Origin of the sequence: Gilliamella sp. ESL0254 (assembly GCF_013344985.1) — a bacterium.
Classification (GTDB): Bacteria; Pseudomonadota; Gammaproteobacteria; order Enterobacterales; family Orbaceae; genus Gilliamella; species Gilliamella bombicola.
Map to the genome: position 1 here is coordinate 1 of NZ_JAAEDU010000001.1, position 230,686 is coordinate 230,686.

The 230,686-nt window shown below is 35.2% G+C and carries 201 protein-coding genes, 6 tRNA genes, 1 other RNA gene and 1 riboswitch (1 of these 209 cut by a window edge); of the genes, 133 read left to right on the plus strand and 75 right to left on the minus strand.

Annotation, left to right across the window (positions count from 1 at the left end):
• From GYX25_RS11105 to GYX25_RS00015, 3 genes are all read left to right on the plus strand, one after another.
• A partial coding sequence (locus tag GYX25_RS11105) for a hypothetical protein (protein ID WP_238785918.1) occupies positions 1 to 323 on the plus strand: 323 nt, incomplete at its 5' end.
• A gap of 951 nt (positions 324 to 1,274) precedes the next feature.
• Complete coding sequence (locus GYX25_RS11330; protein WP_425337792.1) at positions 1,275 to 1,451, plus strand: IS3 family transposase; 177 nt, start codon at positions 1,275 to 1,277, stop codon at positions 1,449 to 1,451.
• Positions 1,452 to 1,526: 75 nt separating this feature from the next.
• Positions 1,527 to 2,210: a GntR family transcriptional regulator gene (locus tag GYX25_RS00015; RefSeq protein ID WP_091349104.1), complete on the plus strand. Its 684-nt coding sequence runs from the start codon at positions 1,527 to 1,529 to the stop codon at positions 2,208 to 2,210.
• 83 nt (positions 2,211 to 2,293) lie between these two features.
• On the opposite strand, the gene GYX25_RS00020 is transcribed toward GYX25_RS00015, so the two are convergent.
• Positions 2,294 to 2,890: a CHAP domain-containing protein gene (locus GYX25_RS00020; RefSeq protein ID WP_091349107.1), complete on the minus strand. Its 597-nt coding sequence runs from the start codon at positions 2,888 to 2,890 to the stop codon at positions 2,294 to 2,296.
• Between the two features lie 282 nt (positions 2,891 to 3,172).
• On the opposite strand from GYX25_RS00020, the gene yccX reads away from it, so the two are divergent.
• From yccX to GYX25_RS00045, 5 genes are all read left to right on the plus strand, one after another.
• Positions 3,173 to 3,451, plus strand: a complete 279-nt coding sequence (gene yccX / locus GYX25_RS00025; RefSeq protein ID WP_174786400.1) for an acylphosphatase — start codon at positions 3,173 to 3,175, stop codon at positions 3,449 to 3,451.
• 81 nt (positions 3,452 to 3,532) lie between these two features.
• Positions 3,533 to 4,096, plus strand: a complete 564-nt coding sequence (gene lptC / locus GYX25_RS00030) for an LPS export ABC transporter periplasmic protein LptC (protein WP_091349112.1) — start codon at positions 3,533 to 3,535, stop codon at positions 4,094 to 4,096.
• A gap of 3 nt (positions 4,097 to 4,099) precedes the next feature.
• Positions 4,100 to 4,642 carry a lipopolysaccharide transport periplasmic protein LptA gene (gene lptA, locus GYX25_RS00035; RefSeq protein WP_091349115.1) on the plus strand — a complete coding sequence of 181 codons (543 nt, stop codon included), beginning with the start codon at positions 4,100 to 4,102 and terminating at the stop codon, positions 4,640 to 4,642.
• 1 nt (position 4,643) lies between these two features.
• Complete coding sequence (gene lptB / locus GYX25_RS00040; protein ID WP_091349119.1) at positions 4,644 to 5,369, plus strand: LPS export ABC transporter ATP-binding protein; 726 nt, start codon at positions 4,644 to 4,646, stop codon at positions 5,367 to 5,369.
• Complete coding sequence (locus tag GYX25_RS00045; protein ID WP_091349175.1) at positions 5,369 to 6,784, plus strand: RNA polymerase factor sigma-54; 1,416 nt, start codon at positions 5,369 to 5,371, stop codon at positions 6,782 to 6,784. Before lptB ends, GYX25_RS00045 begins: the two co-directional genes overlap by 1 nt.
• A 30-nt stretch (positions 6,785 to 6,814) precedes the next feature.
• On the opposite strand, the gene GYX25_RS00050 is transcribed toward GYX25_RS00045, so the two are convergent.
• The 5 genes from GYX25_RS00050 to leuA form a co-directional block, all read right to left on the minus strand.
• Entirely contained in the window at positions 6,815 to 7,579 is a 765-nt protein-coding gene (locus GYX25_RS00050; protein ID WP_174786401.1) for a class I SAM-dependent methyltransferase, read from the minus strand.
• A gap of 46 nt (positions 7,580 to 7,625) precedes the next feature.
• Positions 7,626 to 8,228 carry a 3-isopropylmalate dehydratase small subunit gene (gene leuD, locus GYX25_RS00055; protein ID WP_085247307.1) on the minus strand — a complete coding sequence of 201 codons (603 nt, stop codon included), beginning with the start codon at positions 8,226 to 8,228 and terminating at the stop codon, positions 7,626 to 7,628.
• An 11-nt stretch (positions 8,229 to 8,239) separates the two neighbouring features.
• On the minus strand, positions 8,240 to 9,640 hold the full coding sequence (gene leuC, locus GYX25_RS00060; protein ID WP_174786402.1) for a 3-isopropylmalate dehydratase large subunit: 1,401 nt from the start codon (positions 9,638 to 9,640) through the stop codon (positions 8,240 to 8,242).
• Between the two features lie 86 nt (positions 9,641 to 9,726).
• Entirely contained in the window at positions 9,727 to 10,806 is a 1,080-nt protein-coding gene (leuB, locus tag GYX25_RS00065) for a 3-isopropylmalate dehydrogenase (RefSeq protein WP_091349129.1), read from the minus strand.
• Between the two features lie 68 nt (positions 10,807 to 10,874).
• A complete protein-coding gene (leuA, locus tag GYX25_RS00070; protein WP_091349132.1) occupies positions 10,875 to 12,422 on the minus strand; it encodes a 2-isopropylmalate synthase in 1,548 nt (515 codons plus the stop codon).
• Positions 12,423 to 12,860: 438 nt separating this feature from the next.
• Here leuA and nfsB point away from each other — a divergent pair, with 438 nt between their 5' ends.
• Complete coding sequence (gene nfsB / locus GYX25_RS00075; protein WP_091349136.1) at positions 12,861 to 13,505, plus strand: oxygen-insensitive NAD(P)H nitroreductase; 645 nt, start codon at positions 12,861 to 12,863, stop codon at positions 13,503 to 13,505.
• Positions 13,506 to 13,570: 65 nt separating this feature from the next.
• Here the strand turns inward: nfsB and GYX25_RS00080 are convergent, their stop codons facing one another.
• Positions 13,571 to 14,425 carry a YcxB family protein gene (locus tag GYX25_RS00080; protein ID WP_174786403.1) on the minus strand — a complete coding sequence of 285 codons (855 nt, stop codon included), beginning with the start codon at positions 14,423 to 14,425 and terminating at the stop codon, positions 13,571 to 13,573.
• Between the two features lie 218 nt (positions 14,426 to 14,643).
• Between GYX25_RS00080 and ettA the strand changes: the two genes are divergently transcribed.
• Positions 14,644 to 16,311 (plus strand): energy-dependent translational throttle protein EttA, encoded by a 1,668-nt coding sequence (gene ettA, locus GYX25_RS00085; RefSeq protein ID WP_091349143.1) that lies wholly within the window; start codon positions 14,644 to 14,646, stop codon positions 16,309 to 16,311.
• A gap of 93 nt (positions 16,312 to 16,404) precedes the next feature.
• Here ettA and GYX25_RS00090 read toward each other — a convergent pair whose 3' ends face one another.
• Genes GYX25_RS00090 through GYX25_RS00100 form a run of 3 tightly spaced genes read right to left on the minus strand, consistent with a single transcriptional unit; the run spans position 16,405 to position 19,970 of the window.
• Entirely contained in the window at positions 16,405 to 18,033 is a 1,629-nt protein-coding gene (locus GYX25_RS00090) for a DUF2813 domain-containing protein (RefSeq protein WP_174786404.1), read from the minus strand.
• Between the two features lie 16 nt (positions 18,034 to 18,049).
• Positions 18,050 to 18,853: a lipopolysaccharide core heptose(I) kinase RfaP gene (gene rfaP, locus GYX25_RS00095; protein ID WP_174786405.1), complete on the minus strand. Its 804-nt coding sequence runs from the start codon at positions 18,851 to 18,853 to the stop codon at positions 18,050 to 18,052.
• A complete protein-coding gene (locus GYX25_RS00100; protein ID WP_174786406.1) occupies positions 18,846 to 19,970 on the minus strand; it encodes a glycosyltransferase family 4 protein in 1,125 nt (374 codons plus the stop codon). Before GYX25_RS00100 ends, rfaP begins: the two co-directional genes overlap by 8 nt.
• A 216-nt stretch (positions 19,971 to 20,186) precedes the next feature.
• Between GYX25_RS00100 and GYX25_RS00105 the strand changes: the two genes are divergently transcribed.
• Positions 20,187 to 21,113 (plus strand): TIGR01212 family radical SAM protein, encoded by a 927-nt coding sequence (locus GYX25_RS00105; RefSeq protein WP_174786407.1) that lies wholly within the window; start codon positions 20,187 to 20,189, stop codon positions 21,111 to 21,113.
• Positions 21,114 to 21,440: 327 nt separating this feature from the next.
• The gene (locus GYX25_RS00110; RefSeq protein WP_174786408.1) at positions 21,441 to 23,078 is read left to right on the plus strand and encodes a hypothetical protein; all 1,638 of its coding nucleotides are present in this window, start codon (positions 21,441 to 21,443) and stop codon (positions 23,076 to 23,078) included.
• 933 nt (positions 23,079 to 24,011) lie between these two features.
• On the opposite strand, the gene GYX25_RS00115 is transcribed toward GYX25_RS00110, so the two are convergent.
• Together GYX25_RS00115 and GYX25_RS00120 are read right to left on the minus strand one after the other, a co-directional pair.
• A complete protein-coding gene (locus GYX25_RS00115; RefSeq protein WP_174786409.1) occupies positions 24,012 to 24,182 on the minus strand; it encodes a hypothetical protein in 171 nt (56 codons plus the stop codon).
• 122 nt (positions 24,183 to 24,304) lie between these two features.
• Positions 24,305 to 24,748, minus strand: coding sequence for a hypothetical protein (locus tag GYX25_RS00120; protein ID WP_174786410.1), 444 nt, complete (start codon positions 24,746 to 24,748; stop codon positions 24,305 to 24,307).
• A 725-nt stretch (positions 24,749 to 25,473) separates the two neighbouring features.
• Between GYX25_RS00120 and glyA the strand changes: the two genes are divergently transcribed.
• The gene (glyA, locus tag GYX25_RS00125; protein ID WP_091347731.1) at positions 25,474 to 26,730 is read left to right on the plus strand and encodes a serine hydroxymethyltransferase; all 1,257 of its coding nucleotides are present in this window, start codon (positions 25,474 to 25,476) and stop codon (positions 26,728 to 26,730) included.
• A 48-nt stretch (positions 26,731 to 26,778) separates the two neighbouring features.
• Here the strand turns inward: glyA and GYX25_RS00130 are convergent, their stop codons facing one another.
• Complete coding sequence (locus GYX25_RS00130; protein ID WP_091347729.1) at positions 26,779 to 28,956, minus strand: phage holin family protein; 2,178 nt, start codon at positions 28,954 to 28,956, stop codon at positions 26,779 to 26,781.
• A gap of 198 nt (positions 28,957 to 29,154) precedes the next feature.
• Between GYX25_RS00130 and GYX25_RS00135 the strand changes: the two genes are divergently transcribed.
• Positions 29,155 to 31,080, plus strand: a complete 1,926-nt coding sequence (locus tag GYX25_RS00135) for an ABC transporter ATP-binding protein (RefSeq protein WP_091347727.1) — start codon at positions 29,155 to 29,157, stop codon at positions 31,078 to 31,080.
• A 73-nt stretch (positions 31,081 to 31,153) separates the two neighbouring features.
• Here the strand turns inward: GYX25_RS00135 and GYX25_RS00140 are convergent, their stop codons facing one another.
• Both GYX25_RS00140 and tpx read right to left on the minus strand, forming a co-directional pair.
• A complete protein-coding gene (locus GYX25_RS00140; RefSeq protein WP_091347724.1) occupies positions 31,154 to 32,335 on the minus strand; it encodes a sugar transporter in 1,182 nt (393 codons plus the stop codon).
• 141 nt (positions 32,336 to 32,476) lie between these two features.
• Positions 32,477 to 32,989 (minus strand): thiol peroxidase, encoded by a 513-nt coding sequence (gene tpx / locus GYX25_RS00145; RefSeq protein ID WP_160401914.1) that lies wholly within the window; start codon positions 32,987 to 32,989, stop codon positions 32,477 to 32,479.
• A gap of 285 nt (positions 32,990 to 33,274) precedes the next feature.
• Between tpx and GYX25_RS00150 the strand changes: the two genes are divergently transcribed.
• Both GYX25_RS00150 and GYX25_RS00155 read left to right on the plus strand, forming a co-directional pair.
• Positions 33,275 to 33,628 (plus strand): DMT family protein, encoded by a 354-nt coding sequence (locus tag GYX25_RS00150; RefSeq protein WP_091347719.1) that lies wholly within the window; start codon positions 33,275 to 33,277, stop codon positions 33,626 to 33,628.
• 285 nt (positions 33,629 to 33,913) lie between these two features.
• Positions 33,914 to 34,654, plus strand: a complete 741-nt coding sequence (locus tag GYX25_RS00155) for an acid phosphatase (RefSeq protein ID WP_174786411.1) — start codon at positions 33,914 to 33,916, stop codon at positions 34,652 to 34,654.
• Positions 34,655 to 34,766: 112 nt separating this feature from the next.
• On the opposite strand, the gene apbC is transcribed toward GYX25_RS00155, so the two are convergent.
• Complete coding sequence (gene apbC / locus GYX25_RS00160) at positions 34,767 to 35,861, minus strand: iron-sulfur cluster carrier protein ApbC (RefSeq protein WP_174786412.1); 1,095 nt, start codon at positions 35,859 to 35,861, stop codon at positions 34,767 to 34,769.
• A gap of 207 nt (positions 35,862 to 36,068) precedes the next feature.
• Here apbC and metG point away from each other — a divergent pair, with 207 nt between their 5' ends.
• Positions 36,069 to 38,096, plus strand: coding sequence for a methionine--tRNA ligase (metG, locus tag GYX25_RS00165; protein ID WP_174786413.1), 2,028 nt, complete (start codon positions 36,069 to 36,071; stop codon positions 38,094 to 38,096).
• A 569-nt stretch (positions 38,097 to 38,665) separates the two neighbouring features.
• Complete coding sequence (locus GYX25_RS00170; RefSeq protein WP_091347708.1) at positions 38,666 to 39,157, plus strand: hypothetical protein; 492 nt, start codon at positions 38,666 to 38,668, stop codon at positions 39,155 to 39,157.
• 128 nt (positions 39,158 to 39,285) lie between these two features.
• On the opposite strand, the gene GYX25_RS00175 is transcribed toward GYX25_RS00170, so the two are convergent.
• Together GYX25_RS00175 and GYX25_RS00180 are read right to left on the minus strand one after the other, a co-directional pair.
• Positions 39,286 to 40,071, minus strand: coding sequence for an SDR family NAD(P)-dependent oxidoreductase (locus tag GYX25_RS00175; protein WP_174786414.1), 786 nt, complete (start codon positions 40,069 to 40,071; stop codon positions 39,286 to 39,288).
• 122 nt (positions 40,072 to 40,193) lie between these two features.
• Entirely contained in the window at positions 40,194 to 40,865 is a 672-nt protein-coding gene (locus GYX25_RS00180; RefSeq protein WP_091347704.1) for an NADPH-dependent F420 reductase, read from the minus strand.
• A gap of 109 nt (positions 40,866 to 40,974) precedes the next feature.
• Here GYX25_RS00180 and GYX25_RS00185 point away from each other — a divergent pair, with 109 nt between their 5' ends.
• Positions 40,975 to 41,865 (plus strand): LysR family transcriptional regulator, encoded by an 891-nt coding sequence (locus GYX25_RS00185; protein ID WP_091347702.1) that lies wholly within the window; start codon positions 40,975 to 40,977, stop codon positions 41,863 to 41,865.
• Between the two features lie 76 nt (positions 41,866 to 41,941).
• On the opposite strand, the gene tolC is transcribed toward GYX25_RS00185, so the two are convergent.
• On the minus strand, positions 41,942 to 43,288 hold the full coding sequence (gene tolC / locus GYX25_RS00190) for an outer membrane channel protein TolC (RefSeq protein WP_091347699.1): 1,347 nt from the start codon (positions 43,286 to 43,288) through the stop codon (positions 41,942 to 41,944).
• Between the two features lie 139 nt (positions 43,289 to 43,427).
• Between tolC and nudF the strand changes: the two genes are divergently transcribed.
• Both nudF and cpdA read left to right on the plus strand, forming a co-directional pair.
• Positions 43,428 to 44,057 (plus strand): ADP-ribose diphosphatase, encoded by a 630-nt coding sequence (gene nudF / locus GYX25_RS00195; protein WP_091347696.1) that lies wholly within the window; start codon positions 43,428 to 43,430, stop codon positions 44,055 to 44,057.
• Between the two features lie 178 nt (positions 44,058 to 44,235).
• Complete coding sequence (cpdA, locus tag GYX25_RS00200; RefSeq protein ID WP_238785920.1) at positions 44,236 to 45,057, plus strand: 3',5'-cyclic-AMP phosphodiesterase; 822 nt, start codon at positions 44,236 to 44,238, stop codon at positions 45,055 to 45,057.
• A 54-nt stretch (positions 45,058 to 45,111) separates the two neighbouring features.
• Here the strand turns inward: cpdA and cls are convergent, their stop codons facing one another.
• The 5 genes from cls to fldA all read right to left on the minus strand — a co-directional run bounded on the left by cls (position 45,112) and on the right by fldA (position 48,727).
• On the minus strand, positions 45,112 to 46,575 hold the full coding sequence (gene cls / locus GYX25_RS00205) for a cardiolipin synthase (RefSeq protein WP_091347690.1): 1,464 nt from the start codon (positions 46,573 to 46,575) through the stop codon (positions 45,112 to 45,114).
• Positions 46,576 to 46,581: 6 nt separating this feature from the next.
• Positions 46,582 to 47,037, minus strand: a complete 456-nt coding sequence (gene yciA / locus GYX25_RS00210) for an acyl-CoA thioester hydrolase YciA (RefSeq protein ID WP_091347748.1) — start codon at positions 47,035 to 47,037, stop codon at positions 46,582 to 46,584.
• Between the two features lie 25 nt (positions 47,038 to 47,062).
• Entirely contained in the window at positions 47,063 to 47,608 is a 546-nt protein-coding gene (locus GYX25_RS00215) for an inner membrane-spanning protein YciB (protein WP_091347687.1), read from the minus strand.
• A gap of 69 nt (positions 47,609 to 47,677) precedes the next feature.
• On the minus strand, positions 47,678 to 48,136 hold the full coding sequence (gene fur, locus GYX25_RS00220; protein ID WP_091347684.1) for a ferric iron uptake transcriptional regulator: 459 nt from the start codon (positions 48,134 to 48,136) through the stop codon (positions 47,678 to 47,680).
• A 78-nt stretch (positions 48,137 to 48,214) separates the two neighbouring features.
• The gene (gene fldA, locus GYX25_RS00225; protein WP_091347682.1) at positions 48,215 to 48,727 is read right to left on the minus strand and encodes a flavodoxin FldA; all 513 of its coding nucleotides are present in this window, start codon (positions 48,725 to 48,727) and stop codon (positions 48,215 to 48,217) included.
• Between the two features lie 176 nt (positions 48,728 to 48,903).
• Here fldA and sucC point away from each other — a divergent pair, with 176 nt between their 5' ends.
• From sucC to hslU, 11 genes are all read left to right on the plus strand, one after another.
• Entirely contained in the window at positions 48,904 to 50,073 is a 1,170-nt protein-coding gene (gene sucC / locus GYX25_RS00230) for an ADP-forming succinate--CoA ligase subunit beta (RefSeq protein WP_174786415.1), read from the plus strand.
• 27 nt (positions 50,074 to 50,100) lie between these two features.
• Positions 50,101 to 50,973 (plus strand): succinate--CoA ligase subunit alpha, encoded by an 873-nt coding sequence (sucD, locus tag GYX25_RS00235; RefSeq protein WP_091347677.1) that lies wholly within the window; start codon positions 50,101 to 50,103, stop codon positions 50,971 to 50,973.
• A 98-nt stretch (positions 50,974 to 51,071) separates the two neighbouring features.
• Complete coding sequence (locus GYX25_RS00240; protein ID WP_091347676.1) at positions 51,072 to 52,643, plus strand: cytochrome ubiquinol oxidase subunit I; 1,572 nt, start codon at positions 51,072 to 51,074, stop codon at positions 52,641 to 52,643.
• A gap of 19 nt (positions 52,644 to 52,662) precedes the next feature.
• A complete protein-coding gene (cydB, locus tag GYX25_RS00245; RefSeq protein WP_091347673.1) occupies positions 52,663 to 53,799 on the plus strand; it encodes a cytochrome d ubiquinol oxidase subunit II in 1,137 nt (378 codons plus the stop codon).
• A 9-nt stretch (positions 53,800 to 53,808) separates the two neighbouring features.
• Positions 53,809 to 53,919 (plus strand): cytochrome bd oxidase small subunit, CydX/CbdX family, encoded by a 111-nt coding sequence (locus GYX25_RS00250; protein ID WP_141683340.1) that lies wholly within the window; start codon positions 53,809 to 53,811, stop codon positions 53,917 to 53,919.
• Positions 53,920 to 54,094: 175 nt separating this feature from the next.
• Complete coding sequence (ybgC, locus tag GYX25_RS00255) at positions 54,095 to 54,490, plus strand: tol-pal system-associated acyl-CoA thioesterase (protein ID WP_091347670.1); 396 nt, start codon at positions 54,095 to 54,097, stop codon at positions 54,488 to 54,490.
• Positions 54,491 to 55,171, plus strand: coding sequence for a protein TolQ (tolQ, locus tag GYX25_RS00260; RefSeq protein WP_091347666.1), 681 nt, complete (start codon positions 54,491 to 54,493; stop codon positions 55,169 to 55,171).
• A 2-nt stretch (positions 55,172 to 55,173) separates the two neighbouring features.
• On the plus strand, positions 55,174 to 55,599 hold the full coding sequence (gene tolR / locus GYX25_RS00265; protein WP_160401934.1) for a colicin uptake protein TolR: 426 nt from the start codon (positions 55,174 to 55,176) through the stop codon (positions 55,597 to 55,599).
• Positions 55,600 to 55,626: 27 nt separating this feature from the next.
• Complete coding sequence (gene tolA / locus GYX25_RS00270) at positions 55,627 to 56,787, plus strand: cell envelope integrity protein TolA (protein ID WP_091347659.1); 1,161 nt, start codon at positions 55,627 to 55,629, stop codon at positions 56,785 to 56,787.
• A gap of 148 nt (positions 56,788 to 56,935) precedes the next feature.
• Positions 56,936 to 57,463 (plus strand): ATP-dependent protease subunit HslV, encoded by a 528-nt coding sequence (gene hslV, locus GYX25_RS00275; RefSeq protein WP_025316169.1) that lies wholly within the window; start codon positions 56,936 to 56,938, stop codon positions 57,461 to 57,463.
• 23 nt (positions 57,464 to 57,486) lie between these two features.
• Positions 57,487 to 58,815 carry an HslU--HslV peptidase ATPase subunit gene (hslU, locus tag GYX25_RS00280; protein WP_091347655.1) on the plus strand — a complete coding sequence of 443 codons (1,329 nt, stop codon included), beginning with the start codon at positions 57,487 to 57,489 and terminating at the stop codon, positions 58,813 to 58,815.
• Positions 58,816 to 59,558: 743 nt separating this feature from the next.
• Here hslU and asmA read toward each other — a convergent pair.
• From asmA to mltA, 3 genes are all read right to left on the minus strand, one after another.
• Positions 59,559 to 61,439 carry an outer membrane assembly protein AsmA gene (asmA, locus tag GYX25_RS00285; protein WP_174786416.1) on the minus strand — a complete coding sequence of 627 codons (1,881 nt, stop codon included), beginning with the start codon at positions 61,437 to 61,439 and terminating at the stop codon, positions 59,559 to 59,561.
• Positions 61,440 to 61,471: 32 nt separating this feature from the next.
• Positions 61,472 to 62,053: a dCTP deaminase gene (dcd, locus tag GYX25_RS00290; protein WP_091347650.1), complete on the minus strand. Its 582-nt coding sequence runs from the start codon at positions 62,051 to 62,053 to the stop codon at positions 61,472 to 61,474.
• 70 nt (positions 62,054 to 62,123) lie between these two features.
• On the minus strand, positions 62,124 to 63,203 hold the full coding sequence (mltA, locus tag GYX25_RS00295) for a murein transglycosylase A (RefSeq protein ID WP_091347648.1): 1,080 nt from the start codon (positions 63,201 to 63,203) through the stop codon (positions 62,124 to 62,126).
• Between the two features lie 189 nt (positions 63,204 to 63,392).
• On the opposite strand from mltA, the gene cycA reads away from it, so the two are divergent.
• Entirely contained in the window at positions 63,393 to 64,769 is a 1,377-nt protein-coding gene (cycA, locus tag GYX25_RS00300; protein ID WP_342211582.1) for a D-serine/D-alanine/glycine transporter, read from the plus strand.
• A gap of 49 nt (positions 64,770 to 64,818) precedes the next feature.
• On the opposite strand, the gene GYX25_RS00305 is transcribed toward cycA, so the two are convergent.
• Positions 64,819 to 65,844, minus strand: a complete 1,026-nt coding sequence (locus GYX25_RS00305) for a TerC/Alx family metal homeostasis membrane protein (protein WP_091347642.1) — start codon at positions 65,842 to 65,844, stop codon at positions 64,819 to 64,821.
• A gap of 182 nt (positions 65,845 to 66,026) precedes the next feature.
• Here GYX25_RS00305 and dacB point away from each other — a divergent pair, with 182 nt between their 5' ends.
• The gene (gene dacB, locus GYX25_RS00310; RefSeq protein ID WP_091347639.1) at positions 66,027 to 67,463 is read left to right on the plus strand and encodes a serine-type D-Ala-D-Ala carboxypeptidase; all 1,437 of its coding nucleotides are present in this window, start codon (positions 66,027 to 66,029) and stop codon (positions 67,461 to 67,463) included.
• A 79-nt stretch (positions 67,464 to 67,542) separates the two neighbouring features.
• Here the strand turns inward: dacB and GYX25_RS00315 are convergent, their stop codons facing one another.
• Both GYX25_RS00315 and GYX25_RS00320 read right to left on the minus strand, forming a co-directional pair.
• Complete coding sequence (locus tag GYX25_RS00315; RefSeq protein ID WP_091347636.1) at positions 67,543 to 69,378, minus strand: ABC transporter ATP-binding protein; 1,836 nt, start codon at positions 69,376 to 69,378, stop codon at positions 67,543 to 67,545.
• 250 nt (positions 69,379 to 69,628) lie between these two features.
• Positions 69,629 to 70,318: a LexA family transcriptional regulator gene (locus tag GYX25_RS00320; RefSeq protein WP_091347633.1), complete on the minus strand. Its 690-nt coding sequence runs from the start codon at positions 70,316 to 70,318 to the stop codon at positions 69,629 to 69,631.
• A 554-nt stretch (positions 70,319 to 70,872) separates the two neighbouring features.
• On the opposite strand from GYX25_RS00320, the gene GYX25_RS00325 reads away from it, so the two are divergent.
• Both GYX25_RS00325 and GYX25_RS00330 read left to right on the plus strand, forming a co-directional pair.
• Positions 70,873 to 71,049 carry a Sec-independent protein translocase subunit TatA gene (locus tag GYX25_RS00325; RefSeq protein WP_065637331.1) on the plus strand — a complete coding sequence of 59 codons (177 nt, stop codon included), beginning with the start codon at positions 70,873 to 70,875 and terminating at the stop codon, positions 71,047 to 71,049.
• Positions 71,050 to 71,063: 14 nt separating this feature from the next.
• Positions 71,064 to 72,248 (plus strand): FAD-dependent monooxygenase, encoded by a 1,185-nt coding sequence (locus GYX25_RS00330; RefSeq protein WP_091347627.1) that lies wholly within the window; start codon positions 71,064 to 71,066, stop codon positions 72,246 to 72,248.
• Positions 72,249 to 72,261: 13 nt separating this feature from the next.
• Here the strand turns inward: GYX25_RS00330 and GYX25_RS00335 are convergent, their stop codons facing one another.
• From GYX25_RS00335 to raiA, 4 genes are all read right to left on the minus strand, one after another.
• On the minus strand, positions 72,262 to 73,473 hold the full coding sequence (locus GYX25_RS00335) for an MFS transporter (protein ID WP_091347624.1): 1,212 nt from the start codon (positions 73,471 to 73,473) through the stop codon (positions 72,262 to 72,264).
• Positions 73,474 to 73,541: 68 nt separating this feature from the next.
• Positions 73,542 to 74,585 carry an A/G-specific adenine glycosylase gene (gene mutY, locus GYX25_RS00340; RefSeq protein ID WP_091347622.1) on the minus strand — a complete coding sequence of 348 codons (1,044 nt, stop codon included), beginning with the start codon at positions 74,583 to 74,585 and terminating at the stop codon, positions 73,542 to 73,544.
• 6 nt (positions 74,586 to 74,591) lie between these two features.
• Complete coding sequence (pheA, locus tag GYX25_RS00345) at positions 74,592 to 75,743, minus strand: bifunctional chorismate mutase/prephenate dehydratase (protein WP_091347619.1); 1,152 nt, start codon at positions 75,741 to 75,743, stop codon at positions 74,592 to 74,594.
• A gap of 100 nt (positions 75,744 to 75,843) precedes the next feature.
• Positions 75,844 to 76,176, minus strand: coding sequence for a ribosome-associated translation inhibitor RaiA (gene raiA / locus GYX25_RS00350; protein ID WP_091347616.1), 333 nt, complete (start codon positions 76,174 to 76,176; stop codon positions 75,844 to 75,846).
• A 237-nt stretch (positions 76,177 to 76,413) separates the two neighbouring features.
• Between raiA and trmJ the strand changes: the two genes are divergently transcribed.
• Entirely contained in the window at positions 76,414 to 77,175 is a 762-nt protein-coding gene (gene trmJ, locus GYX25_RS00355) for a tRNA (cytosine(32)/uridine(32)-2'-O)-methyltransferase TrmJ (RefSeq protein ID WP_091347614.1), read from the plus strand.
• Positions 77,176 to 77,271: 96 nt separating this feature from the next.
• Here the strand turns inward: trmJ and cysS are convergent, their stop codons facing one another.
• The 5 genes from cysS to mog form a co-directional block, all read right to left on the minus strand.
• Positions 77,272 to 78,663, minus strand: coding sequence for a cysteine--tRNA ligase (gene cysS / locus GYX25_RS00360; RefSeq protein WP_091347611.1), 1,392 nt, complete (start codon positions 78,661 to 78,663; stop codon positions 77,272 to 77,274).
• A gap of 171 nt (positions 78,664 to 78,834) precedes the next feature.
• Positions 78,835 to 79,080 carry a GlsB/YeaQ/YmgE family stress response membrane protein gene (locus GYX25_RS00365; RefSeq protein WP_091347608.1) on the minus strand — a complete coding sequence of 82 codons (246 nt, stop codon included), beginning with the start codon at positions 79,078 to 79,080 and terminating at the stop codon, positions 78,835 to 78,837.
• Positions 79,081 to 79,425: 345 nt separating this feature from the next.
• Positions 79,426 to 80,790, minus strand: coding sequence for a lysine-sensitive aspartokinase 3 (gene lysC / locus GYX25_RS00370; RefSeq protein ID WP_091347606.1), 1,365 nt, complete (start codon positions 80,788 to 80,790; stop codon positions 79,426 to 79,428).
• Between the two features lie 75 nt (positions 80,791 to 80,865).
• A riboswitch (Lysine riboswitch) is annotated at positions 80,866 to 81,039 on the minus strand.
• A 107-nt stretch (positions 81,040 to 81,146) separates the two neighbouring features.
• Complete coding sequence (gene argR, locus GYX25_RS00375; RefSeq protein ID WP_091347603.1) at positions 81,147 to 81,605, minus strand: transcriptional regulator ArgR; 459 nt, start codon at positions 81,603 to 81,605, stop codon at positions 81,147 to 81,149.
• Between the two features lie 160 nt (positions 81,606 to 81,765).
• Positions 81,766 to 82,344: a molybdopterin adenylyltransferase gene (gene mog, locus GYX25_RS00380; protein WP_091347601.1), complete on the minus strand. Its 579-nt coding sequence runs from the start codon at positions 82,342 to 82,344 to the stop codon at positions 81,766 to 81,768.
• 222 nt (positions 82,345 to 82,566) lie between these two features.
• On the opposite strand from mog, the gene GYX25_RS00385 reads away from it, so the two are divergent.
• Positions 82,567 to 83,505 carry an ABC transporter ATP-binding protein gene (locus tag GYX25_RS00385; protein WP_174786417.1) on the plus strand — a complete coding sequence of 313 codons (939 nt, stop codon included), beginning with the start codon at positions 82,567 to 82,569 and terminating at the stop codon, positions 83,503 to 83,505.
• On the plus strand, positions 83,505 to 84,275 hold the full coding sequence (locus GYX25_RS00390) for an ABC transporter permease (RefSeq protein WP_091347596.1): 771 nt from the start codon (positions 83,505 to 83,507) through the stop codon (positions 84,273 to 84,275). Before GYX25_RS00385 ends, GYX25_RS00390 begins: the two co-directional genes overlap by 1 nt.
• Before the next feature lie 57 nt (positions 84,276 to 84,332).
• Here the strand turns inward: GYX25_RS00390 and GYX25_RS00395 are convergent, their stop codons facing one another.
• From GYX25_RS00395 to accB, 3 genes are all read right to left on the minus strand, one after another.
• Entirely contained in the window at positions 84,333 to 84,971 is a 639-nt protein-coding gene (locus GYX25_RS00395) for a bifunctional 4-hydroxy-2-oxoglutarate aldolase/2-dehydro-3-deoxy-phosphogluconate aldolase (RefSeq protein WP_091347593.1), read from the minus strand.
• A 68-nt stretch (positions 84,972 to 85,039) separates the two neighbouring features.
• Positions 85,040 to 86,386 carry an acetyl-CoA carboxylase biotin carboxylase subunit gene (gene accC, locus GYX25_RS00400; RefSeq protein ID WP_091347591.1) on the minus strand — a complete coding sequence of 449 codons (1,347 nt, stop codon included), beginning with the start codon at positions 86,384 to 86,386 and terminating at the stop codon, positions 85,040 to 85,042.
• Positions 86,387 to 86,425: 39 nt separating this feature from the next.
• Positions 86,426 to 86,881 carry an acetyl-CoA carboxylase biotin carboxyl carrier protein gene (accB, locus tag GYX25_RS00405; RefSeq protein ID WP_091347588.1) on the minus strand — a complete coding sequence of 152 codons (456 nt, stop codon included), beginning with the start codon at positions 86,879 to 86,881 and terminating at the stop codon, positions 86,426 to 86,428.
• Between the two features lie 373 nt (positions 86,882 to 87,254).
• On the opposite strand from accB, the gene GYX25_RS00410 reads away from it, so the two are divergent.
• From GYX25_RS00410 to GYX25_RS00435, 6 genes are all read left to right on the plus strand, one after another.
• The gene (locus GYX25_RS00410) at positions 87,255 to 88,301 is read left to right on the plus strand and encodes a rod shape-determining protein (RefSeq protein ID WP_091347585.1); all 1,047 of its coding nucleotides are present in this window, start codon (positions 87,255 to 87,257) and stop codon (positions 88,299 to 88,301) included.
• A 143-nt stretch (positions 88,302 to 88,444) separates the two neighbouring features.
• Positions 88,445 to 89,287, plus strand: coding sequence for a rod shape-determining protein MreC (gene mreC, locus GYX25_RS00415; RefSeq protein WP_091347584.1), 843 nt, complete (start codon positions 88,445 to 88,447; stop codon positions 89,285 to 89,287).
• The gene (gene mreD / locus GYX25_RS00420; RefSeq protein WP_091347581.1) at positions 89,274 to 89,759 is read left to right on the plus strand and encodes a rod shape-determining protein MreD; all 486 of its coding nucleotides are present in this window, start codon (positions 89,274 to 89,276) and stop codon (positions 89,757 to 89,759) included. Before mreC ends, mreD begins: the two co-directional genes overlap by 14 nt.
• 11 nt (positions 89,760 to 89,770) lie before the next feature.
• Positions 89,771 to 91,246 (plus strand): ribonuclease G, encoded by a 1,476-nt coding sequence (gene rng, locus GYX25_RS00425; RefSeq protein WP_091347579.1) that lies wholly within the window; start codon positions 89,771 to 89,773, stop codon positions 91,244 to 91,246.
• Between the two features lie 110 nt (positions 91,247 to 91,356).
• The gene (gene tldD / locus GYX25_RS00430) at positions 91,357 to 92,814 is read left to right on the plus strand and encodes a metalloprotease TldD (protein ID WP_091347577.1); all 1,458 of its coding nucleotides are present in this window, start codon (positions 91,357 to 91,359) and stop codon (positions 92,812 to 92,814) included.
• A gap of 30 nt (positions 92,815 to 92,844) precedes the next feature.
• A complete protein-coding gene (locus GYX25_RS00435) occupies positions 92,845 to 93,549 on the plus strand; it encodes a DedA family protein (protein WP_091347575.1) in 705 nt (234 codons plus the stop codon).
• A 1-nt stretch (position 93,550) separates the two neighbouring features.
• Here GYX25_RS00435 and rnpB read toward each other — a convergent pair.
• Positions 93,551 to 93,937, minus strand: an RNA gene (rnpB, locus tag GYX25_RS00440) — RNase P RNA component class A.
• A gap of 173 nt (positions 93,938 to 94,110) precedes the next feature.
• Positions 94,111 to 94,473 carry an outer membrane protein assembly factor BamE domain-containing protein gene (gene bamE, locus GYX25_RS00445; RefSeq protein WP_167349304.1) on the minus strand — a complete coding sequence of 121 codons (363 nt, stop codon included), beginning with the start codon at positions 94,471 to 94,473 and terminating at the stop codon, positions 94,111 to 94,113.
• A gap of 402 nt (positions 94,474 to 94,875) precedes the next feature.
• On the opposite strand from bamE, the gene proQ reads away from it, so the two are divergent.
• From proQ to recB, 15 genes are all read left to right on the plus strand, one after another.
• Positions 94,876 to 95,424 (plus strand): RNA chaperone ProQ, encoded by a 549-nt coding sequence (gene proQ / locus GYX25_RS00450; RefSeq protein ID WP_091347570.1) that lies wholly within the window; start codon positions 94,876 to 94,878, stop codon positions 95,422 to 95,424.
• 9 nt (positions 95,425 to 95,433) lie between these two features.
• Positions 95,434 to 97,515, plus strand: coding sequence for a carboxy terminal-processing peptidase (gene prc / locus GYX25_RS00455; RefSeq protein WP_174786418.1), 2,082 nt, complete (start codon positions 95,434 to 95,436; stop codon positions 97,513 to 97,515).
• A gap of 24 nt (positions 97,516 to 97,539) precedes the next feature.
• A complete protein-coding gene (gene cydH, locus GYX25_RS11335; protein WP_141683339.1) occupies positions 97,540 to 97,629 on the plus strand; it encodes a cytochrome bd-I oxidase subunit CydH in 90 nt (29 codons plus the stop codon).
• A 71-nt stretch (positions 97,630 to 97,700) separates the two neighbouring features.
• Positions 97,701 to 97,788 (plus strand) — tRNA-Ser (locus GYX25_RS00465).
• 147 nt (positions 97,789 to 97,935) lie between these two features.
• Positions 97,936 to 98,829: a 50S ribosomal protein L3 N(5)-glutamine methyltransferase gene (prmB, locus tag GYX25_RS00470; protein WP_091347566.1), complete on the plus strand. Its 894-nt coding sequence runs from the start codon at positions 97,936 to 97,938 to the stop codon at positions 98,827 to 98,829.
• Between the two features lie 30 nt (positions 98,830 to 98,859).
• Positions 98,860 to 99,933, plus strand: a complete 1,074-nt coding sequence (gene aroC, locus GYX25_RS00475) for a chorismate synthase (RefSeq protein ID WP_091347564.1) — start codon at positions 98,860 to 98,862, stop codon at positions 99,931 to 99,933.
• Positions 99,930 to 100,682, plus strand: a complete 753-nt coding sequence (locus GYX25_RS00480; RefSeq protein ID WP_091347561.1) for a TSUP family transporter — start codon at positions 99,930 to 99,932, stop codon at positions 100,680 to 100,682. Before aroC ends, GYX25_RS00480 begins: the two co-directional genes overlap by 4 nt.
• Before the next feature lie 193 nt (positions 100,683 to 100,875).
• Positions 100,876 to 101,799 carry a LysR family transcriptional regulator gene (locus GYX25_RS00485; protein WP_091347558.1) on the plus strand — a complete coding sequence of 308 codons (924 nt, stop codon included), beginning with the start codon at positions 100,876 to 100,878 and terminating at the stop codon, positions 101,797 to 101,799.
• 148 nt (positions 101,800 to 101,947) lie between these two features.
• Positions 101,948 to 102,217: a 30S ribosomal protein S15 gene (gene rpsO / locus GYX25_RS00490; protein ID WP_085164450.1), complete on the plus strand. Its 270-nt coding sequence runs from the start codon at positions 101,948 to 101,950 to the stop codon at positions 102,215 to 102,217.
• A 307-nt stretch (positions 102,218 to 102,524) separates the two neighbouring features.
• A complete protein-coding gene (pnp, locus tag GYX25_RS00495; RefSeq protein WP_174786419.1) occupies positions 102,525 to 104,639 on the plus strand; it encodes a polyribonucleotide nucleotidyltransferase in 2,115 nt (704 codons plus the stop codon).
• Between the two features lie 26 nt (positions 104,640 to 104,665).
• A complete protein-coding gene (gene nlpI, locus GYX25_RS00500) occupies positions 104,666 to 105,526 on the plus strand; it encodes a lipoprotein NlpI (RefSeq protein ID WP_167349303.1) in 861 nt (286 codons plus the stop codon).
• Positions 105,527 to 105,876: 350 nt separating this feature from the next.
• The gene (locus GYX25_RS00505) at positions 105,877 to 107,643 is read left to right on the plus strand and encodes a DEAD/DEAH family ATP-dependent RNA helicase (protein ID WP_091347550.1); all 1,767 of its coding nucleotides are present in this window, start codon (positions 105,877 to 105,879) and stop codon (positions 107,641 to 107,643) included.
• 248 nt (positions 107,644 to 107,891) lie between these two features.
• On the plus strand, positions 107,892 to 108,188 hold the full coding sequence (locus tag GYX25_RS00510; RefSeq protein WP_091347547.1) for a YfcZ/YiiS family protein: 297 nt from the start codon (positions 107,892 to 107,894) through the stop codon (positions 108,186 to 108,188).
• 10 nt (positions 108,189 to 108,198) lie between these two features.
• A complete protein-coding gene (sixA, locus tag GYX25_RS00515) occupies positions 108,199 to 108,657 on the plus strand; it encodes a phosphohistidine phosphatase SixA (RefSeq protein WP_174786420.1) in 459 nt (152 codons plus the stop codon).
• The gene (gene recB, locus GYX25_RS00520; protein WP_174786421.1) at positions 108,636 to 112,118 is read left to right on the plus strand and encodes an exodeoxyribonuclease V subunit beta; all 3,483 of its coding nucleotides are present in this window, start codon (positions 108,636 to 108,638) and stop codon (positions 112,116 to 112,118) included. The genes sixA and recB overlap by 22 nt, the downstream gene beginning before the upstream one ends.
• Before the next feature lie 120 nt (positions 112,119 to 112,238).
• Here the strand turns inward: recB and GYX25_RS00525 are convergent, their stop codons facing one another.
• Positions 112,239 to 113,015, minus strand: a complete 777-nt coding sequence (locus GYX25_RS00525; protein WP_174786422.1) for a hypothetical protein — start codon at positions 113,013 to 113,015, stop codon at positions 112,239 to 112,241.
• A 779-nt stretch (positions 113,016 to 113,794) separates the two neighbouring features.
• Between GYX25_RS00525 and GYX25_RS00530 the strand changes: the two genes are divergently transcribed.
• From GYX25_RS00530 to GYX25_RS00560, 7 genes are all read left to right on the plus strand, one after another.
• Positions 113,795 to 114,409 (plus strand): TIGR04211 family SH3 domain-containing protein, encoded by a 615-nt coding sequence (locus tag GYX25_RS00530; RefSeq protein ID WP_174786423.1) that lies wholly within the window; start codon positions 113,795 to 113,797, stop codon positions 114,407 to 114,409.
• Positions 114,410 to 115,507, plus strand: a complete 1,098-nt coding sequence (locus tag GYX25_RS00535) for a hypothetical protein (RefSeq protein WP_091347534.1) — start codon at positions 114,410 to 114,412, stop codon at positions 115,505 to 115,507.
• A gap of 116 nt (positions 115,508 to 115,623) precedes the next feature.
• Positions 115,624 to 115,700: transfer RNA gene (locus GYX25_RS00540), tRNA-Met, on the plus strand.
• 37 nt (positions 115,701 to 115,737) lie between these two features.
• Positions 115,738 to 115,822: transfer RNA gene (locus GYX25_RS00545), tRNA-Leu, on the plus strand.
• Between the two features lie 25 nt (positions 115,823 to 115,847).
• Positions 115,848 to 115,922, plus strand: a tRNA-Gln gene (locus GYX25_RS00550).
• A gap of 78 nt (positions 115,923 to 116,000) precedes the next feature.
• Positions 116,001 to 116,085 (plus strand) — tRNA-Leu (locus GYX25_RS00555).
• 19 nt (positions 116,086 to 116,104) lie between these two features.
• Positions 116,105 to 116,179: transfer RNA gene (locus tag GYX25_RS00560), tRNA-Gln, on the plus strand.
• Between the two features lie 268 nt (positions 116,180 to 116,447).
• Here GYX25_RS00560 and GYX25_RS00565 read toward each other — a convergent pair.
• Positions 116,448 to 117,248 carry a YdgH/BhsA/McbA-like domain containing protein gene (locus tag GYX25_RS00565; RefSeq protein ID WP_167349301.1) on the minus strand — a complete coding sequence of 267 codons (801 nt, stop codon included), beginning with the start codon at positions 117,246 to 117,248 and terminating at the stop codon, positions 116,448 to 116,450.
• Positions 117,249 to 117,592: 344 nt separating this feature from the next.
• A complete protein-coding gene (locus GYX25_RS00570; RefSeq protein WP_091347529.1) occupies positions 117,593 to 118,204 on the minus strand; it encodes an NUDIX hydrolase in 612 nt (203 codons plus the stop codon).
• A 92-nt stretch (positions 118,205 to 118,296) separates the two neighbouring features.
• On the opposite strand from GYX25_RS00570, the gene GYX25_RS00575 reads away from it, so the two are divergent.
• From GYX25_RS00575 to era, 8 genes are all read left to right on the plus strand, one after another.
• Entirely contained in the window at positions 118,297 to 120,801 is a 2,505-nt protein-coding gene (locus tag GYX25_RS00575) for a class I adenylate cyclase (RefSeq protein ID WP_174786424.1), read from the plus strand.
• A gap of 219 nt (positions 120,802 to 121,020) precedes the next feature.
• On the plus strand, positions 121,021 to 121,593 hold the full coding sequence (gene rpoE / locus GYX25_RS00580) for an RNA polymerase sigma factor RpoE (protein WP_091347525.1): 573 nt from the start codon (positions 121,021 to 121,023) through the stop codon (positions 121,591 to 121,593).
• Between the two features lie 46 nt (positions 121,594 to 121,639).
• A complete protein-coding gene (locus GYX25_RS00585; RefSeq protein WP_174786425.1) occupies positions 121,640 to 122,212 on the plus strand; it encodes an RseA family anti-sigma factor in 573 nt (190 codons plus the stop codon).
• Between the two features lie 6 nt (positions 122,213 to 122,218).
• Entirely contained in the window at positions 122,219 to 123,205 is a 987-nt protein-coding gene (locus tag GYX25_RS00590) for a MucB/RseB C-terminal domain-containing protein (RefSeq protein WP_091347521.1), read from the plus strand.
• Positions 123,206 to 123,372: 167 nt separating this feature from the next.
• Entirely contained in the window at positions 123,373 to 125,169 is a 1,797-nt protein-coding gene (lepA, locus tag GYX25_RS00595; RefSeq protein WP_085247418.1) for a translation elongation factor 4, read from the plus strand.
• Between the two features lie 47 nt (positions 125,170 to 125,216).
• Positions 125,217 to 126,215: a signal peptidase I gene (lepB, locus tag GYX25_RS00600; protein ID WP_174786426.1), complete on the plus strand. Its 999-nt coding sequence runs from the start codon at positions 125,217 to 125,219 to the stop codon at positions 126,213 to 126,215.
• Between the two features lie 8 nt (positions 126,216 to 126,223).
• Positions 126,224 to 126,901, plus strand: coding sequence for a ribonuclease III (rnc, locus tag GYX25_RS00605; protein WP_370737824.1), 678 nt, complete (start codon positions 126,224 to 126,226; stop codon positions 126,899 to 126,901).
• Positions 126,898 to 127,803 carry a GTPase Era gene (gene era / locus GYX25_RS00610; protein ID WP_174786427.1) on the plus strand — a complete coding sequence of 302 codons (906 nt, stop codon included), beginning with the start codon at positions 126,898 to 126,900 and terminating at the stop codon, positions 127,801 to 127,803. The genes rnc and era overlap by 4 nt, the downstream gene beginning before the upstream one ends.
• A gap of 89 nt (positions 127,804 to 127,892) precedes the next feature.
• Here the strand turns inward: era and GYX25_RS00615 are convergent, their stop codons facing one another.
• Positions 127,893 to 128,903: a hypothetical protein gene (locus GYX25_RS00615; protein WP_174786428.1), complete on the minus strand. Its 1,011-nt coding sequence runs from the start codon at positions 128,901 to 128,903 to the stop codon at positions 127,893 to 127,895.
• Between the two features lie 384 nt (positions 128,904 to 129,287).
• On the opposite strand from GYX25_RS00615, the gene GYX25_RS00620 reads away from it, so the two are divergent.
• A complete protein-coding gene (locus tag GYX25_RS00620) occupies positions 129,288 to 130,991 on the plus strand; it encodes a hypothetical protein (RefSeq protein WP_174786429.1) in 1,704 nt (567 codons plus the stop codon).
• A gap of 222 nt (positions 130,992 to 131,213) precedes the next feature.
• On the plus strand, positions 131,214 to 131,777 hold the full coding sequence (locus GYX25_RS00625; protein ID WP_174786430.1) for a hypothetical protein: 564 nt from the start codon (positions 131,214 to 131,216) through the stop codon (positions 131,775 to 131,777).
• A 1,822-nt stretch (positions 131,778 to 133,599) separates the two neighbouring features.
• On the opposite strand, the gene GYX25_RS00630 is transcribed toward GYX25_RS00625, so the two are convergent.
• Positions 133,600 to 134,418: an SDR family oxidoreductase gene (locus GYX25_RS00630; protein WP_091347507.1), complete on the minus strand. Its 819-nt coding sequence runs from the start codon at positions 134,416 to 134,418 to the stop codon at positions 133,600 to 133,602.
• 132 nt (positions 134,419 to 134,550) lie between these two features.
• Between GYX25_RS00630 and GYX25_RS00635 the strand changes: the two genes are divergently transcribed.
• From GYX25_RS00635 to sstT, 6 genes are all read left to right on the plus strand, one after another.
• On the plus strand, positions 134,551 to 135,432 hold the full coding sequence (locus GYX25_RS00635; protein WP_174786431.1) for a LysR substrate-binding domain-containing protein: 882 nt from the start codon (positions 134,551 to 134,553) through the stop codon (positions 135,430 to 135,432).
• 295 nt (positions 135,433 to 135,727) lie between these two features.
• Complete coding sequence (locus tag GYX25_RS00640; RefSeq protein WP_446718907.1) at positions 135,728 to 136,969, plus strand: NRAMP family divalent metal transporter; 1,242 nt, start codon at positions 135,728 to 135,730, stop codon at positions 136,967 to 136,969.
• Positions 136,970 to 136,983: 14 nt separating this feature from the next.
• Positions 136,984 to 137,760: a 5-oxoprolinase subunit PxpA gene (locus GYX25_RS00645; protein ID WP_174787017.1), complete on the plus strand. Its 777-nt coding sequence runs from the start codon at positions 136,984 to 136,986 to the stop codon at positions 137,758 to 137,760.
• A 163-nt stretch (positions 137,761 to 137,923) separates the two neighbouring features.
• Positions 137,924 to 139,522, plus strand: coding sequence for a 5-oxoprolinase subunit B/C family protein (locus GYX25_RS00650; protein ID WP_174786433.1), 1,599 nt, complete (start codon positions 137,924 to 137,926; stop codon positions 139,520 to 139,522).
• Entirely contained in the window at positions 139,506 to 141,263 is a 1,758-nt protein-coding gene (locus GYX25_RS00655) for an ATP-binding protein (RefSeq protein ID WP_174786434.1), read from the plus strand. Before GYX25_RS00650 ends, GYX25_RS00655 begins: the two co-directional genes overlap by 17 nt.
• A gap of 333 nt (positions 141,264 to 141,596) precedes the next feature.
• Positions 141,597 to 142,853 (plus strand): serine/threonine transporter SstT, encoded by a 1,257-nt coding sequence (sstT, locus tag GYX25_RS00660; protein ID WP_174786435.1) that lies wholly within the window; start codon positions 141,597 to 141,599, stop codon positions 142,851 to 142,853.
• A 180-nt stretch (positions 142,854 to 143,033) separates the two neighbouring features.
• Here sstT and GYX25_RS00665 read toward each other — a convergent pair whose 3' ends face one another.
• Positions 143,034 to 144,104: a DUF3829 domain-containing protein gene (locus tag GYX25_RS00665; RefSeq protein ID WP_174786436.1), complete on the minus strand. Its 1,071-nt coding sequence runs from the start codon at positions 144,102 to 144,104 to the stop codon at positions 143,034 to 143,036.
• A 507-nt stretch (positions 144,105 to 144,611) separates the two neighbouring features.
• On the opposite strand from GYX25_RS00665, the gene acuI reads away from it, so the two are divergent.
• The 13 genes from acuI to ggt all read left to right on the plus strand — a co-directional run bounded on the left by acuI (position 144,612) and on the right by ggt (position 160,692).
• Positions 144,612 to 145,616, plus strand: a complete 1,005-nt coding sequence (gene acuI / locus GYX25_RS00670) for an acrylyl-CoA reductase (NADPH) (RefSeq protein ID WP_174786437.1) — start codon at positions 144,612 to 144,614, stop codon at positions 145,614 to 145,616.
• 562 nt (positions 145,617 to 146,178) lie between these two features.
• Positions 146,179 to 146,949 carry a hypothetical protein gene (locus tag GYX25_RS00675; RefSeq protein WP_174786438.1) on the plus strand — a complete coding sequence of 257 codons (771 nt, stop codon included), beginning with the start codon at positions 146,179 to 146,181 and terminating at the stop codon, positions 146,947 to 146,949.
• A gap of 126 nt (positions 146,950 to 147,075) precedes the next feature.
• Positions 147,076 to 149,373 (plus strand): hypothetical protein, encoded by a 2,298-nt coding sequence (locus GYX25_RS00680; RefSeq protein WP_174786439.1) that lies wholly within the window; start codon positions 147,076 to 147,078, stop codon positions 149,371 to 149,373.
• A gap of 13 nt (positions 149,374 to 149,386) precedes the next feature.
• Positions 149,387 to 150,937 carry a hypothetical protein gene (locus tag GYX25_RS00685; protein WP_091347488.1) on the plus strand — a complete coding sequence of 517 codons (1,551 nt, stop codon included), beginning with the start codon at positions 149,387 to 149,389 and terminating at the stop codon, positions 150,935 to 150,937.
• A gap of 470 nt (positions 150,938 to 151,407) precedes the next feature.
• Positions 151,408 to 151,635: a ChaB family protein gene (locus GYX25_RS00690; RefSeq protein WP_065590864.1), complete on the plus strand. Its 228-nt coding sequence runs from the start codon at positions 151,408 to 151,410 to the stop codon at positions 151,633 to 151,635.
• 82 nt (positions 151,636 to 151,717) lie between these two features.
• Positions 151,718 to 152,002: a YciI family protein gene (locus GYX25_RS00695; protein WP_174786440.1), complete on the plus strand. Its 285-nt coding sequence runs from the start codon at positions 151,718 to 151,720 to the stop codon at positions 152,000 to 152,002.
• Between the two features lie 214 nt (positions 152,003 to 152,216).
• Positions 152,217 to 153,653: a 6-phospho-beta-glucosidase gene (locus GYX25_RS00700; protein WP_174786441.1), complete on the plus strand. Its 1,437-nt coding sequence runs from the start codon at positions 152,217 to 152,219 to the stop codon at positions 153,651 to 153,653.
• A 25-nt stretch (positions 153,654 to 153,678) separates the two neighbouring features.
• Complete coding sequence (locus tag GYX25_RS00705; RefSeq protein WP_174786442.1) at positions 153,679 to 153,996, plus strand: PTS cellobiose transporter subunit IIB; 318 nt, start codon at positions 153,679 to 153,681, stop codon at positions 153,994 to 153,996.
• A gap of 154 nt (positions 153,997 to 154,150) precedes the next feature.
• Positions 154,151 to 156,151 carry a PRD domain-containing protein gene (locus GYX25_RS00710; RefSeq protein ID WP_174786443.1) on the plus strand — a complete coding sequence of 667 codons (2,001 nt, stop codon included), beginning with the start codon at positions 154,151 to 154,153 and terminating at the stop codon, positions 156,149 to 156,151.
• Between the two features lie 14 nt (positions 156,152 to 156,165).
• A complete protein-coding gene (locus tag GYX25_RS00715; protein ID WP_160431869.1) occupies positions 156,166 to 156,504 on the plus strand; it encodes a PTS cellobiose transporter subunit IIA in 339 nt (112 codons plus the stop codon).
• Between the two features lie 15 nt (positions 156,505 to 156,519).
• A complete protein-coding gene (locus GYX25_RS00720; protein WP_174786444.1) occupies positions 156,520 to 157,005 on the plus strand; it encodes a hypothetical protein in 486 nt (161 codons plus the stop codon).
• A 14-nt stretch (positions 157,006 to 157,019) separates the two neighbouring features.
• Positions 157,020 to 158,369: a PTS cellobiose transporter subunit IIC gene (celB, locus tag GYX25_RS00725; RefSeq protein ID WP_174786445.1), complete on the plus strand. Its 1,350-nt coding sequence runs from the start codon at positions 157,020 to 157,022 to the stop codon at positions 158,367 to 158,369.
• A 619-nt stretch (positions 158,370 to 158,988) separates the two neighbouring features.
• Positions 158,989 to 160,692 carry a gamma-glutamyltransferase gene (ggt, locus tag GYX25_RS00730; RefSeq protein ID WP_174786446.1) on the plus strand — a complete coding sequence of 568 codons (1,704 nt, stop codon included), beginning with the start codon at positions 158,989 to 158,991 and terminating at the stop codon, positions 160,690 to 160,692.
• A 52-nt stretch (positions 160,693 to 160,744) separates the two neighbouring features.
• Here ggt and rplI read toward each other — a convergent pair whose 3' ends face one another.
• The 4 genes from rplI to rpsF are packed head-to-tail and all read right to left on the minus strand — an operon-like array spanning position 160,745 to position 162,124.
• Complete coding sequence (gene rplI / locus GYX25_RS00735) at positions 160,745 to 161,194, minus strand: 50S ribosomal protein L9 (RefSeq protein WP_065590871.1); 450 nt, start codon at positions 161,192 to 161,194, stop codon at positions 160,745 to 160,747.
• Between the two features lie 22 nt (positions 161,195 to 161,216).
• Positions 161,217 to 161,444 (minus strand): 30S ribosomal protein S18, encoded by a 228-nt coding sequence (gene rpsR, locus GYX25_RS00740; RefSeq protein WP_025314965.1) that lies wholly within the window; start codon positions 161,442 to 161,444, stop codon positions 161,217 to 161,219.
• Between the two features lie 4 nt (positions 161,445 to 161,448).
• Positions 161,449 to 161,757 (minus strand): primosomal replication protein N, encoded by a 309-nt coding sequence (priB, locus tag GYX25_RS00745; RefSeq protein ID WP_174786447.1) that lies wholly within the window; start codon positions 161,755 to 161,757, stop codon positions 161,449 to 161,451.
• Positions 161,741 to 162,124, minus strand: coding sequence for a 30S ribosomal protein S6 (gene rpsF / locus GYX25_RS00750; protein ID WP_091347472.1), 384 nt, complete (start codon positions 162,122 to 162,124; stop codon positions 161,741 to 161,743). The genes priB and rpsF overlap by 17 nt, the downstream gene beginning before the upstream one ends.
• A gap of 412 nt (positions 162,125 to 162,536) precedes the next feature.
• Between rpsF and GYX25_RS00755 the strand changes: the two genes are divergently transcribed.
• The 8 genes from GYX25_RS00755 (at position 162,537) to GYX25_RS00790 (ending at position 170,434) form a co-directional block, all read left to right on the plus strand.
• On the plus strand, positions 162,537 to 162,884 hold the full coding sequence (locus GYX25_RS00755; RefSeq protein ID WP_091347471.1) for an HIT domain-containing protein: 348 nt from the start codon (positions 162,537 to 162,539) through the stop codon (positions 162,882 to 162,884).
• A 7-nt stretch (positions 162,885 to 162,891) separates the two neighbouring features.
• The gene (locus GYX25_RS00760; RefSeq protein WP_174786448.1) at positions 162,892 to 163,527 is read left to right on the plus strand and encodes a penicillin-binding protein activator LpoB; all 636 of its coding nucleotides are present in this window, start codon (positions 162,892 to 162,894) and stop codon (positions 163,525 to 163,527) included.
• A complete protein-coding gene (gene nagZ / locus GYX25_RS00765) occupies positions 163,527 to 164,570 on the plus strand; it encodes a beta-N-acetylhexosaminidase (RefSeq protein ID WP_091347467.1) in 1,044 nt (347 codons plus the stop codon). The genes GYX25_RS00760 and nagZ overlap by 1 nt, the downstream gene beginning before the upstream one ends.
• Positions 164,533 to 165,792 (plus strand): sigma 54-interacting transcriptional regulator, encoded by a 1,260-nt coding sequence (locus GYX25_RS00770; RefSeq protein ID WP_174786449.1) that lies wholly within the window; start codon positions 164,533 to 164,535, stop codon positions 165,790 to 165,792. Before nagZ ends, GYX25_RS00770 begins: the two co-directional genes overlap by 38 nt.
• 2 nt (positions 165,793 to 165,794) lie before the next feature.
• Complete coding sequence (gene rfbB, locus GYX25_RS00775) at positions 165,795 to 166,826, plus strand: dTDP-glucose 4,6-dehydratase (protein WP_091347464.1); 1,032 nt, start codon at positions 165,795 to 165,797, stop codon at positions 166,824 to 166,826.
• Positions 166,827 to 166,829: 3 nt separating this feature from the next.
• Entirely contained in the window at positions 166,830 to 167,789 is a 960-nt protein-coding gene (locus GYX25_RS00780) for a glycosyltransferase (protein WP_174786450.1), read from the plus strand.
• 83 nt (positions 167,790 to 167,872) lie between these two features.
• Positions 167,873 to 168,955, plus strand: a complete 1,083-nt coding sequence (locus tag GYX25_RS00785) for an acyltransferase family protein (protein ID WP_091347461.1) — start codon at positions 167,873 to 167,875, stop codon at positions 168,953 to 168,955.
• Between the two features lie 27 nt (positions 168,956 to 168,982).
• Complete coding sequence (locus GYX25_RS00790; RefSeq protein WP_174786451.1) at positions 168,983 to 170,434, plus strand: hypothetical protein; 1,452 nt, start codon at positions 168,983 to 168,985, stop codon at positions 170,432 to 170,434.
• Positions 170,435 to 170,571: 137 nt separating this feature from the next.
• On the opposite strand, the gene GYX25_RS00795 is transcribed toward GYX25_RS00790, so the two are convergent.
• Positions 170,572 to 171,564, minus strand: coding sequence for a glycosyltransferase family 2 protein (locus GYX25_RS00795; protein ID WP_091347457.1), 993 nt, complete (start codon positions 171,562 to 171,564; stop codon positions 170,572 to 170,574).
• A 113-nt stretch (positions 171,565 to 171,677) separates the two neighbouring features.
• Here GYX25_RS00795 and glf point away from each other — a divergent pair, with 113 nt between their 5' ends.
• On the plus strand, positions 171,678 to 172,775 hold the full coding sequence (gene glf / locus GYX25_RS00800; RefSeq protein ID WP_091347455.1) for a UDP-galactopyranose mutase: 1,098 nt from the start codon (positions 171,678 to 171,680) through the stop codon (positions 172,773 to 172,775).
• A 29-nt stretch (positions 172,776 to 172,804) separates the two neighbouring features.
• On the plus strand, positions 172,805 to 174,547 hold the full coding sequence (locus tag GYX25_RS00805) for a DUF4422 domain-containing protein (RefSeq protein ID WP_091347452.1): 1,743 nt from the start codon (positions 172,805 to 172,807) through the stop codon (positions 174,545 to 174,547).
• 366 nt (positions 174,548 to 174,913) lie between these two features.
• On the opposite strand, the gene GYX25_RS00810 is transcribed toward GYX25_RS00805, so the two are convergent.
• Positions 174,914 to 175,936: a glycosyltransferase gene (locus GYX25_RS00810; RefSeq protein ID WP_091347451.1), complete on the minus strand. Its 1,023-nt coding sequence runs from the start codon at positions 175,934 to 175,936 to the stop codon at positions 174,914 to 174,916.
• A 213-nt stretch (positions 175,937 to 176,149) separates the two neighbouring features.
• Between GYX25_RS00810 and msbA (GYX25_RS00815) the strand changes: the two genes are divergently transcribed.
• The 4 genes from msbA (GYX25_RS00815) (at position 176,150) to GYX25_RS00830 (ending at position 182,094) form a co-directional block, all read left to right on the plus strand.
• A complete protein-coding gene (gene msbA / locus GYX25_RS00815; RefSeq protein WP_174786452.1) occupies positions 176,150 to 177,886 on the plus strand; it encodes a lipid A export permease/ATP-binding protein MsbA in 1,737 nt (578 codons plus the stop codon).
• Positions 177,887 to 177,899: 13 nt separating this feature from the next.
• Positions 177,900 to 179,672, plus strand: a complete 1,773-nt coding sequence (msbA, locus tag GYX25_RS00820) for a lipid A ABC transporter ATP-binding protein/permease MsbA (protein ID WP_174786453.1) — start codon at positions 177,900 to 177,902, stop codon at positions 179,670 to 179,672.
• Positions 179,673 to 179,737: 65 nt separating this feature from the next.
• Positions 179,738 to 180,856, plus strand: coding sequence for a glycosyltransferase family 9 protein (locus GYX25_RS00825; RefSeq protein WP_174786454.1), 1,119 nt, complete (start codon positions 179,738 to 179,740; stop codon positions 180,854 to 180,856).
• 215 nt (positions 180,857 to 181,071) lie between these two features.
• On the plus strand, positions 181,072 to 182,094 hold the full coding sequence (locus GYX25_RS00830) for a glycosyltransferase family 9 protein (RefSeq protein WP_174786455.1): 1,023 nt from the start codon (positions 181,072 to 181,074) through the stop codon (positions 182,092 to 182,094).
• Positions 182,095 to 182,105: 11 nt separating this feature from the next.
• On the opposite strand, the gene GYX25_RS00835 is transcribed toward GYX25_RS00830, so the two are convergent.
• Positions 182,106 to 183,056, minus strand: a complete 951-nt coding sequence (locus GYX25_RS00835; RefSeq protein WP_174786456.1) for a glycosyltransferase family 8 protein — start codon at positions 183,054 to 183,056, stop codon at positions 182,106 to 182,108.
• Positions 183,057 to 183,202: 146 nt separating this feature from the next.
• Between GYX25_RS00835 and GYX25_RS00840 the strand changes: the two genes are divergently transcribed.
• From GYX25_RS00840 to tsaB, 4 genes are all read left to right on the plus strand, one after another.
• Positions 183,203 to 184,180: a glycosyltransferase family 8 protein gene (locus tag GYX25_RS00840; protein WP_174786457.1), complete on the plus strand. Its 978-nt coding sequence runs from the start codon at positions 183,203 to 183,205 to the stop codon at positions 184,178 to 184,180.
• An 11-nt stretch (positions 184,181 to 184,191) separates the two neighbouring features.
• Positions 184,192 to 185,166, plus strand: a complete 975-nt coding sequence (locus GYX25_RS11110) for a glycosyltransferase (protein WP_174786458.1) — start codon at positions 184,192 to 184,194, stop codon at positions 185,164 to 185,166.
• A 295-nt stretch (positions 185,167 to 185,461) separates the two neighbouring features.
• Positions 185,462 to 187,366, plus strand: a complete 1,905-nt coding sequence (locus GYX25_RS00850) for a helicase C-terminal domain-containing protein (protein ID WP_174786459.1) — start codon at positions 185,462 to 185,464, stop codon at positions 187,364 to 187,366.
• A 31-nt stretch (positions 187,367 to 187,397) separates the two neighbouring features.
• Positions 187,398 to 188,078 carry a tRNA (adenosine(37)-N6)-threonylcarbamoyltransferase complex dimerization subunit type 1 TsaB gene (gene tsaB, locus GYX25_RS00855; protein ID WP_174786460.1) on the plus strand — a complete coding sequence of 227 codons (681 nt, stop codon included), beginning with the start codon at positions 187,398 to 187,400 and terminating at the stop codon, positions 188,076 to 188,078.
• 70 nt (positions 188,079 to 188,148) lie between these two features.
• On the opposite strand, the gene GYX25_RS00860 is transcribed toward tsaB, so the two are convergent.
• Positions 188,149 to 188,412 (minus strand): GrxA family glutaredoxin, encoded by a 264-nt coding sequence (locus tag GYX25_RS00860; RefSeq protein WP_091347437.1) that lies wholly within the window; start codon positions 188,410 to 188,412, stop codon positions 188,149 to 188,151.
• A gap of 388 nt (positions 188,413 to 188,800) precedes the next feature.
• Here GYX25_RS00860 and GYX25_RS00865 point away from each other — a divergent pair, with 388 nt between their 5' ends.
• The 4 genes from GYX25_RS00865 to GYX25_RS00880 all read left to right on the plus strand — a co-directional run bounded on the left by GYX25_RS00865 (position 188,801) and on the right by GYX25_RS00880 (position 191,709).
• Positions 188,801 to 189,496: a DUF2884 family protein gene (locus GYX25_RS00865; RefSeq protein WP_238785923.1), complete on the plus strand. Its 696-nt coding sequence runs from the start codon at positions 188,801 to 188,803 to the stop codon at positions 189,494 to 189,496.
• Positions 189,497 to 189,559: 63 nt separating this feature from the next.
• Complete coding sequence (gene folD / locus GYX25_RS00870) at positions 189,560 to 190,411, plus strand: bifunctional methylenetetrahydrofolate dehydrogenase/methenyltetrahydrofolate cyclohydrolase FolD (protein WP_174786462.1); 852 nt, start codon at positions 189,560 to 189,562, stop codon at positions 190,409 to 190,411.
• A gap of 64 nt (positions 190,412 to 190,475) precedes the next feature.
• A complete protein-coding gene (ppiB, locus tag GYX25_RS00875; RefSeq protein WP_174786463.1) occupies positions 190,476 to 190,967 on the plus strand; it encodes a peptidylprolyl isomerase B in 492 nt (163 codons plus the stop codon).
• On the plus strand, positions 190,936 to 191,709 hold the full coding sequence (locus GYX25_RS00880; RefSeq protein ID WP_174786464.1) for a UDP-2,3-diacylglucosamine diphosphatase: 774 nt from the start codon (positions 190,936 to 190,938) through the stop codon (positions 191,707 to 191,709). The genes ppiB and GYX25_RS00880 overlap by 32 nt, the downstream gene beginning before the upstream one ends.
• On the opposite strand, the gene modC is transcribed toward GYX25_RS00880, so the two are convergent.
• Genes modC through modA form a run of 3 tightly spaced genes read right to left on the minus strand, consistent with a single transcriptional unit; the run spans position 191,688 to position 193,844 of the window.
• Positions 191,688 to 192,368: a molybdenum ABC transporter ATP-binding protein gene (gene modC, locus GYX25_RS00885; RefSeq protein ID WP_174786465.1), complete on the minus strand. Its 681-nt coding sequence runs from the start codon at positions 192,366 to 192,368 to the stop codon at positions 191,688 to 191,690. The genes GYX25_RS00880 and modC overlap by 22 nt on opposite strands.
• Positions 192,369 to 192,373: 5 nt before the next feature.
• A complete protein-coding gene (gene modB, locus GYX25_RS00890) occupies positions 192,374 to 193,063 on the minus strand; it encodes a molybdate ABC transporter permease subunit (RefSeq protein WP_091347425.1) in 690 nt (229 codons plus the stop codon).
• Positions 193,064 to 193,091: 28 nt separating this feature from the next.
• Entirely contained in the window at positions 193,092 to 193,844 is a 753-nt protein-coding gene (modA, locus tag GYX25_RS00895) for a molybdate ABC transporter substrate-binding protein (RefSeq protein WP_091347423.1), read from the minus strand.
• Positions 193,845 to 194,114: 270 nt separating this feature from the next.
• Between modA and GYX25_RS00900 the strand changes: the two genes are divergently transcribed.
• From GYX25_RS00900 to GYX25_RS00945, 10 genes are all read left to right on the plus strand, one after another.
• Positions 194,115 to 194,903 carry a TOBE domain-containing protein gene (locus GYX25_RS00900; RefSeq protein WP_091347422.1) on the plus strand — a complete coding sequence of 263 codons (789 nt, stop codon included), beginning with the start codon at positions 194,115 to 194,117 and terminating at the stop codon, positions 194,901 to 194,903.
• Between the two features lie 15 nt (positions 194,904 to 194,918).
• Entirely contained in the window at positions 194,919 to 196,382 is a 1,464-nt protein-coding gene (gene modF / locus GYX25_RS00905) for a molybdate ABC transporter ATP-binding protein ModF (protein WP_174786466.1), read from the plus strand.
• 390 nt (positions 196,383 to 196,772) lie between these two features.
• Entirely contained in the window at positions 196,773 to 198,776 is a 2,004-nt protein-coding gene (uvrB, locus tag GYX25_RS00910) for an excinuclease ABC subunit UvrB (protein WP_091347418.1), read from the plus strand.
• Between the two features lie 25 nt (positions 198,777 to 198,801).
• The gene (locus GYX25_RS00915; RefSeq protein WP_091347416.1) at positions 198,802 to 199,152 is read left to right on the plus strand and encodes a RidA family protein; all 351 of its coding nucleotides are present in this window, start codon (positions 198,802 to 198,804) and stop codon (positions 199,150 to 199,152) included.
• Positions 199,153 to 199,329: 177 nt separating this feature from the next.
• On the plus strand, positions 199,330 to 199,830 hold the full coding sequence (purE, locus tag GYX25_RS00920; protein WP_174786467.1) for a 5-(carboxyamino)imidazole ribonucleotide mutase: 501 nt from the start codon (positions 199,330 to 199,332) through the stop codon (positions 199,828 to 199,830).
• Between the two features lies 1 nt (position 199,831).
• Positions 199,832 to 200,902: a 5-(carboxyamino)imidazole ribonucleotide synthase gene (purK, locus tag GYX25_RS00925; protein WP_091347412.1), complete on the plus strand. Its 1,071-nt coding sequence runs from the start codon at positions 199,832 to 199,834 to the stop codon at positions 200,900 to 200,902.
• A 48-nt stretch (positions 200,903 to 200,950) separates the two neighbouring features.
• The gene (gene dgt / locus GYX25_RS00930; RefSeq protein ID WP_174786468.1) at positions 200,951 to 202,438 is read left to right on the plus strand and encodes a dGTPase; all 1,488 of its coding nucleotides are present in this window, start codon (positions 200,951 to 200,953) and stop codon (positions 202,436 to 202,438) included.
• A 267-nt stretch (positions 202,439 to 202,705) separates the two neighbouring features.
• Positions 202,706 to 203,044, plus strand: coding sequence for a P-II family nitrogen regulator (gene glnK, locus GYX25_RS00935; RefSeq protein ID WP_091347406.1), 339 nt, complete (start codon positions 202,706 to 202,708; stop codon positions 203,042 to 203,044).
• Between the two features lie 21 nt (positions 203,045 to 203,065).
• The gene (gene amtB / locus GYX25_RS00940) at positions 203,066 to 204,346 is read left to right on the plus strand and encodes an ammonium transporter AmtB (RefSeq protein WP_091347404.1); all 1,281 of its coding nucleotides are present in this window, start codon (positions 203,066 to 203,068) and stop codon (positions 204,344 to 204,346) included.
• Positions 204,347 to 205,384: 1,038 nt separating this feature from the next.
• Positions 205,385 to 206,686, plus strand: a complete 1,302-nt coding sequence (locus tag GYX25_RS00945) for a hypothetical protein (RefSeq protein ID WP_238785927.1) — start codon at positions 205,385 to 205,387, stop codon at positions 206,684 to 206,686.
• A 304-nt stretch (positions 206,687 to 206,990) separates the two neighbouring features.
• Here GYX25_RS00945 and GYX25_RS00950 read toward each other — a convergent pair whose 3' ends face one another.
• From GYX25_RS00950 to fdhD, 5 genes are all read right to left on the minus strand, one after another.
• Positions 206,991 to 207,464 carry a hypothetical protein gene (locus GYX25_RS00950; RefSeq protein WP_091347400.1) on the minus strand — a complete coding sequence of 158 codons (474 nt, stop codon included), beginning with the start codon at positions 207,462 to 207,464 and terminating at the stop codon, positions 206,991 to 206,993.
• A gap of 756 nt (positions 207,465 to 208,220) precedes the next feature.
• Positions 208,221 to 209,156 (minus strand): EamA family transporter, encoded by a 936-nt coding sequence (locus GYX25_RS00955; RefSeq protein ID WP_174786470.1) that lies wholly within the window; start codon positions 209,154 to 209,156, stop codon positions 208,221 to 208,223.
• A gap of 181 nt (positions 209,157 to 209,337) precedes the next feature.
• Positions 209,338 to 210,576, minus strand: a complete 1,239-nt coding sequence (locus GYX25_RS00960; RefSeq protein ID WP_174786471.1) for a nucleoside permease — start codon at positions 210,574 to 210,576, stop codon at positions 209,338 to 209,340.
• A 57-nt stretch (positions 210,577 to 210,633) separates the two neighbouring features.
• The gene (locus tag GYX25_RS00965) at positions 210,634 to 211,452 is read right to left on the minus strand and encodes a purine-nucleoside phosphorylase (protein ID WP_091347393.1); all 819 of its coding nucleotides are present in this window, start codon (positions 211,450 to 211,452) and stop codon (positions 210,634 to 210,636) included.
• 287 nt (positions 211,453 to 211,739) lie between these two features.
• Positions 211,740 to 212,546 carry a formate dehydrogenase accessory sulfurtransferase FdhD gene (gene fdhD / locus GYX25_RS00970; protein ID WP_174786472.1) on the minus strand — a complete coding sequence of 269 codons (807 nt, stop codon included), beginning with the start codon at positions 212,544 to 212,546 and terminating at the stop codon, positions 211,740 to 211,742.
• A 181-nt stretch (positions 212,547 to 212,727) separates the two neighbouring features.
• On the opposite strand from fdhD, the gene GYX25_RS00975 reads away from it, so the two are divergent.
• Positions 212,728 to 213,258: a DedA family protein gene (locus tag GYX25_RS00975; RefSeq protein WP_091347388.1), complete on the plus strand. Its 531-nt coding sequence runs from the start codon at positions 212,728 to 212,730 to the stop codon at positions 213,256 to 213,258.
• Here the strand turns inward: GYX25_RS00975 and mscM are convergent.
• The 3 genes from mscM to GYX25_RS00990 all read right to left on the minus strand — a co-directional run bounded on the left by mscM (position 213,255) and on the right by GYX25_RS00990 (position 218,245).
• On the minus strand, positions 213,255 to 215,873 hold the full coding sequence (gene mscM, locus GYX25_RS00980) for a miniconductance mechanosensitive channel MscM (RefSeq protein ID WP_091347386.1): 2,619 nt from the start codon (positions 215,871 to 215,873) through the stop codon (positions 213,255 to 213,257). The two genes, GYX25_RS00975 and mscM, sit on opposite strands and share 4 nt — an antisense overlap.
• 4 nt (positions 215,874 to 215,877) lie before the next feature.
• On the minus strand, positions 215,878 to 216,726 hold the full coding sequence (gene asd / locus GYX25_RS00985) for an archaetidylserine decarboxylase (protein ID WP_091347383.1): 849 nt from the start codon (positions 216,724 to 216,726) through the stop codon (positions 215,878 to 215,880).
• 106 nt (positions 216,727 to 216,832) lie between these two features.
• Positions 216,833 to 218,245, minus strand: a complete 1,413-nt coding sequence (locus tag GYX25_RS00990; protein WP_174786473.1) for a sodium:proton antiporter — start codon at positions 218,243 to 218,245, stop codon at positions 216,833 to 216,835.
• 346 nt (positions 218,246 to 218,591) lie between these two features.
• On the opposite strand from GYX25_RS00990, the gene GYX25_RS00995 reads away from it, so the two are divergent.
• The 3 genes from GYX25_RS00995 (at position 218,592) to dld (ending at position 224,175) form a co-directional block, all read left to right on the plus strand.
• Positions 218,592 to 220,190, plus strand: a complete 1,599-nt coding sequence (locus GYX25_RS00995) for a hypothetical protein (protein WP_174786474.1) — start codon at positions 218,592 to 218,594, stop codon at positions 220,188 to 220,190.
• A gap of 1,130 nt (positions 220,191 to 221,320) precedes the next feature.
• Positions 221,321 to 222,295: a 23S rRNA (adenine(1618)-N(6))-methyltransferase RlmF gene (gene rlmF / locus GYX25_RS01000; protein ID WP_174786475.1), complete on the plus strand. Its 975-nt coding sequence runs from the start codon at positions 221,321 to 221,323 to the stop codon at positions 222,293 to 222,295.
• Between the two features lie 182 nt (positions 222,296 to 222,477).
• The gene (dld, locus tag GYX25_RS01005) at positions 222,478 to 224,175 is read left to right on the plus strand and encodes a D-lactate dehydrogenase (RefSeq protein WP_174786476.1); all 1,698 of its coding nucleotides are present in this window, start codon (positions 222,478 to 222,480) and stop codon (positions 224,173 to 224,175) included.
• Between the two features lie 108 nt (positions 224,176 to 224,283).
• On the opposite strand, the gene mutS is transcribed toward dld, so the two are convergent.
• Entirely contained in the window at positions 224,284 to 226,842 is a 2,559-nt protein-coding gene (gene mutS, locus GYX25_RS01010) for a DNA mismatch repair protein MutS (protein ID WP_174786477.1), read from the minus strand.
• 599 nt (positions 226,843 to 227,441) lie between these two features.
• Between mutS and GYX25_RS01015 the strand changes: the two genes are divergently transcribed.
• A complete protein-coding gene (locus tag GYX25_RS01015) occupies positions 227,442 to 227,903 on the plus strand; it encodes a hypothetical protein (protein WP_174786478.1) in 462 nt (153 codons plus the stop codon).
• A 258-nt stretch (positions 227,904 to 228,161) separates the two neighbouring features.
• On the opposite strand, the gene GYX25_RS01020 is transcribed toward GYX25_RS01015, so the two are convergent.
• From GYX25_RS01020 to GYX25_RS01040, 5 genes are all read right to left on the minus strand, one after another.
• Positions 228,162 to 228,770 carry a hypothetical protein gene (locus GYX25_RS01020; protein ID WP_091347369.1) on the minus strand — a complete coding sequence of 203 codons (609 nt, stop codon included), beginning with the start codon at positions 228,768 to 228,770 and terminating at the stop codon, positions 228,162 to 228,164.
• A gap of 98 nt (positions 228,771 to 228,868) precedes the next feature.
• Entirely contained in the window at positions 228,869 to 229,558 is a 690-nt protein-coding gene (locus GYX25_RS01025; RefSeq protein WP_174786479.1) for a hypothetical protein, read from the minus strand.
• 63 nt (positions 229,559 to 229,621) lie between these two features.
• Positions 229,622 to 229,948 carry a hypothetical protein gene (locus GYX25_RS01030; RefSeq protein ID WP_091347365.1) on the minus strand — a complete coding sequence of 109 codons (327 nt, stop codon included), beginning with the start codon at positions 229,946 to 229,948 and terminating at the stop codon, positions 229,622 to 229,624.
• 22 nt (positions 229,949 to 229,970) lie between these two features.
• Positions 229,971 to 230,279, minus strand: a complete 309-nt coding sequence (locus GYX25_RS01035) for a hypothetical protein (protein WP_091347363.1) — start codon at positions 230,277 to 230,279, stop codon at positions 229,971 to 229,973.
• Between the two features lie 211 nt (positions 230,280 to 230,490).
• On the minus strand, positions 230,491 to 230,686 hold the 3' end of the coding sequence (locus GYX25_RS01040; protein ID WP_167349297.1) for a helix-turn-helix transcriptional regulator. It continues 773 nt past the right edge of the window; 196 of the gene's 969 nt are visible here — the last part of the coding sequence; its start codon lies off the right edge, out of view; the stop codon is at positions 230,491 to 230,493.

Below are 230,686 nucleotides of genomic sequence, written 5' to 3' on the forward strand. Positions count from 1 at the left end.
TGATTATATTGATATACATTGCGTATTACTTTTTCTCTATTTTGCCTATTATTATTACCTATCGCTTTAGAAAATATACAATAAGTGATTATCAATATAATAAAAAGTTGAAATGGCAAAGGCGCATCATGTTGGTTTTTAATTATGTTGCTGCAGCTGTTCAAATTATAATTGCATGTGAACTCGAACGTATCGTTCGTTCTAATCAAGATTATGGTCCTCTTTTATTATCAGCATGTATATTTTTAATTATTTATAATTTTTTTACAATATCCTGGTTAGAAAGCCCAAAAGAGTATTTAAAAAAGAAAAAATGGAAATAATAATGAATTTAGTGAAGTTAGCTTTCCACCATTAACAACTAGAGAAATAACACAGATGATTATATTGATATACATTGCGTATTACTTTTTCTCTATTTTGCCTATTATTATTACCTATCGCTTTAGAAAATATACAATAAGTGATTATCAATATAATAAAAAGTTGAAATGGCAAAGGCGCATTATGTTGGTTTTCAATTATATTGCTCTGGGTATCCAAATTATAATTGTAAGTGAACTTAAAATTATAGTACGTTCTAATCAAGATTATGGTCCTCTTTTATTATCAGCATTTATATTTCTAATTGTTTATAGTCTTTTTCCAATATCCTGGTTAGAAAGCCCAAAAGAGTATTTAAAAAAGAAAAAATGGAAATAATAATGAATTTAGTGAAGTTAGCTTTCCACCATTAACAACTGTCGCATTACCTTCCAAACAAATTGTAGAAATTCCTCGCGTTGTTTACAGTAATTTGAGAAACGACTGTAATGAATATACATAAAAAACAAAATTAACGCCTTATCACAGACAAGAGATATGGCGCTTATATCATAAAGAAAAAATAACGGTCACCAATTTGGCTAAACGCTATAACAAAACCTATCCGGGTGAAATGCTACACGTTGATACTAAAGGGTTATCTTTACTTAAAAATGAAACAAAACAGCAAACTAGAGAATATTTACCCATTAATATCTATTTTATTTTTATTGTTTTTATACATAAACGTAGTGCAATCCTGAAACTTTTTAACAAAAATTCTACTGTCTTTGTTTGTTAGATAAATGTTTGTTTAGATAAACTGCGTGATAACCAGCGTATCAATCAAAAATCGACAAAAATCACCTGCAACGACAATTTGATGTAGGTGATAAAGAACAAATTGTTGTTGCGGATTTAACCTAATGACAAAGGGTAGCGGAAGCGACATTTAAAACAATTAAGACGAAATTTGTAAAAAAAGCCAACGTTTTAACTCAATGGCTGAGTTAAAACTCGCTTTTTCGGCTTATTCCTATTGGTATAATCATAAACGATTACATTTTTTGTTAGGATATTTGCCTCCTGTTAAATTTAAAAAACACTTATCCCTTAATTTTTTGTTTGAAAATGTGTTGCCATTCTAATCAAAAAAACTTTTCTTATACCTAAAAATATCCTACTATTCTTCCTTATTTTGTTCCTTACCATAAGAATGATATATGTTTAAATCTGCTGTCTTAAATATTTCAGAACCCGTTAATCAACAAATTTACCGTAAATTAAGAAAAGCGATTATTACTTGTCAAGTATTGCCTGGTGTTTTACTGTCAGAAAAAGAGATTTCTAGTCAATTTAGTGTTTCAAGGCAACCGGTTAGAGAAGCGTTCATTAAATTAGCCGAAGCGGGACTAGTGCAAATTCTTCCTCAACGAGGAACATTTGTCACAAAAATATCGATTAAAAAAGTGATGGATGGGCAATTTATTCGCGATGCAGTTGAATGTGCAATTATAAAACAAGCTGCGATAAAAATTAAAGATTCTGATATTTTACTATTACAAAAAAATCTTAATGAACAAAAAGAAGCGAATAAACAAAAGAATATTCATTATTTTCTTGAAAAAGATGATGAATTTCATCAAATTTTAATGAATGTGATAGACTGCCAAATGGCTTGGGAAAGTGTCGAGAACATTAAAGCAATGATGGATAGAGTCAGATTTCTTTCATTAGAACAGATTTCTCCGCCAGAGGATCTTGTTAAACAACACGAAAAAATTCTGATAGCTTTAAAAAATCATGATCCTGAGCTTGCTGCTATAGCTCAACATGAACATTTATCGGCTATTTTAGAGACAATAAAAATAGTGTCTAAGCAGAAAAATGAATGGTTTGTTGATTAGTATTTATTAAAGCTATGGATTGTTCTTTTTGTTGTAAATAAATATGTCGTTTATCTTTTTTATAACTTGATTTATTCGAACGATTATTTATTTTTACGCAAATAACCTAAAGCGCCAGCAATCTTTATTGTCCATATTCCATTTTTAAACATTAAAGGAAACGTTGCTCGACTGCTTGCATTAGGTCCTGGGTTTTGTTGCACTATTTCGATTTCGGTATCAGTTACTTTACTGATAATAGCTACATGCCCATAGCTAGACCAATTAAGGACAACAATATCATCCACCTGCGGTTTAGTAGGTGAGCCATTGTGGAATTGTAATAAATTGCGTTGTCGATTAATTTTGCCATCAGCAACTAATGGATCAAAGAAATCTTTTGCATGCCCATAGCTATTAGGCATTTTGTGATTAAAGCGTTGATAATAATAGCGTTTAATAAATTCAACACATTGATATTTCAAACCTAAGTTATAGCCGTCTTTAGCAATATTTCTTCCACTTACATTATTGATGCTACCGTTATAATAGACTTTCACACCATTAAATTCGTCAACGACTTTACCAATTTGGGGGTTATTAATTTCAACATTGGCAAAAGCACACGAATAAAGTATATAGTAGCTTAATATTGATAATAGCAAAAATAAGAACAGACTTTTTTTATAGTTTAATAGCATTTTTTATTTCCATTGTTTTTATAATCTATTATTAATTCTAATTGTTATTTTATTAAAAAAACAAAATAAAAAAAATCTAAATAATAACAACTTAATAGTAATATTATTACGTTATTTTATATTAAACGTACTAGTGTAGTAATTATGAGTACAATAACATCTATTTTTGTATAAGTTAGTGACTTATGATCATGAATGATTATTTTCTGCTGACAATTTGTATAATCCTATTCATCATTACGATAACTATGTTTGAGTTAATAATAGCGGAGGGATTGTAGGATGATTAAGAAAGTTAAAATAAATGTGAAAGGACGAGTGCAAGGTGTTGGATTTCGTTTTTTTACATATCAGCAAGCGCAACAGCTTGGTTTGGTTGGATATGTCCGGAACTTAGATAACGGCGAGGTTGAAATTATTGCTCAAGGTAATAGTTTACAAATAGCAAAATTAACACAATGGATTGAAAATGGCGGACCTGCTTCGTCACGTATTTCGCATGTAAAAATTTATGAATTATTGCCACAAAACGATTTAACTTCTTTTAATGTTCGATATTAATTTAACGAAAAATAAAGTAAAATATATAAAATTTTGAACATTCGAAATAATAATTTCTTATTAACGTGATTAACGTATGTTATGAATAAAAAAAATCTGATCTGCCTTTTACTTCTTATTGCTGTTATCGGTGTTTATTACAATTATCAAAAAGGAGATGGGGTTGCAAGCCAATCTACCCAAGATATATCAGATAAACCGATTTATCAAAGTGATGAGATGTTGACAGATATTTACGACTTATCAGGTGAACTTGTGTATAAAATTGAGTCGAGTCATGTTAGGCATTATGATGATTCAGATAATACTGAATTTGATTTGCCTAATTTCACCATTTATGATCAACAGAATGTAGCTACATGGCATATTAAAGCAAAGAAAGCGACGTTAACGAGTAATAAATTTTTGTACCTTTATCATGATGTACAGTTAGATAATTTGACTCAAGAAGCTCAATTAAAACAAGTAAAAACAGATAATGCAGTAGTAGATTTAACTTCACAGTTAGTTACATCAAAAGATCCAGTCATCATTAATGGGGTGGGGTTTTATTCAACCGGTATTGGTTTAGCAGGGGATTTGCGTGCCAAAACGGCTAACATACTTGAAAATGTAAAAACATATTATAACACTGAGGCAAAATAAAACATGAGTTCGCTAAAAAAAATTGTTTGTTCATTCATTTTATTACTACCTATCTCTTTAAGTAGTTTTGCAAATGAGCCGACTACGCAATCAGAAAGTCCAAAGATATTTGCCGATAATAAACCCATTGCAATTGATGCTGATAATCAACAAATTGATATTGAAAATAATACTATTACATTTATTGGCAATGTGGTCATTGTTCAAGAAGGATTAACCATAAAAGCGGATAAAGTGGTTATCACTGAAATGCAAGATACAGAAAAACAAAAAATTACAGCTTATGGTAATCCAGTGAATTACAAACAAATTTTACCAAAAAACAATAAGGTTGTCACAGGACACTCTTCACAAGTGATTTACAATGTCAAACAAAATAATATTGTTTTACAAGGTAATGCAGAATTATTTCAGCAAGATAATCATATTATTAGTGATCAGATTACTTACGACGTCAAAAAACAGCAAATATTTGCACAGCCGGGTAAAAATGGGCGAGTAAAAAGCACTATCATCCCAAACCAAGTTAAAGAGATGAGCAAATAAAATGTCAATTTTAAAAGCGGAAAATCTAGCTAAAGTATACAAAAAACGACGTGTTGTTGAAGATGTCAGTTTAACCGTTAATTCAGGCGAAATCGTTGGATTATTGGGGCCTAATGGTGCAGGTAAAACCACCACTTTTTATATGGTGGTTGGTATTGTGACCTTAAATGCGGGTAAAATTTATCTTGATGATCATGATATTAGCATTTTACCTTTACACGAGCGAGCACAAAAAGGCATCGGCTACTTACCGCAAGAGGCTTCTATTTTCAGAAAATTGTCTGTAATTGATAACATTATGGCAATTTTAGAAACGCGCAAAGATATTGATAAAAATGAAAAAATTGACCGTGCCGAAGAATTACTTGAAGAGTTCCATATTACGCATATTCGTGACAGTATAGGGCAATCTTTATCAGGTGGTGAAAGACGACGAGTTGAAATTGCTCGCGCATTAGCGGCTAATCCTAAATTTATTTTGCTTGATGAGCCTTTTGCTGGTGTCGATCCGATTTCGGTTATTGATATCAAAGGTATCATTAAACATCTACGTGATCGGGGCTTAGGTGTATTAATAACAGATCATAATGTGCGTGAAACGTTAGATGTTTGTGAGCGTGCTTATATTGTTAATAAAGGTCATTTAATTGCTGAAGGTTCGCCTAATGATATTTTAAGTAACGAATATGTAAAACGCGTTTACTTAGGAAACGAGTTCAGGCTATGATAAAACCTAGTTTACAACTGAAAGTATCTCAACAATTATCTATGACGCCACAATTACAATTGGCGATTCGATTACTACAGTTGTCAACTTTAGAGCTCCAACAAGAGATTCAAACTGCTTTAGAAAATAATCCATTGCTTGAAGTTGCTGATCAATATGACGAAATTAACGTTGACCAAAGCGATGAAATTGAACATATTGATACGCGTGAAGCTTTAGATAGCCGAGAGATCCCCGACGATATTCCATTAGATGCATCGTTAGATGATATCTATACCGCAGGAACCCCATCAGGAACGAATTCAGATTACCGTCATGATGAGTTACCGATTTACCAAGGTGAAACTCACGAAACACTACATGATTATTTAGAATGGCAGCTTGAACTCACTCCATTTAGTGATACTGATAGGGCAATAGCCATTTCGATTATTGAAGCTATTGATGATCGGGGCTATTTAACGGTTACCACAGAAGAAATACTCGAAGGGCTGGGTAATGATGAAATTGAACTGAACGAAGTTGAAACTGTTTTAAAGCGTATTTGGCATTTTGATCCAATAGGCGTTGGTGCCAGATCGTTACAAGAGTGTTTGTCTATCCAAATTCAATATTTAACCTATCCACTACTAGTTAAACCAATTATTGACAACTACTTAGATTTATTAGCGAATCGAGATTATAGAACATTAAAAAAAGTATTAAATGCTAGCGATGAGCAGTTAAAAGAAGCCGTCAATTTTATTCAACATCTACAGCCATACCCAGGTGATTCAATCAATACTACATCGCCAGATTATGTGATCCCTGATGTTTTAGTAAAAAAAGTGAATGGAAACTGGATGGTCGATTTGAATAATGACACTATGCCACGCTTACGCATTAATCAGCAATATGCTGCAATGGAAAAGATAGCAAATGAAAGTGATAGCCAGTATATCCGATCACATATGCAAAATGCGAATTGGTTTATTAAAAGTATTGAAAATCGTAATGAAACATTACTTAAAGTAAGTCAATTTATTGTTGAACATCAGCAAGCATTTTTTGAACACGGCACTGAATACATGAAACCAATGATTTTGTCTGATGTTGCAATGGCAATAGACATGCACGAATCAACGATTTCACGTGTGACAACACAGAAATATTTACAATGCCCTACAGGAATATTTGAGTTAAAATTCTTTTTTTCTAGCCATGTAAACACGGAATCAGGTGGTGAAGCCTCATCGACGGCTATTCGTGCTTTAATTAAAAAATATATATTAGCAGAAGATAGTAAAAAACCGTTAAGTGATAGTAAATTGGCCGCAATGCTTGAAGAGCAAGGTATAATTATTGCTCGTCGAACCGTAGCAAAGTACCGTGAAGCCTTATCAATTCCTTCATCAAGCCAACGTAAACAGCTTTAAATTTAAAGCTGTTTACGGCAACGGATTATTTTAAATGACTTTTTCAGTTTCAATAATCATCATATCCGTAGTAAAAGAACCATCAGCTTGAAGTTCAAAATAACTTTTTGTATCGTCAGCTGCCGTTTCTTGGTAAATTCGTATTGCCTCAATTAACGGTTCAGGGGTACGCATTCGTTTAACCCATGTATCAAAAGAGAGAGTTAAACGATGGCGGGCTATATTGTTAATGACGAAACCTGCTTCAGTTAAAAAGGTTAACCACTCACCGGGGGTATAGTCGCGAACGTGTGATGTATCACGCAAAGCTTCAACAGTTTGTAGCCAAATATCTAGTACAGGATGACCAGGTGAAACAACATCCATAATAATTAATTTACCACCAGCTTTGGTTATGCGATGAAGCTGTCGAATACTTTTGCCCACATCATGCCAGTGATGTGCTGAGTAACGGCTGACAACAATATCAAATTGATTATCAGCAAAAGGTGGATATTCAGCATAACCTTGCTTAACGGTTATATTTTGTAAACCGCGCTCTTTCGCTGTTTGCGCTACAACCGATAACATTTCATTTGAAAGATCATAGGCTGTAACATGTTTAACATATTTTGCTGCAATAAAACTGACATGACCTGCGCCACATCCCATATCAAGTAGACTTGCTTCGGAATGAGGTATAAGTAGGTTAGATAAATATTCAAGATCAGGCCCTTGAGCATGTACTTTACTGGTTAAATAAGCATTGGCTTGTTCGCCAAACTGCTGTTTAACATTGTCATGATGTGTTGCCATTGTTAATTCTCATTATTGGGCGCAAATAAGCGCCCAAAAGTTAAAGTTAAGCTAAAAATGAAGGGATTTTTTGTTCAAAGTCGCTAATTGCTTCTTCATGTTGTAAGGTCAAGCCAATATTATCTAACCCATTTAACAAGCAATGACGTTTAAAAGCATCGATTTTAAATGTATATTGCTTGTCGCCAGCAATAACAACTTCATTGACTAAATCAATGGTAAACTCAATGCCTTCATTGGCTTCAACAATTTTAAATAGCTCATCGACATCTTCTTCGGATAAATTAACCAATAATAACTGATTGTTAAATGAGTTATTGTAAAAGATATCGGCAAAGCTTGAACCAATAATAGTCTTAAAGCCATAATCAGCTAATGCCCAAGGGGCATGTTCACGAGAAGAACCGCATCCAAAATTTTCACGTGCTAATAAAATGCTGGCACCTTTATAGCGGGGTTTATTCAAGACAAATTCAGGATTAGGCTGCTCGCCAGCATCATCTAAAAAGCGCCATTCATGAAAGGCATGTTTACCAAATCCAGTACGTGTTACTTTCTGTAAAAACTGTTTTGGAATGATTGCATCTGTATCAACATTAGCCGCATCCAAAGGAACAACTAATCCGGTATGTTTTGTAAATTTAGCCATGACAAGTCTCCTTAAAACGGTTTGCGAATATCAGTAAAATGACCAGTAATAGCCGCTGCAGCAGCCATAGCAGGGCTGACTAAATGGGTTCTGGCATCCCGCCCTTGGCGGCCTTCAAAATTACGATTACTGGTTGATGCGCAGCGATCCCCAGGTGCTAATTTATCGTCATTCATTGCAAGGCACATTGAACAGCCCGGTAACCGCCATTCAAAACCAGCGTCGAGAAAAATTTTATCTAATCCTTCGGCTTCGGCTTGTTCTTTAACAGGACCTGAGCCAGGCACGACTAATGCTTGTACACCTTCTGCCACTTTACGACCCTTAGCAATTTGCGCTGCTGCGCGTAAATCTTCAATTCGCGAATTTGTACATGAGCCAATAAATACTTTATTGATTTTAATATCTGTCATTTTGGTGCCAGCGGTTAATCCCATATAAGTTAATGCGCGTTCAGCGGAATGCTTCTCGATAGGATCTGTAAAACCATCAGGATTGGGTACTGTTGCATCAATGGATGTGACTTGACCCGGATTTGTTCCCCAAGTGACTTGAGGTGCAATATCTTTACCTTCAAGTGTGACTACGGTATCAAACTGCGCACCGTCATCGGTTTTTAGGGTTTTCCAATAGGCAACAGCTTTTTCAAAATCTTCACCCTTTGGCGAAAATTGACGACCTTTTAAGTACTCAAAAGTCACTTCATCTGGCGCAATAATACCAGCTTTAGCCCCCATCTCGATTGCCATATTGCATAATGTCATACGTCCTTCCATTGATAATGACTTAATGGCATCACCACAAAATTCAACCACATGCCCAGTACCACCAGCACTGGTGGTTTTACCAATAATCGCTAATATAATATCTTTGGCAGTGATTCCTTCAGCTACTTGACCTTTGACCTCGATTTTCATGGTTTTAGCTCGACCTTGTTTTAAGGTTTGAGTGGCTAGCACATGCTCAACTTCAGATGTGCCAATCCCAAATGCGAGTGCGCCAAATGCGCCATGAGTTGCGGTATGTGAATCACCACACACAATAGTCATACCGGGTAAAGTCATACCTTGTTCAGGACCGACCACATGGACAATACCACGTAATGGGCTTTGTAAATCATATAACGAAACACCAAACTCCTTGGCGTTTTTTGCCAGTTCAGTTAATTGAATGCGAGCCATTTCGCTGCAAGCATTTAAATCATTACTTTTGGTTGAAGTATTATGATCCATGGTCGCAAAAGTTTTATGAGGCTGACGCACTTTACGATTCATTGCTCGCAAACCATCAAATGCTTGTGGAGAGGTGACTTCATGCACTAAATGACGATCAATATATAAAATAGGTGTTTCGTTTGGTGCTTCATAAACGACATGTGCATCATATAATTTTTGATACAGTGTTTTTGACATTGCATATTCCTTATTATTTTTACAACAAGTACTAACGAATTAGTTTATCGCATTATTTTATTTACGGTTGTAATCAAACCATGCGGTTAAATCAACTTACAAATAATATCACCCATTTCATCGGTCGATACAGGCTGTTCTTTTTGGGCTAGATCAATAGTACGATAGCCTTGCTCTAATGCTTTATTTACGGCTGTTTCAATAGCTGAGGCAATATCATCTCTTTTTAAGCTATAACGGACTAGCAATGCTAAAGATAGAATTTGTGCTGCTGGATTGGCAATGTTTTTACCAGCAATATCTGGCGCACTACCACCTGCAGGTTCGTATAATCCAAAACCTTGTTCGTTAAGGCTGGCAGAAGGTAACATACCCATAGAGCCCGTTATCATAGCGCATTCATCAGACAAGATATCACCAAATAAATTTGAACATAAAATTACGTCAAACTGTGAAGGATCTTTAACTAATTGCATAGTAGCATTATCGATATACATATGTTCAAGAGCAACATCTGGATAGTTTTTAGCAACTTCACTCACCACTTCACGCCATAAAATTGAGGTTTGTAATACATTAGCTTTATCAATTGATGTCACTTTCTTACGGCGTAAACGCGCGGCTTCAAAGCCCATTTTGGCGATGCGTTCGATTTCAAAACGGTGATACACTTCAGTATCAAAAGCCTTTTCTTGCGCACCACTTCCTTCTCGTCCTTTTGGTAGACCAAAATAGATACCGCCAGTTAATTCGCGCATACATAAAATATCAAAACCACGCTCGGCAATATCGGCGCGTAGTGGGCAAAGATCTTCTAATCCTTGATATAAGCGAGCAGGGCGCATATTAGCAAATAATTTGAAATGTTTGCGTAGTGGCAATAACGCACCGCGTTCAGGTTGTTGGTCGGGTGGTAAGTTAGTCCATTTTGGTCCGCCCACTGAACCAAATAAAATGGCATCCGCTTTTTCACAACCCTCAAGGGTTTCATTAGGTAATGGACAACCGTGAATATCAATTGCTGCACCACCGACATCATATTCGCTAGTAGTAATAGAAAGTTGATATTTTTGGCGGATAACATCCAATACTTTATAGGCTTGTTTCATCACTTCAGGGCCAATGCCATCGCCGGGCAGTACTGCAATATGGTAGTTTTGTGACATTTTTTATTCCTTTATAATCTCATTTAATCTTCTTATTTTGCTGTTAAACGAGCAAAACAAATAATTTTTTAATCTTGGTGTAATTTTTGTTTTTCTTGGGCAACTTGATTTGCTCTATACACATTATTTAATACATTAATTAAAGCTAACGCCGATGAGTGAACAATATCGGTTGCAAGCCCAACACCATGGAACTTACGCCCCTTATATTCGGCAACAATATCCACTTGCCCTAACGCGTTTTCACCTTGTCCTTTAGAAGCTAATTGGTATTTGACAATCGAAATCGGTTCGCCAGTAATCCGATTTATGGCTTGGTAAACCGCATCGACCGGACCATTACCTGTTGCTGCATCGGAATACTTTTTATCGCCAATTAATAAACTGACTGAAGCAGTTGAAACCACTGTTGAACCCGACTGAACATTAAAATAATCCAAAACATAATGCTCTTTTTCGTCTTTCAATTGGTTGATGAAGATTAATGCTTCTAAATCATAATCAAACACTTGGCCTTTTTTATCAGCTAGTTCTAAAAACGCCTCATAGACTTGATCTAAGTTATAATCTTTATCGTGATACCCTAGCTCTTCTAAACGATGTTTTACCGCGGCGCGTCCAGAGCGAGAGGTTAAATTTAATTGAATTTGATTTAAGCCGATTGATTCAGGGGTCATAATCTCGTAAGTTTCACGATTTTTTAAAACCCCATCTTGATGAATTCCTGACGAGTGAGCAAAAGCATTACTACCAATAATTGCTTTATTGCCCGGAATTGGCATGTTAGTAATTTGGCTGACAATTTGGCTGGTACGATAAATCTCTTGATGATTGATATTGGTATGAACATTTAAAATATTTTGGCGAACTTTGATTGCCATAATCACTTCTTCAAGAGCGGTATTACCTGCACGTTCGCCTAAACCATTCATCGCCCCTTCAATTTGCCGAGCGCCTTCTTGAACCGCGCTAATCGAGTTAGCCACCGACATGCCCAAGTCATCATGGCAATGCACAGAGATAACCGCTTGATCAATGTTCGGGACACGTTCAAATAAGGTATGAATAATGCCACCAAATTGATAAGGGACAGTATAACCGACAGTATCCGGAATATTGATCGTTCTTGCCCCGGCTTTAATTGCTGCTTCAACGATCCGACATAAGTTATCAATTGGGGTACGACCTGCATCTTCACAAGAAAACTCCACATCATTAGTATAATTACGTGCACGTTTGATACAGTGCACAGCCCGTTCAATGACATCATCAAATGTCATTTTTAATTTATCTTTAACATGTAAGGTTGATGTTGCCATAAAAGTATGAATTCGAAATTGATCGGCAACTTTTAATGCCTCGGCTGCAACATCAATATCTTTATCAACACAACGAGATAAGGCACAAACACGGCTATCTTTAATTGTTTTTGCAATCGTTTGTACCGATTCAAAATCACCGGGTGATGATACAGGAAAGCCAACTTCCATCACATCGACTCGCATTCGCTCAAGTGCAAGCGCTATTTGTAACTTTTCTTTAACACTTAAACTTGCTTGCAATGCCTGTTCGCCATCACGTAACGTTGTATCAAAAATAATAACTTGATCACTCATTGTTTTTCCTTTTTATATATTTTAGCGCTATCACGGTATTTCAAGTTAAGAAAACAAAAAACCCGCACTTTAGCGCGGGTTCTTGTAATTTGTTGAGTCTTTATTTAACTACTTCTTTTACTCCACACACAAGCTATCCGCGCAAGTTGATGCGAGGAGGAGGCTGAGGTCGAGTGATAAATAGTTAACAAACATAAAAATCTCTATTTTGATTGTAATTAATACAGACTAAAACTGATGATATTTTTACCAAATGATATTAGTGGTGTCAATGATTATTTGCAGCCAATCTTAATATATTCTATTTTTATTAAAACAAAGTACCTAATACTAAATTAAGTATTGCTTCACTATTTGACAAATCTATTAAAATAATAAGTTGAGACATAATGAAACCGAATTATAATAATGAAAAGAATAACTCACGAGGGTATAACAATGAACATAGTTGATATTTCTCAAAAACGCTATACAACCAAACATTATGATCCAACCAAAAAAATTCCTGCCGACAAGATTGAACAATTATTAACTGTTTTAAGAAATAGCCCATCATCAGTTAACTCACAACCATGGCATTTTTATGTTATTGATAGTGATGCGTCAAAAAATAAAATTTTACCCGCTATACTTGAATTTAATCAACCAAGAGTGACTGGTGCTTCGCACACTATTGTCTTTTGTATTAAAACGCCAATAGATGAAGCCCATTTAGTCAACTTGCTTAATCAAGAAGAGAAAGACGGTCGATACCCTTCAGCCGATCTTAAACAAGCACAAGATCAAGGTCGTCGGCACTTTGTAAAGCTTAATAGCACAACCATTGAATCGCAACAATGTTGGGAAAGTAAACAAGCTTACCTCGCATTAGGGCAACTGCTTTTTGCAGCAGCGGCAATAGGTATTGATTCAACGGCTATTGAAGGATATGACGCCCAAAAAATGGACGAGATTTTAGAGCTCAAAAGCAAAGGGCTTAAAAGTGTTATTGTAGCCACATTAGGCTATCGAGCCGAAAATGACGGCAACGCTCATCGACCAAAATCACGCTTATCGAAAGAGCAACTTTTTACGTTTTTATAAACAAAAATAACGTTTCCAAATTATCCCACCTAGTAAAAGGTGGGATACCTTAAAATGGCTTTACATCATTTTTGATAATAATTTTGATATTGCTTGAGTTTATCTTCTAGTACTTGTTGTTGTTCTGGAGTAAAGTCTTCGTTAAAACAGAGATAACAAGCATATTTTTGAATATAGAACAAATAGCCTTTGTTGAATTTTTCAATTTTATAAAATTGAGAATATTTTATATTAAACGTTAATATTATATTCTTAGGTATGAATTCAATGCGATCTTCATAAAAAATACAACTCATATTTTGAAATGAATCATCTAATGTTTTAACACTATTTTTTGCGAATTCTTTTGTACTATTTTTAGAACAAATAACTGACAAAAATGAGAGTAAAAACAGCAAGCCAGATACAAGAAAGTTTTTTGAAAAAAATAAAACACTACCAAGAAAAAAGAAACACGCTACTATCATAAAAAATAAGGATGTTTTACGAAATACATAACGAGCCAAAGTATAAATTCGGTGATAGTCCAGTACGTAATTTTTAATTACTGCTATTTGTGTTTCTTGATTTTTAGAAAAGTAAGGCTCTAAATAACGTTTAACCATAATTAGATCATCAGGTTTAAACAGATCGTAGCTTACAAATTCAAAATGTGTTTTATTGATAAAAAAAACAAAACCGTTTTGTGCTTGATGTACCTGAAATAAATCTGAGTAATAAAAAGTACTGAATTCATTTTTATCTTTATTTTGTTTTACCCATTTTTCATTATCGAAAGTGATGGCAAAATTTCGCATATTATTGGCAATTGAGTTGTTTAATTTTTGCGTAAATTCTTCATCTAAAGAACCAAGATATGCATAATAAGAATCTTGTATATATTGATGATTGATATGATACTCAACGACTATTTCTTGCATAATAAATACAATCTAATTTAAGGTATTGTTGATTATATATGCACATGGGGTGAATTTGAACGGTTTTATATAAATCTACCGTTAACACCATTTAACCAAATTACTCACATTATTACAAATAACCCTAGACCCAATCTCCAGAATCGCTACAATATACGCCATTAGTCATATAGCAAATGCCTTTTGCTATTTTTAACCCAATAAACGGATGATGTTTTATGGCGCAATATGTTTATACCATGAATCGCGTTGGGAAGATTGTTCCTCCTAAACGCTATATTTTAAAAGATATTTCTTTAAGCTTCTTTCCGGGTGCCAAAATTGGTGTGCTTGGTTTAAATGGAGCGGGTAAATCCACTTTACTGCGAATTATGGCAGGGGTTGATACCGAAATTGAAGGTGAAGCACGCCCACAGCCAGGCATTAAAATTGGTTATTTACCACAAGAGCCGAAATTAGATCCTAAACAAACCGTACGCGAAGCTGTTGAACAAGCGGTTGGTGATGCTAAACAAGCATTGGCTCGATTAGATGAAGTATATGCCGCTTATGCTGATCCTGATGCCGATTTTGACAAATTAGCCAAAGAACAAGCTGAACTAGAAGCCATTATTCAAGCACAAGATGCGCATAATTTAGATAACCAATTAGAACGAGCTGCTGATGCACTGCGTTTACCTGATTGGGATGCGAAAATTGAAAACTTATCCGGTGGTGAACGCCGTCGTGTGGCTATTTGTCAGTTATTGCTGGAAAAACCTGATATGTTATTAATTGACGAACCAACCAACCACTTAGATGCCGAATCGGTTGCATGGTTAGAACGATTTTTACATGACTACGAAGGTACCGTTGTTGCGGTAACCCACGATCGCTACTTTTTAGATAACGTAGCTGGTTGGATTTTAGAACTTGACCGTGGTGAAGGCATTCCTTGGGAAGGGAACTACTCATCTTGGCTTGAACAAAAAGATCAGCGTTTAGCGCAAGAAGCTTCGACCGAATCAGCACGTCGTAAATCGATTGAAAAAGAACTTGAGTGGGTACGGCAAAATCCAAAAGGACGCCAAGCAAAAAGCAAAGCCCGTTTAGCCCGTTTTGAAGAACTCAACAGCAACGATTACCAAAAACGTAACGAAACTAATGAACTATTTATTCCGCCTGGGCAACGTTTGGGTGATAAAGTGATTGAGGTCAATAACCTAACTAAATCGTATGGCGATCGTGTGTTGATTGATAACCTCTCTTTTAGCATTCCTAAAGGGGCAATTGTTGGCATTATTGGTCCAAATGGGGCTGGTAAATCCACGCTATTTAGAATGCTATCGGGAAAAGAGCAACCCGATTCAGGTACCATTACTTTAGGTGAAACCGTGCAGTTAGCTTCGGTTGATCAGTTCCGCGATAACATGGATGATAAAAAAACCGTTTGGGATGAGATCTCAAATGGTCAAGATATTATGCGTATTGGTAATTTTGAAATTCCAAGCCGTGCTTATGTTGGTCGTTTTAACTTTAAAGGTGTTGATCAGCAAAAACGTGTAGGTGAACTTTCAGGCGGTGAACGTGGACGCGTGCATTTAGCCAAATTATTGCAAGTAGGCGGTAATGTTCTGTTACTTGACGAACCGACCAATGACTTAGATGTCGAAACGCTACGTGCACTGGAAAATGCATTATTAGAGTTTCCGGGCTGTGCCTTAGTGATTTCACATGACCGTTGGTTTTTAGATCGCATTGCCACCCATATTTTGGATTATCAAGATGAAGGCCATGTTGAATTTTTTGAAGGTAACTTTACCGAGTACGAAGAGTGGAAAAAACGCACACTAGGTGCTGAGGCATTAGAGCCAAAACGCGCTAAATATAAACGAATCACCAAATAGATTTAACCTACATTCCATTCCGCTGAAATGATGCCAGCGGAATGGTTTATCTTCTTGATATCAATCTTAAACTATTTTTTACACGGTAGTGACTTAAACTAGCGCCTTAGATACTTTAATAATTTTGGCAAAGGTATCAGTTAACAAACGCGGTATAGCGTTTATACCACGTGATTTTGCATCATCACAAATGGCAATAGCAAGATCAGGTTTTGAACTTTTATGAATCGCTTTTTGAATAATTTGATGTACAGGCAGATCAATATGCTGTGTTGTATTATAAGCGGCGAGTTTATAAACATGACTAAAACCATGTTTAAATAAAAAGTTTTCAATATCTCGGGCTGGTAAAACGGTTAAGTAATCATCGGGATTTTTATCGTCACCACATAGCGATTTTACGGTATCGGCATATTTCTTACCAGCCATATCTCCATCGGTTATCACATACCAATGAATGCCCATTTTATTAGCATATTTAATCAACGGTTTTAAACCACATTGCGCAAACTCAATTAACTGAACGCCTTCAGAACTTAAATGGTAACCGCTCTGTTCAGCCAATTCACGCAGTAGCCAAACTTCGGTTTCTCCTTCGACTAACAGCCAACAACGGGCAAATAGTGCACTGGCACGGCGGTAAAAAATATGGAACAAAATGCGCCGGCTATCATCAATCCCAAAAGATTGGGGCGTGATATATTTGGGCACAATTTTATCGGGTAGACGAATCAATCGGTACAGACACTCTAATGGAAATAACGAAACCAAATCACTTGAATTAGACGTAATGATTTTTTGTGTTGGCAGATGCTTCAACAATCGAAAGCCGACCGACAAAATAATCGGATGTAACTGACTTTCTGGCTCTTCTAAAATCAAAATAGGCACAGCGTGTTGTGAAAGCGTATTATGGCCTTTGGCATTAATGATCGACCCCAAAATCCCTAACAGTGCGGTTCGCAAATAGTCGTTATCAAGATCATCTAACACATTATTAATTCGCTCAAGCGAATTCCAATCTTCACTACGTGGTGAGCCTTTTTGGGCAACATGCTTATAATGGTAACGGTGCTCTTGATCGGCAAAATAATACTCTAAAAGCGCTCTAGCAGCTTGCAAACCGCGGTGTAACTCATCTTGTGTCAATTGTGTCGAATACGCTTTTAATTGCTCACAAAGTTGCAAAGTATAGTATTCTGATAAGGGCTGATTGGTAATGGGTAAATTCTGCAGACTAATCGAGCTTTTTAGTGCCATAACAGGGTTAAGCATAATTAAATGGGCAATTAACGCCTTGTGATCAGCAAAAGCGAAAGTTCTTTGTTGCAAATCTACCAAAGAGTGTTGGGTTATAATCTTATCGGCTTGTTTATTGGCGGTAATGAGGTAAGTGATTCGACGCAGTTTATCTTGATCAACAGTATAAGCAACGGGCAATAGTTGTTGATAGATGGGATTGTTAAGTTCATTAAAATAAGACTCACAATAGGTTATTTTAATCACAATTTTATTGCCATAGACATCGTATTTATCGTGATAAAAATCAGAATCCACAAATTGATAAAACTGATTATCAAGTGACAGCAATTGCAAAGCGCTAATCAAACTCGACCGACCCCAACGGTTTTCACCCATTAGCACGCTAGCGCTTGGATTTAAGGTTAAAGATAGCGATTTGATACCTTTAAATCCTGAAATATCCATTTGCTCAATAAACATGGTACCTCCTTATGCTTTAAAGATGATACTTTTCTGTCCTTTTACGAATTCGTTCAACTTTTTGATGCGTACTAGCAATTAACTTAGCTTCATTACGCAAAATCGTTTTTAAAGGTTGATTAAAATAGACTTTCAAAAATCGCCAAATATCGCGATTGGTTAGCCCAATATTCATGGCTGAAAAATAAAGCCCAATTAAATCCTTATCACGCCAACGCACAGGAACCGTTTTACGAACCTGAGCACGGTGTAAATCAATCACCGATAATTTTATTTGCTGATGATTTTCAAAAAGTGGGATATCAAGCAAAAAGTGACACAAATAACAATCACGATGATTAACCCCAGCGGCGTGCATTTGGGCGACCATTTTTGCCAAATAAATAACTAAACAACGCTTTATATGATAGCTAGGTGGGTTAGTTAACCATGATTTAGTAAAATCTTCTAAACTCACAGTCGGGTTAAGATCTCTTGTCACAATAAACGAATGACGAGTCAGTGGATTTAATCCCTTACGACCAAATGCGCGCCCATCCATCGTATTAACGCCAACTTGCTCCAAACGCTCAATCGCATCCCACTCTTGCTTAGCATCTAAAACAGGTAAACGTAGCGAAATAAGATTCTTCACAATCTCTTTTATTGTTGAACCGCGGTGAATTTTAATAAAATAAGATTCGCCATCGAGCTCAAAATTCAACGTCTTACGTTGCTTAACCGCGCGATAAACTTTACCCGAGATTAACTCAACTTCCGCAAACGGATCTTTATCTTTCCACAAAGCATCAAAAGGGGATTTTAACTTCAACTCATTCATAATGATCACAACCTAAAATAATATCTGCGGCACGCTGAGCTAAATGATATAAATCAGCCGTCTGGCCATAGTGTACCGCATTGTTATGCCATGTTAGTAATTGATCGTGATTGGTTATGGCATTTTGCACCGCGTGATTGAGATCTTCTTGTATAAAAGGCTCGGCAAGGATCCCCCCAGCGTTGGCATCGTGTATATGATAAGCATACCCTGAAATGCCCGATACAATAACCGGCACACCAGCGGCCAATCCTTCAACCAAAACCATACCGGCAGCTTCTTGCCTTGCAGGGTGTAATAGCAAATTTGCTGCAAATAAAAAGTCAGGGATATCATTACGTCCTGCAAAAAAACGAACTTGATGCCCAATGCCCAGTTTTGCAGCTAGTTTTTGATAAGCATCGGGTTTGTCTTGCCCTACCACTAAAAAAGTGACTTTTTGCTTTAATTCATCAGGTAAAGCGGCAATGGCAGTTAACGAACGATCCACCCCTTTACGTTTAAAATCCGATCCAATTTGCACAACCACAAAATGATCTTCATCAATTTGATTGGCTTGCCTAAATTGCTTACCTTTAGCCAGCGACTCATGATTGTATTGGCGATCTTGCGCAATACCGGGTGGCAATAGGTAAAAGCGTGACGGATCAGTATGGTAATAGTGCTCAAAATCACTAATCTGCTGTTTAGTTAACACCATAATCTTGGTTTGGCTATGTTGATTAAATACCGCATCTTCAAAAGCCAAATAATGCTTACAGCGTTTAGACAATTTATAAAAAAAGCCCTTATGCGATACTTTTTCAGCAAAGCAGGTATCCCCTGCAAAATAGACATCAAGACCGGGCATTTTATTAAAGCCAACCACACAATCAACCGGATTCGCTTGTAAGTGTGCCTTCACCCAATGGTAATAAGATTGGTTACGGCTATGGTTAGACCAACCTTTTTGGGGAACCAAAACTACATCAAAGCCTGTAGGCTTATCGCCTTGCCACGCCATTACATAAATCCGCACATGGTGACCACGAGCTTGACAAGCCTTAGCAATTTGCAAAAAATCGCGTTGCAAACCACCAAAAGGGAAATATTTATAAATACAAAACGCCAGTTGCATGCAGATTGCCTCAAGTTAGAAAGGGCTATTATATACTTGTTGATAAGCAAGGTGCAAAAATAGCGACAACGGTTACAATATGCACAAAAAGCGGTCAGTAAAGGTATTGATTTTATTTAAGTTTTTTTAATGAGCAAAAAGTGCAATCTAACAAATCTAGCTTGAAGTCAGCCCACTAACTCCGTAAAATACCCAAAACGCTTACTCTGGTCTATTATGCAACTTCATCTTGTAGTTAACACCTTTGGCTCTGATCTCCAACGTCGATACGGCGAAAAGATCTACAAACTCACCCTACACGGAGGGTTTAGCTGTCCTAATCGTGATGGCACTATCGGAATGGGGGGGTGTACTTTTTGTAATGTGGCATCGATCATTGATGAATCAATACAAGTTAAATCAATTGCCGATCAACTTGTATCGCAAGCTCATCAAATGAAAAAATCCAAACGCTATCTTGCATACTTTCAAGCCTACACCAGTACTTATGCTGAAGTTGCAATCCTAAAAAATATGTACGAACAGGCGTTAAATAGTGCCGATATTGTCGGACTTTGTGTGGGGACTCGTCCTGATTGCGTACCGAATGAAGCACTTGATTTACTGGCAGGTTATCAATCTCAAGGTTTTGAAGTATGGTTAGAACTGGGCTTACAAACGGCTCACGATAAAACTTTGCACGACATAAATCGTGGACATACTTTTAACGATTATCATCAAACCGTACAAAAAGCTCGTAATCTTGGTATAAAAGTGTGCACGCACTTAATTATTGGCTTACCCAAAGAAACCAAACAAGATAATTTAATCACGCTTGAACGGGTATTAAATAGTGGCGTTGACGGCTTAAAATTGCACCCTTTGCATATTGTTGATGGCAGTATTATGGCAAAAGCATGGCGAGCTGGTCGTATCAATATTTTATCATTGGATGAATATGTTGATATTGCAGGCGACATCATCAGACAAACCCCTGCAAACATCGTTTATCACCGCATATCCGCCAACGCTAGAAAGCCAACCTTGCTAGCGCCAGATTGGTGCGAAAACCACTGGCAATCAATGAATGCCGTTGATCATAATTTGCGTCAATATGGTGTTCAAGGCAGTGCCATTGGGGATGAGTATTGTTTTAAGGAGTAGCAGGAATGTTTTTGTGGAAAAAAACAATGCAATTACATCCAAAAAGTGGTCAGGAAAGATATTGATTTTATTAAAGTTTTTATTTGATGTTTTTTATTCAAAAAACATCACCAAAACCATTTCCCAAAGCCCGCCAACATAAGCTGACTCATCCTTTAACAAAACTTTACAAATTTTTAACAAAAAAGGTAGCGCATTATTGTTCAAGCGGTTATAATTTAATCGCCTTCAAAGCAAGGGAGTGCTCATCATTAGAGCAGTCAGTTATAAAAAATCGAAATAAAACAAAAATTTACTTGACAGGATGATCGAAATGCGTTACCATTTATGGCATCTGGCATCTGGCATCTGGCCTGCCAAACCTACGCCCTAAAACTTTTTAATTTTCACGGTAGTCGAAATCAGACTCAATTCTTATTTTCATCAGCGAGGTCATTTCGCGTATCGAAATCGGAGACGTTATCGGCAGGGTTATCGCCGAGGTCAAGGCGTTTACCTCTTCTATTTAAATTTTCAGGTTTACCAAGTTTACCAAGTTTACCAAGCTTATCAGGTTTACTCAGTTTACTTAGATTATTTAGATTCTCTAAATCGGCGTTGTTCTTCGCGTTGTTGTTCTTGTTGTCGTATTCACAGTGTTCTGCGGCATTAACGGCTTATACATCAAAATATATCGTGGGTAGTGCGCCATATTTAACATTCGACAATGGTCGAACAAAAGCCACATCAACGGATAAATTGTTGTCAATTCGGTTGCAGGATGGTCAGGTAATCACGCCATCTAGTAATACATCAAGTGCAACAAATCCAATCAGGTTGCCGTACGTTGGGAGTAATTTAAGTCATATAGAAATGATAGTCCCATCATCAACTAATTCAGTGAGTTTAAGTGATTTGGTCACAAGGTATAATTATTGGCGAGATGATGATGGGGATGAACCGGCTGTAAATGGTGTATCGGGGAGTATATCGGTATCGTTTACAGATAAAAATGGCAATACTGTTAGTCGTAACGATGCATTAGATAAATGTAAGGCTCCTTATAGGGTAAGATTAAGTAGTACAGGGGGATATTTACAGACCCAGTACGGTGTTCCTAATAGGACCAGTTTTAGTGGAGCTACGGTGGATTATTATATTAATCCGTATGGTGTTACAGGTCCTGTTGTTTGTTACTTTGTGAGTCACGCAAGGCCGAGTTTGTACTATGGTGGTACTAATGGTACTGGTCCTGATGGTTTCTCTGACGATTCCCATTACGCCGGCCCATCTAACATATGGTCTCCTGCAAAGGGGTTTTTAGCTCAGTCTAACGATTCTGCATCTTATGACCGAAATTTTCCTACAACGGGTGCTGATGGGTTGTATTTTTATTTGGATATAGATGGAGCTAATGCACGTCAGTTTACATGGTCTGTTGTCACGAATGGTGATATAACAGCTACAGTCAATAGTAGGGGTAAGGTAATATTAAGAGGTCCTAGGGCAAGTGGAACTCAAATAAACTCAAGTAGACCTAGTAGACTTACCGTACCCTCTTTGCCACAGAGATTTGAGTTAGTCGGTAGGGATAGTCGTGGTAATGAGGTGAGGTATGGATTTGTGTTAAAGCAGTGGTTCGTTAATCGGGGTAGTAAACTCGATACTCAGTCCAACCAATCCACTTGGTGTAGTAGTTTGGGGTATCGTCTTGCTAGTGTAAGTGATTTAACTAATGCAGTCAAAGCAGATCCTTCTATTTCTGGCGCCTTGCCTCATTCATCTGTTAATGATTACATGCGTTACATAGGTGCAGGATTTTTCACGGAGTGGGGCTATATGCCCGGCTACAGTGGTGCAGGCTTCGGCCGCTACCACTGGGTGAGCGACGTGTCTCGCACTAGCTTCTTCACTGTCTGCTCGTACCACGGCGACGTCAACAGTCCTACCGGCGGCACCTCTTCTGCTGTTTGTACCGCACCTTAGTTTTTAGCGTTTATTCCTTAATCCTTGGGCCGCGGGGGCGGTTATGGTGCCTGAGAGGACAATCTAACAAAGAATAACGCCCCCGCGTCAGTTGGGGCACTTCCCTTAGGGTTGCGCTGTTGCGGCGAAGCCACAATCGCGCCGCCCCCGCCGCCAACTCTGAAAGCGTGGCTGGCGATGGCTCAAGGGTAAAATAAATAAGAATAACCAAGCAGTTGGTGGTAATGATAAGTGTTTGCTGTGTACTTTAATATAGTGGTGTTAATGCAACTGATGGCATCTATTCAATGCTAGGCATAGTATGCCTAACAGTAAAATGAGCACTACTAACATAGCACTTATTCATTACCCAAGACTTTCAACCTAAAATTGTCAGCAAGCTTGCTGATAAAAAGGACGAAAGTAAGGGGATATTGTTAAATCAGCGATATACGCATCTTAGGTTGCAACTTCCCAACTGGAGTGCGAAAGGTTTTTGATTTTGCTTATATCAAAAAACATCAACTGACTTGGCCCTCAAAACAAAGTTAAAAAATAACCATACGGCAATCTATAAAAATAACATAGCAAAAATCCGTCAGAAAAGGTATTGATTTTATTTAAGTTTTTATTTTGCTGTTTTTAAGCTAAATCAATCACTTACACAATCCAAGCAAGGCGCCGGCAACTAACAAATCAACAAAACCACGAATAGCGCCCTAATAACAGCAATTTAACCGCTCCAAACCCTTTTTTTAACGACAATTTAAAATCAAATAAAATCAATTTGTTAAAAATGGTTTCAAAGATGAAATTGTTGTTTATTACACCAAGTACAAACGTTACTCTACCGTCTATATTGCCAACTGATAGCCTTGGTGTTGGTTATGGGGCAGTGCTACTTAATTCAATGTCTTTTAACTTATATGGATACGGTAAATATTTTTTACCTTGTTATTTTATTGATGGTAAATTTTCAGTGGCAAATGACTCCCACCCGTCAGGCGAAATATTATAAGCATGAAATCTCAGCACTTCATCAAGCCCCAATTTTGTGTCATTCACTTCTATTAGTTGTATAAGCTGTTTACCCTCAATGGCTTGTAAATCTAGTGTTATTGGCATAATTTTCTCCAGACATAAAAAAGCTCACATTTGCGAGCTTTAGGTTTAAATTTAGTTATATTTTATCTTGACTAAATTTAAATAAGCCCTTTCGGGCTTTATTTTATTAGTGATGAGAATGCTTATTTTATTCGGGTACAAATCACTTCTGTTTTGGTTCTAAGATCAATAATATTATTATTATTGTTACTATTAATTTTATTTATTTCAGCCAAAATTGTGAAATTAAAGGTGTCGCTATTAACAATTTTTGTTGTTGTTTTTGTGTTAATCTTGGCGTTTTCTGTAACTTCACTTTTATTAGTGTCCATTTTATTTGGGTCAATCAAGATTTTTGTTCCATCCTCATTTATTTGATAAAGTTCATTATCTAACATTTTAAATGTCATTGTTTTTTCTGACGACGACACTGAATCATCAAAATCTTCATTAGCGTCACTGTTTTCCTTTTCATACTCATTACCGACACAATGCCAATTACCTAAAAGATACTCTTTTGTAATTTTATCTTCTCCACAGCCTAATAAAGCAAGACTAACTAAACTTATTATAAATATTCTTTTCATATCATCTCCTTAATTTTTTGATAATAGTATGAAATTTGTTAGCCAAGTGCAATAAAAAAACCGCCAGAAAGGTATTTAATTTAAATAAAATCAATTTTATAACTATAAAAACATAATATCTTCCAAAAACGATGGTTATGTCGTTTGTCCTATTCCGGCGTCAGAATGTGCCGACAACAGTGCGAGGTTAGCACGCCAAACAGGGATGTTTGGCGAGTTTGTGCTGCGTCGGGAACGACAAATTTGTCTGGAACAAATTTGAACATCTGAGCACAGCGAAGATGGCCTCGTAGAGGCGAGTATCAGGATGATACGAGTAGTGCCGCAGGCCACATTCTGCAGCCAAAGCGCGGGTTGTTAGGGAATTCGCTTTAAATTCCCTAACTCGGACGTAGTCACGATAACTATTTTGTTCACCCAAGCTCAAAACGTCCGAAACCACTGCACTCAATTTATTCTATTCGCTAAAACAAAAAAGTCCTGATTTTCCGCTAAAAATCGGTCAGAAAAGGTATTGATTTTATTAAAGTTTTTCTGGCTGTTTTTTTAATAAAAACTGCCTTATAAAAACACAACATCCCATCCTTCAATATAAATATTTTTTATAACCTCAAAAAAAGATTGAAATCGTTTGGTTGTTAAGTAACCATATGAGCGTAATACCCATTTTTGCTAACGATAAAGCAAAACCAGACAAACTACATAATTGATGATAAGGATCCAACATGTTTAGTAACAAGATGGCTATTGCCGAGTACGATAAAGAACTGTGGGATGCGATAAAAGGTGAAGAACAGCGTCAAGAAGATCACCTTGAATTGATCGCATCAGAAAACTATACCAGCCCACGCGTAATGCAAGCGCAAGGTTCGCAATTAACCAACAAATATGCCGAGGGTTATCCCGGTAAGCGTTATTATGGTGGTTGTGAGTATGTTGATGTGGTCGAGCAGTTGGCAATTGATCGCGCTAAAACTTTATTTGGTGCTGATTATGCCAATGTACAACCTCATTCAGGTTCGCAGGCGAATTTTGCGGTTTATATGGCGCTTTTAAATACAGGCGATACTGTTTTGGGCATGAATTTGTCTGAAGGTGGGCATTTGACGCATGGTTCGCCAGTTAGCTTTTCTGGCAAGCTTTATCATATTGTGGATTATGGCGTTGATGATTCAGGACGTATTGATTATGACAAGTTAGCTAAAACAGCCCAAGAGTCTAAACCGAAAATGATTATTGGTGGTTTTTCGGCTTATTCTGGTGTGGTGGATTGGAAGCGTATGCGCGAAATCGCCGATAGTGTGGGTGCTTATTTATTTGTGGATATGGCACATGTGGCTGGTTTGGTGGCCGCAGGTGTTTATCCAAATCCTGTTCCTTATGCTCACGTTGTGACTACAACCACCCATAAAACCCTTGGTGGCCCACGTGGGGGCTTGATTTTAGCTAAAGGTGGCAGTGAAGAATTATATAAAAAGTTAAATTCGGCTGTCTTTCCTGGGGCGCAAGGTGGGCCTTTAATGCATGTGATTGCCGCTAAAGCGGTGGCATTAAAAGAGGCAATGGAACCCGCTTATAAAGAATATCAACAGCAAGTGGTGAAAAATGCCAAAACGATGGTTGAAGTGATTATGCAGCGTGGTTATAAAGTGGTTTCTGGTGAAACACACAATCATCTGTTTTTAATTGATTTAGTCGATAAAAATATCACAGGTAAAGAAGCCGATGCGGCTTTGGGTAGTGCCAATATTACGGTTAATAAAAATAGCGTACCGAAAGATCCACAAAGCCCGTTTGTGACATCAGGCGTGCGGATTGGTACGCCGGCTATTACTCGCCGAGGCTTTAAAGAAGCCGAATCGCGAGATTTGGCTAATTGGATTTGTGATGTTTTAGATAATATCGATGACGAGCAAACTATTCAAGCTGTGAAAGAAAAGGTGCTTGCAATTTGCCGTCGTTTGCCGGTTTATCAGCATTAATGGTCGTTTCATTTCGCCGACTAGTGTCGGCGAAATGGTTTGTTGCTTTTATTTGCCAATATTGGCATTTGTGTCAGTTTTATTTTGGGTTTGTTCTTGTTTGTGCTGCTTGATATAGTGGTCAAGGTAACCTTCATGCCATAACCAACCTCCTGTCGTTCCAATACCAAGTAAAATAGCTAACCAAAAAATGATAGCCAATTTGTGGTGGCGTTGTTTCATTGGATCTCGTAAGTTGCGTTTTGCATTGGCTGGAAGTTCTGCTTTACTGGTGAGTAAGCTACCTAGCATTAAGTTTATTTTAACTTGTCCGTTAATTGCCCAACCTGATGCTTCTAGCAGTGGGCCAAGGGTTCTTCGACGCAATTTTAACCATGCCAAAATAACAGAAGGGCCAGAAATAATTAGGAATAATCCAATAAAAACCAAAGGCAATTGCCACCAAGCTAGCGCAAAAATAGCTTGGAATAGTGTGGCTAATGCCGTGCCGATTGCGCCAATGGCTAGGCCAATTGCGGCAAAAATACCTACGCTTTTGCCAATATCAAATTTATTGGCTGGGTTTTGCAATGCTTGTTCACTTGATTTTGCAACATCGGCATCTTTGCTGCTTGCCCATTTGTTTATCTGTTCGGTAATTACGCGCCCCATTCGTTGATAAGGTGCCCAGATTGCTTGTTGTATGCTGATAGGTTTGGTAATGATTTTGACGACATTGGCATCCCAGTCGTTGCCGTCGTTATCAATAAATACGCCATTGCGACCTTCAATCAGTAAATCGCCTTTCCCCGCTGTCATAGCGGCGGCAATGAGTTGCTTTTGCCCGTGTCTAGTACATTCACAATAGAGTAAGCAGAGTTCAGAGTAGTTTGCCATGGTGGCGTGTTTGGCAATATTATCAACTGCAACGCAAAGAGTTGCACAGCGTCCATCAATGTAGAGTTTTCCAAGCTGAAAGGCCGCTCGGGTTTTTAACGAAAAGAAGTCAGCAAAAGACACAAAGTTGACCAGTAAGCGGTAAAGGTGTTTGTGGAATAAGACTAGCTTTTCTAATACAAGGACGTCGGATGAGGATATCGGGGTTTTATTGTCTTGTTCAACCATTTGTGTAAATTCGTTCAGCAGTTCACTGTTGGCTAAGTGGGCGATAGTGTTGCTTGGGATATCTTCTATGCTGGCAGATGGCGCGATTTCAACTTTTATTTTTGTTATTTCGGGTTTAGTGCTTATTAATGTGGTGTAAGTTTTTAAGCTGTGTTGGATGTTTTGCCATTCTTGCTCGGTTAGTAAGTCAGGATTGGCTAATGCTGGGGCGATGAGCGTTTTGAGTCGGTTAACTTTGGCTTTCCATAGTGGATTAAGCCCATTGACTAAGTCAAGTGCGTTGGTTGTGTCGATTTTTGATAGCGGTAATTGTGCTAAGGCGTCATCAGAAAGTAGTCCATTTTGGGTCGGGACGATGTACTTTTCGTCAACATTGAGGGCTGTTTGCGCTTGTGGAGCGTATTGTGCCAGTTCAACGCGTAAAAAATAATCGTCAATTTTGGGTTTGAGTTGTTGGATTAACTTCCAAGTCTCGGCACTATTTTCACCAAATGGAGTTGGGGTCTTACTTATTTGAGTTTGCCATTGTAGCCATGTTTTTAGGTTGTCGACAAAGGTGGTGGCTATATTTAGGTCAATGCCATCTTGTCCGCTCATGTCTTTCTGTGCGCCGGTGGTGTTGATGGCGGTTTGGATGAATGTTTGCATGTCGGGCGATAATTCGCTTGATACAGGGAAGATTAAGTCACCGTTGTAAAGTTTACTAGCGTTGATTTTGATTGATTGTTGAACGTCATCTTGCGTTAAGTAATTTACGTTGTTTTTATTTAAGCTAGCTAAGATGCTGTGAGCGGTGATAGATAGCTTTTTTCCCTGTGGGGTCGAGGTGTTTATTTGTGATAGTGACAGTGTTTCACTTGAGTTTAAAATGCTGTCAAATGAGGTGATTTTGTCTTGTGTCCAGCTAATGGCATCGAGAATGTCAGGTATGCGAATTCGTCCATCTTTGTCTGAGTCGAGTAGCTCTAAGGTTCGCTCATCAAAATCTAGCCCTGTGGTTGGGCAACTTAAAGCTACCCATAATTTAGGGTCTAAATCAGGTAGATTAATAATATCATTGGCATTTTTAAATACCACTTGATCTAATCCACCTACGCGCTGAAATGTCCACATGTGACTCATAGTTATCTCCACATCAAAATCTAAATAATATTTTTACATTAATATAAACAGTATTTGTTTTTTTTGATAGAACAGAACAGTGATTTCTAATATTTGTGAGGCCTATTAACGTATCTTTGGTATTTGGTTTAGTTGCCTTGAGCAACTTTATGATAGAATAGCGACTTATTATTTAATACCCAAATAAAAACCAATAATATGTCATTAATTAATCTTACCAATGCTTATCTTTCATTTAGTGATGCACCACTACTTGATCATATTGATATGTCTATTGAACCAAATGAGCGTGTTTGTCTTGTTGGACGTAATGGCGCGGGCAAATCAACGTTACTTAAAGTGTTAAATAAAGAAGTGCCATTAGATGAAGGGCAAATTATTTATGAAAATAATGTGATTGTTTCACGCTTGCAGCAAGATCCTCCTCGTGATGTGCAAGGCAATGTGTTTGATTTTGTAGCAGAAGGATTACACGAACAAGCCCAGTTATTACGAGATTACTATGATTTAGCTCATCGTGTTGAACACGATCCTTGCGAAAGTAACTTGGCTAAATTAGCGAAAATGCAAGAGCAGTTAGATCATCAAAATGGTTGGCAATTAGATAGTCGTATTCGTAATGTTATTTCGTCGTTATCACTTGATGGTGATGCATTGTTATCTTCGCTATCAGGTGGCTGGCTTCGTAAAGCTGCATTAGCCAAAGCATTAGTTTGTCAACCATCGGTTTTATTGCTTGATGAACCAACAAACCATTTAGATATTCAAACCATAAAATGGTTGGAAGAGTTTTTGAAAAGCTTTAATGGCAGTATTGTGTTTATTTCTCATGACCGTTCATTTATTCGTCAAATGGCAACGCGTATTATTGATTTAGATCGGGGTAAAATTGCCTCTTGGAGCGGTAACTACGATAACTATTTACTTGGTAAAGAAGAAGCCTTGCGCGTTGAAGAGTTGCAAAATGCGGAATTTGATAAAAAATTAGCTCAAGAAGAGGTTTGGATTCGCCAAGGTATTAAAGCTCGCCGTACACGTAATGAAGGGCGAGTACGTGCATTAAAAGCAATGCGCCAAGAGTATAGCGAGCGTCGCCAAGTGATGGGCAGTGCCAAAATGCAAATTGAGGAGGCGTTACGTTCAGGAAAAATTGTTTTTGAGCTTGAAAATGTGACCTATCAGATTGAAGATAAGTTGCTAGTTAATGATTTTACTGTGCAAGTATTACGTGGCGATAAAATAGCTCTAATTGGTCCTAATGGTATTGGCAAAACGACGTTGTTAAAACTAATGTTAGGTAATTTAGCGCCAACATCAGGTAGCGTACATTGTGGTACAAAGCTTGAAGTCGCTTATTTTGATCAATATCGATTAGAGCTTGATCCTGAAAAAACCGTGATGGATAATTTAGCTGAAGGTAAACAAGAGGTGATGGTTAATGGACGATCGCGTCATGTTCTTGGTTATCTGCAAGATTTTTTATTCCCTCCAAAACGCGCCCGAACACCTGTTCGTGCATTATCAGGTGGGGAGCGTAATCGTTTATTGCTGGCTAAACTATTTTTAAAACCTAGTAATTTATTAATACTTGATGAACCGACCAATGATCTTGATATTGAAACGCTGGAGTTGCTAGAAGAGTTGGTTAATGATTATCAGGGAACAGTTTTGCTAGTTAGCCATGATCGGCAGTTTGTTGATAACGTCGTTACCCAATGTTGGTTTTTTGAAGAAAAAGGGCATATTGGCGTTTATGCGGGTGGTTATGCTGATGCTCTGCAACAACAGCAACAGGCGCAACCGGTTAAGGTAGCGGCAGTTAATGATGTTAAACAGCCTAAAAAAGCATTAAGCACGGCGAATAACAAAAGCAATGATCAAGCCACTAAAAAGAAAGTTAAGCTGAGTTATAATGAGCAACGAGAGTTAACACAATTACCAAGCAAAATAGAGCAATTAGAATTAGCTATTGCTGATTTACAAGCACAGATTGGTCAAAGTGACTTTTTTAATCAACCCCACGAAGTTACGGGACCAATCTTACAATCTTTGACCGATAAAGAAGCTGAATTAGAATCTGCTTTTGAACGCTGGGAACAGTTAGAGTCTTTAAGTAAATCATAATGTAAGGGTGTTATTTTCAGCATTATTTATTGGGGTATATAATAAATAATGCTGTTTCTGAGCGTTAAGATTTTTATAAAATGGTTTTATTATTCCACAACTTTCTAGAACAAAGGCAGAAAAATAATAAGGCAATGATGACAAAAATTGCGCCAACAAAACCAATATCTTCCTTTGATAGTAAAATTAATACTTTACTGCCTATAAAAGCGCCTCCGCCTATTCCAATATTGTAAATACCTGAATAGACCGATGTTGCAATATCGGTTGCATCGGGCGCTGCATCAATCACTTTGCTTTGCATGACCATGCCAATAATGGTAATCGAAAGCCCCCAAATCAAACATTGAATGATTGCGGTATAAAGCGTGAATGAACAGACATAAAGCGATAATAAACAAATGATCAATGACAACATAGGCATCACTAATATGGCGGTTGGATTTTTTTCGGCATATCTTGCAAAAATAACACTGCCAATCATGCCTGAAAAACCGACTACTAACAATAAAGCGACGATAACATTTTGACTAAATCCGCCAACATCTTTCATAAATGGCGTGATATAAGTATAAGCAGTAAAGTGGCCAGCAATAATAATGGCTATTAATAGATAAATGTTAAGCAGTATTGGCCGTTTTAATACCGTTGGAATATCTTTGATAGAGATAATATCCATGCTTGGTACAGTAGGTAATAAACGGAGCAGTAATATCATCACGCAAAAAGCGATACTAGCAATACATAAAAAAGTCACGCGCCAGCCAACGAGTTGCCCTATGATGGTACCAATTGGGATCCCTAGGATGGTTGCCATCGATACGCCAATAACAATAAAGCCCATTGCTTTAGCTTTTTTACCATTAGGCGCTAATCGAACTGCAAGAGGTGTTGTAATTGCCCAAAATACCGCATGTGCACAAGCAATGCCAATCCTTGCTGCCATCAGACTGTAAAAATTCCACGCAAATCCGGCTAAAATATGGCTACCAATAAATAAGCAAAATAGAAAAATTAGTAATTTTCTTCGCTCCATTTTTGACGTTAATACTGTGAGTGGCAATGATAATAACGAAACAGACCATGCATAAATGGTGAGTAATAATCCAGCATGAGCAACATCCATTGAAAAACTTTCAGCAATATTAGGTAATAGTCCAACAGGTACAAATTCCGTTGTATTAAAAATAAATGCCGCAAATGCAAGGCAAAGAATTGATGACCAAATACGAGATCGGTTAATACTATTATTCATGATTAAGATTATGGAGGAGGTATGTTTTTATTGGATTATAACTGAATAATTTTGTCTATTAAATAGCTGCTATAAATAAATCTTAAAGTAAATCATCGCCACCACTGTTGGTAGAGGGTGGCGATGTATTATTGCTTTGATTTATGCTAATGCTTTAGCCGCCGCTAGGGCTTTGTCATAATCGGGCTCCGAAGATGTTTCTTTAACATATTCGACATAAGCAATTTTGTCATTTTTATCAATGACAAATACGGCGCGGGAAAGTAAGCGTAGCTCTTCAATAACAGTGCCATATTTTAAGCCAAAATCCAGATCTTTATGGTCAGAAGTGACTTTGACAGCATCAATGCCTTCAGCCGCACAATAGCGATTTAATGCAAAAGGTAAATCAACACTAATTGAAAATATCACGGTATCTTTTAGTTTTGCTGCTTCTACATTGAAACGGTGAACTTGGGCGCTACATACGGAAGTATCAATGGATGGTACCGAATTAATAATCCTGATTTTACCTTTAAAATCGGATAATTTAATGGGTTTCATTGCTAAATCTTGCACGATAAAATCGGGTGCTATGTCACCAACGTTGATTTTGGGACCTAACAAAGTAATAGGGGCTCCACGCATAGTAACTTCATTGACTCTTTTTTGCATAACTGTTTCCTTTGGGGATAATAATTGTGTTGTAATAAATTTCAGTGTTGATAGGATAACGACGTTCAATGCATTAAAGATTTTGCACCTATTGGCGTTGATTTAATATAGACCTAAACAGGCTACTGAGCAATAGCGCTATTATGCTTTTAGTGATGAATTAGCCAATTTCAACTATTGTTAATAATGTTGTTTTTTTTATGTAATTAAATTATTTCTATTTTGTATATTTATTAGACAATGGTATATAATGCCAGTCCCTTTCTTTACTCTTATATCAACACTATGAATCAATTACTTATTACTGTTTGTTTACTGACTTTTAGTAATGTTTTTATGACTTTTGCGTGGTATGGGCATTTGCGGTTTTTACATAACCAAGTTTGGCTGGTGGCGGTGTTTGCTAGTTGGGGAATTGCGTTATTTGAATATTTATTGCAAGTGCCTGCTAATCGTATTGGTTTTCAGGTTGCTAGCGCAGGCCAATTAAAGATTATTCAGGAAGTAATTAGTTTGTCTGTTTTTATCCCTTTTTCAATTTATATTTTAAAAGAGCCGTTTAAGACAGACTATATTTGGGCTGGTTTGTGTCTTTTAGGTGCGGTATTTTTTATGTTTCGCGATAAGATTTTTGCTTAAATTCATTCTAAAACCGTGATAAATATTGAGCATATTCGTCACGGTAATGATTTAAATTAGCCTTTCAAATATTCCACTGTAAATATAATTGTGATGACTATCACATTAAAAATACTCAATCTTTATTAATATGTTGCTGTATTTTATTGTTGAACAGCTATTGATATCTTGCTGACCGTGTTGTTGTTTCATACAAAATTATTAATTAGTTAGATGTTATTTAAGCGTTTTTTGTTTCGATAACATGTTTTGATAGTTATCCCTTATTTGTATAAGGAGAAGTATATGCAAAAAAAAATTTTTTGTTCGTTATTTGTTGCTTCTTTAATATGTTCAAATGTTTTTGCTTCTGGGGGAAAAGATGTAACAACAGATCCTAATGATTTTTTCCTTAAAGAAGAACAAGCACCTAATAGCTTACTGCTTTTGCCACCGCCTCCTACTTTTGATAGCATTGATTTTTTACGCGATAAAGCAATGTACGATTGGGGTAAGTCTGTTCGTAATACAGAACGTGGAAAACAGGCTTACTTAGATGCTGATTCAAGTAAAGATAATATAACTAAGCAATTTTCACCATCTTTTGGGTTTGAAATTTCTGATAAGAAAACGCCAGAAATTTATAAATTAGTTACTACAATGAAAGAAGATGCAGGGGATTTGGCAACGCGCTCAGCTAAAAATCATTATAATCGTATTCGACCATTTTCATTTTTCCATGAACCAACTTGTCGCCCAGATGATGAAAAAACGCTATCGACCAATGGATCCTATCCCTCTGGTCATACAACAATGGGGTTTGCTATTTCACTTGTGTTAGCAGAGATAAATCCAGCGCGTCAAAATGAAATTTTAAAACGAGGTTATGAGATTGGCGAAAGCCGCGTTATTTGTGGCTATCATTGGCAAAGTGATGTTGATGCTGCTAAGGTGATGGCAGCTGCGGTAGTTGCTCAATTACATACGAATGCCGATTTTAATCAACAACTAACGAAGGCAAAAGCCGAGTTCCGCCATTTAAAATAAGGGTGATAATGGGGCAGTTATTGCGTGGCTGATCGTGGCGATGTTATGCCAAATTAACTATAAAATATCAATAGCATTGGCTGTTGTTTTCGACAGCCAAGCTGATTTTTTGTTATAGCGCCTTAAAAGAAATATCCGGTAAAATTGTTTCGCCTTGCCAATATAGCTCACTGGCAATGCGCCCAGCAATTTGGCAATAGAGTTGGGTAAATTCGCTATCAGGGTGGCTAATAACAGTAGGTTGCCCTGTATCGAGATCTTGGCGTAATATTTTATGAAGTGGTATTTGTCCAAGCAATTTTGTTTGATATTGCTCAGCTAGACGCTGTGCTCCACCTTCGCCAAAAATAGCTTCGTGATGACCACAATTTTCGCAAATGTGGTAACTCATGTTTTCAATAATGCCTAGCGTTGGGATGTTGACTTTATTAAACATGGTCATGCCTTTTTTGGCATCAATCAATGCAATGTCTTGTGGTGTACTGACAATAATTGCGGCCGTTACTGGAATACTTTGCGCTAGGGTTAATTGGATATCCCCAGTTCCTGGAGGCATATCAATAACCAAATAATCAAGTTCAGGCCATAATGTATCTTGTAATATTTGTAGTAATGCCTTGCTTGCCATTGGTCCACGCCATACCATGGCGCTATCTGGATCAACTAAATAACCAATAGAGTTACTGGCTAATCCGTGTGCCATAATTGGGGTCATGTGTTTATTGTCAGGTGTTAACGGTTGCTGTTTTTCTGTGCCTAACATGGTGGGAATTGAAGGCCCATAAATATCCGCATCTAAAATGCCTACTTTGGCGCCTTGTTTTTGTAAGGCTAGTGCAAGATTAACAGCTGTTGATGATTTGCCCACGCCACCTTTGCCTGAACTTATGGCGATAATATTTTTTACATTGTTAATGGCATGTTGGTCATTGGCGCGTTTTAATGTAGCAATTTTATAGTCAATGTGCCAGTTAACGTCATTAATGCCGTTAAGCTTTAGTAATTTTGGGGTGGCTATTTTTTTTAACTCATCAAAAGCGTTTTTCCAAGCAAAGGGCATGGTTAAATTAATGTATAAATGCTGATTAACTATTTCGCATTTTGTTACTGCGTTAAGTTCAAGTAAATTTTTTTGTAAGGTTGAATGAGTAAAACTCTCAAGAATCTTTTTTACTTCAATGTTCATTGCTGTTATCTCTTTATGCATTGATATTTATACTGGGTTCATTTTTAATACTCCCTCTTAAAGAGGGTGGAAAAATTATAATAATTTACATTCTTTAAAAAGGATTATTTGCCATTTGCAAAGTGAATAGAGTGTAGAAATTTTATCAAATTATGGCATAAATCTAGCGATAATCCCACGATTGATGTACTATTTCTGCCATTATGTAATAAAAGGTAATAAATCAACATGACAACTCAACGCAAAATATTGGTGACTTGCGCACTGCCTTATGCCAATGGTGCAATTCACTTAGGTCATATGCTTGAACATATTCAAGCTGATGTATGGGTGCGTTATCAACGTATGCGTGGTAATGAGATCTATTTTATTTGTGCCGACGATGCACATGGCACGCCAATTATGCTTAAAGCGCAACAACTTGGCATTACGCCTGAACAGATGATTAGTGAAGTGAAAACTGAGCATCAGCGTGATTTTGCGGGATTTAATATTAGTTATGATAATTACCATTCAACTCATAGCTCAGAAAATCGTGAAATATCAGCGCAAATTTATAAGCGTTTAAAAGCCAATGGTTATATTAAAACCAAAGTCATTTCACAGCTATTTGATCCTGAAAAACAGATGTTTTTACCAGATCGCTTTGTAAAAGGTACTTGTCCACGTTGTAAAGCCCCAGATCAATATGGCGATAACTGTGAAGTGTGTAGTGCAACTTACAATCCGATTGATTTAATTAATCCTAAATCTGTGGTTTCAGGGGCAACACCAATTTTAAAAGAGTCAGAACATTTCTTTTTCGATCTGCCGGCTTTTTCAACTATGTTACAAGAGTGGATTCGTTCAGGGACACTACAAGACCAAGTCGCTAATAAAATGCAAGAGTGGTTCGAATCAGGCTTACAGCCGTGGGATATTAGCCGTGATGCTCCTTATTTTGGTTTTGAAATCCCTGATGCGCCAGGTAAATATTTTTATGTCTGGTTAGATGCACCAATTGGTTATATGGGCTCTTTTTTAAACTACTGCAATACACAAAATAAACCAATTTTTGATGAGTTTTGGAATAAAGATTCAAGCACTGAGCTTTATCACTTTATTGGTAAAGATATTGTTTACTTTCATAGTTTATTTTGGCCGGCAATGCTAGAGGGTAGCGAACATCGCAAACCATCGAATATTTTTGTGCATGGCTATGTGACTGTTGACGGCGCAAAAATGTCTAAGTCGCGAGGTACTTTTATTCAAGCAAGTACCTATCTAAAACACTTAGATCCTGATTGCTTACGCTATTATTATGCCGCTAAGCTGTCACCACATATTGATGATATTGATTTAAATTTAGAAGACTTTGTTCAACGTGTAAATAGCGATTTAGTTAATAAAGTTGTTAATATTGCTTCACGTTCGGCTGGATTTATTTATAAACGCTTTGACGGCAAATTATCGGATAATGTAGCTGAACCTGCACTTTATGCGTATTTTGTTGAAAAATCTCAAATCATTGCTGATTATTTTGAGCAACGTGAATCAGGTAAGGCGATTCGTGAAATTATGGCACTTGCTGACGAAGCTAACCGCTATATTGACGAAAAAGCGCCATGGGTGGTTGCTAAACAAGAAGGGCAAGATCAAATATTGCAAGATATTTGCTCAATGGGTATTCACCTATTCCGTATTTTAATGACCTATTTAAAACCAATAGTGCCTTCATTAGCTGAGCGAACAGAAGTATTTTTAAATAGCAAATTAGAATGGAATACTATTGCTAATGCGTTAACTGGTCATAAGATTAATCAGTTTAAAGCCCTATTTAATCGTATTGATATGGATAAAATTACAGCCATGATTGAAGAAACAAAAGAGCAAGCTGCCCTAGCAACACCAGCTAAAACAAATGTTGCTGAACCTATTGCTGATACGATTAATTTTGACGATTTTGCCAAAGTTGATATGCGTGTTGCTTTAATTAAACATGCCTGTTTTGTTGAAGGATCCGATAAGTTACTCCAGTTGACGCTTGATATTGGTGATGAAACCCGTAATGTGTTTTCAGGCATCAAGCAGTTTTATCCTGATCCAGAAGTACTAATTGGGCGTTTAACCATTATGATTGCCAATTTAGCGCCTCGTAAAATGCGATTTGGTGTTTCAGAAGGTATGGTGCTTTGTGCCAGTGGTAAAGATGATGGTGACGGCGTGTACTTGTTATCGCCAGATAGTGGTGCTAAACCGGGAATGCGCATTTCGTAATTTTTATTCTCATCATGTAAAAAATGCATCTTAACAAGTTAATGTGCTTGTTAAGATGTTTCAGGAAATTATGCGTTTTATTATAAAATTTTCTGATTTGATAAATAATTGTAGCGTTAGTTTTTTGGGGACTGTTTTTTTTATTATAAATGTTTAGCTAATCAACTATCATGCAACTATTTTTGAGCTTGCTTTTCTACTCTAAAAAATTCCATTGCACTTTGATAGGGCTCAATGCGTGTCCAAAAATAGAGACCAGTATTTAAATCAAGACATTTTATTTTTATATCTGTTCAGGTTGAAGACGATACAACAACTATTTGTTATACTTTTCTTTTACGTTAAAACTAAGTTAATTTCATTATTAAGCAATAATTTTTGATTTATCGGGTAATTAATAGAAATCCCAGCTAACACAACTGGAGGATTTGTGTTCTAGCCATTAATTAGTTTTATAATCTATTTTTAATATGGGTATTTTATTATTTTGCTTATCAATTGATGGCTTTATTAAGTTTATTATTGATAGGCTTTTATTAATATTTTAGTAAGCATTTTTTAGGATAAACATGATCAAACCGATATCTAATATTACATTAAAACCGCTACCTAAAGGTAAAAGAGGTAAAATTATTTCGCTTGTTGAAGTTGATGGTGTTTGCTATGCTGAAAAACTAGAAGGCCGCTTTTTAGAAATGGCTTTTAGCTATGATGACTGTTATGTTTTAATTTTTGTGACACAAGATGGCGGTCCTTGGGAAGAGGTTTTATTCATCTATCTACTTGATTCAAAAAACTACAATATCGTTGATCGTGCCAGAATTGGCGGTGGCGCATATGCTTGGCTTAGTGCTTGTGGTCTTGGTAATATTAAAATTTTATCTGACCATATGGTAAGTTTTGAATTTATGTCGTTTGAGGGTACTGATGGTTGGTTACTTAAGCTTTTTAAAAAACCTATAAAAACCTTTCCGTTTACACTTAGAAACCTATTTCATATCTGGCGCCCAATTTCATTTAAACGCCATTTTTTGATCGAAGTAAATAAAACTTCACTTTAAATCAATATGCTATGTTTTTCTTTTTATTTTGAAATTTGGCAATCAAAATAACGACTGCCAAAGTTTAATTTTGTTAAAAATCATATTTTGCTGTTTGATTTAACATTGCATGTAAATTCGTTATTGCATTATTTTTGATTTTCTAACGGATTTCCTGAATAAGGAAATATGCTGTCTTTTAGTGAAAAAGAGAAATCTTTTGTATTAATCTCACCAATAACTTTGTTGCTATCGTATAAAGCCAGTAAAAAATCGGCCATTTGCTTTGCTGTATGGTACTTGGTAAAACTTTCATCATAATTATATTTACTGACATTATTTGCTTTTTCACCAAATTCTGTTTTTGTCGCGGCCGGAGCTAACACCTTTGCGGTTAATTGGGCGTTAGCTTGCTTTAATTCTTGTGCTAGCCCTTCGGTAAAGGCATTGACATAGAATTTTGTTGCGCAATAGGTTACCGCATTAGGAACGAGTGTATATCCACCACGGGAGGAGATGTTTATTAGTTGTGTCCCAGATTCATTTTGATATTTACGTACATACAGTGTTGAAAAAATTGTTAGGACTTCAATATTTAAATGAAGCATTGATTCGATTTTTCCTAAATCTTGATCGCTAACACTGCCGTAATGACCAAAACCGGCATTATTAATCCATGTTTCAATAAAATAGTTGTCTAAATCATTAAAAAGGGAATAAGCGTTGGTTGGTTGTGATAAATCACAAAGTTTTATAATTACTTCTAATTCTGGGGAAATTTTTGCAATTTCTTGTTGTAAAAGTGCCAAATTTTCTTGTCTTCTTGCAATAACAATAAGGTTTTTATTTCGTTTTGCAAAAGCAATAGCTGTTGCATAACCTATGCCTGAACTTGCGCCGGTTATGACGGTATATTTTTTATGTGTATTGGTCATTTTTATTTCCTCTAATATTTCAAATATCTGTATTTAATTAAAACCATTCAAATTATTAAATATATGATAAATATAACTTTATTCTACTGGAAGGTGGACTCATTTTGGTCTTTTATATTTTTTTATTGGTTATTTGTTTGCCATGAATTATGTGGTACTTCAACTTCTTTAGAGGCTTGAGCTAAAGCATCATTCAATCGTTGACGGCTTAAAGGTATGCAATATGCAGGCTTTGCACGTTCAAACCGCCAACTGTTTGATAAAGCGCCTACATCAACATAATCATAGCCAATACTTTCTAGAAGAGTGAAAACAATTTGTTTGGCAGCTAAGTCATCTCCAGCTATAGGAATTGCTCTTCTATCTGATTTATCATTAGGCTTTGCATCTTTAATAACATCTTTTGCGAGAATTGCATTAAAAACTTTAACTACTCTAGATTTATCAAGATGTTTAGCGACTAACTCGCTGGTTGTTGTTTCATGATTATCTAATTGTCCTAAATGACCATCGCGGGCAGGATAATAGTTAGTGGCATCAAGTACTATTTTTCCGCTGAGTAGCTCTGCTGGTAATTGTGTATAATTGATAAAAGGAATAGCAACGAGAATTATATCACCAAATTTAATGGCTTCTTCTTGGCTCCCAATTTGGCAGTTTAAGCGTGTGGCTACGCTAAATAACGTCTTTTTATCTCTAGAATTACTTAACATAACTTGATAACCTGCGCGCATAAATAATGTTGTGTAGGCTTGACTTACAAATCCTGCCCCTATAATGCCGATTTTTTTCATATATTTACTCTGTTTTTATTTGTTTACTTGATTTGCGTTATAATATTTATAAAATAAAAGATAGTAAATGGCTTTAAAATTGTTTTATTAACAACTGGAGATTGGTAATATGGATCTTTTTAGAAGTATGAAGGCTTTTGTATTGACTGTGAAGACAGGTTCATTTGCATCGGCATCTATCTCATTAAATACCTCTCCGCAAATGGTTGCGAAATATATTCTTTTTTTAGAAACTCAATTAGGGTTAAAGTTACTTAATCGAACAACACGTTCACAAAATCTTACCGAATTTGGTAAGCAGTATTATGAGCGCTGTGTGAGTATTTTAGGTGAAGTTGAAGCCACTTCTATGCTTGCGCAACAGTTTTTAGATAAACCTAGTGGTACGCTTAGAATTAGTGCACCATTTACTTTTGGTAATTTTACTTTAGTGCCATTAATTAGTAGTTTTATGAAGTGTTATCCCCAAATTAGTGTCGATATACAGTTAAGTGATCGTTATGTCGATTTAATTAAGGACGGTTTTGATATTGCTTTTCGGATTGGTGATTTGAGTGATTCAGGGCTTATTGCTCGTAAACTTAATCCTCATCAACTTATTTTTGCTGCCTCACCAGATTATTTAGCGCAATATGGTGTTCCATTAATACCTGATGATTTGAAAAAGCATCAATGCTTGATTTACCAATATGTGAATCAGAATAAAAAAGATCATGTTTGGCCGTTTATGATTAATGGTGAAATAGTTAATATTCCTATATCAGGGACATTTCAAAGTAATCAGACTTCAGCGTTAGTGATAGCTGCGATTGAAGGATTAGGTATCACAATGTTGCCAGAATCTATGTTACAAGAGCCAATTAAGCAGAAAAAATTATTTCCCATATTACAAAAATTTTTACCACCTGCCAAGCCGCTTAATATGCTTTATACTGCTGATCGTCAGCAACCACCAAAATTAAAAGCATTTATTGAATTTGTGTTGAATGCAATATCGTAATAGGTGTGTTTTTTATACATAATAAAAAAGGCGATTTGCTCGCCTTTTTTAACAGTTGTCATAAAAGAACCAATAGTTATTTTATCGTTACTAAAGTGCTCACTTCTTTTCCTAACATATTGTTTAAATAAACTAAATCGTTGGCAGTTAAGGTTCCTACTGCATATTTTAATTGGAGTAAGCTAGTTAGATAATTATATTTTGCATCTGATAAATTTCGTTTAGAACTGTAAAGCTGAGTTGTTGCATTTAATACGTCAACGATTGTTCTTGTTCCAACTTGATAACCAGAATTAGTTGCTTCTAATGAGCTTTGTGCTGAAACAACTGCTTGTTGATAAGCTTTGATTGCGCTAATCGATGATGAAATATTGTTGTAGGATGAACGTACTTGGTTAATCACGCCACGATTAGTACTTTCTAGTTTTTCACTGAAACTTACGTAATTTTGTTGTGCTTGTTCAACTTTCGATACCGTTGCACCACCAGAAAAGATTGGTAGGTTTACACTGACACCAACATAGTTATTTCCTGAATACGATTTACCACTATGAGCACCAGCCGCTACGTTATTACCATATCTATCAGTTTTATTTAAATTAGTTGATGCATCTAAATTGGCTGTAGGTAAATGACCTGCTTGTGAGAGTTTGATCTGTTCACGTGCAATGTCTTGGTTCAATTTCATTGTTAATAAATTTAGATTAGATGATTCAGATTGTCTTAATAATGTGCTGATTTGTTCTGGGGACTCTGTTTTAAAGGTATTGGTGTTAACACTGGCTAAATTAGAATAAAAACGACCGCTTACTTGGCGTAAATCCTCGATTGCGTTGTTTAGTTCATTTAATGCGTTAACTTGTTGGGCAACAGTTAGGTCATAATTTGCTTGTGCATTTTGTACGTCAGTAATGGCGACTAAACCGACTTGGTGTTGTTGACGAGTCTGCTCTAACTGACGGCCAATCGCGTTTTTCTGTGCATCAATAAAACTCAATGCATCTAGCGCTTTTAGCACATTAAAATAAGCGACAGAAGTATTTAAGATTAATGTTTGACCTTGGTATTGATAAGCAATATCGGCAATACTTGCTTGTTTTTTAGTAATATCTAAGGCCTTCCAATTTGAAAAATTAAAAATGCTTTGCGATACGGCTACTTGATATAAGTTTCCGCTTTTAGATTTTACTCCACTTGTATCACGTCGGCCATGAGTTACACCATAAGAAGCACTTAAACCAACTTGCGGTAGCAAACTTGCTCGAGAACCTGAAATTGCCGCGTATGCTTTATTTTTCTCAGCTAATGAACTGCGTAGATCTGGATTGGTTTCTTTTGCTTGTTCATAGACTTGAATCAAATTTTCAGCAAATACAGATTGGCTTAATGCTAAGCCAATTAAAAAGGTTAAAGTTTTTTTCATTAATCTTCTCTTTAAAAATCATTAAAATATAGTAGTATTTTTAATGGCGTAATTTTAACAGATTATTAGTATATAGTAAGCATAGTTTGTATGCCATTCGCACTTTTTATTCAAATTAAGTTTAACATTGGGATCTTATATGAAAATAAAACATAATCCGGTACATTTTGACAAAAATGATGTGTTTAATCTAACTAAACGAATTTTGTATAAAGGTTTTTTTTCTTTATTTGAATATCGTTTTCAATATCGCAAATTTGATGGTTCAATGAGCGAGGTTGTTAGTCGTGAAATTTTGGAACGAGGGCATGCGGTAGTGCTTTTAGCATATGATGCAAAACGTGATGAAGTTGTGCTAATTGAACAAATCCGGATTGCTGCTATTGAAACCCAAGAGAGTCCGTGGATGTTAGAACTCATTGCAGGCATGATGGATCATGAAAATGAATCATTTGAAGAAGTGGCAAAACGTGAGGCAATGGAAGAGGCTGGAGTTGTTATTGGTCGATGTAAACCTATCATCAGTTATTTAGCATCACCTGGTGGTTTAACTGAACAATTGCATATTTTGGTGGGCGAAGTCGATTCATCAACCGCCAAAGGTATTCATGGGCTTGCTGAAGAAAACGAAGATATTAAAGTTCATGTTGTCAGTCGTAATCAAGCTTATCAATGGGTCAAAGACGGATTAATTAACAATGCTGCATCAATTATTGCACTGCAATGGTTAGAACTTAATCACCAGTTATTAAAAAAAGAGTGGGAATAACTTTTTTAGTGTTCATATTTAATTATTTCTTTCATAAAAGTGTGATCTAATTTACACTTTTGTATAACGCTAAGATTTAAAATAAAAATTGTATTCCCTGTCACAATGTCTATTTTATTGCTGACATTATTAACCATGATTATAGATTGATAAATAATTGGGGTGAATTTTGAGGTCATTGTTAAAACTTCCAATTCGTAACAAAAATTACGGTAAAATATTGCATATAACTGATACTCATCTTTTTTCTGAGGACGATGGTTCATTGCTTGGTATTAATTCCAATGCAAGTTTTCAAGCTGTTATAAATGAAATTGGAAGTAGTAATAAGACGTTTGATTTGATTGTGGCAACGGGTGACTTTGTGCAAGATAGTTCTAAAAAGGCTTATGCTCGTTTTGCTGAGCAAATCAACAAGTTTAATACACCTTGTGTGTGGTTGGCTGGCAACCATGATAATTATGAGGGGATGCAAGATGTGTTTGCAGATTATCAACTGGCCGATAATAAAATAGTGCAGTTAGGAGATAACTGGCTGATTGTTTTATTAAATAGCCAAGTTATTGGTCAAGCATATGGTTTTTTACCTGAATCTGAACTTGAATTTTTACATAATGCTTTAACCGATCATTCTGATCGAAATACATTAGTTTTTTTACACCACCATCCAATTAATTCTGGATGTCATTGGTTAGATCACCATATTTTAAAAAATAGTGATCAATTAGAGCAAATTATTCAAAAACATTCTAATGTAAAAGGGATAGGTTGGGGACACATTCATCAAAAACAAGATTATGTTTGGCATCATTGTCATGCATTTTCAACCCCTTCAACATGTTTTCAGTTTAAGCCTGAATGTTATGATTTTCAAGTATCAACTGAAGATGCGCCTGGTTGGCGAGAAATTACGCTTAATACTGATGGTTCTATCGAGAGCGAGGTTTATCGTTTAGCTGATAATCAGTTTTTACCCGATGTTTCTCAAAATGGTTATTAGCAAGCCGTAATATATTCGTTTGTAATCATAGTGAACTTAAAACTTGTTCAATAATTATAGTAAAGGTGCAAAAAAGTAAAACAGTCGTTCAACTATGCGTTGCCATATTGGACGTTGATTCCATTCGTCAGTTTTTATGCTATCTGAATTAGATAAATATTTTTGTAAGAGCACTGATAGCGATTTAGCAAATTCTACGTCATCAATCACAGTTGTAATTTCAAAATTAAGCCATAAGCTGCGCATATCTAAATTAACAGTACCAACAAGACTTAACTGGTTATCGATTAGGACGCTTTTGGTGTGTAATAAGTTATCATTGAATTGATAAAGTTTTACGCCACCGTTTAATAATTCGGAAAAAAATGCTCGACTTGCCCATTTAACCATTAGTGAGTCATTATTTTTTGGAACGATAATGATGACTTCTACCCCCCTTTGAGCTGCGGTGCAGACAGCATGTAGAATATCATCACTTGGTACTAAATAAGGTGTCGTAAAAATAATTTGTTCTTGTGCTGAATAAATTGCCGTTAATAACACTTGGTGGATCATGTTTTCCATATAACCCGGTCCAGATGCTATTAGTTGCATTATGTGTTTTTTATCTTCTGGTGGTTCGGCAAAATCAGTAATTTTTGGTAGTGTTAAATGTTTGCCTGTTTCTAGTTCCCAATCACTAGCATATATGGCGCTCATAAGCGTCGTTACCGGTCCATTCATTCTGACCATGATATCAACCCATTCACCGACATGTTTATTTTGTTTGAAAAAACGAGGATCAACAATATTCATGCTGCCTGTATAAGAGATGTAGTTGTCGATAATGGCAACTTTTCGGTGTTGTCGTAAGTCCAATCGCCTAAACATGAATCGAAGTAAGTTTACTTGTAACGCTTCGACAATAATTATACCAGCATCACGCATTCTTTTACTTGCATTCGTTTTAATAAAATGTCGGCTACCGGCAGAGTCAACCATTAATCGACAAGTTACTCCTCGCTGTGTTGCTTGAATGAGTGCCTGCTCGACTTCGTCAGCCCGACCACCTTCATTCCAGATATAAAATACCATTTCAATATTAGACGTTGCTTTATTGATATCTTCAATTAAGCGGTCAAAAATTTCGTTAGTTTCGCTTAGTAGTTCAATGTGATTGCCGTTAATTCCATCAAGGCCTGTTTGGTGTTTGCAAAGTTGAAAAATCGGCTTGCTAACTAGGCTAACGTTACTGGTGAAAATATCAGAAAATTCACTTAGACGGTTAATAAATTTTGAAATAGTCGGGCGCATTTTTTGTGCCCGTTTAACTCGTTGTTGACCTAAGTGCGCTTCGCCCAAGGCAAAATAAAGGAATACTCCGATAAGTGGTAAGATATAAATGACTAACATCCATGCAATAACATAAGTGGTAGGTCTTCGTTTAAAGACAATCCGTAATGTTGTTGCAACAATGATCAACCAGTAAGTAAGAAAGATCAAAGTGCTGATTAATGCATGAAATGAGGTAAATTGCATACTTAATTAGCCATTAGTTAGATTTAATTTAGTTATTGGGTCTTGAGTGCAATCATAATTCTGAAATGCTTCAGGTAATGGTTTGGGGTTATTATGTTTATCAACTGAAACATAAGTGAATACGGCATCTGTTATACAAAAGCGCTGTGTCGTATCAGATGTATCAATGACTTTTTTAATCCACACTTCAATGCCAATAGTGATAGATGTTTTTCCTGTTTTGATGCAATGCGCATAGCAACAAACAACATCCCCGACCATTGCGGGTTTGTAGAATGTAATGCTGCTAGCATTTACTGTTACAACTCGATTTCTCGCGATCTCTTTTGATAAAATACCGCCTGCAAGATCCATTTGCGACATGATCCACCCACCAAAAATATGTCCGTGAGGATTGGTATCAGCCGGCATTGCAAGCGTTCTAAGTACTAATTGACCTTTGGGGGTTGTATTTTGTGTCATGCTAAAATACTCCGTTTGTTCTAACTTATTGTTTATCATCTATATCTTTATTCATGTTTTTATAGATATAGATACCTGATATTAACGATAATAGTAACGATGCACCAGGTAAAATAAATACTTTAAATATCCAAAAGAAATCATCAGTTGTGTAGTAGGTTGCAGCTAAACTAATAGCGCCACACAATATAAAAAAGAAGATCCATAATAAATTTAGTTTATTCCAAATAGCAGTATCGAGTTGTATTTCTTTGCCTAGCATTTTTTGAAGTAGATTTTTTTTAAAAATAAATTGGCTAACTAATAAGGCTGTAGCAAATAAAAAATTAATAATAGTGACTTTCCATTTGATTATATTCGGATCACGCAAATAAAGTGTAAATCCACTAAAGATCATCACCATTATATAAGAAATCAACTCTACTTTATCTACTTTTCTATATAGAATAAGAATGAGAAGAAAGCATACTGTTGCTGCGATCATTAGTGCTTGAACGCCAACAAAGACATCATACATGGTTAGAAAAACAAAAAAGAATACAAGCGGAATAAAGTTTAAAAGTTGTTTCATTAAATTATTAACCTAGCAAAAAGATGAGTGGATATATTCTAAATGAGTAAAAAGCCTATTGGAATAGGCTTATTTTTTGTGATGAAGCTCAGGATGTTTTTTACAATTACCTGCTTGGCAATGTCCATAAAGATATAAACTATGAAAAGTTAATGTCATGCCATATTGTTCAGCAATTTCTTTTTGTCTGGCGTTAATGATATCATCACGAAACTCGAATACTTCACCACAATCTAAGCAAATTAGGTGATTGTGGTGTTGCTGAGTTGCGAGTTCAAAAACAGCTTTCCCACCCTCAAAGTTGTGGCGAGTAACAATTCCTGCATCGTCAAATTGATTCAAAACACGATAAACGGTTGCAAGTCCGATTTCTTCTCCCATATCCAGTAGTTTTTTATAAAGGTCTTCTACTGTGATATGTTGGCATGAAGGATCTCGTAATAATTCTAAAATTTTCAATCGTGGTAACGTAACCTTTAAACCAGCGCTTTTTAGCGCTGCATTATTATCATTATCATGATTTGTCATATTACTTCCCATTAAGTTATTAATATTTTCCCATTATAGGAACTATATATGGTAAATAAAAGAAATCGTTTTAATAGATTAAATTTTCATTTCAGTTTTGACTTGATTGACCCAATTATTAATACGTTCTTCAGTTAATTCAGGTTGACGATCTTCATCAATTGCTAAACCAATGAAATGTGTGTCATCAACTAAACTTTTTGACGCTTCAAAGCTATAACCTTCGGTTGACCAGTGTCCAACAATTTTTGCACCTTTAGGCTCGATAATATCGCGAAGTGTTCCCATGGCATCACAAAAATATTCGGCATAGTCTTCTTGATCACCACAACCAAAAATAGCCACAGTTTTACCGTTAAAATCAATTTTTTCTAAATTAGGAAAAAAGTCATCCCAGTCTGCTTGTGATTCTCCGTAGTACCAAGTTGGAATGCCAAAAAATAGATAATTGTATTGTTCGATGTTTTCTTTAGTGGCTTTTGCAATGTCAAAAAGCTCGGCGTTGTCACTACCTAAAATGAGTTGGATTTGCTTAGCTACATTTTCTGTGTTGCCAGTGTCACTACCAAAAAAAATACCAACTTGTTTCATATTTGTACCTTTATTATTTCGATATTAAAATATTCTAGAAGTATATCATTGTCACTTACTATCAGCAATCATCCTAACTAACCCCAAACATAAGTTATTATTTGCTATACAATTTATTTATCTTGCATTAGAATTATCACCTGTTTTTATATTAATTTAGGCTGTGGAATTTCTTTATGAACTTGCATGAATATCAATCTAAATATCTTTTTAAACAATATAATTTGCCCATACCTGAGGGGTATGTTTGTAATTCAATTAATGAAGTACAAGATACGTTATCTGAATTATCTTCACAGGCAGATTCAGGCCTTTGGGTTGCTAAATGTCAGGTTCATGCAGGAGGACGAGGTAAAGCCGGCGGCGTTATTTGCACGCAAAGCTATAATGAAATAAAGCAATTTGCTGAAAAATGGTTGGGGCAGTATCTTGTTACTTATCAAACAACTGATAAAGGTCAGTTAGTTAATAAAATTCTAATTGAAAAAGCGTCTAATATTCATAAGGAACTTTATTTAGGGGCGGTGGTTGATCGTAGTTCTAAACGTGTTGTGATCATGGCTTCAACTGAAGGCGGCGTTGATATAGAAAGTGTTGCCGAAAAATCACCACACTTAATCCATAAAACTTCACTCGATCCTTTAACAGGACCTTGTGCTTTCCAAGGTCGTGAGCTTGCATTTAAGTTAGGATTAACAGGCAAATTAGTGAATCAGTTTACAAAGCTATTTGTTAATTTTGCAAAACTATTTTTAGAAAACGATGTTTCATTAGCCGAGGTTAATCCATTAGTTATTACCGATTCAGATGAACTCATTTGTTTAGATGCAAAAGTTGTTTTAGATGATAACGCGCTATTTAGGCACCCAAACTTAACCATTTTAAGAGATACAACTCAAGAAGATGAACGTGAATCAATAGCTGCAAAACAAGGTATTAGCTATGTATCATTGGATGGCAATATTGGCTGTATGGTTAATGGTGCAGGTCTTGCAATGGCAACTATGGACATTATTAAATTACATGGAGGTGAACCTGCAAACTTTTTGGATGTAGGTGGTGGCACAACGAAAGAGCGCGTCGCTGAAGCATTTAAGTTGATATTATCTGACACAAATGTGAAAGCAATTTTGGTTAATATTTTTGGTGGTATTGTTCGTTGTGATTTAATTGCTGACGGGGTTATTAGTGCAATTAAAGAAATAGGTCTTAATGTTCCTGTTGTTGTTCGTCTTGAAGGTAATAATGCTAAGCTTGCGCAAGAAATTTTGGCTAAAAGCAAATTAAATGTTATTACTGCAGAAAGTTTAATCGATGCGGCTCAAAAAATTGTTGCTGTTGTCTAATGAAGAGGCGTGTGGAGAAGGGTTATTATGTCAATTTTAATCAATAAAGAAACCAAAGTCATTTGCCAAGGATTTACGGGTGGTCAAGGTACTTTACACTCACAACAAGCGCTAGCTTATGGTACTAAATTAGTTGGCGGTGTGACACCTGGTAAAGGGGGAACAGTCCATTTAGGTTTACCTGTTTTTAATACTGTTAAAGAAGCGGTTGAAGCAACCGGTGCAACAGCAAGTGTTATTTATGTACCAGCAGCATTTGGTAAAGATTCTATTTTGGAAGCGATTGATGCAGGTATTAAATTAATTGTCTGTATTACTGAGGGTATTCCAACTTTAGATATGTTAGTTGTTAAAGAAAAATTAAGGCTAAATGATGTCGTAATGATTGGACCAAACTGTCCGGGTATTATTGTCCCAGATGAATGTAAAATAGGTATTATGCCGGGTCATATTCATCGATCAGGTAAGGTGGGAATCGTTTCTCGATCTGGAACACTAACTTATGAAGCAGTTAAACAAACAACGGATATTGGCTTAGGACAATCAGTGTGTGTTGGCATCGGCGGTGATCCTATTCCAGGTAGCGATTTTATCTCTATTTTAGCCTTACTTGAGCAAGATCCTAAAACCGAAGTTATTGTGATGATTGGCGAGATTGGTGGTAGTGCTGAAGAAGAAGCTGCAGAATATATTAAAAAACACGTAACTAAACCTGTAATTGCATATATTGCTGGTGTTTCTGCACCATCAGGAAAACGTATGGGGCATGCAGGTGCGATTATTTCAGGTAATAAAGGTACAGCAGTAGAAAAATCTAAAGCATTGCAATCTGCGGGCATTACGGTTGTAAAAAGTCTTACGGATATTGGGGATGCTGTAAAAAAACAAATTAAGATATAGTTTTTTTGATATATATCAATTTTATTCTGTCATTATCGGTGTATAATAGCCGTCAATAACATAAAAATTTGTGAGTATTTAAGGATTAGGGAGCGCTTATGTTAGATATAGTAGAACTTTCACGCCTCCAGTTTGCACTTACTGCAATGTACCATTTTATTTTTGTTCCATTAACGTTGGGTTTAGCGTTTATGCTAGCAATTATGGAAACGGTATACGTTGTTAGTGGTAAGCAAGTCTGGAAAGATATGACAAAGTTTTGGGGCAAACTGTTCGGTATTAACTTTGCAGTAGGTGTCGCAACTGGCTTAACCATGGAATTTCAATTTGGTACTAACTGGTCTTATTATTCACATTATGTGGGTGATATTTTTGGTGCGCCGTTAGCCATCGAAGGTTTAATGGCATTCTTCTTAGAATCAACTATGGTAGGTTTATTCTTTTTTGGTTGGGATAGATTAAGCCGTGGTAAGCATTTAATTGTGACTTGGTGTGTTGCATTTGGTTCTAACCTTTCGGCACTTTGGATCTTAGTTGCTAATGGTTGGATGCAATTCCCTGTGGGATCTGAATTTAACCCAGTTAATTCACGTATGGAAATGGCGAGCTTTTTTGAGCTGATTACTAACACTGTTGCTCAATATAAATTTGTTCATACCGTTGCTGCAGGTTATTTGACAGGTGCTATTTTTATTTTAAGTATTAGTTCTTACTATTTGCTGAAGAAACGTGATGTTGCCTTTGCAAAACGCTCTTTTGCTGTGGCCGCGACATTTGGATTTATTATGTCGATTGCTGTTGCTCTAATGGGGGATGAAGCTGGGCATGAAATGACAACTGTCCAACCAGCAAAACTTGCTGCCATTGAAGCTGAATGGGAAACTCAACCGGCACCAGCGTCATTCAATGTTATTGCCTTTCCATCACAAAAAAATAAAGAAAATTTATTTGCAATAGAAATTCCTTATGCAATGGGCATAATGACCACTCGTTCATTGGACACGCAAGTAACTGGATTAAGAGATATATTAGCGAATAATGAAACGAGAATTCGTAAAGGTATTTTGGCTTATACAAATTTAGAAAAAATTCAACAAGGTAATCAAGATCCTGACGTCCTTAAAGCATTTGAGGATAATAAATCTGATTTAGGTTATGGTTATCTGGTTAAACGTTTTACCGATCGTGATAATTTAACGATTCCTCAAGCGACAGAAGAGCATATTAAAGCTGCTACTGAAGACTCAATTCCTACAGTATGGCCACTATTTTGGGCTTTCAGAGTGATGGTAGGCCTTGGTGTGTTAATGATTTTGGGCACAGGTTTTGCTTTATGGACTACTTATAAAAATAAAATTGGTGAGAAACGTTGGTTACATCGTTTGTTGGTTTTGTTTTTACCATTCCCTTGGCTTGCATGTGAATCTGGTTGGTTTGTTGCCGAGTATGGGCGTCAACCTTGGGCAATTCAGGATATTTTACCGACAGGAGTAGCAAATTCATCATTAACTGCAGGTGAAGTGCTATTCACTATGGTACTTATTTGTGGCCTTTATACATTGTTCTTAGTTGCTGAATTATTCTTAATGTTTAAGTTTGCTCGTTTAGGACCTAGTTCTTTAGGTACGGGCAACTATCATTATGAAAAAACACAACCGGTAACAGAATAGGGCATAGGGAGTATACACAATGATTGATTATGAAATTGTACGCGTCATCTGGTGGGTACTAATTAGTGTTGTTTTAATCGGTTTCGTTGTCACCGATGGTTTTGATATGGGCGTGGGTATTTTATTACCTTTTATCGGTAAAACAGATACAGAACGTCGAATTATGATTAATGCAATTGCTCCTCATTGGGATGGTAACCAAGTTTGGTTGATCACTGCTGGTGCAGGAGTCTTTGCTGCGTGGCCTATGGCATATGCGGCGTCATTTTCAGGCTTTTATATTGCTATGATTTTAGTGCTTTGTGCACTGTTTTTTAGACCAATTGGTTTTGATTATCGTAGTAAATTAGAAAATTCAAAATGGCGTAATTTATGGGATGCTGGCATTTTTGCTGGTAGTTTTGTGCCTGCATTGGTTTTTGGGGTCGCTTTTGGTAACTTATTAGAAGGTGTTCCTTTTAGATTTGATAACTCTTATCGTGTGTTTTATGATGGTAACTTCTTTGGTTTGCTTAATCCTTTTGCATTGTTGACTGGTGTTGTTAGCTTAATGTTATTTGTAGCTCATGGTGGAGCATGGTTACAGCTGAAAACATCAGGTGAACTGTATTTAAGAGCTAGAAAGGCTACACAAATTGCCAGTTTAGTCATGTTAATTGCATTTGTGTTAGCAGGTGTTTGGGTGGTATTTGGTATTCATGGCTATGAAGTAACTAGCGTGATTGATTATAATGCGTCATCTCATCCGCTAAGCAAAACCGTATCTACTAATACGTCATGGTTAACTAACTATATGAATTGTCCTATTTTATGGATAGTACCTGCTTTAGGTGTTTTGTTACCGCTATTGACTATTCTTTTTTCTAGTTTAAATAAAAATGCATTAGTGTTTGTTTCATCAGTATTAACAATTGCATGTGTTTTATTTACCTACGGTATTGCAACTTTCCCATTCATTATGCCTTCAAGCATTATGCCAAATGCAAGTTTGACAATATGGGATGCATCATCAAGTCAATTAACACTTAATATTATGTTTGTTGTTGTTCTTATCTTTTTGCCTATAGTTCTTTTGTATACTATTTGGTCATATATCAAAATGTTTGGGCGATTGGATAAAAATCATATCGAAAATAATAAACACTCACTTTATTAAGGAAAACTTATGTATTACGTTTTATGGTTTATAGGACTTATGGCTGCATGTATGCTATCCGCTGTAGTTGGCTTATGGATTGAACGCGATAGTAGCGAAAAAGAATCTAATAACAAATAATACTAATTAAAAAATAATAAAAAGGTGGCAAATCGTCACCTTTTTAATTGTTAAATAGAGTTGTAAAGAATAAAATGTAAATGATAATTTTTTTCATTTGTGTTTTTTATATCATAATGCAGTGAATTTTATATTCAGATATAATAGCACTAAATTTAATTAGTATAATTCGGGTATGAGACAATTCAATTGGAATGCAAGAGTTTATTATGAAGATACGGATGCTGGTGGTGTTGTTTACCATGCTAGGTATCTTGCTTTTTATGAACGAGCAAGGACAGAAATTTTAAGGCAGCTTGGTATTAGCCAACAAACATTATTACAAGAAGGTATTGCTTTTGTTGTAAAAAAGATGGATATTAGCTACCAATTTCCAGCTCGTTTAGATGATATGCTAACTATCAGTTCTGAGGTTGAACAAGTTCGTAAAGCGTCTATTATTTTTAAGCAAACTATTTTTAATCAAAATAAACAAATTATTAGTACGGCAAGTGTTCTTATCGCTTGTGTTGATATTATTAAAATGAAGCCATGCGGGCTTCCCAAGTTATTAGTTTTGGAGTTTATATAAGTGGAAAATCTGAATATTATTGCTCTGTTTTTGCAGGCTGGCTTGTTAGTACAAAGCGTTATGTTGTTGCTACTTGCTTTTTCCGTTATGTCGTGGGCTATTATATTTCAACGAACTATGATTTTAGGTAAAGCTAAAAAACAGATTGAGCAATTTGATAATAGTTTTTGGGCTGCCGACGATTTAAATGTTTTGTTTGATAAAGCAAAATTTCATAAAGAAGAAATTGGCGGTACAGAGCATATTTTTTATTCAGGTTTTAAAGAGTTTTCACGGCTATATCAAATTAACCCAAATATGGCTGAATCGGCTTTAGATGGTGCATCGCGCTCTATGCGCTTAGCAATGAATCGTGAGCTAGATATTCTAGAATTACATATTCCTTTTTTAGGGACGGTAGGTTCTATAAGTCCATATATCGGTTTGTTCGGTACTGTTTGGGGAATTATGCATGCATTTATTTCGTTAGGTGCTGTTAAACAAGCAACGTTACAAATGGTCGCACCAGGGATTGCTGAGGCGTTAATCGCAACTGCAATTGGTTTATTTGCTGCTATTCCTGCGGTACTTGCATATAATCGCTTGTCATTGGGGGTAAGCCGAATAGAACAAAGTTACCTTAACTTTATTGATGAATTTTCTGCAATTCTACAACGTCAAGCTGTTGCTGTTAGGAAGTAATTATGAGCAGAAATAGGCGTTCACGTTATTCAACTAAATCTGAAATCAATATAGTCCCTCTACTGGATGTACTATTAGTATTAGTGCTTATTTTTATGGCAACAGCGCCAATTATTAGCCAAAGTGTTGAAGTTGACCTGCCAGAGGCGTCGGAGTCAAAAACGGTTTCGTCTTCAGAAAATAAACCAATTATTATTGAAGTATCTGGTGTGGGGATATATGCACTAATTATTGATCAGGATCGTCAATCTAACTTACCACAAGAGCAGATTGTCGCAGAAGTGAAGCAACAAATGTCACTTAATGACAAAGCTGTTTTTTTAGTCGGTGGGGCTAAAAATGTGCCCTATGAAGAAATTATAAAAGCCTTGAATTTACTACAATCTGCGGGCGTTAAGTCTGTAGGATTAATGACTCAACCAATTTAAATAAAATAATATAGCAAGATGTCAGCAATGTCTTATAAGCCAAATTCAAAATTAAGTATAGCAATTATAATATCCATTATATTACATGTGATTTTAATCATCATTTTGGGGTATCGGGCTCTGCATGATAATGATGCTAACTATGGTAGCGTTAATGGGAATTCTATAGACGCTATTATGGTTGATCCTTCCGTGATGACCGAACAGTATCAAAGACAACTAAAAACGCAAGTTAGTCAAAAACAAGCTGAACAACAAAGACAGCAACAAATAGATAATCAGGCTCGTGAGTTACAAGAGCAACAGCTAGCTCAGCAACAGAGGCTTAAAGAGTTAGAAAGAGAGCGCCTAAGAGTAGAAGAACTACAAAAGAAAGAAGCAGAAGCTGCGGAGGCTGCAAGGGTTGCAAGACAAAAAGAAGAAGCTGATCGCAAAGCGAAAGAGCAGTTAGAAGAACAGCAAAGGCAAGCGGAAAAACAGCGTTTAGAGCAACAGCAAGTTGAGTTAGCAAAACAAAAAGCAGAGCAAGAAGCTAAATTAAAAGCAGAACGAGAATTATTAGAAAAACAGCGTGAAGAAAATCAGCGAAAACAAGAAGAATTAGCGAAACAAAAAGCCGAACATGAAGCTAAAGCAAAAGCTGAACAAGAACTTCTTGAAAAGCAACGAGCTGAAAATGAACGTAAACAAGCAGAACTAGCTAAGCAAAAGGAAGAACAAGCAAAAAAGCAAGCCGCTGAAAAAGCCGCTGCAGAAAAGGCTGCGGCGGATAAAGCTGCAGCTGAAAAAGCTGCAGCCGAAAAAGCAAAAAAAGCAGCACAAGCAAAAAAAGATAAAGAGCTTGATAATTTGTTAGGTGGGCTAACATCAGGCACACCCAGTCCATCAGGTGGTGCAGCCAGCCGTAAAGGTGTTTCAGATGGAGAACTCGATAAATATAAATCTTTAGTTCAAAATGCTATCAGCAATAAATTTATTAATCCTAATAAGTTATATAGTGGTCGAAATTGTATATTAGAAATTCAAATAGCGCCGGATGGCTTATTACTTAGCGTTAGTGCAAAAGGTGGTGATGACGCATTATGTCGAGAGGCACTTGCAGCGACTAAGCAAGCAGTAATTCCAAAGCCTGCAAGTTCGTTTTACAATCAAGTAAAAACGATGACAATTGACTTTCAACCGAAATGATTTTTATACGTAAATACGATGTTTTCTAAAAAATTTTTACAATAAATTACCTATATCTGTAAATGTAAATGTTGAAATTACATTAATCATCCCAATATATCCTCTATTCATTCTGAATCAAGTTTTTAAGTAAAAGAAGGAGCAGAACATGACAACAATTGTCAGTGTCCGTCGTGAGGGGCAAGTCGTTATCGGTGGTGATGGCCAAGTCACGTTAGGCGAACGTATTATTATGAAAGGTAATGCTCGTAAAGTTCGTCGTTTATATAATAACAAAGTGATTGCAGGTTTTGCCGGTGGTACTGCTGATGCTTTTACTCTATTTGAGCTATTTGAGCGAAAATTAGAAATGCACCAAGGACATTTAACCAAAGCTGCTGTTGAACTAGCTAAAGATTGGCGAACTGATAGAATGCTACGTAAACTAGAAGCGTTACTTGCTGTTGCTGACGAAAGTGCATCACTGATTATTACAGGGACTGGTGATGTTATTCAACCAGAAGATGATTTAATTGCTATTGGTTCTGGTGGTCCTTATGCGCAAGCAGCGGCTCGGGCTTTATTAGATAATACCTCACTTTCTGCACATGATATTGTGCAAAAATCATTATCGATTGCTGGTGATATTTGTGTTTATACTAATAATTTCCAAACAATCGAAGAACTTAATTATTAATCTGATTTAAGAGAAATTTAACTATGTCTGAAATGACTCCTCGTGAGATTGTAAGCGAATTAAACCAACACATCATAGGACAAGATAAAGCTAAACGTTCTGTAGCTATAGCATTGCGTAATCGCTGGCGTCGGATGCAGCTAGATGAAACATTGCGTCATGAAGTTACGCCTAAAAATATACTGATGATTGGTCCAACTGGTGTGGGTAAAACTGAAATAGCAAGACGCTTAGCAAAATTGGCTCGTGCGCCATTTATTAAAGTAGAAGCGACTAAATTTACTGAAGTTGGTTATGTGGGAAAAGAAGTAGATTCAATTATTCGTGACTTAACCGACTCAGCGGTAAAAATGATCCGTCAGGAAGCAATGGAGCGAAATCGTAATCGAGCGGAAGAACTTGCTGAAGATCGTATTTTAGATGTGCTTGTGCCACCAGCTAAAGATGGTTGGGGACAAGTTGAAGATAATCATAATTCAACAGCAAGGCAAGCTTTTCGTAAAAAATTGCGTGAAGGTTCTCTTGACGATAAAGAGATAGAAATTGAGTTAGCTGGTGTGAATATCGGTGTTGAAATTATGGCTCCTCCAGGTATGGAAGAGATGACAAACCAATTACAATCAATGTTTCAAAATTTAGGTGGACAAAAAACTAAACCACGTAAAATGAAGATTAAAGATGCGTTTAAACAGCTTATCGAAGAAGAGGCTGCTAAATTGGTTAATCCTGATGAACTTAAGCATGAAGCGATTGAAGCGGTTGAGCAAAACGGAATTGTTTTTATTGATGAGATAGATAAAGTCTGTAAACGAGGTAACTCTTCAGGTCCAGATGTTTCACGTGAGGGTGTACAACGAGATCTTTTACCATTGGTTGAAGGTTGTACTGTGTCGACTAAACACGGGGCTGTTAAAACAGATCACATCTTGTTTATTGCATCAGGTGCTTTTCAAACTGCCAATCCATCTGATTTAATTCCTGAATTGCAAGGTAGATTGCCAATTAGAGTGGAATTACAGGCACTGACTAGCGAAGATTTTGAACGTATTTTAACTGAACCGAACGCTTCACTTACTGTGCAGTATAAAGCGCTAATGGCAACGGAAGGCGTTAATATAGATTTTACTCCTGATGGTATTCGTAAGATTGCAGAATCAGCATGGCAAGTGAATGAGCAAAATGAAAATATTGGTGCTCGTAGATTGCATACTGTATTAGAGCGTTTGATGGAAGAAGTTTCATTTGAGGCTAGTGAACTTGATGGACAAACTGTCACAATTGATGCGAAATATGTTGGCGATCATTTAGATAAACTTGTTGCAGATGAAGATTTAAGTAAGTTTATTTTATAAATAGCTTAGATATTAGGTATATAAAGGTGAGTTTTTCTCATCTTAAATTGCTATAAACCCCGAGATAATTCGGGGTTTATTTTTTTATTTGGATTTTACAATTTTGGGACAAGATAACCTAAAAAAGAAATAAAAATAGCTTTATTATTGTTTTTTTATATTTTGAGTAGGGTTACTACAAGTCAACTAACGAAAATCCAATACTATCGATATCTACTTAGTTATTAGCAAATGACAAACGGGAGCTATCTAGCATCAAACCCATATAAGGATGGAAGATGAGCAGATCACAAGGATATGTGTGTATCTGTATTGTACCTATTCAATGTTGCATAATAAATAATTTTTCTATAAATAAAAAATTAAATAAAATCAATACCTTTTCTGACTGATTTTGGTTGGGAATAAAACCGTTTTTTATTAGCTATAGGTAATTATTGAGTTTGATTCGGCAGGGGTTAGAGCTTTTGAGCTTTTTGGGAACAGTTTAGTTTTTGTGTATTAAAAATACCTAAAAGCAATTTACTAACATAGTGTTGAGCTTGTTTGCTAGATTTTATGTTAAAAAAACTTATTAAGGCTATAAAAACAGAGTTACTAGTTCACAAATAAATTTAAAATTAATGGATTTGTAATTTTACGGACAAAATGCTTTTGATTGTTTTTTTATTTAATAGTTGAGTTGAATCAAAAACTCGCTAAAAGCGAGCTTTTGATTAGTAAGCAATTTGAGTTTTTTATTATTACTTTTTGAGCAATCCATCTAATATATCAATGGCTTTGGATTTAGATTTTGAGTGATCTTTAGCATCACGATTTTCTAATTTATCACGAAGTTTGTCTAATCGCTCTTGTAATTTATCGCTTAGTATATCTGTGATTAATTTACCCATATCTATTTGGTAACGAAGATTAGCAAATTGCCCATAAATACGTAATGGTATTGTCAACTTTTGCAGTTTTCCAATTGTTTCGCTTTTGCCGTTCCAACCGCCAAACATTTTTAAATTCAAATTAATATCCAAATCTCGATTTAATATTCCAACCCTTCCTGAGCCATTAATGACATCAAGTGTCTCAGAACTCGCACTTAGTGTAGAAAATTCTAAGTTACCTTGTTTCAAGTAGGCATTGGTAGAAATTTTATGAAATTGCGTATATTTTTCTTGATTTTCAGGTGTTATGACATCTTTTGAATATTGTGCTGCTGCATTTTGGATAATACTTTGAATATTCATATTTTTGAGTTTTGCATTGGTCACAACAATATCTAGATTTCCTTGTAAGTTGGCTAACAGTTTGGAACCCGATAAACTGTTACTTTCTAAATCTCCAGTAGCGTTAAATAAACCATCTAGATCATTTTCGGTATTTATTTGATTAAAAAATGTGTTTAAATTAATATTTGTTATCTTAGAATTAAGCTTGATTAGCGTATTTTTTTGTTTACCATTTGCTACACCAGTTGCATCTATATGACCGTTAGCAAAATCTAAACTAATATTTTTAAATATTGCAATACCGTCATTATTAGTAATATCAACGTCAATGTTGTTTAATATTATTTTGTTGGCATTGAACTGTTTGATATTTAACTTAGCTTTAGCATTAAAAGTATTTAGAAAGCTTAATTCATTAGTGGTTTTTGTGATATTTGATACCACGGGTGATGTTTGTTGGTTAGCTATCTTTTCATTCGATTTTTCATCTATTTCCAAAATCGAAGAGAGATCGATTTTATCCGAATTTAACTGCAAATCGATATACGGTTTATTAGATAAATCGGCATTGATAGTACCAGTAACATGATTTTCATTAATTGAAAAAGATAAATTTTGGCTGTTTAATAACATTGGAGTCTGTTGGTAGTTAAATACACCATTAATACTACCTTTTAACTCTTTTGCTGAATTAGTAATGCCTTTATAGGTAAAATCTAACTTTTTTAAGTCGATTGTAGTTTGTTCTGGAAATTGATTTAAATCAACAGAAGCGTTAGCTATATAATATATATCTTGCTGATTTTTATCTATATTTCCTTTTAGATTGATGGAGATGTTTTTATCTTTGTTTTGTTCTATTACTAAATTAATATTTCTAAAGTTAATAAGATCATCATTATGTTGCAATACTACAGTGCTATCAGCAATTTCAAATTTATTTAGGTTAAATTCCCAATTAGATGAACTTTTTTGATCTTTTAAATCAGTAGGCCCATTAGTGATAGTATTCGAGGGTTTTTCAACTTTGTTTTTTGCAATATTACCTTTACTTTCATCGGTAATGTTGATGATTGCTGATTTTATAAATACATTTTTAACTGATAATTTTTTTGAAAAAAGAGGCAGTAATTCAACATCTAATCTCATATTATCTGCAGTTAAAATGGGTTTTTGGGAGCCATTATCGGATAGTTTTACTGAGTCAGTTAAAATACTTACTTGTGGCCATATGTGCCAGCGCAAATTACCATCGATAGATAATTCATAACCTGTTTTATCTTTTACCGTATTAGAAATAAATCCACGAAAATTGTTAGGATCGACAAAAACAATAAGAGAAACAATACTAATTGTGATAACTAAAATTAAAATAAGTAAAGTAACCAATATTTTTTTGATCATATTAATATTCCTTTTTTAAGGTTATAAACCGTTTAGTCTTTATCAATACGACTGGCGACAGCACCATGTTGGTCTTTATATTTAGCATCTTGTCTTCGGTTATATGGTCTTGAAGCTGGTCCTGTTAGTGTTTCAAAACTGAGTGCGCCGATGGTCATTCCTGGTCTAAGTGCTAATGGAATTTTTCCTGAATTGTAAAATTCTAATACAATTTGTCCTTGCCAACCAGGGTCGATTCGATGGGCTGTAACGTGAACCATAAGTCCTAACCTAGCAAGCGATGAACGTCCATCTAACCAACCAACCAAATCGTCAGGAATAGTGACTGATTCTAATGTTACCGCTAATGCTAATTCACCTGGATGTAAGTAAAAGGCATCACCTTCGGGTAATACCATTTCTTCACTCATCACACGTTCTAGTACTGCAGATACTTCTTCTTTAGGTCCACTTAAATCTATATAAGGTGTAGTATGTTCTCGAAAAGTTCGAAATTGGTTACCTAATCTAACATCAACGGTTGCACCATTAATACAGCTAGCTGCCGGTTGTGGAGTTATTTTTAATTTACCATTTTGTAAGTACGCTTCAATATCTCGGTCGCATAATCTCATGGGTGATCCTTAATTCAACTCGTATTGTGTTATTTTAACAGGTTCTTCTAATGGCGTCGATGCTAGTCGTTTAAGGTTTGATCACCCATGCACGGCCATAGTGGTTATAATACCCAGCTAATTTACCCGCTTTATCCCCAATACCTAAATAAAGGTCAAAATGGTGTCCTTTAATTGCGCCACCTACATCAAGTGCAACCATTAAACGAGTCTCTCTTCTACCGCGATATTGTCCATCGTTATCAAGGAGGGGTACATCAACTAATACCACCGAACCAATTGGTATTAGTGATTTATCAGAGGCGATAGATGCATTAGCAACTAAAGGTACTGCAGCAGCCCCTTTTACTTCAGCATTGTGTTGTGGTTTAAAAAAAATAAATGAGCGGTTTTGAATTAATAGTTCTTTCAGTTTTTTTTCACTTTTATTTTTAGCCCAATCTTTGATAGCTTGTATCGACATTTTTTCTTTTTCGATTTCACCTTGTTCTACTAGTAATCTTCCAATGCTTGAATAGCCATGACCATTTTTACCACCATAGCAGAAGAAGACTAAAGGGGAACCATCTTCGAAATCAATATAGGCACTGCCTTGCACTTCCATGATGAAGTTATCCATTAAAGAGTTACTATAAGCGATTTCAAGCCCTTTCCCTGACAATGCTCCATTATAAATTTGTTCACGGCTTGGCAATCTTCCTTTTATTGTTTTGGGGGGCATTTTATAAATTGGGTATTTGAATTCTGCAGTAGGGGTATGTCTTGCTTTAATCACAGGAGTGTAATAACCCGTTAAATGTACGTTACCATAGCCGTCTTGCCCAGCCATTTCATAGCTATTTAATCCGACTTTTTTAAATTCACTGGTGCTTAATGAGCGGTTAATCCAAGCATCGATAGCTTTATATATATGCTCATTTTTTTGATATAAAGATGGTGATATTTCTTTAATTTTTGAAACTTGGATAATATAGTCAGAAATGTTAATAGGGGCGGACAGTTGTGGATGGCTGATATTGAGAGGTAATGGTAATTTTCCATCTCTATATTCCTTTCCTTCATTTTTGTTGCTTTGACAACCGCTCAATAGTGATAACATAATAAAAAAGCATAAAGCATAAAAACGATAGTAATGGTTGTTTTCTTTCATCTTAGTCATTAATTATAATAAGTTCTCAAACATAGAATGCTATGCTACAAGATTCTATTATAAGAAACTACAGATAATTATTACGAATCTATAAAAAGTTTTCATAAAGATTCAGCTTGCGATTTTATTTTATAGACTTTATAGTCCTATACTCTTAGAAAATCGAGAAATTGTGAAAAAAAGGAAATAATAGCGATGAGCATTACATCCTCAAAGCATGATCTAAAACGTAACCTTTCTAACCGTCATATTCAATTAATTGCAATTAGTGGTGCAATTGGTACTGGCTTATTTATGGGCTCAGGAAAGACAATTAGCCTTGCTGGACCTTCTATTATTTTTGTGTATATGATTATTGGTTTTATCCTTTTTTTTGTTATGCGTGCGATGGGTGAAATCCTTCTTTCTAATTTGAAGTACAAGTCTTTTAGTGATTTTGCCAATGACCTTTTAGGTCCTTGGGCTGGATTTTTTACTGGTTGGACTTATTGGTTTTGCTGGGTGGTTACAGGAATTGCGGATGTTATTGCAATTGCTGGATATGCGCAACATTGGTTTCCTGAATTGCAATCTTGGATACCAATGTTATTGACTGTTGTCTTGCTATTAACTTTAAATTTATTAACCGTAAAAATGTTTGGTGAGACAGAGTTTTGGTTTTCAATGATTAAGATTGTTGCAATTTTAGCACTGATTGGTATTGGGCTAATACTTATTATAACCGCTTTCCATTCCGAACAAACAGATACTACAGCAGCATTTTCGAATCTATGGGAGTACGGAGGATTTTTTCCTCATGGTACTATGGGCTTTTTTGCTGGATTTCAAATTGCTATTTTTGCTTTTGTGGGAATTGAATTAGTTGGCACAACTGCAGCGGAAACAGTCGATCCGAACAAAAATTTGCCTCGTGCTATTAACTCTGTGCCAGCACGTATTATCTTTTTCTATGTTTTTGCTTTAATCATTATTATGAGTGTCACACCTTGGACGTTAATTTCCCCAAATAAAAGCCCGTTCGTTGAATTATTTACTTTAATTGGTTTACCAGCGGCTGCAAGTATTATTAATTTCGTAGTACTTACATCAGCTGCATCTTCCGCTAATAGCGGTATTTACTCAACAAGCAGAATGCTATTTGGACTTGCTAAAAAACAAGATGCGCCAGAGCCTTTTGGAAAATTATCAAGTCGTTCAGTGCCGGCTAATGGTTTAGTATTTTCGTGTGCTTGTTTATTTGGTGGTGTAGTTTTGATTTACTTAGTGCCTAATGTTATGGAAGCTTTTACTATAGTAACTACAATTTCGGCTATTTTATTTATGTTTATTTGGTCGATGATTCTTATTTCTTATATTGCTTATCGTTGTAAAAAAGTAAACTTGCATGAACAATCCCAATTTAAAATGCCTGGTGGTATTTTGATGTGTGTTGTCTGTTTAGTGTTTTTTGCTTTCGTGATTGTGTTACTTACTTTCGAGGCAGATACCCGCCAAGCATTACTGGCAACACCTATTTGGTTTGTTATTTTAGGTGTGAGCTATTTTATTCGCTCGTTAAAACGATAATAAATCTAAACTTAAAATGGCAGGGACCCTGCCAATATTGTTATTGCTATTATTGAGCTTTATTCTTTTCTGGCCATATAATACTGGCAATAATACCCAAAGCTAGTATGCCTAAAACGATATAAAGACTTGTGCTTGGATAGATATCAATACCATATCCAAATAAATGGTTGCTTGCATTTAAAGCTAATTTTCCGGCAATAAAAAAGAGTAAGCAGATAACCGCTTTACCAAGGTGAACTAAATACTGTTTCATGGCTTGTAAAATAAAGTACATAGTTCTAAGACCTAAAATAGCAAAGATCATAGCACTATAGACGATTAATGGTTCTTGGCTGACAGCGATTACTGCAGGAACTGAATCAAAGGCAAACATAACATCACTTAGTTCGATTACAATAATACATAAAAACAATGGTGTAGCATAAAAATTACTTTTAGGTATTGTATCAAATAAATTTTTGTTTTCAGGTTTTGTAAGCTCTGTATCAAGTTGTTTTTGAGATAATAAAAAGTGGTGGCCGACAATTTTGGGATAAGATGGAAAAATACGTTTGGCTATACGAAACGCAAAGTGATTTGAGTAATCTTTGATATCTTGGTCATTGTCTTGATTTTTCAACATCATAATTCCTGTGCAAGCAACTAAGATTGAAAATACAAATTCCATCCAAGGACCCAAATATAACAAACCTGTACCAATTACGACAAATATGGCGCGAAATATAATAGCACCAATAACTCCCCAATAAAGTAAGCGATGACGATAGTTATTTGGTACTGCAAACCACGAAAAAATAGCCATAATCACAAACAAATTATCAACTGATAATGCTTTTTCAAGGACATAACCTGTAATAAATAAGCTGGCTATAGCACTGCCATGATGAAGGTACAAATATAGTGCAAACACCAATGCAATGATTATCCAAAATAGTGACCAAACAATGGCATTGCTTAAACTAATTTGTTTATCGTTATGGTGAGCATATAAATCAATAATAATTGCGGCCAAGGCTAGCCCACTAAATACTAATATAGTTTCTATTGGAAAGCCTAATGAATCTTGAATCATAATTATATTACCTAATATTAATAGCTATATGGAGTGAATTTTGTGTTTTGGTTATATTGAATTATTCAATAAATAATAATTATAAAAGCGGTTGAGTATATATTGCTAGCTAAATCAAAAAAAGTTATATTTGCAACTTACATTTAACTGTTTTTAGTTAATACAATTTTGAGCTAAAATTCATGACAAAATTTAAAATAATTATTTTATTTCTTCTTCCTTTTTTTACAGGATTCTTGTATGCACTCTCGGTAGAGCCCTATATATCTTCTTTGCCTAAGGGAAGCGATTTATCTATTTTGGTTCAATCTGTAGAAAGTAAACCTAAGACTTTAGCAAAATATAAAAGTGATCAGTTCAAACAGCCTGCAAGTACTCAAAAGGTGATAACAGCCTTAGCCGCAGAGCTTGAATTAGGGCGTGATTTCCGATTTATAACTCGTATGCAAACCAATGGTTCAATAAGTAATAAACAGTTAAATGGTGATCTTATTATTCAATTAAGCGGAGATCCAACATTTACCCGAGAAAAATTAAAAAATATGATTATTGAACTGCGTAAAAAAGGTATTGAAAAAATTGCAGGAAATGTGATTTTAGATACTTCAATATTTACCAGTCATGATAAAGCTGAGGGGTGGTCGTGGAATAATTTAACAGCTTGTTACAGTGCTCCGCCATCGGCAGCGATTATTGATGATAATTGTTTCTATGCATCAGTGATACCAGGTAAAATCGGGGGTCAAGCTACGATATCTACGTCGTCTAACATTCCTGTCCAGGTGACGGGAAATGTGAAAACCATAGCTAAAAATAGTAAAGATATTAATGATAAGTATTGTGAGTTAGATGTTACCTATTCAGATAAAAATCGTTACCATCTGTCGGGATGCATTGCTGCAAGCTCAGATAAAACAGCGTTAAAATTTGCGGTAATTAATGGGGTGGAGTATTTTTCTACTATTTTAAAAAATGAGCTTAAACAGCAAAAAATAACGTATACAGGTTCACTTTTAGAACATAATCAAAGAGCTAATACTCAGTTGACTTTATTAGCATCTAGCCAATCAGAACTGCTTTCTGAGCTGTTAACGGTAATGCTTAAAAAATCAAATAATTTATATGCAGATGCCATTTTTAGAACGTTAGGTGCTCATTATTATAACGTTCAAGGTACATGGCGTAATGGTGGTGATGCTGTTAAGCAAATTTTACTCAAAAAAGCAGGTATTAATCTTGAGAACTTAGTTATTGTTGATGGTTCTGGGTTATCTAGATTAAACTTGGTAAGTGCTGATAAATTAATGGAAATTTTGCAATACATTGCTGCCCATAATACGCAATTAAGGATTATTGAAATGTTACCAATTGCTGGGGTTGATGGTACGTTGCAAAATCGTAAGAGTTTTAATCAAGCGCCTTTTAAAGAGACAATACGAGCTAAAACTGGTTATATTCAAGGATGCTATAATTTAGCTGGATTTATCCAAAAATCTGATGGTAAATATGTGGCTTTCGTGCAGTTACTATCAGGTTATCACGCCGATAGTCAAAGCGAACCCCAAAACAGTGCCATTATGCGTTTTGAATCGGAGTTTTATAAAAATTTTATTAACTAATAATTCCGTAAGAAGGACACATAAGTTTTATCTAAAATGAATATGTGTCCTAAAAATTATTTACTAGTAAAGCATAAAATTAGATATTAGCTGCTAAGAATCCGCCGCTTTGATGTTTCCAAAGTTGTGCATATAATCCATTTTTCATAAGTAACTCTTGGTGTGTTCCTTGCTCAATGATTTTTCCTTGATCTAGTACGACTAATCTATCCATTGCTGCAATGGTTGATAGCCGGTGAGCAATGGCAATGACGGTTTTACCTTCCATTAAAGAGTATAAGCTTTCTTGGATTGCTTGTTCAATTTCAGAATCCAGCGCACTTGTTGCTTCATCTAATAATAAAATAGGAGCATTTTTTAGGATAACGCGAGCAATTGCAATACGTTGTCTTTGCCCGCCAGATAATTTTATGCCTCGCTCACCAACAAATGCGTCATACCCAGTTCTACCTTTTGCATCAATTAGTGTTTGAATAAAGTTATCAGCATGTGCTTTTTGGGCGGCTTCAATCATTTGCTCGTCGGTTGCGTAATTGTTACCATAGAGTAAGTTTTCTCGCACTGTTCGATGCAATAATGAGGTATCTTGTGTCACCATACCAATTTGAGCTCGTAGGCTTTCTTGGCTAACAGTCGTAATATCTTGTCCATCAATAACAATTTTGCCACTTTGTAAATCGTAAAAGCGAAGTAATAAATTGATAAGTGTTGATTTACCTGCTCCTGAACGACCAACTAATCCTATTTTTTCACCAGATTTAATTGTTAAATCTAAATTTTCAATGACTGAATGACTCTGTTTTTTATCATAGGAAAAATAAATGTGTTTAAATTCAATTTTTCCTTGAGTAACATTAAGTGATGTTGCATTGGGTTGATCAACAACTGTTTTAGTTGCTGAAAAAGTATTAATACCATCTTTAACAACCCCAATATTTTCAAATAGGGCAGCCATTTCCCACATGATCCAGTGTGAAAAACCATTTAAACGAAGTGCAACAGCCGTTGTTGTCGCAATTGCACCAACACCAATGAACTGATTTATCCATAACCACAATGCAACGCCTGTTGTGCTTAGTACTAACAAAATAGACAATAAATGATTAACAATTTCAAAACTACTGACTAGGCGCATCTGTTTGTTTACAGTAACTAAAAACTCATCCATTGATTCTTGCGCATATTTTGCCTCATTGCCTGCATGAGAAAATAGTTTTACGGTCATAATGTTGGTATAGGCATCAGTCACTCGTCCTGTCATCGTAGAGCGAGCATTAGCCTGCATACTAGCGACTTTACTTAATCGGGGAATAAAATAATACATAGTAATGCCATAAATCAGACACCAACACATAAATGGCATTAATAACCAAATATCTAATTGGCCGATGATTGTTGCCATAGTAATAAACGAGATTAGGACATAGATGAAAATATCCGCTACTAAGAAACACGTATCGCGAACCGCTAGTGCTGTTTGCATGACTTTTGCTGATATTCTTCCAGCAAATTCATCTTGAAAAAAGCGCATACTTTGGTTAAGTACTAACCTATGTAGATTCCAGCGCATTCGCATTGGAAAATTTCCTGCTAGGCACTGATGTTTAATAATAGTTTGTAGTCCAATAATAATTGTACTGGATAGGATGATTAAGGTTAATAGTATTAATGTTGTTTTTTCTTGTTGCCAAAATTTGCTAGGTTCAACAATCGCAAGCCAATCAATAACTTTACCGAGGGCTGCGTATAAAAAGGCTTCAAAAGCTCCACCTAACGCGCTAAAAATAATTAATAGTAGTAAAAATAAACGAGTTCCTTCAGTTGATTGCCATATGAAACTAAAAAAATTTTTAGCCATAGGACGAGGTTCATCTGTCGGATAAGATGACACCAATTTTTCAAAAAATCGATACATGTTAGGCCTAATTAATAATAAGATTATTTATTGATAATATTATAAATAATATAGAAAAAAGGGGGTAATGCAAATAACTATAAATTAATTTTGCACTAATATGCTCCATGAAATTTAACAAACATAAATTAACTATCTAGCTGTTATTATTTAAGTTATAAACATCAAAGAAATTAGTAGGGAATAAAATGTTTAATATTCCCTCGTTTTTTATTATATCTCGAAAGTTAATATATAGCGATTAAAGACATTAATAAATATCTTTAATGATAAGTACAACACGTCCAACAATATGATATTTATGAAAGTCTGCTTTTGGTACTTCAATTGTAGGGTGTTGGCTATTGTTACAAATTAACAGCCACCCATCGAGAGTTAAACGTACTTTTCTTAAGAAAGTAATATCTTCATATTCAATTAAATAGATTGCTCCATCAACGATATCACTCACTTCAGTGTTAAGGATTAGACCGTTATTATTTTTTATTTCTGGTGACATTAAATCACCTTTGGCCCAATATATAATTAATTTTTTAGCATCTAAACCACGGTGTTTAACCCAACCTTCAATAATAGGATAATTCATTACCGGAGGGGTTTCTCTAACAAAACGTTCTTTTTGTGCCTCTTCTTTTGTTGGTAGCTGTTTTTTATAAACAGGAATACGATAAATATTTTCATTGTAAACATCTTCATCATTTTTGGAGTCTACAAATTCTAGTCTATGTCCCGTAGCAAGCCAATTAAAAGAAACATTACATTTTTCAGCAATAACTTCTAAGCGCGTCAGTGATGGGTATGTTTTTCCCGATAAATAATCTCGGATTACTGTTTCTGACATATCACATTTTTTAGCGAAAGCAGAAACAGATAAACCTTGCATTGAGCTATGTAATCTATCTTTGAAAGTTTTAACATTATTATTTTTAATTGCATTCATCTTTGACTCATTATTTCTTGCACAAGTTGATTGATTATAGTGTATTTTTAAATAATTTTGTACACATCCATAATATAGAAAATTAATGAACTCCTTTTTATTTTTTTGTTTCTGTGAATTGTTTAAAAAAACATAATTTGATTTTTTTCTGTTTTTGTTGCGTGCTTTTTCATTTTAATTTGTTTATTTTAATGTTTATATTTATTTTTTCAAGTTAATGTTGATATTGATCAAATGTTGTATTTTTCATTTATTTATTTGTTTTTGTTTGATTTGTATGTTTTTTTGTTATGCTGTGGCTAAATAAATAAAAAAATAAAAACGTTGACTAATGAGAAAAAAAACGGATAATAAGAAGGGTAAGGATTTTTCATTGTTTTCTTTCCTTATATTCCTTATATTTCATGTTGGCCTGTATAGTTTTATACAGGTCTTTTTTTTGTTCTTGAACTATTCATGAAATCCCATCATAAAAATAGTATAATAATATGCTATAAAATCTGTTTTAAGGCCTATCCTAAATAGAGACTTGTATTTATTGAGAGGAGTTTATTATGTCTTTTAGTATTCCACATCTTTTAGTGTTTCTTGCTGTAGTTATTTTATTATTTGGTACCAAAAAATTACGTAATTTAGGTTCAGATCTTGGTTCAGCATTGAAAGGCTTTAAAAAAGCGATGAATGATGACGAAGTGGAATCAAAAAATGATGATAAGTTAGATAATAAATAGATGTAATTATTGGTATGAATATTCAATTTGATGTGGCAATTGTAGGTGGAGGGTTAGTGGGGTTAGCGACAGCCTGCGCACTTAGTCAATATGCACTAAACATAGCAATTATAGATGCTAAAATCCATCAGCATGGATCATTGCCACATGGTGAAATAGGTATTAGAGCTTCAGCTATTAATGGCGCAAGTCAACGGTATTTTTCGCAAATCGGTATATGGGATGATCTGTGCGCTAGTCGACGTGTACAAGAGTTTAACGAAATAGGTGTATGGGAAAAATATGGTCAAGCTCATTTGTCTGCTCATGCTAAAGATTATGGTTATTCAAATCTTGGATATATAATCGAAAATAATGTTATTTCTCATTATCTTTACCAATATGCTAAAAAGTGTTCCAATATTCATTTTTATAATTTTGAAGCAATTGATTGTACATTTAATGACGATTTTGCCTTTTTGACACTTGCAGATAAAACTGTTTTACAATCTAAATTAATGATTGGTGCTGATGGTGCTCATTCTTGGGTACGTAGATGCAAAAATATTCCTGTTTTTGAACGAGATTATCTTCATCATGCTGTTATTACAACTGTTGAAACTGAGTATCCACATCAATCTTGTGCTAGACAAGTGTTTTATCCTAATGGGATTATCGCTTTTCTTCCGCTTTGGGATGCCAATAAAAGTTGCTTAGTTTGGTCGACTAAACCTGATAATGCGGCAAATTTAACCTCGCTTTGTGAATCTGAATTTTCAAATCAATTATTAGCGTTAACGGGCGATAAAGTAGGCAAATGCCAATTAATTAATCCGCGCATGGTATTTCCATTAAAAGCGCGTTTTGCAAAACAATTTATTAAACATCGCTTAGTTCTGATTGGTGATGCTGCACACACTATTCATCCTTTAGCTGGACAAGGCGTGAATTTAGGGTTTCAAGACTCCGCTTTATTAGTTTCGACAATTAAACAATTAATTGACACACAAAAAGATATTGGACTTGTAAATAATTTAAAGTCATTTGAGTTTAACCGTCGTAAAGATACGTTAGTGATGCTCACAGCCATGAGAACAATTCAAGATATGTTTAATGGAGATAATGTGCTGAAAAAGACATTAAGAACCATTGGCATGAATGCTATTAATCACAGTTCACTATTAAAAAAACAATTGATCAAATACGCTATGCATATTTGATTTAGGTCAACATTTAGTTAATGTGATTTTTGTCAAAAAGTTTCAGGTAGCAATGCGTTTTAGTATAAAAAAGCCAGCATATGATGCCTAATATTGCTAAAGACGTGCTTGCTATGATTATCGCTATCCATCCGTAATGACTAAATAAATAGGTCGAACCCACAGATCCTAGCATTCCGCCAATAAAATAGCATACCATATAACCTGTATTCATTCGGCTGCGTGCTTCGGGTCTGATTTGATAAATAGCATTCATATTCGACACATGGGTAACTTGTACGGCTAAATCTAACAAAATTACGCCGAAAATTAAGGCGAAAATTGAAAATTGCGCTAACGATAGGGGTAACCAAGCTAACAGCAATAAACATAATCCAATAGTGGTTGCAATAAAACCTTTGCCTTTGTCTGATAATTTTCCCACTATTGGTGATCCCATTGCACCAGCCGCACCAGCAAGTCCAAATAAGCCAATAATAAAATCAGAATAGTGGTATGGTGCATTAGTTAGTAAGAAAGCAAGAGGTGTCCATAATAGTGAAAATAGTGCAAACGATATAATGGCTAATAGTGAACGAATTCTAAGTGTTGGCTCTTGTTTATATAATAAAGCAATCGACCATAACAGCTTAAAATAATTAATGTTAATATCGCAACGGTAACTGGGTAGCGAAGCCCAGAGTAATAGCGTCACAATGGCCATAATACCTGTTGCAATCCAATACACATCATGCCAATCGGCAATGGTTGAAATGGCACCCGCAAAAGTTCGACCTAATAAAATACCTAGTAACATACCACTCATTAATGTGCCTACAATTTTACCACGATGTTCTGGTCTTGATAATGTAGCTGCAAAAGGAATTAAGACTTGTGCTACCGTTGAAAATAACCCTGTCATAGCTGTGCCTATTATAAGCATCCATATATTTTGAGATAAAGCGCTTACCATAAGTCCACAAGTGGATAATATCATTAAAATAATAATCAATCTTTTACGCTCTAGTTTATCACCAAGTGGTGTGATAAAAAGTAAGCCCACAGCATAACTAAATTGGGCAACCATAATGATTGATCCTGCATTTTCTACTTTTATATGCAGATTATTTGTAATTGAATGTAATAGCGGCTGAGCATAATAATTGCTAGCTATAGTAATACCAATAGCAAAAGCCATTAAAAAGACTAAGTAGCCAGATAAGCTTTGATGTTGTTTGTTTTGCATAACTTAATAGAGTAAAAAATAATGAGTAATTATATACTAAAAATAATGTAGATTCTGATAAAGAGGAGTTAATAAGTCGTTTGTTTTAATAAGTTATAAACAGGTGTTGCTAACCCTATTTTGGCATTGTCAGAGTTAAGATTATACCAATAGCCACAAGATTCATCCCAACATTTTGTATAATTAGTGATAACACAATGGATAGGAATAATATCTAAGTGAAAATGGCTAAAGGTGTGGCGAAAAGCAATAAGTTGCTTTGGTTTTGTTGTTTCAATGCCTTGTTCTTTTAACCAGTCAGTTAATGCTTGCTTACTTGAAAACTGAGGTAAACAATATAGTCCTCCCCAAATACCCGATGGTGGTCTTTTTTCTAGCCAAATAGCTTGATGATATTCAAGCATTAAAAAATAGGCTGTTTTTTCAGGAATAGTCTTTTTAGGTTTTGGGGCTGGATATTGTTGCCAAGTTTCATTTTTATAGGCAAGGCAATGATTATGTAAAGGACATAAAGTGCACTTAGGTTTAGTGCGAGTACAAACCATTGCCCCAATATCCATCATAGCTTGATTAAATTTTGCAACCTCTTTTTGAGGGGTAACTTGCTCACTCAATTGCCAAAGCTTATTTTCGACAGTTTTAATACCCGGCCAGCCTTTAACTGCAAAATATCGGGTTAAAACACGTTTTACATTGCCATCTAAAATTGGATAATGCTGATTTTGTGAAAGTGATAAAATTGCTCCTGCAGTTGAACGCCCAACACCGGGTAGGGCGATGACGTCGTCAAATTGTGTAGGGAACACGCCATTAAACTGTTCGGCAATCATTTGTGCTGCTTTATGTAAATTGCGCGCTCTTGCATAATAGCCAAGCCCTGTCCAAAGATGCAACACATCATCAATTGGTGATGTTGCTAGGTCAGTTACCTTGGGAAATTGTTCAATAAAACGGTTAAAGTAAGGGATTACCGTTGCAACTTGAGTTTGTTGCAACATCACTTCTGATAACCAAACATGATAAGCGCTTTTTTCAATTTGCCAAGGTAGCGATTTTCTACCGTACTGTTCATACCAATTAAGTACAGCTTGCGAAAACTGTTGCATAGTCATAGTTATTTACATTACAGCAACAATGGAATCACTTGGATAGCATCCGAGCACCTTGGTATATAACGTCATTGATGCTAGTTCTTTGAGTGCTGTTTGCATTTCATAAGAATGAATATTGCCTTGCAAATCAATATAAAACATTTCTTCCCATGGTGTACCATGAATTGGACGCGACTCAAGTTTAGTCATGACGATATTATGATTACGTAATACTAATAGGGCATCAACTAAAGCACCTGCTTGTTGACCTGTCTTCATTAAAATTGTGGTTTTAGCTGGAATTTGATCTGAAACCTCAATAGGCTGACGAGCCAGCACAATAAAACGCGTAATGTTTTCTTTTTGATTAGCAAAGTTGTGTTCAAGGACTTGCAGTCCATATAATTCACCGCCATCTTTATTACCCATTGCTGCAACATTAGGTTGATTCAATTTTGCAACAGTTTCCATTGCTGACGATGTACTGTCGCAGTATACAATCTTCCAATGCGGATAGCTTTCTAAAAAGTTACTGCATTGTTGGAATGGTTGTGGATGGCTATAAATGGTATCAATTTGTTCAATTTTTGAATTTAGCCCGGCAAGAATACAATGATCAATAGGTAAAGAAAGCTCACCAATAATGTGTAAGTTGGTTTTTTGCAGTAAATCATAAACTTCATTAATTGAGCCCGAGCTAGAATTTTCTATTGGTAAAATTCCATAATCTACAGCACCATTTTCGACTTGTTCAAAAATGTCTTTAAAGGTTGAACAGCTGAATTCAATCATTTCATCTAAATGAGCGCTTGCATAATGGCGTGCTGCAGAATGAGAATAAGATCCTTTTGGTCCTAAAAAAGCAACTTTGGCAGTGACAATAGTGCCGTGATTAAGTTTTTCTTGTAAGATTTTTTGTTGTAATAGTACAGAATCTTCGATAATTAATTGATATAAGCGTTTAATGAAAAGATCATCAAGATGATATTTTTTGCCTTGATTGATTAAGGCTTTTATAAGTAAACGTTCACGCTCAATATCACGTACTGGAATGTTTACTTCAATTTTAGTATGAATTACTTGCGTTGAGAGTTTGCGACGTTCAGCAATAAGTTCTAACAACGTTTTATCTAGTTCATTAATCTTATCTCGTAAAGGTAATAAAGGGTTTGCGCTCATTTTCATTAGATATTAAAAAAAAGATAGTTTGTATTATAACAAGCAAAAAAATAAAGGCACCATTAAAGTGCCTTTTTATTAAATTGAAAAAATAAATTAATTAAATTTCTTCTTCTAATACTGCATCTTTTATGCTGTTAGCGGCACGGCGAGCTTCGCCTTTATGTTGCAACTTATTAAGTTGTTTTTCAAGTTTATCAATAAGATCATTAATTGCAGCATACATATCAATATGTTTGGCAGATGCAACTAATGGCGTTCCTTTAGTGGCAATTGTTGCATCAATAATAAATCCGTCAGGTTCTTTGGATAAAATAAAATGAGGATTGATTAGATGTGCTCTCCATTTATCTAACTTCGAAAACTTATCTTGTAGATAACTACGAATTGCAGGGGTAATCTCCATTTGTTTACTGGTAATACTTAACGCCATAGTTGACCTCCGCTTTTTTTATCAATAACTCTAACCTTTTTAAAGGTTGCTATCACTACATTGGCAAATTATTTTATTCTCGTCAATAAGATATTCGTTATTAATTACATTTTTGTGAATTTAATTTAAAAATAGATTCTATTAATTAGCTATTGCATAACAGTGGGGCTGAAACTGATTTTACTATATACTGTGTCAATGAGTATTTAGTTTATTCTGCGTTATAAGATATTTTCAATGAATGAGGATAATGTGAGTTATTTAGATAATGTAAAGATTGTTTTGGTTGAAACATCTCATACAGGTAATATGGGATCTGCTGCAAGAGCAATGAAAACCATGGGATTAACGAATCTTTGTTTAGTTAATCCAGTCATCAAGCCTGATTCTCAATCGATTTCGTTAGCGGCAGGTGCGAGTGATATTATTAAAAATGCACAAATTTTTTCGTCGCTTGAACAAGCCATTGCCGATTGTACTTTAGTGATTGGCACTAGTGCCCGCTCCCGTAGTTTGCAATGGCCACACTTAACTCCAAAAACATGTGGAGATAAGATTATTCAAGAAGCAACTAAGAGCTATGCCCAAGTCGCTTTGGTGTTTGGGCGTGAACGTGTCGGTTTAACGAATGAAGAATTGCAAAAGTGCCATTATCATGTTGGCATTCCTGCTAATCCTGATTATAGTTCTTTAAATCTTGCCATGTCGGTGCAAGTTTTGTGTTATGAAATTCGTATGTCAATGTTAAACCTTGAAAATAACATATCAGAGCTAAAAAATGGGAATATGTCAGAAACTGTATTTCCTATTGATGCCGATATAGAGCGTTTTTACCAGCATTTAGAACAGACTTTATTACACACAGGCTTTATTAAGGCCAACCATCCAGGGCAAATTATGGGGCGTTTACGTCGATTATTTACACGTGCACGTATTGAACAACAGGAGCTGAATATTTTGCGAGGTATTTTAACTTCGATTGATAAAACGTTACGATAATCACAAATAATAACACCCACGGGGTTGTGGGTGTTATTTTTCAATCGACAATGTTTAATGCGCTATTTATTCATCAAACTTTTTATTTTGATAATATTAACTTTTTTTCCGCCATGTTGTACCATTTGCGCCATCTTCAAGCACAATATTCATTGCATTTAATTTGTCGCGAGCTTCGTCGGCCAGTGCCCAATTTTTGCTTACTCTTGCTTCGTTTCGTTGTTTAATTAATGCCTCAACTAATGCAATGTCAACATCATCTTGCTTATCGCCTTGTAAAAATTTTACAGGATCTTGCTCTAATAGTCCAAGTACTGCCGATAAATAGCGTAATTCAGCAGCTAATTCATTAGCAAGTGACATATTATTGTCTGCTTTGGCTTTATTTATTTCACGAGCCAAATCAAAAAGAGTTGAATAAGCTTCCGGTGTATTAAAGTCATCATCCATTGCATCACAAAATTGGCGATAATAATCGCTGTCAGGTGTCATGTGTGGATGAGCGGGATCAGTGTCTCGTAGTGCTGTATAGAGTCTTTCTAGTGCCATTCTAGCTTGCTTTAAATTTTCTTCACTATAATTGAGTTGGCTCCGATAATGACCTGATAGTAAAAAGTAACGCACTGTTTCGGCATCATAATGTTTTAATACATCGCGAATTGTGAAAAAATTATTGAGTGATTTTGACATTTTTTCTTGGTCTATCATAACCATGCCGGAATGCATCCAATAATTGACGTATTGACCATCATGCGCACAGGTTGATTGGGCAATTTCGTTTTCATGATGTGGGAACATTAAATCTGAGCCACCACCGTGAATATCAAAGTGATTACCTAACTGATAACTATTCATCGCCGAACATTCAATGTGCCAACCTGGGCGACCTTTACCCCATGGCGAATCCCAACTTGGTTCATTCGGTTTTGACATTTTCCATAACACAAAATCCATTGGATTACGTTTAACATCAACCACATCAACACGAGCGCCAGCTTGCAGCTGTTCTAAATTTTGTCGCGATAAAATACCATAATTAGGATCACTGTCTACTGAAAACATCACATCGCCGTTATCGGCAATATAAGCATGATTTTTAGCGATTAATTTTTCAACTAATTGGATGATTTGTGGCATATGATGAGTAGCACGTGGCTCTATATCAGGACGTTTTATATTCAGAGCATCAAAATCTGCATACATTTCTTGTAGCATTCTATCGGTAAGTTGATCGCAACTTTCGCCGTTTTCGAGTGCACGTTTGATGATTTTGTCATCCACATCAGTAATGTTACGCACATAAGTTAAATCATAACCTAAAAAACGTAAATAACGTGTAACAACATCGAATGCAACAAAAGTACGCCCGTGACCAATATGGCAAAGATCGTAAATTGTCACACCACAAACATATAGTCCAACTTTATTTGGGATAATAGATTGAAAGATTTCCTTTTCTCTGGTTAATGTGTTGAATATTTTTAACATTATAATCTACAAGTTGAAATTGATGGGTTTAAGCAAATAATATAACAAAATTCTGGATATGACGAAATTACTTATTACGAAATTTGAACTAAAAGGATGCTATATCTAAACATATAAAACTTAAGAGTTAGGTAAATTGGCGGGAAAACCGCCAATTTACCAGAAAATAAATTATTTTTTTATGAGGCGATAGATATAAATGAGTATAATCGAACCAAGTACTGAAATTAACAAACTAGGGAAATTAAAGCCTGTCACACTGCCCCAACCGAAGAAGGTGCTAATATAGCCACCAACTAAGGCCCCTGCAATGCCTAATAAAATAGTTTTAATTACACCTACACTTCCTAGTGGCATAAAAAACTTAGCAATCCAACCGGCAATTAAACCAAGAATTATCCAACTTAGAATACCCATAGTAATTTCCTCTTATTATTGAAATTAGTTTTAGTTTACTTCAATTAATTAAAAAATCTAACAGAAGTTAATGTTTAATGTAATAGTTTTAATCGATTAATTAAGAGTAATAAATGATATTCAAAATATATTAATAACTAATGTTGCTAAAGAAAATAGAGATGTAATCTAAAAACTCACCATATGAACAAAATATTTTTAATTTATTGATTTTATTAAATTTTATTCTTCATAATGAAATTTAATAATGTTTTGCTATGTTTTCGTGCTTTTAACATATATTAGAGTAAAGATAAGTTAATTATTAGAATTAAGTATAAGGGAGATTAAATCTCCCCTGTAAAATTATTGTTCAAAAATCGCGTTATGTAGAATTTTAATAATTGATTCTGCGTCATTGCTTTTTGCTAATAGGCAAAGATTGTGAGTACTTGCCCCATAACAGCAAAGTCTAATAATAAAATCATCTAATACACCAAACACCTCTTTCGCTATACCTTGTGTTGAAGTTAGGTTATTTCCAATAATAGCAATTAGTGCTAAATCTTCTTCAACTGTGACATGACACACTGTTGATAGCTCATCAAATAAGGCTTTCGTTAATAAACTGTTACCGTTGGTGTTAGTGCCTGTGGTATCGATAGTTAATGCGATACTTACTTCTGATGTTGTGACTAAATCAACCGAAATATTATGTTTGGCTAATATCGTAAACACATTAGCTAGAAAACCTTGTGCATGTAGCATATTTAAACTTGTAAGTGTTAATAATGTTTGCTTGCGACGTAATGCTAATGCTCTAAATACTGGTAATTTAGATGTAATGCTATTAGTGTTGTAAACAATAGTTCCTCCTTTCTGTGGTGCCTTACTGGAACCAACAAAAACAGGGATATTGCTACGTACTGCTGGTACAAGTGTAGCTGGGTGCAGTACTTTCGCTCCAAACGTAGCCATTTCGGTTGCTTCAGCAAAAGATATTTCATCAATGCGTTTAGCCTCTGGCGTAATACGAGGATCGTTAGTATAAATTCCTGCAACATCAGTCCAAATATCAATTTGAGTTGCATTCAATGCTTCACCTAATAAAGCTGCTGTATAATCGCTTCCTCCACGGCCTAATGTAGTAGTTTTTCCAGAACTTTCACTACCGATAAATCCTTGTGTTACAACGATGCTATGACTGTTTAGTGATTTTAAATGTGCACAGCAAAGCTGTTTAATATCTTCAATTTTAGGAGTGGCTTTACCAAATTTATCATCGGTGCGCATAACTTTACGGACGTCAAACCATATGGCATTTTTTTGTTTTTCTTTCAATATTTCGACAAACAGTTTTGAAGACATAATTTCACCGTGACTAACGAGCTCGTCTGTTAATGCTGGTGATGTAGCTAAACTTGCGGCTTCAGACAAAGAGGCTATATTAGCAATGATTTTGTCAATTTCAGTTCGTAGTTCGGGATTTTCAGGTAATTGTTCTAAGATGTTGTATTGGATCGATTGAATTTTGGCAATATGTTGAGATCGAACTTCGGCATCACGACCTTCTGCTAAGGCGACTAATAAATTTGTCACGCCAGCAGAGGCCGATAGTACCACAACTTTTACGTTAGGGTTAGTTATTACAATATTGGCACTGTTTACCATTGAAGAGTAATCGGCGACACTAGTACCACCAAATTTAGCAATTACGAATGATGTTTCCATGGATTCCTCATATTAAAAATTTTTATTTTTAACAGAGTTAGAGCGGGTGTGTTCTATTTACAATTAAAAAAGTACAAACCATGAAGTGCTCCACCTGTTAAGGTGACAACCCAAGGGATTCAGCCCTTGCAGTCGATTTGATTGCTTCTGGATAGGCAATCAAACCTCGGCATTACATCCCCTCAATCATTTATTAATGGTTCCAGTCCCTAAAATGATTTACCTGAGTAATGCGCCTCTTCGTTTTGCAACTTCTGTAACGAAGTCAGCGTTATATAAGATTAACGATTTTATTAATTGTGTCAATAGGTTAAATGTCAAAAATTATTAGCTATAATGCGGAGAAATTGCAACCACTATAATTCTCGTTCAAACAATTCGATAATGGTTTGATATAATTTTTTTACTGTACACTCTTTAGTTGGTGTACTAAAAATTGTGTCGTCACCCGCAATGGAACCTAAAATACCTTCTGATTTACCAATTGAGTCGAGTAACCGAGCAATGAGTTGGGCTGCACCTGGGCTGGTGCGTATCACCACCATTGAACTATTGAAATCAATATCAATCACTAAATTTTTCAATGGGCTACTTGTAGTTGGTACGCTGATTTCAGCAGGTAAACAATAGACCATTTCGGATTTTGCATTGCGAGTTCTCACTGCGCCAAATTTGGTTAGCATGCGCGAAACTTTTGATTGATTGATATTATCAAAACCTTGTTCTTGTAGCGCTTGTACGATTTCTACTTGCGAACTAAACTTCTCTTGAAGAAGCATCTCTTTAAATGTTTTAGTGAGATTAGCTTGTTTCATAATGTTCCTTGACTTTTGCTTTGTTACTGTTTTTTCTAATACATGAAGTTACAACACGTATAATAAAGTTTTCTTGTTATTTAAACAAAAATAACTTCAATTATTTTAAATGCATCAGTAGCAATTATTGTATATAATTATGCATTAAATTTGCATAAAACTAAAGTTTTGATTTAATTGCATCTTTAGGGCGAAAAGACTTTATGACTTGTTCATGGGTTTCAATGTAAGGACCTTCTAATAGTTGTATACAATAGGGGATACTAGCAAAAATGCCACTAACAATGGCATTACCTTGGTTATCTTTAACTCCCTCAAGGGTTTCTTTTATTGATTTTGGTCGGCCAGGTAGGTTTATGATTAAACACTTTTTGCGAATAACAGCAACTTGCCTTGATAAAATTGCGGTTGGTACAAAATGCAAACTGATTTGACGCATCTGTTCTCCATATCCCGGCATCACCCGATCGGAGATCGCAACTGTTGCATCAGGTGTTACGTCTCTAATTGCAGGACCAGTGCCTCCGGTGGTTAAAATTAAGTGGCAATGTAGATTATCAACTAACTCACATAATGTTTGTTCAATGACAGCTTGCTCATCAGGAATAATACGATTTTCGGTTATAAAAGGCGTTTTCAATGCGGTTTGTAACCATGAAACTAATGATGGAATGCCTTCATCTTGGTAAACGCCACTTGAAGCTCTATCTGATACTGAAACTAACCCAATCTTAAACATGCTACTTATTCCTTCAACGATAAAGGCACACAGCTCGAAAATTAAAACTACACTGTTTGTGCCTAACCAATAATAATATGCGCTATGATCTTACAATGATAATTTATTCGCATTGATATAAATAAAACTAAAAAGACCTGTACATTGATTGATTTTATTGTCAATTGATTTAACATGATATCATATTATTTAAATAGCAATTGATTCACTTAGGATATATTTATGCCATCAATTCCTGCACTTGAGCTAATATCACTCAAAAAAATTTATAAAAATGGTATAGAAGCATTAAAAGGTATCGATTTAACTGTACAAGCTGGTGATTTTTATGCCTTGTTGGGACCTAATGGTGCAGGGAAGTCAACAACCATAGGCATTATTAGCTCATTAGTCACCAAAACAGCGGGACAAGTTAAAATTTTTGGTTATGATTTAGATACAGATGTTGTCAATGCTAAAAGACAATTAGGGCTTGTCCCGCAAGAATTTAATTTTAATCAATTTGAAGAAGTGCTACAAATAGTTACTAATCAAGGTGGTTATTATGGATTGCCCCGAAAACTTGCATTAGAGCGTGCTGAAAAGTATTTGCGAATTTTAGATTTATGGGACAAACGCCACAGTCGAGCTAGCATGTTGTCCGGTGGCATGAAAAGGCGATTAATGATAGCCAGAGCGCTTGTGCATGAGCCTAAATTATTGATTCTTGATGAACCAACCGCAGGTGTTGATATTGAATTACGCCGTTCTATGTGGGATTTTTTACGTGAAATCAATCGGCAAGGTATCACAATTATTCTAACCACCCATTATTTAGAAGAAGCGGAAATGCTATGTCGAAATATCGGTATTATTCAGAGAGGTCAATTGATTGCGAACTCCTCAATGCGTGATCTATTGGCGAAAAGCCAATCTGAAACAATTGTTATTGATTATGTCCCCTTATCTGAGCCAATTAAATTACAAGGCTACAATTATTCTGATGTGGAGTCCGGCGTGTTAGAAGTGCAAGTAGATAAGCAACATGGATTAAACCAATTATTTGAGCAATTAAATAAACAAAATATTAAAGTGATCAGCGTACGAAATAAAGCAAATCGGTTAGAAGAGTTATTTGTTGATCTATTGCACAATGATACCCAACAAAAAGGTGATATTTGATGAATAATTTATATTGGATTGCCTTAAAAAGTATTTGGCGTAAAGAAGTGACAAGATTTTTAAGAATTTGGGTTCAAACGTTAATTCCGCCCGTTATTACCATGTCTCTTTATTTTATTATCTTTGGTAATTTAATTGGCTCTCGTGTTGGTGAAATGGGTGGATTTAGCTATATGGCATTTATTGTGCCGGGATTAATTATGATGTCAGTTATTACCAATTCTTATACCAATGTTTGTTCGTCCTTTTTTAGCGCTAAATTTCAACGTAACATTGAAGAGTTATTGGTCGCACCTGTACCAACGCATATTCTTATTTTGGGATATGTTGGTGGTGGCGTGATGCGTGGTATTTTAACTGGTATTTTAGTGACTATTGTGTCACTATTTTTTGTTCGTTATGAAGTTCATTCTTGGTTATTTGTTGTTTGTACATTGCTATTTACTTCAATTCTGTTTTCATTAGCTGGCTTATTAAATGCGGTATTTGCCAAGTCATTTGATGATATAAGCATTATTCCAACATTTGTATTAACACCATTAACTTATCTTGGTGGTGTTTTTTATTCCATTACTATGCTGCCAGACTTTTGGCAGTGGATTTCAAAAATTAATCCAATCGTTTATATGATTAACGGTTTTCGTTATGGATTTTTGGGTGTGACAGACGTGCCGTTATGGATCACATTTTCAATGCTGATTTTGTTTGTTACCGGACTATATGTAGTTGCATGGCGACTTATTGAAAGTGGACGAGGATTGAGAAGTTAATAAGGATAGACGACTAGTAGTTTTACCGCCGATATTATATCGGCGGAATAATAATAGTTATTGAGCACCAGCAACGGCTTCTTTTGCCATTTCCGTAATTTTAGCAAAATCCCCTTTTGCAATTGCATCGGTTGGAATAAACCAAGTACCACCGACGCAAAGTACATTATCCAGTGCAAGGTAATCGCGATAGTTTTTAGGGTTTACTCCCCCAGTTGGACAGAACTTCATATATCCACAAGGGCCAGCAAAAGCTTTTAATGCTGCAACGCCACCATTGATTTCAGCGGGGAAGAATTTTAGTGCCGTTAGACCATATTCTTGTGCTGTTAATAGTTCAGAAATAGTTGCAATACCCGGGATAACAGGAATAGGACCATCAACTGCAGCTTTTAAAATAGCGTCAGTAATACCAGGAGTGATGACAAATTCAACGCCAGCTTCAGTGACTTGTTTTAATTGTTCAACAGTTGTCACTGTTCCTGCACCAACCACAGCTTCAGGAACTTCTTTGATGATTTTCTTTATAGCATCAATTGCGCAAGCTGTTCGTAACGTCACTTCCAGTACTTTTACTCCACCAGCAATGAGCGCTTTGGCTAGCGGTACAGCATCTTCAATACGTTCAATTACAATAACGGGAACAACAGGTCCCATGGTTAAAATCTCTTCAGCGCTTTTTTGCCAATTTTTCATTTATATCTACCCATACCTTATTGATACTTAAATATAGCAATAATCCCTAATAGATAGGGATTATTTTGTTACTCATAAATGCCTAATTTCTTTTCTAAATAATGAATGTTGGTACCACCTTTTTGGAAGCCTTCATCATTCATGATTTCAATATGAAGATCAATGTTAGTTTTTATTCCATCAATTACTAGTTCTGCTAAGGCATTTTTCATCCGTGCAATGGCAACTTCGCGTGTTTCACCATAAGCAATTAATTTTCCAATCATTGAGTCATAGTAAGGCGGGACAGTATAACCTGCATAAATATGTGACTCCCAACGAATACCAAAGCCACCTGGCGCATGAAAACGGGTAATTTTTCCTGGTGATGGCATAAAGGTCTTGGGATCTTCAGCATTAATTCGGCATTCAATCGCGTGGCCTTTGATTTCAATATCGCTTTGTTTAATTGAAAGTGGTTTGCCAGCGGCGATCAAAATTTGTTCTCTTATTAAATCAACACCGGTTATCATTTCGGTAACCGGATGCTCTACTTGAATACGGGTGTTCATTTCAATAAAATAAAACTCACCATTTTCAAATAAGAATTCAAATGTACCTGCACCACGATAGCCAATCTCAATACATGCATTAACACAACGCTCACCAATAAATTTACGCATTTTAGGTGTGATGCCAAGTGCTGGTGCTTCTTCTACAACTTTTTGATGGCGTCTTTGCATTGAGCAATCTCGTTCACCTAAATAAACAGCATGTCCCTGACCATCAGAAAGCACTTGAATTTCGATATGACGTGGATTTTCTAGAAATTTTTCCATGTAAACCATATCATTATTGAAAGCAGTTTTGGCTTCTAATTTGGTCATTTTGATGGATTGTTCAAGATCCTTTTCTTCCCGAACAATACGCATACCGCGACCACCTCCGCCACCAGAAGCTTTAATAATTACAGGATAGCCAATTTGTTTAGCAATTTGTTTATTAGTTTCAATATCACTACCAAGTGGCCCATCTGAACCCGGTACACAAGGCACACCAGCTTTTTTCATGGCATGAATTGCTGATACTTTATCACCCATTAGACGAATAGTGTCAGGTTTTGGACCAATAAAAATAAAGCCTGAACGCTCAACTTGTTCAGCAAAATCTGCATTTTCAGATAAGAATCCATATCCCGGGTGAATAGCAGCAGCACCAGTTACTTCAGCAGCTGAAATTAATGCAGGTACATTAAGGTAACTTTTTGCTGAAGCTGCTGAGCCAATACAAACAGTTTCATCTGCTAGCAATACATGTTTTAAATCTTTATCTGCCGTAGAATGAACTGCAACAGTTTTAATCCCAAGTTCTTTACATGCTCGTAATATACGTAGAGCTATTTCTCCACGATTCGCAATAAGAATTTTATCAAGCATATTCTATCTCTTAATCGTATAGTCAATAATAAATTCAGGTTATTCAATAATGAATAGAGGCTGATCAAATTCAACTGGTTGACCATTTTCAACCAAGATAGCTTTTATTGTACCAGCCTTTTCTGACTCAATTTGGTTCATCATTTTCATCGCTTCAACGATGCAAAGTACATCACCAACATTTACGGTTTGACCAACTTCAACAAAAGCTTTTGATTCTGGGCTTGGTGTGCGATAAAAAGTTCCAACCATTGGAGATTTTATTGTTGCACCATCATTTGCAACAGTATCTGTTACAACTTCTGTTTGAACTGTTGGAGCCACAACGACAGGTGCCGGTTGAGGAATTTGAATGTTTTGTACTGGCGCGGAATAGTTTGTAGTAGGAACTGAGCGACTAATTCTAACTGATTCTTCGCCTTCAGAAATTTCAAGTTCAGAAATACCTGACTCTTCAACTAATTCAATTAATTTTTTAATTTTGCGTATATCCATGAATTACACCGTGTTTATTTGATATAAGTAACAATGATTTTAATGCATCCTTATCATCGACAAAAGCTATCTTGTAGTTGATAATAAGGTAGTAACTCAATATTTACGCGGAAGAATACACTGTAAAACAGAATTTGTCATTATATATCTCCTTTACAAACACTTGTTATACTATTTTCTAGGTATTATTTTATAATTGCGATACAATAGTAAGCGTAAATTACTATTGGGGTTGGCTATGGTTTAAAAGGGGTAAATAATATTTTATTTAGCTTAACTACTAAAGTTAAAATATATATTTTTTGATTCCATGGTTTGTTTTTAAAAACTAAAATATACTTAAGCAAGATTAATTCTAGGAAGAGTTTTTATTATGTTCAAAAAAGTTCGTGGCTTGTTTTCAAATGATTTATCGATCGATTTAGGTACAGCAAACACACTTATTTATGTAAAAGGACAAGGTATTGTATTAAACGAACCTTCAGTTGTAGCGATTCGTCAAGATCATCGCACAGGCACACCGAAAAGTGTTGCTGCTGTCGGACATGCTGCGAAACTGATGTTAGGGAGAACGCCAGGTAATATTGCAGCTATTAGACCAATGAAGGATGGTGTTATTGCCGACTTTTCTGTCACAGAAAAGATGTTACAGTATTTTATTCGTCAAGTTCATAGTCATAGCTTTTTAAGGCCAAGCCCGCGTGTACTTGTTTGTGTTCCTGTCGGTGCTACACAAGTTGAACGCCGTGCTATTCGTGAATCAGCATTAGGAGCAGGTGCTCGTGAAGTATATTTAATTGAAGAGCCAATGGCCGCTGCTATAGGTGCTGATTTACCTGTCTCTGCACCAACAGGCTCAATGGTTGTTGATATAGGTGGTGGAACTACGGAAGTGGCTGTTATTTCATTAAATGGTGTTGTTTATTCTGCATCTGCCCGTATTGGTGGTGACCGATTTGATGAAGCGATTATTAACTATGTTCGTCGTAATTATGGCGCATTAATTGGTGAAGCAACAGCCGAAAAAATTAAACATTTTATTGGTAGTGCGTATCCTGGTGATGAAGTTCTTGAAATCGAAGTTCGTGGACGCAACCTTGCTGAAGGTGTGCCTCGTAGTTTTACTCTAAATTCTAATGAAATTTTAGAAGCGCTACAAGAACCTTTAAGTGGTATAGTCAGTGCAGTTAAAGTTGCGTTAGAGCAATGTCCTCCAGAACTTGCTTCTGATATTTCAGAGCACGGTATGGTTTTAACTGGCGGTGGAGCTTTATTACGTAATATTGATAAATTATTATCGGCTGAAACTGGTATTCATGTTGTAGTAGCTGAAGATCCATTAACATGTGTTGCACGAGGCGGTGGAAAAGCGTTAGATATGGTTGACATGCATGGTGGCGATCTATTTAGTGAAGAGTAATTGCTATCTTAATCGTTGCTGAATTTCATGTTAATGAAACGATTAGTAAGTAAACATCTCATATTTTTATCCGCCGACATTGTCGGCGGAGTCGTATCTTAAAATAATTAGATCTTGAGCATAAAACAGGTAAGTACTGGACAATGAAATTACTCTTTTCTAAACGTTCTCCCCTCAGTGTACAATTATTTACTTTTTTAGCATTAGCTTTGGTACTAATTGTATTAGATGTCAATTATCGCCCATTTAAAGAAATTCGCTATTATTTAGATACTATCATTTCGCCTCTTTATCATGTGTCGAATGCTCCAAAGTCATCATTTGATTCTCTTTACGAGATGGCAAAAACACGAGAAATCTTGATCAGTGAAAAAGAAAAATTGCATGCAGAATTGTTGCAACAAAAAAATGATTTATTGTTGCTTGAACATTTAAAACATGAAAATACAAGGCTTCGTGAATTACTTGGTTCTCCATTAAGACCTGATGAGCATAAAATGGCTGCACAAGTATTACTTGCAGATACAGATCCTTATGTTTATCAATTTGTTATAAATAAAGGTAAACAAGATGGTGTTTATGTAGGCCAGCCAGTAGTTGATGAAAAAGGAATAGTCGGACAAATTTATGAAACTGCTCAATCAACTAGTCGCGCTATTTTAGTATGTGATTATCAGCATGCAATACCAGTACAAGTACTAAGAAACGATATTGGTATGATTGCTGTGGGTAACGGATGTAGTAATGATTTAACATTAGAATTTTTGCCTAATAATGTTGATATAAAAGTAGGGGATGTTTTAGTCACTTCAGGACTTGATGGTCGTTTCCCAGAAGGTTATCCGGTAGCAATAGTAAGTTCAGTAAAGCTTGATATTACTGATTCAACTCCAATTATCTCGGCTACACCAACAGCAGATTTAAAACGCTTACGCTATTTATTGTTATTATGGGGAAATCAAGGGGTAAAACATGAGGGGTCGTAATCGAATATTGATTATTTGGATAACGCTATTAATTGGCTTATGTTTGCAAATTATTCCATGGTCACCGTCATATAGCATGTTTAAACCGCATCTGCTGATTCTTATTTTTGCTTATTGGTTAATTGCTCTTCCTCACCGAATTGGAATTGGTACTGCTTTTATATTTGGAGTTGTAATAGATCTGTGTTCCGGTTCAATCTTGGGGATACATGCTTTTATTTATTCATGTATTGCTTATTTACTTGTTTTTAAATTCCAATTGATACGTAATTTAGCTTTATGGCAACAGTCGTTTATTATTTTTGGCATTTCGGTGTGCTACAATTTACTCGTGTTTTTATTTCAAGTTAGTATTTATCATACTATAACAATATCGCCATTGATTTTACTATCAAGCTGTATTGATGGCTTATTATGGGTTGTTATCTATCTATTTTTGCGGTTAATAAGACGAAGCTTTGCCATCAATTAAAAGGGAATTTTATGTCTGTTGAATTATTAATGAATGTAACGCCATCTGAAACGAGAGTTGCTTATATTGAAGATGGCGTATTACAAGAAATCCATGTTGATCGTGAATCTAGAAGAGGTATTGTTGGAAATATCTACAAAGGCAAAGTGATCCGTATTTTACCTGGTATGCAGGCTGCCTTTGTAGACATTGGGCTTGAGAAAGCGGCTTTTCTGCATGCATCAGACATTATGCCTCATACTGAGTGTGTATCTGATACTGAACAAGAACAATTTCAAGTAAAAGATATCTCTGAACTTGTTCGTCAAGGACAGGACTTAATGGTGCAAGTGGTGAAAGATCCACTCGGAACCAAAGGAGCTAGACTGACAACCGACATTACTTTGCCATCGCGTTATTTAGTATTAATGCCTGGACCAAATTCTGCACATGTGGCAACTTCGCAACGCATAGAAAGTGAACAAGAACGGGAAAGATTAAAAAATATTGTTCAGCAATATGTGACAGACGAAGGCGGTTTTATTGTTAGAACGGCAGCCGAAGGTGCGAACGCTCATGAGTTAGAGCAAGATGCCAATTTTTTAAAACGACTTTGGACTAAAATTCAACAGCGTATGGCTCGTCCGGTAAGTAAAAATTTAGTGTATGGTGAATTGGCATTGTCACAGCGTGTATTACGTGATTTTGTGGGCGATCCAATTGAACGAATTTTGGTAGACTCAAAATTAACTTATGATTTATTGGTTGAGTTTACGCAAGAATTTATGCCCGAAGTGACGAGTAAATTATCACATTATCGGGGTAATATTCCGATATTCGATCTTTATGATACCGAAAACGAGATTCAAAGAGCATTAGATCGTAAAGTCAAATTGAAATCTGGCGGATATTTGATTATTGATCAAACCGAAGCTATGACAACAATTGATATTAACACTGGTGCATTTGTTGGTCATCGTAATTTAGAGGAAACTATTTTTAATACCAATATTGAGGCCACAATAGCAATTGCTCGACAATTGCGATTGCGTAATTTGGGCGGCATTATTATTATTGATTTTATTGATATGCAAGAGGATTTGCATCGTGAGCGAGTATTACAATCGCTCCAAGATTTTTTATCTAAAGATAGAGCTAGAACTACCGTTAATCTATTTTCTACCTTAGGCTTAGTAGAAATGACACGCAAACGAACACGCGAAAGTATCGGGCATATTTTGTGCGAGGAATGTCCCGCATGTAAAGGCCGTGGTATGGTCAAATCAGTAGAAACAGTTTGCAACGAAATTTTACGCGAAATAGTTCGTGTTTATAAAGCACACCACTCAGAGTATTTTTTGGTTTATGCATCGGCTTCTGTGGCTAATGCTCTAACTAATGATGAGTCTCACGCTTTAGCTGAAGTCGAGGTGTTTGTGGGTAAGCGTGTTGAAGTAAAGATTGAACCACTTTATATTCAAGAACAATACGATGTGGTATTAATGTAATAATTACATGTTTGATTATAAAATATTGAAAGCAAAAAAAATATTATGATCAAATATTTATAAATGATCATCAAAAAAACTTGTATCCACAATTAAAATTTAAGGAATTTATGACACTAACTCAAGTGAGTGAACGATTGCTCAATCCAAATAATCTAAGCCAACAAGATCTTTTGTATTTACTTGATATGCTAAGTTCAAGGCAAATTGATTTTGGTGATTTGTATTTTTTATCTGGCTATTATGAAAGCTGGTTAATTGAAGACGGCATTATAAAAAATGCTTCATTCCATCGAGATCAAGGTGTTGGAGTTAGAGCTATTGTTGGTGAAAAAACGGGATTTGCTTATACTGATCAGCTTTCATTAGCTCGTTTAGAACAAAGTGTATTAGCGGCAAGTTCAATCACTACACTACAAACATCCATCGCGGTGACTCCATTTAGAACTACTCAAACAGTGTCAATATATCCATCAATCAATCCGATTAATTCGTTTTCTCAAGAGCAAAAAATTTCGCTATTGCAACATGTTGATCAATTAGCTCGCTCAATTGATCCTAGAGTTATTGAAGTATCTGCTAGTTTAACTGGAAGTTATGAAGATATTTTAATCGCGGCAACAGACGGTACATTATGTGCCGATATTCGCCCTTTAGTTCGTTTATCTGTTTCTGTCTTAGTTGAAAAAGAAGGCAAGCGTGAACGTGGCAGTAGTGGCGGTGGTGGGAGATTTGGGTATGAATATTTCCTGACAATCAATCCTAAAACATCAGACAGTTATGCTGATAGTTACACGCGAGAAGCCGTACGCCAAGCGCTTGTGTCCCTTTCAGCAAAAGCCGCACCTGCTGGAACGATGCCTGTTATTTTAGGTGCTGGTTGGCCTGGTGTATTGTTACATGAAGCTGTAGGGCATGGATTAGAAGGTGATTTTAACCGTAAAAATAGTTCAGTTTTTTCCAAAAAAATTGGTGAAAAGGTTACCTCAGAATTTTGTACCATTGTCGATGATGGTACCATCGAAAATCGCCGAGGATCACTCTCTATAGATGACGAAGGTACACCAAGCCAAAAGACAGTCCTTATAGAAAATGGTATCCTAAAAGGATATATGTTTGATAAACTCAACGCAAAATTGATGAATACGCATTCAACGGGCAATGGGCGTCGTGAAGGGTATGCTTGCCTACCTATGCCAAGAATGACAAACACCTATATGCTGGCGGGAAATTCTTCCTTTGACGATATCATTAGTAGCGTTGATTATGGGCTTTATGCACCTAATTTTGCTGGTGGGCAAGTTGATATCACTTCCGGTAAGTTTGTTTTTTCAGCCTCAGAGGCTTATTTGATTGAAAAGGGTAAAATAACAACGCCGGTAAAAGGTGCAACACTAATTGGTTCAGGTATTGAAACCATGCAACAAGTATCTATGGTGGGCAATGATCTAGAACTAGATTCAGGTGTTGGCGTTTGCGGTAAAGCAGGTCAAAGTGTTCCTGTTGGCGTTGGGCAACCTACTTTGAAAGTGAATAATTTGACCGTTGGCGGTACTATTAACCACTAATAACGATACATCAATAGGATTTCAAAATAGATGGAAACAATCATTACACTTTATCATGCATTTATTAATTTGGATATTGCAACGCTCTCAAATCCTAATGTACTATGGACTCTATATGGCATGTTGTTTGTTATTATCCTTTTAGAAAATGGCGTCTTACCCGCAGCTTTTTTACCTGGAGACAGCCTATTATTCTTAACAGGTGTATTAATTAGTCAAAATGTATTTCATTTTGGTTTAATTAATCTTATTTTGATTGCTGGTGCAGCTTTAGGAACTTGGTTAGGTTATGCACAAGGTTTGTGGCTTGGTAATACTAAGCTTGTACAAGGTTGGATGGCACACATACCGGAAAAGTACCATCATAAATCAGAACTATTATTCCATAAGTATGGATTACAAGCGTTATTTATTGGGCGATTTATTGCTTTTGTACGTACATTATTACCAATGATGGCAGGGTTATCGGGACTACATAGTCGAAAATTCCATATCTATAATCTAATCAGCGCGACATTATGGATCTTTTTGATTGTGACATTAGGTTATTTATTTGGATTATCGCCAATTTTTAAAGAATACGAAAAACAGATCATGTCTATTCTGATGCTAATACCAGTTTTTTTATTAGTATTAGGATTGATATTTTCAATTTATCTTGCTGTTAAACGCTCATTAAGTAATAAAAAGCAATCTAAAGCTATATCAAAAAATAATAAAAAGAATAATAAGTAGAAAGTGAAATTAACCGATAAGCCGGGTTCTGTCGTGGACAATCATTCCTCTAGGCTAATACTCACGTATTAGCTCAAGCAGTCTACCCGGATTCAACGCGGGCCACGTCAATGAATCCCTATTTGACCTTGCTCCGAGTGGAGTTTACCGTGCCACAACTGTTACCAGTTGTGCGGTGCGCTCTTACCGCACCCTTTCACCCTTACCTGATCTTATATAATAAGCCATTGGCGGTATACTCTCTGTTGCACTAGTCGTGAATGTTTGCTCTCGCAAAACATCCCCCAGGCGTTACCTGGCACTCTGCCCTATGGAGCCCGGACTTTCCTCCCCTTCGTTTATCTCCTCTAATAAAGAATAACAAAGCAGCGATTGTCTGGTTAATTTCGTTGACAAGTATAACTTAAAGCACAATTTTGTCCAGAACTGTATGAGCATTAGAGAATAGATGAATGATGTTTAAACGTTTTTAAGGTAAATAGAATTAGATAATAAAGATTAGACATAAAATGAAAAGCACATCTTGATGATGTGCTATAAAATAATATTACTTTAATTTGATTACCATTTTTTTTGTTTTTGATTTTCGTCATAATTAAACCAAGTTACAACGCCTTTAGAAATAATAATATCTAGCTTTCCTTCAAGGATATTGTATTGTGTTTCACCAATTAACATATGACTGGTTGAGCTTTTTTTAGTGTATTGGTATGTCCACTGTGTTTCGTTATTATTAAGGATTTTTTTAGTTGTAGGTTCTCCAAATATAGATAAGATTTGAGATTCAGTGGATGAACCTTCAACAATTTTGCTTACTTTTTCGTTATTAAGAGGAGAGCCTTGTTCAATAAAATTTTTTTGTGCACATGCCGATAGGGCGAGTATAGAGCTTAGAATTACAAGAAATTTTTTTATATTTTTCATGGTATAGTTGCCTATTAGGTTATCAAAAATGTGAGTTGATAATATCATATGTTTGATAACGTTCAATATGCAGTAACTAAGATGCGATTAAAAAGATAATTTGGCTAATTGTTATGTCTTTCTTTTTTTGATACAGCATTTATATTTCATAATAGTCACCAGGTTTTATTTCTATTTTTTAATTCCTCTTAGTTTATAACCATAAGTATCTATGCTATGCTTTTCTAATAGTAAGAGCAGTAAGTTCAATATTTGATTGTATATTCTAATATAGAGTGTTTTTATAATAGTATTTAGGATGTTATAACAATTATTAATGAACGAAAAAAAGATAGTTAGTGTTATTATATAAGCTGCGATATACTTTAACGCTAGTAAAATTTAGTTGCTATGGGATAACCAATGGAAAATCAGTTTCAATTAACAAATAGTAAAGAGATTATTGCTTATTTAGCTCAACAATTCCCGAATTGTTTTACCCTTGAGGGTGAAGCAAAACCATTAAAGATTGGGATCTTTCAAGATATTATTTCGCGTCTAGACGGTTGTCAAATATTAAGTAAAACTAAACTTCGTATTGCATTACGTTCTTACACAATGAGTTGGCGTTACTTACATAGTATAAAAGAGGGTGCTAATCGTATTGATTTAGATGGCAACCCTAATGAAGTTATTAACCAAGAACAAATGGATCATGCTCAACAGCAATTAAAGGAGAGCAAAGAAAAGGCTAAAGAACGTTTTAAAGAACAAGCAAAAGAAAAACGTAAAACTACTCAACAGCCTTCGAAAAAAGTTAAACCTTTAAATAACGGTGATTTTGTTAAAGTTTTAGTAGGTAATAAACCTATAAAAGTACAAATTATCAATATTGAAAAAGATCATATTAAAGTAAAAATTGGTGCAGGTATGGAATTAACGGTTAAACCTGAATATATTATCAATAAATAGAGAATTTGAATGAATAAATTACTGAAAGGTATTATTACATTTAGCCTTGTTTTGTGTATTTTTTATCAAAACGCTCAGGCAAAAACACAAGATAAAGAACAGATACCTCTTTTAAAGCAAGATGAGATCCACCAAGTTGTTGCTAGGCGTGTGACAAATTTTTTTACTCAGTCACATTATCGTAATTTTGCTTTAGATGGTGCTTTTTCTTCGAAGATTTTTGATCGCTATTTCAAATTATTAGATAGCAATAAATCTTTATTTATTCAAAGTGATGTTGATAGCTTTCGAAATAGACAAGAATCTTTAGGTCAGGAATTAATTGATGGTAATCTAAAAACGGCTTATGACATCTATAATCTCTTTTTGCAAAAACGTTATAACCGTTATCAATACGCCCTTGAAGTTTTACAAAAACCAATGGATTTTTCTACTAACGATGAAGTTGATTTTAATCGTGAAGAAATTGCGTGGCCTACTTCTGAAACTGAACTAAATGTCTATTGGGATAAACGAGTTAAATATGACGAGTTGAATTTATCTTTATCTGGAAAAAATGAAAAAGAGATCCGTGAAATATTAACTAAACGTTATAATCGTGTTTTAAAAACAGTAATGCAATCAAATAACGAAGATGCCTTTCAAGTATTTATGAATGCATTTGCAAGAGAGATTGACCCCCACACCAGCTACTTAGCGCCACGTAAAAAACGAGATTTTGATTCTGAAATGAGTTTATCCTTTGAAGGTATTGGTGCAACATTAAGTCAGCAAGATGATTATACAGTGATTATGTCTTTTGTAACCGGTGGGCCTGCAGAAAAAAGTAAGCAACTTTCCGTAGGGGATAAAATTATTGGGGTAGGCCAAAGCAATTCTGCAATTGAAGACGTTATTGGTTGGCGTCTAGATGACATTGTCGATAAAATTCGTGGGCCGAAAGGCACTGTCGTGAAATTAGAAATTTTACCAGCGGGTAATAACAGTAAAGCAAAAGTTATCGAACTTACTCGTGATAAAATTCATTTTGAAGATCGTGAAGCAAAATTAAAAATTATTGATAATGAACGCGGTAAAGTAGGCGTTATTGAAATACCGAGTTTCTATATGGGATTAACCGAAAAAGTTGATTCACTCTTATCGAAAGCAAATAAAGAAAATTTGCAAGGGCTGGTTATTGATTTACGAGATAATGGTGGTGGTTCATTAGCCGAAGTTATTTCTTTAACTGGTTTATTTATTGATAGTGGACCGGTTGTTCAGGTGCGTGATAATTTACAAAAAGTCATCACTTATGATGACAAGAATAAAGGTATAGAGTACACAGGTCCGCTTGTTGTAATGGTTAATCGTTATAGCGCATCAGCATCAGAAATATTTTCTGCTGCCATGCAAGACTATGGGCGTGCATTAATTGTTGGTGAAACGACTTATGGGAAAGGAACTGTACAAACATCTCGTAACATTTCTTATCCGGTTGATGCAAGATTGCATCCAAATTGGCCTGAATTTGGTGGCGCTCAGTACACTATTCAGAAGTTTTATCGTATCAATGGTGGTAGTACTCAATTAAAAGGTGTTGAACCAGACATTGAAATGAATAATGTTAAATATGTCGATGAAACAGGTGAACGATTCTTAGACAATGCCTTGCCTTGGGATAAAATTGCTTCGGCTGATTATTTGAGTCTTTTCAATATTAAGCCATTGCTACCTGATTTGGAATCACAACATTTGGCTAGAATTTCAAAAAATACTGAATTTATTTATATTGATGAAGATATTAAAACTTTTAATGACAAAAAAGATCATCAATATGTTGTTTCATTGAATAAGCAAAAAAGAGAAGCAGAACAAAAAACTAATGATGAACGTAGTTTAAAAAGAATGAATGAGCGTTTAAATAAAGCAGGTTTACCGTCGATCACTAAATTAGATGATTTACCTAAAGATTATAAGCAACCCGATGCTTATTTGGATGAGTCTATAGAGATACTTCTTGATTTTGCGCCTAAATATCCAAAAATTAGAGGTAGTAACTCTATTAATGGAGTTATTTCGCTCGATTTGCCAATCGAAAAAGCTAATTAATAAAAAATAATTGGAGATAATGAAATGTGTTCAAATTTAAAATATGCATTGATTACAACTGCCGGGGTATTAGCTGTTTTGGTAACATTTGGTATCATCGTTTGTATGAATTAAAAAAGCTTGATTAATTATCTTGTGATCATTATAGTATGCAGCCTGCTTGAAAAGGCAGGTGCTAATAATTAGGTGAGGTGTCCGAGTGGTTGAAGGAGCACGCCTGGAAAGTGTGTATACGGCAACGTATCAAGGGTTCGAATCCCTTCCTCACCGCCATAAATAGTTAGTCATTAAAGGGTAGAACATTAGGTTCAACGTTGCTGTTAGAAGCATACTGTCAAGATTACTCTAGCAAAACCTATTGAAGGCAGTTGCCTAAAATGACAAATAACACCTTCCTCTCCTAAAGCATTTGGAGTCATTATGGAAAACTTACGCACAGTTCAGGACTTTATACGTTGGACAGCATCGCAACTTAATCTATCAGATGTTTTTTTAGGACATGGTACAGATAATCCTATTGATGAATCTAAACAACTCATTTTAGCAACATTAGGTCTATCTTTGTTTATTCCTACGGAATTTTATTCGGCAAATCTGACTAATGATGAAAAAAATCAACTTTTTGATGTTATTCAAAAACGAATTAAAGATCGTGTACCAACCCCTTATTTAACTAATCAAGCTTGGTTTTGTGGCCATTCTTTTTATGTCGATGAACGTGTATTAATTCCTCGTTCTCCTATTGGTGAACTCATCAATAATCATTTTGAACAGATAATATTTACTGAGCCTAAAAATATTTTAGATTTGTGCACAGGCAGTGGTTGTATTGGTATTGCTTGTGCTTATGAGTTTGCTGATGCTCAGGTTGATATCACCGATATTTCATTAGAAGCATTAGATATTGCGCAAACAAATATTGAAATGCACGAAATGGATTTTCAAGTTACCCCTATTTTGTCAGATCTATTTAATGATGTGCCTGTAAAACAATATGATCTAATTGTCACAAATCCGCCTTACGTTGATAGTGAAGATATGAGTGATTTGCCAGATGAGTTTTTATATGAACCGAAATTAGCGTTAGAGGCGGGCTTTGATGGTTTAGATTTGGTAAAAACAATTTTACGAGATGCGATAGATTATTTAACTCCAGAGGGTGTATTAGTCTGTGAAGTCGGCAATAGCTGGATTAGCTTACAGCAACAATATCCAGATGTCCCATTTAATTGGATCGAATTTAAGCATGGTGGTCTGGGCGTGTTTGCGATCACTCGTGAAGAGTTAGTTCAATATCATGACTGTTTTAAATAAGCTGCTTTCAATAATTGGAATAAATTTATTATGGCTGGAAACTCAATCGGAAAATTATTTAAAGTGACCACATTTGGTGAGTCACACGGCATAGCATTAGGATGTGTTGTCGATGGCGTTCCTCCTGGACTTGCATTAACTGAATCAGATATGCAACATGATCTTGACCGCCGTCGACCGGGTTCATCTCGCTATACTACTCAGCGCCGAGAAGCCGACCAAGTTAAAATTTTATCTGGCGTATTTGAGGGTGTAACAACAGGTACAAGTATTGGATTACTTATTGAAAACACTGACCAACGTTCTCAAGATTATAGCAAAATTAAAGATATCTTTAGACCAAGCCATGCAGATTATACTTATCAAAATAAATATGGCATACGTGATTATCGTGGTGGAGGTCGTTCTTCTGCTCGTGAAACTGCCATGCGCGTTGCTGCTGGCGCGATTGCCAAAAAATATCTGCAAGAAAAACTTGGCATAACCATTCGTGGTTATTTGGCTCAGATGGGCGATGTAAAATGTGAATTAAAAGACTGGCAACAAGTTGAACAAAATCCATTTTTTTGTGCTGATGAAAGTAAATTAGAGGCGCTTGATCAGTTGCTCAGAACACTGAAAAAAGAGGGTGACTCAATTGGCGCTAAAGTTTGCATTGTTGCCGAAAATGTTCCAGTAGGACTTGGTGAACCTGTATTTGACAAATTAGATGCTGAACTTGCACATGCGTTAATGAGTATTAATGCGGTGAAAGGTGTTGAAATTGGTGATGGTTATGCAGTTGTTAATAAACGAGGTAGTGAAAATCGAGATGAAATAACTAAGCAAGGTTTTTTATCTAACCATGCTGGTGGTATTTTAGGGGGGATTAGCTCAGGACAAACGATATTAGCCAGTATCGCTTTAAAGCCAACCCCAAGTATTGAAATTGCAGGGCAATCAATCGATATTCATGGGGAAACCGTTGAAGTATCAACTCATGGTCGACATGATCCATGTGTAGGAATACGCGCCGTGCCCATCGCTGAAGCGATGGTTGCTATAGTGCTCATGGATCATTATCTTCGCTATCGCGCTCAATGTAATGATGTCAATACGCTATGAGTTATGAATTACTTATCTTACTGTTTATTATTGCTACTTTAGCAGGTTTTATTGATTCAATTGCTGGTGGCGGTGGTTTATTAACCGTTCCGGCTTTACTTGCTGTTGGACTGCCGCCAGCCAGTGCCTTGGCAACCAATAAATTACAAAGCTGTGGTGGTTCATTTTCAGCTAGTTTATATTTTATTCGTCAGCATATGGTGGATTTAAAACAGCAAAAATGGGCAATCATGTTTGCTTTTATCGGATCGGCAGTTGGAACGTTGTCGGTTATGCATGTCCAAGCTGATTTTTTAAAGCTATTACTACCTATTCTAACCATTGGCGTGGGACTTTATTTTTTGCTTTCTCCAACCATTGGTGAAAACGATCGTAAAAGTCGCTTTTCATTTATCCAATTTGCACTAATACCAGCTTTGGCAATTGGTTTTTATGATGGATTTTTTGGGCCTGGCGCGGGTTCATTTTATGCGTTAGCCTATATCACACTAGCTGGCTTTAATTTAACTAAAGCCACAGCACATACCAAAGTGTTAAACTTCACTTCAAATTTAGCCGGTTTACTGTTTTTTATTATTGGTGGCGAAGTGATATGGTCAATTGGACTTGTCATGCTAGTTGGTCAATTTATAGGTGCAAGACTTGGCGCTAAGATGGTCATTGCTAAAGGTCGCAAATTAATCAGACCAATGCTAATTACTGTTTCAACGCTTATGAGTATAAAATTAATTTACGAAAACTTCTTTTAATTGCTCACCATTTTAATCATTAATATTTGTTTTTCATCACTATTTTATAGCGCAACAAAATCGTTGTTAAAAACTTTCAGGAAAGCATGTGTTTGAGTATAAAAACGATAACAATTATTTACTTCACTTAAATATGATTTAGTATATATTTGTGTTAAGCAAGATAGTTTGTGTTAAGACATTAACTGATATTATGAAACTCCAACAACTACGATATATTTTAGAAATTGCACGTTCAGGCTCAATTAATGAGGCAGCTAAAAATTTGTATATTACACAACCGAGTTTATCTACGGCGGTAAAGGATTTAGAAGCTGAATTTGGTATTGAGATTTTTGTACGTACCTCCAAAGGCGTTTCACTTTCGACCGATGGTGTTGAGTTTTTAGGTTATGCTAAACAAGTTTTAGATCAGGCTGAGTTATTGCAACAGCACTATTCAAAAAAAGCACCATCTAAGCAGCTATGTAGTATATCTACCCAACATTATGCTTTTGCGGTCAATGCCTTTGTTAATCTAATTAAAAAAAATCATACAGATGAATACGAGTTTACACTCAGAGAAACAAGAACATACGATATTATTACCGATGTTGCTAATTTACGCAGTGAAGTTGGCATCTTATATTTGACTGATTTTAACCAAAAGGTAATTTTGCGATTACTGAAAGAACATCGATTGACCTTTAATCCACTTTTTGAAGCGCATCCTCATGTATTTATTAGTACTCATCATCCATTAGCGGAAATGAAGTCATTAACGTTAGATGATTTAGATGATTATCCTTATCTTTCTTTCGAGCAGGGTGAATATAACTCATTTTATTTTTCCGAAGAGATTTTAAGTACGGTTTATCATAAAAAAAGTATTCATGTTAGTGATAGGGCAACGTTATTTAATCTATTGCATGGACTTAATGGTTATACGATTAGCACAGGGGTTTTAAGTACCGATTTAAATGGTTCTGATATTTTATCAATCCCCTTAGATGTAGAAGAAAAAATTCTAATCGGTTGGATCACATCCCAAAAAGCTCAATTAAGTCTATCAGCTCAAAATTATATTGAAGAACTAAAAAAACTTATTCAAGAAGAATATGGTTTTGAACTCAAGTAGAACTTGCCGTTAACTAAACAAATCAAATTGCTATTTTAATAAATTTTAGTATAATTGGAAAATTCATATTTTATAGTATGAATACTGAGGGATGTCTGAATTAGAGATCGGTCATTCCATATTTAATGTTAATTTTAAGAGGTTTATTATGTCTCTAACTGTAGAAACTAAAGCGAAAATCGTTGCTGAATATGGTCGTGGTACTAACGATACCGGTTCAACTGAAGTTCAAGTTGCTCTTTTAACTGCGCGTATTAATGATTTACAAGGTCATTTTTCTGAGCATAAAAAAGATCACCATAGTCGCCGTGGTTTGTTACGCATGGTGTCTAGCCGTCGTAAATTATTAGATTACTTACGTCGTAAAGATATCGAACGTTATAACCAACTGATTAAAAAACTAGGTTTGCGTCGCTAATTATCATCTACTTGAAAAGAGGCTTAGGCCTCTTTTTCGTTGTGAAAAATTTGCACTCTGATATAATACAGAGCTCAAAAAAATTAATATTTTATGTAAGTCAACAAAGTAAAGATTGTATCTCATGTTTCGCGCGACTAATGAGAGCTCTATAGTTTATAGATTTGTCATTAGTCGTGACAGTGAAATAATCTTTTTGTTGAATATATCCCCACATTGTTGAAGAGAGTATCAATAAGCGTAGTGTAGAACTGCGTCCTGTCGAAATATCAAACTTCAACATAACAAATAACAAGAGGACATTATTTTGTTTAATCCGACATATCAAAAATTTCAATATGGTCGTCATACTGTGACTTTAGAGACCGGTATTATGGCTCGTCAAGCAACTGCAGCTGTTATGGTTAATATGGATGATACTGCTGTATTTGTTACAGTTGTTGCTAATAAAAAAGTAAAAGAAGGTCAAGATTTTTTTCCGTTAACAGTTAATTACCAAGAACGTACTTATGCTGCAGGGCGTATTCCTGGAGGATTTTTTAAACGCGAAGGCCGTCCAAGTGAAGGCGAAACCCTAATTGCACGTTTAATTGACCGCCCACTTCGTCCATTATTCCCAGAAGGATTTGTTAATGAAATCCAAATTATTGCAACTGTTGTTTCAGTAAATCCTGATGTGAGCCCCGACTTAGTTGCTATGATCGGTGCTTCTGCTGCGCTTTGCTTATCTGGTGTACCATTCCACGGCCCTATTGGCGCTGCACGTGTCGGCTTTATTAATGATGAATTTGTCTTAAATCCATCAGTAAAAGAGCTTGCAACAAGTCGTTTAGATTTAGTTGTTGCAGGAACTAAAAGTGCAGTATTGATGGTTGAATCTGAAGCTGATCTACTGACTGAAGATCAAATGTTAGCCGCAGTGGTATTTGGTCATGAACAACAACAAGTTGTTATTGATAATATCAATGAATTTGTAGAAAAAGCCAATTGTGAAAAATGGGATTGGGTAGCCCCAGCTAAAAACGAAGCGCTATATAATACTATTACTGAACTCGCTAAAGATCGCCTAGGAGAGGCTTACCGTATCACTGAAAAACAAACGCGCTATGCTCAAATTGATCTAATTAAAGAAGAAGTATTAGCAGCACTAAAAGAACAGAATGAAGAATTAGATGAAAACGAAGTTATCAATATCATCGTCGATTTAGAGAGCCAAATTGTTCGTAAGCGTGTTATTGCGGGCGAACCTCGTATAGATGGTCGCGAAAAAGATATGATTCGTGCGCTTGATATCCGTACAGGTGTTTTACCACGAACACATGGTAGTGCTTTGTTTACTCGTGGAGAAACCCAAGCATTAGTTACTGCAACTTTAGGAACAGAGCGTGATGCTCAGATTATTGATGAATTAACGGGTGAATATACTGAACGTTTCTTACTTCATTACAACTTTCCACCCTATTCTGTTGGTGAAACAGGCATGGTTGGGTCACCAAAACGTCGTGAAATTGGTCACGGTCGTTTGGCTAAACGTGGTGTTGCGGCAGTAATGCCAAGTCGTGAAGAATTTCCATACACTGTCCGAGTAGTATCAGAAATTACTGAGTCAAATGGCTCATCTTCAATGGCTTCTGTCTGTGGTGCTTCGCTGGCACTAATGGATGCTGGAGTACCAATTAAGTCATCCGTTGCTGGTATTGCAATGGGGTTGGTAAAAGAAGGCGACCAGTTTGTAGTATTGTCAGATATTCTTGGTGATGAAGACCACCTTGGTGATATGGACTTTAAAGTAGCGGGTACGCGCGAAGGTGTTAGCGCATTACAAATGGATATCAAAATTGAAGGTATCACTAAAGAAATTATGCAAGTGGCACTTAACCAAGCGAAAGGTGCACGTTTACACATTTTAGGTGTAATGGAACAAGCAATTAATAAACCTCGTCAAGAAATATCAGAATTTGCACCACGTATTTATACAATGAACGTAAATCCTGACAAAATCCGCGATATTATCGGTAAAGGTGGCGCAACAATTCGAGCCTTAACCGAAGAAACCGGAACAACCATTGAAATTACTGATGATGGTACAGTTAAGATTGCTGCTTCAGATGGTAATAAAGCGAAAGATGCTATGGCGCGTATTACTAACTTAGTTGCTGATGTCGAAATTGGTAAAATTTATACAGGAAAAGTAACTCGAATCGTTGATTTTGGTGCCTTTGTATCTGTTATTGGCGGGAAAGAAGGACTTGTCCATGTTTCTCAAATTGCTGATCATCGAGTAGAAAAAGTGGCTGATTATTTAAAAGTAGGTCAAGAAGTGAGTGTTAAAGTACTTGAAATTGATCGCCAAGGCAGAATCCGTTTGAGTATGAAAGATGCTGTTGAGCAGACAGTAGATGTCGCTCCAACAGCAGAATAAAAGTATTATTCACTAGGGGGATAAAAGTGGGATTATTCAACCTGAGAACTGTATACTGCTCTTTGCTAGCCGTTATTCTTTTGTCGGGTTGTTCTAACTCCCAGCCTTTGCTGGCTGTTCCTGAGCAAGTTTCATATGATGACGAATTAAAAATTGCTCAGATCAGCCAACAGTTATCACGAAAAGATCTTGATACTGTAACGCGAATGCAACTTATCTTTGAGCGTGGTATTGTTTACGATTCATTAGGTTTTAAAGCCTTTGCACAAAGTGATTTTTCTTATTTGTTAAATTTTAATCCAGAAATTCCAGATGTTTATAATTTTTTGGGAACTTATGCTCTCAGAGAAGGTAATTTTGATGAAGCTTTAACATCGTTTAATACGACCTTAGAGCTTGATCCTACTTATGCTTATGCTTACTTAAATCGTGCAATTACATTATATCGCACAGGGCATTATCAAGCTGCAGAGCGTGATGCACTACAGTTTTATCAATATGATGTGAACGAACCCATCAGAATTTTATGGCTTTATCTGATTGAAAAAGAAAATGATAATAAAGCTGCCCAAAATGAGCTACAAAAACGTTATGATTTGATTAATGATAAAACGGTTTATAGTGGTAATATTATTGCATTTTATCTAGGTAAAATAAACGAGTCTAGATTAATGCAGAACCTTCAACAGGGTGTTGAAAATAATCGGCAGTTAGCCGAGCGCCTTTGTGAAGCCTACTTTTACTTAGGTAAGTATTATCAAAGTAAAGGTGACAATGAGCGTGCCAAAATGTTATTTAAATATGCTTTAGCTAATAATATTTATAACTATGTTGAACATCAACAGGCACTCTATGAAATAAAGTTACTTGAAGAAAAAGAAAAGTAACAAGGGTCATGCCAGTTTTAAAAGTGAAAATATTGTTATAGCGTAGTTCTGATTTGCCAATAATATATTCTCAATATTTGATAATGTAGTTAGCTTTATCTTAGTTATATCAATTATCTTAAAATTTATGTTGTTTTATATCGGATAATTGTTGGGATAATATTGGCAGTTAGTTATTGGGGTGAGTTGTAAATTTTCAATTTAGTGAGCTGGCATAAATTTATATTTGCTTTCTTTATTTGGTTTAGCAAAAACAAGATATATTAAAATTGGTGTTAGTTAATAATCATCAATCTTTTTGTTAACTAAATAAGCAAGTTTATATATTCAAAATTTATAAGCGAGTTTACATGACAACAGAAGTTTCTTTTATTGATCTTGGTTTATCCGAGGATATTCTTAACGCATTAAATGATCTTGGTTTTAGCAAGCCATCACCAATCCAATCAGAGTGTATTCCTTTATTATTAAAGGGTAACGATGTATTGGGAATGGCACAAACGGGTAGCGGTAAAACTGCTGCTTTTTCAATCCCTTTTTTAATGAATATTGATGCAAACTTAAAAGCGCCACAACTTTTAGTTCTAGCACCAACGCGTGAATTGGCTATGCAAGTTGCAGATGCTTGTTCTGAATATTCAAAATATATGAAAGGGATAAAAGTACTAGCTTTATATGGCGGTCAGCGTTATGACGTGCAATTACGTGCTTTAAAACAAGGACCACAAATTGTTGTTGGTACACCAGGGCGTTTGCTTGATCACTTAAATCGTAAAACATTGGATCTTTCCAATTTGAAAGGTTTAGTGCTTGATGAAGCTGACGAAATGTTAAGAATGGGCTTTATTGATGATGTTGAAAGCATCATGGCAACCATTCCTGAAAATCACCAAACAGCGTTATTTTCGGCAACGATGCCAGCACCGATTCGTCGTATTACTAAACGATTTATGCACAATCCGAAAGAAGTTCAAATTAAAGGTACTAATCAAACGGCGCCTGATATTGACCAAAGTTATTGGCTTGTTCGCGGTATGCGTAAAAACGAAGCAATTGTTCGCTTTTTAGAAGCAGAAGATTTTGATGCTGCCATTATTTTTGTTAGAACAAAATCGGCTACTTTAGATGTGGCAGAAGTACTTGAAAAACATGGTTATAGTTGTGCTGCATTAAATGGCGATATGACACAACAATTGCGTGAACAGACATTAGATCGTTTACGTAATGGTCGTTTAGATATTTTAATTGCAACAGATGTTGCGGCTCGTGGTTTAGATGTTGAACGTATTAGCTTAGTGATTAACTATGACATTACATTGGATTCTGAATCTTATGTTCACCGTATTGGGCGTACAGGGCGAGCAGGACGTGCTGGTCGTGCTATTTTATTTGTTGATAGTCGTGAACGTCGTTTGCTTAAAAATATTGAGCAAACCATTAAAAAACCAATTCCAGAAGTTGGATTACCATCAAAAGAATTACTTGAAAAACGCCGTTTAGCTAAGTTTACTCAGCAAGTTCAGAAACAATTAGAAAGTAGTGATTTAGAACAATATCAAACCTTATTATCACAAATACAGGCTGATAGTGGTACTGATCTGGAAACATTAGCAACAGCATTATTAAAATTAGCTCAAGGCGAACGTCCACTCATTCTTCCACCTGATCCGGTATTTAAACCATCACGAGATACCCGTGATTTTGATGGTCGTGGAGGAGAACGTCGTTTACGCGGGGATAACCGTGAAACGCCAAAACGTCGTGAACGTCGTGATGTAGGCGACATGGATATGTATCGTATCGAAATTGGTAAAGAAAATGGTGTAGAAGTTCGTCATATCGTTGGCGCTATTGCAAATGAAGCAGATATTAGTAGTCGTTATATTGGTAATATTAAGCTTTATGAGACTTACTCTACTGTTGAATTGCCAAAAGGGATGCCAAAAGACATATTAAAACACTTTGAAAAAGTAAGAGTGCTTAATCAGCCAATGAAAATGAGTCTTGTTAGCGGAGCGGCCTCTGATGCTAAGCGAGGGCGTAAAAGCAACAAATTTGATGCATCAGATAAAGGGGGCGCTAAAAAACGCGGTCGCCCTTCAGCACCTAAATTTTAGTTTGACTAACCTTTGCCCAAGTGGCAAAGGTTTTTTTATTCATTTCATACGTATTATTACAGTTCCTTGCACTAGCGTCATATAATCAATGCTAATCAAATATTGGTTTTATTTAACTTGTAGTTATTCAAAAATAAAGGATTTTAATTGCATCACTTTAACTGCAATAAAAAAGCGTTAGCATTTTGCCCTAAGTTATGATTAAGAGTATACTGTTAGCAATATTAACAGGTAAATTGAGGTATAGCATGACAGATTCTTTAAACAAATGTAAAGCAAACGAAACTGCAGCGTGTTGTTGTGTGGATGTTGGCACAATCATTGACAACGAAGATTGTAGCGCAGAGTATGAACATATTTTTGTAACAGAATCGGAAGCTCAGGCAAAATTAGTTTTATTGACTCAGGCAGCCGAAGATGTTGCAACTGAACCATGTGAAATCACAAGCCGGATTGAAAAGGTGAACAATGGTTTTAAATTAACTGCTAACTTCACTTTTTGTTGCGGTGCTGAATGCATGATTTTCCAATTAAAATTACGCTAATTAAACATTTATGAAAGTTTGCATTATGAGACACGGTGAAGCCGGATTTTCAGCTTCATCGGATTCAAGCCGCACGTTAACGAATTATGGTATTGAGCAGTCAAATCAAGCGGGAATATGGCTTAAACAGCAAAACTACCAATTTGATTGTGGTTTAGTGAGTCCTTACCTACGAGCTCAACAAACATTAACCGAATTATCATCACATGTTAGTGTTGCAAGTATTGAAACTCATTCGTTTTTAGTGCCTGGCGGTAGCCCATCTCATGTTGCCGATATATTAACGGTGTTATTAAATGATGGTGTTGAAAATGTGATTGTGGTATCACATTTGCCTTTAGTAGGCTATTTAGTTAATGAACTGTGTCCTCATGTTTCTCCTCCTATGTTTCCTACTGCTGCAATTGCTTGTATTAGTTTATCGCCCAACTCTGCAGGGAAATTTGAATGGTTTCATCAAGCAGAGTAAAAAAACTTAATCTTTTTGATTTACCTTTAACTGGTCGAACTTTGATTGAAGCGTCAGCTGGAACAGGTAAAACTTATTCGCTTGCCTTCATTTACTTAAGGTTATTGCTTGGTATTGGCCAAAATAGTCATCCAATACCTTTAGAAGTAAATGAAATTCTAGTCGTTACCTTTACTAAAGCGGCAACTCAAGAATTACGCTCGCGGATAAGACAAAATATTCAAGAATTGCGAATTGGGTTGCTAAAAGGACAACATCAAGATCCTATTTATCAACAATTAATTGATTTAATTGTTAATCGCGAGTTGGCTGTACAACAACTTACTGTAGCTCAACAATCAATGGATGATGCAGCAATTTATACTATACATAGTTTTTGTCAGCGAATACTCACTAGTCATGCTTTCGAATCTGGCGTTTTATTTGAACAAACGCTTATTTCTGATGAGAATCAACTAAAATTGCGAGTGGTACAAGATTTTTGGCGGCACTATTTTACGCCACTTGATAAACCACTTGCTCATTTAGTACTTAATACATGGCAAGATCCAACCTCATTATTGAAAGATATTAACCCATATTTAGGTCTAAGTCTTAACGATAATACCAAGGTAAACTCAGATATCAGTGTAACAATTGAGGAATTTTACCAACAAAATTATCAAAAGATTGAAGATATTAAACAGTCTTGGTTAGCATCGACTGATGAATTAGTTGATATCATCATCCAATCAGGAGTCAGTAAACAATCTTATAGCAGTCGATATTTGCCCAATTGGATAAATAAAGTATCTAAATGGGCTAGTAATCCAACGCTAACGTTTGAATTACCAAGCGAGCTTGAAAAATTTAAGCAATCAGTTTTAATTGAAAAAACGAAAGAAGGAAAGGTTGCTCCATGTCATTTTGTTTTTGAACAAATTGACAACCTATATCAACAGCCATTGAATTTACGCAGCCAAATCTTAATAGATATTGTTAGCGTGATTCAAAAAGGGATCTATAATGAAAAAATCAAACAAGGAAAAATGAGCTTTGATGATCTTATTTGGCAACTTAACCGAGCATTACAAGCAAAATCAGGCGAACGATTAGCGAAAAGTATAGCTTCAAAATACCGTGTAGCCTTGATTGATGAATTTCAAGATACCGATCCTGCACAGTATCAAATTTTTAACCGTATTTATGGCAACCCACACTCTGAACAAGGTTTGCTGTTTATTGGTGATCCAAAACAAGCAATTTATAGCTTTCGAGGCGCTGATATATTCACTTATTTAAAAGCCAAGCAATCAACGGGAGAAAATTATTTTACTATGGATGTAAACCATCGTTCATCTGCTTCGATGGTTAAAGCTGTTAACCAATTATTTGCTAATAATGATAATCCATTTATATTTAAAGATATTCCTTTCTTACCTATGGATGCGGCAAAACGAAATCAGCAAAAATCTTTACAAATTAATAACCAAGAAGTTGCTGCATTAGCTGCTTATTTATTGCCTGATGATATTGTAACAAATGATAGTTATCAAGAACTCATAGCTAGCTGTTGTGCTAACCAAATTGTGACTTTATTATCTAACTCCTCACTATTAATTGATAACGAAAAAGAACAACGTCCTGTAACTACTGCTGATATTGCGATCTTAGTACGCACAGGGCGAGAAGCTAGCATTATTCAGCAAAAATTGGCCAATTGTGGCGTTAAAAGTGTTTATTTATCAAACCATAGTAGTGTCTTTTCTTCAATTGAAGCAAAAGAGGTATTGAACCTATTACAAGCAGTCTTGATGCCTGAAAATGAAACAAAACTAAGATTAGCATTAATGACCTCGCTCTTGGGGCAAACGATGACTGAGCTTGAGCAAATCAGCGATGATCAAGATAAATGGGAGAACTTAGTCGAAGAATTCAAACAATATCAAGCAATTTGGCAATACTATGGTGTATTAGTGATGTTACGCAGAATGATGAAAAAACGTCATTTAGCTGAAAATATCTTAGCTCGCCAAGACGGTGAGAGAACATTAACTAACTTAATGCATTTAGGTGAATTACTCCAAGACGCTTCTTATGAGTTAGATAGTCCCCATGCCTTAATTCGTTGGTTGACGAAACAAATAGTTAGTCCAGATCCGAATCTGGAAAATCATCAGCAACGGCTTGAAAGTGACGAAAATCTTGTCAAAATAATTACCATTCATAAATCCAAAGGGTTGGAATTCCCAATTGTTTGGTTGCCGTTTATTTCGATGTATCGTGTGTCTGACAGCCAATTTTATCACGATAAAGACAATGACTATCAACCAACTTATGCATGGTTATTAACTAACGAAATTAAGCAACAAATAGAAGATGAACGCCTTGCTGAAGATTTGCGGCTATTATATGTTGCAATGACGCGTTCGGTTTATCATTGTAGTATTGGGCTTGCCTCTTTGAAAAAAAACAGATCGGCTATTAATCATTTATTAAAAGGCGATTTAAGAACAATTGCCAATATGGCTCATCTAGTTGATGTCCAATTGCCGATAGAGAACAAACAATATTTTCCCTCAATTTTACCAAATCAATTATTATCGGCTAACGCATTTACACGTAAGATATCAAACAGTTGGCGAGTCACAAGTTATACAGAATTGCAAAAAAATAATCATATTGTATTGGCTTATAATTCCGATATTATTAACGATTGGGATGAATCTACACTCGAATCTGACAACGTTGAACCAAAAGATTTACCATACGATATTCATCATTTTCCTAAAGGTGCATATGTCGGTACATTGATGCATAGCATGATGGAAAATATCATGTCAGATAACTTTGATGAACTCTCTGAGAAAATGATAAAAAAACTCAATTTAGATTTAGTATGGAGTGGTGTAATAAAAAATTGGATGCAACAAATACTTTCGACTCAATTGCATGAGCCGAATTTAATATTATCACAAGTGCTAAAAGGGAAGTGCATTAACGAATTACAATTTTACCTCCCGATACGAAAAACTGTTACTAGTCAGCAATTGGATAGCTTATGTAAACAATATGATTCTTTATCAAAATTATGCCCTGAGTTAGATTTTGACTCCGTACAAGGCATGTTAAAAGGATTTATTGATTTAGTCTTTGAATTTGAAGGTAAATATTATATAGTTGATTATAAATCAAATTGGCTAGGTGAGAGTGTTGACTCTTATACCCCAAAAGCACTAGAAAAAGTAATGTGCGAGCACCGCTATGACTTGCAATATCAACTTTATTGTTTAGCATTACATCGTTTTTTAAAAAGTCGTTTATTAAATTATCAATACCAAACGCATTTTGGAGGTGTCTATTATCTCTTTTTGCGAGGTATGCCCGAACATGGCATTTTCTACCATCTACCTGAACAAGCATTTATTGAAGATCTTGATAAGCTATTTGATGGTGAAATGTCGTATAAAAAACACGATTAAATAACTAAAAATGAGCAATCAATAATAGATTGCCTGTTTTTATTCCTTGAATTTTCTAAGTAATTGTATAAGCATTTACACTTTTAATAAATCATGAAATGTTGAATTGTTTTTTTACAATTACCAATATTCGATTTCTCTTGTTGTTATTACAGTTCCAGTTCCTTGTGAACCTTGATTTTTTCTAAATGTGATGGCTTTAGTCCAATCACCATAATTGTTATACTCACCAAAAGTCGTTTCCGAACTAACAATTTTTTTATCTGGCAAAATTGAATACATTTCTAATTTTATTATTTGTTTTTTTAAGTTATATGAATAATTAAACTGGGTATAGATTTTTAATTTGTCATTTTTAAAAATTTGTCTTTCCAACTTTATGAGTTGAAAATCTTGCCAATGCATTTTAGTTTCAGTTTTTAGTTTACCAACTTCTGTAACAGAAAGAATAATTTTGCCATCTTTAAAAGTATTTATTTGATTGTATTTAAAGTCATTCTCGAAAATAGTACCATCGTTGACTCCCGATAATTTAATAAAATCATAATTATTATTATCTAATATGAAGTCCCCACCAGTGATATTAATTCGATATAAATGATTATAATGATTAAATTTTTTATGTTTATAATCGAATTCAAAACCAGTTTCAAGATTATTTGAATTAGCATATTTGGCATGGCTTGATAATATATTTCCTGATTTTGTATATTGATAAGTTTCAATACTTTCTAATTCACCATTAGCTTCTGTTTTAAGCACTTGCTTTTTTATATAACGAGAGTATGGAGCTATCATGGGTTCTTCATTCAAAGCTTTAAATTGTTTTGTTGTTGAATGGCAACTGCAAAGGAAAATAGATAAAATTAAATAACAATATGTAATAAAGTGTTTCATTTCTATACCTTGGTAATATTAATCGTATAAGTAATCACGCGTATTAACTAAAATCTGTATTGCTTTAGTTGAGTCAGGACCTTTTGGCAAAATTGAAATAGTGCTACTTGTAATAAACGAATGATATGCGTCATGTTTTTAGAGTCAAAATTATCACTATTTTTAATATTGCTTAAGTATCCCTGATGATTACATTTTTCGACCCATTGTCAGTAGGTTTTATAGTCTCACAGTAATGTGATGAAAAACCATCGCAATTAAAACTTCAAGAAGCGACAAAGGGCGTATTAATGGTAACCGATATTAAACATATATCGGTTGATATTATGCCATGATAACCACAGGTTCCCACTACATCATAAAACAGAGCTTATAAATCCCGTCCATGGAGAACATTCACTAATCCATATTAATGTCGTTCAAAATTATATTGGGCTGGTCAATTATTTAATAGATAACTCTGTTATTCATCAATAATATAGCAAAAATCCAATATCGTTTCACGCTTTACTTCAATGGGATTATGGATCTTTTTGTTTAGTCCTTGTGCTTTTTATTTGTAAAATGCATAGTCAGCAAAAGTCTACTTGGTTTGTTTAGATAAAAACAAATATAAAACATTCATCGTAAGGATAGTGTGAAATAAGACCTCAATATACTACGAATATTGTAGCCGATTTCGCTTTAGGGTTTAAAACGATTTATTATAAAATGACTATGCGAATTGCTGTTTATTTATGATATCATGTGCCTATTTATGGGTGATTGTTGGAAATATAATGAAAAAACAAAATATTATTGCGCTACTTTCGTTTTTGTCCATGGCTTTTGATACTTATGCTATAGACAAATATGTGACTGATAATGTCGATATTTATTTACGTCGTGGCCCGGGTTCGCAATATGCGTATTCTAATGCTGTTAAAGCTGGAGAAAAAGTTATTGAACTTGAAAAAAGCGCAGATGGTAAGTACACCCGCATTCAACTTAATAGTGGTAATACAGCTTGGATTGAAACAGCTAAACTAAGTGAGCAACCGAGCTATAAAGAGCGTTTTCCATCACTAGAAGCAAAACTTGCAGAATATCAAGACAAAGTTGATAATGCCGAAACAAATCAACAAAAATTGGTGAGCGACTATATCGAAAAGCTACAATTGGCTGAAAAATCAATAGAAACACTACAAAATAAGAATGCAGCCTTAGAACAGCAAGTCAAAGAGCAGGGCTCACAGATTGAATCGATGTTAAATCAAGTGGATGATAAACGTCGTGATCTTATTACCACTTGGTTTACCTATGGTGGACTTGTTGCTGGTGGTGGACTTATTTTAGGGTTAGTATTGCCAAGTATAATACCTAGACGTCGCAAAAAAGATCGTTGGATGCGATAGATGAGTAAAATCTATCTGGTAGGCGGAAGTGTACGTGATCGATTGTTGCATCTGCCGGTTGCCGACCATGATTGGGTTGTTGTTGGTGCTAGGCCAGACGAGCTTTTGACTTTAGGGTATCAACAAGTTGGTAAAGACTTCCCCGTATTTTTACATCCTACTACAAAAGAAGAATACGCATTGGCTCGTACTGAGCGCAAATCAGGTAAAGGTTATACTGGGTTTATTTGCGATTTTAGTGAAGAAATCACATTAGAACAGGATCTGATTCGTCGAGACCTAACGATTAACGCCATTGCCATGGATGAAAACGGCAATATCATCGATCCTTACCATGGTGTTGATGATATCAAAAAAAAGATTTTGCGCCATGTCTCGCCTGCTTTTCGTGAAGATCCGCTACGCATTTTACGCGTGGCACGCTTTGCTGCTCGTTTTTATCAACTTGGTTTTACAATAGCACCACAAACCCTAGATTTAATGAAACAAATGGTATTTGCTGGCGAAATAAGTTACTTAACAGCCGAACGCATATGGAAGGAAACCGAAAAGGCGTTATCAGCAGCAAACCCTCAAGTTTACTTTCAAGTGTTGGAACAATGCGGAGCATTTACATTACTCTTTCCTTCATTAGACTTATCAAACAATATTATTGATGCATTAAAACAATCCGCTTTATTAACCGACGATTTGACTATCCGTTTTGCGGTATTGTGTGCGCAGCTACCTAACAAGTCAGTGGTTGAAGCCTTATGTAAAAAAATCAAAGCACCTAACAACTACACTAAAATTGCCGTTATGGTTCAGCAATATCGTCACGATCTTGAATGTGTGCAAACGCTGACTGCGGAGCAAATTGTTTCTTTACTCAATAATATAGATGTTTGGCGTAATCCGTTACATCTTGACCAACTAATTATTGCAAGCCAAGCGTTTGCTAAAACAACCTCATTTTCACAGGCAAATTACCTAAAAGAAGCTTATAACATTGCTAGCCATGTCAACGTGCAACACATTCTTGCTGAAGGTTATACTGGAAAACAAATTCATATTGAGCTACAAAAAAGGAGAATTGAAGCGTTATTAAACTGGATTTGATTGCATCTTAATCAGTTGTCGTTTTTTTTCAAAATATCTAAAAAAAATAGTTGACGATTTGACGTAACACAAGCATAATGCGCCTCGCAGTGTTGGTTATGACGTTGCGAATGAATGGCTACGTAGCTCAGTTGGTTAGAGCACATCACTCATAATGATGGGGTCACAGGTTCGAATCCCGTCGTAGCCACCATTAAGATTAGGTAGTACTTTTACCGGAAGTATCCAGTGCGGGTGTGGCGAAATTGGTAGACGCACCAGATTTAGGTTCTGGCGCCGCAAGGTGTGTGAGTTCAAGTCTCTCCACCCGCACCATTTAATCTTAATGACTATCCTTTATTGGGGTATAGCCAAGCGGTAAGGCAGCGGGTTTTGATCCCGCCACGCCCAGGTTCGAATCCTGGTACCCCAGCCATTCCAACTGCTCAAATTTTTGATATCTGATTATTTAGTCTATCTTTGTGATTACAATTTACTTTTTCGATTATTCTTAACGGGTATGGCGGAATTGGTAGACGCGCTAGATTCAGATTCTAGTTCCGAAAGGTGTGCGAGTTCAAATCTCACTACCCGTACCAGATATCACATCTCCTTCATTGGGGTATAGCCAAGCGGTAAGGCAGCGGGTTTTGATCCCGCCATGCCCAGGTTCGAATCCTGGTACCCCAGCCATATCTACACTCATAGATAGCCTTCTTAACGGTTGCTGTCTGTCTAAATACAATTTCTAATTAAACTAAAATACTGATTTGTTACTGTTGAATAGAATTTGAGGAATGCTTTTTGCTTGCTTAATTGATTATAACTGTTTTATTTTAATTTAAAATAAAAAAATTAATAAAATCAATACCTTTTCTGACTGATTTTTAAACTAAAGCCCACGCGGGCAAACGGATTGTCGCGTGGGATGATTTTTTATAAAGACGAGTCTATTGATGCTTTATTTATATAGATTGACAAAAATAGTTTGTGCAGTGCCTGCTGAGTTTGCTGACACTTCTTTCACATAATAAAAGTGTGCACCATTAGCAATAGCATGTTTTTGTGCGGCTTCGCTGATTTCGGACGTATTGTTAAAGCTTCCATGGAAGCTAATAGTATTGTATGGTGTCATACGTTTAAATGCATCGCTACTGATTTCGTAGGCATCTTGACCTTGTATTGCGGTTGTGACGATATAATCCCTTACAGGTGCATCTTTTTTGTATAAGGCAACGTCAATATCTTGTGCTTGATTTTGACTATCAGCCGATGAAATAGAATCGATATAAAATGCATAGGCATTTTTTTCAGCGGCTAATTTACTTGCAGCTTCAGTAATTGCAGAGGTGTTATTGTAATTGCCTTTCAATTTAACAACTTCAAATGGTAAATAGTAAAGCGCTTTTGAACGGCCATAGGAAACAACACCATTATAAGTAGTTACATTTTGTTCCACGGTGATTGGTGCATTAGAGCTATAAATGTTGGCATAAACAATAGCGCGATCTGACGAAGTTCCATTAGCAGGGCTTTCCATTGCTGTAATATAGTAATATTTAGCACCTGCTTCATCGGCAGCGCGCGAAATATCATTAGCAGCATTATTAGCTTGTAAATAACTTCCTGTCACTGAGATTTCTTTTAATGGGACTAAGTGGCGACTTTCTTTTGCAGTTAGTGGTTGAGCTGCGTAAAGATTGGCAACAGGCAAAGATAATAATACCGCTAAAGCAATAGAGGTTTTGGTAAAACGTTTCATGATTGAATCCTTCATTTTGAATTATTAAAATAGAAAATCACTGTTTAACGCTTATTTAATTAATAGATTTATAATGGTATTGCTTCGATAGTTTTCGAACTTGTGGAGCTCCTGAATGTTTTGTCCTTGTCTACTTGTTAAAAGCGTTAAGACATATCGTTGTTTTGGTAGGAATAAAAGTAAAACAACTAACTACCTTTATAAGACGTTCAGCAATAATCCTCAAGCTCTTTTAACAAAATAGTCAAGGCCTAGCACAAATTGCTTAAAATAAATTATTTAAAAAGATGTTAATTTTGTGCTGACTAGTCTATTTGTAATTGTTTCATATTTTGTTGATAGCATTATTTACAAATGGTTTCGATGAAACGCTTAAGGATTTGTGCGGTTAATCCCCAAATAACCCAATTATGATACTGATAAAAATAGACGGTATGCTCAGATCTTTTTTGCCAATGTGGTGAACGATTAGCAATGATATCAAAAGGAAAATCATCAGCAGGTTTATGCCCTACCAACATTGTTGCATGCTCTGGTGGATGATGAATAAACCACTCAACAGGGACGGTAAAAATCTGTTCAACCTCGTCATGGTTTAGTTGTAAATTATCTATTGAGTTTATTGTGCCTACAAATGGATAAATAATTATGCCTAATGTGGCAATAAATTTGGGTAATTGTCCTAAAATTTTTATTTGATCAAAGGTTATACCTAATTCCTCAACTGTTTCACGTTTGGCTGTGTATTCGGGATTGATATCAGTCAATTCAACACGCCCACCAGGAAAGCAAATATCCCCCGGTTGCCATCTTAATTTTTTCGATCTAACTTGAAATAAGATATGCAATTGATGATCAATATCCACGATAGGTAATAACACCGCAGCTTTGTTATCATCAAATTTAGTTTTTTCTTGTTTTTTAATCTGTTTAGCTATATTTTCAATTGTGATCATAATAATTAACTTTACTCAGTGTTTAAATTTTAGCCCTATTTACCTTGCATCAATAACATGCTAGATTTACTAAATGCGTTAATTTAATACGCGTGTTTTACCTAATTGAAGCCATGCAATATTATATCAATAACATAAAAAAAGAACTTGAAGATCTTGCTGATTTAAAACGAGAGCGAGCTCTATGTGGCATGCCTGATGAGTTTCAACAGGTATTTTTGTTACTTCCTGCTCTTTTCCATTATCATACTCCTGAGTTACCAGGATATATGGAGGGTAACATACCTTCAGGCATTGCTTGTTACCAATTATCCGATGATGTGAATAAACTACTTAAAAGTAAATTCAATTTTATTGCAACCAAAAATAAAACACTCACTTCTACTCTCCCAACAATATCTGCTTTATATTCAATGGGTAGCACCTGTTCTATTGGGCAATCAATTCAATCAGATCTTGATATTTGGATATGTATTGAAAACAGCTTAACAGAGCAACAAAAAGAAGCCTTACAGAAAAAATGTCGTTTAATCGAAAAATGGGCAGCCAATTTGCAAGTCAAATTAACGTTATTTGTGGTTGATGCTGATCGTTTTATCAATAAGCATCATGAATGTCTAATGGGCGAAAATTGCGGATCTGCACAGCATATATTGTTACTTGAGGAGTTTTATCGTTCAGCCAATTTATTAGCGGGTAAATTTTTATTGTGGTTTGCGGTACCTTACAATTTCACTGTAAATAACGTCACTTATCCAACTTATGAAGAGTGCGTTAACGCAATGGTTGATCTTAAGTTAATTGAACGAGAACAATGGATTGATTTTGGCCCGCTAACCGGCTTATCGGCTGAAGAGTATTTTGGCGCAAGTTTATGGCAACTTTATAAAAGTATTGATTCACCCTTTAAAGCGGTACTTAAAACCCTATTATTAGAAGCGTATTCATGGATTTACCCACAAAATAAGCCCGTTGCTTATCAAATGAGAGAACTCATTCAAAATGGTAAAATACATAAAGGAATGTATCTTGATTCATACTACATGTTATTAGACAGAATTAGTAACTATCTTATTGAAATTAACGATTTCCAGCGCCTTGAATTAATTCGCAACTGTTTTTACTTAAAAGTAAATGAAAAACTATCCATTCCAATGCAGTCACCGTCATGGCGTCGTACTATTTTGACTAATTTAGTAAATGATTGGGGATGGAATGAGCAACAAATTACAAAATTAGATGCCTGTCAAACTTGGAAAATAGGACAAGTACGAGAAATACATGAAATCTTGTTACACACCATGATGACAGGCTATCGAAATTTACTCAATTTTGGTCGTCGTAATAATTTAGACTCATTGATTAGTCCTCAAGATCTGGCGATCTTAACGCGCAAGCTCTATGCCGCTTTTGAAGTATTGCCGGGTAAGATCACCACTTTAAAGCTTAATATATCAGATAATTTGCAAGAAGACGCATTAACGTTTATTCATGTGGCTGAAGATCGCATCAATCGAGCGGGATGGTATGTTTATAATCAAAAACCCATGATGCAATCAATCATTGGTCATCAATATTTGGAATACAGCAAATACCTAGTGAAATTGGTGGGGTGGTGTTATTTCAACGGGTTAATTGCGGATTCAACTCACTTTTATTATCGTGATGGTCAAAATCGAAATGACTCAAAAATTAATAAATTAATCGCGGATCTAAAAAAATACTTTCCTATTGACGTGCCTGCAGCAACTGAAGAGCAGTTATATGGTCCTTGTGAAATCCGTCACTTAGCTATTATTTTAAATATAGAAGATGATCCTACAGTTAATATTGACTCAGACGATGGGGTAACTAATAGCGTACTTAATTACGGCAAAGACGAGCTAAGTTTGGTGGGATCAATTGATCTTCTTTATCGCAATTCGTGGAATGAAATTCGCGTACTCCATTTTAGTGGTGAATTATCCATGCTTGAAGCCATTAAGGCATTATTAAATCGCATGCACAAAGATGCAGACTTGCCCAATTCGATCGAAATTTTTTGTTATAGTGAATATTTAAGCGGTGAAATCAAACAGCAAATGAAAAAGCTCATGGATGAATGTATTGATCTACGTTTAACTACGACTCAAAATAACTCAACGCAAGTCAAACCATTAAGAATAGGCGGATCTTCTTGGTACCTATTTTTTGAACGGTTAGGTGTTTCCAGTCATCAATTTGAAAATGCGATCGATTTTTATGGTGCGGTATCCAATAACAAAGTGCAAGGCAGACCACTGAACATTTTAGACGAAACCAATGAGCTACCGATAGAAATAGACAGCGTTGCTTATAGCGGGATCATTCAATTCTTTTTTGAAGATACCGATACAGGTTTTGATCTTTATATTCTAAACGAACACAACCAAGTGGAAATTTACCGTAATTGTAACGGATCAAAAGATAACATGGTTAAAGATATTAACGAATTTTATGCCCTATCAGACGATCGTTTTACTTTTACGACTAGTAGCTCAGTTAATTTTAATCTACCTCAATTTTATCAAATCACTTATAATGACTGTGGTGAACGAGATATAATCCCACTCAATTAAACGATCTAAAAATGATCTTATTTAGACAGGGTTATGTCTAAAAGTTTCAGAAAACGATCCGTTTTAGTATAAAAAGAATAAAAATTTACAATTAATAAGTAAAATAATTAAATTTCTATTAAAATAATGGGAACTTTTTTTCAATTTAAGCATCTAACTGTTAGTGTGCACAAATATGGGCCGATAGACAGTTATTAACATAATAAGGAATGGCCTTTAATGGGGGAGCAAGTAACAGACCAAGTATTAGTTGATCGCGTTCTTAACGGCGATAAAAACGCATTTAATTTACTTGTGGTTCGTTATCAAAATAAATTAGCTCATTTGGTTTCTCGTTATGTATTAGCGTCTGAAGTTCCCGATGTTGTACAAGAGACTTTTATTAAGGCGTACCGGTCGTTAAGTCTTTTTAAAGGTGAAAGTGTTTTTTACACATGGTTGTATCGAATTGCGGTTAATACGGCAAAAAATTTTTTAATTTCTCAAGGGCGAAGGCCGCCGTCATCAGATATTGATGCTAGCGAAGCTGAAAGTTACGAAGGTGCGGATTCATTAAGGGATTTTGATAACCCCGAAAATCTAGCCCTTTCAGAAGAAGTAAAAAAAACCGTATTTGCAGCGATTGAAGCGCTACCTGATGACTTAAAAACAGCAATTACTTTGCGTGAAATTGACGGTTTAAGTTACGAAGAAATCGCTGAAATTATGAATACACCTGTTGGAACAGTGCGATCGCGGATCTTTAGAGCACGTGATGCAATAGATGAAAAAATAAAACCATTACTCAGTTAATGGCTATAAACTAATAAAGAGTAGTCATACATTTAAGGTATTTACTATGCAATTTACTACGCAAACAGAACAGAAAGAGCAACTTTCATTACTTATGGATGGTGAGTTCGCAAACGATCATATTATTGATGAAGTATCACAAAATGAAAGTTTGCAATCATGCTGGCACCGCTACCATATTGTAAGAGACACAATGCGAGGTGAGTTGCATAGTAGTGTATTGACGTTAGATATTTCTAATCAAATCGCTCAAGCTATTGCAAGCGAAGATTTATACAATCAACTTCCTGATCAGCCTAATACCAGCACAACCACATTACCAAAAGCTGAAAATCTAATTTGGATTCACGTTAAAGACTTTTTTGCTAAAGCAAGCCAAGTTGGACTTGCTGCGTGTGTAACGCTTGGTATTATTGCTGGTGTACAATATCAACAAAGCCAAACTGATAATACCAATGGAAGCCCTACATTAAACACCATTCCAGTGGGGGTTAATGTTGCGCCTGTAGGTGGGATTCATCAACAAAATGATCAACAACTACTTGAAAAGCGACAATACGACAAAATCAGATTGCTTGTACAAGATTATGAATTACAAAAAAGACTAAACGCTCATTAATTCAAAATGAAATTACCCCATTATAATTTCTTGCTACATTGTGTAAAACAGAGTGAAAACATTATTTTTGCTCTGTTTTTTGCATTTTTTTCAGCGTCGATTTATGCAGATGACACAAACGATGCCTTAGCGCTATTAAACAAAATGAATCATGCAGCGCAAACGCAAGATTACCGCATTCACTTCTTATCCCAAGATAAAGATCAGTATGCAACCACATTTGAATATAGTCATTTAGGGGCAACAAGCAAAGAGGCTGTTAACGCATGTCTACGTTATCTTGAAGGTCCAGATAAAGAGATCATCCTGCATAAAGGCATAACTAGTTATTTTCAACCAGACAGCCCATCGTTTTCGATTACAAGTTCCCGTATTATCGAGGTTTTCCCTGATGTTATTTATAATAATTTTAATGATCTAAAAGATATTTACGACTTTATTATATTAGGAAAAGCAAGAACCGCGAATCGCAGTGCACAACTGGTCAAAATTGTTGCGAAAGAAAAAGATCGTTATAGCTATGTGATTTGGATTGATGATGAAACTTATTTACCAATTAGGGTTGATCTATTAGATCAAAATAACGATATCATTAGCCAACTAAAAGTCATTCAGCTTGATGACAAATTTGATAAAAAACAGATTATTAGTTATATAAACGGCCGAACTTACCCCATTTTACTATCGATCGAAAAACAAAATAATTTGCTCGACCAATGGCGACTAGCTTGGTTACCACAAGGCTTTAAAGAAATAGCTGCCTATAATTTGAATTTTTATAGCTCTGATATTGCCACCAAGTTGTATTCAGATGGTGTATTTTCGTTTACAGTCAACATCTCGTCAGAACAAGCGAAGCAATCAAACCAAATCATTCAACAAGGCGGACAAACTATTTATTCAACTAACTTAGGTCACAAAAATATTATCGTCATTGGTAATTTACCGCGTACCACGGTTGAACGTATTGCACAAAATATCATCCAGAAATAAGCGCAAACTTCTCGATATCGCTATGCTTAGTTGCGATAAATGTGTAAAATGTTCCTCTTTCTGACTATATAATTATTTGCAATGCTGGTAATAACCAAAAGGCGTTTTAGGTAGTTGATTAGATAGTTAACCGTTAATAACCGAAATACTAATTATAATTTATTAATATGAATAAAAATATCCGCAATTTTTCAATTATTGCCCATATTGACCATGGTAAATCAACGCTTTCAGACCGCATAATTCAGATTTGTGGTGGACTGTCAGATCGCGAAATGGAAGCCCAAGTGCTCGACTCAATGGATCTCGAGCGTGAGCGAGGGATCACCATTAAAGCACAAAGTGTCACGCTTGATTATCATGCTAAAAATGGCGAAACCTATCAGCTCAATTTTATCGACACGCCAGGCCATGTTGATTTTTCGTACGAAGTATCGCGCTCGCTTGCTGCTTGTGAAGGCGCATTATTAGTTGTGGATGCGGGGCAAGGTGTTGAAGCGCAAACGCTAGCAAACTGCTATACCGCGTTAGATATGGATCTTGAAGTTGTTCCTGTCCTTAACAAAATTGACTTACCGGCTGCTGAACCAGAGCGCGTTGCAGCTGAAATCGAAGACATTGTTGGCATTGATGCAAGCAATGCTGTTCGCTGTTCGGCTAAAACTGGTGTTGGTGTTATTGATGTACTTGAACAATTAGTTAGCGACATTCCGCCACCAGAAGGGGACTCAACAGCACCATTACAAGCACTGATTATTGATTCGTGGTTTGATAATTACTTGGGTGTAGTTTCATTAATTCGCATAAAAAATGGCGAATTAAACAAAGGTGATAAGATCAAAGTTATGAGCACAGGCATGACTTATAACGTTGATCGACTTGGCATATTCACCCCTAAACAAGTTGACAAACAATGCTTGCATTGCGGCGAAGTGGGCTGGGTGGTTTGTGCTATCAAAGATATATTAGGCGCCCCAGTAGGTGATACCTTAACTTTAGCAAAAGCACCTGCGCAAACTCCATTACCGGGTTTTAAAAAGGTTAAACCGCAGGTTTATGCTGGGTTATTCCCAACCAGCTCCGACGATTATGAAGCTTTTCGTGATGCGCTTGGCAAATTAAGCCTAAACGATGCATCGCTATTTTACGAACCGGAAAATTCTGGCGCTTTAGGATTTGGATTCCGTTGTGGCTTCCTTGGTTTACTACACATGGAAATCATCCAAGAACGTTTAGAGCGTGAATACAATCTTGATCTTATTACTACTGCGCCAACAGTTGTTTATGAAGTGCTAACCACATCGAACGAAACAATTTATGTTGATAGCCCAGCAAAATTACCTGCAGTGAATAACATTCAGGAATTACGCGAACCGATTGCCGAATGTAACATATTAGTTCCGCAAACTTATTTAGGTAACGTCATCACACTATGCGTTGAAAAACGAGGCGTGCAAACCAACATGGTTTATCATGGTAATCAAGTTGCTTTAACGTACGAAATTCCAATGACTGAAGTTGTATTAGACTTTTTTGATAAACTCAAATCGACTTCGCGTGGGTATGCCTCATTAGATTATAGTTTTAAACGATTCCAAGCGGCCGATATGGTAAGATTGGATGTATTAATCAACGGTGAGCGAGTGGATGCATTAGCCCTAATCACCCATAAAGATAATGCACCCTATCGAGGACGAGAATTAGTCGAAAAAATGAAAGATCTTATTCCTCGTCAACTATTTGATATCGCTATTCAGGCAGCTATCGGCAATCATGTTATTGCACGATCAACAGTCAAACAGCTACGTAAAAACGTGTTGGCTAAATGTTATGGTGGTGACGTAAGTCGTAAAAAGAAACTTTTACAGAAGCAAAAAGAAGGTAAAAAACGCATGAAACAAGTGGGTAATGTCGAATTACCACAAGAAGCGTTTTTAGCGATTTTGCATGTAGGAAAAGATTAACTAACTAAAACGAATTGGTAAGAAGATTCATTTAAAGAGGAAAAAAAATGGCTGGAATATTTGCCATCATACTAGCAACAGCAACTTTTATCACTGGTATCTTTTGGTTTTTAGAAAAATTTAAATGGAAACCTGCAAGACAGCGAAAAGTTGAAGAAATTCGCACCCAAAGCAATGGTGAAATAGATGGAAAGATACTTGCCGAAGTTGGAAAACCCAAAGGTTGGGTGGAAAACTTCGCATCATTTTTTCCTGTTTTATTTGTTGTATTTTTTATCCGCTCATTTTTATATGAGCCGTTTCAAATCCCATCAGGATCAATGATACAAACATTACTAATTGGCGATTTTATTGCGGTTGAAAAATATGCTTATGGCTTGCGTGATCCTATTACTAACACCGTCATCATCCCAACAGGGCACCCTAAACGTGGTGATGTGGCCGTATTTAAACACCCCGATATTCCCCAAATGGATCTAATTAAGCGTGTTGTTGGTTTGCCGGGTGATAAAATCGTCTATCTGGTTAAAGAAAAGAAAATTGTAATTTACCCAGCGTGCCAAACAGCAGACACCAATTGCAAAGGTCAGCAATCACAGCCACTTGACTTGCATTACAGCGAACCAAAAGAAAGTAATTGGAAACAAGTTAACGAACAATTTAAAAATTTTCCAAGCTTTTATACCTTACAAGAATATGCTGATAAAGGCATTACCGACTCTGCTCGTGTTATAACATTTAATATGTATGTTCAACAAGAAACACTAGGTGACAAGACGCACGACATATTGACTACGCCTGATGCACTAGAAAATACAAATTATTACCGCCAAAATGGTCAACCTATAGCGACTTGGGTTGTGCCACAAGGTCATTACTTTATGATGGGCGACAACCGCGATAACAGTGGTGACAGTCGATACTTTGGTTTTGTACCTGAAGGTAACTTTGTTGGTAAAGCAACTGCTATTTGGATGAGCTTTGAAAAACAGCCCGACCAATGGCCTACTGGAATTCGCTTTAGTCGTATTGGTGGTATACATTAATAACTATAATTATGAAAAAATTTAGTCAAATTCAACAATCAATCGGCTATCAGTTTCAAGATATCTCCCTACTTGAATTAGCACTTACTCATCGAAGTGCTAATAAACTGCATAACGAACGTTTAGAGTTTTTAGGGGACTCTATTTTAAGTGTTGTCATTGCTGACGAACTCTATCACCGTTTTGTTCAACAAGACGAAGGTGACCTAAGCCAAATGCGCGCAACACTAGTTTGCGGGCAAACACTTGCCGAAATCGGTAAAGATTTTAAATTGGGTGATCACCTTATTTTAGGACAAGGTGAGCTAAAAAGCGGTGGGTTTCGCCGTGAATCGATTATTTCAGATGCCGTTGAAGCCATTATCGGTGCCATTTACTTAGATAGCAACATCGACACAATTCGCCCGCTAATCTTAGCGTGGTACCAAAGTCGCTTAAACCAAATTCAACCCGGCATTAAACAAAAAGATGCTAAAACAAGATTACAAGAGCATTTACAAGGAACTCATCGTCCCCGCCCATGTTATTTAATTCTTGAAGTAACGGGCGATAACCACGAGCAAGAATTCTTAATTCAATGCAAAATCGACAACGATAACCACGAGTATTTAGGTCGTGGTTTAAGTCGCCGAAAAGCAGAACAAGCAGCTGCACAAGAAGCTCTCAACCAATTAGGTATAAAATGACAGAAACAATACAACATTGTGGATTTGTCGCCATTGTTGGGCGACCAAATGTAGGTAAATCAACGCTATTAAACCAATTACTTGGTCAAAAAATCTCGATCACATCACGTAAAGCACAAACCACAAGGCACCGTATTGTCGGTATTGACACACAGAATAACGACCAAATTATCTACATCGACACCCCTGGACTTCATATAGAAGAAAAAAGAGCCATTAACCGTTTAATGAATCGAGCAGCAAGCAGCTCAATTGGCGATGTGGAGCTAGTGATTTTTGTGGTGGAAGGCACTCATTGGACTGACGATGACGAAATGGTCGCTAACAAACTCAAAGACTGCAAAAGTCCAGTTCTGCTAGTGATTAATAAGATTGACAACGTCACCGACAAAACACAATTATTACCGCATATTCAAACTATTAGCCAAAAAGTTAACTTTCTTGATGTTGTACCAATTAGCGCTGAAAAAGGAGAGGGTGTTGATATTATTAAAGATATCGTCAAAAAACACTTACCCGAGGGCGAACACCATTTTCCTGAAGATTACATTACTGATCGCTCGCAACGCTTTATGGCGTCGGAAATCATTCGCGAAAAACTTATGCGTTTTTTAGGTGATGAATTACCTTATTCCGTGACTGTTGAAATTGAACAATTTAAAGTAGACGAACGCAATGGAATGTATCGCATTAACGGATTAATCTTAGTTGAACGCGATGGGCAAAAGAAAATGGTTATCGGCAATAAAGGCGAAAAAATCAAAAAAATAGGCATCGAAGCCCGCAAAGATATGCAGTCATTTTTTGACAACAAAGTCCATCTAGAGCTTTGGGTCAAAGTCAAAGCAGGTTGGGCTGATGATGAGCGAGCATTGCGCAGCTTAGGCTATAGTGACGATTAATCACCATAATTAGCATACAAACAAAAATCAGGTATCAACAACCACCTGATTTTTATCAATATTGCCACAAGGTTAGCATTATCTTGTAACTACTTCTTATTATCATTTTCTTCTTTACTTAGGTATTCTGATTCGCGAACTTTATCGACAATGATACCATGATTAATCATATACCTTACCGCCTTGCCACTTATCGTCAAATCAAAAAGATTATAATCAAAAGACGGAAGCTTAATTTTAGCCTCTTTTAACGACGTATAACCTGAGTTTGAAACAGCAAACTGATAATAATCGTTTCTTAAACTGTAAAAATCCATCTTCATACCAACATAGATCTTCTTACTCTTATTCTTCGCGTCTTTATTAAAATCGTCTGTACTTACGCCATCTATATTAGTCAGGTTTTGTTGATAGATATCATCCTGATTAAACTCATTACTGTATTTATAATTAAAGGTATTAAATTTAGCTAAATCAATTAAATACACATCATGTTTCATCGGCATAAACACAGAATAATAAGGATCCTTCTTAGAGGATTTACCTAAAGATCGACGAATGACATCGGTCATAATATCGTTTTGACGCAAGTCAGCCATTTCCCGATCATCAAGTGAATTATGCTGATTACTATAAGAAGACGACAAAATGAGATTTGATTTAGCTTGGCTTAATGAAGTATAAGCCACATTCGAAAGTGCAACAGTGTAGACATAATTGCTTGAATTATAGCTTAACAACTTCATTCCCACATAAAGGTCTTGATATCTACCAATCTTATCAGTATTGAAGTTATCAATATCAGAATCATCTATTTTAATGATCTTCTCTTGATACAGATCATAAATAAAATCGTTAGAATCATCGTTACCATTTCTTCCGACATTCGCTAAATTAAACAAATAGATATCCCCAACTTTAGGCGTAAAAAGGAGATGATCGCCTTTATTTCGGTAGGATCTTTCTTGTGCAAAGCAATAGGTTAATGGAACAAAAGCAAGAATGAAAATAAAGAGTAGCAATATAATCCTAGCACAGCTTTTCGGATTTCCATCCATTGACGTAAACCGACTACCTCGGCATATCCATGTTATCAACATAATTCCTATCATTGTATTAATAAACAGCAATATAATAACATCAATTTAACAACAAATCGACAACCTCCCCGCCAAACAAACTTCTCAAATTTAATCAAAAATCGGTCAGGAAAGGTATTGATTTTATTAAAGTTTTTATTTATTGGTTTTTAGCCAAAAACCACCAGCAAAAGTCGTCCCCAGTAGCCCGCCAACGTAGGCTGACTCATCCTTTAACAAAACTTTACAAATTTTTAACAAAAAAGGTAGCGCATTATTGGTCAAGCGGTTATAATTTAATCGCTTTCAAAGCAAGGGAGTGCTCATTATTAGAGCAGTCAGTTATAAAAAATCGAAATAAAACAAAAATTTACTTGACAGGATGATCGAAATGCGTTACCATTTATGGCATCTGGCATCTGGCATCTGGCATGCCAAACCTACGCCCTAAAACTTTTTAATTTTCACCGTAGTCGAAATCAGACTCAATTCTTATTTTCATCAGCGAGGTCATTTCGCGTAGCGAAATCGGAGACGTTATCGGCAGGGTTATCGCCGAGGTCAAGGCGTTTACCTCTTCTATTTAAATTTTCAGGTTTACCAAGCTTATCAGGCTTATCAGGTTTACTCAGTTTACTTAGATTATTTAGATTCTCTAAATCGGCGTTGTTCTTCGTGGTATTGTTGTTGTCGTATTCACAGAGTTCTGTGGCATTAACGGCTTATACATCAAAATATATCGAGGGTAGTGCGCCATATTTAACATTTGACAATGGTCGAACAAAAGCCACATCAACGGATAAATTGTTGTCTATTCGGTTGCAGGATGGTCGGGTAATCACGCCATCTAGTAATACATCAAGTGCAACAAATCCAATCAGTTTGCCGTACGTTGGGAGTAATTTAAGTCATATAGAAATGATAGTCCCGTCATCAACTAATTCAGTGAGTATAAGTGATTTAATCACTAGGTATAATTATTGGCGTGATGATGATGGGGATGGACAGGGTGGTAATGGAGTTACCGCATCGGGGAATATATCGGTATCGTTTAGGGATAAGGATGGTAATACTGTTAGTCGTAACGAAGCATTAAGTATATGTAAAGCTCCTTATAGGGTAACTTTAAGTAGTACAGGGGGATATTTACAGACCCAGTACGGTGTTCCTAGTAGAACTAGTTTTAGTGGAGCTACGGTGGATTATTATATTAATCCGTATGGTGGTCCTAGTGTTTGTCACGCAAGGCCTAATTTGTTGTTGGGTGGTACTACTGGCATCAATTCTAATGATGATCCTCGCCTTGCCGGCCCATCTAGCATATGGTCTTCTACAAAGGGTTTTTTAACTCAGTCTAACGATTCTTCATCTTACGACCAAAACTTTCCAACTACAGGTTCAGATGGATTGTATTTTGATTTGGACATAGGTGGAATCGACGCAAGTCAGTTAAGTTGGACAGTTAACACAGTTGGTAGTATAAGGGCAGAGGTGAGTTGGACAAGGCCGCGTACAGATTCACACCAAGACCCATGGACTGGAGATTTCATACCACACGACTTTTGGATTAGAGATAAATCTAGTTATGTAACACGGGTAACGTTAAGGGGGCCTAGGGCAAGTAGTCCTCAGATAAGTTCAAGTAATCCTAGGCGTTTTACTCCGTCGCTATCTTTGCCACAGAGATTTGAGTTGGTCGGTAGGGATAGTCATGGTAATGAGGTGAGGTATGGGTTTGTCTTAAAACAGTGGTTCGTCCATCGGGGTAATATACTGGATATTCAGTCTAACCAATCCTCTTGGTGTAGTCGTTTGGGTTATCGTTTGTCAAAAGTAAAGGATTTAACCAATGCCGTCAGAACAGATAGTCCTTCTATTTCTGGCGCCTTGCCTCATTCATCTGTTAATAATTATATGCGTCATATAGGTGCTGGGTTTTTCACGGAGTGGGGCAACATGGGCCTCTACGCTGATGCGGGCTTCGTCGGCAACTTCTACTGGACAAGCGACGCTACAGGTAGCAATGGCTTCGATGTCTACTCGTACAGCGGCGGCGTCATCAGCGGCAGCGTTTCCGGCAGTGATTCTGCTGTTTGCACCACACCTTAGTTTTTAGCGTTTATTCCTTAATCCTTGGGCCGCGGGGGCGGTTATGGTGCCTGAGAGGACAATCTAACAAAGAATAGAGCCCCCGCACCAGTTGGGGCACTTCCCTTAGGGTTGCGCTGTTGCGGCGAAGCCACAATCGCGCCGCCCCCCGCCGGCGACGCTGAAAGTGTCGATGGCGGGTGGCTCAGGGGTAAAATCAAATAAATAAAGAGAAGTCATGTAATGGAAATAGAACAAAAATTAGCATTAAGTGAAAATCCGATACATTTTTTGAGAGAGGGACTTTTTTTAAAGACCTACAACCAATCGTTTTATGTGATGACTCAATTATTAGGGTTCAACATAAAACCGATAATCAAACACATAAAAAAACTCGACCAAATTATTGTGTGTGGCGGGTTTCCTGCAAATATTATTAATAAACGTTATCCTAAAGCGGTACCGACTGTTTACGGCTATGAATTATTAGATGATTACGATTTAAGTGGCTACCAAGCTTGGTACCAACAGCAGTGTCAATTATACCAAAATAGAAAAAACCAAGAAAAACAATCACAGCAAACCGCTAACAATCCTAGCTCAACCCCTTTACCGCAATCTTTAATTCAAACCCAATCATCGATTTTAACTGACTCAGAGCCAATAGCAGAAACAGCACTCAGCAACATAAATAAACCCTTAACATTACAACATTTACTATTTTTATCGTCATGGCAACCTAACAAATATCCGCCCATGATTGATAGTGCGTTTATTCAAGAGTTAAAAAACTACTTCAGTCAATAACAGAGCACACTGTGCCCGATGGGGCTATTGCTTAGTGTTGTGTTTTTGCTAAAAAACACCAAATAAAAACTTCAATAAAATCAATACCTTTTCTGACAAATTTTTAGCGGAAAATCAAGCCTTTTTGGTTTTGGTGAATAGAATAAATTGGGTGCGGTGGTTTCGGACGTTTTGACCTTAGGTGAACAAAATAGCCACAGTGACCACGTCCGAGCAAAGGGAATTAAAGCGAATTCCCTTTGCAATCCCACGCTTTGGCTACAGAATGTGGCCTACGGCTGCCCTCCGCCGTCGCTCGGTCTTAACGCACCGTTTGTGGACGCGCTCCAAGCGCACCACAAACTCGCCAAACATCCCTGTTTGGCGTGCTAACCTCGCTCTGTTGTCGGCACATTCTGACGCCGGAACAAGACAAACAACATAATCTTAGGTGCTTTTTGATGAGTTACTTTTGTGTTAAAAAGCAATGTAATTGTATCCAAAAAATGGTCAGGAAAGGTATTGATTTTATTGAAGTTTTTATTTTTGTATTTTCAAGGAAAATCAACCGCTTACACAACCTAAGCAAAGCGCCGACATACAACAAATCAACAAAACCACGAATAGCACCCTAATAACAGCAAATTAACCGCTCCAAACCCTTTTTTTAACGACAATTTAAAATTAAATAAAATCAATAAATTATAAAACACCTCAAAAAAAGGGTTTTCAAAACCAAAATTGTTGTTTATCTTTATACAGCAAGATTTATCAAATCTTAAGTTCTACCTTAACGCCGTGTAGGCGGTTTAGAAAACAAAAAACGCCGCAGCATAGTTATCAGTTGCCCTTAACGCCGTGTAGGCGGTTTAGAAATGTCGGTGTTTGAAAAAAGGTATATTCGGGAACCTTAACGCCGTGTAGACGTTTAATTTAAATAAAATCAACTATATAATTATAAAAACATAATATCTTCCAAAAAAGATGGTTATGTTGTTTGTTTTATTCCGGCGTCAGAATGTGCCGACAACAGAGTGAGGTTAGCACGCCAAACAAGGATGTTTGGCGAGTTTGTGGTGCGTCTGGAACGCGTCCACAAACGGTGCGTTAAAACCGAGCGACGGCGGAGGGCAGCCGCAGGGCACATTCTGCAGCCAAAGCGTGGGTTGTCAGGGAATTCGCTTTAATTCCCTGACTCGGACGTGGTCACTATAGCTATTTTATTCACTAAAGGTCAAAACGTCCGAAACCTGCGCACCTAATTTATTCTATTCACCAAAACAAAAAAAAGGCCTGATTTTCCGCCCAAAAATCAGTCAGAAAAGGTATTGATTTTATTAAGGTTTTTTCTGATTATTTTTTAACAAAAAACGCCTAATAAAAACACAACAATTTTTCCAAAAAAAAATGGTTATGTTATTTGTCTTATTCCGGCGTCAGAATGTGCCGACAACAGAGCGAGGTTAGCACGCCAAACAAGGATGTTTGGCGAGGCTATGCTTCGCCGGGAGCGAATCATAGCCGGTGCGTCAAGACCGAGCGACGGCGGAGGGCAGCCGCAGGCCACATTCTGCAGCCAAAGCGTGGGTTGTCAGGGAATTCGCTTTAATTCCCTGACTCGGACGTGGTCACTATAGCTATTTTATTCACTAAAGGTCAAAACGTCCGAAACCTGCGCACCTAATTTATTCTATTCACCAAAACAAAAAAGGCCTGATTTTCCGCCCAAAAATCGTTCAGGAAAGGTATTGATTTTATTAAGGTTTTTTCTAGCTGTTTTTTAACAAAAAACACCTTATTCATGCATAATTTATTCCTTCAGATAATATCATTTCATTTAAAATTAATTGTTATTATCCCACCAATATTTTGCCGTGGCGCCGCCATCGATTAATATGTCACTGCCCGTTATGTAGGCGCCTTTGTCTGACATGATGAACTCGGCAAGATTGGCAATTTCGTCAGGTGTGCCGCCCCGACCTACTGGGAGTTGTTTTAGCATATTGCGATAAAAATCTTTTCGGTCGCCATTAAGTTCGTCGTTTGCTAAAGGGGTGTGGATTATGCCTGCGCTAATGCAGTTTATTCTGGCGCCACGATATCCCCATTTGACCGCTTCCACTTGTACTTTTATGGCGTTGCCGCGTTTGGCTAGTTGATAGGCTTTTAAGGTGTCGTTGACGTTTTTTATAAATGGTAAATCAAGCAAGGCTTCGGTCGGGGTTAAGGCTAGGGCTTTAGTTTGTTCTTGTGTTAGAGGTGCTAGGCGGTGTGAAGATTGTGATCCAATGACTAACGCTGAACTGCCTTTTGCCATGACAGGACTAAAAGCGTCCAATAATAGGGCGTTGCCGTATAAGTCAACGTTGAAGATTTGTGCGGCAGATGCTTGCGATGGCGATACCCCAGCAGTGTTGACTAAGCCCATTATTTTGCCTAGTTTTGTGGCTGTTTCGACTAATTTGTTGACCGATTGTGGGTTTGATACATCGCAAGCGGTGGTGTGTACATTAAATCCAGCATTGTGCAGTTGTTGGGCTTGCTTTTCGGCGTGTTCTGGGTTTAGGTCGGCTAATAGGAGTTGTTTGCCTATCGCTATGCGTCTGACAATCGCAATACCTATAGCACCGGATCCACTTAATACAATCACTTCTTTTGTCATGCTCCTCTCCTATTTTGCCTGTTGCTTAATCTTTGGCTATGATTTGTTGATAGTTTAGCGAGGGCTTTTATTGAGATAAATGGGGAGGTGTTTTATAGTGTAGTGAATTAAATTCACTAATAGGGGCTGATTGTGTATAACCTAAATGAGTTAAATTACTTTATTATTGTGGCACAGACTTCTAGCTTTGTTAAAGCAGGGCAATTATTGGGGATTACTTCATCAGCGCTAAGTCATAGTATGCGAAATTTAGAAACTCGCTTAAACCTGCGCCTATTTAATCGTACCACGCGTAATGTGTCACTCACCGAGGCCGGAGAACAGTTATTCCGGAAAATTTCACCGTTATTTGATTCGATCCATCAAGAGGTTGATGCGTTAAACCATTTTATTAATACACCTTCAGGAACGATCCGAATTAATGCTCCAAGTATTGCTGTTGAGCAGATTATATACCCTAAATTACGCGATTTTTTGCCTCGTTATCCACAAATTAAAGTTGAAATTCAAGCTGATAATAGTTGGGCGGATATTGTTAAGCAGGGGTTTGATATGGGATGCCGTTTAGGGAGTGATATTGCTAAAGAGATGATCGCCGTTAAGATATCGCCTCCTTTAAAAATGGCTTTAGTGGCTACCCCCAATTATTTACAAGCGAAGGCTGCACCAACATGTATTAAAGATTTGGACAAGCATCGTTTAATTGGTATGCGAATATCTTCAGAGCATGGTACAGAATTACCATGGGAATTTTTGGAAGCAGGCAAAATAGTTAAATACCATCCACATTCGCAATTTATAATTAACAATCATTTGCGTAAGCAAGCAGCCTTAGATGGTTTGGGTATTACTTGGCTTGCTCGTTCTGGTATTGAGCAGGAATTGGCTTCGGGCCAATTGGTTGAGTTATTAGCCGAGTTTGCCATTACATATGATTCTTTTTATCTTTACTACCCAAGCCGCAAAGGGCATTCGAATGTCTTTAAGTTGATTGTCGATGCGTTAAAGTGTTAGTCTTCTATGATAACGTTTAAACGTAAGTTACGTTCTTTTATGCTCACTTTTGGTGCAAACTAGTCTGTTAAGCGTTGTTTATTCATTTTTATGCCTCAATGTTAGGCAATTATAACTATTTTTAATTAGTATTTTTGCTTAAAAACAGTGATGATAGCGCCTTTTGTTAATGAACAACATGTACTATGGCATGATGCTTGCATTATTTTTAAGCAAGCGTCATTAAAACTAACATAGTTGAAAGTCGCTAATAGGCAGTTGTATTAATAACTGTAGGAACAAATTAAGAGGAGACATGCATATGCAAAATCATAACAGTAGTACCGTTGCTTTTGTTAAAGATCGGCGTGCTTCATTAATCAGTGCCATTTTTTTAATGGCGACATCAGCCATTGGCCCAGGGTTTATTACTCAAACGGCCACGTTTACCGTTACGCTTGGCACTGCTTTTGGTTTTGGTATTTTAGCATCTATTATTATCGATTTTGTTGTTCAGCAAAATATTTGGCGAGTAGTGGCATTAACCAAAATGAATTCGTCAGATATTGCTAATGCAACGATTCCATTTAGCGGTTATTTGCTAGCGGTGCTGATTATCTTTGGTGGATTAGTATTTAATATTGGTAATATTGCTGGTGCTGGGTTAGGTTTAAATGCATTGGTTGGGCTTGATCCTAAATGGGGTGGGGCAATTAGTGCGCTTTTAGCGGTTTATATCTTTTCGTCACGTAAAGCGAGTAATTTTATTGATCGATTGATGATTGGTTTTGGTTTATTAATGATTATTTTGACATTATTTGTGGTGTTTGCATCACATCCGCCAGTTGGTCAAGCGTTAAAAGAGACAGTTTTACCTAGTGATGTTAATTTTGCCTCGATTACTACTATTGTTGGGGGAACGGTTGGGGGGTATATTTCTTATGCTGGTGCTCACCGTTTACTTGATAAAGGCATGGTTGGTGTTGAGCATATTGATTATGTTTCAGGTGCGGCAACCAAAGGGATTATTGTTGTGGGCTTGATGCGCTATATTTTGTTTTTAGCCATTTTAGGTGTAGTGGCAAGTGGTGTGACAATTGATATTTCAAGTTATGCTGCTAACCCTGCATCGCAAGCTTTTCAGGCTGCTTTAGGCAAGTTTGGATTACGTCTTTTTGGTTTAATTTTATGGGCGGCAGCCATTACCAGTGTTATTGGAGCGGCTTATACTTCGATGACTTTTATTACACCTTTTAAACGAACAATTACAGACAAACAACGCCAATTTGCCACTATTATTTTTATTGTTGTTTCGCTTGTGGTCTATTTAGCTATGGGGACAGCACCAGCATCATTACTCGTTTTTGCCGGTGGCTTTAATGGTTTAGTGTTACCGCTTGGTTTGACTATTTTTGTGTATATTGGTTGGCGAAGAGCTGATCTTATGTCTGGATATCATTATCCAAGATGGTTATTGCTGTCAGGTGTAGTTGTATGTGCAATTACTTGGTATATGGGCATAATGTCGGTCGCTACTATTTTTAACTATTTAAAATAGAGGACAATATGACAATCACTAAATGTATTGATTTAAACAGTGACCTTGGCGAGAGCTTTGGTCAATGGCAGATGGGAAATGATGAGGCAATGCTAAAAGTTGTTAGCAGTGCCAATATTGCTTGCGGATTTCATGCCGGATCGCCAGCGGGTATTTTAAAGACATTAAAAGCGGCCAAAGCTAATCATGTCGAAGTCGGTGCTCATGTCGGTTATCCTGATTTAGTTGGTTTTGGCCGTCGTAATATGGATATAGCCGCCGATGAATTAACCGCAGATGTGATTTATCAAATTGGTGCACTAAAAGGGTTAGCCGCTTCAATTGGTGCTAAGGTGAGTTATGTTAAGCCTCATGGCGCATTATATAACACAATTGCGCATGATAAGCGTCAGGCAATGGCAGTGATTGATGCACTTTGTTCGGTTGATTCAACACTGATTTTAGTTGCGCTTGCGGGCTCAAAACTCATTGAGTGGGCCAAAGAAAACGGCTTGCGTGTGGTTGCCGAGGCTTTTGCTGATAGGGCATATCATGCCGATGGTACGTTAGTGTCTCGTAAAGAAGCGGGGGCTGTGTTGCACGATCCCGAGTTTGTTGCTGACCGTATGTTGCAATTGGTTAATGAGGGTGGTGTAACTGCTATCGAGGGGCAGTTTGTGCGTATTGATGCCGGTTCGATTTGTGTTCATGGTGATAGTGCCGGCGCTTTGGCTATGGCGCAAAAAGTCCGAGAAAAATTACAGCAAAATGGCATCAATATAGCTCCGTTTGCTAAGGCTAATAATCGCTAGGTTAGTTAAATATTTGTAAAAATAAATTCAATTAACAACAAAAATTGAAATATGATTAGACAATACGTTGTTAAGTGGCTATAAATTTGGTCGCTAATATAACAAAACAATATAAAATAAGTGTTTTTAGTAATTGGATATTGACCATATATCGAGGTGTTTAATGCGATTTTTACCCGTTAATGTCGATGCGCTTATTGTAGAATTAAATAGCCTTGAGCAAACCATGGCTCTCACTGATGTGCTTCAAGGTGTTTTTGCTGATTGGCATATCGAAGAGATAATCCCCGCAGCGCGAACCGTATTGATCCGTTACAACCCCATTACGACTAATGCCAATACGCTTGCTAAGCATATTGCTCAACTAGATATTTCGGCAAGCGTGATGCAGTCTGGTGAGTTGGTGACAATACCGGTGCGTTATAATGGCGAAGATTTATCCCAAGTGGCAGACTACCTTGGTATAACCGTTGCCGAGGTGATTGCAAGGCACACCAATAACGAGTATCAAGTGGCGTTTTGTGGTTTTGCTCCGGGCTTTGCTTATATGGTATCTAAAACAGCTCAGCTTAATGTGCCACGCCGACAATCGCCCCGCGTTCGTATTCCTGCTGGATCGGTTGCTTTAGCTGGTGAGTTTAGTAGTGTTTACCCACAGGCTAGCCCTGGTGGTTGGCAGCTGATTGGTATCACTGATACGGCTGTTTGGGACATTTATCGTGATGAGCCAGCGCTGTTCAAACCCGGTACTCGGGTTCATTTTGTGGATGCGAGCCAATCGCAGACTACTTATTATTTACCCAAATCGAAAAAACCGGATGATTTTGCTTGCCAACAACAAGATATAACAGTATTAGCAACAGGGCTGCAAACGCTGTTCCAAGACAATGGTCGAGTAGGGCAAGCTACATTAGGTATTTCTGAATCAGGTGCTATGGATAAAAGCGCATTACATAGTGCTAACCGTGTGGTAGGAAACCCCATTAATGAACCTGCGTTAGAGATTACACAAGGTGGTTTTAGTGCTCAAATAAACAGCTCCATGTTGGTTGCAGTGACGGGGGCTTTATGTGAGATCACAATAACCACCGCTAAAAACGAAACCTATACCGCACCGATGTATCAGCCGATTCAATTAGAATTAGGTGATATTATCCGTTTAGGTAATGTAAAATGTGGCGTTCGTAGTTATTTTGCGGTGCGCGGTGGTTTTCAAGTGGCGCCTATTTTGACTAGTTGTTCTTTTGATACCCTTGCACAAGTTGGGCCATTGCCACTAAAAGCGGGTCAAACACTGGCAGTTAAGCAAGCAAAAGTGTTAAACCCTGTTTCATTAACTGAAATACCCGTTATCAATTACCCAACTAGTGGTGATGTTGTGGTATTAGATATCGTGCTTGGACCGCGCACCGATTGGTTTACTCAGCAAGCTGTTGAGCTTCTTGTTTCACAGCTATGGCAGGTGACGCCGGCTTCCAATCGTATTGGCTTGCGCTTGTCTGGCGAACGGTCATTAAGCCGTGAGAAACAACAGGAATTACCGAGCGAAGGGACTTGCATTGGAGCTATCCAAATTCCCGCTAATGGGCAGCCAGTGTTATTTTTAAATGATCATCCTTTAACTGGTGGCTATCCTGTTATTGGTGCTGTGTGCAAGTATCATTTAGATTTGGCCGGTCAAATTCCAGTCAATGCCAAAATAAAATTTAATCCTATAGGGATGTTTAAAGAATTTGAAGGGAGTGATGTTGATCATGTCTGACAATAATCAAAACATAACGCATAAAGTCTTGATTGCTAACCGTGGCGAAATTGCCGTACGTATTATACGTGCTTGCCGTGATATGGGTTTTTTATCTATTGCAATTTATGCTGATGCTGATATTGATGCACTTCATGTACAAATGGCTGATGAAGCTTATGGGCTAGCCGGTAATATACCATGTGAAACCTATTTAGATATTGATAAAATTATTGCAATAGCTAAAAAATCAGGAGCAACTATGGTGCATCCTGGCTATGGTTTTTTATCTGAACGCGTTGAATTTGCAAAAGCTGTACAAGATGCAGGCTTAATTTGGGTTGGACCCAACCCTGAAACGATCGAAATATTAGGCGACAAAGTTAAAGCCAGACAGCTTGCATTACAAGTGGGTGCGCCTTTAGTGGTTGGTACCAAAGATCCTGTAAAAGACGCCAAAGAGGCGTTAGAATTTGCTCAAACCTATGGCTTGCCCATTGCCATTAAAGCCGCATTTGGTGGTGGTGGACGTGGTTTAAAAGTTGCTTGGCAAATGGATGAAGTTGAAGAACTTTATCATTCAGCAGTGCGCGAAGCTACAGCGGCTTTTGGGCGTGGCGAGTGTTTTTTAGAACAATTTTTGCATAATCCTCGACATGTCGAAGCGCAAGTGATTGCTGATAAATTAGGTCATATTGTTGTGGTCGGTACGCGTGACTGTTCATTACAACGTCGTAATCAAAAATTAATTGAAGAATCTCCAGCTCCTTTTATCAGCGAGCAGTTAAACCAGCAAATTACGCAAGCATCAATTGCGATTTGTGCTAAAGCGAACTATGTTGGTGTGGGGACAGTTGAGTTTTTACTCAGCCAAGATGGCAAGTTGTCTTTTCTAGAAGTCAATACGCGATTACAAGTTGAACACCCAGTGACAGAAGAAACAACCGGCATCGATCTTGTTGCTGAACAACTGCGTATCGCTCAAGGTTTACCGCTTAGTATTGATAAAACACCGACCCCTCGATCACATGCTATTGAGTTTCGTATCAATGCCGAAGATGCCGCTAACGGTTTTTTACCTGCAGCTGGTACCATTACACGTTTTGATGCGCCATCAGGCCCAGGCGTACGTCTAGACAGTGGGGTGGTAACGGGCTCAACCATCCCTGCAACGTTTGATTCGCTGATGGCAAAATTGATTGTTGTTGGCAATAATCGTGAGCACGCCATAGCAAGGGCTCGCCGTGCGTTGGCTGAATTTGCCATTGAGGGAGTTGCAAGTGTTTTACCATTTGATCGCGCGGTTATTGAACATCCTGATTTTTGTGATGATTTTAACGTGCATACCCGTTGGATTGAAACAGAATTTACTGCAACAATAAAGCCAGCCAAAAGGCAAATACCACAAAAAGAAGTGACCTTAACACACACTTTTATCGAAATTGACGGTAAGCGTTGTAAGCTGGGTTTACCTACACAGCTCTTGGCTGGATTTTCCTTGAAAAAGGATGATAGTTTAGATGCATCTTCCTGCGTGAAAGAAACATTATCTGATTTGATTGTCCTATCGCCTGTTTCTGGTAACCTTTTTAAATGGGTAGTTAATGACCATCAAAGCGTAAATGAAGGGGATGTTATTGCGATTATGGAAGCCATGAAAATGGAAGTTCAAGTCATTGCACACCGAGGTGGCACGTTAAAAAGAACTATCCAAGAAGGCGATTATATTAATGCTGGGGATGCAATAGCTGAAATTAGTTAGCGCTTGTAGGGCAAAATAAAACGAGGGTGAAATTCCCTCGTTTGCATTGTTCAAATTTTATCTGTGTTATTAAAATATATACTTTATTTAAAAGTGACAGAAATTTGGGAGATCTACTTAAATTGCATGCTAAATGGTAAGATTTAGCTGATATTGTTTTTTTAAAGTCAATTAAGAATGATGACAATATTTTGAATGTAAAAACGAATAATTAAATTTAATCATCATACTAAGTAATATATAAAAAAAGCTTATTATTATGATTTTTTGTATAAATTTACTATTTAAATATGTTAAGGTTCTAAATTTGTCTTTAATAAACAGGAAAGTAGTATGACACAATCATCTAATCCTTTGATTCGTTTTTATTTTAAACTAGGATTGATACCACAGATTTTGTTGGGTTTAATTTTGGGCATTACTCTTGCTGCTGTATCTAAAGATACGGCGCTGAATATGTCATTGTTGGGTGGATTATTTATTAATGCCTTAGAATCAGTTGCCCCTATTCTTGTGCTTATCTTAGTAGTTTCCTCGATATCTAATCACCAACATGGTAAACAAGCCAATATGCGGCCGTTAATTTCTCTTTATTTTGTTGGTATGATGTTAGCTGCATTATTGGCAACCATTGTCAGTTTTTCGTTTCCGTCACAAATTTCATTTGGTGATACGCTAAATAATCTTGAACTTACTCCACCAAGTGATATTACCGCAGTATTAAAAACCTTACTTGGAAAGATGATTGACAATCCTGTCAATGCACTAATAAATGCGAATTATATTGGTCTTATTGTTTGGGGTGTTGGTATTGGTCTGGCACTAAGGCACGCTAGTGAAAGCACTAAAACAATGATGAATGATCTGTCTTATGCTATCTCATTTATTGTCAGAATTATTATCCGATTTGCGCCTTTGGGTGTATTTGGACTTGTCGCTTCAACATTAGCCGAAACAGGTTTTGATGAGTTGAAAAAATATGCTCATTTATTAATTGTATTAGTTTCTTGCATGGCGATTGTTGCATTGGTTATCAATCCATTACTAGCTTATCTAGTTATGCGAAAGAATCCATATCCACTAGTATTCACTGCTTTAAAAGAAAGTGCGATTCCTGCTTTTTTTACACGTAGCTCAGCTGCAAATATTCCTGTCAATATGGGAATCTGTAAGAAATATAACATGGATGAAGATACCTATACCGTTGCTGTGCCATTAGGCGCTGCAATTAATATGTCGGGCGCTGCTGTTACTATAACGGTTTTAACTTTAGCCACGGTGAATTCAATGCCGGCTAGTGCTGGTATACATGTTGATATCTATTCTGCAGTATTACTTTGTGTTGTAACTTCAGTATGTGCTTGTGGGGCATCGGGAATTGCGGGGGGATCTTTACTGCTTATTCCTGTCGCGTGTAGTATGTTTGGTATTCCTAACGAAATTTCAGCTAAAGTGATTTGCATTGGAATTGCTATCGGCGTGATTCAAGATTCGGTTGAAACTGCATTAAATTCGTCAAGTGATGTGGTTTTTATTGGCGCAGTTTCATCGGCAGCACAAAATAGAAAAATGAATATCAACGCATATTAAGTATTGAGTTCTATTTGCATTCATCTACATAACCAACTACATAATGATATGCAGATGGTTATTTAACTAAAATTCATGCATTGCAAACGGTGTAATATTTACACCGTTGTTATTTATACCACTATTTATTGTCATTGATAATGACTAAAATGTTAGCAATGAAACGATGTTTATCTATTTTTAATTGATTACTTGATTATAGCCGTCAATTACACTTTTAAGTTCCCCATTCAAAGAATCAACTTCTCTTTCTACAGTATTGGTCTGTAAATTTTTTAAAACTACTTTCATTTGATTAATCAATCCAGGTAAACGATCAACAAAACGGTCATAATACATATCGTTTAAACCTTGTTGTTTAATCAATTTATTTTTGCCTTTATTCGTCATTAATTCATTGGCTATGGATTCTATTTGTTGAATTTTTTGTTCAAGGGCTGATTTATCGAGATTTTTAAACTGGTTGTCTTCGTTAAAACTTTCATTGATTAAATCGATAACATCTTCAGATAAATCCATGATTTCCATGCAATTGTAGTTAAGTGTTAACCCTTTGTTTTTTATTTCTGATTTTTGAAATGCATGGATTTCTTGGTATAATTTACCATAAGCCGCTAAAGCCACACTTTTTGCTTCAATATATTGGTTATAAAGCGTGTTCAAATTATTTAACAGTTCAGGTAATTTGGCAAAGTCATCCAATTTGTACTCATTATTTAAATAATATTTAGCTATCTGGTCATAAGCTAATCCTATTTCAACGTATTTATCACTTAATGCTTTGCCTGCGGCATCAAGTTCGGGTAACTCTGGTTTAAATGCTAATAACTCAGTAATCAATTGTTTATATTCATCAAGCTCCTTTGGTTCTGGGTGAGAGCCGATAAAAAGTTTCGTTGGATTTTTTTTCACTCGATTGACATCAATTTTACCGTTTTTATCACTGAGACCTCTTAAAAAATCCTTAACTCTGCTATCAAGATGATAAAGAGAAGAAGTCATCTTGCCACGCCCATTCCCTCTTAATTCATCTGCAGCTTGGGAGACATTAGCATTAAAAACCTCTAGCCATATATTACCTTTACGTGCTTTCAGTGCAAATTGCCGTGAAACATCTTCAGTCTTTTTAGAATCAGAAGGTTTAGCCTCTGAAGTTGCTGTGGGTTGTTGCGTTTTGTTTTCGGTTGGTTTGTCATCACAGCCAATCATCAAAAATCCAGCAATCAATACGGTTAAAAATTTTTTTTTCATTGTTTATTTCCTTAATTTTGCATTATAAATTCATTGCGTTAATACTTTATTATCTTTTAATGATTATTTCTAATAAAATATAAAGTTCAAACGATGAATTGCTATGTTTATGCTCAATTTTTATAATAATTCTGGCATTGATTGATACGATGGTTATTACATGTTTTAACAAATAGATACGAGATACGGTGAAGTATTAATTAACCACGAAACGGTATAGAATCCTGAATATTTTTTACAAAAATTTAGCTTGCTGTCTTAATTTATCTTCAATCTGGCTTTCTTTGCTATAGACCATAGGCTATCGAAGTCTTTATCGTAGTGTTTTCACCTCTAAAGCTTGCTAGCATTAGGGTTAATCCTACTTTTCGAAAGCACTACCAGTTTGATCGTTGTCATATGTAACATATCACGTTGCTTTTTCTTGAATGACTACTTATTATTGGAAACTTGTATTTAAGGCAATTGCTCACTTTACTTGAGTACCTTAAGCTATAAGGAAACATTATGTCATTCAATGCCATTATTCTAGAAAAAGAAGAAGCGACGGGGGTTACCTGTTCACTAAAAAATGTTAATAAACAACAATTATTGACACAGCAAGGTGATACATTGATCCAAGTTGCGTATTCAAGTATTAACTATAAAGATGCATTAGCTATCACCAACAAAAGTCCAGTTGTAAGGCAATGGCCAATGGTGCCAGGGATTGATGGTGTTGGTACGGTAATTGAATGTGCTAGTGGCCGTTATCAAAAAGGCGATAGGGTGATTTTAAATGGGTGGGGGTGTGGCGAAACTCATTGGGGCTGTTTGGCTCAATATGCTTATTTACAATCTGACTGGCTGATTCCGCTACCTGACAATCTCACCGCTTATCAATCAATGATCATTGGCACAGCCGGTTATACTGCAGCTTTATGCATCCTGCGTATTGTTGATTTTGGTGTAAAACCACAAGATGGCATGGTATTGGTAACGGGAGCAAGTGGTGGAGTGGGCTCGATTGCCATCACTTTACTAACTAAATTAGGTTATCAAGTTACGGCATCGACCAGTAAAATGGATGAAGCACATTATTTACAAAAACTGGGGGCGGTTAATGTTATTGATAGCCAAACCTTAAAAGAAACGGGTAAACCATTACAAAAAGAAATGTGGTCAGCTGTTGTTGATGCAGTTGGTTCGCACACTTTAGCAAATGCTTGTGCACAGACCCAATATGGCGGCATTGTTGTATGCCTTGGGCTTGCCCAAGGCATGGACTTTCCCGCAACTGTTGCGCCATTTATTTTACGTGGCATAACTTTGGCTGGGGTGGATAGTGTTATGGCAAGTTATGATAAACGCGTAACAGCATGGAATTTATTAGCGCAGCATCTAGATGAAGACATCTTATCTTATGTCGGCAGAACAATCACATTAAACGAGTGTGCTAAAGTGGCAGATCAAATGATTGCAGGAAAAGTAAAAGGACGCTTTGTTGTTGATGTAAACAAACAACAAAGCTAAACTTGACTAAACAGCGTCATTTTGACTAGCATGAACGGTAATTGTTATATTTCATATAAACATGCACAAAAAACTGTCGGAAAGGCAATTGGTTTTAGTTAATTTTTTTAGGTGTTTTTAACCAGACAATACTCCCCAAAACAAATCACTTAATAAATTAATAAAAAAACGGGTGCTTTAGCGTTCAACTGCTATAATTTCGATGCTTTTTAGTAAAAAGTATCATCATTTGATGAGCAAAGAATCATAAACAATCGAAATAAAACAAAAATTACCTGATTGGTTAATCATTATGCGTTATCGTAGTTGGTATCTGACTTGCCAAGCCTATGCCTTAAATCTACTCCATTTACAGCGTAGTCAAAACAGATTCAATTCTCATTTTTATCATCGAAATCACCGAGATTATCGGTAAGATTTTCGCCAAGAAGCAATTCGCTATTGGTTTTTGCTCAACTATTATTGCTGTATTTGCACAGTTCGCAGGCATTATCGGTGCAGACACCACCTGTTATTCACGGTTCTTTTCCCTATTTGACGTCTGATAGTAGAATAACCAAGGGTGACGGCAATTGATGACTTATTAAGTATTAAGTTATCGAACGGTATCAAAATCACGCCATTAACTAACACATCAACGGTTATCAATCCCATCGTATTACCAGTGGTGGAGCAAAGTCTTAGTGATATAGATATGATGCTGCCACCGTTAGTGAGTTCAGTTAGTTTAAGTGACTTAGTGAACATTTATCATTATTGGGGGAATGATAAATTTGCAACTAGCATCACAGCAAAAGGGAATTTATTGGTTATGTTTACCGACAAAGATGGTAATGCAGTAAGTCGTAGTGATGTTTTAGATATCTGTAAAGCTCCTTATAAAATATTGTTAAATAGTGGCATTAGTCGTTTAGCGATACAGTACGGTATGCTAAATAGTCGTGTTTTTACAAGCGATTCGGTAACCTATTACATCAATCCAAAGGCACAACCTAAAGTTTGTTATTTAAAGGTAGGGAACACGGCTCTTGATACAGGCTCTTACGCCGGAGTTACTAACATTTGGAATCCTAATAAAGGGTTGTTAGTTCAATCTACAGATCCATCCTCTTATGGTTTTAACTTTCCAACGACGGGTGCTGATGGATTGTATTTTGATTTAGATATAGGAGGCGTGAATGGAAGTCAATTGGTTTGGGCTCCTGTATCTCATGGTGGAATAACTGCTATCATGACGCCGTCACCTGATAATGAAGGTATGACACGGGTAACGTTAGCGGGGCCTAGAGCAAGTAGTACGCAAATAAAGACATTGAACCCTAAGTTCACTTAGCCTGCCATCTTTACCGCAAACTTCTTCGTTTTTATGTAATGTTATATAATTTTGGCAAAAATAATTATAAAAATAACTTCTTAATACTTTTTAGGAAGTAAATTATTGGGATATAGGATTTAGTATATGAATATTTTAAATGTAAAGAATTTGTTAATTATCAGTATAGGCATACTATTAACAATTTTTCTTTGCTTATTTGTAAAAAATTCTGAAAATGAAAAGGTCAATAGCTTAATAACAGATATTGATAGTTTGATAGACAAAAAAAACAGTCAACAAGTTAATTTAAGATATAAATTATTTTTCAATTATCTAAAGCAACAAGAAACTGACTATTCAATTAAAGATAATCACATTTATATTAGTGATAATTTATACATAGATGATGATGAAGCCAAATTTATCTTACCAGATAATTTATCGATAGAAGGTGATTTATATTTAAATAATAACTATATAAGGCAATTACCCAATAATTTATCTGTTGAGGGTGATTTAATTTTATATAAAACCAAAATAAACCAATTACCTGAAGATTTACATGCAGGTTCAATTAGTTTACCTGTAGAGCAGATTAATAATATAGCTTATCGTCAAGAAGTGGGTATTGATGATATTACATTATTTGCTGTATTTATTGACAATGAAATAAAAATATCAGTACCAGCATGGCGATTTTTAGGTGATCTTAACTCATTTGACGCAAAAATTGATGAAGAATACTCACAAACCACTGAAGATGAATATCAGTCAGAAATAGAAAAATATAAACAGGCAGCCAAAGAATGTGTCAATGACTTGATTGAGATGAGAAAAAATCAAGCCAATTTATTAATTGTTCAAGAGCAATACAAAGATTTTTTTAAATTCTTAGATTATGAAAAGATCGAATATTCATTTAAGAATAATAATATTATTATTGATGGCTGGTTTAAAATTAAGGATAGCTCTATTCAATTACCTGATAATTTATCCATAAAAGGTAACTTAAACTGTGATGGGATTAAAGTAACCCAACTACCTCAACTTCCCTATAATTTATCGGTTGATGGTGAGTTTGAAATTCTTTCTTGCGGCATTTTAACGGAGTTACCTAATCGTTTATTTGTTAACTATTTAAATTTAGGGGATAGCTTTATAACTCAATTACCTGATGATTTATATGTGAATTATCTATTTTTGAGAGACAGCTTTATATCTCAATTACCTAATAACCTTTCTGTTGGTCAGCATTTAGACTTAAGAGGCACACCAATAACTCAATTACCAGATAATTTAAAGGTAGGGAAATCGCTCATTTTAGATGTAAGAAGAATTCGTAATATTGCTTATCGTGAATATATTGGCGAAGATCAAATTACATTATTTTCTGTATTTGTTAATGGAGAAATACAAATATCGGTACCTAGCTGGGAATTTTTAGGGAACCTTAAATCATTTGAAAGAAAAATAGATGCAAACTATCAAGGTGTGACTGCTCAGCAATACAAACAAGCCGCAAAAGAGTGTGTTGACGAATTAATCGAGATGAGAAAAAACAATGTAGTAAATAACAACCAAATAACTACTAGTGACGTTGAAAATCCAAAAGCAAAAAACACGATAAAAGAGGCGGTTACGCTATCTTCTACACCAGCTAAAAGTAGACAAGAAGATGAAGCGTTTTTAAATAAACTACATAGATATCCATTGTTAGACACAGATCGATTTATTTATATTCATTATAGCGACAGCGATGTATGGATAGATTTTCGGGGCACTACAATAACCAAAATTCCTAATAGGCTATTTATAAAAGGAAGTATGGATCTAAGTGAGACCATGTTAACTAGACTTCCTAATAAATTATATGTAAAAGGTCTTTTAGATATTAGTGACACGGTGATAAGTGAATTACCTGATGGAATATATGTAAACAGGTTAAATGCTAGCAATACCCGCATTACTAAATTGCCAGATAACTTCTATGTCTATGATGATTTGTACTTCAACAATACACCAATAACTGAACTACCAAGTAATTTATTACTTAAGGGTGATATGGATTTATCTGATACGCCTATCACCAAACTGCCTGACAATTTATCAGTAGGTAGAAATTTGAAATTAAATAACACCAATATAACCACATTACCCGAGAATTTATCAGTGGGTAAAGGTTTGGATTTGGATGTTCAAAAGATAACTAATATTGTTTATCGTGAACATGTTGGTGAAGATGACATTAAGCTGTTTTCTGTATTTAATAATGGAGAAATACAGATATCGGTACCTAGCTGGAAATTTTTAGGCAACCTTAAATCATTTGAATCAAAAATAGATAAAAAATTTTCTGAGGTAGTAGCAAAACAATACAAACAAGTCGCACAAGACTGTATTGATGAATTAGCTAAGCGCAGAAATATTAATCGATCCATATAAAAGGATTTGCAATATGAAAATATTAAATAAAATTAATATAAAAACTTTTGTTACTGGATTGATGTTAAGTTTGTTTTCCTGTTTGGTTATTGCAAATGTTGAAAATGAAACGAGAACCAATCCTATTGAACTTCTGTATGAAAAACATGGAGCGTTTTTTGATTATTTAGATTATAAAAAAATTGATTACTCAATTAAGGGTAATTCTATATTTGTTTACGATTCTTTAAATTTGGACAATGAATATATTTTTTCATTACCCGATAATTTATTTATTAGTGGTAAATTAGATATCAACCCATGTTTTATCAAATTTCTACCAAATAACTTATCTGTAAGCGGCGATTTGAATTTATGCAATAACCTTAAAAGTGATATAGTGTCGGCAACTAATTTATCTGTTGGTGGTAATTTAGATTTGAGTTTTGGTAAAGTAAATGAATTGCCTGACAATCTATTTGTTGGCGGAGATTTAGATTTAAGACGTAATAATCTGTATGAAATACCCGATAACTTGTCTGTGAAAGGAGATTTGGATTTATCTGAGAATCCGCTTAATTATTTACCTGACAATTTTTATGTAGGTGGAAATCTTCATTTATTTGCCAACAATCTAGAAAAATTACCTAATAATTTAATGGTTGGTGGTCATTTGGATGTATCGTCTGGCATAGAAGAAATCCCAAATGATTTATTTTTGAATGGCGAACTATATTTATTGGGTTCAAGCGTAAATAAATTACCAGAAGGCCTTTCAGTTAAAAAAAATTTGGTTTTATCTCGTCGTATAACTGAATTGCCAGAACATTTATCAGTTGGTGGTGATTTAAATTTGAGTTTTGGTAAAGTAAATAAATTACCTGATAATTTATTTATTGGTGGAACTTTGAAATTGACTAGTTCAAGTACCATTGAATTACCCAATAATTTTGCTTTAGATGGCAATTTATATTTGGATGATAGCAACATTACTCAATTACCTGATAATTTATCATTGAAAGGGAATTTAACCTTATACAAAGGAAAATTAACTAAGTTATCTGATAATTTAACGGTGGGTGGTTATATTTATTTAAGAAGTACTCAAATTGCCGCGTTGCCTGCTAATTTATCTGTAGCAGGTGATTTGTATTTATATGAAACCCAAATAACCGAGCTACCCAATAATCTATCATTAAATAGCGGGCTTTATTTATATAAATCACCTGTAACTAAATTACCCGATAACCTATCTGTAGCAGGTGATTTATCTTTGCATGAAACCAAAATTACGGAGATTCCTAACGATTTGTCAGTAGGTGGAAAATTAGATTTAGATGTAAAAAGCATCAACAATATTGTCTATCGAGAATCTGTTGGAGCGCATAAGATTACCTTATTTTCGGTATTTGTTAATGGTGAAATACAAATATCCATACCTGAATGGGATTTTTTAGGTAATTTTGAATTATTTGAAGCAAGAATAGATAAAAAACTTTCTGAGGCAGAGACACAAGAATACAAAAAAGCAGCAAAACAATGTGTTGATGAGTTGATAAAAATACGAGATAACAAAGAACTCTAAATATTTATTTCATAAATATAAGAATGTGGTATTTAAATATATTTGCCTGAATAGATACTGCGAAGTGTTAATTAATCACGAAACGGTATAGAATCCTGAATATTTTTTACAAAAATTTAGCTTGCTGTCTTAATTTATCTTCAATCTGGCTTTGTTTTTTGTTAGCTGGTTATAAATGATCGGAAGACTGACCATACATATTTAGCCAATCGATAACGGTGATTTTTTTATGATATAGACGCCATAATCGCTTATCTGGGATACGGCGTTAGGTATATGCATTACTGTCATTGCTGAAATTACTATCAACAATGCGAGCAATTCCGACTCGTTAGATCACATCAGCGGATTCTTAAATGAAATTAGCTTGTATTATTTTATAAATCGGACTACATTCGTTGGAGTGCTATTTTTACCATTACCATTTTAAATTTTCAGTCATCTAAGATTAATTTATGAGGGAATGTGATATGCCATATAAAACACGTGAAGATTTACCTGATTCAGTACGCCATGTCTTGCCTGAACATGCACAAGATATTTTTAAAGAAGCATTTAATAGTGCAATTAAGGAATATCAAGATCCGCATAAACGGCGTGATAACAGTGCACCAGAAACGATTGCTTTTAAAGTAGCTTGGGCTGCTGTCGAAAAGGTTTATCACAAAGGTGAAGATGGTAAATGGGTAGCTAAATAGATATTTAAATGGTTTAAGTTGAGCAACACAGCTTAACATTTTGAAAAATTTATTTTTTGTATATTTATTAAGGATCTATATTATGTTTATTTATACACTTACTTATGTAAAACCCATTACTGAAGTAGAAAAATATTTGTCACAGCATATTGATTATCTTGAGGACTATTACCGATCGGGACATTTTATTGCATCAGGTCCAAAAGTCCCTCGTACAGGTGGTGTGATTATTTGTCGTGCTGAGAATAAAGAGCAAGCGCTAGCAATATTACAAAAAGATCCGTTTTATATTCATCACATTGCTCAATATGAGATTATCGAGTTTGTGCCATCAAAATATACTGATGGGTTTGAAGAATTTATTTAAAAGTTAACTTCAAATATTTAAAGTTTATTATTCATTTTTGTGATATTTATCACATTTCGGTAAATATCACAAAAAGCTGCACATTTCACTAATCACCTGTCCTCTACAGATATACTTATATTTTTCCTGATCAATAAGGAAAAAGTTGGTTAGTAATTCTATTTTTTCCCTTTTATACTAAATTTGAATTATCAATAAATACAGGTGCTTAATTATGAAAAATAGAGGTTTACCAAAAGATTTTTTGTGGGGTGGTGCTGTTGCTGCTCATCAATTAGAAGGTGCTTGGCAAGTTGGTGGAAAAGGAATAAGTGTCGCTGATGTGATGACTGTTGGTTCACCAAAAAGTTATCGTAAAATTACTGAAGGTGTTATTGAAGGTGAATATTATCCTAATCATGAAGCTATTGATTTTTATCATCATTATAAAGGTGATATTAAGTTATTTGCTGAAATGGGTTTTAAATGTTTTCGTACTTCTATTGCTTGGACTCGTATCTTTCCAAAAGGTGATGAACTTGCACCAAATGAAGATGGGTTAAAATTTTATGATGATCTTTTTGATGAATGCTTAAAATACAATATTGAGCCAGTTGTTACACTTTCTCATTTTGAATTACCTTATTACCTTGTTACTGAGTATGGAGGATTCCGTAACCGTAAATTAATTAATTTTTTTGTCCGTTTTGCCGAGGTATGTTTTGAACGTTATAAGAATAAAGTCAAATATTGGATGACTTTTAACGAAATCAATAATCAAGCTAACTTTAATGAAGATTTTGCACCGTTTACTAACTCAGGTATTTTCTATAAACAAAGCGACGATCGCGAGCAGATTATGTATCAAGCTGCACATTATGAATTAGTTGCTAGTGCTAAAGCGGTACAAATTGGTCATGCTATTAATCCTGATTTTAAAATAGGCTGTATGTTGGCGATGATCCCTATCTATCCAGAGACTTGTAAACCAGGTGATATTCTAATGGCACAAAAGGCGATGGAGCGTAAATATTTTTTTGGTGATGTTCATGTCCATGGAGAGTATCCAAACCATATTAAAAATTATTGGCAACGTAAAGATTTTAAACTTGATATCACCAATCAAGATCTTGAGTTCTTGAAAAATGGAACAGTTGATTACATTGGCTTTAGCTATTACATGTCTAATGCAATTAGGAAAAAAGAAGATAATGAAAGCTATGAATATAACGAAAAAACCGATCTGATCGGCAATCAATATGTTAAAAAATCAGATTGGGGTTGGCAAATCGATCCTGAGGGACTTCGTTATACACTTAATTGGTTAACTGATATGTATCGTTTACCGCTTTTCATAGTTGAAAATGGTTTTGGCGCCTACGATAAAGTCGAAGCTGATGGTAGCGTGCACGATGCTTACCGTATTGATTATCTGCGTGAACATATTAAACAAATGAAACTTGCTGTTGAAGAAGATGGTGTTGATTTGATGGGATACACTCCTTGGGGATGTATTGATCTTGTTTCAGCAGGGACAGGTGAAATGGAAAAACGTTATGGATTTATCTATGTTGATAAAGATAACAAAGGTAACGGTTCACTAAAACGTAGCCGCAAAGCCTCATTCGCATGGTTTAAAAGAGTGATTGAGTCTAATGGCGAAGTCTTATAAAGCATAACTATTTTTAGGGGAATTTATGAAAAAAGCATTAATCATTTGTGCGGCAGGTATGTCATCATCACTAATGGCTAAAAAAGTAACAGAATATTTTGCTAGCAAAGATAAAACAATTTTGGTTGATGCAGTCTCGGCAACCGAAGGCGGAAATATGATTCAAAATAGTGATTTTTCACTTTTTTTAATTAGTCCACAAACGATGATGATGTTTGATAAATTGAAAAGTTTGGGTGATGAAGTGGGTAAACCTGTTGTAAGTATTCCTTTTCAGGCCTATATACCCATTCAATCGGGCATTGAACAATTAGCCAAGTTAATTGAGAATAACATCCAATAATTTCAATGAATTTTTGCTTTAGATATAGGTTTGGCGTCTGCCAAATGGTAGCGCCTTATTATCTGGCAGGGGCTGTGGCGTGATTACCTAACGAGTGAAAACCGTCACTATATTATTAACAATATGGTTTTAGTTGGCACAGGTTTGGATAATTGTGATTAAAAACAAACAACGTGACCTTATTAGTTTATTGGTTCATGCTAAAAATTTATTCAAAAGTAGTGCATGGTTAGCAACTGAGCTATCATTATCAGATCGCACTGTTCGCACTTACCTTAATGATTTAAAACCATTGGTTGAAAGTCATGGTGGCACTATCGTTAGTAAACAAGGTTATGGCTACCAACTACAAATTAAAGATAGAACCGCTTTCAATTTATTTCTAATTGAACATCATCTATTAGATCGCAATGAAGAACAAGCGAATTGTCGAGAAGCAAGTCAAAGAAAACATCATATTCTTAATCTGTTATTGTTAGAATGTCAAAAAATTGATATAGAGGCATTATCAGAGCGATTATTTATTAGTTCTTCCCAACTCAATAAAGATATTTTAGAAATTAAGCATCAACTTAAACCGTATGGTCTGACAGTCAAAAAAAGTCAATCCTTGTTTTATGTTGAGGGCGAGGAAAAAGCAAAACGACATTTCATTTTGAGTTATTTTTTCCATGATGGATCGATTAATCTTTTGCAGCACCTAACGCATTTAAATAACTTTAGTGATGTCATTAGTTTTGATTCGTTAACCATTATTATTTTAGATGAATGCCGTGAGGCAAAAATACAATTATCCGATGTGATGATGCAAAATATCGTGTTACATCTGTCATTAAGCATTAAACGCTTACAGTCAGGGCTTTCTATTCAAAATCTTGATATGTCACAATTGACAAAAAACACTTTAGAATATCAAGTCGCTAAAAAGATTATCAATAGAATTGAAAAGGTAACAGGTTTTTGTTTTCCAAAAGAAGAACAAATGTATTTAACTTTACATTTAATGAGTAAATCAAATTTTTGCCAAAATGATTTTGATGCTGAGTTGTATTCGTCTTTGACTCATTTACTCATCAAAATAGAACAAGAGACAGGATATTTATTTTTAAATGATGAGCAATTGAAAAACGGCATTATTCAACACTTAAAACCAATGATTGTTCGCTTAAAGCAACATATTAAACTGAAAAATCCATTACTTAATGAAATTAAAGCCAATTCTCCAGAATTGTTTAAGTTAGTTAAAAATTACCTTAGCCAGCTTCCTGAGCTTAAAACATTTACTATTCATGATGATGAATGGGGCTATTTAACTTTGCACTTTTTAGCTTCGATTGAAAAACTGAAAAATGAACAAAAAGCCAAAGTATTAATTATTTGTGCAACAGGTCTTGGTAGTGCTCAACTACTAAAAAATCGCGTTGAATGTGAATTTAATGAAAGAATCAAAATTGTTGCCACGCAAGGGTATTATGAAATTGAGCCGAAGATATTAGACAAGATTGATTTTATTATCTCGTCAGTGGATCTTTCATCAAAAGTATTTAAAGTTCCAGTTTTTCATGTTTCAGTATTTTTTACCGAAGATGATGTACAAAAAATTCGCCGTCATCTTTCGTCACCTAATATGCTTATTTCGACACATAAAGAGCCAATATTAACCTCAAGCTGTTTAGATCATGTTATTGATGCTTTGCAAATGGTAGATGATTTATCCGCTGATTATTTTTACCGATGTGACCAGCCGCAAAGTAAAGAACAAGTTTTAAATTGTTTACTTGATCTTTTAGCGCTAAATGAAACTAGCGATTATAAACAACAGATGATAAAGCAAATGGAAAACCGTATGCGATTAGGCGATATTTTCTTTAGCCCAACCATTGTGGTGCCACATCCAGCAATGCCAGTGGGAAAATTGCCTAAAATTGGCATTGCATTAATCCCTGATGGCGTATTTTGGGATGATAATTACCCTCAAATCCGCTTTATCTTTATGATTTCACCCTCGATTTATCAAAATCCGACTCTTGCGATGATGACAAAAGCGATTGTTAACTTGATTGATGATTTAGAAATGCAATCAAAACTATTGAAAACAGATAATTTTCACCAATTTAAACAACTTTTTATCCAACTTATTGAAAAAGGGGTATAGCAATGAATCAGGAAATGAGCTCAGAGGATATTCAACTTATTGCTTTTAATATTATTTTATATAGTGGTAATGCTAAAACTAAAATTCACGATGCTTTTAAGGCGATGAGACAAGCCGATTTTAGTGCCGCCAATCAATTGCTTGAAGAAGCAAATAAAGAGATCTTACAAGCACACCATTCACAAACACAATTACTGCAAAATTATGCAAATGGCACCAAAATCACGATGGAAATTATTATGGTGCATGCACAAGATCACTTAATGACAACCATGAGTTTTCGAGAAATGGCGATTGAAATGTTACACCTATATGAAAAACATCATGAGCTAGAAACAACATTAAAGGGCTAAATAAGGAGTGGCATAATGACACAAAAGCTAACAATGCATAAAAAAATCAGCCTAACCAATCTCTATTTTAATCGATTTTTAGCGATTCGCTATACCGTCGCATTTTTTTTATTTTTAAATCTTTATTGGGCAACCTTTTTAATGGGGTCATTGTCGATGGTAGCGATTTTACCGCTTGCTCTTTTTGTTTTAGGCATACTCTCCACATGGGAACAAATTAAACTTTATCGACATCACTGCAATAAATTGCCTTATGCGCGGCTATTTTATCGTGCCTTAGCGATAGTTTTTGTGACACTAATGATTACGCTCTATACCCCTTTGTATCACTTTTTCTTTCCATTTTTAAAACAGACACCAGATGCTTTACATGTATTAATGGTGTTACTGACGGTAAACCTAATTATTATCACCTTAATGCTTAGCAAGTTAAATAAAATTCAACATAATCAGGATTTGCATTTCAAAAGAATCCAAGCTTACGAAGAATTTATTAATTAGATGAGGAAAACAAAATGAATACGGGATTTGTTATTTTACAGAAATACCTGATGACGCCCATGGCGAAAATATCACAATTTAAAATTGTTCGAGCTGTAATGGCGGCGGGAATGGCGTCAGTACCTTTTTCTATTGTTGGTTCCATGTTTTTAGTATTCAACACGTTGCCAATGACATTTACGGGATTAGAAGGCTTTTTTGAAAATACTTTTTTTAGAGTGAGTGATCTCTATATGATTGCTAATACGGCAACAATCGGTATTTTAGCCCTTTATTTTAACTTTGTTGTTGGTTATGAACTGACTAAGATTGAAGCGGAAGAAACCGGTCTTAAAGTTAATGCTCTTAATGGGGCAATGTTATCCGTTTTTGCCTTTTTCATGACCTTGCCTGAACTGATTATGCAAAATGGTGTGATAACCTTACTCAATGATCAAAGTAATTTAGTCTTTAATGGTCTACGTTTAAAACCCTTTGTCTTTAGGTTGGGGACATCTGGTATATTTATTGCAATAGTTATGGCTATTGTGGCGACTCATCTTTATTTTTTATGCGTCAGGCGTAACTGGGTTGTGAAAATGCCAGAAACAGTTCCACTTGGTGTTTCACGTTCCTTTACTGCACTGATCCCAACTTTTGTGATTGCTTTTTTTGTGATCGTTCTTAATGGTATTTTGATCTATTTTGGTACTGATATTTTTAATATCATTGCTGTACCATTTGCCTTTGTAACCAATCTCACCAAAAGTTGGTTGGGTATTATGGTTATCCTATTTTTAATCCATGCATTATGGGTGGTTGGGATTCATGGTGCGAGTATTATTGGGGCATTTATTACCCCGATTATGTTAACTAATATGACTGAAAATACGGCGGGAGCACATATTCCTTTTGCAGGTGAATTTAATAATTCACTTGTGATTTTAGGGGGATCAGGTTCTACCTTATTAATGACATTCTTTATTGCATTTTTTGCTAAGTCTAGCCAACTAAAAATCTTAGGGCGAGCATCTGTAGTGCCAGCAATATTTAATATTAACGAACCGGTTATTTTTGGTATGCCGATTGTATATAATCCTTATTTAGCACTGCCTTTTTTCTTAGCGCCTATGGCTTGTGGAACATTAGGTTATTTGGCTATTAATACCGGTTTTATTCACCCTATCATCGCATTAATTCCATGGCCATCGCCAATGGGATTAGGGGCATTTATTAGCACTGGCGGTGATTTTAAAGCGGCTATTGTTGCCATATTTTCAGCTATTTTAGCTTTGCTAATTTATATTCCTTTTGTCAAATTATATGACAATAAATTGTATAAAGATGAGCAAGGTAAATCAGAAAGTCAAATTCAAACAGCTTAGTTTTTTATGTTTTAGATAAGAGCGTATACCTTTAATTAAATGGGGTACGCTCTTTTTCATTTATAATCATAAAGATCAATTGCGCCTATTTTCTATAAGGATCAAGCAATCATTTCGACTAAATTTACTACCTTTTTATACTTAAACGTAGTGTTTCCTGAAACTTTTTTACAAAAATCAGCTTTATTTAAACGGATTATGTTTTTTAAGGCTAATTATGTTAAGAAAATACATCATCCTTGACACCTCTTAATAACATTTTCCAGCAAAGTTTAATTATTTGTTACCTATGTTCAACAAAGAAGATAGATAGGCTACTCTATGTAGATGAGTTTTATTATCATCGATTGCATTGCATATTAAATTATCAGCCTCTATTGAGTAAAGCTAACTGATCATCTTATTTTTGGTCTTAGCAATTATTGATACTCCATGCAGATGACACGTTAGGGTAAACCATTGCATTGTGGCTATCTGATCAATATTTGCTCAACATTTTTATTTTCTATGCTATATTGATGATTCCCCTTAACCGATTGTTACATGATTTATTAATGTGATTCATGTATTTTGCTGTTAAGTGGGTACGATAAATAATACTTTAATTAGGAGGTGCAAAATGTTTTATCTTAAACGTAAGTTGATAAAGTATTGCTACTTTATTGTATTTTTACTGATAAGCCAACAAGTACTTGCTGTTGAAAACGTAACACAAAAATTAGAAGCTGGCGCAGTTGCTTCGCCCGATTCTTATGGTGCCATTGCTGCACAAGAAATTTTAAAAAAAGGTGGAAATGCAGCTGATGCTGCGGTGGCTACCGCATTTGCTCTTGCTGTTACTTATCCTGAAGCGGGTAACATTGGTGGGGGTGGTTTTATGACCCTTTGGATGGACGGTAAGCCTTATTTTATTGATTATCGTGAAGTTGCACCAAGCAAAGCTGATAAAGATATGTATCTTGATGATCATAAAAATGTGATCCCTAATTTAAGTTTATATTCTTACAAAGCATCGGGAGTACCGGGAACCGTTGCCGGTATGTGGGCGGTGCATCAACGTTTTGGTAAATTATCTTGGAAAGAGGTAATGGCACCAGCTATTCGATTTGCTAATGAAGGGTTTACCGTAGATAAACAGTTAGTTAAACGTTATCAAGAAGCAGCCGAGCTTGCACCTGCTAATGGTCACTTTAAGCAATACTTTGGTGCTATGCAAGCTGAAAAGGTGTTTAAACAGCCCGAACTTGGTAAAGTATTAGAGCGTATTGCAAACCAAGGTAGTGACGGATTTTATAAAGGCGAAACGGCTAAATTAATCGCACAACAGATGGAAAAAAATGACGGTTTAATTACTGAAAACGATTTGGCAAATTATCAGGCTAAATGGCGAGCTCCGTTAGTTGCTAACTGGCAAGATATGCAAATTGTTACCGCTCCTCCGCCAAGTTCAGGTGGCGTTGGTTTAATTCAACTTTTATTAATGAAACAAGATCTCGCGAATGATTTCAAAGATGTAAAAGTGAATTCACCACAATATATTCACTTATTAGCAGAAATAGAAAAACGTGTTTTTGCCGATCGAGCCGAATATATGGGAGATCCTGATTTTATCTCTGTACCTGTCACTGAATTGATTGATACTAATTATTTAGCGCAGAGAGCGAAACAAGTTAATCCAAAAGCTATTTCTATTACTGAACAAGTTAAACCTGGTTTAGACAATAATCGCGAAAAATTACAGACAACGCATTTTTCTATTGTGGATAAATGGGGCAATGCGGCATCTAATACATATACGCTCAATGGCTGGTTTGGTTCGGCGGTTGTAATAGAAGGTACAGGTATTATACTCAATAATGAAATGGATGATTTTAGTAGTAAACCTGGTGTTGCTAATCAGTTTGGTGTTGTGAGCAAAGATGCTAATGCAATCGAGCCAAATAAACGCCCTTTATCTTCTATGACACCAAGTATATTTATTAAAAATAATGATGTTGCAATGGTTATTGGTACACCGGGCGGTTCAAGGATTTTTACTTCAATTTTCCAAGTGGTGACGAATGTCTTTGATAATCATATGTCATTAAAAGCCGCAGTAGATGCTCCGCGTTATCATCATCAATTATTACCAACTAATCTTATCTTTATTGAGCGTTTTCAAAATAGAGTACCAGAAGATTTAAAAGATCAACTCAAACAAATGGGTTATCAGTTTAAGCAGCAAGATTTTAGCGGTGATATTCAAGCTATAAAAATCACGAATAATAAACCCGAAGCTGTATCAGATATTCGAGGTCGAGGTAAATCAATTATTGTAAAATAAATAATAAAAACCCGTTACTTGAACGGGTTTTTTGGTATTTATTGTTGGATAATTATTCAGGAATAATATCAACAATAAGTTTAGCAAATGCTTCGCTGTGTACTTGGAAGAACACTTCATGTTCACCAGTAGTACGCAGTACACCATTTGGTAAGCGAACTTCGCTTTTTGATACTTGAATACCACGAGCTTTAACAGCATCAGCGATATCACGAGTACCGATTGAACCAAATAATTTGCCTTCATCACCGGCTTTAGAAGTGATAGTGACTTTACCAAGTGCATTGATTTGAGCAACACGCTCTTCAGCTGCTTTCAATGTTTCTGCAAGCTTAGCTTCTAATTCAGCACGACGAGCTTCAAAGAATTCGATATTCTTTTTAGTTGCTGATACAGCTTTACCTTGTGGAATTAAAAAGTTACGTGCGTAACCTGCTTTAACATTAACTTGATCACCTAAGCTGCCTAAATTAGCAACTTTATCGAGTAGAATAATTTGCATTATATGTTCCCTCTGTTGCTAATTACTGATGATTATCAGTATATGGTAATAATGCCAAGTAACGAGCGCGTTTGATTGCGCGAGCTAATTGACGTTGATATTTTGCGCTAGTACCAGTGATACGGCTTGGTACGATTTTACCACTTTCAGTGATATAGCTTTTTAATAAAGAAACATCTTTATAATCAATTTCTTTAACGCCTTCTGCAGTAAAACGGCAGAATTTGCGACGACGGAAATAACGTGCCATTTGGCTATTCTCCTAATAGTTTAACTTGGTCAGCATGTAAAACAAGTTGGCTTGTTTTATTGCGTTTAGTGTGGGTGCTTATAAATCCACTAACTGAAACTTTGCTGCCTTTTTTTATGTAACTTAACTCATGATGTCCACTGGCTATGACGGGCATGATGCACCATGCTTGCCTTGTGAGTTCTGCTTCAACTTGCTCAGAAACATGTTCTAAATAAAATTGGCAGTGTGATATCCCACTTGGACTGACTTTCCTTATCGGTGTTTTAATAACAATACCCGATAACACTAAACGATTATTCTTCGGAATCATCGTCCATGTTTGTTTCGTTAAAATCTTCTTCCGAGCTACGACGCTCATCTTTAGCTTTTAACATAGGTGAAGTTTCAGTTACAGCGTGTTTGGTGCGCATAATTAAACTGCGAATTACTGCATCATTGAAACGGAAGTTATCTTCAAGCTCATTAACAGCTTCTTGAGTTGCTTCAACATTCATTAACACATAGTGTGCTTTGTGCAGTTTTTCGATAGGATAGGCTAATTGGCGACGACCCCAATCTTCTAATCGATGGATTTTGCCACCATCAGTGGTTAACGTACCAGTATAACGTTCAATCATACCAGGTACTTGTTCACTTTGATCTGGGTGAACCATAAATACTATTTCGTAATGACGCATTATCGCTCCCTACGGATTAATCAGCTTTCTGTCGGGGCAACCGCAACCCATTGAAAGCAAGGAACATGAAAAATAGGCGGTTGAAATCGACGGGGCATTATATATCAAGTTATTCTGTTTGACAAATGAATATACCAAGATATTTTTTGTAGATTGGTGTTGTATTTTGTTAGGGAAGCGTCTGTTTTTATGTGCATTTTTTATAAAGTTTCTTTACAGGGGAGGTGTCAAAAATCAAAATAAAAACTTTAATAAAATCAATACCTTTCCTGACTGTTTTTGATGGTTATAAAAATGCGTTGTAAAATGTAACGATTTCTATACATTTTTGTTGATAAAATATGATATGCTTGGGCATATATAAATTGGCATTGGTTGATGTCTGTATAACTATATTAAAAGGAGAGGTTTGATGGCTCAGGAAACTATTTTTAGTAAAATCATTCGACAAGAAATTCCAGCGGATATCGTTTTTCAGGATGATAAAGTAACGGCATTTCGTGATATCTCTCCCCAAGCACCGACTCATGTGTTGATTATTCCAAATAAACTGATTCCAACCGTTAATGATATTCAAGATGAAGACGAAGTCGTTCTTGGGCATATGATGGTGGTTGCGGCTAAAATTGCCAAGCAAGAGGGTATTGATGAAAGCGGTTATCGTTTAATTATGAATTGTAATAAAGATGCTGGGCAAGAGGTTTTCCACCTGCATATGCATTTGTTAGGCGGTAAACATTTAGGTCGATTAATAGGTTAATCATTGTATGAAACAGATCAAACGTATTTTTGTTGTTGGTTTATTGGCTTTTTTGTTGGCCGGTTGTCATCTTATTGGCTTTTCTCAAAAAAAAGAGGCGAAACCTCCGGTTGAGGTTAATCAGCCTGATGATACTGGTGTGATTGAAACTCCACCACAAATTGTTCGACAAACGGATTGGCAGTCGATATTGTCGCCATTTATTCGTAAATTAGTGAGTTCTTCGTCTTTAAATTCTGATAATAGACTCATTTTAATTAGCGATATTCAAAATCGTAGTGGCGATTATCTTGTAAGTAATAAGATCAACGAGGCGCTGTATCAATTAATGCGTCAACAAAATACCTTCACAGTGGTAGATCAACAAGCTGTAAGCCAAGCCAAACAAACGCTGGGAATTTTGGCAGATGATAAACTGGTGTCACGCAGTAAGATGATTGGTTTGGCTAAATCAATCAATGCAAATTATGTCCTTTTTACAACAGTTTATAGAGTGCCAAGCGAAAGTAGTGACGCAGATCTTGCTATGGAGTTGCTTTCAACACAAAGTGGCGAGATTTTAACTAGAGTGGCCGCTAAAGATTTGCCGAAGCCGTCTGATAGCAATGCGCAACCAAATCAAGTTGATGGGGATAATCGATAATGGGACCATTGCTGATTGATGTTGAAGGTCTAACACTAACCCAAGACGATAAGAAGCTATTGCAAAATCCGTTGGTGGCTGGGGTGATTTTGTTTAGCCGTAATTATCAAGATCAAGCCCAATTGTTGGCATTGATAAACGAGATTCGTGCTGCTTCTTCACAGCGTTTATTAATCTCGGTTGATCATGAAGGTGGGCGTGTTCAGCGCTTTAGAGATGGGTTTACGGCGATTCCTCCTGCACAATCGTTTGCGGCGCTTAATGATCTTGAGCAAGCAAAATCGTTGGCGTTTGATGCTGGTTGGGTTCTTGCTATGGAGCTGATCGCGTTTGATATCGATCTGAGTTATGCTCCTGTTTTAGATTTAGGTCATGATTGCCTTGCTATCGGTACGCGTTCGTTTCATCAGGATATCAATATTGCTTATCAGGTCGCTTCTGCCATGATTGATGGTATGCATGCAGCAGGGATGAAGACAACAGGAAAGCATTTTCCTGGGCATGGCCATGTGATTGCCGATTCGCATAAAGAAACCCCTGTTGATCATCGTGAAAAATCGTTGATTGAGCACGATATGCAGATTTTTACTAGGCTTATTGCTAATCATAAACTCGATGCGATTATGCCAGCTCATGTAATTTACCCCGCTTTTAATGATAAACCCGCAAGCGGTTCGCCGTTTTGGCTGAAGACCGTACTCCGCAATCAGTTGCATTTTAATGGTGTGGTTTTTTCTGATGATTTATCGATGGAAGGCGCTTCGGTCATGGGCAATCACGCTGAACGTGCTCAAGCAGCTTTAGCAGCTGGCTGTGATCTACTTTTAGCTTGTAATAATAGGACGGGGACTATGGCTATTTTAGAGCAATTAACCGCGCTAAATAAGGTTAATCCGCTAACATCAGAGAAAGTAAAATGTCTATTAACCAATACTAAAATCACCTATGCCGAATTAACGAAAAGCCCTGAGTGGCAAAGCCGTTGTGTTAATTTACAAAGACTGAATGAGAAGTGGGCAGACTATGCAAATAGCCATCATTGAAATTGACCATAATCAACACCTGATTGCATATAACGATTCAGCTAAGAAGCTTTTGGGTCATCAGTCGTTGGTGTTAAATCAATATTTTGATTATCGAGCTGTTTTCAATTTTGATAATACAGTCAGTATCGATAAACAAGATGATACGATTATTGTTTTAGATTCGCAGCATTTTTTGTTGCAGAAGGTGATGGCATCATCCAAAACAATATTTATTTTACAATCCATTGATTATCTGAAAAAACGCTTGTCTAGAATCAATGTGGTGAGTTGTCATGCTTTTGATATTTTTGCTACCCAAAGTGGGGTTATGCAGAAACTAATTGCGCAAGCTAAAGTGTTTTCTATGCAACGCGAGCCGTTGTTGATTTCAGGTGAAACAGGTACTGGTAAAGATTTATTAGCTAATGCTTGTCATCAATATAGCCCGCGTGGTGATCAGACGTTTTTAGCCTTAAACTGTGCAGCCATGCCCGACGAAGTAGTTGAAAGTGAGTTATATGGTCATGCAGCAGGGGCGTACCCTGGAGCAATTGAGAGCAAAAAAGGCTTTTTTGAGCAAGCTAATGGTGGTTCAGTGTTGCTCGATGGCATTGATGAGATGTCTTTTCAAATGCAAACTAAGTTATTGCGTTTTATCAATGATGGCTATTTTCGTCGTGTTGGTGATGATAATGAGGTTTATGTAGATGTTAGAATCATTTGCGCAACTAAAGTCGATTTAGCTGATTTGGTTGAGCAAGGTAAATTTAGAAAAGATCTTTATTATAGACTGAATGTATTGTCACTTAATTTACCTTCTTTACAAGAGCGCAAAGATGATATTGCACTACTTACTCATATTTTTGTCAATGAATTTGCCAATAAACAAAACATCACCCCACCAACAGTTGATGATAATGCCATTGATTATTTAACTGGTTATTCATGGCCGGGTAATGTACGGCAACTTAAAAATATCCTTTATTCTGCATTGGCACAATTGAAAGAGCCTAAGTTAACCGTTAAAGATATCATGTTACCAACCTCAACCCCATCGCAATTGTCTTGGGTCGATAATATTGAAAATAAAACTTTAGATCAAATGACCAAACAATTTGAGAAAGAGATTTTATCAAAATTATATGACCAATATCCAAGCTCAAGAAAGCTTGCTAAAAGACTTGGTGTATCGCATACGGCGATTGCGAATAAGTTGCGGGAATATGGGATAGGGCGGTAGGTTTGTTTAGTCACGCTAAAAAAATTTTAATCACAGGTGGTGCTGGATTTGTTGGTTCTGCTGTTATTCGGTATATTATTGAATACACTCAACATCATGTTATTAATGTAGATAAATTAACTTATGCAGCAAATTTGCAATCGCTTGCGATGGTTTCTAACAGTGAACGGTATGTTTTTGAACAAATTGATATTTGTAATCAACAAGAATTGGAACGCGTTTTTCAACAATATCAACCCGATGCTGTGATTCATTTGGCCGCTGAAAGTCATGTGGATACTTCAATAATGAATCCAGCTGTTTTTATCGAAAATAATATTATTGGTACTTTTACACTTTTAGAAGTCTCTCGATATTATTGGTGCAATTTATCAGAGGAACGTAAACATAATTTTCGGTTTATTCATGTTTCAACTGATGAAGTTTATGGTGATTTAGGATGTACAAAACAGCGCTTCACAGAAGCGACTCCTTATTCACCAAGTAGCCCATATTCGGCGTCTAAGGCATCAAGTGACCATTTAGTTGCGGCGTGGCATCGCACTTATAATCTACCAACAATTATAACCCATAGTACTAACAATTATGGACCTTTTCAGCATGCTGAAAAATTAATTCCGTCAGTAATCTCAAAGGGATTAGCTGGTAAACCAATTTCTATTTATGGCAGTGGCTTGCAGATTCGTGATTGGATATATGTCGAGGATAATGCTAAAGCTTTATATACTATTTTAGTAAATGGTAAAATTGGAGAAATTTATAATATTGGAGCTAATAATGAATATACTAATTTAGATGTAGTGCAAATTATTTGTTCAATATTAGATAAACTTATTCCAAAACACCCGCATGGAATTAAACAATATCAAAATTTAATTCAATTTATGACCGATCGACCTGGTCACGACTTTCGATATGCTATCGATTCATCTAAAATACAAACTCAATTAGGCTGGAAGCCACAGGAAAGATTTGAAAGTGGTTTGAGAAAAACAATTTTATGGTATTTAAATAATATAGGAATTCAAGGATAATTTATGTTGCCTAAAGTATCAATTGTCGTGCCAGTCTATAACGTAGAAAAGTATTTACGGCAGTGTTTGGACAGTGTTATAAATCAGACATTAACAAATATAGAAATCATTTGTGTAAATGATGGTTCTACTGATAATTCTCTTACTATTTTACAAGAGTATGCTGATAAAGATTCAAGAATTCGAGTCATAGACAAACCTAATAGTGGCTATGGTCATTCAATGAATATAGGTTTTCAACTATGTACTGGTGAATATATAGGTATAGTTGAGTCTGATGATTTTGCTAAATCCGAAATGTTTGAAATATTATATAAAATAGCAATTGAAAATGATTTAGATATTGCAAGATGCCACTTTTTTACATTTACACAAAAAGATAGTTCAATTAAAAAAATAGATTCATATCAAATGGAAACTAATGTCTTAATTAATCCACAAAATGATTTATCGCCATTTTTACAATGGCCGTCAGTATGGGCTAATATTTATAAGCGAACATTTATTCAGGAAAATAATCTAAAATTTTTAGAAACACCCGGCGCATCATATCAAGATACAGCATTTAGTTTTAAAGTCTATGCCTGCGCAACACGAATGATGCTTATTGACGCTCCATTAATTTATTATCGAATACATGATCAGTCGTCAATAAAGAGTAAAGATAAGGTGTTTTGTATTTGTGATGAATTTAATGAAATAATGGCATTTTGCAAAAATAAAATGTTATATGAAAAACTTAAATATCTAATTTGCTATCTTCAATATAAAAGCTATAAATGGAATTATAATAGATTAGAAATGCCTCATCGATATTTGTTCCTACTACATTGGTCAAAAGAGATACGAAAAAATAGCGAAATTTATTCAAGAAATAATCCTTTTTTTATTTTTAAAGATCTTAAAAAAATTGTGGTTATTAAATTGTTACCATTATTATATAGATATAGGAATGAGTTGTGAAACAAGAATAACAGTTTTATTCAAAATAAAATGTCTTTAATTATAAATGGATGTCTAAGATAGGTTTCAATAAAAGGGATGTTATGTATTCACTTAATACTAAATATATAGATCGGTTAGATCATTTACGTTTTTTTGCTGCAATTTTGCTGATTTTCCATCATTTCCGTGGAAATGTTAATTGGAATGGTCATTTACAATTGGAGTCGATTATACCGTTATGGTTACAAAATGGCTCAACGGGTGTATCTTTTTTTCTTGTCTTAACCGGTTTTTTATTTTGTCAAATAAGTAATGGTGGACAGGAAAATTTAAAATATTGGGGGTTTATTTATAATCGTGTTTTAAGAATTTTTCCTTTAATGATCTTTTTGGTGTTTATTATAATTTGTTGTAGTAGGCAAACATCAACTCCTATGGATATATTAAGAATAATTACTTTACAGCTCAACACGGGAAATTCATTGACAGGTTGGGGACATGATTTTTACCCAAGTGGTCCAATTTGGACTATAGCTGTGGAATTTCAATTTTATCTTTTTTTCCCTTTTCTCTCATTATTTTTAAATCGTTATGGAATTAAATATTTAGTGGCATTAGTGATTTTGATGATAGCTACAAGATTTAATATTGCTATATTAAAAGGTGGAGACATATATTACAACGTCTATCATAGTATTATTGGTCGATTAGACCAATTTATTATTGGCATGATATTAGGATATTATTATCAAAAAGGTATTTTTCGTTTTCTAGAAAAATGGAAATATCAGTTATGTTTTTTATCTACTACTATACTTATATTCACTTATCTTTTTAAATTTAAAAAGCTTAATGTGATATATACATCTCTATCTTTTACTATTGAAGCGGTTCTTTGGGGAATAATTACTTTATGCTATATTTATATTCGATTACCTAAGATAAATAAGTTAAATACTATTTTATCTTATTTAGGTATGTGTAGCTTTTCGATGTATTTATTGCACCTGCCTATTGGAATTATGTTAAATAAATTAATTGGGTGGCAAGTACCTCAAGATGTTTTTACATCTTTATCTCAATCTATAATTATATGTATTTTAACAATTTTAGTTTCACTTTTTACTTTTAATTTGATTGAAAAACCATTTATGAAAATGAGAATAAAATATACAAAAGAATAATATCTTATTATTTATTAAGGAATAGTTATGGGATTTAGAAGTTGGTTTTTTTCTAAAATTTATGCCGATAATAAAAAAGTTAAACATGAAGTTTTAGATATAAATTGTAAGTTAGATGGGTTAAATCACCAAATATCTTCTCACACTAAATATTTTCATAATTTTGGACAAGATAAAGAGTACGAGGAACTCTTGCAGCGAATGGTTTTTTTAGAAGAAAAATTAGAGCTAATATATAGACTAACTGAAAAAAATACTAATCTAAATATCGATATTCGTAATTTAAGCCAAACAATTAATCTTATTTCAACCAATAGAACAATTAATAAAAAACAAAAGATTACTTGTTTGTTTTTAGTGCATAATATTGAGTCATGGGATAGTGTTTTTTCTATTTATCAAGAGATGCTTTGTCATAATCAATTCAATGTTATTGTTGCATCAATAAATAGGAGATATCCAGGTAGCAAAATATTTAAAGATGAAGAATATGTACATAATATTTTATCACAATTAAATGTGCCTCATTTGAGATTCAATAATAATAATTCATATGAGGATTTAAATATTATTAAAACATTGGCTCCTAATGTGATTTTTAGGCAATCACAATGGGATTATGATATTCCTCCAGCTTTTAGCACAGATAATTTAAGATTTGCAAAACTATGCTTGGTTCCGTATGAAATTATGAATTTTGTTCAGTTAGGATTCAATCATTTATCTAGTCATTACCATAGTTCTTGTTGGAAGCTTTTTGTCGCAAATCAGCAAACCAAAATAGAGCAAGAACAACATGATAAACTTAATGGAATTAATGTCTTTGTAACAGGTCATCCTAAAGTAAAAGCGTTAAAAAACGCCAAACCCAAATGGCCGATTGTTTCAAATTCTAATGATAAAAAATTTAGAATCTTGTGGGCTTCTCATCATAGCATAGATAAAAATTGGAGCAATTTTGGTGTTTTTTTAGATATATATAATGATATGTTAAATTGGGCAAAAGAAGATGATTCAATCGAGTTCGTATTTAGTCCTCATCCAGCATTAGTGACTGTTTTGGAGGCAATAACAGACGAAACTCTTAAACGTAGCGTGCAAGAATTTTTTGTAGAATGGAATAAGCTAGATAATACCTATTTTTACAGGGAAGGTCCTTATGGTCCACTATTTCAAGCTTCAGATATTTTAATCATGGATGGTATAAGTTGGCTATTAGAATATCAATTGATGAAAAAGCCATTAATTTTTATTGAACGTGAAGATCATTCTGCATTTACGGTGAATGGTGAGCTAATTGCAAATGGAACAAATAGAGTGTCTACATTTGAACAGGCAAAAGCGTTAGCATATCGATTTAAAAATGGCGAGCCAGATCCAAATCGAAAGAATCAAGATATTGTTGTTGAGCAGTTATTGTCAATTGATAATGCTGCAGAAAATATTGTGGATTCAATATTGGAAGATATGACATTTTAAATTGAAAATGTTTAACTAGCTTAATTGATTTTATTTAAAATAGAAGTTTTTGTTGTTTATTCCTGCAAAGAAAATAAAATGGAATTAATAACAATGGATTTCTATTTTTAGTACAGTTGGAAAGCTAAGAAAATTTCTTACCAATTGAATCTAAAAAAACGATAGTAAAGTGTGTAACAAAACCAAATTACATAGTTTTTGCGTTTTATAATCAAAAATTTTTTTTTATCTTTTTTATTGAGCTTTCCTTTTTGGAAAAGTTGTTCTTTTTTTATGAAATTGGATTCAACTAAGTAATCGTTAATTGCTTTATATTTCCATTTTTTTATACAGTCAATCATATAAGAAATTTCACGTTGAAAAATGAATTCTGAAGCTAACTGAATTATTTCTTTTTTGTCATTTTTATCATAATTATTGCTTAGATAAAGCAAAATTTGTTCACGTCCTTTAATATCAGAAAGCCATTTATTTTTAGACCATTCAGAAGACATTACGGAATCAGATCTTTGAATGTAATTAAACAAATGTTCTTTTACGCAGTAGAAACTACAGTTATTAAGGAGTTGAACCGTAAATAATAGGTCTTCAGAGATAGTACGGGCAACTTCAAAATATATATGTTTTTCTAATAAAATACTTTTACGAATTAACATACCTGAAAAATGGAAATATCCATTTTGTTGAAAATATAAATCCAAAATATTTCCTTCCTTAAATAAACAAGGCATAACCGTAAGCTTACCTGAAGTACTAACTCTGTTATATCCACAATAAACTACATCGGCATTTTTTTGAATTTGTTTGGATAACATTTTCTCTAAAAAATAAGAAGAATACATATCATCACTATCAAGAAATGATACAAACTCTCCACTTGATAGCTCAATACCTTTATTTCTAGCAGCAGATACGCCCTTATTTTTTTGATTGTATAAAATGACATGGTTATTTTTTCTTTTATATTCTTCTAAAATCTCCAATGAATTATCAGTTGAACCATCATTTATCAAAATAATTTCATAATGGTTATAAGATTGAGCTTTTAATGAATGTAGGGTATTTAATATAAACTCACTGGAATTATAAACAGGAATAATGATTGATATTAATGGGTTATTTTTATTCATTTATGTGCTCACGGTTTGAGATGTGTTAAGATCTAATAATTTCATTGCTAAATATTTGCATATTTTTAATAAAAATATACTATATTATACAATTAAATATTTAAGGAATCTAAATGAAATATGATTATCTAATTGTTGGCAGTGGTCTATTTGGCTCTATATGTGCTTATGAATTAAAAAAAAGAGGGTATAAAATACTTCTAATAGAAAAAAGAGACCACTTAGCTGGAAATATATATACCGAAGATAATGAAGGCATTCAAGTCCATAAATATGGAGCTCATATTTTCCATACTAATAATAAAGCTGTATGGGATTACATTAATCGTTTTGCAGAATTTAATCGTTTTACTAATTCACCCATAGCAAATTATAAGAATAAACTATTTAATTTGCCATTCAATATGAATACTTTTTATCAATTATGGGGCGTGAAAACACCTAAAGAGGCTAAGGCAAAAATTGAAGAGCAAAAAAAGTTATATCATATTGAAAACCCAAAAAATCTTGAAGAACAAGCCATATCGCTAATTGGAAAAGATATTTATGAGATATTAATCAAAGGATATACCGAAAAACAATGGGGAAGAAAAGCCACTGAACTTCCTCCATTTATAATTAATAGATTACCAGTTCGATTTACTTTTGATAATAATTACTTCAATGATAAATATCAAGGAATTCCAATTGGAGGATATACTCAAATCATTGAAAAAATGCTTGAAGGTATTGATGTAGAATTAAATACTGACTTTTTTGAGAATAAGGAAAAGAATCTTGAGTTAGCGAATAAGATTATTTACACGGGTTCGATCGATAAATTCTATGATTATCAATACGGCGCTCTAGAATATCGATCGTTACATTTTGAAAACGAAACAATTAACGAATCAAATTATCAAGGAAATGCTGTAATTAATTATACTGAATACGAAATTCCTTATACTCGCATTATCGAACATAAACATTTTGATTATGTTGAAACTGATCACACAATTATAACTAAAGAATATCCTCGCGATTGGAAGATTGGCGATGAAGCATACTATCCAATCAACGACGATAAAAATGCGACATTATTTAAGAAATATAAAGAGCTTGCCGATCAAGAAAAATTAATTCATTTTGGTGGCAGATTAGCTGAATATAAATATTATGATATGCATAATGTTATAGAAAATGCTTTAAATTTCATCAATTCGATCAAATAAGATTTCACTTATATTAAGAGAACTTTTAAATGAATATAAAAATTGCTGTATGTCATCACAAAGATGGACTTTATTTTAAAAATGCTTATATTATGCCAATTCATGTAGGCAGGGCGGTTAGTTCAGTAAATTTACCTTTTTGTATAGGTGATGATACTGGAGACAATATTTCAGATAAAAATAAAAGTTGGTGCGAGTTAACAGCACTTTATTGGATGTGGAAAAATTTAGATGCAGATTATTATGGACTGATGCATTATAGACGATATTTATCTTTTACTAGATCTGATGGTTATGAAATTTTTCATGATTTTAATGATAAAATAATCAATAATGATTTATCTGAAGCTAATATTGAAAATGAATGTAAAAATTATGAAATAATTACTAGTCCAGTATGGAATGTTCATCCTGCTGGGTTGCCCGATCATATAATGTCTGGTTATGATTTTTATTGCATGGATCATTATCAAAAAGATCTAGACATAGTCATAGAAATAATAAAAAAAGATCATCCAGATTTTTATTTACCTTTCTTGGAGACTATCTATTCTAAACAAACTTTCTTCTTTAATATTTCAATCATGAAGAAAGAATATTTTAAAGAATATTGTAGTTTTATATTTGATATTTTAAAAAAAGCTGAGCAGAAGATTGATATATCCAGTTATAACACTTATCAAAAACGTGTATTAGGATTTTTAGCGGAACGATTGACCAACGCTTATGTTACGTATGCTAAAAGAAAATATAAAAATATTAGAATATCTACTAAAGGAATTCTTGCTTTAGCTGAGGTATTACCTGTATCAGAAATAAAGTTACCAGCCTGTTCAACTGATTTAATACTAAAAGAGACAATACATATATGTCTTTCCTTTGATGACAATTATTCCCCTCATGCAGATGTAACAATAACATCATTATTAAATAATACTAATCCAAATCAATCGATCCACTTTCATATATTGTGTGATGACAAACTATCCAATGAGAATAGATTATTAATTAGTAGTGACAGGGGGGATAATGTAAAATTTTCATTTTATGATATTGATACAAGTCTTTTTTCATCTCTACCTTTAAATAGAAATTATATTTCAGTTAATACATATTATCGTTTAGTTATTCATAATCTTTTGAAGCATATTGATAAAGTAATTTATATTGATTCTGATACTGTTGTTTACGGTAATATTGCAGAGTTATGGCAGGAAGATATTGAGGATTATACTATAGGAGCATGTTTGGATGAAGGCGGGTTGTTGCAATCTCGCCGACTTTTATTAGGTGATACTCATAATTATTTTAATGCTGGCATTGCGGTGTTTAATATAAAAAAAATTAATGAAACTTATTCTGATGTTTTTAAAAATTATATGGAAAACTACTATATATATAATGAACGTATTGTGTTACAAGATCAAGATATACTAAATTTAACGTTTAAAGATAATAGTAAAATTATACCACTAAGATGGAATGTAAATTCGCGTATATTTACTTTTAACGAGCTTGATAGAAAATATAACAAACAGGATGAGTTAAATGCAATACATCATTGTGGAATTATTCATTATTCAGACTCTAAGAAACCTTGGAAGAAGAGCTGTAATCATCCGTTAAAAGGCTTATATTGGTCTATAAGGAAAGAAAGTAACCGTTTTCCATTGTCACGTAAAGAAGAAAAAATAGAAGTTATCCATAATGCTAAATTTAAAAAAGGTATAAAGAGCAAGATAAGAAAATTAATTGAGAAATTTAAAAAGTAAAAACTCGAAGTTAAAGTTACTATTGTTTAATGTGACATTATTATAATAAAAACCTCATTATATATGCATGTATATATAAGGTTTATTTATAATAACTAACTTATTTTCATATTTAGCTCTTTTTTATTTTATTGGAACTATCCCCCAAAAATGATCCTAGTCACCTCCCCCTAGGGGGGAGTCAACCTTAGATAAGTAGATAGGCGAATTGCATCAAATAAAACTAGCCCTAGAGGTTTAACGGTTTAGCAATAGCGAATTTCTATCAAACAATACGGAAAAGTTTCACAAGGTATTAAGCAAGAACACTTTCATTTAACATAAAGTAGTAAAATAAGCAGTGTAATTTTATATAAAATTATGGAACTAATAACGAGGATTTTTTATTTTTCTTAAACAATATTTAAGATAGCAAATTAAACCAGATAATAATTTTTTCTGGTGTAATCTATGTTTTGCACAATACCTCCATTGTGTTGCTGTAATGGCTGATAGCAAAGATGTTGATTTCCATGGAGATGCTGATTTTGCATCAAGAAAATATTGCGAGCATTTATAATCTCTAGCCCATTTGTGCCACGGTTTGGTTGGTCCAATGTAATGAATTAGTATTGTTTCATCTAAAATAGGCGAGTAGCCATTAACGCTTGATTTATATTTTAATTCGTAATTAATACTGACTTGTTGGTTATATTTTCTATCAAGGTACTTAACCTTTTCGAGTAATATAATATTTAATACATCTTGATCTAAATGTGTAAAGTTTTCTGATAGATTTGAATCGGAAAGTAACTCCAATGCTTTGCTATTTACACTAAATTCTTTCCATTTTTTTAGATCAATTAGTAAAAAACCTGCATTGAAGTAGCCTGATGATAATTTATGTTCGTTCAGTCGGGTTGCACATTTATTCCACCATATTGGATCTTTTTCTGTCACTACATAGGCAATATTATCATCAAACTTTAATGTAACTAATTCTTGCAATGAGCCTTTACAGGTAATATCGGCATCCAGATAAAGAATTTTATCCATTTTTTCATAGAAATAATCAGCTACTATAAATCTAAAGTAGGTTGCAATTGTCCAATTTTTAGTAGTTGGCAAGTGTGATAAACTATTATCATCCACTAAATAAATTGTTATATTTGTATTATATTTATCGGCGAGTTGCTCTAATTTTAGTTCAAGATCATCGTTAATGTAATTTGTAAATATATGGAAACTAAAATCTAAATTAGGATTAGCTAGTAAAATAGAAGTAATAGAAACAGCGCAACCTAAAAAAAAATTTTTATCAATGCCATATGCAATATTTAATTGATTCGCGTCATGACTGAGTCCAAATCTTATTCTTTTTTTTATAATATTATTTGCATTGAAATACATTGCTTACTTCCTATTGCAGCATCCTTTAATAAAATTAATTATTCATTATTTATTTGTGTTTTATACAGTAAAGAATAAAACTTTGTTTTGACCTTGTTTGTATTATATAGATAAAACAAATTTTTTCTAGTTGAAAAAGAATTGTAATAAAATTTTAAGTTAATAGATTATGTATAGTATAATCCTCATTCTGATTAACTTTGTTACTTTGTTATGCCTAATAAATATAGCTCATTGAATACCATTAAGCAATTGTGGCCTTTTATTTATCCACATAAAAAAGCGTTAATTGTTGCAATTATCGCACTTTTGTTAAATGCTGCAACTGATGCAACTCTCATCTCACTAACAAAACCCCTACTAGATAATGGGTTAATGGATAAAAATTATGAGTTATTAATTCTTTTTTCAATTGGCATTATTGTGTTAATTGCGTTACGAGGGTTATCAAACTATTGCTCTACTTATTGTCTTTCTTGGTTATCAGGTAAAGTGGTCACTAAATTTAGACAGATGATTTTCAATCACTTAGTCAAAAGTCCTATTAGTTTTCTCGATAAAAATCCCATTGGAGAACTTGTTACGGTAATAACATACAATACACAACTATTATCAAAAGCATCATCAGATGCACTGATTATTTTGGTAAGAGAAATCGCTTATGCTATCGGTTTATGTGTTGTTATGTTTTATGGTAATTGGAAGTTGGCTTTAGTGTTAATTATTGTTGTACCGTTAGTTATTTTTATAGCTCAATTTATTGCAAAGAAGTTTCGGAATACACTTGTTTCTATGCAAAAAGGAATAGGTAATATTACAACTGCAGCAGATGAAATGTTGAAGGGGCATAAAGAAATTTTAATTTTTAATGCTCAAAAATATGAAAAAAATAATTTTTATTCAATCAATAAACTTTTTAGGAAAAGTATCTTAAAAATCGTACTTGTTTCGGGGTTATCAACACCTATAATTCAATTGGTTGCTACATTGGCTTTAGGATTAATTTTATTTCTTGTTGCAAGCCAAGCATTGGAGATCACACCGGGTTCTTTTACTGTGGTTTTTTCTGCTATGGTTGCAGTAATGCGTCCTTTAAGAGAGTTAACTAGTGTTCATCTTGAATTACAAAAAGGTTCTGTAGCTTGTGAATCATTATTTGGGCTTTTAAATTTACCACTTGAAGAAGACAACGGAACAATTGAGTTGAATAAAGCAAAAGGTGAAATTGAGTTTTTTCAGGTCACTTATACTTATCCAACAAGAACAACACCATCTTTAAATAACATTAGCTTTAAAATTAAAAAAGGCGAAACAGTAGCTTTAGTGGGGCGTTCTGGCGCAGGAAAATCAACAATAGCAAGCCTGATACCTAGGTTTTATGATGTACAAAAAGGAAAAATACTGTTAGATGGTGTTGATATCAAAGATTATACGCTTGCCTCATTGCGGAAGCAAATTGGTTATGTTTCACAAAAAGTCCATTTATTTAATGGAACTATAGCGGATAACATAACTTATGGTGCTAAAAATCAGTACACTCGAGAAGATATTATTAATGCAGCTAAACAAGCTAATGCAATGGAGTTTATCGAAAAATTAGAAAATGGCTTGGATACAGAAATTGGTGATAATGGTGTTTTATTATCAGGTGGACAACGACAAAGAATTGCTATTGCAAGAGTTCTTTTACGTGATAACCCCATTTTAATTCTTGATGAAGCTACCTCTGCGTTGGATAATGAATCTGAACGGTTTGTCCAACAAGCTATAGAGCATTTACAAAAAAATCGAACTTCTATTGTTATCGCTCATAGGTTGTCAACAATTGAAAAAGCTGATCGAATATTAGTTATTGATGATGGCTTGATAATTGAAGATGGCTCTCATAGCTCATTATTACTTCAAAATGGTATTTATGCCAAGATGTATCAAATGCAATTTAATTCTTAAACAAATAAATATTATGAAAAAAAATAATAATCAATCAATTAATCACGATATTGATCGAGACTCATCTACATGGAAGACTTTTTCTAAGTTATGGCCTTATATTGCTAAACACAAATTGATTCTGTTTCTTTCAGTCATATTGCTTGTTTTTAGTGCATTTGCTGATACTTCGCTTATTGCGTTGTTACAGCCTTTACTTGATAAAGGTTTTGTTGAAAATGATCAGCATTTTTTAATGATGGCGCCTTTTTATATTTTTGGACTAGTATTACTCCGTGGTCTCGCAAATTATGGATATTCTTTCTTTTTATCTTTGATTTCTACAGAAATCGTACTTAATATTCGTCAGCGCCTTTTTAGTCATTTTGTCGATGCTCCGGTAAGTTACTATGACCAAAACTCTACAGGAAGATTATTGTCTCGCATTACCTATGATACCGATCAAGTCGCTTCATCATCATCTGATGCTTTGATAACGATAGTACGTGAATCAGCTTTTATTTGCGGGTTATTTTATACAATGTTCAGCAATAGCTGGCAGTTATCTTTATCGTTGATTATTATTACGCCAATTGTTATTGGATTAATCTCTTTTATTTCTATAAAATTTAGAAGATTAGCCAAAAATATGCAAAATTCAATGGGTAATGTCACCATGTCTGTTGAACAAATGCTAAAAGGCCATCGAGAAATTATTCTTTTTGGCGCCCAAGATGAAGAGTCAAAAAACTTTGATAAAGTAAATAACAAATTTCGTCGTGATGGTATGAGATTAGTGTCTATTTCTGCATTATCAACACCTATTGTTCAACTTATCATTTCGTTTGCTATCGCTTTTGTCTTGTTAATGGCGAGTAACCCTGATTTGAATATTAGTCCTGGACAGTTTACGGTCGTTTTTTCTTCTTTAGTTGCATTAATGCAACCAATAAAAAGTTTAACTAGTGTTAATGCCGAGTTTCAGAAAGGGATGGCGGCCTGTCAAACTTTGTTTGCTATTTTTGAACAGCCAACCGAAAAAGATAATGGAAAAATCAATATTGAGAGAGTTAGAGGCAATATTGAATTTAAACATGTCAGTTTTACTTATGAAAATAGACAAGAGCCGGCATTGAAAGATATTAGCTTTTTGGTAGAGCCATGTAAAACAGTAGCGTTAGTTGGGCGTTCGGGATCAGGAAAAACAACTATCGCGAGTTTGCTTACGCGTTTTTATGATATAAGTGAAGGTGAAATTTTAATTGATAATAATAATATTCAAGATTTAACTTTATATAGTTTGCGTAATCAAATTGGGTTAGTTTCACAAAATGTACATTTGTTTAATGATACTGTTGCAAATAATATCGCTTACGGGAAAGTAGGTGAATATTCTCGAGATGAAATAGAAGAAGCCGCTAAAAAAGCGTATGCATATGATTTTATTATAGAGCTTGAAAATGGATTTGATACAATAGTGGGTGAAAGTGGTGTGTTATTATCTGGCGGTCAACGACAACGTATTGCAATAGCAAGAGCTTTATTACGAGATACGCCGATACTAGTACTTGATGAAGCCACTTCAGCCTTAGATACTGAATCAGAACAAGCAATCCAAAAAGCTTTAGATGTTCTACAAACAGGACGGACATCAATAGTTATTGCTCATCGATTATCAACAATTGAAAATGCGGATAAAATACTTGTCATTGATAGTGGCAAGATTATTGAGCAAGGTAATCATCAAGAATTGTTATCAATGAATGGATTATATGCAAAGTTATATCAAGGAAATTTTACAAATTAATATGATGAAGAGTTTTTAAAATTTAGATATAAATATATTTTGCATGATAGGATATTAAAAGACATATGATTAATAAAGTACTAGAATGTATTAAATACTTGAATAGGCAGAGAAATTTAAAGGTAAAACCGTTTAAATTGGCTATTAAATTAGCTTTATTAAATCGAAAAAAAAAGGTAAGGTCTGAATTTTTTCTAGAAAAGTATCGTTCTGTAGCAATTCTTATGAATGATCAAGGAATTGGCGATGCAATAGTAACTTCCTACTTAATTAATACTCTTCGAGAAAATGGCTTTCAGGTTTATGTCGTAGTAGAAAAAAGGATAGCCTTTCTTTTTGATAAATTTATTTCTGTAGATGGGGTTTTATTCTACGATAGGAATAAAAACATAAAACAGATAAAAGAACAATTACAGAGTATAAGGATTGATGTCGCAATTGATCTGGTTGATAAAGGCCAAAATAGTGTAAGGCGAGCTCAAATAATTCAAGCTATCAATCCGTTACATACAATTGGTTTTAATCAAGATAAATATAAATTGTATGATACATCAATTTATTATCACGAATACAAATCTCATATTTCAAAGAGAAGTCAGAAAATACTTGAATTTATGCGTATTCAGCCCACGCCTATAAGGTACTTTGTTAATATTCCAACCGAAGCCGAGCTTTCGGCTAAAGATTTTATAAGTTCGTTGCTTGCTTCGAATAAAAATATCATTATTTTTAATCCTTATGGTTCAAATGAGGCTAGAAGCTTTTCTAATTCTCAAATTGATACAACTTTATCCTTTTTATCACAATATGATAATTGTATAACAATTGTCGTGGGCGAACCTAATAAAATATCTCATATTAAAGCTAAAAAAAATATTATTATCAATCCATTACCTACTTTTTTTGAAAGTGTTGCTTTAGTGAAGTTTTCAAATTTGGTGATTTCTGTTGACACTTCAATTGTGCATATTGCTTCTATTTATAATAAAAAAATGCTTTGTGTTTATAATAATCGGATTATTGATAATAAGTTTATTAATAATTATGTGTGGGGACCAAATTATGCCAATGCAATACAAATGTTTACAAATGATCATTTAGGTACTGGACTTGGTGATCCGATAGCCAATCTTGATATTGGTATTATGCTCGAACAATTAAAATTAGAAATAGAAAAATTATAAAAATTTATCAAAAGAATAGGAATAACTTTGATGGATTTAAAGCAAAAATTGCGACAGTTAAATTGGCAACGTAATTTTATTACTAAAAAAATTAAATATATTTTATATATGAAATTTTTGTTTATTTTTACTCTTTTTTTAAAAAGAAAAAAACTTTATTTAATGCCAATACGATAAAGAAAGTACTTGTTATTAGAAATGATTGTATTGGTGATATGATAGTTACAACGCCATTTATCCGGTATTTGGCTGATAATGGATATGAAGTTTATATTTCTTCTCGAAAAAGTAGCTTAGAAATTTTAGATAACAATCCATATATAACTGGGCGTTTTTTGTATAATGATAAAAATTTTGGTGAGTTAGTTAACTCGCTAAAAACTGTCAGAAAACATAAATTTGACTTGGCAATTGATGCAAGATTTCACAGACGGTTAGATTTAAAACATTTGTTTTTTTGTTGTTTTGTTAAAAGTACACATTTGCTTAGTTACAATAAAAGCAATATAAAATCATTCAATATTTCTTTACCTTATTATCAGCCGGCAGATCATGTTACAAATCAACTTAAATATTATTTAACATACCTTAGTATCAAATACGGTTCTTTTAATTACGAAATTTTTATTGATTCTGTTAAAGAAAAAAATGTAGACATATTTATTACTAATAATATTAAACCTCAGAATAAATTTGTGGTAATAAATCCCTATGGTAGTTCAAAATATCGTTGCTTATCTGAGCACCAGATTAAAATGTTGTGTGATCTGTTAAAAAATTGTCATCAGAAATATAAAATAATATTAATTGGTCAAGGTGAAAAATTTGATAAATTATTTATACCAGACTGTATTAAATTTCAATCTCCTGCAATTTCTTATGTCATTCCCTTAATAAAAAAAGCAGATTTGGTTATTAGTGTTGATACATCAATAGTACATATTGCTTCAGCTTTCTCAACTAAATGTATTTCAATTTATATGGAACCACCACCCCCTGAATCAAATAGTTTGAAATCTGTTTATAGTCGAGAATTGAGTAATTATAAATACTTACAACAAGATTTATTTTTAGATAAAAAGTATATAAAAAAATACAGTCCGAATCTTAATTTGCAAGTAAATAGTCATATTTGGTCACCCAACGATATAAATGGAAAACAAATTGTTTTTTATGTTAATAGTGTGGAAAAGATTGACCCAGATACTTTAATAGAGTCAATTAATAAATATATCTAAGCGAGTTAGATCTAATTTTTTAATTTATAGCCTAAATAAAGTAAATAATATTTTAAGCCAGTGATGAATTTTTTCTCTTTGATGCTGTTTTTGGCATAAATACGATAATCATTAACGCGCATTTTGGGTTTATAACTTTTAAGTGGACTATTGGTCCAAGGAGTAAAATGTTTATAAAAACAATAGATATTTTGCGCAAGTCCTATATGTTCTTGATACCACATTTTTCTGGCACCCGTAAAATGGATGATATAGGGTAAAGATTTTTTATCATAAAAAAATGTTTCTTTTTGTTTATCATCCATCCAAGTAAATAAATAATTCCAATTAGGATCGATAAATAAGACTTGATGCTGTAAAACTATATTTAGTGCATCTTGGTCTGGGTAGATTAAATCTTTTTGTTCTAACGATAATAAGATGTTATTTATTTTAGTTTCTGTATCAAATTGCATCCAGTTATTAACATTAATATATAAAAAACCAGAGTTAAAATAATTTTCAGACGTTAACTTGAGTCTTTCTTTATTTTTTAACATATTTTGTTTATCTAACGAGTCAGGTGTTACAGCACAAATAACTGAATCTATATTTGTGTTTAAAATCGGCGATATGTCAGTAAAGCACAGTACATCTGCATCTAAATAAATAAATTTATCAACAATGCCATGCAATAGTCTAGGAACTGACAATCGAAGGTACATTGAGCGATTAATATGTTTTATTTTGTTATTGTGTGTATCTGAATACTTGTTTAATTCATTGACAGGAATTGAATAGAGCGTGATTGATGAACTAATATGTTGTAATTTTTCTTTTTCTTCTGTAGTTACATCATATAAAAAAACATGAAAATGAATATTATTATGCATATTATTAAGCATGATAGAGGTAATTGAAACACCTACATGTTCAAGATAATTCGAGTCTGTACAATATGCAATATTAATACTCTTATCCATTTCCAATACTCTTTAAAAACTTAACGTTGTTATTTAGTCATTACTGACATTATATGTCAATATAAAATTTATTATTACTTCATTGTTTAATTTAACGTATGTTACAATATTGTAAATTTTTAATCTTGGTTTTAAGACAGCATAAGATGAAAGAAAACCTTTTTATTAGTAAAATTACAACATTATTTAATAATACCATAGAATCTTCACAGACCACACATATCGCATTTTGCTTCGATGATAATTATGCAATGCCTGCTGGTATTGCTATGTCTTCTGTTGTTTTGAATAATCCAGATAAAAATTTGGTGTTTCACTTATTTGCTAATAACGTATCGAATGAAAAAATCATAAGATTTAATCAATTAAGTAAAGAAAATGTGACTATAATTTGTTATGAAATTAGTGATGATTTTTCCATTAACCCTGATACTTTAGTTTTACATGTTTCAGCGTCAACGTGTTTGCGGTTTGTTGTTCCACAAATTTTAAATAAAATTACTTCGAGGGTTTTATATTTGGATTGTGATGTCTTATGCACCCGTAATCTTAATGAATTAATCAACACTGATTTAACTGATAAATATTCTGCTGTCGTCCCTGATGTGGATAAAACGCAAGAAAAACAATGTGCAGCTTGCGATATTCCATATGGCGAATATTTTAATGCAGGAATGATTTATATTAATACGGATATGTGGGTGCAAAATAACCTTACTGAAAAAGCATTTTCAATGATTAATAGTGGCAAAGTATACAAATTTGCTGATCAAGATGTGTTAAATATTTTAATGCAGGGTAAAACCGTATTTTTACCTCAATGTTTCAATAAATTAACGTCACTTACAGTAGGTGGTGAAGAGGACAATCTTATTGATAAAGATAATGTGATTATTCATTATGTCACCGGAAATAAGCCTTGGTATCAACTATATTTAACGCCACTCTATCAAAGTTATATTGCTTCCTCTCCTTGGGCTAAGGATAAATTATTACTCGCTAATGAGAATGCACCATCAACGACAAGACGATACGCTAAGCTTCTTGCAAGCCAACATAAATATTTTTCTGCTTGTAAGTATTTTTTACTGTATTTAAAGCATAAAACTTTCAAAAAGCATTAAGGATTAGCTGTGTGATTAATGTTGATAAATTTATTAATAAACGAAATGAATTATTATTATGTGATTTTTTAAATAATACCCCTGTATTACATATTTTATTATGTTTTGACAATAATTATGCACTATCGGCAGGAGTGGACATTATTTCTGTTATTGCAAATAACAAAAATCGGCAAATTCATTTTCATCTTTTTACGCATAATATTTCAGAAGTAAATAGAAAAAAATTTGTCGCCATTAAATTTGATAATATCGCTATAACCGAATATGTCATTAATGAGCAGTTCAAAATAGACCAAAAAAATACTGAACAGTTTCCTATTTCGGCTTGTGTTCGATTAATTGCTCCAATAATTTTAAGAGATGTTGCTGAAAGGTTGCTTTATATTGATAGTGATACACTTTGTCTCCAAAACTTAGCATTTATTTCTGATATTAATTTAGATTCAGCGGTTATAGCAGCTGTTGCTGATGTTTCTTATATGCAAGCGTCTCAATGTTCTAAATATAACGTAAAGTTTGGCACTTATTTTAATTCTGGTGTTATGTTAATTAATATTCCACTTTGGTGTCAGGAGGATATTACTTCTAAAACACTAACTCTATTGAATAGTGGTGAAAAATATCAATACCCAGATCAAGACGTATTAAATATTGCAATAGGTGAAAAAAGGATTCTATTAGCAAAGAAATATAATAATTTATTGGCGTTATCAATAAATGGCAATGAAGATTCAAATGTCCCAGATGATACTGTATTGATTCATTATATTACTAAAAACAAACCTTGGCACCAACCTTATCGTTCAACATTATTTGATTTTTATTTACAACAATCACCATGGAAAAATGACGAGCTGCCTTTATATAGTTGTAAAAAAACCTCCTCAATACGAGCTTATTCTCGATTAATGTTTAAGCAAAAAAAATATTTATCAGGACTTAAGCATTATTTTATTTATTTGAAAACCAAATTGACAAAATAAAATTTGTTATTGGTTCTTTATTTTTTGAAATCTAGGGCGTTATTTATTTTGATGAGTAACGTTCACAATTAAAGATGGCTTTGGTGACTCAAGGATGCCTATATATCTTTTTCGCGCGGTTACTGGTATAGTACAGCAGTTTTTATATTATTAATTGTTTCATTCTGTGACAATAAATTCATCTCATTATTGGAAATAAGTTGTGATGTTTTCATAATGTTGTATTTTCCCTAGAATATATTTTCTTCATTTTATTGTTGTATTGAACTTATCTTTTTTATTAGGTGTATTTTAAGTGATTGATGATTTTGCTGAGAATGGTTTGCTTGCTAAGGCTATTGACGGTTTTGTAGCAAGAGAACCACAACGAAACATGGCAAGTAAAGTCTCTGAATCAATAAAAAAACAGCGTTCTCTTGTGGTTGAGGCGGGAACAGGGACTGGCAAGACCTTTGCTTATTTAGTTCCTGCATTACGTAGCGATAAAAAAGTAATACTTTCAACTGGCTCTAAAAATTTACAAGAACAGTTATTCAGTAAAGACTTACCAATAATCAAAAAAGCATTAAATTACACAGGAAAAATAGCCTTGCTTAAAGGTCGAGCTAATTATCTTTGTTTAGAACGCCTGTATCATCAATATGCAGCAGCAGGAGATCTTGATAAAGATTTACGTGTTGATTTAGTTCGTGTAAAAAATTGGTCAATTAAAACTAAAGATGGAGACATTAGTAAATGCACTACTGTCACGGAAGAAAACCTAATTTGGCCAATATTAACAAGCACAAATGATAATTGTTTAGGCAGTGACTGTGAGCACTATAGTGATTGTTATGTTGTCAAAGCGCGTAAACGAGCCTTAAATGCGGATGTTGTTGTGGTTAATCACCACTTATTTTTAGCTGATGTTGTAGTAAAAGATACGGGCTTTGGAGAACTGATTCCTAAAGCAGATGTCATGATTTTCGACGAGGCTCATCAACTACCAGATCTTGCTTGCCACTATTTTGGTGAGCAGCTAACTAGTCGGCAACTTTTTGACCTAGCTAAAGAAATTAACCTAGTTTATCGTACTGAAGTTAAAGATATGTCTCAGCTACAGCAATGTGCGGATAAACTACAAAAATGTACGCAAGACTTACGAATTGTTATTAACCAACAACCACCAAAAGGTAACTTACGTTTTTTATTTAACCAAGAAGCAGTTAAAAAAGAGATTTCTTATCTTGTCGATGCATTAGATTTTTGTCACGAAGTTTTGTTATTGACGGTTGGACGTTCGACAACGTTAGATAACTGTTTTGAACGAATTAATCAATATAATACGCTATTAAAACGCTTGCAGGAGACAAATGTAACTGGTTTTAGTTATTGGTATGAAAGTAGCCATAACTATTTTGTTTTTGCGCTAACGCCATTGTCTGTTGCCGATAAATTTACTGAACTATTAACACAGCGAAAAGGCAGTTGGATTTTTACATCAGCAACGTTATCGGTTGATAATCAATTAGATTATTTTACTAAACGCTTAGGGCTGACAAATGCCGATTCACTAATATTAGAAAGCCCATTTGATTATATTAACCAGACGATTTTGTGTGTTCCACGTTATATTCCATCGCCAAATGAGCAAGGCAATGCCGAAAAATTAGCCAATATTTTGTTGCCTGTTATTGAAGCTAATAATGGCCGTTGTTTCTTTTTGTGTACCTCATATGCAATGATGAATGCACTCGCTAAACAGTTTCGAGAATTAACCAAATTACCAGTATTAGTACAAGGTGAAACCAGTAAAGTTAAATTGCTTGAACAGTTTATTCATACGGGCAATGCGCTACTTATTGCTACGAGCAGCTTTTGGGAAGGGATCGATGTTAGAGGCGATACCTTATCATGTGTTATTATAGATAAATTACCGTTTACTTCGCCTGATGATCCGTTAATTAAAGCCCGTATGGAAGATTGTCAAATGCAGGGCGGGGACGCATTTAATGATGTACAATTACCAGAGGCGGTAATCACCTTAAAACAAGGTGTCGGGCGACTAATTCGCCATCACAATGACCGTGGAGCGGTTATCATCTGTGATAATCGTTTAGTAATGCGACCTTATGGTGCAACATTTATTAATAGCTTACCACCTTCACCAAGAACACGGGACATAAATAAAGTTATAAACTTTTTAATAACTAAAAGCTAAATGATAATAGATAAAATATTTTGGAAAAAAAATGAGTACTATTTTAGCCATTGATACCTCAACAGAAGCTTGTTCGGTTGCTTTGCTTTACCGTAACGAAATCACTCACGATTTTATTGTATCAGCTCGTGATCATACTAAACAAATATTACCGATGGTTGATAGACTTCTTAAACAATCAGACTGTTCACTTACGCAAGTTGATGCAATCGCTTTTGGCCAAGGCCCAGGTAGTTTTACTGGCGTTAGAATTGGTATTGGCGTGGCTCAAGGTTTAGCGTTAGGTATTGATAAACCCATGATAGGTGTATCAACACTGATGACTTTGGCTCAAGGTGTTTATCGAACAACGCAAGCAACAAACGTAATTGCCGCAATTGATGCTAGAATGAACGAAGTTTATTTAGGTCAATACCATTACGTTAACGAGCAATGGCAAGCGGTTATTGCTGAGTGTGTTATTAAGCCTGAAAAAGTAATCGAAAAAGTGAAGCATATTAGTCAAAATGATTATTGTGCTGGTACGGGGTGGCAAACTTATCCTGATATGATTAACGATATAAAACAAAGCGATATCTTGTTACCTCATGCACAAGATCTTGTTGTTCTTGCTAAGAATCAATGGCAAAAGAATGAGCTAGTGAATGTTGAAGATGTAGAGCCAACTTATTTACGTAACGAAGTGACTTGGAAAAAGTTGCCAGGACGATAATGGCAATAATATAAAACAAAAAGCCACTTATATGTATGTGGCTTTTTTTTGCTTAAAATGAGGGGGTGCTTTATTTATAAAGCCCTAAATGCTCTTTCGCATAGGCTTCAAAATCAGTGCAGCCACCGATTGGTTTTTCATCAATAAAAATTTGCGGCACAGTTTCAACAGGTTTACCTACACTTTTAGAAAGATCTTCTTTGGTAATGCCTTCAACATTAATATCGACATAGCGATAAGAAAAATCATCACGCTCTTGAGAAAGTTTTTCAGCTAATTCTTTAGCTCGAACACAATAAGGACAACCTTGACGTCCAAAAATTACAGTATACATTTGTCACCTCGAATAAGTTGTTTTACATATATTATTACTATACGTTACTTTTAATTTAAAAAAAGTGGTTAAATATAGTTAATTAAATAGATTATATCTATTGATAATAGGCTTGAAAAGTCAATCAGGGTTTTATGCTTAAAATTGCGGAAAAGACGGTTTTGTCCCTATAAAAATCGTTCAGAAAAGGTATTGATTTTATTGAAGTTTTTTAGTTCTATTTTTTTGAGGGATTTATACCTTTCAATTGCTGTTTTTTTTGTAAAATATCAACTAGATAACATATGTTGACTTTGATTTGTGTGTTTCTCAACTACAGCATATATTCAAGTTTATTATATTTATTTCCTGATAGACGTTATAATCTGCATGAATTAACTTGCTGGATATGAATATGTTGAAAAAATTGTTATTGATTGTTTTATTATTACCTATCACCGTATTTGCTGCGAAAAAAGAGTGTGGAGTTAAACCCAGTTATGATATTACGATTAGCAAAGAAAGTGTGCATATTTTTAATAAAAAAAATGATTTAACTATTACACCAAATGGTAATGTGATTTTAAATAAGCAATCAGTAACACTTAATCCGCCATTACAAAAAAAACTGGCAAAATTTCAACAAGATTTACGCCAACAGTTACCGCAATTAGAACAACAATCGTTAAATCTTTTATTAGATGTGAAAATGACCTTTGAACAGGCAATAAAAAATCAATTGAGCGACGATACCGAGCTAAAAAGTGAATTAAACAAATTATATAAACGTTTAGTTAAGTTGCTACATGCTTCGATTTTTACAGAAAATGGCAATACACGATTTTCTTACCAAAATTTCAATAATCTAAAAAAAGATGGTGAAGATATCGGTCAGCGTATTTTTTATAATGTTGTTGGTGGAAGTATTTTGCATTTCGATTTTTTTAAAAATTTAGGGGCGATCAAACAAATCTCCAAAAATGAATGGAAAGCTCAAAAACCTAAACTAAAAGCTTTTGATACTCATATTTGTTCTGTGATTACCGATATTGATGCGCAATACAAAGAAATATTAACTCAACTTAATCAATCTATTCATAAGTAAATAGACATTAATAAAAACTTTTGCGAAAATGATGCCCTTACTATGGTAGCTAAACGGAAGCTTATGACTGCACATATCATTGATGGAAAAGCATTAGCACAAAAAATACGAACTGACATTGCTAATAAAGTTAACACACGTATTGAAAAAGGCCTATCTGTTCCTGGGCTTGCCGTAATTCAAGTGGGTTCAGATCCTGCATCAAAAATCTATGTCAAAAATAAGCAAAAAGCTTGTGATGATGTTGGTTTTATTTCATTTGCGTATGACTTCCCAACGTCGACCACTGATGAGTTATTGGCATTAATTGATGAACTTAATCAACGATCAGATGTGCATGGTATTTTAGTGCAACTTCCTTTACCTGATAATATTGACAAAACCAAGGTTCTTGAACGTATCAATCCAAGTAAAGATGTTGATGGTTTTCACCCTTACAATATTGGTCACTTATTACAACGCGATCCGATTTTACGACCATGTACTCCTTATGGAGTGGTCAAAATGCTGCAATCCACGGGTATAAATCTATCAGGCTTAAATGCAACAGTGGTAGGGGCTTCAAGCATTGTAGGTCGTCCAATGGCATTAGAATTATTGTTATTAGGTTGTACAACAACCATTACTCATAGCCGTACTGTTGATTTAGCTAAACATGTGAGTAATGCGGATATTGTTGTTGCAGGAGTTGGCATTCCTAATTATGTTAAGGGTGAGTGGATAAAACCAGGCGCAATTGTTATTGATGTTGGTATCAATCGTCTGCCAGATGGTAAATTAGCTGGCGATGTGGATTTTGAGGCTGCCGTTAAACGGGCTGGTTGGATAACGCCTGTACCTGGTGGTGTTGGTCCAATGACTGTTGCTATGTTAATGAGTAACACCCTTGAAGCATGTGAAAAATTTAGTAAGTAAGTCAAATTGATTAAAGCTTACTTTTGCTCGAAATATGTATATTAAATAAAAAAAGGAATCTGTTATGATTATATTTCACACTAATTTAGGTGATATTAAAATCAAAACTTTTGACGATAAGGCGCCAGAAACCGTTAAAAATTTTGTTGAATATTGCAAAGACGGTTTTTACAACAACACAATCTTCCATCGTGTTATTAATAATTTCATGATTCAAGGTGGCGGGTTTGAACCCGGTATGAAACAGAAAAAAACAAAATCACCAATAAAAAATGAAGCAGATAACGGACTAAAAAATGATCGTGGCACTTTAGCGATGGCACGAACATCTGATCCACACTCTGCGACTGCACAATTTTTTATCAACGTAGTGGATAATGATTATCTTAACTTCCGCTCTGCTGATGTTAATGGTTATGGCTATTGTGTTTTTGCACAAGTCGTCGAAGGGCTAGACGTTGTTGATAAAATCAAAGTCGTTAAAACAGGGCGTAGCGGTATGCATTCAGATGTTCCTGTGGAAGATGTCATTATTACGAGTGTTACGGTTGAATAATCCTGTTCGTTATTTTATCGCTGATATTCATCTAGCCGATAATGAGCCTGATGGTTATATGGGTATAACCGCAGGCTTTTTGTCTTTTTTACATACTCTCCCCGATAATTGTGAACTTTACATTTTAGGTGATTTGTTTGACTATTGGGTAGGGGATGATGTGAGAACAAACTTACATTGCCAAGTTGCGCAGGCATTACAAGCTCTATCACAACGTAATATCAAAAAATATTTTGTGCATGGCAACCGCGATTTTTTGTTAGGGAAAAAGTACGCTAAGCAGAGCGATATGATTTTATTGCCCGAAATTAACTGCTTGCCCAATCAAGAAAAAAATATTGTTTTTTTACATGGCGATTTATTATGTATTGACGATCTTCAATATCAAAAATTTCGAAAAGCTATGCATAATAGATGGTTACAAAAACTGTTTTTATTACTTCCGCGCTTTGTTCGGCTTAAAATTGCAGCTAAGTTGAGGCAAAAAAGTAGTCTGCATAATCAGACTAAATCTGAATTTATTATGGATGTAAATCAACAAGCGGTAGTGGAAGTGATGATAGAACACAATGCAGATATTATGGTGCATGGTCATACTCACAAACCTGCAACACACCATTTTCAAATTGAAGGCAACCGTGCAACTCGTATAGTGCTGGGGGCATGGCATGATGGCGTGACATATATCAAACAAGAACAAAATAGTAATACTTTAGCTCTTTATAACCATTCTTTTAAATAATCACTTTGTAAAACATGCTCGACTTTACCAAACTCAATCAGCTTGCCTTGATCTAAAATTGCTACATTATTGGCTATCTTTTTAACTTCATTAATATTATGTGTTACATAAATAATCGGTATATTTAACTCATTGGCTAACTTATCGATATATGTTAATAGCTCTTTTTTTCTGGGCATATCAAGGGCGGAAAGCGGCTCGTCCATCAATAGTAATAAAGGATTGGTTAATAGTGCTCGACCGATTGCCACCCGCTGTTTTTCGCCACCAGATAGCATTGCTGGATAGCGATTTAATAATGAGTGGATATTAAGTACATTCACGATTTCGTCAAATTTTGAAGAATTGAAGTTGTTAGCACCATAAGTTAGATTTTTAATCACTTTATAATGAGGGAAAAGTAATGCATCTTGAAAAACGGTACCAATCTGACGTTTTTCAGGATCGATAAAAAGGTTCTTATCACAATCAACCAGTGATGTGTTATTGAGTTTGATATAACCTTGGTCGGGTTTAATTAATCCATTAATAAGGTTGATTAGCGTTGATTTCCCCGATCCTGAAACGCCTAAAATAGCGGTAATGCCTTGGCAATCTATATCATGATTGAATCGGAAAGAAAATGAAGCCAATTGTTTGCTAACCTGTATTTTTAACATAGTGATTATCCTGCTAGCTTCCTCTTATGCCATCGATTTAACAATTCTGATAAAAAAAGTGAAATGATCGACAGTACAATTGAAATGATACACAGTCGTAAGGCACTGTGTTCACCATCGGGGATTTGTAGCATCGTGTACATTGCGAGTGGTAAGGTCCGAGTTTCACCTTGAATATTTGATACAAATGTAATTGTTGCACCGAATTCTCCTAAACAACGAGCAAAGCTTAGCACGATTCCCATTAAAATACCCGGAAAGGCTAAAGGTAAAGTGATAGTTAGAAATACTCGCCATTTATGGGCACCAAGAGTGCGAGCCACATGTTCAAGTCGTATATCAATCGATTCAATGGCTAAGCGAATAGAACGTACCATGAGTGGAAATGCAACCACTGCTGAAGCTAAAGCTGCACCTTGCCAATTAAAACTAAAACTGATATTTAAATTTTGAGTTAACCACTCACCAATCACACCTCGTCGACCCATGGTTATTAACAATACATAACCTAATACTACCGGTGGCAAAACAAGAGGAAGATGCACAATGCTATCAAATAACGGTTTACCCCAAAATTGACAGCGAGCCAATATCCAAGCGGTTAAAATACCTATTGGTAAACTAAAGCCAATGGCTGCAGTGGCTATTTTTAAACTAAGTAGTAAAGTTTGCCATTCAAATTCGGTTAATAACATATTTGTATCAAATCACTCACTTGTTAAGTTACTTTGTTATAAATCCATATTTTTCAAAAATGGCTTTAGCTTGTGGTGAGTTTAAATATTGATAAAAGTCACTTGCTTTTAAGTTTAATAACGTGATTGGGTATTCAATAGACCTAAATGTATCTGCAGGGAAAGCCCCTACAATTTTCACTTTATCGCTTACTTTGGCATCGGTGCTGTAGACAATGCCAAGGGCGGCTTCGTTACGCTCAACTAACATCAGAGCGTCCCTCACATTGCTCGCAGGGGCAAATTGTGGTGATAATTTGTCAAATACGCCTAAATTAGTGAGTGATTCTTTTGCATAAAGCCCCGCGGGAACGTGATCTGGATCACCAATGGCAATTCTTTCGTCTTTAGGTAAAATCGCTTGCCAATTGGTATTGTTATTGATTAAAACGTTATCTAATGGTGAACTTTTTGGGGCAATAAGAACTAATGCATTTTTTAATAGGTCTTGTTTATTTTTCGCTATATTATGCTCAATAAGGTAAGTCATCCATTTTTGATCAGCTGACATAAAAATATCGGCAGGTGCACCTTGTTCAATTTGTTTTGCTAATACTGATGATGAAGCAAAAGAAAACACAATATCCACGTCTTTATGTTCAGCTTTATAAGCGGTAGCGACATCTTGCATTGCATTTGTCAATGAGGCAGCGGCAAATACAGTTATTTTTTCAGCAGCTGATGCAGAAAAGGTCATCGCCATCAGTACTATAGCCCCAAGAATTCCAATCAATTTTTTCATTTTTTCCTCACAATAAAAGTAGGTTAATTTGGGTTATCAATATTGTTAAAATACTCGGTTGTAATGGAACATTTCCATTAACCACTTAATCGCTATATAAAAAAAAACATATCGATATTAGCAAAATTTATTCATAAAGTACAATTAAATAAATGTCATCAAACAATCAATGATGTTTTTAACTTGTTTTGAATGAATATAAAAAAGCGTCTACAATAAACGCTCTTATCTCCTCCAAATTGATTAGTTGGTTCTTCATGGTGTTAAATTATGTTTTCTCCTGAAATTTTATTGACATTGAATATTCAGCAACAGTTATTTACTGATCCACGGCGTATTGCATTGTTAAAAGCAATTGAACAAACTGGATCATTAAGTCAGGCTGCCAAGCAAATTGGCGTTAGTTATAAAACAGCGTGGGATGCTATCAATGAAATTAACAAATTAGCACCTAATCCTTTTTTAATTACCGCAATTGGTGGCAAAAATGGTGGGGGCACAAAGCTCAGTCCTTATGCTGTTAGATTCATTCAACTTTATGATCTATTAACTCAGTTGCAACAAAATGCATTTAACATACTGAGTGATGACAAAGTCCCATTAGATGATATTTTAAAAGCCACTGCAAGATTGTCATTGCAGACTAGTGCCCGAAATCAATTATATGGCACAGTTAAGCAGATTCACACAAGTGATGTTGCTGGTTTTATTACTGTACTGCTCAGTGATAACCAAACTGAGTTAACAGCGTACATTACTCAGCCAAGTATTGGACGGTTAAAGTTGAGTACTGATAAAACAGTCTTGTTGTTAATTAAAGCCCCGTTGATTGAATGGGTAAATACAAAAGAGAATGCGAATGAGAATCTCTTGTCGGTTACAGTTGAAAAGATCACAACAGATGAAAAATGGAGTGAAATTGCTTTTTCATTATCTTCTGGCATTGTGCTTTACGCTAGCAAATTAGCTAAAGAAGTTGAGCAAGCTGCTCTAACTGTAGGTAAACAAACTAAGTTATGTATTAATCCACAACATATTATTGTTGCAACATTAGTTTAGCAATATGAGGTTATCATGCTACAAATAGAAAACGCACAGTTTAAAATTAGTGATTACCAAGTTTTTATCATTGAATCGTTGGCAATCAAGCAAGGGGGGCATGTCGCTTTTGTGGGGCGTAATGGTAGTGGTAAATCTATACTAGTTAAAGCGTTGGCAGGTGAGCAAACATTATTATCAGGTAACGTTATCAATCAATTTAAATCTATAGCTCATATATCGTTTGAACAACTACAAAAACTGATTGATGATGAATGGAAGCGTAATAATACAGATATGCTAAGCGAAAGTGAAAATGATACTGGATTAACCACTGAGCAAATTATTCAAGAAAATAATTTTAATCAAGTGCTTTGTCAACAATTAGCAACACAATTGGGAATTAAACACCTATTAACCAAACGCTTTAAATATTTATCAACCGGTGAAACTCGCAAAGCCTTAATCTGCCGAGTTTTGATGCAGCAGCCTGATTTTCTGATATTAGATGAGCCTTTTGATGGTTTAGACGTGGCATCTCGTGCAAATTTAGCACAAATACTTGCGGACCTTGCTAAGCAGGGTATCACTATTGTCCTTGTTTTAAATCGATTTAATGAAATTCCTGATTTTATCGAAAATGTTGGTATATTAGCTGATTGCCAACTATTGAAAATTGATACGAAGAGTACAATATTAAACGATGCAACAGTTAAGCAATTAGCAGATTTGGAAAATATACCCAATATGCCATTACCAGAAGCTGATGAATCACCAACACGATTAGCAGATCAATTAGATCGAGTCACATTAAATAATTGCTATGTTTATTATGATGATAAAGCAATAATTAATGGATTAACATGGCAAGTAAAGGCCAAACAAAATTGGCACATTGTTGGTCCTAATGGTGCAGGGAAATCAACATTATTAAGTTTAATTACTGGTGATCACCCGCAAGGGTATAGCAATGACCTTACTTTATTTGGTCGTAAACGTGGCTCAGGTGAAACGATTTGGGATATTAAACGCCATATTGGTTATGTCAGTAGTAGTTTACATTTGGATTACCGCGTTAGTTCTAGCGTTAAAACAGTGTTATTGTCTGGCTATTTTGATTCGATTGGTATCTATCAAACTACCAGTGATAGACAAGCTAAATTAGCTGATGAATGGTTAAAGTTGTTAGGTTTACAAGCGCAAGCGGGCAAACCTTTTCAATCACTCTCTTGGGGGCAACAACGATTAGTTTTGATAGCTAGAGCTTTAGTCAAACATCCGACACTGCTTATTTTAGATGAACCATTGCAAGGGCTAGACCATCTTAATCGAGAATTAGTCAAACGCTGGATAGATCGTTTAATTAGTGAGGGACATACTCAGTTACTCTTTGTGTCTCATCACGCAGAAGATGCGCCTAAATGCATCACTCATCGATTAACTTTTGTTCGTGACTTTGATGATAGCTATCAATATCAATTTGAACAGCTAAACAAGTAGATTAATTAAATCTATTAAAAGAAGTTTAAAAATAGGAAAAACCATCCAAAATAAAAGTTTTTTTTGGACAAAAATTGTCTTGATAATTGAAAAAAGCCTATAGAGGCTATACTTATGAAGTTATCCCCGTTACCTGTGGATAACTCTGTGAGTAGTTTATTAAAAAAAGCGCTAACCTCAGTCAAGAACAGGATTTTTCTTGATTTGATTGTAAGTTAATCATTAAATTGTTTTTTGTTTTTTATCAATATGTTATCGTAAATCAAGTCATGAATTTGTTGTCTTTTTTATTTATAAAAAAGTCAATTGAATGAAAAATAGAAGATTTTAAAAGGTCAAGTCCTTTTGGGGATAATTTTTATTAATAGGTAAAATATTGGTTGTGATGTAATGAAAAAATTTAAATTATGTTCCGAATTTAAGCCTGCCGGTGATCAGCCTGAAGCAATAAGAAAAATTAATCAAAATATTGTAGATGGGATAGCACATCAAACATTGTTGGGCGTAACGGGTTCAGGTAAGACGTTTACTATGGCCAATGTCATTGCTACGCATAACCGCCCAACAATCATTTTAGCGCCCAATAAAACATTGGCAGCTCAGTTGTATGGCGAAATGAAGGCCTTTTTTCCTGAAAATGCGGTTGAGTATTTCGTATCTTATTACGATTACTATCAACCTGAATCCTACGTGCCTTCAACTGATACATTTATTGAAAAAGATGCCTCAATTAATGAGCATATAGAACAGATGCGTCTTTCAGCGACGAAATCGCTCCTCGAACGACGCGATGTTGTGATCGTAGCATCGGTATCGGCAATTTATGGTTTAGGTGCGCCAGAAACTTATATGTCAATGATATTACACTTAACAAAGGGCACCATAACCGATCAGCGCTCAATTTTAACTCGTTTGGCCGAATTACAATACACTCGTAACGAAATAGGTTTTAGCCGTGGTACGTTTCGCGTTCGAGGGGATGTCATCGATATTTTTCCTGCGGACTCAGATGAACTTGCTGTGCGCGTAGAGCTATTTGATGACGAAGTCGATCGTATTGTTATGTTTGATCCTCTGACAGGTAATAGTATCAATGAAGTATCACGGATCACTATCTATCCAAAAACACACTATGTAACGCCAAGAAATATTATGGAAAATGCCATTGCGCAAATTAAACAAGAGCTTAAAGAACGTCAAAAAGTATTGTTAGATAACAATCGTCTACTGGAAGAACAACGTTTAACTCAGCGAACACTCTTTGATATTGAAATGATGACCGAACTGGGTTATTGCTCTGGCATCGAAAATTACTCACGCTTTTTAGCCCAACGTAATCCGGGCGATCCGCCAGCAACGTTATTTGATTACTTGCCTCCAGACGGATTATTATTTATTGATGAATCGCATGTTGCTATTCCACAGATAGGCGCAATGTATAATGGCGATCGTTCGCGAAAACTTAATTTGGTTGAATACGGCTTTCGTTTACCATCAGCACTAGATAACAGGCCTTTAAAGTTTGCAGAATTCGAAAATATTATGCCACAAACCATTTATGTATCAGCAACACCAGCCAAATACGAAATTGAGAAATCAGGTAACGAAATTATTGAACAAGTGGTTAGACCTACCGGACTATTAGATCCTATTATCGAAGTTCGCCCTGTTACAACTCAGGTGGATGATCTATTATCCGAAATCAAAATTCGAATTAACAACGAAGAACGTGTTTTGGTAACTACACTAACTAAACGTATGGCAGAAAATTTAACCGATTATTTGTCGGAACATAATATCAATGTCAAATATTTGCATTCAGATATTAATACGGTTGAAAGAATGGAAATTATCCGAGATTTGCGTTTAGGTAAAGTCGATGTGTTAGTTGGGATTAACTTACTTCGAGAAGGGTTAGATATACCGGAAGTATCGCTAATCGCAATATTAGACGCTGACCGTGAAGGGTTTTTACGTTCAGAAAGCTCGCTAATTCAAACCGTTGGGCGTGCCGCTCGAAACGAGCATGGTAAAGCTATATTATATGCAGATAAAATTACGCCGGCTATGCAAAAAACGATTGATGAGACTGCTCGCCGTCGTCAAAAACAAGAAGACTTTAATGTAGCACATGGCATCACGCCTAAATCAGTACGCAAAGAAATTAAAGATGTATTAGAGGCAGGTTTAAGTACCAAGAAATCAACAGCCAAAGTTCAAGCGTTTGAACCAGGTAAATCGTATCAGTATGTTTCTGTTAAAGATGTACAGGCAAAAGTGAAAGAACTTGAAGCAATGATGTATGAAGCGGCTCAAAATCTTGAATTTGAAAAAGCCGGCGTACTGCGTGATGAAATAAAAAAATTGCGTGCGGATTTTATTAAAGTGTCTTAATGACTCATCTAACAAGGAAAATATGATGACAATAACTCGAATTGATCCCGATGATCGCTGGTCTGAAGCTGTGATTCATAATAATGTGATTTATTACACAAGTGTTCCTACAGAACTTGAAAATGACGCTTATATACAAACCCAAAGTGCATTAGCAGAAATTGATAAACTATTAGCTCGAGCTAACAGCGATAAATTACATATATTGGATGCGACATTATTTTTAGTGAATAAAAGTGACTTTGCTGCAATAAATAAAGCATGGGACGAATGGGTAGCTAAGGGTAGTGCGCCTGTTCGTTGTACTGTGCAAGCTGGACTAATGAAAAAAGAATATCTGATCGAAATTAAAATCGTGGCAGCAGTAAAAAGCTGATGCTTCAATTACCGCCGATACTCTTTACTATTCGGCGGCATTATTTTGATTATGTTTTCCTTCTAACGAATATCAGGAATCTGTATTGTTAATTGATATCTCCCATGACTATCCCCATCAACTAAAATTTAGTGTATACTTTGCGTACATCTTATTTTAATTATTCAAACGTTTGTTATGCACACTCAACCTAAAATTGCCATTGTCATGGGCTCCAAAAGTGATTGGAGCACTATGCTGCATGCCGCCGATATCCTTGATGCATTGACTATTCCTTACCATGTTGAAATCGTTTCAGCACACCGTACACCCGATAAGTTATTTCGTTTTGCTGAAGATGCTAAACAAAAAGGCTATGATGTGATCATCGCTGGCGCTGGCGGTGCAGCTCATTTACCCGGTATGTTAGCCGCTAAAACGCTTGTTCCTGTATTAGGTGTCCCGGTACAAAGTGCCGCATTAAATGGTGTTGATAGTCTTTATTCTATTGTTCAAATGCCTAAGGGCATTCCTGTTGGCACTTTAGCTATAGGTAAATCTGGTGCGGCTAATGCAGCATTACTTGCTGCGCAAATTCTTGCTTTACACGATCAAGATATTTATCAACGCTTATCAACATGGCGATTAACTCAAACTGATGAAGTGTTAAATCACCCAGATCCAAGAGTGGATGCATAATATGAAAACTCAATCTGTTTGTGTATTAGGTAATGGTCAACTAGGGCGAATGCTTAAACAAGCAGGAGAACCGTTAGGTATTAAAGTTTATCCTGTTGGATTAGATGCAGATCCTGCTACTATTCCATATCAACAGTCAGTGATCACAGCCGAAATTGAACGATGGTCAGATACCCCTTTTACGCAAATTTTAGCTAAGCATCCTCATTTTATTAATCGAGATGTTTTTCCGCTTATTGCTGACCGTTTAACTCAAAAACAGCTGTTTGATGAACTTGGATTACCCACAGCTAAATGGTTTACGCTTAATCATTCTCAAGATTGGCCAACTTTATTTACTGATCTGGGGGATCTATTAATTGTTAAACGTCGAACAGGTGGTTATGACGGACGAGGACAATGGCGTATAGCTGTTAGTCATCCAATCACCGTCCCAGATGATATTTATCAAAACGCGATTGTTGAGCAGGCTATTCCATTTGAAAAAGAGATGTCATTAGTGGGGGCGCGTAATGCAAAAGGTGAAACGGTATTTTACCCGCTTACCAATAATTTACACCAAGATGGTATTTTAAAAATGAGCGTTGTGCTACCAAACCAAGTCCCTTTATTGCAAACACAAGCCGAAAAAATGCTATCTGCCATTATGCATAAATTGAATTATATTGGCGTAATGGCAATGGAATGCTTCATTGTTGATGGTAAATTACTAATTAATGAACTTGCTCCACGGGTACATAATAGTGGTCATTGGACACAAAATGGTGCTTCGATAAGCCAATTTGAATTGCATCTTCGTGCCATATTAGATTTACCACTCCCTAAGCCAAATGTTTTTGCACCATCAATTATGGTTAACTTAATTGGTACAGAATTAAATCTTAATTGGCTATCTATCGACTTGGTACATATGCATTGGTACGAAAAAGAAGTCAGAGCAGGGCGTAAAGTAGGGCATTTAAACTTAACTCATAGCCAGTCTAGTCAATTATTAAAAGCGTTAGAAAATCTAATGCCACTATTGCCTAATGATTATCAAAAAAGTATTGAATGGGCAAAGCAAAAATTATAACGATTTAGCAATCTAAACTGATTAAGACGATGAAATTAGAGATAGACCATGATCAACTTTAATCAAAAAATCAATTATCAACGTTATGCTAGCAAACAGCGTGAATCACTATCTGATGAATACTCGATAGTACGTTGTTTTGAAAGTGATCGTGGTCGCATCATTAATTCAGCAGCTATTCGTCGCCTACAACAAAAAACGCAAGTCTTTCCATTAGAACGGAATTCAGTGGTTAGAACGCGGCTTACTCACTCTATGGAAGTGCAACAAGTTGGTCGTTACATTGTCAAAGAAATTATCAATCGCCTTGGCAAAGTAGGAAAATTAAAAAAATATGGACTTGATAACTGCATAATGGCGATCGAAAGTCTAGTTGAAATGGCCTGTTTAATGCACGATATTGGTAATCCTCCATTTGGTCACTTTGGTGAGGCCGCTATCAATAAATGGTTTACACAGCGCTTAGGTCTTGGTAAATCAACAGATTATCCAGCGCTAGAAATCCATGATAACGATGATGACAAAATAAAAGAAATTAAAACCAAAATTCGCCAAGATCTATCAAATTTTGAAGGTAACGCGCAAGCAATTCGTTTAGTTCACTCCATATTACGTCTCAATTTAACTTATTCACAAATTGCCTCGATTCTTAAATATTCTAAACCAGCTTATTGGTCAAATCAGGTGCCCGCTGAATTTTCTTACTTAATGAAAAAACCAGGCTATTATTTATCAGAAGAACCGTTTATTGAGGAACTTTACAAACAGCTTGATATAAAACCATTTCATCGTTATCCATTAACTTACATTATGGAAGCGGCCGATGATATCTCATATTGTATTGCCGATCTTGAAGATGCTGTTGAAAAGAAAATCCTAACAGTAAAACAGCTTTATACTTGTCTGGCAGAAGCATGGGGTCCAATTAAAAAAGGTGATTTGTTTGATACAGTGGTTAAACGCCCTTATGAAAACCTAACACAGAATGAATTTGATGCAATTGGTATCGATCAGTTTTTTATGTATCTGCGAGTCAACACCATAGGTAGATTGGTACCACATGCAGCCGAGCGCGTTATTGAAAATATTGAAGCCATTTATTGTGGCTCGTTTAATCATGCTTTACTTGAAGATAATGGTGCAGAATATAAATTACTTAATATTTTTAAAACAGTTGGTTTTAAACATGTGTTTAATCATGAATCGGTCGAAAATATCGAACTTCAAGGGTACCGAATTATTAGCGGATTGCTTGATATTTATAGTCCACTGCTTGATATGCCTACCGATGATTTTTTAAAATTGGTTGAGGACAAACACCACAAGCATTATCCTATTGAAACGCGCTTATATCACAAATTATCTTCAAAACATTGCGCTGCTTATGAGCAGGCAATTAGCAAACTCAAGTTATATGAAGCAAACTTTGCTTGCATGGAATTTTATTACCGATGTCGCTTACTGCAAGATTATATTAGCGGTATGACTGACCACTTTGCTTATGATGAATATCGTAAACTAATGGTGACATTCTAATTTGCATGACTCCTAATTGAGTATAATTGCTTAGCACTAATAATACACATTGGCACCATATTAGTGCATAGCTAAATGGCAATATATCAAAGCAGACTTTTATTGTTTATCTCTTTAATCAATTAAATTCAATCACTAAGTTTGAATTTTTATAACTGCTCACTTTCATTTCTCTTATCAATTCCGCTTAAATTATGTGAAGTTATCTATTTTTGGCATGATCTTTGCAAGAATCGTATTGTATCTCATATTTATTAGGAGCAATTGATGAAATTAGTTACTGTAGTAATAAAACCTTTCAAATTAGAAGAAGTTCGAGAAGCCTTATCCAATATAGGCATTACAGGATTAACCGTTACCGAAGTCAAAGGATTTGGACGACAAAAAGGTCATGCTGAGCTATATCGTGGCGCCGAATATAATGTCAATTTTCTACCTAAAGTTAAAATTGACTTAGCTATTAGCGACGATCAACTTGACGAAGTCATTAGTACTGTGTCTAAAGCAGCACATACGGGCAAAATTGGTGATGGCAAAATTTTTGTTACCTCACTTGATCATGTGGTACGTATACGTACAGGCGAAACCGATGAATCGGCACTGTAATTTATTGTTAAGGATATAATTATGTTGAAAAAATTTATTTTCTCTTTAGCTTTTTTATTTTCAAGTACTGCTTTTGCTGATGAAGCCGGCATAGTTGATAAAGCTGATAATGGATTTATGATGATCTGTACTGCCTTAGTACTTTTTATGTCTGTTCCTGGTATTGCTTTGTTTTATGGCGGTTTATTACGTTCCAAAAACGTGTTATCAATGTTATCTCAAATCCTTGTAACTTTTTCACTTATTGCCGTGTTATGGATTACTTATGGTTACTCACTCTCTTTTGGTGAAGGAAATTGGTTTTATGGTAACTTTAACAATCTTTTATTAACAGGCATTGGTATTACGGATGTGTCAGGATCAATTTATGAACTCATCTGGGTCGCATTTCAAGGATCATTTGCTTGTATTACCTGCTGTTTAATTCCAGGTGCTTTCGCAGAAAGAATTCGCTTTTCAGCTGTATTAATTTTTATGGTGTTATGGTTTACATTTTCATATATTCCTATGGCTCATATGGTATGGGGGGGCGGAATTTTAGGTGATGAAGGTGCGCTCGATTTTGCCGGTGGTACTGTAGTACATATTAACGCAGCGATTGCTGGAATTGTTGGTGCTTATTTAATTAAAAATCGTCTTGGTTATAATCGTGAACCACTAAAACCATTTAACTTGCCTTATGTCTATCTTGGTGCTGCGATTCTTTATATTGGTTGGTTTGGTTTTAACGCAGGCTCATCAACACATGCTGATGAAATCGCAGGTTTAGCCTTTATTAACACAGTTGCTGCAACTGCAGCTGCGGTTTTAGCATGGACATTAGCCGAATGGTTTTTACGAGGTAAGCCATCATGCCTTGGTTCTGCATCAGGTGTGATAGCGGGATTAGTTGGCGTAACACCTGCTGCCGGCCTTGTTGGTGTTGGCGGTGCGATGTTAATTGGTTTTATTTGTGGATTTGCAGGGGTGTGGGGAGTATCAACACTCAAAAGAATGCTAAAAGTTGATGATACGTGTGACGTATTTGGTGTGCATGGCGTATGTGGTATTGTTGGTTGTATATTGACAGGTATTTTTGCATCAGAGTCTCTTGGGGGAGTTGGCTATACAGAAGGTACCACAATGGTAAGTCAAGTAGGGATCCAATTGATGAGTGTTATTACCTGTGTAATTTGGACTGCTGTGGTGGCTTATATTGCTTATAAAATTGCAGATATTTGTGTTGGCTTAAGGGTGTCAGAAGAGCACGAAAGGGAGGGGCTTGACATCAATAGCCATGGCGAAAGCGCTTTTAATAGTTAATTATCAAGTAAAAACATAATTAATTAATCAGTTACAAATAATAAGCCATTTAAATAAAATAATTTACAGGATTTTAATCCTGTAAATTATCGTTTTGATTCATTATTGCTAAAAACAGCTTTTTTTAGTTTTTCCAAAGTATAATGTTATTATTTAAGACAACGGTATTACCAGAACAATATTAACGAAATTACAAAACGATACATGTGTGTGCTATTTAATATTTTGGTGAGGATGACTGATTATTTTTTATTTTAAACGTTTATATGCGGAAAAATGCCGGGTTATTAACACTTGATAATCAAAATACCCTTCTAAAAACATCATAAGATGTTTTACCGAAAATCGCTTAAGCTTTGGTTTTCTATCTTTTGATATCTTCTAATATTTGCTGATTATGCCACATTTCTATTAAAGTGAGTATCACACTTTTTCGGTTTTCCCATTAGTATGTGGGCTATGTGGTCTAGTGAATTTCTAGTTTACCCGATTGGTTGTTATCTGCTTTAACAAATAGATATTTGCCTGTGTCTTGATATTCACGTCTGTTATCTGAATAAATACTCTTTAGTTCGGTTTTTATGTATATTTATTACAGTAGTTTCTCAAATTACTACAAACAACGCGAGTAATTCCTATATAAAGTATTTAAAAATGTTTGTTATTTTATTTTAAATTTTATTTAAAAAATTTTTATATAAAAAGGTAGATAAATTTTTTTTTAACGTTATACTGCCGTGGATTCGTATAATTAAAACTTAATTGGTTAAAAAACGAATATAAAAACGATTTATCAGGAAAAAACTTGAAATATAGGATATTATGCAGTACAACTTTTTTTATCAAATTTGGCAATATTATGTTTTAAATGTTTCTAAATACCTATCAGGCATTATTTATACCGCCCACTTATTTAATAAACATACACAAAATTGTCGTAAATACTTTTTAATAAATGTTAACAAGTGGCTATGTTTTGAACTAAAGCCGCGATTACAATTATATAAATGCTCAAAATCTTACTTATTTATCTTGACCATGCCATTGTTATTGTCATATCCATTAAATACACAAGCGTTATCGGCTACTACAACAAATATAATTCAAGGTTCAGCACCGTATTTAACATTTGATGGAGGTAAAACTAAGGCTACCACGACGGAAGAGCTATTAAGTATCACTTTATCAGATGGCACCACTATCACGCCAGCAACAAATACTTCAACCGCGACCGATCCCATAGCCTTACCTAATGAAGGCGAGACCTTGGCTAATGTTGGCATGTTTATACCAACATCAACAGACTCAATAGAATTAAAGGAACTAATTAATGGCTCCTATAACTTCTGGAGTGATGATGATGGTGATGGACAGGGAGAAAATGGTTTAACCGCTACAGGTAGCTTAAGTATTAGCTTCACAGATAGGCATAACCAAAGAGTTAGTCGCAATCATGTCTTAGATATTTGCGGAGCACCTTATAAAGTGGTGTTAAGCAATACCAATGGTATGTTAATGACACAGTACGGTGTACCTAATAGCAGCACTTTCGGCGCGGGTTCTGTCAGTTACTTCATTACTCCAATCTTAACGCCTAAAGTCTGTTATATTAAGGCGGGGGATCTAAGGTTAGACGTAAATCAATTCGCTGGTCCAGAAGGTATGTGGAATCCAAGTAAAGGCTTTACCTCATCTGGTGAATTCCCTACTACTGGTAGTAATGGTTTATTCTTTGATTTATATATAGAGGGTAGTGGTCCACTAACTTGGCCAACTGTCAATAATGCAGGTATAACTGTCAACATGAAGTCCAATGCGACAGGCAGCAGTGTGCGAATTACACTAACCGGTCCAACGGCGAATGGAAATCGAAACTCAATTAGCAAACCAAACTTACCTCAGACATTCGAATTAGTTGGTTACGATCGCAGTGGTAAATCAGTGATCAAATATGGATTTGTATTACAAAAGTGGTTTATCAATCGTGGAGACAGATTTTCTTTACTCTCTTCACATGAAAACTGGTGTAAGAAATTAGGTTATAGGCTTATACAGGTTAAAGATGTCACCAACGCAAATTGTACTGGCCTGCACAGCAGTTGTCAAAGCGCTAAACCATCATCGGTTGGAAACCATTACCATCGTCGAATTGGTGGAGGGCTGCTTAGCGAGTGGGGTTACGCGATGGAATACATGGATTTAGTTGGTCTACCCTCAGATAATGCGTACTGGACAAGCGATGTAGTTGCAGGTAGCCAGCTTGTTGTCACCGCGGTTGGAGGTCAGGTTAAAACTAGAAAAACTAACGAAACTGCGTACGGAATGTGTGTCTATCCTTAAATTTTAGTGTTTAATCCTTAAACCTCAGAAAGATCATATATATTTAAATTAAATAGACAAAGACAGGTTGCCCCAGCATGAGAGGGCAACCGAGTTGGCAACATTGGTAGGTAATGTGCTTTTCATGCAAAAATACTACCATTGCCCCCTTGGAGGGTCATCATGAAAGGCCAACTATTGTTGATAACTATAATATCTCCTTAAGCTCTATTGATATCTAGCATCCAAGTATAGATTCCAAATTCAATTAATACTGTGATGTTTGTCATTACTTTTGAGATATAAATTTTTGTTGTTGTTCAATTTAATCATCCCAAAGCATAATGGCATTATCTTCAGTTAAGATTAAAGGTGGAGCAAAAAGGTACTCTTTTACTTTAGTCGGTAAAAATTGCATATCATTAAAATTAAATTGTAATTCAGGATAAACATTAGCGATTTCTTTTATCCGAGTATTTAGTAATTCCTTTATTTTATTTGACTCTTTAGCAATGGCGAGGTCATCTTTGAGCATGCCAATTTGTTTTTTATGATGTTCTGATTCAAATATTTCGTGAAAAACAAAAGAAAACTCACCTTTATTGACCCTATTGCCATCGTGATACTCTCTATATTCAGAATGATGTAATTTAAGTTCCTTAACACGCAAAGCAATAATCTCATCAATATGATCAGTATAATAATTTAATGTTGGATCTAAATAAGCTAGTGTTCTATGCTCAGGTATTGAATCATTACTATGTACTAAGGTAAATAAAGGTTTTTTATATGTCTTCATTCTGTAACTTCCTTTTTAATTAGGATAAAAAGGTAACAAGATCATTCAATAACGAAAATCGATTGTTACTTTTTATGTAAAATATTTCAGGTTAACATAATGCTTAAATATAAAAATAAACAAAATTTCAAATATTTAATGATCTTTACTATTAGATATTTAAATTAATGAATTTAAATTTAAAAGCACAAAAGCTTAACAAATAAAACACCATTAGAAACTGCTACTATCGGGAAAACGGTTAGACTGAAACAAATAGTCTTATTTACTTGTAAGCCTTATTTAAAGGCTAATTACGAAGTGTGATCAATACGACAAAACACTTATACTAGAATAAAATATCTCAATAAACGAATGGCTGGATATTTAAAGCAGTCAATGAATACCATTTAACAAAAGCCACTCCCTTATAAGACAAATTTTATTTTGGAGAGTTCAATAATTTTGCTAGATTTAACCTTTTGGTTCAAGATATATTTTTAAAATGTTACCAACAAATACGCCATAGCGGTGAAAAATCTACCATAATAAATTTTAACCTATTTGACTATTAAAGCTATTAAACGCAAGATGGCTAATCAAATTCCTTATTTTGATTAAACGAGCAATATTAGTAAGCTTGATAATCAGGTTATAGATATAGTGATGATTGACTCGATTTTCAATACCTTTCGGTATTTTTATTTTATTATTTTGTAATTTGCTCATATTAGCAAATTAACAGGCAGGATTTTTGCCCTGCCCAATAACCTAAAATCAGTCGTATTTTTTGATATGCATTAAGTTCGGCAAAGCAATTGCCAATAGAATAATACCGACCCCAATCCATTGATTAAAATGGACCGATTCTTGCAAATAAAAATATGAACAAGTCACTGCGACAGGTAGTTCTGCTGCTGATAATATAGCACTTAATGAAATTCCGATTCTAGGGATCCCCACTGAAAATAAAAAAGGAGGCAGTACAGTTCCAAGTAACGCTAATAAAAATCCTAATTGGTATAGCTTATCGCTAATATCAAGTTTGAAGAAAAACAAAGGTGGAAAAATTAAAAACGTAATAATACATGCGCCAGTAATCATCAACGCACTTTTTTCGAGTTTAGGTAGCTCATTACCAATATTGCTGCTAGTGCTGATAAACAGCGAATACATCAGCGCTGCTAAAAAACCAAAAAAACAACCTGTCAAATTTAAGTTAATATCTTGATTAAATACACCTGCGGCTAAGCTACTACCCAAAATAATTACAATAACGGCTACTAGCTGAATTATGCTAGGTTTGTTTTTAAAAATAACAAAATCAATAATGACGCTAATCCACAAATATTGCATTAATAAAATAATGGCAATTGACGCTGGCACTAGTTGTACACATTGGTAATAACAGATGCCTACCAAGCCAGGAAAAAGACCAACGGCACAAACTTTCCATTTTTTTGTTGATTGCATTTTTTTTGCGCTCGTTGTTGCTGATGATGTATTAGTTGGTGTTGAATGTTTGGGTTTGTGTATTGTTTTAACGATAAAGTGAATACTCCACAGCATTAACATTCCCAAAAAACATTGGATACCCGTCACTTCACCTAAGGAATAGCCGGCTTTATACGCAGTTTTCACAATAGAGGAGAGCACGCCAAAACTACATGCTCCTAAAAAAACCAGAAAACCACCCAAAAATTTATATTGCATATTTAAATCTCATCAAACTAAAAAATATTGTAAAAAACAAAAAACAAAAAACAATAAAAACCCTCAGGGGCGATTGTTTTTCAATCTCCCCAGCGGATTTTTAATAAATTAAATGAAAAAATGAATTAAAATAACATGATAAATAATATTTTAAAATTCATTAATCTGAATAGATAAATGGTTAGATATCAGATTGGTTTTTAGTATGTTCATAATTAAATGAATAATAAAAAACAACACCAATTACGAGCGCATAAGATGCAAAAATTAACCAAATTGTTTGCCAATCTTTAGTCCCCTCGTGTGTACACATATTAACCACAACACCACTTAAAATCGAACCAAAATAAGCGCCAATACCATTGGACATTGTCATAAACAGCCCTTGAGCACTAGCACGAATATCAGCGTTGACCTCTTTTTCAATAAAAATAGATCCTGAAATATTAAAGAAGTCAAATGCGCACCCATAGACAATCATTGAAAGCATTAATAGCACAAATCCAAAAGGTGTTGGATCGCCAAATGCAAACAAACCAAATCTAAGTGTCCAAGCAATTAAGCTTATCATTATGACTTTTTTGATGCCAAATTTTTTGAGAAAAAATGGGATAGTCAAGATAAAAGCGACTTCAGCCATTTGCGAAACAGATAATAAGATAGCAGGGTATTGCACAATCAAACTATCTTTAAACTCTGGAATTTTAGCAAAATCATGTAAGAAAGTGCTACCGAAAGTATTGGTAATTTGTAATATTGCACCAAGTAACATAGCAAAAAGAAAAAATACCGCCATGACCGGTTTTTTGAATAACACAAAAGCATCTAGCCCTAAATAAGAAATCCAAGTCTGTTTTTGACTTTTAGATACAGCAATATTGGGTAATGTTGCACTATAAATCACAAGTAAAACCGAAGCAGCGCAGGCAACATAAAGCTGAGCATTGCTCAACTCGAATTTGCATAAACTAACAGTCCACATAGCGATGATAAAGCCTACTGTACCAAATACTCGTATTTTAGGAAAAACAGCGACAGTATCTAAGTTTGCCTTATCTAAACAGTGATAACTAATTGAGTTAGATAAGGAAATAGTTGGCATAAATGCTAACGCATTACCTAACATCACCCAAAATAAAATGGCTGGATCAGTGACCGATGCGGCATAAAAAAGCGCAATAGCACAAACAGAATGGCAAAATAGATAAAGGTATTTAGCTTGTAAAAATTTATCGGCAATGATGCCAATAATAAATGGTGTAATTAATGCGGCTAAACCTTTAGTACTAAAAATCATCGATACTTCAATACCTGAAAAGTGTAATGCATTAAATAGATAAGCACCAAAAGTAGTTAGCCAACTTCCCCAAATAAAATATTGGAAAAACATCATTATTTTTAATCTATTTTTTATGTTCATTGTTTATTCCTAAAATAAAGTGAACTTTTTATAGAAAATCAAATATAAAAGTATCACTTAAAAGCGTTCAATCGTTTTTGTTATGAGTTGTAAAAAGGTTGTTTTAACGCGTTCAGCTGTTTCAATGACTTCTTCGTGCCCTAATGGTTGATCTAAAATGCCACAAGCCATATTGGTTAAGCACGAAATACCAATAGTTTTAATGCCTGAATGGTGCGCTATAATTGCTTCCGGTACGGTTGACATACCCACTGCATCGGCACCTAACACGCGAATCATTCTAATTTCAGCAGGTGTTTCATAAGTTGGACCTGTCCACCAAGCATAAACACCTTGTTGTAAGTTAATATTAAGTTCTTTAGCTACATCCATTACGGTTGAACGCAATTGCTTGTTATAAAGTTCACTCACATCTAAAAAACGCACACCTAAATCAGGATTATTTGGTCCAATGAGCGGGTTATTAGCAGTAAGATTGATGTGATCAGTAATGAGCATTAAATCACCCGGTTTAAAACTGGTATTGACTGCACCACATGCATTGGTAATGATTAATTTTTCAACGCCAAGCATTTTCATCACACGAACAGGAAAAGTAACTTGATCTAATGAAAATCCTTCATAATAGTGAAAGCGTCCTTTCATTGCCACGACGGTTTTATCACCACATTTGCCAATAACTAATTCATTGGCATGGCCTACAGCTGCTGATTTGGCAAAATGTGGAATTGTGTCATAAGGGATATGAACCGCATCTTCAAGTGTATCGGCAAAAGGCCCTAAGCCTGAACCTAGAATAATCCCAATAGTTGGTTTTTTGTCCGTGTGTTTTTGAATGTAGTTAACGGCTTGTTGAATATCGGAAGTTTGATGCATGATAGTATCCTTTCAAAAAATTAAATGTTACAAAGTAAAACAGGATGAATAAATAAACAGTTTTAACCGATTAATTAGTTCAGTTAGACAATAAACTTATAAAATAATTAAAAAAAGTAATTTCTGCTATGTGATGTATATTATGAAGATTTTCTCTTAATAAAGAAAGATACGAATTGCGATATCTTAAAATCAATTAAATAATGAGTTTTTTTATTTTTATTATTCAATTTATTAAGTTGAAAATTAATTTGACCAATTAATATAGGGTAATCCTAAAATTGCCATTAAGATAGACGATCATCGCCAGAATAGATTACCCCTTTATCGCCTCTAAAAAATCCCAATAAAGTTAAATGGCACTGTTTAGCCAAATCAACGGCCATTGAGGTTGCTGCCGAAACCGCAAACAAAAATTCCACACCACACTTGGCCGTTTTTTGCACCATTTCGTAGCTGGCACGGCTTGATACCAACACCACACCATGTTGATATTTAGGATTATTTGGCAATTGCATAGCTCTAAAACCAAGCAGTTTATCTAATGCGACATGCCGGCCGATATCTTCAAATCCCGCCATAAACTGTCCTTTCAAATCTAGCCACACAGCCGCATGAGTGCAACCCGTTTGTTGACCCACTTGTTGAACTTGCGATAAGGCATTTAAGCTGTCACTAAAATCCGCTAACTTAATTTGATTTATTCGTGGCAAAGTGGGAATGGCTTGGCAAACTTGATCTATCTGTTCAGTGCCACAGATACCACAACCTGTGCGTCCTGTTAAATTACGGCGTTTTTCTTTCAGTTCACTAAAGCGTCGCGACGAAAGTTCAATCTGGACTTCTATGCCTTTGGGAGTATCAATAACATCAATGCCATAAATATCATTCACCGATTGAATAATATTTTCAGTTAACGAAAATCCAATTGCAAAATAGTGCAAATCTTTTGGGGTAGCCATCATCACAACATGCGAAATTCCGTTATAAATTAACGCAACGGGCTTTTCAATAGCTAGTACATCCACTTGAGCATTTTGCAATTCACTGCCTTTAAATTTGCGTACAAGAATGGATTCAATACCGATCGCCATGATTTGTCTCTTATTAATTGGATTATGTTTACTATAAGCACAAACTCAAACATTGATAAACCTAAAAAACGTTAACGCTTTGTAAGATTCTATCAATAAGTGGTGTGTGCTTAGCCCTAAGTATCTAGCATTATGGTAAAATAGCTAACTATAATCAATTAATAATTTACAAACTAAACTTATGTCGTTACATGAAATCACATTGACAATTATGCAATTTATAGAGCATCATCAAGTTTGGACTCTGCCGATTATATTTCTATTATCGTTTGGTGAATCTTTGGCTGTCATATCGCTTTTTGTTCCTGCAACGGCTATTTTGTTAGGGGTAGGAGCTCTAGTTGGCAGTGGTACAATATCGTTTGTACCAGTATTTATTTCTGCGTCTATTGGGGCTGTTTTTGGGGATTTGCTATCTTATTGGTTAGGTAAACACTATCATCAACAAGTGATTGCTTCATGGCCGCTAAATAAACACCCTAAGTTGGTTTATCGAGCCGAGCGATTCTTTGATAATTATGGAACATTAGGAGTGTTTATTGGGCGATTTTTTGGACCATTACGCGCAATAGTGCCATTGATAGCAGGTACAATGCACATGCCCGCCATCAAATTTAATGTAGCCAATATTGCTTCTGCACCTATTTGGGCGTTTGCACTGCTTGCACCCGGTGCTTTTGGCGTGCCATGGTTAGAAACACTATTTGGTTAAAGGGTACCAACGGTATAACTACGGCGCCCACTTTTGCGACCTAAAGCCTCTAAATTAGTTTGTAATGGCGGGAATGGTAGTGTTAAATTATGACAACGATAAGCATCAAGTATCAATTGATGAATTGTACTACGCAGTTGCATTCTGTGTCCCATCTCAGCAGCAAAAACACGTAATTCAAACAACTGAATCCCTTCTTGAATATCAACTAAATACACTTGAGGCTCAGGATCTTTAAGTACATATTCACATTCATCCGAAGCCTGTAGTAAAAGCTTAATTACCAATTCGCTATCGGCATCAATTGTTGCGGGTATAGTTAACACAATACGTGTTATTGAATCCGACAAAGACCAGTTTACTAATTGTTCAGTAATAAAAGCCTTATTTGGCATCACGATTTCTTTACGATCCCAATCAACAATAGTAATTGCTCGAGTATTAATCTTGGTGATATTGCCTGTCAAATCACGAATTGTCACGGTATCGCCAATTCGCACCGGTTTTTCAAATAAAATAATTAAACCTGAAATAAAATTAGCAAAAATTTCTTGCAAACCGAAACCTAACCCTACACCCAGTGCGGCAATTAACCATTGAATTTTTGACCAGTCAATACCAATAAACGAAAACGCAATCATACAACCTATCATCAAAATAATATATTTTGAAACCGTCGAAATCGCATAACCTGTTCCTGGGGTCAAATCTAAATGCTGTAAAATGCCTAACTCCAACAAAGCAGGTAAATTTTTGACGAGTTGCACGGTAATTGTCATCACTAAAATGGCAATACATACTGCACCAAGAGTAATGTATTGTTCTATTTCGGTGCCATTAACAATAGCGCTGGTTCCCCACAACTTAATGTTATTCATGAAAGCAAAAGCTGAATGTAGCTCAGACCATAGTAAAATCATACTAATGAGTGCAATCATCATAATAATCGATCTGACAAGATGTAAGGATTGGGCACTAATGGCATCTAAATCGATAACTGGTTCATCGACACTGTCGTTAAGCGAATTAATATCTTCTTCCTGTGATTTTGCCCGCTGCATACGTTCTAAACGGCGTTGCTTGGTGCGTTCAAATTCAATACGGCGCTTTTGGATCCACATCCAACGCCGAATCATAAAATAAATAACTAACAGCGCAAACCAGATAATAACCGATGCTTCAAGGCGACCTAATAACACTTGTGCCGTTGATAAATAGCCCAAACAAGCAGCAATAATGGCGAGCCATGGTGCACTTAATAAGATAAACCACAAAATATGACTTAATAAATTATCGCCCGAACCTTTTTTATCAATATAAAGAGGCACTCCAGCGCGATGAATGGCGTTAGTCATAAATACTAAAGCAAAACAGAGAAAAATAAACGCTGTACGACCAATTGTGGCGGCAAATTGGCGATTATTATACTCGTCAAAGCTCATCACTATCATCACTAATGGAATCACAAGCCAAATCGAAAGCTGATAATATTTCATTGCTGAGCGCACGCTACGTTCAGACCAACCAAAATGACTAATAAACAGCCCATTAGATGATGCAAAATGCGCTGAAATAATAAACACCCACAAAATAGGCGCCGCCGCATTTACACCATAACCTAATGCATAGGCAACAGGATAATCCCAATTAATTTGCAACGCATAACCAAACACTGCCCACAAAATTGGCACCGGTAACGCCATAATTAATGAACAGATCACTACTTTTAGGGTTAAAGAATAACTATCTTGCGTAACTTTACCCACGCGGTTAGCGGATTTAGTTAAAAAGGTATTATATTTGGTGCGCATTTTAAAATGCGTAAACACAAATAGTAACGACAAAATGATTAAAAATAGCGGTTTGGGCGCGCTAAGTACTTCAATACTCGCATTATAAAGTTGCGAAAGGGTATCGATTGAAAAAATTACATAAATAACATCTTTAGCTAAATCAAGTGGATAACTCAATGAGATAGGATTCACATCTGCTACCCAAAAGAAATACCTATGTGCGGCGTCATTCACTTCATCAATGGCATTTGTTAACTGCTTATTGGCAATTTTTAATTTAGTAAGTTCTAAAATAGTGGTATCACTACCGGATATAAGAGTCTTAAGTAACTCAGTCTGCTCACGAAGCAAACGACGATATTGTGTAGCTTCTTTAAGAGTATTAAGTGGACTGGTTAAAATAGGGTAATCATCTAAAGAAATTAAAATATTATTATAATTAAGTTGTTGGGCTTTTTCTTCAGCAATTTCGGCATCAAGAGCTTGTGATTTAGGCTTTTCGGGTAAGCGCAATAACTGTTGGCGCAGAGTCTCGCCCAGAGCGGTTGAAAAACTTAACCACTCACCTTGCTCATCAAGTGTTGCCAGCGTATTTTGCACGTGTGAAATCTGTGTGGTGATATTGTTTTGCTCATTAACAATACTGGTTAAATGATTCTTTTGTAACTCCATATTTTGCCGGAGTTCATCATTCTTATCGCTCAACTGATGAACGATTTGCGACAGATCATCTTCATTATTAATGATTGGTGTAGATTCTTCGGCGAAAGTCATTGAAGAAAACAACACAGCAACAAAGCAAAAAACACCACGCATCCACATAAAGCTATATCCTATCGGCTAATTTTTGACCCATGCGAGCAATATTACCCACTTTAAGGTGACTATCAAACTCAATTGCATTTGACGCAAATAAAGTAATTACGGTCGAACCTAATTTAAAGCACCCCATATCTTGCCCTTTAGTTAATTTTATCTCATTGTCATAAGTCCAGCGTTTCATGATACCTTCACGTGGAGGGGTGATAATGCCTTCCCATGGTACTTCAATGCTACCAACAATGGTTGCACCAACTAAAATTTGTGCCATTGGCCCCAATTCTGTTTCAAATAAGCAAATCACCCGCTCATTACGCGCAAAAATATTCGGAATGCTTTCAGTTGTTGCTTTATTGACTGAAAATAGCGAACCTGGAACATAAATCATCTCACGCAAAATACCATCGCAAGGCATATGAAAACGGTGATAATTTTTAGGTGATAAGTAAGTTGTGGCATATAAACCATTTTTAAAAAACTTGATCATATCAGGATGACAAGCAAGTAGTGATTCTAAAGAATAAAAATGCCCTTTAGCCTGTAATAACTGAGTATCTTGAATAGTACCAAACTGACTAATCACCCCATCAGCTGGCATCACAACTACACTATCGCCAGCATCTACAGGCCGTGCATCCTCGTTTAATTCACGAGAAAAAAAATCATTAAAGGTTTTAAACGCTTTAACATCGTTAATTTTTGCTTCGCTCAAATCCACTTTATACAGTTTACAAAAGCCCATAATCATCCATGTAGTCACTTTTCCCAACTGCTTTTTTGCCAGCCATCCAAATATGACTGTTAATAGCTGTTTAGGAAGAAGATACTGAATAATTGCTTTTAACTGATTTAACATATATAACTCTCAAAATTACGGTAGAAACGTTGCATTATACCAAGTTTTATATACAAAGTGTAAAACTCATAAAATCAATAATATGTAATATTTATAACTAAATAAATTAAAAAAACACAAAAAATACCAAATCATCAATAATAAATACCGGAATTAAAATACATATTGACCATTTCATATAGCCAAAAAAGCTTGGCATATTGATTTTGTTTTGAGTAGCAATACTTTTGACCATAAAATTAGGAGCATTGCCGATATAGCTAAGTGCACCCATAAAAACTGAACCCATTGATATAGCAAGCAAGGTCTTTTCTAACGCGGTCATCAAAGTATTGGCATCGCCCGAAGCTAGATTGAAAAACACCAAATAAGTTGGCGCATTATCTAAAAAACCCGACAACAATCCAGATAACCAAAAATACATGCTATTAATGGGATCGCCTTGAACTGTGGTAACTAGTGATAGCAAAGGTGCTAAAGCGCCATCGTTACCAGAACGCAAAATGGCTAGCACGGGCACAATGGTGATAAAAATTCCCATAAACAGCTTGGCTACTTCGATAATTGGTTCCCAATTAAATTCGTTACCTGCGCGTACTTGTTTTGGCGTGATTAATATTGAAATGAGGGTAATTATAATAAACATAATATCACGAATTAAATTGGGTAAAGTAATATGCGAACCCAAAATCTCAACGGCAACCGATGAGCGCCAAATGCCTGACATCAGTACACAAGTGATAATTACTAGCAATAAAAGAAAGTTGCTTACACCATAAACCTTAATAGTGCTAGCTTTGGGAGTCGAAGCTAGCGCAAGTGAATTGTCATATTGGATGCGAAAGTAGTGGCAATCAATCTTATAATAAATTGCTAATAACAAAATTGAACTAAGCAAAACTGGCAACAGCATATGCTTAACCGTCCACCCAAAATTAACACCTTTTAAAAAACCAATAAATAAAGGTGGATCACCTAGTGGAGTTAGTCCACCACCAATATTCGCCACTAAAAAGATAAAAAAGACAATTGTATGTACGGCGTAATTTCGATCACGATTAGCTCTAATTATCGGTCGAATCATTAACATAGCAGCGCCAGTTGTACCCATGATTGACGCTAACAAAGTTCCTATTGCCAACAAACCAACGTTTAGCTTAGGCGTACTAAGCACATCGCTCTTAATTAAAATCCCCCCCGAAACAGTAAACAGTGCCAGCAGTAATAAAATAAAAGGGATGTATTCCGCTATTATTGCATGAACGGTAAGATGAATTGTTGTTTGCAAACCAAACAAGCATAAGGCAAACAGCAAAAAAAGCATCGTCCAGCACATTGTTATTTTACCATAATGATGATGCCATAATCGCGGCAAAAATAATGGCAATAACGCAATAGAAAGCAAAATCCCCACAAAAGGGATCCCCCAACAAATTGATAAATCATCACCGCTAAAATCGACAGCAAAAAGATCAAAAGGTACTAATGTTAAAATGATAAAGGAATAGAGGGTTTTCATTAAGGTTGGTATTTTGATTTTAAAGTGACGCAAATTATAACAAAGTGTTTGAAGTTTATCGAATTCTAAGATCCTTAGTAAGGATTGGGAATAATATTGTCACGGAATTTAATAATATAAAATCCCCCCCAAAATTATTCCCCAAAAAGCCCCCAACGCAGGTTGACTTAATCTTTAACAAAACTTTACAAATTTTTAACGGAAAAACTAGCGCATTATTAATCAAGCGACTATAATTTAGGAGCTTTCAAAGCAAGGGAAAGCTCGTTAGTTGAGCAGTTAGTTATAAAAAGTGTAAATAAAACAAAAATTTACTTGACAGGATGATCGAAATGCGTTACCATTTATGGCACATGGCACATGGCACATGGCCTGCCAAACCTACGCCCTAAATCTTTTTCAATTTCACCGTAGTCTAAATCAGACACAGTTCTTATTTTTATCACCTAAGTTATTGAGCTCATCGCGCTTGGAGAGGTCGTCGGGGTTAAGTTTTTTACTTAGCTTACTTAACTTTTCTAATTTCTTTATCTTACTTAAGTTACCTAGTTTATTTAGGTTATCTAAATTACCAAGCTTACTAAGATTATTTAGATTACCTAGATTGTCGTTGTTCTTCGCGTTGTTATTGTTGTCATATGCAGAGTGTTCTGTGGCATTAACGGCTTATACATCAAAATATATCGTGGGTAGTGCCCCGTATTTAACGTTTGATGGTGGCCAAACAAGGGCCACATCAACGGATAGTTTGTTGGCTATTAAGTTGCAGGATGGCCAAGTCATCACGCCGTCTACTAATACGTCAAGTGTATCAAATCCAATAACATTACCTTATGTAGGGAATACTCTGGGTCATATAGATATGATAGTCCCATCATCGGTTAGTTCAGTGAGTTTAAGTGATTTAATCACTAGATATAATTATTGGCGTGATGATGACGGGGATGGACAGGGTACAAATGGCGTTACCGCATCGGGGAATATATCGGTATCATTTACGGATAATAATGGTAATACAGTAAGTCGTAGTGATGCATTAGATAAATGTAAGGCTCCTTATAGGGTAACCTTAAGAAGTACAGGGGGATATTTACAAACACGGTACGGGGTTCCTAATAGGACTGATTTTAGCGGTCAGACGGTGACATATTATATCAATCCGTATGACAGTAGTTCTGGTGTTTGTTACTTTGTGAGTCACGCAAGGCCGATTACTTCTTATGGCTCAGGAGATTCCGCCGGCCCAGCTAACATATGGGATTTTCATAAGGGTTTTTTAACTCAGTCTAATGATTCATCCTCTTACGACCAAAATTTTCCTACAACGGGTGCTGATGGGTTGTATTTTGAGTTAGAGATGCCAGAAGGAGTAGATGGACGTCGGTTTACGTGGTCTCCTGTTACTCGTGGTGGAATAACAGCTACAGTCGATAGTTGGGGTAAGGTAACATTAAGCGGTCCTAGGGCTGATGATACTCAGATAAATTCAAATAATCCTAGTCCGCTTACTCCGTTGTCTTTGCCACAGACCTTTGAATTGGTGGGTAGGGATAGTGCAGGTAATGAGATGAGGTATGGATTTGTGTTAAAGCAGTGGTTTGTCAATCGGGGTGATAAACGGGATACACAGTCTAACCAAATATCTTGGTGTAGAAGTTTGGGTTATCGTTTGGCACGGGTTAAGGATTTAACCAATTCAAACTATGGCAATTTAGGCGCCACGCCTAGTTCATCTGTTAATCGTTACATGCGTCACATAGGTGCTGGTTTTTTCGCGGAGTGGGGCCGCATGTCCAGCTACTATGATACGGGCTTATTCGGCGGCACCTACTGGACAAGCGACGTATCAGGTAGCCATGCCTTCACTGTCAACTCGTTCTACGGCAATGTCGACCGCTACAATCTCAGCAGTCTCAGCATTTACACTGTTTGCATCGCACCTTAGCTTTTATATCTTAGTCCTTAATCCTTAGGTCGCGCGGGGGCGGTTATGGTGCAGATAGAGGACAATCTAACAAAGAATAAAGCTCCCGCATAAGTTGGGGCATTTCCCTTAGGGTTGCGCTGTGGCGGCGAAGCCACAATCGGCGCCCCCACCACCCACACTAAAAGCGTGGTTGGCGTGGGGGCAGGGGGAAATAAATAAGAATAACCAAGCAGTTGGTGGTCAGGATAAGTGTTTGTTGTGTACTTTAATACAGTGGTGTTAATTCAACTGATGGCATCTATTAAATGCTAGGCATAATATGCCTACCAGTAAAATGAGCACTACTGGCACAGCACTTATTCATCATCCAAGCTTTTTACCTGAAATTGTCACGCAAGCTTGCTGATAAAAGTAATAAAGTAAGGGGATACGGCTAAATCAGCGACATACGCATCTTAGGTTGCAACTTCCCGACTGGAGTGCGAATGGTTTTTGATTTTAGTTATATCAAAAAACACCAACTGACTTGGCCCTCAAAACAAAGTTAAAAAAAACACACGGTAATCTATAAAAATAACATAGTAAAAATCGGTCAGGAAAGGTATTGATTTTATTGAAGTTTTTATTTTGCTGTTTTTAAGCTAAATCAATCACTTACACAACCTAAGCAAAGCGTCAGCATACAACAAATCAACAAAACCACGAATAAAGCACTTTAATAACAGCCATTTAATTACCAAAAAAAACGGTCAGAAAAGGCACTGATTTTATTAAAGTTTTTCGGTTGTTTTTTAACAAAAACCGCCTTATAAAAACACAATAACCCTTCTCAAAAACGATGGTTATGTTGTTTGTCCTATTCCGGCATCAGGCAGCCGAAGGCCAAATTCTGCAGCCAAGCGCAGGATTGCAAAGGGAATTCACTTTATTTCCCTGACTCGGACGTGGTCGCTGTAGCTATTTTATTCATCAAAAGTCAAAACGTCCGAACCCCCTGCACCTAATCCATAATCATATCCACCAAAATAAAAAAACTTTATTTTACCCCCACCATGACAATTCTGATCAACTTATAGGTTCAGTTTTCGTATATTGCAGTTAAGCCGTTATAATAGCGATTATTTGATTTTGAATAAAATAGGACAACCGTGCAAACCTCATTAAAAAAGCCCCAATTACATTGCCGAAACAAACATCGAAACGGTTATGATTTTGCAAAACTCATCAATAGACTTCCAGAATTGTCTCAATATGTAAAGCCGAATCCATATGGCAATGTATCGATCGATTTTGCCGATCCGCTGGCGGTTAAAATGTTAAATAAAGCGTTGTTATTTAATGATTACCAAATGAATTATTGGGATATTCCAGATGGTTACTTATGTCCGCCCATTCCCGGTCGAGCGGATTATATTCACTATTTAGCCGATTTATTGGCACAAGATAATCAAAATAGCATTCCGACAGGTAAGCAAATTCGCGTTTTAGATATTGGCGTTGGTGCCAATGTGATTTACCCCATTATTGGTTGTGCTGAATATGGTTGGTCGTTTGTGGGAAGCGATATCAATCCAGCGGCTATCAAGGTTACCTCGTTAATAATACAAGCCAATGCGTTACTAAAAAACACCGTGCAGTGTCGATTACAAAAAGATAGTCAAGCCATTTTTAAGCATATTATTAAGCCTAACGAATTTTATGCGTTAACGTTATGTAATCCACCTTTCCATGCTTCGGCACAAGATGCGTTGGCAAGTGCACAAACCAAATTGAAGAAGTTAGGTAAATTAACGCATTCAAACCCAAAAACCATACTTAATTTTGGTGGGCAACATGCTGAGTTATGGTGCAAAGGGGGCGAGGCCGCTTTTATTGCTAATATGATTCGCGAAAGTACTGAATATAAAACCCAATGCCTGTGGTTTACGTCATTAGTGTCGAAAAAAGAGAGTTTATCGTTAATAAACAAAAAGTTGAAACAAGCAAATGTCGTTCAAAGCCATATTATTCCCATGGCACAAGGGCAAAAAATTAGCAGATTTGTCGCGTGGACTTTTTTTGATCAACATGAGCGCCAACAAATTTTGTTAAAAAATGCCCAAAAGGCAGAGCAAGCACAATAAATTAGTCTACTTTTTTGTTATTCAAGTTGGGCAGATTTTGTTGTAAAAAGTAGCTTAAATACGTTTAGTTTATTCTAATAAAATACCGATAGCTTATTGTATTGCTTTTGGTTAAGATGGGTGGTTATTTAATAACCATTATTAACACAACCCAATCTTCAATATGCATAGGAAATACCGATATGAAAAGTAATCAAACAGCTCAACTCATTGAGCAGCTACAAGGTATTGTTGGACATAAATATACTTTAACGAACCTTAACCGTACGTTACCTTATCGTCAAGGTATTCGTTTTGGTGAGGGTGATGCATTGGCCGTTGTCTTACCCGGGACGTTAGTCGAGCAGTGGCAGGTATTAAAAGCGTGTGTTGAAGCGGACGTGATTGTTATCACACAATCAGCCAATACGGGCTTAACAGGGGGATCTACCCCAGATGGTAATGATTATGATCGTCCCATTGTGATTGTCAGTACTCGTCGATTAGATGGTATTAAGGTGATTGAAAATGGTGAGCAGGTTGTTTGTTTGCCGGGTAGTACATTATTTAGATTAGAAAAAGAGTTAAAAAAATATCATCGTGGACCTCATTCGGTCATTGGTTCATCTTGCATTGGCGCTTCTGTGATGGGCGGTGTATGTAATAATTCTGGTGGAGCACTTATTCAGCGTGGGCCTGCGTATACACAAATGGCAGTGTTTGCGCAATTAGACCAGCAAGGGCAGTTGCGCTTAGTGAATCATTTAGGGATTGAACTGGGGGATGATCCAGAAACGATTTTACAGAACCTACAAAATCATACCTATACCGATAAGGATATTAAACGTGATGCTGGTTTAGGGCATGATCATCATTATTGTGATCATGTTCGTGAAATTGATGCTGATACGCCTGCACGATTTAATGCTGATCCCGCTCGTCATTATGAAGCATCAGGTAGTGCAGGGCGCTTGATGGTTTTTGCGGTGCGTCTTGATACTTTTCCACTTGAGCAAAAATCGGCAGTATTTTATATCGGTACCAATGATATTAATGAACTAAATGGTATTCGTCGCCATATTTTAGGGCAGTTTAAAACGTTGCCTGTGTCGGGTGAATATATACATCGTGTGGCGTTTGATATTGCTGCGGTTTATGGAAAACCGACCTTTTTAGCTATTAAGAAGTTAGGTACCGATATGATGCCGCGCATGTTTGTTTTTAAAAATTGGGTTGATCGTGTTACGGCGAAAATTCCATTCTTCCCTAAAAACTTTTCGGATCGGTTTTCTATATTTGCTTGCAAATTTTTACCTAATCATTTACCAAAGTCGTTGCGTGATTATCGTGATCGTTATGAACATCATCTTATTTTAAAGATGGCAGATGATGGGATTGCTGAAGCTGAAGCTTTTTTGAAAGACTATTTTCAAAATAAAAATGGTAATTATTTTTTGTGTAATGAAAAAGAGGCCGAAGCGGCTATGTTACACCGTTTTGCAGCCGCTGGTGCCGCAACGTCTTACCGAAATGTACATAGCAAAACAGTAGAAAACATTGTTGCATTAGATATTGCACTAAGGCGTAATGATACCGATTGGTTTGAAACACTGCCAGAAAACATCGATCAAAACTTTATTTACAAAATGTATTATGGGCATTTTTTCTGTTATGTGTTTCATCAAGATTATATTGCTAAAAAAGGGGTAGATTGCGATAAAGTTAAGGAGGAGATTTTAGCATTGCTTGATCAGCGTGGTGCGCAATATCCAGCCGAGCACAATGTGGGGCATTTGTATCATGCCAATGAGGATTTGAAAAAATTCTATCAAGAGCTTGATCCTACAAACAGTCTTAATCCGGGCATAGGTAAAACATCTAAGAAGAAAAATTGGGCTTAATTTTTTAAATTCTAGATGCTATTAATAATTAAAACCAACCGCTAGAAATCACATCTAGCGGTTTTTTTTAGAATAATATCGCAATAGAACAATTAGTGGTTATTTAAATCACACCAACTTTTTTAATTGATATAAAATTTCTAAGGCTTGTTTTGGTGTTAACGCGTCAGGGTCGATCTGTTTTAACGCTTCTTCAACTTCTGAAGGTTCTGGTTCGTTTATAAAAGAGAGTTGTGATTTATCGATGCTGCTGTTAGCCGATTGTTTTGAGATAACTTCTAACTCTTTTAATTTTTGTTTAGCTCGTTTCAAAATCGTTTTAGGCACGCCAGCAAGCCCTGCCACGGCAATTCCGAAACTTTTGCTAGCGGCACCTTCAGAAACTTCGTGGATAAAAGCGACCGTGTTGTCATGTTCAATGGCATCAAAATGGACGTTATAAACGCCTTGCATATGCTCGGGGAGTTGCGTTAGTTCAAAGTAGTGGGTGGCAAATAGTGTCATTGATTGGATTTCATTGGCAAGATTTTCGGCACAGGCCCAAGCAAGCGAAAGCCCATCGTAAGTTGAGGTTCCTCGACCAATTTCATCCATTAATACTAGGCTCTGTTTTGTTGCATTGTGCATAATGTTGGCCGTTTCGGTCATTTCGACCATAAAAGTGGAACGACCAGACGCCAAATCATCAGAAGCACCAATGCGCGTAAAAATGCGATCAACAGGTCCAATTACTGCTTTTGATGCAGGGACAAAGCTACCAATGTAAGCAAGCAATACAATCAATGCGGCTTGGCGCATGTAGGTACTCTTTCCACCCATATTTGGACCTGTAATAATCAGCATTCGTCTTGTTGGTGAAAGGTGCAGCGAATTGCGAATAAACGGCGTTTGTAGCACTTGTTCAATGACAACATGACGTCCGTCTTGGATCTCAATACCTGCTTGTGTTGACAATGTTGGACGTTGATAATTGAGTGTTAATGCTCGCTCGGCAAGATTAGTTAAAACGTCAAGTTCCGCAATCGCTTCTGCGCTGGTTTGCATATCAGCTAAGTCGGGCATTAATAGATCAAACAGTTGTTCGTAAAGTTGTTTTTCAAGCGTTAATGCTCGACCTTTTGAAGTAAGTACTTTATCTTCGTACTCTTTCAGTTCTGGAATAATATAACGCTCTACATTTTTCAGTGTTTGACGTCTTGTATAATGAATCGGTGCAAGGTGGCTTTGTCCACGACTAATTTGGATGTAATAGCCGTGAACGGCATTAAATCCGACTTTTAATGTATCAATGCCGAGTGTTTCTCGCTCTCTTATTTCAAGTTGTTCAAGGTAATTGGTTGCGCCATCGGCCAGATTACGCAGTTCGTCTAATTCGCTATGATAACCTGTTGCAATCACGCCACCATCACGAATAATCGCCGGTGGCACTTCAACAATTGCGTTATTTAATAATGTTGCAATATGATCAAATTGATTAATGTTGGCACGTAAAGCCTGTAAATAAGGTGAATTAAATTGTCCTAATAAAAGATGTAACTGTGGCAACAAGTTATAAGCATCACGCAAACGCGCAAAATCCCGTGGGCGAGCCGTGTGTAGTGCCAATCTTGCTAAAACACGTTCAAGATCGCCCATTTGTTTTAATAACGGTAATGCGTCATCAATATGATGTTGTAATTCGGCAATGGCATCTTGGCGGTTTTGCAAAATCTTAATATCGCGAATGGGAGAATGCAGCCAGCGCTTAAGCATTCGACTGCCCATAGCGGTTTGCGTTTTATCTAGCACGTCAGCAACAGTATTAGATGTACCGCCCGATAAGTTTTCGGTTATTTCTAAGTTATGGCGTGTTGCGGCATCTAATACCACAAAGTCATATGCTGATTGTTTGATTATTGAACGTATATGGGGTAGTGCGGTGCGCTGGGTATCTTTAACATATTGCAATAAGCAACCGGCCGCACAAAGAGCATAATTGCACGCTTCTACACCAAATCCAACTAAATCGTTAGTGCCAAATTGCAAATTAAGCTGTTGTTTTGCCGTTTCAAGATCAAAGTCCCATTGTGGACGACGGCGCAGACCATGGCGATGTTCAATTAATGGCATGGATTGAAATTCTTCTGGATATAGCAATTCAACAGGATTGGTGCGTTGTAATTCAGCTTGCATTGCTTCGAAACTATCACATTCAAACACATAAAAGCGACCAGAACTAATATCAAGCGTGGCGTAACCATAATGATTTTTATGTTGCCAGATTGAAGCAAGTAAATTATCTTTGCGATCTTCTAACAATGATTCATCACTGACCGTGCCCGGCGTGACAATACGCACAACTTTGCGCTCAACAGGTCCTTTGCTCGTTGCCGGATCGCCAATTTGTTCACAAATAGCCACCGACTCACCTAGCGATATTAACTTGGCTAAATAACTTTCAACCGCATGGTACGGTACACCCGCCATAGGAATCGGTTCACCATTTGACGAGCCACGCTTTGTGAGCGAAATATCTAAAAGCTGCGAGGCACGCTTGGCATCATCATAAAACATCTCATAAAAATCACCCATGCGATAAAAAAGCAAAATATCAGGATTTTCAGCTTTAAGTTTTAAATACTGCTGCATCATTGGGGTGTGGTTGGTAAAATTGTCTTTATTAGTCATGATGGTATTTCTTTTTACATTTAAAATTCATATGGTTATGTTTTTGTTGTTACAGGTTATTTCAAAAAGTATCAAGTTTTATTATTAAATGCATTTGTAATTGTAATAAATTTTTTTTGAAAAAAAATTATTATATTAGATATATTTTACTATTATTTATGATTGTATCATTATATATAATGCAAAGAAACGAGCGCTCCCATATGGGAATAATAATAAGAGGTTTTTAGTTAATATTAAAAATATGAAAAATGATAGCGTTTAACAGATACAAATGAAAATTGAGGATTGATAGTAAAACGAACTACAATAAATTATTTTAAGTCGTTAAAGTCGACTATTATGAAATGTTTTTACGACGATAATGAATTAGAAAAATTTGTAACGCGGAAAAATAAATGATGATGAAAAAATTAATATTTAGTTTATTAGTATCTATTTCTTTCAGTCCTCATGCTGAAATTAAGGTTAAACGAAACACATTAATTACAAATACGTATAATTGGATTTTATATCCGATGTTAATACCTAATAAACAACCAATTACAAAACAAAAAATCATAATGAGTTTATTAGATACTAATACAATAGTTTATACAATGATTGAATCAAATTCAGATGGTTTAATTGAAAAAGTATTGATTAATGATAAGTCACAAAATGTGAATATCGACTATCGTAAAAAAACAATTCACTACTCAGGCATAGATGCGTCGATTGAGTTAGATAGTAATAATTATATTACTGCCATTTTAGATGAAAATAATGAACAACTAGTATCTATTTCATACCAAGGTGATATTTCTTATAATCAATATGGGGAAGTATTAGAAAGCACTACAAAGACTTCTGTTATTACAGATGATAAATCTAAAATAAATAGTTCTCCAAAAACAGACATGAATATCTGGCAATCAGATAGAAAAGTAGAGAACTTCACACCTAGTGATTTTAAATGTGTTTATTTAAAACATAATGAATATGGTGATTGGACAAGTGGTTATTGTATGACTGATGATGGAGTAAAAAGGAGTACATTTATTCGTGAATTAGAATATTAATTAGATGAGTTAATAATATTGCAAATATTAGATAAAACCAGATAGCTTAAGTAACCAAACAGATTATGTGATTAATTACTGTATTGTCATTAATAAAGAAGCAAATCCCATAGATTAAACTTTTCATAAAAATAATATATATATTCTTTATTTAGCCTACTTAGCAAAACTATTTTGTTAAGTACAATGGCCTATTAAAATTGTTTATCTTAGAAGTGTTAATGTTAACCTAAAGGATTAGAGGTTAGTGCTTTATTCTTATTTTTTTCCCGATAAATAATCTGAAATAGATACAAATTTATCGTTATGTAATACTAAGCTTACGATTAAAAAAGCTGATGTAAATCCCGCTAATGCTGTGTCAGTTACTCTTTGCGAATGTCTGGTTCTTCTTTCATATTTTTCTCTTTTTAAAGTTATAGAAATTATTAAAGCGATAATAATACAAGTTATTGCGATAAAAGGAATAAACATCTTTGTATAGAAAGCCAATATAAAATCTTGAATATTGTTATTATATAAAAACGTTGCTTTGGCGATAGCAACTAAGAATATGGCAAATGCTGCAATACAAACGTATAGCGTTATGTCTGGTGGTACATTCAACCAATGCATAGTGGCTAAAAAAATGACGGGTACTAGTACTGATGCTATCACAAATCCAACATCGGTATAGTTAGCAAAAACTGTAATTTCGCGTTTGTTGCTTTTATAAATACCATAGGCAGCAATTATAAGTAGGACAACAATTGAAATAAACCATAATAAGTAGTTAGGTTTAGATGTGTTTTGTTGTGTGATTGCAAAACTTGAAATTGGCAAGATTAATATTAACAATGTAAATATTGTTGCGAAGACTTTTCTCATTTTAAATACACCTTATATCATTAAATATATTTTTATTTTTTAGCTTATAAAAGTTATTTTTAATATTTCTATAAATATGTGTGGATTAGAAAAGGATATTAAAAATCTTCATTTGATTGATTTTGAACGTTTATAAGTTGTTTTTTAGGTAATGTAAAATTTACACCTAAACAGATATTATCATCTTCATCTGACACAACAACGAGTTCGGCTTGTCTTGCTGTATCAGGTATTCGGTGAAGTAATGACATATAATTATTGACTTTTCCAAGAACACCTTGCACAGAATCATTGTCGATAGCAATAATATTTAACGATGTAGAATGAGAAATAGCATCTAGCCAAAAATCCTCAAAAGCTTTCTGAGTGGCATTTTGACCTTTTTCTTTTATGATAGATACAAAGTCAATACTGTTGGAATCATGTGTACCATAAACAATAGAAAAGTTTTTGCCTATCGCAGCCAGTAATGTCCATAGTTTATTACCGTTGGCATCAGAATCTGTTTCAAGGTAAACAGATTCTAAAAGATTATTTTGGTTAAAAATAAGTATCATTGTCCATTGAAAACCGAGAAAGCTTTGGTTGTAACTTATCAGCTGATTTTGATTGTCTGGATCTTGTTCAGTGTTATATTGCTGCATTACTTCATTTTTAGGCATATTGTAATACAGGTTTTTGTATAAAGGTGTTTTGGCCGATGAATAGGGGGTGTTATCGGCACAAACGGTAAGAGTGGTAAAAATTAGCCAACAAAAAACTAATAAATGACGTACGTTATTTTTCATATTATTCCTTTCAGCTTGATATTTAGTCAATTAATAAGATCCTACTTAGGATCTTATTAATAATCATCTAATAAAAATTGTAAATATTCGAGTGATGACTGTTAAACTTATAAATATTAATGATATGATTTTCCATATATTTTTATTATTTTCATTGGTTGTATTATAGACAGCAAATAACGTGGTTATTGACCAAATGATAATCATAATATTGCTACTAAATAGTCCTGAACTTGAACGTATAAACTTATCAACGATTGTAATTACAACGATAGGAAGGAACCAAAACAGCCAAAATGTTTTTGCAAGCCCATATTCACCTTTAATATATTTAATGTGTGAAGAAATGCTTTTATTTTGTTGTTCTTTTATTTTATCTAGTAATGACATGCTATATTTCCTTTTTAATTAGTTAGTTAACAATTTTAACAAAAAAATAGTTTTTATTTTTTTTGTCTAAAAATACAGAATATTTAACAGGAAATGATCCATTACCACCAAAAGAAACGTTTGCTTGGCATAAGTATCTCTTTTGTTCTTTATCTTCGTTAAGCGTTAATTGATCGCTAATGTTAATAAAAGAAAATTGACCACCACCTTGTTTTGTTATTATTTCATTCAATAGTTTTTTTGCATCTTTGCTATCACAGCTAGGTGGCATACCATCCCCACAACCTGTTAAAAAAAAACCTAATATTGAGATATATAGTAATTTCTTCATCGTTTTTTCCTTTTTATGAATGTTAAAAATTTAATTGTAGACTAGTTATTTTTTAAAGTCCATAATTGGATTTAAATTAAATTTAAAATCTATTAATGGAATTTATTGTTAATAACTAGTTTGATTATATTAATAATGATATGTGTCAAGATCTGACATAGAAAAGAATAATTTTTACTATTACGTGATGTATTTGTTTAGTTTATTTTCGCTACTCTTCATCAAACCAATCCCAAAAATCAACGGGTTTAATGACTTCCACCATATCGCCCCACATATATAAATACCAAGACATTTCAAGGGCGCCGCCAGCTTTAAATTTAATGGTTATTGATTTATCTTTATTTTCGATCATAGTTTGAGTTGGGTGGAAGACATAATGTTTAACTTCTTTTGCCACTTCAGGA

What these genes read in the sequence shown, in the direction of transcription:
- trmJ (WP_091347614.1), top strand. Translation starts at nt 76,414, where the DNA reads ATGAATGAGGATAATGTGAGTTATTTAGATAATGTAAAGATTGTTTTG.
- yccX (WP_174786400.1), top strand. Translation starts at nt 3,173, where the DNA reads ATGATTAAGAAAGTTAAAATAAATGTGAAAGGACGAGTGCAAGGTGTT.
- lepA (WP_085247418.1), top strand. Translation starts at nt 123,373, where the DNA reads ATGAATAAAAATATCCGCAATTTTTCAATTATTGCCCATATTGACCAT.
- lptC (WP_091349112.1), top strand. Translation starts at nt 3,533, where the DNA reads ATGAATAAAAAAAATCTGATCTGCCTTTTACTTCTTATTGCTGTTATC.
- GYX25_RS00860 (WP_091347437.1), bottom strand. Translation starts at nt 188,412, where the DNA reads ATGTATACTGTAATTTTTGGACGTCAAGGTTGTCCTTATTGTGTTCGA.
- GYX25_RS00100 (WP_174786406.1), bottom strand. Translation starts at nt 19,970, where the DNA reads ATGCAACTGGCGTTTTGTATTTATAAATATTTCCCTTTTGGTGGTTTG.
- bamE (WP_167349304.1), bottom strand. Translation starts at nt 94,473, where the DNA reads ATGAAAAATATAAAAAAATTTCTTGTAATTCTAAGCTCTATACTCGCC.
- asmA (WP_174786416.1), bottom strand. Translation starts at nt 61,439, where the DNA reads ATGATCAAAAAAATATTGGTTACTTTACTTATTTTAATTTTAGTTATC.
- GYX25_RS00510 (WP_091347547.1), top strand. Translation starts at nt 107,892, where the DNA reads ATGACAGATTCTTTAAACAAATGTAAAGCAAACGAAACTGCAGCGTGT.
- GYX25_RS01015 (WP_174786478.1), top strand. Translation starts at nt 227,442, where the DNA reads ATGATTGAATCAAATTCAGATGGTTTAATTGAAAAAGTATTGATTAAT.
- tolR (WP_160401934.1), top strand. Translation starts at nt 55,174, where the DNA reads ATGAGCAGAAATAGGCGTTCACGTTATTCAACTAAATCTGAAATCAAT.
- GYX25_RS00215 (WP_091347687.1), bottom strand. Translation starts at nt 47,608, where the DNA reads ATGAAACAACTTTTAAACTTTATTCCGCTTGTATTCTTTTTTGTTTTT.
- ettA (WP_091349143.1), top strand. Translation starts at nt 14,644, where the DNA reads ATGGCGCAATATGTTTATACCATGAATCGCGTTGGGAAGATTGTTCCT.
- priB (WP_174786447.1), bottom strand. Translation starts at nt 161,757, where the DNA reads ATGATTCCGAAGAATAATCGTTTAGTGTTATCGGGTATTGTTATTAAA.
- GYX25_RS00130 (WP_091347729.1), bottom strand. Translation starts at nt 28,956, where the DNA reads ATGAGTCACATGTGGACATTTCAGCGCGTAGGTGGATTAGATCAAGTG.
- mutS (WP_174786477.1), bottom strand. Translation starts at nt 226,842, where the DNA reads ATGACTAATAAAGACAATTTTACCAACCACACCCCAATGATGCAGCAG.
- GYX25_RS00315 (WP_091347636.1), bottom strand. Translation starts at nt 69,378, where the DNA reads ATGTATCGATTTTTTGAAAAATTGGTGTCATCTTATCCGACAGATGAA.
- GYX25_RS00385 (WP_174786417.1), top strand. Translation starts at nt 82,567, where the DNA reads ATGCCATCAATTCCTGCACTTGAGCTAATATCACTCAAAAAAATTTAT.
- pheA (WP_091347619.1), bottom strand. Translation starts at nt 75,743, where the DNA reads ATGAGCGCAAACCCTTTATTACCTTTACGAGATAAGATTAATGAACTA.
- GYX25_RS00590 (WP_091347521.1), top strand. Translation starts at nt 122,219, where the DNA reads ATGAAATTACCCCATTATAATTTCTTGCTACATTGTGTAAAACAGAGT.
- GYX25_RS00535 (WP_091347534.1), top strand. Translation starts at nt 114,410, where the DNA reads ATGAGTAAAATCTATCTGGTAGGCGGAAGTGTACGTGATCGATTGTTG.
- prc (WP_174786418.1), top strand. Translation starts at nt 95,434, where the DNA reads ATGAATAAATTACTGAAAGGTATTATTACATTTAGCCTTGTTTTGTGT.
- GYX25_RS00865 (WP_238785923.1), top strand. Translation starts at nt 188,801, where the DNA reads ATGAATATGTTGAAAAAATTGTTATTGATTGTTTTATTATTACCTATC.
- GYX25_RS00050 (WP_174786401.1), bottom strand. Translation starts at nt 7,579, where the DNA reads ATGGCAACACATCATGACAATGTTAAACAGCAGTTTGGCGAACAAGCC.
- GYX25_RS00785 (WP_091347461.1), top strand. Translation starts at nt 167,873, where the DNA reads ATGTATTCACTTAATACTAAATATATAGATCGGTTAGATCATTTACGT.
- GYX25_RS00090 (WP_174786404.1), bottom strand. Translation starts at nt 18,033, where the DNA reads ATGTTTATTGAGCAAATGGATATTTCAGGATTTAAAGGTATCAAATCG.
- rpsO (WP_085164450.1), top strand. Translation starts at nt 101,948, where the DNA reads ATGTCTCTAACTGTAGAAACTAAAGCGAAAATCGTTGCTGAATATGGT.
- GYX25_RS00615 (WP_174786428.1), bottom strand. Translation starts at nt 128,903, where the DNA reads ATGTTGATAACATGGATATGCCGAGGTAGTCGGTTTACGTCAATGGAT.
- rfaP (WP_174786405.1), bottom strand. Translation starts at nt 18,853, where the DNA reads ATGAATGAGTTGAAGTTAAAATCCCCTTTTGATGCTTTGTGGAAAGAT.
- era (WP_174786427.1), top strand. Translation starts at nt 126,898, where the DNA reads ATGACAGAAACAATACAACATTGTGGATTTGTCGCCATTGTTGGGCGA.
- hslV (WP_025316169.1), top strand. Translation starts at nt 56,936, where the DNA reads ATGACAACAATTGTCAGTGTCCGTCGTGAGGGGCAAGTCGTTATCGGT.
- GYX25_RS00325 (WP_065637331.1), top strand. Translation starts at nt 70,873, where the DNA reads ATGTCTTTTAGTATTCCACATCTTTTAGTGTTTCTTGCTGTAGTTATT.
- GYX25_RS00700 (WP_174786441.1), top strand. Translation starts at nt 152,217, where the DNA reads ATGAAAAATAGAGGTTTACCAAAAGATTTTTTGTGGGGTGGTGCTGTT.
- GYX25_RS00305 (WP_091347642.1), bottom strand. Translation starts at nt 65,844, where the DNA reads ATGATTCAAGATTCATTAGGCTTTCCAATAGAAACTATATTAGTATTT.
- GYX25_RS00945 (WP_238785927.1), top strand. Translation starts at nt 205,385, where the DNA reads ATGCCATTGTTATTGTCATATCCATTAAATACACAAGCGTTATCGGCT.
- leuB (WP_091349129.1), bottom strand. Translation starts at nt 10,806, where the DNA reads ATGTCACAAAACTACCATATTGCAGTACTGCCCGGCGATGGCATTGGC.
- fldA (WP_091347682.1), bottom strand. Translation starts at nt 48,727, where the DNA reads ATGAAACAAGTTGGTATTTTTTTTGGTAGTGACACTGGCAACACAGAA.
- rpoE (WP_091347525.1), top strand. Translation starts at nt 121,021, where the DNA reads ATGGGGGAGCAAGTAACAGACCAAGTATTAGTTGATCGCGTTCTTAAC.
- GYX25_RS00900 (WP_091347422.1), top strand. Translation starts at nt 194,115, where the DNA reads ATGTTTTCTCCTGAAATTTTATTGACATTGAATATTCAGCAACAGTTA.
- GYX25_RS00240 (WP_091347676.1), top strand. Translation starts at nt 51,072, where the DNA reads ATGTTAGATATAGTAGAACTTTCACGCCTCCAGTTTGCACTTACTGCA.
- GYX25_RS00015 (WP_091349104.1), top strand. Translation starts at nt 1,527, where the DNA reads ATGTTTAAATCTGCTGTCTTAAATATTTCAGAACCCGTTAATCAACAA.
- fur (WP_091347684.1), bottom strand. Translation starts at nt 48,136, where the DNA reads ATGACAAATCATGATAATGATAATAATGCAGCGCTAAAAAGCGCTGGT.
- tolC (WP_091347699.1), bottom strand. Translation starts at nt 43,288, where the DNA reads ATGAAAAAAACTTTAACCTTTTTAATTGGCTTAGCATTAAGCCAATCT.
- dld (WP_174786476.1), top strand. Translation starts at nt 222,478, where the DNA reads ATGAAAAGTAATCAAACAGCTCAACTCATTGAGCAGCTACAAGGTATT.
- tolA (WP_091347659.1), top strand. Translation starts at nt 55,627, where the DNA reads ATGTCTTATAAGCCAAATTCAAAATTAAGTATAGCAATTATAATATCC.
- GYX25_RS00655 (WP_174786434.1), top strand. Translation starts at nt 139,506, where the DNA reads ATGTTGATCATGTCTGACAATAATCAAAACATAACGCATAAAGTCTTG.
- GYX25_RS00505 (WP_091347550.1), top strand. Translation starts at nt 105,877, where the DNA reads ATGACAACAGAAGTTTCTTTTATTGATCTTGGTTTATCCGAGGATATT.
- GYX25_RS00680 (WP_174786439.1), top strand. Translation starts at nt 147,076, where the DNA reads ATGAATATTTTAAATGTAAAGAATTTGTTAATTATCAGTATAGGCATA.
- tldD (WP_091347577.1), top strand. Translation starts at nt 91,357, where the DNA reads ATGACACTAACTCAAGTGAGTGAACGATTGCTCAATCCAAATAATCTA.
- lptA (WP_091349115.1), top strand. Translation starts at nt 4,100, where the DNA reads ATGAGTTCGCTAAAAAAAATTGTTTGTTCATTCATTTTATTACTACCT.
- mog (WP_091347601.1), bottom strand. Translation starts at nt 82,344, where the DNA reads ATGTTTAAGATTGGGTTAGTTTCAGTATCAGATAGAGCTTCAAGTGGC.
- GYX25_RS01025 (WP_174786479.1), bottom strand. Translation starts at nt 229,558, where the DNA reads ATGAAAAATAACGTACGTCATTTATTAGTTTTTTGTTGGCTAATTTTT.
- GYX25_RS00995 (WP_174786474.1), top strand. Translation starts at nt 218,592, where the DNA reads ATGGCACATGGCACATGGCACATGGCCTGCCAAACCTACGCCCTAAAT.
- prmB (WP_091347566.1), top strand. Translation starts at nt 97,936, where the DNA reads ATGGAAAACTTACGCACAGTTCAGGACTTTATACGTTGGACAGCATCG.
- acuI (WP_174786437.1), top strand. Translation starts at nt 144,612, where the DNA reads ATGTCATTCAATGCCATTATTCTAGAAAAAGAAGAAGCGACGGGGGTT.
- GYX25_RS00790 (WP_174786451.1), top strand. Translation starts at nt 168,983, where the DNA reads ATGGGATTTAGAAGTTGGTTTTTTTCTAAAATTTATGCCGATAATAAA.
- GYX25_RS00390 (WP_091347596.1), top strand. Translation starts at nt 83,505, where the DNA reads ATGAATAATTTATATTGGATTGCCTTAAAAAGTATTTGGCGTAAAGAA.
- mscM (WP_091347386.1), bottom strand. Translation starts at nt 215,873, where the DNA reads ATGTGGATGCGTGGTGTTTTTTGCTTTGTTGCTGTGTTGTTTTCTTCA.
- amtB (WP_091347404.1), top strand. Translation starts at nt 203,066, where the DNA reads ATGTTGAAAAAATTTATTTTCTCTTTAGCTTTTTTATTTTCAAGTACT.
- metG (WP_174786413.1), top strand. Translation starts at nt 36,069, where the DNA reads ATGACAACTCAACGCAAAATATTGGTGACTTGCGCACTGCCTTATGCC.
- rng (WP_091347579.1), top strand. Translation starts at nt 89,771, where the DNA reads ATGTCTGTTGAATTATTAATGAATGTAACGCCATCTGAAACGAGAGTT.
- rplI (WP_065590871.1), bottom strand. Translation starts at nt 161,194, where the DNA reads ATGCAAATTATTCTACTCGATAAAGTTGCTAATTTAGGCAGCTTAGGT.
- rpsF (WP_091347472.1), bottom strand. Translation starts at nt 162,124, where the DNA reads ATGCGTCATTACGAAATAGTATTTATGGTTCACCCAGATCAAAGTGAA.
- nudF (WP_091347696.1), top strand. Translation starts at nt 43,428, where the DNA reads ATGAAAATAAAACATAATCCGGTACATTTTGACAAAAATGATGTGTTT.
- GYX25_RS00825 (WP_174786454.1), top strand. Translation starts at nt 179,738, where the DNA reads ATGATTAATAAAGTACTAGAATGTATTAAATACTTGAATAGGCAGAGA.
- GYX25_RS00480 (WP_091347561.1), top strand. Translation starts at nt 99,930, where the DNA reads ATGAGTTATGAATTACTTATCTTACTGTTTATTATTGCTACTTTAGCA.
- GYX25_RS00180 (WP_091347704.1), bottom strand. Translation starts at nt 40,865, where the DNA reads ATGAAAAAAATCGGCATTATAGGGGCAGGATTTGTAAGTCAAGCCTAC.
- GYX25_RS00795 (WP_091347457.1), bottom strand. Translation starts at nt 171,564, where the DNA reads ATGAATAAAAATAACCCATTAATATCAATCATTATTCCTGTTTATAAT.
- tsaB (WP_174786460.1), top strand. Translation starts at nt 187,398, where the DNA reads ATGAGTACTATTTTAGCCATTGATACCTCAACAGAAGCTTGTTCGGTT.
- GYX25_RS00365 (WP_091347608.1), bottom strand. Translation starts at nt 79,080, where the DNA reads ATGGGTATTCTAAGTTGGATAATTCTTGGTTTAATTGCCGGTTGGATT.
- GYX25_RS00335 (WP_091347624.1), bottom strand. Translation starts at nt 73,473, where the DNA reads ATGCAAAACAAACAACATCAAAGCTTATCTGGCTACTTAGTCTTTTTA.
- GYX25_RS00960 (WP_174786471.1), bottom strand. Translation starts at nt 210,576, where the DNA reads ATGAACATAAAAAATAGATTAAAAATAATGATGTTTTTCCAATATTTT.
- proQ (WP_091347570.1), top strand. Translation starts at nt 94,876, where the DNA reads ATGGAAAATCAGTTTCAATTAACAAATAGTAAAGAGATTATTGCTTAT.
- GYX25_RS00665 (WP_174786436.1), bottom strand. Translation starts at nt 144,104, where the DNA reads ATGAAAAAAAAATTTTTAACCGTATTGATTGCTGGATTTTTGATGATT.
- glyA (WP_091347731.1), top strand. Translation starts at nt 25,474, where the DNA reads ATGTTTAGTAACAAGATGGCTATTGCCGAGTACGATAAAGAACTGTGG.
- GYX25_RS01030 (WP_091347365.1), bottom strand. Translation starts at nt 229,948, where the DNA reads ATGTCATTACTAGATAAAATAAAAGAACAACAAAATAAAAGCATTTCT.
- GYX25_RS00840 (WP_174786457.1), top strand. Translation starts at nt 183,203, where the DNA reads ATGAAAGAAAACCTTTTTATTAGTAAAATTACAACATTATTTAATAAT.
- GYX25_RS00435 (WP_091347575.1), top strand. Translation starts at nt 92,845, where the DNA reads ATGGAAACAATCATTACACTTTATCATGCATTTATTAATTTGGATATT.
- GYX25_RS00830 (WP_174786455.1), top strand. Translation starts at nt 181,072, where the DNA reads ATGATAGTTACAACGCCATTTATCCGGTATTTGGCTGATAATGGATAT.
- GYX25_RS00170 (WP_091347708.1), top strand. Translation starts at nt 38,666, where the DNA reads ATGATCAAACCGATATCTAATATTACATTAAAACCGCTACCTAAAGGT.
- folD (WP_174786462.1), top strand. Translation starts at nt 189,560, where the DNA reads ATGACTGCACATATCATTGATGGAAAAGCATTAGCACAAAAAATACGA.
- leuA (WP_091349132.1), bottom strand. Translation starts at nt 12,422, where the DNA reads ATGAGTGATCAAGTTATTATTTTTGATACAACGTTACGTGATGGCGAA.
- mltA (WP_091347648.1), bottom strand. Translation starts at nt 63,203, where the DNA reads ATGAAAGAAAACAACCATTACTATCGTTTTTATGCTTTATGCTTTTTT.
- modB (WP_091347425.1), bottom strand. Translation starts at nt 193,063, where the DNA reads ATGTTATTAACCGAATTTGAATGGCAAACTTTACTACTTAGTTTAAAA.
- GYX25_RS00755 (WP_091347471.1), top strand. Translation starts at nt 162,537, where the DNA reads ATGGCTCAGGAAACTATTTTTAGTAAAATCATTCGACAAGAAATTCCA.
- ybgC (WP_091347670.1), top strand. Translation starts at nt 54,095, where the DNA reads ATGAGACAATTCAATTGGAATGCAAGAGTTTATTATGAAGATACGGAT.
- GYX25_RS00690 (WP_065590864.1), top strand. Translation starts at nt 151,408, where the DNA reads ATGCCATATAAAACACGTGAAGATTTACCTGATTCAGTACGCCATGTC.
- GYX25_RS00585 (WP_174786425.1), top strand. Translation starts at nt 121,640, where the DNA reads ATGCAATTTACTACGCAAACAGAACAGAAAGAGCAACTTTCATTACTT.
- GYX25_RS00640 (WP_446718907.1), top strand. Translation starts at nt 135,728, where the DNA reads ATGCATATGCAAAATCATAACAGTAGTACCGTTGCTTTTGTTAAAGAT.
- nagZ (WP_091347467.1), top strand. Translation starts at nt 163,527, where the DNA reads ATGGGACCATTGCTGATTGATGTTGAAGGTCTAACACTAACCCAAGAC.
- GYX25_RS00650 (WP_174786433.1), top strand. Translation starts at nt 137,924, where the DNA reads ATGCGATTTTTACCCGTTAATGTCGATGCGCTTATTGTAGAATTAAAT.
- GYX25_RS00320 (WP_091347633.1), bottom strand. Translation starts at nt 70,318, where the DNA reads ATGAATGCAATTAAAAATAATAATGTTAAAACTTTCAAAGATAGATTA.
- cysS (WP_091347611.1), bottom strand. Translation starts at nt 78,663, where the DNA reads ATGTTAAAAATATTCAACACATTAACCAGAGAAAAGGAAATCTTTCAA.
- GYX25_RS00625 (WP_174786430.1), top strand. Translation starts at nt 131,214, where the DNA reads ATGGAAATAGAACAAAAATTAGCATTAAGTGAAAATCCGATACATTTT.
- nfsB (WP_091349136.1), top strand. Translation starts at nt 12,861, where the DNA reads ATGAACATAGTTGATATTTCTCAAAAACGCTATACAACCAAACATTAT.
- argR (WP_091347603.1), bottom strand. Translation starts at nt 81,605, where the DNA reads ATGAAACAAGCTAATCTCACTAAAACATTTAAAGAGATGCTTCTTCAA.
- GYX25_RS00685 (WP_091347488.1), top strand. Translation starts at nt 149,387, where the DNA reads ATGAAAATATTAAATAAAATTAATATAAAAACTTTTGTTACTGGATTG.
- sucD (WP_091347677.1), top strand. Translation starts at nt 50,101, where the DNA reads ATGTCAATTTTAATCAATAAAGAAACCAAAGTCATTTGCCAAGGATTT.
- GYX25_RS00120 (WP_174786410.1), bottom strand. Translation starts at nt 24,748, where the DNA reads ATGAAAAGAATATTTATAATAAGTTTAGTTAGTCTTGCTTTATTAGGC.
- modC (WP_174786465.1), bottom strand. Translation starts at nt 192,368, where the DNA reads ATGTTAAAAATACAGGTTAGCAAACAATTGGCTTCATTTTCTTTCCGA.
- GYX25_RS00715 (WP_160431869.1), top strand. Translation starts at nt 156,166, where the DNA reads ATGAGCTCAGAGGATATTCAACTTATTGCTTTTAATATTATTTTATAT.
- GYX25_RS00330 (WP_091347627.1), top strand. Translation starts at nt 71,064, where the DNA reads ATGAATATTCAATTTGATGTGGCAATTGTAGGTGGAGGGTTAGTGGGG.
- leuC (WP_174786402.1), bottom strand. Translation starts at nt 9,640, where the DNA reads ATGTCAAAAACACTGTATCAAAAATTATATGATGCACATGTCGTTTAT.
- GYX25_RS00140 (WP_091347724.1), bottom strand. Translation starts at nt 32,335, where the DNA reads ATGAATAATAGTATTAACCGATCTCGTATTTGGTCATCAATTCTTTGC.
- GYX25_RS00780 (WP_174786450.1), top strand. Translation starts at nt 166,830, where the DNA reads ATGTTGCCTAAAGTATCAATTGTCGTGCCAGTCTATAACGTAGAAAAG.
- GYX25_RS01020 (WP_091347369.1), bottom strand. Translation starts at nt 228,770, where the DNA reads ATGAGAAAAGTCTTCGCAACAATATTTACATTGTTAATATTAATCTTG.
- GYX25_RS00175 (WP_174786414.1), bottom strand. Translation starts at nt 40,071, where the DNA reads ATGACCAATACACATAAAAAATATACCGTCATAACCGGCGCAAGTTCA.
- GYX25_RS00410 (WP_091347585.1), top strand. Translation starts at nt 87,255, where the DNA reads ATGTTCAAAAAAGTTCGTGGCTTGTTTTCAAATGATTTATCGATCGAT.
- purE (WP_174786467.1), top strand. Translation starts at nt 199,330, where the DNA reads ATGCACACTCAACCTAAAATTGCCATTGTCATGGGCTCCAAAAGTGAT.
- GYX25_RS00115 (WP_174786409.1), bottom strand. Translation starts at nt 24,182, where the DNA reads ATGCCAATAACACTAGATTTACAAGCCATTGAGGGTAAACAGCTTATA.
- tpx (WP_160401914.1), bottom strand. Translation starts at nt 32,989, where the DNA reads ATGCAAAAAAGAGTCAATGAAGTTACTATGCGTGGAGCCCCTATTACT.
- GYX25_RS00110 (WP_174786408.1), top strand. Translation starts at nt 21,441, where the DNA reads ATGGCATCTGGCATCTGGCATCTGGCCTGCCAAACCTACGCCCTAAAA.
- raiA (WP_091347616.1), bottom strand. Translation starts at nt 76,176, where the DNA reads ATGGCGTTAAGTATTACCAGTAAACAAATGGAGATTACCCCTGCAATT.
- GYX25_RS01035 (WP_091347363.1), bottom strand. Translation starts at nt 230,279, where the DNA reads ATGAAGAAATTACTATATATCTCAATATTAGGTTTTTTTTTAACAGGT.
- cls (WP_091347690.1), bottom strand. Translation starts at nt 46,575, where the DNA reads ATGCAATTTACCTCATTTCATGCATTAATCAGCACTTTGATCTTTCTT.
- GYX25_RS00915 (WP_091347416.1), top strand. Translation starts at nt 198,802, where the DNA reads ATGACAATAACTCGAATTGATCCCGATGATCGCTGGTCTGAAGCTGTG.
- lysC (WP_091347606.1), bottom strand. Translation starts at nt 80,790, where the DNA reads ATGGAAACATCATTCGTAATTGCTAAATTTGGTGGTACTAGTGTCGCC.
- GYX25_RS00770 (WP_174786449.1), top strand. Translation starts at nt 164,533, where the DNA reads ATGAGAAGTGGGCAGACTATGCAAATAGCCATCATTGAAATTGACCAT.
- cydB (WP_091347673.1), top strand. Translation starts at nt 52,663, where the DNA reads ATGATTGATTATGAAATTGTACGCGTCATCTGGTGGGTACTAATTAGT.
- cydH (WP_141683339.1), top strand. Translation starts at nt 97,540, where the DNA reads ATGTGTTCAAATTTAAAATATGCATTGATTACAACTGCCGGGGTATTA.
- GYX25_RS00760 (WP_174786448.1), top strand. Translation starts at nt 162,892, where the DNA reads ATGAAACAGATCAAACGTATTTTTGTTGTTGGTTTATTGGCTTTTTTG.
- GYX25_RS00950 (WP_091347400.1), bottom strand. Translation starts at nt 207,464, where the DNA reads ATGAAGACATATAAAAAACCTTTATTTACCTTAGTACATAGTAATGAT.
- GYX25_RS00395 (WP_091347593.1), bottom strand. Translation starts at nt 84,971, where the DNA reads ATGAAAAATTGGCAAAAAAGCGCTGAAGAGATTTTAACCATGGGACCT.
- GYX25_RS00630 (WP_091347507.1), bottom strand. Translation starts at nt 134,418, where the DNA reads ATGACAAAAGAAGTGATTGTATTAAGTGGATCCGGTGCTATAGGTATT.
- GYX25_RS00530 (WP_174786423.1), top strand. Translation starts at nt 113,795, where the DNA reads ATGAAAAAACAAAATATTATTGCGCTACTTTCGTTTTTGTCCATGGCT.
- sixA (WP_174786420.1), top strand. Translation starts at nt 108,199, where the DNA reads ATGAAAGTTTGCATTATGAGACACGGTGAAGCCGGATTTTCAGCTTCA.
- GYX25_RS00080 (WP_174786403.1), bottom strand. Translation starts at nt 14,425, where the DNA reads ATGCAAGAAATAGTCGTTGAGTATCATATCAATCATCAATATATACAA.
- yciA (WP_091347748.1), bottom strand. Translation starts at nt 47,037, where the DNA reads ATGACACAAAATACAACCCCCAAAGGTCAATTAGTACTTAGAACGCTT.
- ggt (WP_174786446.1), top strand. Translation starts at nt 158,989, where the DNA reads ATGTTTTATCTTAAACGTAAGTTGATAAAGTATTGCTACTTTATTGTA.
- msbA (WP_174786453.1), top strand. Translation starts at nt 177,900, where the DNA reads ATGAAAAAAAATAATAATCAATCAATTAATCACGATATTGATCGAGAC.
- GYX25_RS00810 (WP_091347451.1), bottom strand. Translation starts at nt 175,936, where the DNA reads ATGTATTTCAATGCAAATAATATTATAAAAAAAAGAATAAGATTTGGA.
- dacB (WP_091347639.1), top strand. Translation starts at nt 66,027, where the DNA reads ATGACAAAATTTAAAATAATTATTTTATTTCTTCTTCCTTTTTTTACA.
- accC (WP_091347591.1), bottom strand. Translation starts at nt 86,386, where the DNA reads ATGCTTGATAAAATTCTTATTGCGAATCGTGGAGAAATAGCTCTACGT.
- glnK (WP_091347406.1), top strand. Translation starts at nt 202,706, where the DNA reads ATGAAATTAGTTACTGTAGTAATAAAACCTTTCAAATTAGAAGAAGTT.
- aroC (WP_091347564.1), top strand. Translation starts at nt 98,860, where the DNA reads ATGGCTGGAAACTCAATCGGAAAATTATTTAAAGTGACCACATTTGGT.
- GYX25_RS00105 (WP_174786407.1), top strand. Translation starts at nt 20,187, where the DNA reads ATGCAACTTCATCTTGTAGTTAACACCTTTGGCTCTGATCTCCAACGT.
- GYX25_RS00565 (WP_167349301.1), bottom strand. Translation starts at nt 117,248, where the DNA reads ATGAAACGTTTTACCAAAACCTCTATTGCTTTAGCGGTATTATTATCT.
- GYX25_RS00150 (WP_091347719.1), top strand. Translation starts at nt 33,275, where the DNA reads ATGAATCAATTACTTATTACTGTTTGTTTACTGACTTTTAGTAATGTT.
- GYX25_RS00720 (WP_174786444.1), top strand. Translation starts at nt 156,520, where the DNA reads ATGACACAAAAGCTAACAATGCATAAAAAAATCAGCCTAACCAATCTC.
- dgt (WP_174786468.1), top strand. Translation starts at nt 200,951, where the DNA reads ATGATCAACTTTAATCAAAAAATCAATTATCAACGTTATGCTAGCAAA.
- celB (WP_174786445.1), top strand. Translation starts at nt 157,020, where the DNA reads ATGAATACGGGATTTGTTATTTTACAGAAATACCTGATGACGCCCATG.
- GYX25_RS00965 (WP_091347393.1), bottom strand. Translation starts at nt 211,452, where the DNA reads ATGCATCAAACTTCCGATATTCAACAAGCCGTTAACTACATTCAAAAA.
- GYX25_RS00955 (WP_174786470.1), bottom strand. Translation starts at nt 209,156, where the DNA reads ATGCAATATAAATTTTTGGGTGGTTTTCTGGTTTTTTTAGGAGCATGT.
- purK (WP_091347412.1), top strand. Translation starts at nt 199,832, where the DNA reads ATGAAAACTCAATCTGTTTGTGTATTAGGTAATGGTCAACTAGGGCGA.
- GYX25_RS00990 (WP_174786473.1), bottom strand. Translation starts at nt 218,245, where the DNA reads ATGAAAACCCTCTATTCCTTTATCATTTTAACATTAGTACCTTTTGAT.
- mreC (WP_091347584.1), top strand. Translation starts at nt 88,445, where the DNA reads ATGAAATTACTCTTTTCTAAACGTTCTCCCCTCAGTGTACAATTATTT.
- accB (WP_091347588.1), bottom strand. Translation starts at nt 86,881, where the DNA reads ATGGATATACGCAAAATTAAAAAATTAATTGAATTAGTTGAAGAGTCA.
- GYX25_RS00880 (WP_174786464.1), top strand. Translation starts at nt 190,936, where the DNA reads ATGTCATTATTACGAGTGTTACGGTTGAATAATCCTGTTCGTTATTTT.
- GYX25_RS00570 (WP_091347529.1), bottom strand. Translation starts at nt 118,204, where the DNA reads ATGATCACAATTGAAAATATAGCTAAACAGATTAAAAAACAAGAAAAA.
- lptB (WP_091349119.1), top strand. Translation starts at nt 4,644, where the DNA reads ATGTCAATTTTAAAAGCGGAAAATCTAGCTAAAGTATACAAAAAACGA.
- sucC (WP_174786415.1), top strand. Translation starts at nt 48,904, where the DNA reads ATGAACTTGCATGAATATCAATCTAAATATCTTTTTAAACAATATAAT.
- GYX25_RS00620 (WP_174786429.1), top strand. Translation starts at nt 129,288, where the DNA reads ATGGCATCTGGCATCTGGCATCTGGCATGCCAAACCTACGCCCTAAAA.
- mutY (WP_091347622.1), bottom strand. Translation starts at nt 74,585, where the DNA reads ATGACTATGCAACAGTTTTCGCAAGCTGTACTTAATTGGTATGAACAG.
- hslU (WP_091347655.1), top strand. Translation starts at nt 57,487, where the DNA reads ATGTCTGAAATGACTCCTCGTGAGATTGTAAGCGAATTAAACCAACAC.
- leuD (WP_085247307.1), bottom strand. Translation starts at nt 8,228, where the DNA reads ATGGCTAAATTTACAAAACATACCGGATTAGTTGTTCCTTTGGATGCG.
- GYX25_RS00485 (WP_091347558.1), top strand. Translation starts at nt 100,876, where the DNA reads ATGAAACTCCAACAACTACGATATATTTTAGAAATTGCACGTTCAGGC.
- GYX25_RS00835 (WP_174786456.1), bottom strand. Translation starts at nt 183,056, where the DNA reads ATGGATAAGAGTATTAATATTGCATATTGTACAGACTCGAATTATCTT.
- msbA (WP_174786452.1), top strand. Translation starts at nt 176,150, where the DNA reads ATGCCTAATAAATATAGCTCATTGAATACCATTAAGCAATTGTGGCCT.
- rpsR (WP_025314965.1), bottom strand. Translation starts at nt 161,444, where the DNA reads ATGGCACGTTATTTCCGTCGTCGCAAATTCTGCCGTTTTACTGCAGAA.
- sstT (WP_174786435.1), top strand. Translation starts at nt 141,597, where the DNA reads ATGACACAATCATCTAATCCTTTGATTCGTTTTTATTTTAAACTAGGA.
- GYX25_RS00185 (WP_091347702.1), top strand. Translation starts at nt 40,975, where the DNA reads ATGGATCTTTTTAGAAGTATGAAGGCTTTTGTATTGACTGTGAAGACA.
- GYX25_RS00695 (WP_174786440.1), top strand. Translation starts at nt 151,718, where the DNA reads ATGTTTATTTATACACTTACTTATGTAAAACCCATTACTGAAGTAGAA.
- lepB (WP_174786426.1), top strand. Translation starts at nt 125,217, where the DNA reads ATGGCTGGAATATTTGCCATCATACTAGCAACAGCAACTTTTATCACT.
- GYX25_RS00155 (WP_174786411.1), top strand. Translation starts at nt 33,914, where the DNA reads ATGCAAAAAAAAATTTTTTGTTCGTTATTTGTTGCTTCTTTAATATGT.
- fdhD (WP_174786472.1), bottom strand. Translation starts at nt 212,546, where the DNA reads ATGGCGATCGGTATTGAATCCATTCTTGTACGCAAATTTAAAGGCAGT.
- GYX25_RS00250 (WP_141683340.1), top strand. Translation starts at nt 53,809, where the DNA reads ATGTATTACGTTTTATGGTTTATAGGACTTATGGCTGCATGTATGCTA.
- apbC (WP_174786412.1), bottom strand. Translation starts at nt 35,861, where the DNA reads ATGCATAAAGAGATAACAGCAATGAACATTGAAGTAAAAAAGATTCTT.
- recB (WP_174786421.1), top strand. Translation starts at nt 108,636, where the DNA reads ATGGTTTCATCAAGCAGAGTAAAAAAACTTAATCTTTTTGATTTACCT.
- dcd (WP_091347650.1), bottom strand. Translation starts at nt 62,053, where the DNA reads ATGAGATTATGCGACCGAGATATTGAAGCGTACTTACAAAATGGTAAA.
- asd (WP_091347383.1), bottom strand. Translation starts at nt 216,726, where the DNA reads ATGTTAAATCAGTTAAAAGCAATTATTCAGTATCTTCTTCCTAAACAG.
- modA (WP_091347423.1), bottom strand. Translation starts at nt 193,844, where the DNA reads ATGAAAAAATTGATTGGAATTCTTGGGGCTATAGTACTGATGGCGATG.
- GYX25_RS00020 (WP_091349107.1), bottom strand. Translation starts at nt 2,890, where the DNA reads ATGCTATTAAACTATAAAAAAAGTCTGTTCTTATTTTTGCTATTATCA.
- ppiB (WP_174786463.1), top strand. Translation starts at nt 190,476, where the DNA reads ATGATTATATTTCACACTAATTTAGGTGATATTAAAATCAAAACTTTT.
- GYX25_RS00975 (WP_091347388.1), top strand. Translation starts at nt 212,728, where the DNA reads ATGTCGTTACATGAAATCACATTGACAATTATGCAATTTATAGAGCAT.
- GYX25_RS00135 (WP_091347727.1), top strand. Translation starts at nt 29,155, where the DNA reads ATGTCATTAATTAATCTTACCAATGCTTATCTTTCATTTAGTGATGCA.
- mreD (WP_091347581.1), top strand. Translation starts at nt 89,274, where the DNA reads ATGAGGGGTCGTAATCGAATATTGATTATTTGGATAACGCTATTAATT.
- GYX25_RS00525 (WP_174786422.1), bottom strand. Translation starts at nt 113,015, where the DNA reads ATGAAACACTTTATTACATATTGTTATTTAATTTTATCTATTTTCCTT.
- uvrB (WP_091347418.1), top strand. Translation starts at nt 196,773, where the DNA reads ATGAAAAAATTTAAATTATGTTCCGAATTTAAGCCTGCCGGTGATCAG.
- GYX25_RS00805 (WP_091347452.1), top strand. Translation starts at nt 172,805, where the DNA reads ATGAATATAAAAATTGCTGTATGTCATCACAAAGATGGACTTTATTTT.
- glf (WP_091347455.1), top strand. Translation starts at nt 171,678, where the DNA reads ATGAAATATGATTATCTAATTGTTGGCAGTGGTCTATTTGGCTCTATA.
- GYX25_RS00705 (WP_174786442.1), top strand. Translation starts at nt 153,679, where the DNA reads ATGAAAAAAGCATTAATCATTTGTGCGGCAGGTATGTCATCATCACTA.
- modF (WP_174786466.1), top strand. Translation starts at nt 194,919, where the DNA reads ATGCTACAAATAGAAAACGCACAGTTTAAAATTAGTGATTACCAAGTT.